A 175871-nucleotide genomic window follows, 5' to 3' on the forward strand; every position below is an offset into this window, starting at 1 on the left:
TGCACAGGTTCGCCAGCAGTTTGGGTGGTCAGTTTGACACGGAATCCCATGGTCAGTTTCTCCGAAATATACAAGCAGGCAACAATCTTTCGATTTTAGATAAGTTTAAGAAGTTCTAAAGCATGTAAAACATAGTGGACACCATCATCCAGAACAACAACCCCAACGCTTAAAACCCTTTAAAACCAGTCAAATGATCACTTTTAAGCGAAATTAGGTGGATACTTTAGCGCGTAATATGTGGCCACTTTGTAGAAAAAAAGGTGGCCACTTTTGGAATATCCTCACCGACTAAGCCGTTCAACATACCCCAAATTCCTGTTGGCGTCGATACCTGACCAGCCCGAATGAAGTAAGAGTTAAGGTTGATCTTCGGCTGCTTCTCCCTGCTGTTCGGAAAGCAGTTTATCACTATCTTTTTTGAGCTGTCCGAGTTTTTCCTTGGTCACTGCATTCTGCTTCCTTACTTTTGCCGAACGGTCCATCAGTTCCTTCAAATGCTCTTTTTCATGATTGGGATCGGAAGTTTGCTGCTTCATACGGAATGGATTTAGATCAGATCCAATGTAGTCAATACTTATTGCAAAACCGCTGACCATCCAGAATATTACAATGCATAAATATTTCAGCCACGAAAATGTCTGTTTTGCATAAACAAGTGATATGATTTGCTTTTTACGATCATTTTTTGGATGTTTATAAAAAATAGAACAAAATTGTCAAAACAATCCATTTACTAAAATGTTAGTTATTGGATTAAATAATGCTGATACCTCATATATTAATGAAGAAACGAGTGTGGGTTGTGGAAGATGACCCGGATATTGCGAACATCGTATCCCTTCTGTTGAGCGAGGATGGCCACGAGGTCACCCTTTTCCCCAATGCTACAAGTTTCCAATCTGCCCTAGCGGCAAAACAAAACGATGCAGACCTTTTCCTGCTTGACGTGATGCTTCCAGATGGTAACGGTATCGAACTCTGCGAAGTGGTCAAGTCCGATGGTACACTGGGCCAAGTTCCGGTCATGATGATGTCCGCCCATGCCGCCTTCAACAAGGTACAGCTCTATTGCAGGGCGGAGGACTTTATCGCCAAACCCTTCGACATCGACGAACTATCGGCCAAGGTCAATAAACTGCTTGGCTGATCCGTTTATTTTGATCTGATTTTATCTCAGCAATTGATTATCTTTGGCTTGCCATAAGGACGAGGAATTCAATGACGGAAAAAACAGGCGCTGCCCTAGACAGTGCGATCATAGAGGTGTTCATGCAGTCCAAGGATGCAACTGCCATCTATCAGGGAGAAGAACTTAACATCATATTCGCCAACGAAGCCATGCTCGCCTTTTGGGGCAAGGGCAGGGAAATTATAGGAAAGACTTTCAGGGAAGCCATACCGGAACTGGTGGGACAACCTTTTGAGGATCTACTCAAAGGGGTCTGGAATTCTGGCCGGACCTATACCGCACAGGACACCGCGGCGGAACTGCCTGGTGCAAATGGAAAATTGGAAACCTTTTATTTCGATTTTACCTACAGGGCACTATTAAATCCCGAGGGGAATACCCAATGGATCTTGCACACGGCCACCGAGGTCAGCGACCGCATGAAGGCATGGCAGATGGTAGCGGAAAAAGATATCCGAGAAGAGGAATCCAAAATGGAACTGTTGGCCAGCCAGCAAAGGATCGAGCAGCTCGTCCTCTCCTCTCCGGTGGGCATGACCATCCTTCGGGGCGAAGATCTGGAAATCGAGTTCCCCAATGAACATATCCTGGACATCTGGGCACGGACAAGGGAACAGGTCACCGGCAAAAAATTATTGGAGGTGTTTCCCGAACTGATTGGCCAGCCCTTTCCCGACATGCTTTTTAGCGTACTGCATACGGGAATACCTGTGCATAGCAGGGAAATCCCCGTAACCATTGGCGATACCGATGGCTCACACAGAAACATCTATGTGGATTTTGGCTACCAGCCCCTATTTGATACCCAGGGAAAAGTGGACTCGGTCATGGTGACCGTCAAGGACATCAGCGACGTAGTAGCGGCAAGAAAAGACCTGGAAGAGAACAAAATTCTCTTACAGGAATCCAACGAGGCGCTAGAAGCCGCTAATGAGGAATATGCGGCGACCAATGAAGAACTTGCCGCACTCAATGAAGAAGTGGCTGCCACCAATGAAGAACTACGCGCCACCAATGAGGAAGTCTACCGCCTGAGCGAAGAGTTGTCGGTGGCCAATGCTAGGTTGAGAATGGAGAACCTGGACCTTAACGCCGCGACAAGAAAACTCTTTACCCTTTTCGAAGATGCTCCAGTGGCCATCGGCCTGTTGCGCGGAAGGGAACTGGTCATCGAAACGGCCAACCCAGAGATCCTACGACTATGGGGCAAGGATGCGAGTGTGATCGAAAAGCGCTTGGATATCGCTCTTCCCGAACTGCAGGGCCAGCCTTTCCTCAAACTATTGGATGAAGTGTATACCTCTGGGCAGCCCTACTTCGGCATCGGGCAGCAGGCGACCATCGTCAATAATGGCGAAAATGTAGAACTTTATTTCAACTTTACCTATAAGCCTATCAAGGATGAAGATGGGCAGACCCATTCGATCATGATCGTGGCCAACGAAGTGACCGATCAGGTCAAGACGACCTATGCCATAGCTGAGGCCTACCAACAGCTCAACGTGGCCTTCGAGGTGGGAAACCTGGGCTCCTATGAAATCTCCATTCCTTCTGGCGAGGTCAAGTATAACCAAAACTTCATCAAGGATTTCGGACTGGAATCTGGTGTAGAGATCAACCTGGATCAATTGTTGGCCTACGTGGCACCAGATTACCGAAAACGGCTGAACGAAGATATGAAGCGGGCATCAGACCAGAATATTCCGCTACAGGGAGAATTCCAGATCCGCTGGCCGGACGGCTCACACCATTGGATCAAGGCCTCCGGTAAGGTGCTGTACGATAATGTAGGCAAGCCATCCAAACTGGTAGGCCTGACCGAGAACATCACCGTTCAGAAGGCTTTTGACCAGCGCAAGGATGACTTTTTGAGCATCGCCAGCCATGAACTGAAGACTCCGGTGACCACCCTACGCGCCAATCTCCAACTGATGAACCGTTTCAAGGCACAATTGGCACATCCAATGGCCGAAAAGCTGGTCGAAACCTCGTTAAGGAATATGGAAAAACTTAACATCATGATCGACAACCTATTGAACATCAATCGTTTCAACGAGGGACAGGTCAAACTAGAAAAGGCTCCTTTCCAATTGAGGGCGCTACTGGAGGAATGCTGTGGCAATGTAAGGCAGGAGGCTACCCATGAACTTTTGGTAAGTGGAGAAGAGATCCTGATCGATGCGGACCAGGCCCGTATCGAACAGGTAGTGGCCAACTTCGTCAACAATGCGGTCAAATATGCGCCGCTTTCACCAAAGATCTATCTGGATATCGAACAAACGGAAAATAGCGTCAAGGTCAGCGTCAGGGACCACGGCCCGGGCATTTCCCCAGAGCAGCTACCACACCTTTTCGACCGATACTGGCGGGCGGACTATTCGGGCAGGCACTATAGTGGACTAGGACTGGGACTGTTCATCTGTGCCGAGATCATCAGGCGCCATGGCGGACAGATCGGAGCGGAAAGCGAACTGGGCGTGGGCACTACCTTCTGGTTTACCCTACCAATAGAGACGGTATAAAAAGATATATTGGGCAATACGACGCAATATTTAGCGTTGATTATACGAGAGCGTTAATTTAGATGGTCCCGTAACAGCGTTCTGCTGTTGCGGGACCTTTTTTTTAACCACGATACTTCGGAACAGCGAAATAACGCTGGCAAAAAAAGTAGCTGCATTTCTCCTATTTATACCTATTTTCTTTAAAGTGCAAACTTTGTACATCCTAGTTGACAGGCCTACTTTTGGCAATCTTTTACTCAATCCAAACATTTTATAACAGCGGGGCGTTAGTTGGAGACAAGGTAAAGCAGCTGGCGATGAATAGCCAATCTCTCCTATAAGAAAAATAAAAACCTAAAAAGCGGAAGATGGAAACGAAACTGCTCATCGGTATTGCAGCGGGCACATTGACGGCCATTTCTACCCTGCCACAGATCATCAAGGTACTGAGGACAAAGAAAGTGGACCACATCTCCCCCTTTATGTTCATTATCCTGGTATTGGGCAATGCGACTTGGGTCTACTATGGTATTTTATTGAAAGACCTGCCCATCATCGTTACCAATGCCTTTTCCCTTTTGATGGCCCTGACGATGTTGCTGCTGAAACTGGTCTACCGGAAAAGTTGAAGGAAAAACTGGCTGGAAATGGAAACGGCAGCGGGCTTCAGGATTTCCCATCTTCCCCTTAGCCCGAGCGTTCCAATCTGCTAACAAAAAAGAATCAGGATTGTTTCATTGTAATTTTAACCAGATCAATATTGAGTTACCAGTTCCCCATCCACATCGGGTAGTTTGCCCAGATAATCGGGTACTTCCCCAGCAATCAAAACCTAGTCTAAAACACTCAAACAGGTCATTGGTCGTGCAATAAATGAAGGCTGGATATTTAAACGTTTATATAATGGATAACCATTGACGCTATGGATATTTTAGGAAAACAAATGCACGAGGGGCCCAACTATTGCCACTTTTGCGACGAACCGATCTTTGGCCGTTCCGATAAGAAATTCTGTAATGACAGTTGCCGGAATCGATTTCATGCCCAGGCTCAGCGCCGTCGGCAGAGCCCAACTTTGTCGGTAAGATCAATCGTGCGCTGATGCGCAATCGGCGGCTGCTCGCCCAGACCATCCCGCCTCAAAAAAAGACTGTCGTGGTACCTCGCACCACGTTTGAGGAAAAGGGTTTTGAATTCGGATTTTACACCAATGTGCGGGCTACCCAAAAAGGTTCCTACCACTATTGTTGTGAGTATGGATGGCTGGCAATTGCCCCAAACAAGGTGCTGGTGGTAAAAACGCATATGTATGATGATTATTCTTTTTGCTAGTCACATCAGACCAGTGCAACATTAGACACACGACCAATCTGCAAAGAACTGTTGGTCTTGGATAGGTTAGTTTCCGGAGTGTCACCGAAGTAGTATAATCATCCTATATTTTATCAATTTGGAATAGAGAAACTTCCACATTCATCGCTGGAAGTTTCTCATCTGATGATTGTTATTTTATTAATGCACTCAACTTGGTATAGCATTCTTTGTATCCTTCCAACTCTTTCGTAGTACTTTCATAGAGAAATGGACCTTTATATTTGATGAATTCAAGTGCTGTGAAAATCTCCTTCCAATCGTTCTTGCCCTTCCCATCACAGGGAAAATAGTGCCTTTCTGCTTGTCCGTCGCCATCAGCAACATGCAGGGTTTTCACTCTTTCGCCTAAGGCAATTAGTAGTTTTTCGGGCTGGGCGATATGATTGAGGTCAACCGCCGCAAAAACATCGTCTGGAAACATTTTAAAAACCGCAACACATTCTTCAACTGTCCTCAAGAGTGGCCTTTCCTGATTTCCCTTACCTACCAATAACGCAGGTCCAAGCATATTTTCTACCACCATCATTGCTTTTATTGACTTAACGGATGCATTTAGTTCAGCAACAGACTTCACTAATTGTTGGATGCGCATTTCTCGCTCGTTTAAGCCTAGATAGTAGCTCGGATGGAACAGGATTACTTTAGGTCTTAAAATACTCACATATTTTAATACCTGCCTATGGAAAGCAATTACTTTGGCACGACGTTCTTCCTCTACAAAGGAAATATCTATTTCTTTGCCATAAGGCATATGGATGGACCATATTTCAACCCCAGTTTCAGTTGCGGCTTGCCTTACAGCTCTCATCCTTCTTCTCATTTCCCCATCGGGCAAAGTAAATGTCAACGAATCTTTGTTAATGTAGGCCGTTAGACCAGTTTCGATACAATCGATGCCCGCATCGCTGATTTGTTGTAGTTTTTTTTTATCTAAAGCATTTACACCAATAGATAAGCCTATTTTATGTTTTTTTTGTGCATGCAGCGGGGTGCTGAATAACAGAGATATACTGCATAAAACGTAGAATATTAGAATTTTTCTAGAATCAAACATTGTTTATCGGTTTAATGGATTGTTACTTTATAAAGAGTGCCGTTTCGATCATACGTTGTCCGTAGTGATCGAATTTTTTATTATCGGTGGGGTAATTGACAATCCCGTTCGGAACTTCGCCTCTGATCCACATCATTGTTGACCCCCCACCGTCAATGTTCATTGCGGATTTGGGATTAAAGTAGCGGACTAGAAATGTGGTCAATTCTTTAGCAGACATTCCCTTTGCCTTTGGGTTTCTGCCATCTACTGTAATTAACAGCAAGTTCCCGGCGTTCGTTAGCGCGATTGCTGTACGGGGATGCCTTACCCCCTGATGCTTTAGGTAATGTTCGTAGTGTAGCTTTTTCAAATCCAGCTTTAGACCTGCCGTGTCCGCAAAGGCCAATCCAACAGGTTTGAAATTATCTATCAACATTGGCGCGCCCGTGATTATATTGGATGCCTTCACTGTTGAAAAATCGGTTGGAGAGAACTGGATATCGAATGCTGTCCCCTCGTCGTTAAAAGTCATCATACCTTGGTGCTTCCACCAGTATATGCTTGTTTTGGGTACTTTTACCTGCTGGATATCCTTCCCTTTCAGGCGCAGATGCATATAATCTGCAGAATCTTTCTTTTCAATAAAATAGGTGGCATTTATTCCCACCAAGGCTGCCGGAATACGATTGCCAAATACGGATAAGGAATCTTTTTCCTTTTGGTACACTAGAATGGCATGCCCCATTTTAGCCTTTGGATTGAAGCTGACAACGTTCACGTTCTGTTCTGCAAATTCCCGATCTGTACTGGAAGAGAATCTGTACCAGATCACATCCTTTCGCAAGGTATCAATCTGCCAATCTTTTTGGTCTAAAAGTTCCGCTTTTTTACTACTCATTGAACTTCTGGAACTGGCGCAGCCTGAGCCCAGTATAGCCATCAGAAGATATACAATATAATATCTCCCTATTTTCATCTTGTTTTTTGTCATCTGTTAGTTATTTGTCGTACTTGAAAATCTGCCCGTTTCGTTGAAAGCCTTAAATTTTGTACCTTTTTGATAAGCAATGGGTGCAGTATACAATTTGCTTCTCATATTTGGTTCGGTACCATCGGTAGTATACCTAATCTGAAGTCCGGGAAATTGCACATTGGCATGAATTAAACCTTTTTGTACACTTAATCCAACTGGAGGAATGCGATAGTTTACTCCGTTGCCATAATAGGTCAATCTTGGAAGTTCCTTTTTGCCCAATTGGTTGGCAAAAACACTCCAGGCGTGGAGATACATTTGCTCACTTTTAATGCTATTTTTTTCTTCGGCCCATGCCGGTAAAGCGGCCCAAGCTCTTTCCGCAAAACCCAATAGCTTCGGGAAAAGCATATATTCCAACTGGTCGGCATTGGTTACCTTTTCGGACCATAAGAGGCATTGTAGACCTAAGATGTTAGACTTTCCAAAATCGGTGAGTCGCTCTCTGTTGGAGAGCGTTTTTTTATCAACAGGTTTGCCCTGATAATCCTCCTTTGCAGTTTGATAATGGTCAAATGGCACAAAATAGAAAGGTTTGTCGGTGTCTACATAGCCGCCCCAATACAAACCGGTTTCATCGTTATTCCTGCTGTAAGCCAGATCGAAATAAAAATTGGTTACCGGGGCCAATACCGTTTTGTAACCTGCGTTGGCAATTTTGTAGGCCAAATCTTCATTTCCCCTGCCCCAGGCGGTATTCCATACGTATACCTTAAAATTGCGGTTTACAAATCCTGCATTAACAATATGTTTGGACTTCCCATCTAGTTTTGTTTTGCGTAGCGATATTTCCTCCCAACCAGCAATTTGTAAGTTTTTTGCCGCTAACATCTTACTTACGTTATTCAGATAGTAGTACCAAAGGTCATCTGTGTTTTCGATAGTTTTATCGGCAATCAATTGTTGGGCAGCTTTGGATTTTTGCCACGATCCGTTAGGCACCTCGTCTCCTCCAATGTGAATCGTGTTCAGTTTGACATTGGCCTGTACATACATTTCCAGCAAATCATCTACAACTGTCTCTATAAAATGGTAAGTAGAAGGCAAGGCCACATTCATAATGTTATCAGTAAAGCCCTGCACCGACTTATGTACCGAACCATCGTCTAGTTCGACCAGTAAAAATTCTTCGGCTGCCTTCCGATTGCCCTGTTTCGTATACTTCTCGTAACGATATAACATCGACTTAATTGCTGCTCGGGCATGTCCAGGTGTTTCTATCTCCGGAATAATCTGGATATGCCTTTGTGCGGCATACTTCAATATTTCTATAAAATCAGCCTTGCTATAGTAGCCAGTTCCCGCACTATTGTCCATGCTTGGTCCCGAACCATAGCTTGGCTGCAGGTTAGCATTGGTAAAAGGATGAGCCCGTTTGGCCCCGACTTCGGTAAGTTCGGGCAATGTCGGTATTTCCAGTCTCCAACCCTCATCATCGTTCAAATGGAAGTGCAATGTATTTAACTTATAGATTGACATCAGATCTATTACCTTTTTGACCTGATCTTTTGACTGAAAATTACGGGCAACATCCATCAAAAAAGACCTATAACCAAATCTCGGCTGATCCTTAACTGTTAATGCGTTGATATTAAACGGCTCGCTCCTACCTAACCATACTTTCGGTGGAAATAGATTCGTCAGTGATTTGGTAGCGTAAAAAGCGCCTGCGGCATCGCTTGCCCTAATCACTATTTGTTGACTGCTGATGTCGAGTTCGTAAGCCTCTGCCGGTAGACCAGCTATTTTTTGAAGTATGATCTGATTACCATCGGTTTGCTGTACTATAGCAATTGATCTACCAAATATTGTTTTTAAATCTTCTCCAAGTAGCATCGCTTCATTTAGGAAGGAGTCATCAGCTTTAATGGTCAGCCCACCGTTAATGGTAAATTTTCCAGCTTTGACTTTAGTGCTTACAGGGCTAGGCAAAATTCCAAAGAACTCGCTTAATGGTAAATCTTTGGTATTTTCGTATTTTTCAAATAGCTCCTCCGGAGATAAATTCTTCACGCCAGAATTTAAAATGGGCTTGGCAGTAAAGTTTTTAACAGTAATCGGCTTTCCATTGATGACAAAATATAACCCGGATGGCACGTCGGTTTTGTTTTGTGTGAAACCACGGGCTACGAACCTGATCTTTATTTCTCCACCAGGTGGTATACCTTTAAAGCTCTCGGTAGGGAACATTTTGCCATAATCCCCTTGTATCAGGGTGAAGCCTACATTGCCGCTGATGACCTTCACCACCTCTCGGGGATAACTAAAATACATCTCCCAGCCTTTCGACGGAAATATTGCGGATTTGGACGAATTTCTGATGGTAAGTTCGGCTAAAAACTGGTTGTTCTTTTGATAGTTATTTTGCAACAGTTCCCAACTGACAATTAGCTCATCTATTTTAAATTTAGGCTTCGTTTGTGCCTTTATAGTACCCCAACATAGGGAAATAACCAGTAAAATTTTCAACTTCATCTTTTAGCTTATTCTTTTATACAGATTGCCCATCCGTTAGCCACCTTTCGTGGACTACCATCAGAGGGTTTATTTTTAACTTCAAGCGTTGGCACATTGGTTACGAATGTTGAGGATCCACCTCCATCTAAATTGATCGCTTCTTTGACCTCCAAGGCACTCATGACCTCGGCAACTTGACCAAGAGTCAATCCATTCGAGTAAGCACTATTCCTCCCATCGGCCACTAAAAAATAAACGATATTGTTTGCCGTGAAACCAACAGCCGTACGTGGATGTACACTTAGATCGGTTTGGCTAACCTTTAGCCCTGCCTTAATTAAACGTTGATACCCGCCAACTGCGTCGTATATTGATGATCGCTGCTTCGCAAATACGGACTGATCGCCAATCAGCGGCTTTCCACTTTGTGTTAAGCCAAAATAGCTTCTGGTTTCAGGCAAGACAGTTCTTAACGCTTGGCCGTTCAGGTACAAGATGCTTCGAGGCTCACCTGTGCTCATGTTAAAGAAATCGGAATTAACTGCGCCCAGTACCCTGAGTGCAACATACTTATTGTTGCGCAACATATCAGGAATACGCTGCAGGGCGAATTTCTGTTCACCGTTAGGCATTAAAGGCTTTAAGGTTAGTTCTTTCTGATTTAAATCTACCCTAAAGAAAAAAAGCACCATTGGCAAACCATCTTTATCTATGTAGGCAAATTTTGTAGAAGTTACCCCCTTGGTTAACTGGCTCTCCTGAAAAAGAACTACCTTCCCGATAAGGTTAGTCTTTCTGGTCAGTACCGTTTGAATATTATCTTCTGCAGTAGCAACCTGATCTGGTACAGCCTTTTGGTTAACCTGGTTTACAGCTACTTCTTGCTTACAAGAAACTAGTAAAAATAAAGATGAGAATAGCCAATAGTGCGTTTTCATTGTTTTAGTTTTGAACGAAGATTTTTATGGCTTCTCTTTCAGCTTGCGTACTTAGCAACAAAATGTAAATTCCGTTATGTAGCGTTACCGGTAATAAAACCGTATGGTTATCATTACTTAGCAATTGCATTTTGTGAGCTATCGTTTTGCCTGAAATATCATAAAGGGAAATTTTAGCGTTCCCTTCGGTGAATCCATTTATAGCAATATTTAAACCCGGGTTATTATAATTTGCGGTCAATTTTTTTGGGCCTACAAAAATAAAATTTACAACTTCTATGGCTAAAAAAGTGCTTTTTCCATCGAAATCTACCTGCTTCAACTGATAGTAATTAACCCCTGAAACTGGGCGGTGATCGATAGCTTGATAAGCTTTTTTCTGACCAATAGTACCGGCACCGGTTAAGGTAGTTAACAGCGTCCAACTCACACCATCAGTGGATTTCAACACTTCGAAGTGTGAATTATTGGTCTCAGATGCTGTTTGCCAGAATAGCTTTACTTCATTTCCAACCGCCTTAGCCTCAAATTTGGTCAGTTGAACCGGTAAGGTATTAATGGCTGTTCCGCTAAGGGTTAGTACATCTTCCGATGCGTTTTCTGACAGGCCGAATGCAAATGAACCAGCCGCAGAAGTAAAGCCCCATACATATATCCTGAACCTGATCTCCTTCGCTCCCTGCAGATTTTGCAAACCTGCCACCAATGACAGATCTATTTCATTTTGATAGACACCAGCAGTTGCCGAATTGGTAAAACTAACTGGCGAAGTATTAATATCTACAAAGGCTGCATTATCAATACTATAGGCCCAAACGTAGTTTCTAGCACCTGCACCAGAGCGTCGTAATTTGGCGTAGATCTTATCCAAAGAAACCCTATGGTCGGATTTAATATTCATACTAAACTCTATGTAACTATTATTCGCTACAGCTGCCGCATAGGTGGTCACCGTACTGAAATCTAGATCGTTCCTGGTTCGCGAACTGAAACCATTGGCAAGAGATGAAGCCTCTAGGCCATTTCCTCTAGTCATGGTGCTTGTAGAAACCGACGGAGCGCTACTTGTCGCATTAACCGTTGGTGTTTCGCCCGACAAGCCCCCTGCACTCCATGCTAAAATCACTTTTTCATCGGCGATGGTTTCTAAATCTCCCCTTAGCGATATAACGTTAGCTAATTCTGTCGTACTAGGACCAAAGGCGAACGTTCCGCCCCTTGAGGTCTCAGCGAACATATATAATCGCAATACTACATTACTGGAGGCTGTTAAATTCTGTAAGCCACTGATATTACTCACCATTAGAGGTTCCATGACCTGTCCCGTTGTAACAGCCGCCAAATCAATAACCTCTCCAAGCAACACTGGTGTACCCCCATCTTTTACATAGGCCCATTGCATTTTGAAACTTCCGCCAGCCGATTTTCTCACGACTGCAGAAATTTCAGCTATGGAAACTTTTTTTCCCAAAGCCGGTTTGATATCGATTTCAAAATATTCGTTCCTGCTTATAGCCTCGGTAACGTCAGCTGTTACCGTCGATGGAGTTGTAGCCTTTGATGATGAAAAACCCTTTGCTAAACCTCCGTAAACCAAACCAGGCCCTCTTTTTAAGAGAGAAGGAAATAAACCGGAAAATGTTGTGGACTGATAATCTGCATATTGGACTGACGTGGTAATATCACTTAAATCCCAAGCTAGTAATTGTACTGTGGGTACAACTATTTTCAAACCATCAAAATAAGTAGCATATTGGCTATACAAGTCGGAGTTCACCAAGGTCACCAGTACTTCGTTGTTTGTCTTTAATGCACCATCAGTGTAATTATGGGATCCGGTGATGATTACTTTTGAATTTGCCTGACCTTTATATACGCCCTCGATCAACATCATTTTAGCATGGATATTAAACTTAGCATCTGCACCTTGTTCCAGATTAAAAATTCTAACCGTTGCTCCTAATGTAGCAAGCTGACGTAGTCTATTTTTGGTCTGTGTACCTGCCGCATCTTTTGCAAACACCTCAATAGTAGCACCCTGGTTTCGCAGTGCGATTAGCTTATCAATAATTGCGGGCCTAGAATCTGACCAATCTGACATGGCAATCCTAATCTTCGCATTGGCAACATCGGTAATTTGGTTTAGATGATCTTCAATATTATCTACACCATCATGCACGCCTGCAGATAATCTGGGAAAAAACTCCAGCCTAGCGTTAATTGATGGTATATCGTATGCGTTAAAATTGAAATTAGCTTTCATTCCAGATGCAGCATTTGCTTTGATAAGCTGCCAGTTATTTAAAAAGGATTGATATACAATTGCGTTGTTGAAGACCAGCGCATCCTGTATCTTTCTCGCATCAGCATTTGTGAAGTTATGAGAGGTTTGGAAAGTTACATTTTGAAGGACTCCATCTGGCGTTTGCACCTTGCTGAACAAAGCAAATTTATGATGGTTAATAGCGTTAGGGCTAACATCATTGACGCTGACCACTACTTCCGAGTTTGGCAAATTCGTCTGCAACCATGGTAAACTGGCGGCATTAGTCTCCTGACTATCAGCACGGCTCATATCTACGATGAGGTGCAAATGCACTCCTCTGATTTCAGCTGCTTTTAATGCATCCATGATACCTTGATGATTTATCATATAGATTGCTACATGCATATTTTCGCCCGCCGGCGTATGGTTAATCATCGATATGAGCTTATCTATAACTACGTTTGATGATTCGCCCTTGGCAATGGCTTTGATATCGGTAAAATAAGCTTGGGAAATTTCTGAAGTAATGTTTCCCAAATATGTTGAGGTACCCGAAATAGACAATGCGATAGGGTCTGCAACCGTAGAACGACCGATGCCAAAAGTACCTGAACCAGGAGCATTCGTGAAGCCCCAAATGTATAGTCTAAAGATGACATTATCCGCATTAGTCAAGGCCTGAAGATCTTGGAAACCAGACAGTTTACGACTGGGTTGTCTAACATCTTGTACTGCCGTAGTAAACTGCGAAACTGTACCTATATCCGAAAAGTTTACACCATCTAAGCTGTACTTCCATATAAAATATAGTGGCGTGGCGTTACTTGGAGACCATGTTCCAGATGTCCGCACCTTAAAATTCAACTGCGATAAGGACATCTTGTAATCTGCCTTTGGTTGAAAATTGAATTCATAATATGACTTGGTTTCTGCCGTGGCAAAATCAGGAACCAGCACATCGGGTATACCGCCAAAAATATTGGCTAAAGCATGGTTTCTTAATCCAGAAGCTCTTTTTAAGACTGAGGTATTAACACCCACGTGTTGCTCAGTAGAAGCGTAAGTGGTTTCACTTCCCGTGGCGGAACTATTGCCTGGACCAGAGGTAAGAAACTGCCAGCCTAATAACTGGCTATCTTGTGCACTTGCCGCTGAGTTAAGTAATGCCAACATGGCGAAACTCAGCAATGCCAGCCTTAGTTCTTGTAGAATTTTATTCATATCGTTCAATTTTAGATGAAGTTTATAAGTTTTTTTGGGCAAAATTCTCCTACATCCATCAGCATGGAAGCACGAATGCGTTTAATCGCCCCTATTTTTTTAAGAAGATTTTTTAGGAGCTAAGGATATTAGCTCCTAAATAAGAAATTATGGTTTTGGCACCTTTACTATTTTTCTGATCACGTAGTTGTTCATGTCACCCACATAAATATTACCCTCATTGTCTACCGCCAAATCTGTAGGGTTGTTGAATCTGGAAACGCCCTGCAGGCCATTGACATATCCTGGAGCATTGAAAGTTGCGTTACCGGCGATAGTGGTTACGATACCGTCCTTGATCATCCGGATGGTATGGGTTGCCGAACCTGAAGCGCCGAGTTCTGATACGTAAATCGTTCCATCGGCAGCGGCCTCTATACCCCAAGGGTTATTGAATCTTGCTTTCAGGGCCTCGCCATCCACTTGACCACCCGTATTAGACGCACTACCGCCAGATCCTGCAATAGTGACCGTCCTGCCGGTATGTCTGTTGATTTTCCGGATACGTTGTCCATAACGGTCGGCTGCATAAACAAAGCCATCCTTCCCTACACATACAGCAGTTGGTCTATTCATCCTCACATTTGGCCAGTCTCCATCAATGATCCCCGCTGTGCCATTTCCAGCCAGTGTCGTTACGGCACCTGTCGGGGAAATCTTTCTAATGGCATGGTTTACGGCATCAGCTACGTAAACGAAACCGTCTTCGTCTACAGCAATACCAGTAATGGTATTGAACCGGGCGTTCGTACCCTGACCATCCAAAAATGCCCCTGTGGATCCTCCTCCGGCCAGAGTAGATACTGTATTGCTACTTAAATCTATCTTTCTGATCAAATTCGAACCATTGTCAGCCACGTAAATATTTCCATTTTTATCTATTGCAGACTTATAGGGATTATTGAATGTTGCCACGGAGAGGGCTCCGTTCACCGAACTTCTGACGCCGGTACCTGCTATCCTGGTCACCGTGCCATCTTTCGAAATACGTTTGATGGCTTGTGCAGTTCTATCGGTAACGATCAAATCACCCGTAGTTTCATCGAAGGAAACCCCATTTGGCAACAAAAATTGTGCTTCGGTCAGTGAGCCATAGTTGTCTCCTGCTATACCAGTGCCGGCATAGGTGGAGGTCACGTAATCGAAAGCTACCTGCACAGCACCGTAGGTAAAAACCGGTCCTTTTGAAGTACGGTCATTTACCGTGATGGTGACATTTCCCGTGCTGCCCTCTGCTGGAACTTTTACGGTAAGCAATGTGTCAGAAGCCGTTAGCACCTCTGCACGCACCCCGGCAAACTTTACAATATTTGCCGAAAGATCGGCAGCAAATCTTTTGCCCCTCAGACTCACCGTCTGGTTCGCCAGAGCCATGGAAGGAACAATTTGACTTATCGATGGATTTGTCGGTTTAAATTCATCGCTGTTATCCTTACAGGCCAAAAAGGTCGTTGAAACTATACTAAAAATTAATAATATCCTCTTCATATGAATGTTCATGTGATTAGTTAATATTCTGATAAACTCTAAAATCGTCAATGTTAAGTAGGCCATTGCTCACTGTTGATGTATTGGCACCTAGGCCCAGCTTTCTGATCCTAAATCTCACCTTGCCCGAAACATTGACATTAAATACCGCCTCTTGCGCATCTTTACCAGGATTGGTAACACTTTCTCCAACTTTAGTCCAGCTCATACCTTCGTCTTGGGAATATTCTAGATTAATCGTACTTGCCGTAATTGATCCCAAGGAAGGAACGCCATATGAGAAGGTCACTTTTGATGCGCCCGAAAGCAGATCAAATCTCATCTCCAATAATGCATCTTCAGACAATTGATCTTTCATCCTGATGGCCTGTTTGCCAGTCGGATTAAATTTATCTACATTGACCACGTTACTGATAATTCCTTGATAAATGCGCCAAGGTCCCGTTTTGAACTGGGCAATATCATTGATGGCTGGCATCGTGTAAGCTGATTTCTCACTTGCCGGAGTTAATTCAAAGTCTTCTGGAAAATTGGCATAGGTTGCTCCAGTTTCATTAAATGCGTCATCCTCATTTCTCATTTTGAACAGCAATTTTGCCGTATTGTAATAATTAGATGTTGCATTAAAATAGGTAGGGATACCGCGAAAGGAAGCCAAAAGTGGCAATGATTTTTGGGCGAAATTGGCCGTAGCTTTTGTACTCAGGAAGATTGTCACATTCGCTTCCTCTCCCATTTTTACGTCACCAGAATAGGTTTGTCCACCTAAAAGGTCAGGAAATGCGACATTTGCAATTTCCACCAAGGTATTCTCATAGTTAAGAAACTCGCTGTAGAGCTGCGTTAAAGAAACGATACGAGGCGTGACCTGCTTATCTGAGGCAACTTTATTTACCCTGGCAAAGTTCAAATTCGCACCTTTCACCTTCATTGCGCCATTTTCACGATAGAGTACACAGTTTTCGATATCAATCTTCACCGAATCGCCATAGTTGATATTGGCATTGTCATCCGTAAACTTAAAGATCAGACCTGTCACCTTGCCCCTGGCGGTATTCTGGACGACCAGTTCGTTACTTTCAAAATTGCCACTGGTTCTGTCGGATATCACGACCCCGGCAATCTGCGTCGCACCCATCAGTCTTTCTTTTGCCAGTACGACATCGTCGCCATTATGTAATGCCTTTACAAAGCTCATGTAAATTACGGGACTTACTTCGCCACCAGATTCGTACTCATTTTTTTTACAAGAGCTGAAAAGGGCAAGACCAATGCAAAACGCAAAAAATATTTTTATAGTTGTTTTCATCTTTGATTTCTATTTATTCCACCAAACCTTAGTTTTCAGATCATCACCGCCCATGCTGGCCACCGCGGCCAAATAATTTTGTTGGTTTACGCGTTGGACATTCACCGGATATTTTAAACGGGTTGGCATTACACCATCGTTCTGCAGCCCGAAGCCTTTGGGCAGGATTGGAAACCCTGTACGTCTGTGCTCTATCCAAGACTGAAAGTCCGTAAAGAATAATGTGTAGTACTTTTGCAACATGATCTGCTGCAGTTTCTGATTGGCATTATCATTCTCATACCATTGGGCACTGGTATCGGTAAGATATCCAGTCGGCACACTGAATCCCCACATGCCCAGTGCCGCAGTTACGCCAGCCTCGTAATAGGTTTTCGCATCTCCTGGTATAAAGCCCTTTACGGCGCATTCTGCTAAAATGAACTGCAGTTCTGGATAATTAATGATATTACCGAGCAATGGTTCGTTCATCAACGCTGCCATATACTGCGATTGTGGCGCTGGCACCTGCCCTACAGGGTAACCGCTCGGAATGCCCACAAATGCATTGTCACGTTTACTGGCCCACTTATCCCTGCGGGGGTCGCCCCAATCATTAAGATTGTTGATGAAGAACTCTGAAAGACTGCTGTTTACCTGAAAATCTATACTCCGATATTCCGCAAATTCTGAAAGGTACGGCGCGGTAGTCTGAAACTTAAGGATTGCCGAATCATTATTGCTTGCGAAAATTGGATAATTGCTTTTACGGGTTTCCACGATATCCAAGATCTTGTCAACTGCTCCGAGTTCGCCCGTACCCGATACCCTTAGCAATAATCTTAGATAGAGGCTGTTGCCAAATTTCCGCCATTTCGCAATATCACCTGCAAAAATGGGATCCATTTTGGCCTCTACATCGGCGGCATTAGCCGTCTTGAATAACTCGTTGGCCTCTTCTAATTTTTTAAAGAGGTCCTGGTAGATATCTTTTTGTCTATCAAAACGCGGCTGCAGAATGTAGTCCCTGCCCTTGTTAGCATCAAAATAAGGCACATCGCCATAGACATCTGTGATCAGCGATGACACCCAAGTATCGAGTATCAGGGAAATACCCATAAATGCTTTGTTGTTGATCGCATCACCCCCTTTGTAAATGTCCTTGATGTTTGTCAACTGTAGATACCAGTTGTTCCACATGTAATCCGACTCTTGGGGCCTGATCACATAACGATGGATCTCATCACCATCGCTAAGGGTCACATGTACCTGCATCAGCTCGTGCGTAAGTCTCAAACATCTGTTCAAGTTTCTTTTAAGCACATCGTGCACCGCTGGTCCAAGTAGGGTTTCGGGCGTCGTGAATTTCGCTCCGTCTTTGTTCGTGTTCAATTCCTTAAATTCCTTCGTGCAAGAAACTAGGCTAATTGTTATGATTAATGCTGCTATAATTTTTTTCATCACTTTCATGGATTAAAAGGTAAAGGATAGATTGACGCCAAAGTTCCTTGTAGACGGGAACTGCGCCACCTCGAAGCCACGTTGGATGTCGCTATTGCCGAGCGTACCAAATTCGGGATCATATGCAGGCCAATCGCTCCAGACAAAAAGGTCTCTGCCATATACACCAATTACCGCTTTCTGGAACTTGATTTTCTTCATCAATTTTGCTGAAAACGTATAGTCCAACCTTAACTCTCTCAGCTTGATAAAATCGGTACTAAAGGTATTGGCCTCTACGTTATCACCTTTAAAATGTTCGTTATAATAGGTCCCCACCTGCTCAGCCACGACATCATTTGGCCTAAATGTACCATCTGGGTTACGCTGTACACCCTTGCCGATGATACCGGTGTATCTTCCAGGCAAGCTGTTTGTTAATTTTCCCGCAACCGAAGCCGCCACGTGCGTGTGTGAATAGGCCACCGCGCCGTATTGCCCATCAACCAATACCTTTAAGCGCCATTGTTTGTACCTGAAGTTGTTGACAACTCCCCAATTGAAATCTGGCGTAGCCCTCCCTAGGTAAAAGGCCTCTTCCGTTAGGACAGGATAGCCCTGTGAATTGTAGATGATTTGACCGTCCGGACTGCGTGAATAACCCAATCCGTAAAGATCGCCCATCCTACCACCAACGCGAGCTTCCATGGAACCACGCGGTCCAGTTTGCATCACATAGTTATCTACACTATCCGCCAGGGAAACGATCTTGTTGCGGTTGGCTGCAAAAGTAACAGACATATCCCAATTTAGACCTTTCGAAGACTTAAGAGGTACGCCATTTAGGGCTAACTCTATCCCTTTGTTTTGTACCAGGCCCGAGTTCATTACACTGTAATTATAACCTGTCGCCCTATCCAAAGGCACATTCAAGATCTGATTTTTAATATTACTGCGGTAATAAGTCGCATCTATGCCCAATCTGCCCTTAAACATGCGCATGTCTGCCCCAAACTCTAAAGTTGATGACAATTCATTTTTTAGATCTTCGTTAGCAATAAAAGTTGGATTGGCCATACCTGAGGAGTACAAAGCCCTAGAAATATAATTGTATCCCGTTAAATATGGGGTTACCCCGCCTCCACCAACCTGTGACCAAGAAGCCCTTAACTTGAAAAAAGAGATGGCTTTGGGCAAATCGAACATTTCAGACACCAAGCCGCTTAGGTTGACAGATGGATAGAAAAACGATACGTTATCGGTTGAAAATTCTGATGCCAGTACAGATGCCCAATCGTTACGACCAGTTAAATCCAAGAAAAGATAGTTTCGGTAGGCTAATTGAGCCAAACCATATAAACTGTTAACCGCATATTCCGTCGTTCTAGAGCTAGATTCTACCCTATCCTGAACGTTTGCAAAAGTGTAAATTCCCGGAAATCGCAATCTATCGGCACTTAAGGATACCATTTTGTACCTGTTGATCATCAATGATCCCCCAGCCGAATAAGAAGCCTCAAAGTCTTTACCCAATTTTTGTTTATAGTTCAGCAAGAAGTCGGTATTGGTTTCCATCTGATCTATATCCTGTGTACGGAACATACCTTGGGGAAACCTTGCGGCGTCTTTTGGTTTTTGCTGCGAACGTGACTCAGCGGCCCAGTCTACAGAAGTCCTTACCATCAAATTTAAATTCTTGGTAAATTCATAATTTGCACTGATCGTCCCAATCAATTGGTTTCGGTTGCTCTTGTTGAGCATTTCATAGACTGCCAGATAGATATTATCCAATCCGTTGGCAAATGGCCTGATTTGGCTTAAGCCCTCACTACCAGGAACCCAGTATTGCTTGTACCAGTTGATATCCGCGTTGGGTGTCAAGCCAATGATACTGTACATTACCGTTTGGTTGTTATAGCCTGTAGAGGGTAAGTTGTCGCTGTATTTGTTATTGTAGCTCAATTTAGTGGAGATCATCAGCTTATCGTTGACCTTTTGGGACACGTTAAGGGCAATGGTATTCCGGTCATACCCGGTATTGGGAACAATCCATTTATTGTTAAGATTGGTAAAACTTAAACGGGCAGTAGTCTTTGCATTACCTCCGCTTACGGATAGGCTGTTGGTGTAGGTTTGGGAAACTTCAAAATAGTCCTTTCTATTGTTTTTGTAGGGGATCCACGGAGTCCTTTCTGTTCCTCGGGTCAACAAATTTGGATCCCATTGGTAATATTCCTGCCCGTCGAATTTCGGTCCCCATGCAGCTCCGGTGTTTTTGGTGTTCGGACCATCTTCGGTCGCGCCCCAAGAGTAATATTGGTCGCTACCGATAGCTCCCTGTCCATACTCATACTGGAAATCTGGCCAGCGGTTGATCGTACCAAAAACTGCGTTGGAGTTGAAGGTAATGCCTAGTCCCTTTTGGCTCTCCTTACCTGATTTGGTGGTAATGATGATCGCACCATTAGATCCTCTGGATCCGTATAAAGCTGCAGCACCCGGCCCCTTTAATATCGATACACTCTCAATATCCTCGGGATTAAGGTCACTAATACCGTTACCATGGTCAACCGGGTTTTCCGAACCGAGATAGGATCCGTTACTCTCAGAAATTTTTGAGCTTACCACTACACCATCTACGACGATCAATGCAGAGTTATCACCACTTAGTGAGCTTTCCCCCCTTAAAATGATCTTGTTTGAACCCGCAGGTCCACCCCCAGACTTGATCATGTTCAGACCGGCAACTTTACCAGTTAATGCGTCGGTCCAGTTATTTGATAAAGCATCAGTAAGCTCTTCCCCTTTCACCTGCGTAACTGAATATCCGAGCGATTTCTCTTCCCTTTTGATCCCTAAGGCTGTCACGACCACTTCGTTGAGCGCTTCGATGTTTTCTTTAAGTATGATACGTAAATTATTTTGGTTGCCGACCTTCACCTCGGTAGATGTAAATCCCAAAAAATTAAAAACCAAGATCGCATTGACATCAGGCACGGAAATCGCAAACTTACCGTCAGTGTTGGTGAGTTCCACTACTTTTGTGCCCTTTAGGTTGACCGAAACATTTGGAATAGCCAGGTTATCTTTATCAACCACAGTACCTGTGATGCGCAGTTGCTTCTGGACCGGCTTCCTTTCCACGATAACTACAGTATTTCCATTTAGGGTGAAGCTCAACGGCTGGTTTTCCAATGCCTTGTTGAGTGCTTCGGCCAATGATACATTTTTTACCGACAGGCTTACATTGTTGATCTTGGCGATCATGCCAGAGTTATAGATAAAGTTATAACCTGTCTGTCTTTCCAGCTCGGCAAGTACGGTTTCCAGTTTGGCATTAGTCTTGTTTAGGCTGATCTGGGCAAAGCTGCTTGCGCTGGCCATCTGCAAACCTAAAACGGTTAATAAAACAAGGGTAAGTTTCATTACAAGCAATATTTTTTTGGGTACGCAGCCGATGCTACGCAGTAAAGAAGTATAATTTTTATACATTTGAGGTACGGGTTTAATTAATCTGTCTCTTGTCGTTTCAGTTTAGTTACCGGTAAGCATATCATGCTTTTGATCGGGAGAGGGTCCAAGCTCTCTCGATCTTTTTTATGTAACTGCTAATTTTAGGTTGTTTACAGCACTACGGTCACCCTCCTTCCCTCTACCTTAAATCTTACCATTCCGGTGAGTTCCAAGCTGCTTAACAGCTCTTTCAGCGAATTACTTTTGGAGTACTTTCCACCAAAGGCTTCTCTTGTCATTTTGCCCTGGTAGGCTACCTCTATGTTATACCATCTACCGATCTTTTTCATAATTTCATCGATAGGCTCATTTCTAAAGATGAAATAGCCATTTTTCCAATCCATCACTTCATCCACATTGAAACTACGCCTGCCCATCTGTCCCGATGAACCCTTTAAAAAAGCCTGCTGACCCGGTTTCAATAGCAAAGAATTACCTTGGTGATTGGCTACAACACTTCCCTCCAGCAGGCTTGTCTCCACCAGCTCATCATCCTCATAGGCAGAAATATTGAAATGAGTACCCAGCACTTTCACATCCATCGCTTTAGCATTCACTATGAATGGTCTATTTTTATTGGATGCCACTTCAAAATAGGCCTCACCGGAAAGCTCAACCTTTCTTTCGCTGCCCTTGAAGGCTGCCGGGAACCTGAGGGAAGATTTAGCATTCAGCCAAACTTTTGTCTCATCGGACAACACCAACTGGTAGTCGCTGCCCACAGGCGTACTGATGCTGTTATAGGCAATTTCGCCGTTAACTTCCATCCTGCTGAGGTCATAGACCAGCTCGCCTGCCTTATTTTTGATAATATCGACATGATCGTCTTGGCCGACCTTACCAACGCTAGCCTCGTCCAGCACCAATTGCTCGCCGTCAGACAGTCTTAGGGTGACATGGGACTCTGCTGGTATGGCGGTATCATTTTGCCTTGCTGTATCATGACCGTTGGTGCTCATCTTACCCTCGCCGGTTTCGGACTGATAATAATAGCTGCCTAATCCAATACCGCAACACAAAAGGATCGTTGCAGCGGCATAATGCCAAGGCCTTAATACTGCTCGTTGTCTGCGTAACGAGACTGGTTTTTCGACCAAGGCAGCATAAAAACGAGGATGTCCAATAATGTTATGGTATAGCTCTTCATGGCTTTCGTTCGTCGCAATCAAATGCGCCCAAGTCGCTTTCATTTGGGCATCAATATGCTGCTCGTCATCCGGTTGCGCCATCAATGCTGCGAGTTCGTCAAGTTCCCGAGCATTAATTTTGTTGTCAACCAGCAATTTTAGAAGGAATTGCAGTCTGTTATCTTTCAAGTTTGATTTGGTTTAAGGTCCACAATTCGTGGGGACATATGAAGAATACGTATGAGTATAGAATTAGGACTAGCCTCTTGTAAATATTTTTTCAATAAAAAATGTAACTAACAGGCAATCAATTGAATAATTTAAGTCAATAAGCTAAGCCATATCAACATGAGGAAATTAATTTCCGAATCACTGAAGCTGTCCTTCAGCTTTTTTACCGCTACCCCGAGATGATTTTTAACGGTATTTCTGGAAAGCTTCAGCCGGTCGGCTATTTCATCATAGGAAAGACCTTCCACCCTGCTGAGCCTGAATACCGTCTGTTGCTGCTGCGGGAGTTGGCTGATCGCCTTTTCGGCATAGACCAACATGTCTGAAAAGATGATCTGTTCCTCGGTCTCGTTGTGCTGTTCCGAAATTTTGGTCAATAACTTCGTCCTTAGGTGTGCCGTACTTATCTGTTTTCTTAACTGGTCAAGCACAAGCCGCTTGGTGATCGTAAAAAGATAGGGCCCAAGCGGCTTATCCTGCTCAAACTTTTGACGGTTCTCCCAAAGGCAAAGAAAGGTTTCCTGGACAATTTCTTCGGTATGCTCCTTATCTTTCAGGTAACCGAAGGCAAAGCGATAAACTTTTGGGCTAAAATAGAGGTATATCTCTCTAAAAGCGGTTTCATCTCCCCCCCGAAAATCATTGATTATTTCAGCACTTAACATAGGATATAGATGCATTTCTTAAAATACCGCAAAAATCTATTACAATTATATATTTCGTTTGCTTTCATTGACAGCTTGAGCTGCTAAGTAAAAGTAAAAAAAAGAAAACCAGCTTACAAGCCAAATATTTAAATCATTCGAACCATCACCACATTTGCGAATGAGCCACAAAGGAACGATTGCCATATTAACCGAACATTAATTTAGTATGAACTCCAGTAGTGTCTTGTCCTGAAATTACTTGTCGTTTGGCCTAATACGGTTTTTACTTTACAGTTGATCGTCTACCCATTTTTATACTTTTTGGATAAAGGTAAAACAAAGCCTTTAATTACTAAATAAATTAGCAACACATTTTAAAACCTCTCATCTCCACTAATGTAGCAGCTCAGAGATCAGAATTGGGCATATCGGATTGTTAAATCAGAAATAAAACAATATCCTACGGTTTAAGGGGCAGGTAGTCGGCATCCGTTTTCTCAAGCTTAATACCTGAAATTCATACCATTCAAACTTTGCCTTTGATATGCTGGTTGGATTATCATGATTAGGCTAATGATAGTAGAAGATAATGAAATTGTTAAAAACTCGCTTGAGAGCTACTTTAATGATCAGGAAGGGTTGAGAGTTACCGCGACCGCAGGTGATGGCGTAATTGCCAGCAAATTATTGTCATCTGGCATGCTCTGCGATGTCATACTCACCGACCTCAACATGCCAAGGATGGATGGGCTACAGCTCACGGATTTTGTGGCCAACAACCACCCCACTATCCCAATAGTAATTTCCACAATGAGCGATGAGCCGGACATCGAAGAACTGGCCAAATTTTTCGGTGCTAAAGCGATCCTTTCTAAATGTAGGCCCCTCCCTGAACTTTTAGAAACTGTCCGAAGATTAGCCGCTGGCGAGACCCTGATCTAATTGAACACCTTGCTACATCCATCCACCAACCCGGAAGATCAAATAGCGCTTCCGCTTCCACCAACCACCTTGATCTCCCCGTCAAACCTCTTCCAAAACCTGATGTAGCGATAGCTGGCCACAAAAGGTTCACCGTTAAATTTCCCTTTCAGCAATATCGTCAATGTCACCACTGCCATGTCATCGATGATGTTCAGCTTTTCCATTTCCGGACGCAGCTCCCGTACTTTTAAGGCGCCACTTCGGTAGGTGTCCAGATCTATCTCCTTGGTAATGGTCGTACCGCCCGGCAGCACGAACAACAGATCGTCGTGCAGCAACCGGTCGAGCTCGGCGATGTCGCCAGCTTTGATCGCACTGTAAAGTCTGTTCTCCTGTTCAAGGATATTGTCTGCTGTTAGCGTATCGTCCATTGTTCAACTGTTTGGTAACAAAGTAACCCTCGATAAAGATTAGCGCTACATTGCTAATGTAGGAAAAATAAATCGTTGTCTACTATCTTATGTACTTTAAGATCCAAATCTTTGCAATGCCATCCCTACCTTAAAAAGAAGAATTAATCCCAAACGGCCTTCTTCAGACCACAACCTGTAGGATTATAGCTACTTGCCGATAGCACATTACCAAAATGTCCCGCACTTCTCGGGAAGCCAGCTTGAAAACAGACACGATTGTGCAAGTGATGCTCAAACCATTAAATACACCCTTTCAATTGACCAGTGCATTTCTAACTGCAAACCTGATCAACTTGGGCGCTATTTCGGCTTTGCGTCTTGTCCAACAACGTCTGCCTATGACCTTCGACTGGTGAGAAAACGATCGCTGAAGCGGTACTTGATCAAATAGTCCACCACTCCCTGACGATTGAACTGTTCGGAGAATCAATAAGGAGGAACTCTAAGGTTGAAAATGTATTTTTAAAATAACAGTTGTTAAACAGGACTTAAAAGATCTATTCTAAGATGCCTTTTTGCACAACCACTTCTGCTTGTTTCAGGCAACAACTCTGGGGGTCAATTTGAAATTGGCGAGAGGGGTCAAATTTATTGGTATTTCCAATTGCATGCCAATTTTACGGATAGTGTAAATACTGTTGGCCAAAACTCTACCTACGATATATCTCCAATTGCTTTTGCAGCAAGCCCCTGGCCACATAGATCCTAGTTTTAACGGTGCCGAGGGGAATCTGCAGTTCTGCAGCGATTTCATCATATTTATAGCCTTCGAAATAACGCAGAAACGGCATACTATATACCTGTGGCAGACTCGACATCGCTCGATCGATATCCTCCCTTACCAACCTGGATTCACACTGGTTCCTTACAGAGCTCTCCATTAGATCCTCCGAAGAAAGTTCGTCATGTATGGTTATCAAAACTTTTTTTTTCAGGTCAGCATTATAACTATTGATGAAGGTATTTCGCATAATCGTAAACAGCCAACCGTTCATGTTGGTCCCTTCCTTGAACTGATTATGGTAGCGTAGGGCTTTGAGCATGGTTTCCTGCAAGAGATCTTCGGCATCTTCCAAATCTTGGGTAAACTTGAAAGCGAACTGTTTTAGGGAAAGCTGATCACTTAAAAGCAATTGGTTGAAGGTATTGTTCAGCTGCATATGATTTGGATTTAAGCATATAGCGGCCAACAACAACCGTGCCCTTATGCTTGTCCGAATTGGACGTCCTCAGTACCGCACCAATTACAAAGTTTTTAAGCATTTTGGACAACCCATGTCCTTTTCGACCGGCCGTATGTATGTTTTTGAGATCAGTGATTCCCTTGGGATGAACTTCAAAACTCATTATCTCTCGAAAAAATGTTCCGTCCTGGCGAGGGTCAATGTAGGATTTAGATTTTTAGCCCCGTCATTGTTCGGCAGCATACGGTGATCCTGCAGAACAAAGCGGCACCAGTCCGAAAACCGATACCGCTCCTTAAATTGATGCTCTCAACGCTAAGATAGGGGCTGCAGGTGTATTTCTGAAATTGATCACATAAAAATTGCCACGTGACTACCATCAGCGCAGCTGCGGTCTCGTGCAAGCGATGCTAGGCGTTGGGAAGCAATACAGCGCAGTGAGGTAAACATTATGCAATTAGGGAATCTTTCGAACTATAGGGCGAGCCAACATGATGCCTACCAAAGCTGCACAGTCAAGACATCTGTTCAGCTAAAGAAAAATAACAGGCCCATCAGCAATAGGATGGTGAGTATTCCTACGGAGATCTCAGCCCAAGTATGGGTCTGCTCACTTTCCTTCAGTATGACAGCGGACAGGAATCTAGAAAGTAGCTTTTGGATTTTTTGCATGGTTTAAGATAAAACTTATAGATGGCAAACGCCAGAATTTTATAATTAACCCGTAAAAAAATTGCTGTCAATGGCGATAAACTTAGAAGAACTAGCATGCGCACCGTTCCGTTCTGTCCTTAACATGCCCAGAAATTAATGGAGGCCTTCTCGCCGGTTTCCGATCGTTTTTAACTTTGATCAGCTTGTCTATTTTTTTTTTCCGAACTGTTTGTCCTCAGGCAAAAAATGCAGGCAGTTTGATCAGTATACTCAACGTTCTCCGCAAAGACCGGTCGCCGGAATTTCTCTTGAGCTGCACAGTTAGCAACGAGCGCAAACTTCGCATCTACTTTTCCAGCTTAAATTGGAATTGACGACTGTATAGTACGGGATATATATTTATTGCTTTGATCGCCAAGCCCCCGATACCGGCCTCTGGAAGGAATATTATAACTCTTTTTATCTTTTGTAGCGGTTGACCATAGCTGGAGTATAGGTAAGAAAAAAGAAAATTAGAACGAACGTTGAAATTTATAGTGTCTGGAAGCTTGCCGAGGAGATCCGCGCCGCGGAAAGCATCAGCAGCGGAAGGTTTGTAAAAGTTGACGGGGCATCAAGACACCTGATCATACGGCGAGATGGTAGGCAGCAGGGCGACGCGTTAACAAATTTTTCGGGCTATAGTATTCTAGACCTTAGTACTATGGAAGTCAAGATGCTGGACCGTGATAGACCATTGATCTGTTCCTTATCAATTACAACCGGATACGCTAACTTTATACTTCCCATGCTACGGAGCTTGTGGTTATAAGTTCGTTAGGTAGGCCACAATACATTCCGATCTGAGCCTGAGCCAAGCAACACGCTGATTAGATGTTATGACGTCCAGCAGCGCGTGTATCCTATCCTAGAGATGGCCTAGAGTAGCCTACCAAATTTATGGCATGTTAACAACAACATGAAATTGTCTCGTTGGCAGTATCAGCATAGGAGCCGAAAATATATCCCAAATTTAGACTGTCCTATTAATTGAGTAATGTTCCCCATCGCTGATGCTTAGCCTGTCGCATTCACCTCTTATATTTTAGTTAGTTAGCTTTTATAGGCCGCACCGACCAACCGGAAAACATTAAATGCGCAGCCTCTAGATCTGCCAAATCAAAGAAAGCCGTTCCTGATGGCAAAACTGATCAGTTGTGCCGTATTTCGACAGCCGCTCCTTTCAAGCAACTGTTGTCGATACCCTTCTACCGTCCGCTTGCTCAGAAAAAGACGATCTGAAATCTCCTTATTGGTCATTCCCTGTTCCAACAGCTTGAGGATCTCAGTTTCCCGCTCGGAACACTCCATATGCTGGCCAAAACAGGTGGGTTCCAGTAATTTCTCCAACGGAAATAGTGACGCGATCCCGCTACAGATGTATCTCCGCTTCTTTTGGGCACACTTAATGGCGAGCAAAAGTTCTTCCTCCAAACATTCCTTTAGGAGATAGGCGTGGACACCTAGTGAAAAAGCCAATCTTATCTTTAGGATGTCGTCTACGTCAGAGAAGGCCAAAACCTTTAGGTCTGAACGCAGTTTTAGTGCCTGCTCGATCAATAGCTCTCCACCATCCATTCCTATATCCACGATCATTACTTCCGCCTGTTGATGTGCTGATACCCGAGAAAGAGCTTGGTGTAAACTTTCCGCTTCTAATATTGTAATTCCCGGATGAGCGAGCAGATGTGCGCCTACGGCACTGCGAACAAGTTTTTTGGCGTCTGCAAGTATAATTTCAAGCATGCTGATTTTTTTAAACCATGTCCTGGACGCTGATACATAGGAGGCAGCTTCATCCTGGGACGATCTTATAACAAAACTAGCAGATAAATGTTTTGACCTGGAACGACCAGCACGATCCCGTTAACGAACCATCTATCATCAAGATAGGATCCTGGATTAGCTGTACTGACGCCAATGTAAATCCTACCTCAACCCAGATGAGATACCTTGCCCTCGTGGCTAGTCTGAAATCTGTGCATCTCGCAAACATCGATTGACCAGCGTACAGAATTCATCAATATCGAACGGTTTTGCGATATAGCAATCGGCACCACAGGCCTTAGCCAATTCCGGCAGGTTGTGAAGGGTGGAACTCAACAGCACCGGAATTCTGGACAGCTGTGGATCCGCTTTGAGCTGACGGCAGATATCTAGCCCTTGATTCCAGCCCACTATGTAACAGCACGAGCACCGGTGAAACCGAGCGCAGCTGAGAAAGTGAGAACGGTTTTTCTGCAATTACCGGAAGGTAACCTTCCTCAGTAAGTAGAATGGTAATAACCTCTATAACATCAGGATCCTTATCGATCAGGAACACCGTCTTCTCCATATAAAAAACCAATCTTAAAACAAAATTTATGCGGGCAGGGAGCCGCAAGAAAAATCATCTATCCAAGGTTTTCCAACCTGGTGATCTCCCAGCATCCCCATCCGATACAAATATAGCATTAAAACCTCGAAGCCTAGTACGGAAACATCATTGCGTACATCTTCCTGCCATAGAACAGCAGGTTCCCGTTGTCCATCCATCCCGTAAAATAGTCCATCAGTTCCTCGGTTGGACTGCCCAGTTCATGGTCGCAATATCCATCGATACTGATGTTCATCGTGAAACTTACCTTTATATATCAAAACTAACAAAACCGTCTTGGATCTTTCCGGGCAAGTGCGACAAAAACCCAAGGGCGGAAGGGACAGCCGAAGACCAGTCCCATAGGCAGAAAAAACAGACCGCAGACACTCCACCCTTCCACTGCTGCACGGAGAAGCATCTGCCGCCAACCGGCAAACTTTAGCCGCTGCCGATTGTTACCCAATGACAAAAACAATCAACATGAAAAATCACGATCAACAAAAGGAAAACGAAGAGATTAACAACCCCGAGCAATTCCAGGTAGGCAGGATCAATCCCCTGCACCAGCACGATCAGTACGAGGAAGTGGAACACACCCCAGAAGGAATGGAATATGCCGATGGCAAAGGAACCGAACTGTCCGAGGAAATCGAAGATGACGGTGAAACTAATGAAGACAATAGTCAGGATGACCAAGCCCCACAGGAATAGCCATCTGCAGGCCCCCTCACCAAAAAAACATGGCACGAAAATCCACCATCCGCAGCAGGCTCCGGGCAGCACAGCAATCGGAAAAACAGGGCGAACTGACCGCCACCCTTGCCTTGTACGCCAAGGTGACCGCCAGCGATCCCATACAGGCAGATGCCTTGCACCGCCAGATGGCCTTCCTGCGGAAACTCAAAAAGCCCTAGCAGGAACTTCAGCTCATCAAAAGGCCATCAACTCCTACCGAAATGGCACCACCGATGCCCAAAGAAATTGGTCAAAACCAACCATGACAAGGTGGAAAGCAGCAGGGCACTGGCCCAAGCCCTCAGACTGATCGATAAGAAGGGCCTCCCCTATACCAGTGACCAATTGAGCGAAAAATGGGCACAGCGGCTGACTTTACTAGACACACTTGAAAAAAGCGGAGACCAGATCAGCGAAAAAGAAAAGTGCTGGGAAGCCAACAAAAAATTCCAGAGCCGTCGCAGCACCCAGAAAATGACAAAACTACCTGCTAACATTGCTTCTCTAAGTCCAACTAATTATCTTTGATATCGCGAACTGGCGTCCATTATAAACACCAGTTCGTGTTGGCCTGTACCGAGCATACTTCTCTTTAAACTTGTCCTGGGAAGACCTATATATACTACTAAGTAAAAGGCATAAGGAATGATTAAGGATCCGGGATTGGTTGAAGCGGAAGTATAGGAAGTGGGCGGAACTAATGTCGAAATGAGATTAAAGATCCAGATTACGATGTAGTGCCCACTTCCACGGGACAGCAACGGCCTGATAGGCAAGCTAAAATAAAATCCATCAGAAACACTAGCTCCAATTGGTTTGACCTGATGCAGAAACGTAAACCTGATTACGAAAATTTGCTACATTTAAAAAAATAAGCTGACATGGAGAATACAGATCACGTTCGGGAAGCAGGCTTAGTTTTCGCCGAATCAAAAGCATTTATAGCAGAGCTGCGAAATTCTTCGGTTTTGCTCCGGATTTACAGCGGTCTCATTCTTCTGGTAATGCTCCTGACGAGCAGCCTGCTATTATACACTTCTCATGGGAATGATCACGATCTTGCCTATCCCCAAACAACCGTACTATCATTCCCCTATCTATATACACTATCTTCAGGATCGTATGTCTTCTTTTCAGTATTTCAATTGTTCAGGCTCTACCGTATGGACCATTATCCATATCCTATCGATCACCTGAACGCTGATCCAGGGCAGGTCCTTGCAGAGATCATTGCTGCGTACACACTTGCCATCCAGCATATCACGGCCAATCACCGGAGACATTACCAGCACCTTTGCCAGGACCTGATCGCCTTGGTTATCGCAATGCTCATTTTGACCGGACTTTTGATCGGCGGTTTAATTTCGGTGGGATAGCTGTATTATCTGGCACGCAGCTTTCATAAAAACAAGCTGACCAAATTTCCAAGATCGCTATGGCATCGATCGGTCTGGTTGGCATGGACAAGATATGGCTACAGAACGGGACTTGATCGTAATCTGGGGATAACCTAACTTCGACAATGGTCCCCCATCGGTAGCTATTAGGCCGGTTGATCAGCCATTCTTAACGACAACCTCCCTAGTTTTTTACCACCCCGGCAGTCACCGTGGCGATTCCTTTGATCTGGCATTGGACCAATGGCCCCTGCAGCTGGGACTTGATCATAATCTGGGTCTTTTCCTTATTTTGACATTGGTTCGCCCAGCTGCACAAGGACGTTCATTGTTCCTCCTCAATCATACCTTAAGTCCTACTTGATGGTTTACTTGGGTCTGCGGTTCCAATTGCTGTCCGTATCTGGGCCATTATTTTTGTTGAGTTTTTAAATTCTTTTCATAATCTTCATGAACGATCTCCGGGAAGTCGTTTGGGCCATGCCTTTACTGGCTGTTCTTACTGGAACCTAAGGTATGAATTGGCATTCCATCGCTCAAACCTCTCTCTCCTATGTGGTTACATGAGGCCCCATAGGCCGATACATAGTCACTCTGATATCGCCGCTGCTGGTTGACACATGCAAAGATCCTGACAATGATCTTGAAGCGAATAGCATTCATCACGCTCATCTTATGCTTGCCCTCAGCCGTCTTTCTTTCGTAATAGGCAGTGATTTCTGGCACAAACCTTTTGGCTGAAACCGCACAGGAATGGATCAGGGACTTCATTTTTTTATTTGCAATCGGGGATATCCTGGTGCCGCCCCTGATCGAGGATCCGGAACTATGGGGAAAGGGAGCTACGCCACAATAGCAGGCAAACTTTCTCGGATCATTGATCGCCAGGAACTCATTGGTCGAAATCAGTATGCGCAGCGCGGTGATAGGCCCTACGCCCGGAACAGAGGTGATCAGCTCCATCAGGGCATTGAGCTGCCCATCGCTTTTCCATAATGCTTCGGTATAACGCTCCAGCTGCCTCAGGTCGGCGCCCAGCGCAGTGATAGTGGAGTTACAGGCATTATAAAGTGTTGCCGCTACATCTTCGGAAATAAACTTCCTTGATTCCTTGAGCGGGGTCCTGAGCGCATGTTCGATACTGATAAGCCGATCCCGTAGGGTGCAGAGACTGGCCAGCTCATCCAAAATCGGCCGCCTGGCATTCCAGAAAGTGAGACTGTCCCTGTTCTTGAACAGATAGGTGGCGATCCGCTGCGAATCGGCTTTGTCGTTTTTACCACGGATAGTGCCCATCGATTTTTTGAGGTGGGCCGGATCTTCCACCACTATCCGGGTATCCATTCTCGATAGGCAGTCCAGCAGGTGCCTGCAGTAAAGGCCTGTCTGTTCCATGCCAAATATGGTTTTTTTAGGTGCGATCGCATAGAGAATCCTGGCCTCCCCAATGAAGTTACGTATCGCTTCCGGTTCATTAGCAATCTGGTAGTGCGCTATAAAGGTGCTGCGTCTATAGATGGAAATGTCTAGGGTTAGTTTGGAAACATCAATGCCGATATAATGCTGGGCATCGGCTTTCTTTGCGCTGCCCATCGTTATAGGTGATAAGCGTAATCACGTTTGATCTCGGCCAGTACCGGAAAGCTTTCCAGGCGTTTGACCTCTTCCAAAGCAGAAATATGTTGCCGCAGGAACGTATGGTAGGCACCCGCATCGGGAACAACGACCTTAAGGATAAAGTCGAACTGTCCCATGATATGATGGCATTCCATGATCTCTGGATGCAGTGCCACCTGGCGCTGGAAACTGGTGAATGTTTCCTTGGAATGGCTTATGAGCTGGATCATTGGAAAGGCGGTAAATAGACTTTTGATCTTGCCGATGTCCAATATGGCGATGGTCTTCTGGATATAGCCGAGCTTCTTTAGCCTGTTTACCCTTTCCACGACAGGATGGTGGGTCTTGTAGGTGGCATGGCAGAGTTCCTTATAGGTCATGGTCCCGTCTTGCTGTAACAGCGACAGGAGCTTATGGTCTGTGGGATCTAGCTTATAGCTTTCCATAGATTTGGTTGGTTTGGTTTATAGTTAGCGAGCTGTTGTACTTAAAACTGCTGCCAAATTACTTTGAATCAGAGCATTTTACAAATCGCAACGATTTCTAACTACGATTTTGGAGTGCATCCAGCGTGCAGGTTGTTGCTCAAAATAAAATTAAGTTTTGTAGCGAATGGCCAATAGCGCTATCCTCCAAATTTATGGGTACCGAAATGTCGCTGGACTGCCTATTTTATCCAAAGTTAACTTTGATCTTATTGCTGAGGGAAAAGTGTAAGTTAAACTTGTATACCGTCAAGAAAACGGAGCTAATTCCGGTATGGACCAACGTTCCGAAAGTTGACCAACAAAAACCAATCCACCTATGTTTTATGATCAATCAGCCCGATTATCAATTTAAATCCATGAACTGATGGCAAACAGAGGAACAGCAACAGACCGAAAGAAAGTGAACCCATCAAAGGACTATGAACTTTATCATGTAGCGGAAAAAATGGGCGTAAGCATCCAACAGGTAACAGGCGCAAAAAGGACGACCGGTTCCAACGACCTCAAGGTGATCGAGAAATACATTTCCGATAAAAAGAAAAACAATTAATTTGCAATGATTAATTCCAAGACCTGTCCAAAAACAGGTCTTTTTTTATAAAAAAGATTAGTTAAGGTCAAAGTTCTTTAAAAAGAGTAGCTTACAAGAACCGAAAGTGTTATCGGTAACGATTTAGTAATGGTGCTTATTGCAGTTGCTTTCCTTTAATTACCTTGTAAATCAATAGCAAATATAATGAATCTATTAGACTTAAAGCCACATTTCACTAATTGAATTTTATGTTTTCAAAAGTAGTCTTTCCGGTCACTTCATACTGAATATTTTTAAAATCAGTTCCCTAGGTGGGTTTAAAAAATGAAAAAAATATTCCCACAGTGGGGTCAACCTGGGGAAACATTATCGCTTATTTTTGGAATTTTTGTGTGTTAATTAGGAATAGACTGAATTTAAATTTAGTAGGCATCAAAAAAATCATTAGCTATGAAACATTCTTTGCAACACATTATTTTAGAGATACATAATAAGGAAGACAAGATTCTATCTCAAAGTAAAAGACATATTGATGAGGCTTATGAAATGACTTTGCATTTGCAAGAGTTGTTATTTGACGTCAAGAAAGATATTGTTGATGAAGGCTTTAAAAATGATACGGAAGAAATACAATTTTTCCGAACCATTAAACCGCAAATTCTGGGAAAGCTCATTTATTACAACAAGGTTTATCGAATTGAAACCACTTGTCCGGTTAATAATGGCAAAATGTATTACAGCTATTTTTCTACCCAATTAGCGAACCTAAAACGAGAATACATTGAGCATATTTGCAATACCGATTTTTATAGGTACTACCGTTCGGGGCGAACTGACCGCGACCACATTTATTTCAAAAGAGGGAATATAAATTACCATGACGGGCTGAACAGCATTGTTTTTGAAATAGATGCCGAATTTTCTACATTTTATGATTATAGGACGGCGAGGATTATTGCCAACGAATTGCTCTACACTTATCTGCTGACGAAAATCAATCCTGATGAAAACCCTGATGCTATTTCCCAAAAGCCGGGAAACTCCAAAGATATATTTTGGACAGACAGCAAAAATGCACTTATTGAATTGACTTATGCCCTTTATGCTTCCGGTGCGATTTCGCACGGCAAAATCGGTGTCCGAAAAATCAGTATGATGTTTCAGATACTTTTCGGTATTACGCTGGGCGACCTACACCACGCTTTCCACCGAATGAAAACAAGAGCAGGTTCAAGAACTGCATTTTTAGACCAACTCAAAATTTCGCTCGAAGAATATATGGATAAAGACATGTAAATTAATAGTTGATTTTTATTGCAAGGCAGTACACAAAAGTGTGCTGCCTTTTTGTTTGTATCATCTGCCAATGTATGCCAATTGGCAAATGGATACAAAATGCACCTCCAAAATACATCGAATCCTTTATAACCCTTGCAAAACAAGGGTTTTCCTAATTTAAAAAAATTTCAAAAAACCGCCAAACCAATTGGCAAGGGTTGGCGGACAAACACTGCCACCTTTGGGAATTTTGCATTGTAAACATTAAGGAGCAATACGATGAAAATAATCACAATCGAAGAAGAAGCGTGGAAACAGCTAAACAGCCGTATCAACGCTATTGCCGAATATCTGAAAAGATTGGAAGACACAAGCTACGATGACCTGTGGCTCAATAACCACGAGGTATGCCAATACCTGCACATCAGCGAAAAAACTTTGTGGCGTATGCGTACCAAAGGCGAAATAGCCTACTCAAAATTTTATGGACAATACTTCTACACCATCGGAGCAATTAAGGATATGCTGAATGCCAATGCCGTACAAAGTAGCGATGCGTTTGTGCAGGAGCTGATGGCAAAAGGCAAAAGTTATATCGAAAAAGGCAGAAAGCTGAAGTCGGGTAAATCCTAAAACGTGTGGCTATGAATATTGACAGAATAGAATTTTTGGCGTGGATGGAACGCTTAATGGGTCGCCTTGATATGCTTGGCGATAATATAGATGAACTGCAAAGGAAACGCAACAGCATAGATGGCGAAGAATTGTTGGACAATCAGGACTTATTGCAGATGCTGAAAATCAGCAACCGCTCCCTGCAACGGTATCGCTCCATTGGAAAGCTACCCTATTATACGATAAGTGGAAAACTGTATTACAAGCTGTCCGATGTGCATCAGTTCATTAGAGAGAGCTTTAACCCTCCTCCAAAGAAATGAAAGCCAATGAATGCCAAACACTGCCTTTGAGTGCCACATCGGGCGAGGCAGTGAACGCTTATTTTACTTTCGGCGATGAACGTTAAATTTTTAAGATTATGAGCGAAGAAACAACAAACAAACAGGAAATGCCCGAACAACTATCGGACATATTATTGGTGCTGGATAAAGAGAAAATGAAAATCCAAGCCGTAAAGAGCATTGACGAAAACGGGAAAATGGAAACCGTTGACCCCACGAAAAAGAACCAAAATCAGTTTATGCGTGTGGATAAGCACGGCGATTTCTTTTCCAATTTCTTCTCCAATTTTATCAGCCAACTGAAAAACCCGACCAACTTTTCATTTTTCAAAGTACCCGAGCCTATCGCCGTAGAAAAGGCAAAGGAAATGCAGAAACAGGTTGATAAGCCTACTCCGGAGGGCGAAAAAGTGATGAAAGAACACGAAATAAAAACCGACATACAAGAGAATAATAAACAAAAAAATAAAAATGATATGGCAACAGCACAAACAACAACGGAAACAAGCGAATACCGCTATAAGCCAGAGCAGATTGATTGGGACACAATGAAAAATCTCGGATTGAGCAAGGAATACCTCGAAAAAAGAAACCTGCTCGACCCTTTGTTACGAGGTTATAAAACCAACGAACTTGTACCAGTAGGCATTAACCTCGGAGGTTCTATCCTCCGCACAGATGCCCGTCTGTCTTTACAGCAGGGCGAAGACGGAAATGTTATCGTGGCAATACACGGTATCAAAAAAGAACCTAACCTGCACTTTGAGTTCTTCGGACACAAGTTTACGGATGAGGACAAGAAAAACCTGCTCGAAACAGGTAATATGGGGCGTGTGGTTAATCTAATCAATTCTAAAACAGGTGAACTAATGCCGTCTATTATCAGTATTGACAGGCTTACCAATGATGTAATTGCACTGCGGACAGACTTCATTAAAATTCCCGATGAAATTAAGGGTGTAAAGCTGAATGATGAGCAAAAGCAAACCTTAATGGAGGGCAAACCACTTTATTTAGAGGGTATGATTTCCACAAAGGGAACGGAGTTTTCGGCAACGGTACAGTACAATGCTGATAAACGCTATACCGAATTTTTGTTTGACCGTAGTAACTCCAACGGACAAAAGCAAAATAACCAACAAAACAATCAGCAGAGCCAATCACAGGAAGCTCCAAAAACTTTTCGTGGAAAAGAGCTGACCGATGAGCAGTACAGGGATTTCAAAGCGGGTCAAACCGTGTATATGGCAGGTCTGGTCGATAAGAAAGGGCAAACGTATAACGGCTACATCACGTTCAACAAAGACACCGGGAAAACAGATTTTGAATTTCCAAATCAATACAAGGAAAGAATACAACCTACCGAAGCCCACAAAACGCAAACTGCCGTCAATTCGCAGGGCAAAACCAACGAAGCGACCAAAAACATCAAAGAGCCTTTGAAGTCGGGGCAACAAAGACCGAAAAATGAAAAGCAGCAGGAGCAACAGAACAAGCCCAAAGCCCCAGCAAAATCAAGAGGTAGAAAAGTAAGTTAATTATGAAAACAATCATCGCAGAAAAACCAAGCGTGGCGAGGGAAATAGCAAGCCTGTTGGGAGCTTCCGATAAAAAGGACGGCTATCTGACAGGCAACGGCTATTTCGTTACGTGGGCATTCGGACACCTTATCGGGTTGGGAATGCCCGAAGATTACGGCATTCCGGGGTTTGACAAGGCATCATTGCCAATATTGCCAAACCCTTTTTTATTGACCGTCCGCAAGGTCAAAAAAGACAAAGGCTATACCGCCGATACAGGAGCATTAAAGCAACTGAAAGTTATTGAGCAACTTTTTAACCGTAGTAACAGCATTATTGTTGCTACCGATGCAGGTCGTGAGGGCGAATTGATATTTCGGTACATTTATGAGTATCTGAAATGCAACAAGCCTTTTGAACGCCTTTGGATTAGTTCGCTTACCGAAAAAGCCATAAAACAGGGCTTTGAGAACCTCAAAGACGGAAAAGAATTTGACGGATTGTACCAATCTGCACAAGGCAGAAGCCGTGCCGATTGGCTCGTGGGCATCAATGCTACGCAAGCGTTAAGTATTTCCGCAGGCAATGGGCTTTATTCGTTGGGTAGAGTGCAAACGCCAACATTGGCTTTGATTTGCAAACGCTACCTTGAAAACAAAAATTTCTCGATAAAGAAATATTGGCAGATACAGCTATTGCACCACAAAGAAGATATTGAGTTCAAAAGCATTTCCAAAAACAAATGGGAAGACCAAAAACTCGCCGATGATACACTGAAATCCGTTCAGCGTATCGGAACGGCAACGGTTACATCAGTAGCGACCAAAAGCGTAACGGAGCAACCGCCCCTACTGTTCGACCTTACAGGACTTCAAAAGGAAGCCAACAAAAAGCTTAATCTTTCTGCCGAAGAAACCCTCAATATTGCCCAAAGCCTGTACGAAAAGAAGTTTATCACGTATCCACGTACCGGAAGCAAATACATTCCTGACGATATGTGGGCTGAAATCCCCAACCTCGTGAGGGCTTTGCAAAACAGGGAAACCTGTAAAAAAGCCTTGTCAAAAATGAAATGGGGGCGTTTCAATAAACGTATCGTAAACGATTTGCGTGTTACCGACCACCACGGGTTGCTGATTACGGACAAAATCCCGTCCGCACTCAACGCAAAGGAAAATGAGGTTTATGATATGATTGCATTTCGCTTGCTCGAAGCCGTTTCACAAGCCTGCACCAAAGAGATAACCGATGTTTCATTGGAAGTGTCGCACTACGATTTTACGCTGAAAGGCTGTAAAATTATGGAAGCGGGCTGGCGTGGTATCAAAGGTAATTTTTCCGATGATGATACCGAACCGATACAGGATTTGCCCGAACTGAAAAAGGGCGATGAACTCAAAATCAAAGAAGCTACCGTTTTGGAAAAGAAAACCAAACCGCCGGTGCTATATACCGAAGCCGGACTTTTGTCGGCTATGGAAACCGCAGGTAAGGAAATCGAAAATGAGGAAGAACGAAAAGCCCTGCAAAACATCGGTATCGGTACTCCGGCTACAAGAGCATCAATAATTGAAACGCTGTTTACCCGCAATTATATCAAAAGGGAAAAGAAATCCCTAATCCCGACCGAAAAAGGATTGCAGGTGTATGAATTGGTAAAAGACCGAAAAATTGCAGATGTGGCAATGACCGCCGAATGGGAACTGGCTTTACAGAAAATCGAGAATAACGAAGCTGATGCGGAAGCGTTTCAAAAAGAAATGGAAACCTATGCTTCAACAATCACAAACGAACTATTGCAAACCTCCATTGCCCAACACAATCTGCCGAAACTTACCTGCCCGAAGTGCAAAAGTCAGCAACTCATTATCCATGACAAACTTGCCAAATGCCCCGATGAAGTTTGTAATTGGGTGCAGTTCCGCAATGTGTGTGGCGTTCAAATCGGCATTGCTGATATTGAAAACCTTGTCAGTAAAGGGAAAACTTCACTTATCAAAGGAATGAAAAGTAAAGCCGGAAAGAAATTCGATGCGTATATCGTATTGGATGCCGATTGTAAAACCTCCTTTGAGTTTGAGAATAAAAAAAGCTACAAACGCAATGGAAAATAAGCCAATTATTATACCCAAAGAAATCAGCAATCTGATTTATACCATACGTGGCAAACAGGTGATGCTGGATAGCGACCTCGCTTCGTTATACCAAGTGGAAACAAAGAACCTTAATAAAGCTGTAAAGCGGAATATCGAGCGGTTTCCCGAAAAATTCTGTTTTCAATTGACCGATGAGGAAGCGGATTTTTTGAAGTTCCAAATTGGAACCTCAAACGTAGGGCGAGGTGGAAGACGTTCCCTGCCCTACGTTTTCGACGAACAAGGAATAGCGATGCTGTCCGCAGTGCTTCGCTCCGACGTGGCTGTAAAGGTCAGCATTGAGATAATGGATGCCTTTGTAGAAATGCGGAAAATGCTTATCAGCAACGCTTCGCTGTTTCATCGTTTGGACAATATAGAGCTAAAACAATTACAAGCCGACCAAAAATTTGAGGAAATATTTAAAGCTCTGGAAAGCGACAAGCTACACAGCGAAAAAGGTATCTTCTACAACGGACAGATTTTTGATGCCTATACTTTTGTTTCTGATATTATCCGAAGTGCCGAAAGTTCCATTATCCTGCTGGATAATTATGTAGATGACACGGTACTAACCCTATTGGGCAAACGCAATGATAATGTAAATGCCACTATCTATACCAAAAATATCAGCAATCAGTTACGGCTGGATGTTCAACGGTACAACAGCCAATATCCCACGATTGAAATTGAGGTTTTTTCCGATGCCCACGACCGATTTTTGATTATCGACCATACGGAACTGTACCATATCGGAGCATCGCTCAAAGACCTGGGCAAAAAGTGGTTTGCCTTTTCACGGATGGATATTGAAGTCGGGAGAATGCTTCAAATTCTGAACACTCCATAAAACAAAACCCTCCGAATTTTCAGAGGGTTTTGTTTTAGCCTTTAGATGCTTCCAAAGATGCTTTTCTGAACTCTTTTAAAAGTTTCTCCAATTCAAGGGAAGCCTTACGTGCTCTTGTACCTGCCGCTTTGTTCCCTTTTTCTGCCTGTAATTCTGCATCTGCTTTCAACGCTTCATAGCTTGCGTTGATTTTTTCAATTAGTCCGTTCATTATGATAGTGAATTAAAATTTGTAAAGTACAAAAATACATTTTTCTGCCTTATATGATATACTAATACGCCAAATCCTGCCTCTCAACGCCAAACCCTGCCACATCTTCAAAGGCACTTATGTACCGCTATAATTTTAGGCTTTCAGTAAAATTCTAAACAAAATTATAGTATGAGTACACAGCAAAAAGACCTATCGTATTTCAGATTACGGCTACAGGAACTGTTAAACAGCAGCTTCCCCGAAATGGCACACGACCAAAAATTTATCGACCAGCGTTCATCCTGGGCTTCCAATGCCTACGAGGGTGCTTTTCGGGCAGGAAACCCTATTGAGCAATGCAATGAGATAGCTAATTATATCCTTTTTAAGGGTTTGTATTTCTCCAAATTCGACACCATTTTCCAAGTGGTCTGCAATGAGTTCGATACCCTGATGGCAGACGAGGAACTGCGACCGTTCGCCCTTAAAATGTTCCCTGTATGTGAGCCTGTTTTCGCAAGATATGAGCTAACCGATGACTTCGCATCTACCACGGAGTATAGCCTGCTCTACACCGAAATAACCGGAGCAATCGCAATATGGATACAGGAAAATGGGCTTCAGTAAAAAGCAACACCTCCAACAGAACATTGATGCCCTGCGGATTGCTTTTACATTGGAAAAGGAGAAACGGCAAGCCACCGTAAGCGAAAGACTGTCATTGATGCGTTACAGCGGATTTGGCGGTCTTAAATTCGTTCTGAACCCCATAGCGGACGATATAGACATCAACCATTGGCGGAAAACCGACCACGATTTATTCCCCATTACGCAGGAACTCCACCAACTACTCAAAGAAAATTCTACGGACGAAAAGCAATACCGCCGATATGTGGATAGTATGAAAAGCTCCGTACTGACGGCTTTTTACACACCTCCACAGGTCATTGATGCGATTTCCGAAACCTTGCGTGAAAGCGGTGTAAATATTGATAAATTTCTCGAACCCTCCGCAGGTATCGGCTCGTTTATACAATCATTTTCCGAAAACCAACAACCCAAAATTACCGCCTATGAAAAGGATTTGCTGACAGGTAAGGTTTTAAAGCACCTTTATTCCCAAAGCACTATCCGCATAAGTGGTTTTGAGGAAATCCCCGAAAAGGAACAAAACAGCTATGATGTAGTTGCAAGTAATATTCCGTTCGGCGATACCTCCGTATTTGATTTATCCTATTCCCGAAGCAAGAACCCTGCAAAAGTACAGGCAGCCCGAAGCATACACAATTACTTCTTTCTGAAAGGAAATGATATGCTCCGTGAGGGCGGTTTACAGGTTTTCATTACCTCACAAGGCGTTTTAAACAGCCCGAAGAATGAGCCGATACGCAGGGCGTTAATGGAGAACAATAATTTGGTTTCAGTTGTGCGGTTGCCCAACAACCTGTTTACCGATTATGCTGGTACGGAAGTAGGAAGCGATTTGATTATCCTGCAAAAGAATACGGCAAAACAAAGTCTGACCGAAACGGAAGAACTGTTTTGCCAAAGTAAACAGACCAAATACGGTACGCCAAGCAATGCTTTCTTTCGGAATGGCACAAGGGTAATCCATACCGACCGCAAAATTGACACCGACCCCTACGGACAACCTGCAATCATCTATACCCATAAAGACGGCGTTGCCGGAATAGCCAAAGATTTGAAGCAAATGCTTTCCGAAGATTTTGGAAAACACCTGAATTTGGATTTATACAAAGGTGAACGGAATGATGAACCTATAATACAAATTCCGGTTGAACCAACGGTTATACCTCCGGTTGTCGAACCCGAAATCATTCAGCAAAAACCGCAACCTGCACCAACTCCGGTCATTCATCGGGAAAGCCCACAGGAACTGAAACAATTGAGCATTTTTGACCTGTTTGAAAATGCGAATGAACCCGTAATGGTGGTTGCTCCACCCAAAAGAACCACGCAAGCCAAAAGACAAACCGCTAAAAAAAGACGGGGTACAATAGGTCGTCAAACCGACCTGTTCGGTGGTACGATGCAACAACCTTATACACCGCCAAAATCTAACGGTACACAAGAAGTAAACGGCAAAAAACAGGAAGTTGTCGGCGACCTGTTTTCACAAGTAAACGGGAATGGCCGAGCGGACACGCCAGCCATTCCCAACATTGCAATTAGCACCATTCCTGAATCTGCTTCGTACAGTGGCGAACTGCAATCGTTCCACCGAAATGACTGCCTTGTTGTGGACAATGGTTGGGTCGGTCATCTGCAAGAAGTTGATACAATAGACGGTATGGCTGTTTTTCACCCTTTGCAATTACCGTCCTTGCAAAAAGCAAGAGCCGAAGCGTACATAGCTGTACGTGATGTTTACCAACAGCTTTACAACAAAGAAGCAGAACTACACACTGAACATAAAGAAGAAAGGGAAACCCTTAACAGCCTTTACGATGCCTTTGTAAAAAGATACGGAAATCTCAACGATGCTAAAAACATCGAACTTATCAAAACGGACAGTGCAGGTAAAGAAATGCCCTGTTTGGAACGTGTTGTTGGTGGTGTAATCCATAAGGCAGATATATTCAACCGCCCTGTAACTTTTTCTACGGCAACCATAGCAACCGACAATCCCGAAGAAGCCTTGTCGGCATCGCTGAACAAATACGGAAGCGTGGATTTGGACTATATGTCCGAAATCAGCGGTATGCCTGCCGATACTTTGAAAGAAGCCTTACACGGTCGTATCTATTACAATCCTCTACAAAAGGAATATGAAATATCCGAACGCTGGATTGCAGGGAACGTAGTAGAGAAAGCCAATGAAGTAAGCACCTACCTCGAAAACAATCCCGATGATGCCCAAGCCAAAGAAAGCCTTATCGTATTAGAGGAAGCAAGACCAAGACGTATCGAATTTGAGGAACTCGATTTTAATCTCGGCGAACGTTGGATACCCACAGGCATTTACGCCCGATTTGCCTCGTACTTGTTCGAGGCAGAAGTCCATATCCATTATGCCGATAGTGCCGATGACTTTTCCGTAACCTGTAAACAGAAGAACGTACATATTTGGGATAAATATGCGGTCAAAGCCCAAAGCCGGACATATGACGGGATTGCCCTGCTCAAACACGCCCTTGTCAATACCACGCCCGATATTTCAAAAACAATAACAGTAGATGGTAAAGATGCCAAAGTGCGGGATATGGAAGCTATACAAATGGCAAATACCAAGATTGACGAAATCCGTACCGCCTTTACCGATTGGCTTCACGCCCAAAACGATGAGTTCAAAACAAGGCTGACCGACCAATACAACGATACCTTTAACTGTTTTGTCCGACCGGACTATGACGGTTCACATCAGGAGTTTCCGGGATTAGATCGCAAGGGATTAGGCATTGACGACCTGTATTCGAGCCAAAAGGATGCTGTTTGGATGATAAAACTCAACAACGGTGCTATCTGCGACCACGAAGTAGGTGCAGGAAAAACGTTGATAATGTGTACAGGTGCACAGGAAATGAAGCGTTTGGGAATGGCTCATAAACCGATGATTATCGGGCTGAAAGCCAATATTCCCGAAATAGCCGAAGCCTACCGCACCGCTTATCCCCACGCCAAAATCCTCTATCCCGGCATTGACGATTTTACGCCCGAAAAACGCTTGCGGATTTTCGGCGATATAAAAAACAATGATTGGGACTGCGTGATATTGACACACGACCAATTCGGAATGATACCCCAATCACCGGAGATACAAAAGGAAATCCTCCAAGACGAATTAGACAGCGTAGAGGAAAACCTTGACGTTATGCGAAGTCAAGGCGATGACATAACGCAATGGATGCTCAAAGGAGCGGAAAAACAAAAGGAAAACCTCGAAGTAAAGCTCAAAACCCTGCAACACGATATTGAAAACCGCAAAGATGATATAGTGGACTTCAAGATGATGGGCATAGACCATTTATTTATTGATGAAAGCCACCAGTTCAAAAATCTGATGTTCAATACAAGGCATTCAAGGGTGGCAGGATTGGGCAATCAACAGGGAAGCCAAAAGGCATTGAACCTGCTTTTTGCTATCCGTACCATACAGGAACGCACTGATGCGGATATGGGTGCAACCTTTCTTTCGGGTACAACTATCAGCAATTCATTGACCGAGTTGTATCTGCTGTTCAAATACCTGCGACCACGGGCATTGGCAAAACAGGGCATTAACTCCTTTGATGCGTGGGCGGCGATTTATGCAAAGAAAACCACCGATTACGAGTTTTCGGTGGCTAACAACATCGTGGCAAAGGAGCGTTTCCGCTATTTTATCAAAGTGCCGGAACTGGCTCAATTCTACTCCGAAATCACGGACTACCGTACAGCGGAAATGATTGGCATTGACCGCCCTGAAAAGAACGAGATATTCTACAACATACCTCCAACTCCGGACCAGGAAGTGTTTATCCAAAAGCTGATGGAGTTTGCCAAAAACGGCAAAGGAGAATTATTGGGCAGAGCACCCTTATCCCAAAAGGAGGAAAAGGCAAAAATGCTTATCGCTACGGATTACGCCCGTAAGATGTCATTGGATATGCGAATGGTAAGCCCCCATTACCAAGACCACCCCGACAATAAAGCTTCGCATTGTGCCAAGAATATTGCCAAGTATTACAACAAATTCAACGCACAAAAAGGAACACAGTTCGTTTTCTCGGATTTGGGGACGTACAAGCCGAACGAATGGAATATCTACTCCGAAATCAAACGCAAGCTCGTGGAAGACCACGGCATACCTGCAAATCAAATCCGCTTTATACAGGAAGCAAAAAACGACAAGCAACGCAAGGCACTTATCAAGGGAATGAACGACGGTACAATCCGTGTGCTGTTTGGTTCTACAAGTATGCTCGGTACAGGCGTAAATGCACAAAAAAGAGCCGTTGCTGTTCATCATTTAGATACACCGTGGCGACCGTCTGACCTCGCCCAGCGTGACGGTCGGGCTATCCGAAAAGGAAATGAAATCGCTAAACATTTTAATAACAACAAAGTGGACGTAATTATTTATGCAGTAGAAAAATCACTGGACAGTTACAAGTTCAACCTGCTGTACAACAAACAGCTATTTATAGACCAACTGAAATCCAATAATCTCGGAAAACGGACGATTGACGAGGGCAGTATGGATGAAAAATCGGGTATGAATTTCTCGGAATATGTGGCTATTCTAATGGGAAATTCCGACCTTTTGGATAAAGCTAAAATAGAAAAACAGATTGCCGGATTGGAAAGCGAAAAACAAGCATTCAACCGCTCTAAATACAGTGCGAAATACAAATTGGAAGACTATACAGCAGAATTGGACAAAGCCCAATCTCGCTTTGACCGTATGAGCCTCGATTGGAATAATCTGCAAGGACGTATTCAAAAACGTTCTGACGGTACTATTGCAAATCCTGTAAGGTTAGACGGTTTGTCGCCCAATTCAGATATAAAACAAATCGGTGCAAAACTCAACCAGATTGCGGACAAAGCCCGTACAGGCGGAGATTATGAAGAAATCGGAAGCCTTTACGGTTTTCAACTTTTGGTCAAAACGGAAATGTCGCAAAAAGAGGGCGTGGATATTCGTGTAAACCGTTTTTTGATACAGGGCGAGGGCAATATCAAATACACGTATAACAACGGTATCATAGCCAAAGATGAGAAATTAGCCTCTATGAATTTCCTCAACGCATTGGAGAAATTACCTGCTTATATCGAACAGGAGCAAAAGAAAATTGCTGAAATCCAAAAGGATTTGCCTGTTCTTCAGGAAGTATTAAACGGAACTTGGTCTAAAGAGAGCCGACTGAGCGAACTTAAAACGGAACTGGCTGCTGTTGAGCGAAAGATACAGCTTTCTATGAAAGAAACGAAAGACGAACCCGAAGAAGAAGCCGAAAAGCAAGTTGAAAAACAGGAACATTCGCCATCCATCACTGATAGTGTCGTAAGCACAAAAGGAATTCATTTTCCACGAGGGGTATTATAATTACCTCTCGTCCTGCTCTTCCATTTTTTTAATCAGAGCTTCACGCATGCTGTCAAGGAATTTTGTTTGGGTTATTTTTCTGGATTTCAATTCCATATACGTATGATAAAAATCGCCTAAATCAACATTAAAGGATCTTTCAAAAAATCTGACAATAGCAACAATATCAGCGTTTCCATTATTCAGAACACCTTGAGCATTTAGTCCATATATCAATTCAATTAAAGCTACTTTACTTCCTGTCCAATTTAAGGAGATATCGTTAGTTCTATTTGTAATATTATTGTTGTTTAATTGCTCCTCAAGAAATACCTGTATTCTGTCATTCGCTAAAATTTTGGCTACTTTGTAATCGTGCGATGTAGAAAAGCTGTGATCCGTTTCAAAATAAAATGTGTCCAAACTTAAAACTATATCATAATTTCCACGTACAAAATATTTATGGTCAAGATACGAGCTGTTTGTTCTATAATAACTATAAAATTCTTTATTGTTGTCATAAAATCTTTTAAGCTTTGTTAATTCAGCGCTGAAATATTCATCTAACACTTTCTTTCCACCATACGGTTTTTTAGCCTCAATCTTAAAAACGGCGTTGTAACAAATCAATTTAGAAAGTATAATGGGTTTTAGCTTTTTAAAGAAATATATTTCTTCTTCCTCATCTTTAAAACCACTTTTCATTACTTCTTGTTTTAGGTCAGCTAAACATTTTATCAGAAGTTTGATTACTTCTTGTGCTAATTGCATGCGGTCTTCGATTTCAACAGACAGTTCGTTAATTTGATAATCTAAATTCTGAACACATTCATTATAGTATTTCTCCATAGACTTATTCTTTTATAAGGTTTTCAATCTGCTTAACAAACTTTTCAGACATGTAATTGGTAAATCCCTTATGATGAAATCTGATTTTTCAGTTTTTATCAAATATTAGCCTAATAGGCAATGCTCCGGATTACACGCTTTCCAGAACATTGCTAAACGTTGTGTATAGTATCCTGAAAAATTTTCTTTAGTTATAGTATAACTAACTGAACTTAATCACATGAATTTCCAATAGAGAAAACCCATCAAAATTCCAAGATGAACTCCAATTGTCGGTAATATATTTTTCTTTTATATAGATATATTATTTGTCATTACTTTAATTTAATTTTCCACATACCTCTTAAATCGCCCAATTTGTAGTTGACAGCTTTGTCACCGGGATATTTTTGGGCAATACTATTTTGTGTGCTTTCGGCAATATCAGATTTACCACCGTGGCATTTGACACAAGTGGGCATCGCTATTAAAATGGGTTTATAATAATATACCTCCCCATTATTATGCTGCTCGATAAAATCTACTTTCTTAGATTTGATCTTTTTCCAAGCCAAACTATCTGCTTGTGTTTTAATTGCATTAGCGGGATTTCGGTTCTTATCACTTAGTCGTTGGATGTAAACATTAAGATCCTCAGCAATGCTGCCTGTGAGTGGGATTGCCTGAATGTTGCAAAATTCAACCGCGTAATCTATTCCTCCTTTTTGTATTGCTCCAGCTACGTTTTGCAATAAAATCATTTGAGATACTGTTGCAATGGAATCAGCCTGATTTTTTAAGGCAGAAATTTCTTTTTCATTCTTTGTAGCATGCTTACAGGAAACCACTATAAATGCCAATAGTAAAGTCGCTATTCTCAAATTCACATTCTTTTCTTTCAAAAATAGTTTATCTGAAATTTTCAATGTGTAACATTGGTTACAAACCAATGAATATGGTCTTGTTATTTTTGTTGTCATATTAAACTGTGCTCAGTTGATTATGTTTCAATTTCTAACAACATACCGGAAGATCGTAATCGTTTTATTAACGATTGTATTGGCTATTCCGTGTTCGGTAAAAAGAGATCTGAAACAGCAGTTCAATATTGAAAGTAATCAGTCTGCAAAAAATAATTCTGCTAAAATTGGTTGTGCTTCTTTCTGTTCCAGCTACATAAACTCTAACAAAAAACAGAAACAGCAAGTTTTCAAAAAAAACGTACCTCCATTCTCTTTTATACAAAAAGACAGGATTGTTGCTCATCTTATTTTCCCTATTTTAGACCAATATCATTTCTTTAAAGAGAAAATTCCTACCCATATCCGCAATCAACAATTCTTGATTTGATACCCTGATGAATTTACTGTTTCAAACAGCAACAATTCTCAATTAATATTTATCAAATCAGAATTATATGGACAAACAAATTCAGATAAGCGGATTATCCGTTTTATTGTTACGTGTTGCACTCAGTGGCATTTTCGTTGTTGCAGGCGTATCGCATCTATTAAATCCCGACGGCGTAACCCAACGTATTCAAAATGCTCCTTACAGCGGCTTTGCATCTATGTTCGGCAATCCACATGTATTAGGGATTCTTTCAGGTTACGTACTACTCATTTTCGGAATTTCTTTGCTATTGGGCGTGTTTACCCGTTGGTCAGCCATTATCTTGTTTCTTACACTCATTCCCATTACGGTAACTATACAAATGGGAAATGGCATACTACACGGACCGCTATGGAAAAATGTAGCCCTTTTTGGGGGATTACTATTATTTATCCTCAACAATCCGAAATCATATAGTCTTTACAACAAATAATCCATAACATTTAAAATTAAAATAAAATGAAAAAACAAATTATCATCATCGCTTTATTCCTTTTAGGAATCACTTGTTTTAATGATGTAAAAGCGCAAAGTCTTACCACATCTCAAGTTGAAAATGCCATCAAAAAAGATGGAAAATATGCCCTATTAGTTCAGAATTCGATGCACTTTATGGTATCGGTAATGACGGGTGAAGAATACAAAACAAAAAGCTCAGATATTCAATTCGAAATTGTTTTAATCGGGGAAGTCGTAAAAGATTTAGCCGAAAAAGAAGACTTAAAACATTTCATTCAAAAAGCCGAAAAAGCAGGAATTAAAATCGTAGTTTGCGAATTTGCAATGGAAAAATTAGGCGTAAAAAAATCGCAATATCAACCTTCAATATTAACTACGCCAAACGGTTTTACCTACCTTTTTGGTTTGCAGGAATTAGGATTTAAAACCATAACGCTTTAATCGAACTGTATGAAAAAATTAGCAATATTATTCAGCTCAATAGCGATGCTATCTTGTAGCGACAAAAATAAAGAGGAAGTCATTACCATTTTGCAAACTGCCGATTTGCACTCATATCTGAATACGCATTCGGAATTGTTTTTGGAGAACGATTCAATCGTTTTCAGAAATGCAGGTGGGTTGGCCAACATCAAAACCTTGGTAGAATTGGCACGTCAGGAAAATCCAGACGGAACTATTTTTATAGACGGAGGAGATTTGATACAAGGAAGCGGAGAAAGCGTACATTCCGAAGGAAAAATTTTTCCAGCTCTGATTCAACAGATGAATTATGATTTATTGATTCCGGGCAACTGGGAAGTTATTTATGGTAAAAAGGTAATGTTGGATGTGATGAACGCATATAAAACGAATGTCATCGTGTCGAATATGTATCACGAAGCGGACGAAAAGCCGATTTTTCCACCCTATTGGATTACAGAAAAGAAAGGTGTTAAAATTGGATTCATTGCTTATAACGATCCTGAAGTTCCAATCCGTCAAAATCCTGGTTTCAGTAAAGGTTTGAAATTTACCGAAGTAGAGAATAATCTGAAAGAACTCATCAAAGAGCTTAAAGAAACCCAAAAGGTTGATTTGCTCTTTTTAGTGGCACACATTGGTATTTCCAAACAGGTTTTATTGGCAAATAATCCTGCGGTAGAAGGTGTAGATTTCATTTTTGGAAACGATACACACGAACGCATCCGAAAACCGATAAAAGGTAAATTCACTACCGTAGTTGAACCCGGTGCTTTTGGTTCGTTTGTCGGAAAATTGGAATTGAAAACCAAAGACAAAAAAATCATCGGTTACGACTACGAACTGGTGGAAGTTGACCCAAAAAAATATCCCGCAAATGCCGAAGTACAGCAATTAGTGGATCAGTCATTAGCTCCTTACAAAGAAGATATGCAACGTGTTTTGGGCTATACTACTACACCGATGTATCGCTATCTGGTGGTTGAAAATCCGATGGACAATATGATTACCGATGCTTTGCTGTGGAAATCAGGAGCTGATTTTGCTACATCTAATGGTTTTCGTTTTGGCGTACCTATTGTGCCTGATACAAGTGGTAAAAAAGCCATTACCAAAGAAGATTTGTGGCGGATGCTTCCTGTAGATGAACATATGAAAATCGGTGAAGTGATCGGACAGCAAATTAAGGATTGGTTGGAGAAGGAAATCAACAATGTGTTTGCCAAAGATCCGTCCAAACGTTTTGGCGGTTGGTTAGTTCGTTTTTCGGGAATGACCTTAAAGTTCGACAGTTCAAAAGAAATGGGCGAACGTGTGCTGGAAGTAACCATCCAGGGCAAGCCGATGGAACTCGATAAAACCTATAAAATGGCTTCCTGTAACCGTACCGGAGAACCTTTACACGTATTATGTCGTATGCCAAATGGTAAAAATGTTGAGATTAAAGATTATACTTTACACGATGCCGTAGAAGAATATTTAAAAGCAAAAAGAACAGTAAATCCTGTACTGGACGGACGTTCCATTGCAGTAGATTTAGGCACAAATGCTTTTTCACAAATGGCTGAAACAGGGTATAAATTTCGATAGGTGTAAATTGTAAATCTTAAATTGAAAAATAATGACCAAAAATAAAAATTGGTTTTATCTTCCTTCATTTCACTACCTCATATTGTTGATTGGAGTGCTTGGAAGCTGTTCCAACTCTGAACGTAAGCATCAGGGAAATAAACCACGGCAAACTAATGTAGTCGCTAAAAAAAAGGACAATTCTATTGAAAACGACATTACATTTCAGGATGGAAATGGTAAATTAATTGCGTTAAATGACCTCAAAGGAAAAGTTGTTTTTATTAACTTTTGGGCAACTTGGTGTCCGCCTTGTATCCAAGAAATGCCGTCCATTAATGAGTTGAAAGCAAAATTTGAAGGAAATGAAAATATTGTTTTTCTGATGGTAGATGTAGACGGTAAACATCAAAAATCACAGGCATTTATGGACAAGCGAAAATATAATCTTTCCGTATATGTTCCCCATAGCGAAATCCCCAAAGAATACTTGGCCGGAGCAATACCTACGACCGTTATTCTGGATAAGAAAGGTGCTATAGCGGCAAGGATTGAAGGAGGAAGGGATTATTCGTTACCTGAAATCTTTAATGGATTAAAAAAGCTTTTGGAGGAGTAGCCCACAAAAAATCCGAAGACAATTACATCTTCGGATTTTTTATAAATTTTCATTTATCAGCCGTTCCAGCTCATTTGCCGGGAATACTCCCGATTGTCGCCAACGGATTTTTCCGTTTTTGAATATCATAAGCGTGGGTACACTTCTTACCTGATACTGAGCCGCTACCGGCTGATTCTGATCTACATCTATTTTGATGATTGATGCAGATTCGCCCACACGCTGTTTCAATTCTTCCAGAATAGGTGCCTGCATTTTACAAGGACCACACCATTCCGCAAAAAAATCAACCAATACGGGCTTGTCCTGATTAATGATTTCCTGAAATGTCATTGTTTTTCTTTTTTATTGTTTTTAAACATGGAGAATATCAAACCTCCCATTACCGAGCCATACAAAGTACTGTTTATAGGATTAGATGTAATGGCACAAGTACCCGAATTGCATCCTACAAATTTCCAATAGAGAAATCCGGCAATTGCACCAATTGGGACGCCAATGATGGTTAAAAGGTTCTTTTTTATAAATGTCTGCATCATCATTATTTTACTTCTTCATAGGTAGTGTCTTCCGTATTTTTGGCTTTGCTTGTAGAATATGTTGTATTGCATCCAGCAGTACCGCAACAGCCAATATTAAACAGCGGCATTAGTGTAAATAATCCACCTAAGACAACAAGCATCCATTGCTGTGCTTGAATGCCTTGAACGATGATCACAATTCCCAAAACCAGACGGATAATCCGCATAAAATTCCAGTTGCTTAAATAGTTTTTCATTGGTCTGTTTTTAATTCTCTGTAATTACTTTCTGTACATTGTTCCAAGTTCCGCCATTGAGAACGTTATCAAAACCGTTTTTTTCTAAAATACTTTTTGCCTGACTACTCCGGTTACCACTTCTACAAAACACAACAATGTTTTTCTTTCCTTTGAATTTGGAAAGTTGTCCCGAAATTTTGTCTAATGGAATGTTGACAGCTCCCTTTACACTTCCGGATGCAAACTCGGAAGGTGTACGGACATCAACCAAATAGGCATTGTCCGTAAGTACTTCTTTTAGTTCTGTATTGTCTTTCTGACCGAAAAGATTTTTAAAAATTCCTAACATAACTACTCCAATTATAATAATAAGAATGAATTTGACACTTTGTTTTTGCATCTTTTTTTGATTTATACCGTTGAGTGAAAAAGTGATGTGTCATTTACTTTTTCTGCAATATTTCATCCAAGGCTTGCTGTACATTTTGCCACGGACCACCGTTCACTACATTTTCAAATCCGTGTTGTTGCAGGATTATTTGTGCATTTCCGCTTCTTGCTCCGCTTCGGCAGAAAACGATAATGTTTTCTTTGTTTTTAAATTGTGAAAGCTCCTGTTCCAATACGCTTAATGGTATGTTTATGGCACCGTCAACACTTCCCGAATTAAATTCTTCAGGAGTGCGTACATCAACCAAAAAAAGAAAATCTTTATCTAAAAACCTATCTTTAGAAAGTTTGTCTAATAACTCTAACATATGATGTAAATATTTATGATAAGAAGACTGACCCTAAATTTGCGTAAAGCCAATCTCCTTATTCTTAATGATTAAATTGATTTTTTAGCAAGGTACCAATCCACTTGCTCCAGGCTTGTGTCGGCTTTACGTTCTTTCAACCCTTCCAATGTTTTTGGGGCACCTACAATTACTTTATCTCCTGGTTGCCAGTTGAGTGGCATAGCTACTTTGTATTCATCGGATGTTTGAAGTGCTAACAAAGAGCGTTTAATCTCGTCCATATTACGACCCACATTCAAAGGATAATACATAATTAGTCGAATTTTTCCTGCCGGATCCATAATAAATACTGCACGGACAGCCGCAGTTTCGCTTTCGCCCGGTTGCAACATTCCGTATAGCTTTGCTACTTTCATATCCAAATCAGCAATGATCGGGAAGTTGAACAAAACGCCAGTTTTTTCATCAACGGCATTTACCCATGCAATATGTGAATGAATACTGTCGATGCTTAATCCCATCAATTTAGTGTTGTGCTTTTCGAAGAAATCGCTTTCGTTGGCAAAACCTGTCATTTCTGTGGTACAAACTGGTGTGAAATCAGCAGGGTGTGAGAATAAAATCACCCAGCTTCCTTTGTTGTATTCTGAAAATTTGATTACTCCTGTAGTGGTCACCGCTTCAAAATCGGGTGCCATATCGCCAATTCTTGGCATTGTATTTACTTGATTTTCCATTTTTTTAGAATTTTAATATTATTTAATTAACTATTTACTTCCATCCACTCTTTCATTCCGGCACTATAGTTTTTCACATTTTTGAACCCGTTTTTAGCTAAAAGGGATTGTGCAATGGTCGCTCTGTCACCACTTTGACAATGAATAACGATTTGCTTGTCTTTACTGAATTTATCCAGATTATCAGGTAATGTACCTACAAAAACGTGATCTGCACCTTCTACGTGATAGGTTTCGTATTCTGTCAATCCTCTCACATCGACAATTTGAGCATCCGGATTTCCGATATACGATTTGAATTCATCAATATCGATAATGTCTTCCGTTTCTAAATCCAAACCTAAATCATTCACATCAGAAATGTATCCGTAGATATTATCCAAGCCTATTCGCATTAGTTTCCGGGTCAGATCTTCCATCTGATTGTCGTCGGCAACCAATATAAATTGTTCCTGATAATTCAGTAACCAACCTGCCCAAGTAGAGAAAGAATTATTGCCTTGGATATTGATACTTCCCGGAATAAATCCTTTGGCAAAATCTGTTTTTACTCGTGCATCAATAACTTTCAGTCCGTCGTTGTAGGCTGTCAAAAATTGCTCTCTGGAAAGCTTTGGATGTTTCGGCACTTCAACCAATAATGGACGATCCACTTTGTTCAAGTGTTTCATCGTCGCAAAATATTTTGGTGGTTCCGGCTGACCTTCTAACAAATATTTGATAAATCCGGCTTCATCATCCTGATATTGAAACGCCCAGTTACGGATTTTCTCGTAACCTACCGTAGAACTTGGTACTGCTCCCAAGGCTTTTCCGCAAGCCGAACCTGCTCCGTGTGCCGGCCAAACCTGCACGTATTCCGGCAATGCGGCAAAGCGTTGAATGGATTCGTACATCTGTTTGGCTCCTTTTTCCTGTGTGCCAATTAATCCTGCTGCTTTTTCCAATAAATCCGGACGGCCAATATCGCCGACAAAAACGAAATCTCCTGTGAAAACCATTACCGGTTTGTCGGTTGCCGGATGGTCAGTCAATAAAAAGCTGATACTTTCGGGTGTATGGCCGGGTGTGTGCAATACTTCCAAGGTCAGGTTTCCTACGTTGATTTTATCTCCGTGTTTTAAACCTACGTGCGGGAAAGCGTATTGCCAGTCTTCACCACCTTCGTCCGAAAGATACATTTTTGCTCCTGTCACTGCTGCCAATTCGCGTGAACCACATAGAAAATCAGCGTGGATATGTGTTTCGGTAATATGCGTGATTTTCATATTGTTTTGCTTCGCAATTTCCAGATACACATCGATATCCCGTTGTGCATCGATCACGATGGCTTCGCCTTTTGCCTGACAACCTATAAAATAGCTTGCCTGAGCTAAACTTTTATCATATACGTGTTGAAAAAACATAATTTTTAATTTTTAAGATTTTAAATTTCCTACGGCATTGTATGTTTCATTTTGTAAAAAATTAAAGCATAGTTGTCGGACAAACGTAATCGCTCACCTTGAATTTTCCTGAAGCTTTAATGGCATCGAATCCACCTTGAACATCAATCAGGTTGTCATATCCTCTGGCTTTAAGAATAGAGTTGAAAATCATAGAACGATAACCACCTGCACAATGGACATAATAAGTTTTGTCTTTGTTTACTTCAGCTATATGTTCGTTAATATAATCCAAAGCAATGTTTTCGGAATCTAAAACGTGTTCTGAAAAATGCTCACTTTTTTTGCGTACATCTAATATATTCAAATCAGGATTTTCTTCCATTCGTTTTGCCAGTTCATCTACTGAAATTGATTCGATAGCATCAGTTTCTTTACCTGCCTTTTTCCATGCTTCAAATCCGCCTTTCAAATAACCAATGGTATTGTCGTAACCCACACGAGCCAATCTGGTAACGATTTCTTCTTCACGACCTTCGTCTGCAATCAACAAAATGGTTTGTTTAATATCCGGAATTAATGTTCCTGCCCAAGGTGCAAAATTGCCGTCAATGCCAATGTTGATGGAATTTGGAATAAATCCTTTAGAAAATGTTTGTGCATCACGAGTATCCAGTAATAATGCATCGGTTTCGTTAGCAGCCGTTTCGAATGCTTCAGGACTTAAAGCCTGTGTTCCTTTGTGCAACACCTCATCAATGCTCTCATAACCTTTGATGTTCATCAACACATTTTCAGGAAAATATCCCGGAGGCGGCATCAAACCGTCTAATACTTCATCTATGAATTTTTCTTTACTCATTGGTTGCAAAGCATAATTGGTTTTCTTTTGGTTGCCTAAAGTATCGGTCGTTTCCTTGCTCATATTTTTACCACAAGCCGAACCCGCTCCGTGTGCCGGATAAACGATAATATCGTCTGCCAACGGAATGATTTTATTATGCAATGAATCATATAAATGAGCCGCTAATTTTTCCTGTGTTAAGTCAGCAATTACTTTTTGTGCCAAATCAGGACGACCTACATCGCCGATAAACAAAGTATCACCTGTAAACAAGCTGGTTTCTTTACCATTTTCATCTATCAGAAGAAAACAAGTACTTTCCATGGTATGTCCCGGTGTATGGATTACTTTGATTTGAATGTTTCCTACGTTTAAAATCTCCCCGTCTTCGGCAACGTGTGCTTCAAATCCGGGCTTTGCAGTAGGCCCAAAAACAATAGTTGCACCGGTTTTCTTAGCCAAATCTAAATGTCCGCTTACAAAATCAGCGTGAAAATGCGTTTCTAATACATATTTGATTTTGGCATTGTCTTTTTCTGCTTTTTCGATATAAGGCTGTACTTCACGTAATGGATCGATAACTACTGCTTCCCCGTTACTTTCGATATAATAAGCTCCTTGAGCTAAACATCCTGTATAAATTTGTTCTACTTTCATTTTTTATGATTTTTTAATTGTTTTAAATTTTATGATACAAAACTACAACCTGCTTATAACCTGCACAGTAACATAAGTTACAAGACTGTTTTTTATAAGAATAATTCTTTGATAAGGATATAGATTCCCATCACCAGTACAAACCAACCGAATGCAGATTTGAGTTTATTGCCTTCTATTTTTTTGGAAAGGAAGATTCCGATAAAAATACCAACAACCGATAATCCGGTAAAAGTTGAAAGTAAAGTCCAGTCGATGGTTTCACTGCCTTGTAAATCACCTGTAAACCCTAAAAGTGATTTCGTAGCAATGATAAATAAGGAAGTTCCTACGGCTAATTTCATCGGCATTTTTGCCAATAAAACCAATGCCGGAATAATTAAAAAACCACCACCTGCACCGACTAATCCGGTAAGCGTACCGACTAATGCTCCTTCCAATAAAATCATTGGATAGTTGTATTTTATTTCACCAGCGTCCGCGTCTTTACAATGCGGACAAGGACGTATCATGGAGATCGAAGCAAAAATCATGACGATGGCAAACAATACCATTAAGGCAATAGGTTTGGTAACTTCAAAGTTTCCAATACTGAAAATTACATCAGGAATTAAAGGCATCAGATATGCCCGAGTTAGGTACACCGCAATTATAGATGGAATACCAAAAATAAATACGGTTTTAAAATCTACTTTTTTCTGAATGGCGTTCTGAACACCACCTACCAAGGATGTAGTTCCCACCACAAATAAGGAATAAGCTGTTGCCAATACAGGATTAACGCCCATTACATACACCAAAATAGGGACGGTAAGTATGGAACCTCCGCTACCTATAAGTCCTAATGAAACACCTACTAAAACGGCTAATAAATAGCCTATAAGATCTGTTGCCATAATTCAAAGATTAAATGATACGGCAAAATTAGAATACCACGATAACGCAGGCAGTAACAATTGTTACAGAGCTAAAAATTAAAATTAAAAATCATCAGATGTCTATTTATTCTATACTGTGTAACAAGTGTTACAATTGTTTTTGTAATTTAGAAATACATTTGCAAGTAGTTATAACAGATGAATAAATGTTATTGAATGTCTTTATATTTAAATAATTAAAAGTATCTCTTATGGAAGATATGATCCTTTACAATCGGCTACAGTTTGCCTTCACGATTACCTTTCACTACTTGTTCCCTCAGCTCACAATGGGACTTTCACTGATGATTGTTTATTTCAAATGGAAATTCCTTCGAACTAAAAATGAAGATTACAACAATGCTTCAAAGTTTTGGATGCGGATTTTTGCTTTGAATTTTGCAATGGGTGTGGTTACAGGAATTCCAATGGAGTTTCAGTTTGGAACGAACTGGGCTAAGTTCTCTGAACTCACGGGCGGTATCATCGGACAAACACTGGCGATGGAAGGGATGTTTTCATTCTTTTTGGAGTCTTCGTTTTTGGGCATGTTTCTTTTTGGTGAAAAACTACTCGGACAAAAACTACACTTTCTTTCTGGGCTGATGGTTTTCCTCGGGTCCTGGGCAAGTGGTTTTTTAATTCTTGCTACGCATTCCTGGATGCAGCATCCGGTCGGATATGAAATATTAGAAAACGGAAAGTTTGTTTTGAACAATTTTAGTGCATTGTTCACTAATCCGTGGTTGTGGCCGTCCTATTTGCACAATCAGGCAGGATCATTAATCACAAGTTCTTTCTTTGTGGCGGCAGTTGGTGCTTTTTATTTGCTTAGCAATAAACATAGTCGTTTTGGCAAAATATTCGTCAAAAGTGGTGTTGTTTTTGGAGTAGTTGCTTCCATCTTAGTCGCATTCCCTACCGGAGATTGGGCTGCCAAAAATGTCGTTAAACATCAACCGGCAACCTTCGCAGCAATGGAAGGTATTTTTGAAACAGAAAAAGGTGGCTCAGAAATCGTATTGATCGGGCAGCCCGATATGGAAAACAAAAAACTGGATAATAAAATCGCTGTGCCTAATATACTTAGTTTTCTAACCTACCAAAGATGGGATGCCGAAATCAAAGGTTTGAATGAATTTGACGAATCAATACATCCTACCAATGTTCCCGGTTTGTATTATGGTTATCACATTATGGTTGGTTTAGGAACTATTTTTATCGGAATTATGGTGCTTGCAGCTTTCTTACTCTGGAAAGGCAGATTGTATAAAACGAAATGGTTACTATGGATACTGATGTTTATGATTCCGTTCCCTTATATAGCTAACACAGCCGGATGGTATACAGCAGAATTAGGGCGACAACCCTGGCTTGTTTACAATCTGATGCGGATGGTAGATGGTGTTTCACCTACCGTATCTTCTGGAAATACGTTATTTACACTTTTGGGTTTTGTCGGATTGTATTTGCTGCTTGGACTTCTTTTTCTTTTACTTGTTTTAAAAATCATTCGTAAAGGTCCTGAAGCTAAAATTGCATTAAAATAGTTGGTTATGGAAATATTTTGGTTTATTGTATTGATGGTGATGTTGGGAACTTACGTGATTCTCGATGGATATGATTTTGGTGCAGGAATTGTACATCTGTTTTTTGCTAAAACAGAAGAAGAGAAAAAAGCTGTAACCAATGCTATCGGTCCTTTTTGGGATGCCAATGAAGTGTGGCTCATTGCCGCTGGAGGCGTGCTGTTTTTTGCATTTCCTACACTTTATGCTTCGGCTTTCAGTGGTTTTTATCTGCCTTTGATGCTGGTATTATGGTTATTGATTTTCAGGGCTGTAGGATTGGAGTTAAGAGGACAGGTGCATAACCGAATGTGGGAAGCAATCTGGGATAAGGCATTTGGTATAGCAAGTTTATTATTGGCTCTCTTCTTTGGAGCTGCACTCGGCAATGTAGTGAGAGGTGTCAATCTTGGAATGGTCGAAAATGGTGTTTCTACACAGGAGGCTCATTATTTCTTCTTACCACTTTGGAATCCTACGTTTGATCCGCTTGCAGAACAACAGGGAGTTATTGATTGGTTTACCTTGTTATTGGGACTTGTGGCAGTTGTTACATTAACCATTCATGGAGCAAATTGGATAATTCTAAAAACTTCTACTTCACTAAACCAAAGACTTAAAAAGCTTATTTTTAAATTGAATTTTGTATTGCTGGCATTAGTTGTTGCTTCGGCTTGTTTATGGCATTATGTAAAACCCTTTCCTTTAAATAATCTGCAAACGCATTATTGGCTTTGGATATTCCCAATATTTGGTGCAGTAGGTCTAATCGGGTTGTTCCGAATTAATAAATTCAAAAAAGATAGTAGTGGTTTCCTGTTTTCTTCAATGTTTATTTTCGGGAGTTTTGCTACTACGATAGCTTCTATGTTTCCGACATTATTGCCTTCTACAAATGGTGTTAATCCTTCCTTAACGATTCAAAATGTAGCGGCTCACGAATATGGTCTATCTGTGGGATTATACTGGTTTATAATAGCAGCAATACTGGTTGTAGCTTATTTTATTATTCAGTTTAGAGTCTTTAAAGGAAAAATGGACGATGTTGGATATGGTGAACACTAAAAATATCTCCTGTTGCACAAAGAGCATCACCGGCGGAAAGTGTCATATCAACCCATATTTTTCGTCCTTCGATACTTCGTAGTTTTCCTCTTAGTTCCAGTTCAACTCCCATAGGTGTAGGTGCTTTGAAATCTACTTTCAATGAACAGTTACACATCTTACCGGAATAGTTTCTGTATTTTCAAGATCAATATTCTCCGCAACACAAGCAAAGGCTGCGGCAGAACCTGTACGGTGGCAATCCAAAAGAGAAGCCACCAAACCTCCGTAAACACTGCCGGGAAGTGCTGTGGATTTTTCATCTGGCGTAAAATGGGCAATAGTTTCATCGCCCACTAAATACGTTTTCAACTGATAGCCAAAGGGATTATTCTTTCCACATCCGTAGCAATGTGCCAATTCGTCGGCGTATAAATCCTGAATGGCTTTAGATTTATTTTGCATCGTTAGAATTCAAAAAAATTATTTCACAAGTTCGTTCTTTTTTTCCACCCAATCATTGATGCCTCCGGAATAATTCAGAATGTTTTCAAAACCGTTTTTTACAAGAATGGAATAAGCTATTGCTGCACGTGCACCGCTTTGACAATGAATGACAACTGGTTCGTTTTTATTGATTTTATCTAAATTCTTTTCAAGCGTATTTAATGCTATGTTTTCAACACCGCTGATGTGTCCGCTTTTGTATTCGTTTTCGGTACGGACATCAATTTTCTGAACGTTTTTATTTCCTAAATACGATTTGAAAGTATCTATATCAATGGTTTTTACATTTTGCAAAGCCAAATTTTGTTCAGACGGATTGGTAATGTAACCATAGATGTTGTCCATCCCGATACGCATCAATTTTCGCATCAAATCTTCGATTTGATTTTCTTCGGCAATCAAAATAATCTGGTTTTGATAATCGACAATCGAACCGGCAAATGTGGAGAATGTTTTCATATTTTCAATCAGAAAACTTCCCGAAATAAATCCTTGACTCGAAACTGCTTTAGGACGGGCATCTATAACGATTAACCCATTTTTAATTGCATTATCTATTTCTTTTTGATTGAGTTCAGCAAGTTTTGGCACTTCAACCAATAGCGGACGATCTGCTTTGTTCAGATGCTTCATTACCGCAAAATATTTTGGTGGAGCTGGTTGGTCTTTCAAAATATAAGTTACAAAATCTGCTTCTTTCCCTGAAAATTGCAAAGCCGGATTAGTCAGTTTTTCCTGTTTCAAAGTCGATTGTGGAATATTGCTCAAACTTTTTCCACAGAAAGAACCTGCTCCGTGTCCCGGCCATATTTCGGTATTATCTGGTAATTTCAAAAATTTCTCGATAGAACGGTAGAGTTGTTTTGCTCCAAGCTCCTGCGAACCAATCTGTCCGGCTGCTTTCTCCAATAAATCAGGACGACCGACATCTCCTACAAAAATAAAATCTCCGGTAATGGCTTTGATTGGATTTTCTGTATCGTCTTTAACCAAAAAAGTCAGGCTCTCGGGCGTATGTCCCGGGGTGTGAATGACTTCTATCGTAATACTTCCAACCGAAATCTTATCGCCATCTTTCAGTCCGGTATGTGGAAAATCGTATTGCCAATCTTTTCCGCCTTCATCGGATAAATACAAGGGTGCTTTAGTAACTGCTGCGAGTTCTCTCGAACCACTGAGAAAGTCTGCGTGAATATGTGTTTCGGTAATTTTGGTAATTTTCAAATTATGTTTCTCTGCAATTTGCAAATAGGTATCAATGTCTCTTTTAGGGTCGATAACAATTACTTCTTTAGTTTGTGCATCGCCAATCACATAACTTGCCTGTGATAGCGTTTCGTCATAAATACGTTCAAAAAAAAGACCTTGTGCAAACGAGGAATTCGATAAGAAGAGTAAGGCTACCAACCCAAGGAAACTGCTTTTAAAAAAGATAGATTTCATATATTAACTGCTTTAAAATTTCAATGTTATATAATTATCTACACTAACTTCACATGGATATAGTGTAGTTTTAAATTACCAAAATTAGCAATTCTCATTTGGGCGGAAAGTAACATAGGTTACATAGGGGTGCAGGAATAAAAAATCATTCAAAAAAGCAGTTGTTCCATTGTTTTAATCTTTTACCTATTCTTTGTTGGTCTCAAAATAGATATTCGGTCTTCCAAAAATCCATTTTACGAATGAAACAACCAATGCAATCGGAATTATGAATATAGCGGCTATAATCATTCCGTATTCATACAACAAAGAACTATCTGAATAAGGTTTCCCTTTCTTTCTGGCACGGAGTGCACTCATTGGTAAGCCAATCATATTGCCCATCAGCATCAGTTGAATGGCAGCTAATATAATTCTTGCTTTTTCTTTTCCGTATTCTTTTACAATGGCTTCGTATGTTTCCATTTCGGGCAATCCACGTGTTTCGGCATAATGTTGAGCAAATAGGACAGCTTTCGATTCTTCGGGTTTGACAAAGCTTTTGTCTCCCGTAAGGAAACCCGATATTTCATCGTTATTCATTCCCATTTTTAATGCCATCTGCGTATGGGCGTATGAACATACGGCACAAGAGTTGACCTCAGTTACTGCCAGTTGCAATCTTTCTAAAAATTGTTCATCAATGGTGTTCTGTTTTTTATTTTTGATAAATACTATTGCTGACCTCGGTGCTAATACCAGCGAACGAAATAGTTCCGATAAAGAAACTTTTCTTTTATACGAAGTTTGATTTTCAATGTTTTGAGGTATAGATATGTTATTGTTCATTGTATTTAATTTGTATGTCCGCCAATGATGTTTCCGTCTTTCATTTCTATGGTTCGGTCACTTTTTTGAGCGAATTCATCATCGTGGGTTACAGCGATAATGGTCTGTCCAAAACTGCGGGTCAGGTCTTTGAAAATATCAAAAACAATGTCTGTATTTTTACTGTCCAAATTACCTGTTGGCTCATCACCCATAATAATCAACGGATCATTAATTAACGCTCTGGCAATGGCAACACGTTGTTGCTGTCCACCCGAAAGTTTATTCGCAGGTTTGAGAGCCTGATCTTCCATACCCAGCATTTTTAACTTTTCATAAGCCCGTTCTTCTATTTCTTTTGGTGAAAACTTACCTAATTTCAGTGCAGGAATCATCACATTTTTCAGACTGGTAAATTCTGACAGCAGGTAATGAAACTGGAATACAAAACCTATTTTTTCGTTTCGGATTGCAGCCAGTTCATCAACCGATTTTCCGGTAATTAATTCATTATCTATCACTAAATTTCCATTATAATCTCTGTCCATAGTGGAAAGGATATAGAGCAAAGTAGATTTACCACTCCCTGACTTCCCGATAAGTGTTAGAAATTCACCTCTCTCTACTTCAAAACCAATATTTTTCAACACCTGAAATTCTACCGGGTCATAAAAATACTTGTCGATATTTTCTGTTTTTAAAACGATATTTTTATCCATGATTTACTTTCTAAAAATGCTGACCGGATCCACTTTTGCTGCTTTACGGGCAGGAATGTATCCGGCAAAAAATGTAATAACTAAGCCCATAACAACTCCCTGAATGAATTTCTGCAGTTCATAATCTACAGGAAAGTATCCTATGTCACCACCGATATATACCTTTTTCAACAAGGTAATCATTAGCAATGCCATCAACATTCCGCCAACTACACCGATCAAGCCAATAGATAATGCCTGCGTTACAAAAATCCGTATCACGTCGTTCCCTTTAAAACCAATAGCCTTTAATATGGCAATGTCATTTATTTTTTGGGAAACGGTCATGTTCAGGATATTGTAAATGCCAAAACCGGCAATGAGCATAATGGCTGTAGAGACAAAATTGATCATAATGAACCGCATTTTGCTGAGTGCCATCAGCGATTCGTTACTCTCTTTCCAATCTTCGGATTTGTATCCGGTTAATTGAGATAACTTTTCGGCAACGGCTGCCGCCTGGTGCGGATCTTTTACATTGACACTGATGTCTGTTACATACACATTGTTTTCTTTGAGCAATTGCTGAGCGGTGTATAGATTAACGTACGATTTGGTGTCGTCGGCAGTTGAATTAAATGATCGAAAAATACCTGCTACACGCAGGTTCTTAGTTACACCTTTTTGTGATGTAAGATTGATGTTATCACCAAGTGCCAAGTTCATTTTTTCTGCTATTCCTATACCGATTACGATGCCGTTCGGGTCGGATTTCAGGGTTTCAAATTTACCTTCAACCATTGATGAAGTAATGCTGTACATCATATCTGCTTCATCTGGCTTTATCCCGATGCTTAATCCACTCACTTGAGTTCTTCCGTTATTATAAAACACGCTTGTGTTTACCTGGGCTGTTACCACAGTTACTTCCTTTTGCTGTTGTGCCATTTCTGCAATACCGTTCGGGTTAATGATAGTATTGACTTTGGGTACTACTTTCGGATTAGAAATCAGGTATTCGGCAGCAGTATCACTTACCAGATTTTTGCTGATGACATCATCATGGTACAACCGAATATGTGGCGTATTTTTGAAAATATTTTCGTCAGATGCTTTATCAAAACCAACCAGTAAACTGTTCATGAAAATATAGATCGACATTCCGAGCAACACACCAAGAACGGCTACAGCAGTCATTTTTTTGCCCGAAAACAGATAGGTTCTGGCTATGTCTGTATTAATATTCATCAGTCTAAGGTTTTATATGTTCCAGAATATCATCTTTGCTAATTCCTTCCAATATTTCTACATATTCGGTAGAAATGATACCTGTTTTTACAACAACGGGTTCGTCTTTTCCTTTTAGTTTTACCTTATTTCCAAAGCCCAAATAACTTCTCGGAATTAATAAAGCATTCTTCTTTTCGCTTGTCAAAATATTGGCTTCCAACTGTGTGCCGTAAATACTACTTGAAGGTGCTTCATTCAGCAACACTTTTACAACAAATGATTGTGTTTTTTCATCAAATGCAGCCACTATTTCACTGATTTTGCCTTCGTACACGTTGCTTTTATCTGTGTTAAACTGAATATAAACCAATTGTCCCAATTTTATTTTTCCGATGCTTTTTTCATCTACGTTCAATACCACTTCCGGTTTGCTGTCATCAGCAATTGTAGCAACAATATCTCCTTTTCTGACATAATCGCCTGTTGATTTCAGCTTGTTGACAATCGTACCATTTTGAGGTATTATCAGTTGATTGTATCGTTCTATCACTTTGCTGTTTTGTAGCTGATTTTTGTTAGAAATCTGCTGTGTTTTGGCACGTTGCAATAGTTCTGCTTTTTGCTTTTTTAAGGCATTCAGCTGTGCCAGTGAATTTTTTGCTGCCAATTGCATATTTTCAAATTCTACCTTGGCTACACTTTGCTTTTGGAACAGGCGTTCATAACGTTCAGCTTGTTGTTTGTCTTGCTCGTATTTGCTTTCTGCATAGCGAATGTTTTGTTCCAGTTGCTGAATGGCAGGCGAATTTTCCGTTAGGTTTTCGTTGGCAATGGTTAATTGTTCCTCTGCCGAATGCGTATTGATACGGTTAGACGGATTGTCGATAACCGCAATGACCTTTCCTGTATTCACTTTGTCTCCCACCTCAAAATTGGCTTCTGTAAGTATGCCATCTGTTTGTGCCGTGAGATGATAGGCATCATCCCAATCGAGCATTCCCGATGCAAAAACTAATTCTTTTATATCTTTTACCACCGGCTGCGCTTCTTCCTTTGAACCACAGGATTGTAGTGTAGCGAACAGTACAATGGTAACGAACAACTTTATTTTCATAGTTTAAAACTTATTATTGATGATAATTTTATTTTCACTAAATCCAATGCCTGCCAAAGCTGTAATAACATTTAGCTGGCTCAGCAGCATATCCGTTTGTGCAGTAAGTAATTTGTCTAAGGGCAGAATATTTTCCTGATACTGATCGAAGTATTTCTGATAAGTATCTTCTTTCAAGGTTTGAATTTTCTTAAAATTTTCGAGCTGTGAAGATGCTTTTTCGTACTCCACCAACAAATTGCTATTGCGGGTTTCGTTTTCACGCAAAAAGTGAATACGATCATTTTCGGCCATTTGCCATTGCATTTTTTTCTCTTTTACCGCCGAATATTTTGAAACGGTAGTAGGTAAATCCCAACTCAAACGAAGACCAACATAATTATATCTAATCCAATTGGAATTAGGGTGAAAAAAGGACTCATTACTCAAGTTTTGCCAATTAAAGGAAGATACAAATCCCAAAACGGGTAACTGTTGTTTTTGTGCCGCTTTCCATTCCTGTTCTGCCACTTTTTCTCTCAGCTGATAATGGTTTACCCATAAATTGTTGTTTGCTTCTGTCAATATTTGTTTATGATCAAAATCTCGAATGTTTTGATTTAAAATGGGATTGACTTCATTCTCAAAAAACAAAGCAAGATTTTGCTGTTGGATTTGGATATTAAATTGCAATTGCGAAAGCTGATCCTGTAATCGAATAAGGTTCACTTCGGCTTCGTTTACATCTTGTTTGCGTACAAGTCCTTCTTCAAATCTGTTGTTTACGATGGTTAAAATTTGTTTTGCAATGACGATATTCTGCTCTACCATCTGTTGCTGTCCCTGAAACGATAAGATATTAAAGTAAATGCCGTTCAACTGATCATAAATAGTCCATTCGTTTATTTTTTGCTGATTGGCTACCAGTTCCTGATTGGTTTTGGCAAGTTTTATACGACTTATATTTCCAAGGTTAATAATATCGAACTGCGGTTGTATGCTGAATGTGCTGACATATTGCAAACCCATTGTGATTTCACGAAAAGAACCGGGCAAACCGCCGAAAACTTCGGCAGGAATGTAATTGGTTTGCAAATTCATATTATCAATAACTTGAGCCGATACCGGAATTCTCGGATTAAAAGCATTTCCAACTGCGGTTTTTCTGGTCAGCTCTGCTAAATTTTGCTGGATGATGTCATTTCTGAAACTGACTTTTTTCTCCTTTGCAAAGGCAAGTACTTCGTCCAGCGTATGAAATTCTTTCTTCTCCTGAGACCTTACCATAAAAGGCAAGAAAAGGATGACTATAAGCAATTTATGTTTGTGAATATTCACTAACTTTTTCATTCAAAAAAATATTTATATTATACTTTGATTAGAGCTAAAATGCTGTTCATTGTTTTTTGTCCCTGAACCTCAACATCAAATTCAAAAGAAGTCAATTTCCACTTCAGCATTTGCAGCCGAAACGTACCCATCACAATATGCACGAGTTCTTCTGAAGCTATTACTGTTCTAAAAACACCTGTCTCTTGTCCTTCCTTTATCAGGGAATTGAAACGGATGAAATTAGTTTGTAATAATTGCTGTATGGCATTTTTTACCTCCTCGGAATTATCAATCAACCCGTCTGATAAAACAATATTGATGAAACACGGATTTTGCTTGAAATACGAAAACTGACTTTTAAAAAGTGCTTTAAACTTTTCTTCCGGTGATTGTTTTGTATTGATAATAGTATCAAAACGCTGGGTAATATTTTCTGATAAATAAGCAATTAATAGTGTTACGATTGCCTCTTTATTTTTGAAATGACGATACAAAGCACTTTCTGAAAAATGCATTTCCCGAGCCAAATTTTTAGTTGTAAGCCCTGCAATGCCACTTTCCATCAATATTTTACCTGATGCCTTTATGATTTCCAGCTGTCTTTCAGACAAATTCATTTAATCCAAACTATTTTAAAAATGTAAAAGTAGTTTAGCTCATTAAGCTACACTGTAACAAAGGTTACACAAATAAAAAACGAGGACATTTAATCCTCGTTTTTCACTAAAGCTATTAAACAGCTTTCTAAGCAGGATTTTCAATTGCTTCAAACACACAATCTACTGCCATGCTAAATGCAGGCATTCCACCTGTAATCGCTGCGGTTTCGCAAACTCCAAAAAGTTCTTTTACGGTAGCTCCGGCTTTTAAGGCTCCTTTGGCGTGCAATTTTGCAGGTTCTTTGTGCATTCCGCCAATCAATAGAGCAAAGTGAACCAATTGCTGGGTTTTCTTGTCAAGTGGATTGTTGTAAATGAGTTGTTCTCGGTATTTTTCGATGATTTCTATGGCATCTGTTTCGTCTGAAAGTGCTGCCAATTTTAACCTTTTCTCGATGTTTTCCGGAACGAAACCCAGCAGTTCTTCGTACTTTTTTCTAATGTTTTCCATTATCCGATTAAGGTTGAAGTGTTGGGCCATTCCATATATTCAGCCGGATAAATTCCGTTTTGACGCATCAGCATATCCACTTGTCCTAAATGGTACGAATGATGCCCAAACGTAATCCACAGAAATGCCATTACCGTGTATTTCCGTCCCATAAAGGAAACGGTTTTATTCAAATCTTCTTCGGTATAGCTTTTTAAGATTTCAAATCCTTTGGCAAAAACGTCCTTGTATTTTTCCACTAATTCCTGTCCGTCTGCAATGTTTTCCAATAAAGAAGCGTTATCGGGTTTTGGAATTGCTAATCCGCTTTCTTCTTCCTTCATCGCCTGAAACCAATGAATTTCTGCCAATACAAAATGACGGATTAATCCACCTATATTAATTGTATTCACACGAGTTCCGAGATACATCACTTCGTTATCAATCGGTGTACTGTTAAATACTTCATCGGGAACATCTTTCAGTAATTCCAGCGTTTGAAGATAAAGTTGTTCGTGAATATTCAAGAAGCGATTGAACTCCTGTATTGTTGCCTTATTTTCCATTTTTATTACATTTTAAACTGTTGTAAAATTATGTCGTAACAGGAATTTACACAGTAACCATTGTTACAGAAAGGAGATTTATTTCGCTTTAATAATAAATTGATACGGCAGTAAATCTACATTCACTTCAAAAGAAGTATAACCCGCTTTTTTCAATTCTGCTACTACTTCATCAATCGAAACTTTATGGTTTGTTGGAGGTCCCACCGGAACATCGGTTTTAAAGAAATCAATCACCACTAATTCTCCGTCATTTTTCAAACCTTTTTTTACTTTTGCAAAATACTCGGCTCGATTGTCAATATGGTGATATGAATTTACGATTAACACCATATCCACTTCATTGTCTTTCAAATCAGGACTGTCAAAAGGTATTTTGCGAAGAGTGATATTCTCGATTTTGTTGTCTTCAATACGTTTTTTTAGGAAAGTCTGAAACTCATCATTTACATCGGCTGCAATTACATTTGCTCCGTGTTTGGCAAGTTTCACAGAAAAATATCCCGTTCCCGCACCAATGTCCATAATGGCTTTTCCATTGATGTCGCCTAAGTATTGCATCACCTTGTGCGGTTGCTGGTATTCGTCACGTTCTTTGGATTCGAAACGGTTAATCAAATCATCCGTAGAAGATTTGTGCATATATTCATTTGCAGAGTGTGCAGGTTTTCCGTCTCCGTGACCGTGATGCTTTTTGTTTTGATGTTCCTGTGCCATAATTGTACTGGTTGAGGCAATCGCAAGGATTGCGGTAATAATTTGTTTTTTCATTTTATATTAATTTAATAATTAGACTTTTCTAATTTTTTACTCCAGAAATAAGTTCCTGTTCCAATGAGTAAATTGCTCATTCCTAATATTGTTTCAAACGGATTATTGATAAACGCGTAGGTAATCATCCATACAGATAAAAGAATAAACACAATTTGAAACAGCGGAAATAATGGACTTTTGAAACCTTTTATTTGTTGATTTTGATTTTGCTTTCGCAATTTGAATACACCTAAAACCGTCATTAAAGAAGAAGCCGTGAGCAATATTCCGCAATAAATCATAATCTGTTCAAAGGTTCCGGTAAGCAACAATAATGCACTGATGCCAAACTGCAACCACAAGGCTCTTTTAGGAATGCCGTTTTCCTGTGTTTGAAAGTACGACCAAAGACGATGTTCTTTTGCAATGCTTAATGTTACTCTCGGACCAACCCAAACCATTGCACTAATGCCTGAGATTAACAGTAATGAAATAGCCAACCCAAAGAAACTTCCTGCTTTTTCTCCCAACATTTGCTTTGTAGCAATGGTGCCTACATTTAGTTGCCCGGCCAAATCGTTAACCGGAACGTGTTTCAGAAAAACGTATTGCAATAAGGTGTATAAAACCGTTACCAAAACCGTTCCTCCGATAAGTGCTTTGGGTAAAGATTTTAAAGGATTTTCAAATTCTTCGGTAATATAAGCTGCCGCATTCCAGCCCGAATAGGAATAGCTTACATAAATCAAGCCGATGGCAAAAGCTGTTGAGGTCAATTCCGTAAAATATCCTTTGTAAGTAATAATTTCATTTCCCGAATGTTCCGGTAAAACCAAACCAATACTGATGATTATTACAATCAAAATTACTTTGAGCAAAGTACTGATGTTTTGAAATTCGGCACTCAGTTTCAAACTTCGGGTATGGATTAATGTGATGACAGCGACCAAAGCAATACTCATCCATTTGACATTGAAATTCCCAAATGGAAAATACTCCGAAAAAGCAATCGCTGCCAAAGCAACAGGTGCTGCAAAGCCAACGGTAAGCGAAATCCAACCTGACAAATACCCGATTAAAGGATGGTATATTTTGGAAAGAAAAGCATATTCGCCACCCGATTTTTTAATGGCGGTTCCTACCTCTGCATAGCTGAATGCTCCTGACAAAGCTAATATTCCGCCTAATATCCAAAGCGAAATAACCACCATCGGATTGTTCAGCTCCTTCAACTGAAAGCCAAGACTGGTAAAAGCTCCTGTGCCAATCATATTCGCAATGACGATCGCTAAGCCGGTGATAGTGGTTATTTTATGTGCTTTGGTTAACTTGCTCATTTTCCCTTAAAATTTATATTGAACAAAAACGGTAAAATTTCTTCCTTGTTCATTGATGGGAACATTAGCAAAACCTTCCTGATTGCGGAATGCAAAATTTAGATGATTGTGGTAAGTCTTGTCAAAAATATTCAGTCCTGCAATACCGATGCTCCAATTTTCAACAGGTCGGTATCCTAAACGCAAATCCATTGTTTGATAACCTCCTGTACTTATTTCTCCAAAGGAAGGTGCTAATTCATTTTGTGTTGCTACAATGTTGTACTGCATATTTCCCCAGAATTTAGTGTTTTCAAATCCTGCAGATATACGTGCCGTAAACGGTGGAATTAACGGTAATGACTCATCAAAATCTTTATTGCGTGCATATACATACGAAAGGTCTGTTTTTAGAAAATAATGATTGGCAAAATCTAATTTAACTGAAACATCCACTCCGGTTTTGTAAGCGTCACGTATGTTAGTAAATACTTTAGCATCCGTTCCGATTGCGGGTTCAATGACTGCCGAAATGTAATTGTCCAAAAAGGAATAATAGACCGAACCTTCAAAATAAAGTGTGTTGAAAAAATCGTTTAGGTTTTCGTATCCGCTTACTCCAATTTCAAACTGGTTATTGATTTCCGCTTTCAAATTGGGATTTCCGGTATAAGTATAATTGTCCTGACCTACGTTGAACCGATTGATGTAACGTTCAATCATATTGGCCGAACGAACGCCACGCCCGTAAGCCAATTCTATAAACAAGCGGTTGCTGATTGCTTTTTTAAGGGAAAGTGTTCCGCTGATATTGTTTTCGGTTCTCTTTCCTAAATCATAAAGCGAAGCAAAATCGTTTTCGGGTTTACGAATGTCGGAAATAACCCTATCGTACCGCAATCCTACTGTTAATATATAGCTTGGAGCAAAATTCCATTTTCCTTCTGTGTAAATGCCCAAATCATCAATATAAGAATCTTGCCATATTGAATTAATCCGTGTGACAGGGTCCGTAAGCGGATTGCCGTTCTGTATCTTTATCAAGCTTGTTCTGTCACCATCTCTGCCGATGTGCAGGTAATCTATTCCGCTGAAAAAATGCAGTTTATCCGATGTTTTCCATTCCAACTCCGCTTTTATTCCTGCCGTACGGGATTCTACTAAGGCAGAAGACTCGGTAGCTCTTGCGGTAGAACGGTCAAAATTAGTCATCAGATGATCTACATAACTGTAATAGGTTTTTACTTGGAATTGTTGAATGATTTTTCCGAAATGTTGCCATTTATAATCCAACGAAGCAATGCTGCTATTGTCAAAATCGGTATCCATCGGTAAACCTGCGTGTAGCACATCCCGACCAAAAGCCTGTCTCCATGCGGCTTGTATACGGTGATTCTTTTCGATGTTATAACCGAATTTTAATCCGTAATCGGTACTTTTAAAAGCCGACGGAATTTCTGTCCCGTCACCATCTTTGTAGTTGTCATAATTGCGGTAACCGAAATTTCCGGCAAGGTCGAATTTATCAGTGACGTATTGTAATTGAGCCATTCCTACATACGCATTTCCATTGGTTTCATAGCCCGAAGCTACTGAACCATGCAAACCGTGTTTTCCTTTGGATGGATTGCGGGTAACGAGATTAACAATGCCACCAAATGTAGCTCCATAACGAACACTGTACGGTCCTTTGATAATTTCGATTTTTTCGATTTCCTCAGGAGCGATATGAGAAGTAATCGGGTCCATTCGGTTGGGACAGGCGTGCATCGCTTTGATACCACCATCGTATTGAATATTCAATTGTTCATATTGAGCCCCCCTAAAAGTCGGGTCCATTGCATAGTTTCCTCTTTTGATTAGTGAGAAACCATTGATATCGTTAAAAAGTCCTGCTACATTCTTGGGTTGTACTATTTTTTCATTGTAGTTGTTGGAAATTTTGCTAAAAGTTGGGTTTTCTAGCCTGTATCCGTTAATAATAATTTCGTTTAAGATAGTCGTTTTTACGCTATCTTGTTGCTGTTTCTCTTGTGCCGCAGCCATAAAAGGCATTGCACAAAGTGAAACCCAAAGTATTGATTTCATTTTGTTTAAAAATTTGATGAATAATAAATATGTCCCGTGAATACATCAGGGATTTTGAATTTAGACCATCAAATTTTCGGGTGGGTGTTTGCATTTATCCAAATACAGAAAAGAGTATAAAGATTGTTGGGCAATGATTTTTTTCTTCTGTAATCTTTCGATTGTTATAAACTCTAAGGTGAATTTTTCGGTAGGAATAAAGTCAGGAAAGATCAGAGTGGTTATATGTTCTGGAATTTTATCCTCTTTGTCGTAAGTTTCTTTTGTGGCTCTGCTCAAACTACATTTACCATCACAGTGCATTTCGGGTTTGTCCTGATTTTCGCAAAACAGTTCGATGTAGGTTTCTCTGTCTATCAAATAAAAAGCATAATGAAATTGTACATAGAATGTTCTAAGCACCATAGTGAAAAGGAAAATGTACAAGACTATTTTTTTCAAAGAGAATCGTTTGAAATCATTATTGCAACAAAGTTATTTTTATAAAAGTTTTTTTATCGTAACAATTGTTACAGAAGAATAAATTATAACATTAGTTCGTTGTCAATTTATAAACCTTTCTTCAAATCACTTTTTTTAAGCTATAGCCTCTTTCATCCTTATCCATACGATAATACCAGAAATAAATGTAATTATTCCTGCTATGTGAACAGCCCATTCTAATCCGAAGAAGCTACCGACTATTCCTGCCATCAATGCACCAAGAGCATAGCCCATATCTCGCCAAAAACGATACACGCCCAGGGATGATGCCCGCCAGTTGGGATGTGCAGTATCGCTTACAGCTGCTAATAAAGCAGGATAAACCATTGCAGTTCCAATGCCCAAAAGTACCGAACCAATCAAGCCCGATGTTAAAGGCTGAAACCATTCAAAACCGATAACAACATGGCCTAAAACCTGGACGAACATTCCCCAAACAATCAATGGTTTCCTTCCGATTTTATCGGCTAAAGGTCCGGTAACAATTTGCCCTACGCCCCAAACGACAGGATAAACGGCTTTGATCCAGCCTATACCTTCCAAGCCTACTCCCATAGACATAAAGAGCAAAGGGAATACACCCCAAGACATTCCGTCATTCAGATTGTTTATGAGTCCAGCTTGAGAAATAGAAAACAGGTTTTTGTTTTTAAATGAAGTCTCTTTGAACACCCACCATAAGTTGGGCTTATGAGCAGATTCGTCCGTTGATACTTGCCTGGCCTCTAATTGAGCAAATTTTCGGGTATCTTGTACTACAAAAATGGAAAGTAATAATCCAACAAGGGTATAAGCAATTCCGATATAAAAAGGTTGCGGTCTCAGTCCGTAATGAGATGCTAAATAACCCGTAAGCAATGCAGTCAATCCAACCGCTCCATAACCTGCGGCTTCGTTTAACCCCATTGCCAAACCTCTATTTTTCTTACCTGCCAAATCAATTTTCATATTGACGGTCATAGACCAAGCAAATCCTTGGCTGATACCCAGTAATACATTGGCAAATAAAATCCAATTCCAAGACGGTGCAAAAGCTAAAAGAAATGGAACAGGTAAACCAAATAACCAACCCCAGATCAAAACTTTCTTTCGGGTATATTTGTCTGCCAGCACACCCGAAATCAGGTTGGTAAATGCTTTGACAACACCAAAAGCAATGATAAATGAAAAAACAACAACATCGGATTGTATATGAAACTCTTCTGTGCCAACCAATGGGACAACGGTTCTTTCCAAGCCGACCATGCCCCCCACCATCATATTGACAAGGACAAGTAAGGTGAATTGCTGCCAGTTTTCTTTTAATCCTAAGCGTATTTTTTCTTTAGTTTCAATCATTCTACCTTTTCATATTTCAGCTTATAATCTCCTATATGAATTTCACTTTGTTTGATTTTTTTGTGGTTGCGGAAATAGTTGATAATGCCCACAACGAGTAAAAGCCCGGATATAACGAACAAGATATATTCAAAAATAACCGCCTCGTTACCATCAACGAGCTTGTTGACACTAAGTCCAGCCACCAAAAAATACATGGAGCTTCTTAAAAATGAAAGAAATGTCGATTGATTGGCAAGAAATGTACGTTGGATAGCTAATTCTTCTCTAAGTATCAGGTCTTTTTTGAAAGGTGAATTTATTTGTTCGCCTTTGGTTTCTTCCATAGCGTTAGTTTAACAATTCTATGTTATTGCGATTCAGCTTTATTTTTCCTTCATTTTCCAAAGCTTTCAACAATCGGGAAATAACCACTCGTGAACTGTTGAGTTCATAAGCAATTTCCTGGTGGGTTTTGGTAATGATATTGGAGTCGTTTATTTTACTCTTTTCAAACAAGTAATTATAAAGTCGCTTATCCATATTAGTAAATGCTATATTGTCTATGGCTGCGAGCATCTCATTGAAACGGTTATTATAACTTTCAAAAACAAAAGCACGCCAGCTTTTATATTTACCCATCCATTCTTCCATTTTCCCTACGGGAATCATCGCTACCAAACCATTATTTTCTGCCACTGCCCGGATTTCACTTTTTTTATCGCCCATACAGCAGGTAAGTGTCATAGAGCAAGTATCTCCTTTTTCGATAAAGTATAGTAATAGTTCACCTGTATCAAAATCCTCACGCATTATTTTTATAGCACCACTAATAAGCAAAGGCATGGTTTTGATGTATTTTCCTATATCGATTAACACATCGCCTTCTTTAAATTCAACCAGCTTCGAAACTGAAATTATTTCGTCAATCAGCTCTTTTTCAAATATACCCCGATAGGTTTCACGGATTAATTCTTCCATAGTTATTTTGATTTTAATGAGGCAACTTATTTTTTATCAATCCATATAACCAAGTGCCTAATACAGCTCCTAAAATTACAACTAAAATCGGAAAATAGCCAGCCCCTGTCATTACAAACATAGGACCCGGACATGCTCCTGCCAACGCCCAGCCCAATCCAAAAAGAATACCGCCTATTAAATAGCGTGGAATACTTTTATCCTTGTCTGCAATGACAATGCGATTGCCATTCACGTCTTTTACTTTGTTTCTTTTGATGTACTGTACTATGATTATTCCTACGGCTAAGGCACTACCCATCAATCCATACATGTGAATGGATTGAAACTGGAACATTTCATATATTCTGAACCAGGATGCTGCTTCGGATTTGTACATAACAATTCCGAAAAATGTTCCGATTAGTAAGTAAACTATATTTTTCATTGCTTTTAAAAATTAAAATTTGTTATTAGATTGATTTGGTTGTAATCGCTTCTTTGTGCAACCAATTTTGTGTTATGCTCGCTCTTATTTTGCTTCCAGACATATAGTAACTCGACATGAAGCCCTTTTAAGAAATTGGAAAATTCATAATGAAGACGTGTATTGATCTGGTAATAATCATCGATATTGTATTTGTTTAATTCATAGTCATCTGTTACTGCTCCATGGGTAGTGGTGGCATCGATATTCAAAAATAAATGCTTCCAACTGTACTGATACCCCATTGCAAAGACATCAACTCCACCCAATCCTTCGATACGGCTTCTGGGCATGGAAGTATAAAACTGATCCCGCCCCAATTCTTTCGGGAATAAGTACCTGCCGGACTCAAAAGATTTGGTATAAGCTGCTTTAAATTGTGATGAACCATTTTTGTATTTCAGCATACTGCTGACTACCTGTCCGTTTTCATCCGGCTGTATATACCTATTTGCGTAATCAAGCTCCTTTTGATAAGAATGCGGTATCTGATAAGAATAAATAATGCCAAGCTCCCAATTTTTTTTTGCATACTCCAATTGCAACCAGGAGGTGTTAATGAATTTATCCAAATGAAAATTCCAAAAATTGACTTTCAAATTTTTAAATTCCTTTCCTAAATGAGCAATAAACAAACTGCTCGTGGATGTTGATTGTTCATAATCTGCTTTTTCGCCATTCGGTAAATAGCCGTTATCTGTCAATCCGATAGCCTCTTCCATTGAAAACCATTCGGTCATTGATCTTGGGGAAACTCTGTGAATCCATGCCGCATCAGCCTGAAATTTTTCATCTTTGTGATGCAACCAACCTCCCTGAAAAGCAAAAGGCTTCATTCTTCCATCGCTTTTATTCAATAAAGGCGTATATTCTATAGGAATTTTTCCATAGGTTATATACGAATTTTTCCAATGATATTTGATATACAGTTCCTCCAATCGGTCTAAATCTTTAAAATTGTCTTTATGGTTCACATCAAAAAGTTCCTGCTCCCATCGTGATGATTTATTGGTCTGATCGTAAGGTTTATTCAAATCTGATGAAAACACCTTGTAGGTAAATATCCCTGAAACACCTAACTGAAAACCTTTGTACGATTTGGTTTCATAGCTTAATACACCTCCAATGGCATTGGCATAATAATCGTTTCCATTATGGTTTTCAGTCATCAAAAAATAATTTCGGATATGTCCGCTGATTTCGCCTTCTTTCAGATAAGAAACCAAAGATTTATTTTTAAGAGTATCTTTTGTGTGGTTTTCTTGTGCTTTTATTGGTTGAGAAAGTATAACTACAACCAGCATTACCACCAGCCTTTTCATTGGTATTAAAAAATTAAAGGAAAAATAAGATGTACCATAATTAATCCTCCAATGAAAAATCCAATAGTAGCAATCAATGACGGTAACTGTAAATTACTGATACCTGATATGGCATGACCTGAAGTACAACCACCTGCATAGCGTGCTCCAAAACCAACCAATATTCCGCCAATTAGTAGTATAGCCAATGTCTTAGGGTCTGAAAAAGCTTCCTGTCCAAAAAGCTCTGTTGGTACATATGCTTTCCCGGCACTTTCAAAACCTATTTCCTTTAAATGTTCAACCGTTTTTGGGTTTAAGTCAGGTATTTGATTATTTGAAAGATAATTAGAAGCAACAAAACCACCAATGATGGCTCCGCTCATGACCAATAAATTCCATCGTTGTGCTTTCCAGTCAAAACAGAAAAAATCACAGGTTTTATCTGCACCGCACATGGTGCACAGTGTTCTTAAATTAGACGACATTCCAAAATTTTTACCTACGTAAAGTAGAATAAACATCGTCAGTGCAATCAATGGTCCGCTAACATACCACGGCCACGGTTGTAAAATCCATTCCATAAATTATAGTTTCATTCTTTTTTATTGTTGCAAATTTCGGCTTATAAAAAGAGATAGTCTGTTACATAGGTTACACAGGACTAAACATCTTCGCCTTTCATCATTTTATGCCAATACAAATAAGGAAGCATATATTTTTTTAACAGCCACAAACGCCAGTGTTCTTTGGAACTGTCGCCAATCAGCATCATTTTGAGTTTTGGGTCGGGCGTAAATTCGTTTTTGTAATTAAACTCTGCCAATACCATTTTTCCGTAACCTGTTACTAAGGGACAAGATGAATAACCTTGGTATGATTTGTTGTTGGCAGTTTTTCCTTTTATCAGTTTAAGGATATTATCTACCACTACAGGAGCCTGTTTACGTATGGCTGCTCCGGTTTTTGCGGTTGGTAAAGCAGCGACATCTCCCAAACCAAAAATATTAGGGAATTTTTTATGCTGAAGACTATTTATATCTACGTCTAACCAACCTGCATCATTTACCAACACAGATTCTTTTACAAACTTTGGAGCTGTTTGTGGCGGAGCTAAATGCAACAAATCAAAAGGCATTTCAATCAATGAGTCACCTTGTTGTTTCTCTCCCAAAACATTACCTTCGTTTACGATACAGTTGTTATCATCAGGAGCAACACTTTTGAAATAGATTATTTTTTGTTCGGCATCTATTTTAACGGGAGCATAAAAAGGTTTAAAATGTACATTGTATCGATGGATAACTTTCATCAATGTATCCGCAATCCGCTTTACTCCAAATATGACAGTACCGGGAGTAGCAAAAACTACATTTGATTTCTTATCTAATCCATTCCTGCGAAAGTAGTCTGCTGCCAGATACATAATTTTCTGTGGAGCTCCGCCACATTTGATAGGGGTTGTAGGTTGAGTAAAAACCGCATTTCCACCTTTGAAGTTCTTTAGGCATTCCCAGGTATATTTCGGGTCGATATAGTTACTGCATACAACTCCTTTTTTGACTGCTTCTTCCAATCCTTCTATTAAGGAAAGATCATTCACTAATCCGGGAGCAACAATGAGATAACTGTAACTAATTACCTGTCCTTGCTTGGTTTTTATTTTGGCTTGCTCGGGAAAGAATTCTGTCACGGAATCCTGTATCCATTCTACACCTCGTGGAATTAAATCCTTTATAGGTTTTGCCGTTTTGTCGAAATCATAAGTTCCTGCTCCGACCAATGTCCAGGCTGGTTGATAATAGTGCATCTCTGCCGGATCAATGATGACAATGTCAAGTGACTTATCCTTTTTTAAAAGCTGAGCTGCTGTCATAATACCGGCTGTACCAGCTCCAATTATGACTATTTGATAATGTGCTTTCATACCCTTACTATTTATGTTTATGCGTAAAAGTATAGTTAGCGTTTATAATATATTGTAACAAATGTTACCAAACCACATTTTTACAATTTTGATTCCTGATTTATTTATTATTCTTTTACGTGAAAAAATGTTTAATCAAAGTGTATATATCACGAAGAACGTTAGAAATAGCCTTTCTCGATAAAAGGAGCAAGAACAGAAAACGGATTTATATCCGAAATTTAGTTTAAAACATTAAAGGCGTTTTTTGAAATTCCACAATTGAACTAACTTTCTCAAACGACAATTTTCTTTTATTGTATCAAATGCTGTAAGTTTGGGTCGTTCTTGATCCGCTCCATTTCGTTTTCAATAATATGTATCATGTCGGATTTTATGCGTTTATAGTTGCTTTCAATTTCCTGCTTCATATTGTCTGTTCCGCTGTCATCTACAAAGGATAGGATTTGTGGTATCTTTTGATAGGCTTTGGTTTCGGCAGCTACCTTTTCATTATTTACCACAATTTCAGCGTGAAATATTTTTTGCTCAATACGTTCATCGAAGTTATCCGATACAGAACCCACAAACATCCCTTGTGTAAGTGTTGAGATTTTAGAAGCCGGAATGAGGCTGTCTAACTGTGTGGAGATAGAGGTAGATTTATCGTTACGATTGATCGTCATACTTTGGCGTTTCTGCAATACTTTACCGAAGCGTTCCGATAGGCTTTTGGCAGTTTCTCCAACCACTTGCCCACTGAATATATTACCCACGGTATTCTGGATTACCTTACTCTCTTTGTCGCCGTAATCTCTTGTTAACTGCGAAAAATCCTGAAAACCTAAACAAACTGCCACCTTATTACTTCTCGCTGTTGCAATCAAATTATCCAATCCCCTGAAATATATTGTAGGCAACTCATCTATGATAACGGAACTCTTTAGCTGTCCTTTTTTATTGATCAGCTTTACAATTCTTGAATTGTATAAACCCAATGCTGCCGAATAGATATTTTGTCTGTCGGGATTGTTGCCTACACACAAAATCTTTGGCTCTTTGGGATTATTGATATCGAGCGTAAAATCGTCCCCTGTCATTACCCAGTATAATTGAGGGCTTATCATTCTTGACAAAGGAATTTTTGCCGAAGCGATCTGCCCCTGTAATTGGTCTTGTGCTCCACCTTGCCAGGCATCCATAAAAGGCGACAGATAATTTTCCAAATCGGGATATGAGGTTAAAATCGTGAATACGTCCGAATACTTTTTATTTAGTAATTCTATGGCGTGTGGGAATGTACAATACTTCCCGTCTTCATAGATTTTTAGATACCAAATAATAGCAGCAAGCAATATAATTGGGCTTTCCACAAAAAAATCGCCTTGCTTCTGTATCCACGACCTGTTGAGGTTCAGCATTATGGTATATGCCGCTTCGTAAGCATCTGAAATGTCCGTCATAAAGTCGGGATTAAGCGGGTTACAACGGTGGCTCTTGCGTGGGTCGTCGAAATTTATCACGTAAAATTTCGGCTGAACTTTGTACTTGTCCCGATGCTTCAGTAAGTGATTGTAGGCAATAGTAGAAAGGTCGTCAAACTTGAAATCGTAGATATACATACTAAAGCCTTTCTCAATCTGCTGCTTAATGTAGTTGTTCACGATAGCATACGATTTACCAGAACCCGGAGTACCCAACACGATTGATGCCCTGAAAGGATTTACAATGTTTATCCAACCGTTGCTCCATTTGCCTTTGTAGTAAAATTTGGTGGGCAGGTTTACGGAATACTCGTTTTCCATCAATTTTGTTTCCTGTTGGAAGCTCTCGTTTTCGTTATTAAAAACATCGTCCAGTAGGTTAGTGCGCAGCAATCGGCTCATCCATACGCCCGCCATCAGCAAAGCGATATAACCTAAAGAGATAGTCAGCATATACAGGAAAGTGCCTGTTGCCGGTGATAGCTTCAACAATGGTGTGTTCAGGAAGAACAGCGCAAAGCCCAAGCCCAAAGCCACGTATATTTTAGACCAGGTTATCTTCTCATTCTTTACGCCTTTCGTTCCTAAGCAACTCAAAGCCAACAAAACCAAAGCGAATGCTTTGGTATATAAGGCATGTGAAAACAAACCTGCCGTCCGGTCGAAATTGCCCAGTATTTTGTTGATTACTTCCAACGTCCAACCACGTTCTAAAAAGAAACCGTAGCAAAACCAATAGAGGTGCATCAGTACCAATAAAATACTCACTGCTCTCATAAATGCCATTATCTTGGCAAGTCCTCTTAAATCGTCTTCTCCCTGCATTATTTTTCAGTTTTAATGTTCGGGCGTGAATTTAAAGGCTCTGTGCTGTGGCAATAAGAATGTGGCACTCAATGGCGGTGCGTGGCGGTATTTGGCTGAATACTACTGCTGACCTCTTTTGCGTTTCCGTTTCTTCTTCTTCATCTTGTTGGCAAAGGCTTGTGCTTCGTAATCTTCGCCCTGTGCATCGGGTATGAGCAAACCGCCAAAGGCTTCTATCAAACCATCTTCGTGCTTCGGCTCTGTGTTCAGGAAGTCAAAGAAATGATGTGGTTTTTCCGCAGTCAATTCGTCTGCATCTTTTGGCGTAACGGACTTTTTTTGTGGCTCGGCTGGCTCTTTTATGTTTGGTTTGATGTCGTTGTTCCAATAGTCATTAAAGGTATTGGCAGATAGTTCCTTTGCCAAACGTGAGCCGTTCCATACCGTTTTGGAATTGTGGTCAATAAAGGTCATTCCATAAATACGACCTGCATCATTCCTACGCACCACAACGTTAATGCCCTGTTCCCCTAATTGCTTTTTAAAAGCCTGCTCATTGTCGGTAGATTGCAGGGCAATGGTAACGGCTGATTGTAAGGTCTGTTTGGTTGGGGTATCTTTCAGGCTTGTTTTGCATTTCGCAAAATGCAATTCCAAAACCGGAAGCCCTGCGTTCTTCCCGAAAAGCGAAGCCTTGAACGGGTGTCCGGCTCTTTCGCCTTTCTCATCTAATGGAATGTACAATAAACCTTGCTGTGCCTTTCCGTGCAGTTCGCCCTCCACCTTTTCGGTGGTAATATTGAACAGGGATAGCAAAGCGTTATACTCTCCCAAAGTCTGAAACTGATAGTAATTCGGCAGGTGTCGAATGACCGAAGCAATCTGACTTTTTATATCGCCTGCCCGATAATCCACCGGACGGAAAACCTTGTCGGTTTGGTTACGCTCCTTATCTGTGGCAGGTATTAAATGATGTTTTCTTTCCAATTCTCGGCATACGTTCATTGACCGCATTTTCTCGAACTTGTCCGAAATCTTTACGCCCTGCTCGTCCACGCAAACCGATACAATGTGTATATGGCTACGGTCAATATCGGTATGTTTGAAGACTACAAAAGGCTGTTCGCAGTAGCCCATTTCCCACATATATTCCTGTGCCATTTCCCTGTATTGGTCATCGCTTACTTTGTCGTTCGGGTCGGGATTGAGCGAAATATGCAAGGTGTGATATTGCGTATTGCGATTTGCGATGAGGTACGGCTCAAAAGATTGGGTTAATTGTGCAACGGTATATGCTCCGTTTGGCGTTTCAATTATCTTATTGGTAAACAGAATTTGTCCGTTTTCTTTTTCAACTTTCAGATTATTATACGCCAAAGCACCGTACAGATTTTCGCTTCTTCCGATTTTTGCTATCATTTCTCACGCTGTTTTTTCAGGTGTTCGGCTTCAAATTCTGCGGTTAGCTGAATGATTTTTTGGCACAACATTGCCATTTCAGCCGTCTGTTTTTCCAATTTGTAGAGAAATGCTCCTGCCTTTTTCTCCGAAAAATGACGGTACAACAGCTTTACAATCTGATTATAATTGACACCTATTGCCCGAAATTGCGTGTGAAACGAAGTCAGTCGCATATAATAATCGACCGTTCCTTTATCAATCTTAACCGATTTCATTTCCTTTCCAAACACCTGCGAAATGAGAAACTTGGCTTTATTGTTCATTCCCGATGCTTCAAAAAGCGATAAAAGTTTGGCGTTTTCCTCGTCAGTAAGACGGAAAACGTGGCGGTGGGTGCTTGGGTTGAGCTTCGGCTTTCGACCGCCCTTGTTCCGTTTGCTGTTATTGTTCTCATTCATCACTAATCCATTTTAAAATCATACAAAACCCTGACTTCGGAAGGTGTTTTCTGCCCCCAGCAGGGCAAGTTGTTTTGAGGCACTAAACTCAGTTTCGAGTGCCTCAAAACACAACTTGCCGTGTTCCGGTGAACACAAAAATCCGCCCTGCGGGACGGATTGTATGTAACAGGGAAAAACGGCTCGATGTCGTTCCCGTTACCTCCTGATATGTCAAAAGACTTTTGCATAAATCCGTTAATAAAAATCACAATACAAAGTAAAGCCTTGTTTATGATTGCGTTGCACTGTACCACAGTGCCAAATGCTGCCTCTGACCGCCAAACACTGCCACTGATATACAACCGAATGAATTTGATGAGTTCTTTGCCCTTGAATGTCGGCAGGCAGGCAGCCCGTACTTCAGGACGAGCAGACGGCATACATTCAAGATGACAGGTTATTCTGCCTGCAAGACTGCAAGATTTCAGGAATGCAAGAAAGCAAGAGCGCAGGAATGACGGAAAGTGTGACAGCCTGCTATCAGACAATCACGTTTGCGTGACGGATGGAATGACGGACGGAACGAATGCAAGAACGCAATCCCGCCTGATACGATGCAGGGCTGCTGTACGGCAGGGAAGCAGGCAATCAGCAATTCCCGCAGGCAAGCCTGATGGCTATCCTGCAATAAAGACAGCACGAAATCAGGACTGCACGGCTGAAAGCCTGCAAGCTTGAAAACAGTAAGATGTAAACTTTAAATTTTAAAATATGGACACAAAAAAGAAACCGCTGTTTGTCGCCTTTTCTTCTCAAAAAGGTGGCGTTGGCAAAAGCACATTTACTACACTTGTTGCCAGTACGATGCACTATCGTTTGGGCTACAACGTAGCCGTATTTGATGCGGATTTTCCGCAGCACAGCCTGATGAAAATGAAAACCCGTGATTTGGCAATGGTAATGGAAAACGAGGCTTTGAAAAAACTGGCGTATAAGCAGTTTACCACCATCAACAAAAAAGCCTATCCCATTATCCAGCACAAAGCGGATAGCGTACTCGATGCGGCGCACGAATTTGTAAACACTTCTCCCGTTCCGGTTGATGTGCTATTCTTCGACCTGCCCGGAACCGTGAACACGCCCGGCATACTGAAAGCACTGGCAGGTATGCACCACATCTTTACGCCCATTACGGCAGACCGTGTGGTAATGGAAAGTACGCTCATCTTCACGCAGCTTTTACAGGATGTGATTATGAAAAAGGGCATAACTTCCATACAGACCATTAACCTGTTTTGGAACCAGGTGGACGGCAGGGAAAGCACACCCTTATATGACGTTTACAATCAGCTTATCGGACAACTGGGGTTAAGCCTGATGCAAAGTCAAATCAAGAACAGCACCCGTTTTCGCAAGGAAAGCGAAGCGGACAGCAAAACGGTTTTCCGTTCTACCGTAATGCCACCCGATGAGCGTTTGATGAAAGCCTGCCAGTTAGACCTTTTCATCAGCGAATTTTTAAACATCATTCTATTGTAGTGCTATGGAAAAAGACAATAAAAGAAAAGTCACGCCGGACATTAATGAGGAAATGATGATGAACCTGATGGTGGACGGCGTAAAAAAGGACGGTTTACAATTACCGCCCAAACCTGCCGAAGAGCAGGAAAAGGAAGGGGTAAAAGATGAGTTAAAGCAGGATGAATTACCACAAAGCAAACCCGCACAACGGGAAAGGAACCGTACTAAGAAAAACCTTGATGGAAGCTATGGCGAACATTTTTTAAAAACCCACTCAATGACAAAGCGGGGGGATAAAAGCATTTACATCCGGCAGGAATACCACGAACGTTTATCACGTATTGTACAGGTAATCGGTAAAGATGCCATACCCCTGTATGCATATCTCGATAACGTACTGGAGCATCATTTTGAACAATTTGAAAAAGCCATTACCGATGATTTCAACGAAAAGTTTAAACCCATTTTTTAAAATACCTGATTATGGAAATAATAATTGTGATTTGTCTGCTCATTGTAATTGTCCTGCTTTTACAGGATAAGATTGTCATTCATAAAAGTTCGGAGCAAAAGCCCGCACAGGAAAAAGTTAACCCGAACCTGCCCGATATTATGGGGCAGCCCAAGCCAGTAAGAAGCCTTTCATTGCCAAATACTGCCAATGAAAGCCAAATAATGGAACCGGAGATAACCCCTGATAATTTAGACATCGAATACGACGAAAACGAAAACGTCAGCATTCAAATTCCGCAGGAAGAACTGGACGAAGTTTTCAGCAATATGCCTGATTTGGAAGAAGAGGAAGAAGAATGGAACAGGTACGGAATATCCGGTGGCGATAACGGTTTTGCCCAAGGGGTTACCTATGACGAACTAAGCTCCGTAGGGGCATTGCTCCAAAAAGAAAATTTGGAACAACCTCAAAAGGAAACAGCGGTAGCCATAGTTCAGAAATTACAGGGAACCGAATTATTCAGCTTACTGGAAAATTCCATAGAGGGTGCTTCCCGAAAAATTGCCAAGCTTTTGGATAGCACACTTTCATCTGAAAGCGACGACGGTTCTTCCACCTTGCGGAAAAGTGATTTGGGTGATTTTGACATTGGAGAGTTTGTATAAGCAAACTCTCTTGTTCTCTATTATAAATCCTTCTTAATCTAACAATATTAGTTATCTACCCTAACTAAATGTCTCAATACACTTTGTTTATGTTATCAATAATACTAAATTCGCATTTCATGCGAATTAAATAGCGTCAAATGAAAATCAATAGACTTAAAGTTGTATTGACAGAACAATCCAAAACCAGTAGATGGCTGGCTAAAGAACTCGGCAAAAGTGCAAGTACAGTATCTCGCTGGTGTACCAATGAAGTACAACCTTCAGTAGAAACTTTAGCAGAAATTGCTGATCTATTGAAAATAGACATTAAAGAGTTACTGAATTCAAGTAGGAATAATTAATGAATGGTATCGCTGAGAACTGGATCGCATACGATATAGACGAAGCATACAAATTTGCAAAAAGCAAATCTTTTGAAAAAGATTTAAATGAAAGAAAAACAAGAAAAATATAGTTTACCTGAAGATTGGGTTTGGCATGAATTAGAAAACATTTGTTATAAAATAACAGATGGATCACATAATCCGCCTCCTAAGCAGGAAGTGGGGATTGCAATGCTTAGTGCAAGAAATATAGAAAATTATAGTATAAATTTTGATAAAGATGTTAGATACATAAGTGAAGATGCGTATAAAAATGAGATGCAACGAACTAATGTACACAAAGGTGATGTATTGTTGACAATTGTAGGTACGATTGGTAGAGTTGCTATGGTTGAGCAAACCCAAAAAATTGCAATACAAAGGAGTGTTGCATTGCTTAAACCCATCATAATTTCGGGTAAATATTTAATGTACTACCTCTCTTCTCCTTTTTGTCAAAAACTACTTACTGACAATGCAACTGGTACAGCTCAAAAAGGCATTTATCTTACTACGTTAAAGAGAATTACAATACCCTTACCACCAATAGAGGAACAAGAAAGGATCGTCTTAAAAATTGAAGAGATATTAAGTAGTTTAGAAAAAAGTAAAGAGCAATTAGCAAGTTCATTAAAACAGTTAACCTATTATAAGCAATCAATTTTAAAACAAGCTTCTGATGGAACGTTAACTAAAGAATGGAGAAAGAATCAAAATGATTTAAAAACACCTCTACAAATTGTAAAAGAGATAAATGTTTATAAAGAGGAACGGTATAAAAAAGAATTAAAAGATTTTGAAGCAGGGAAAAATAAAATAAAGCCAAGAAAACCTAAAAATATACAAATTTCATCAGACGCTGAAGCATTAGCAAAATTGAAATTACCTAAAGGATGGTCATATATTCAATTAAAAGATGTTTGTCAAACCGTAGAACGTGTCCGTTTAAAAGAAAGGGAAAGTGTTGATAAGTTTATTTATCTAGACATTGGGGGTATTAATAACAGTAAGAATGTAATTGAAACCTATAAAGAGTATCAATGGAAAGATGCTCCCTCAAGAGCTCAGCATATTATTGAAGTAAATGACATCCTGTTTTCCACTGTAAGAACTTATTTGAAAAATATTGCCATGATTGAAGAAGAAAAATTCAATCACCAGATAGCAAGTTCAGGTTTTGCGGTAATAAGAGTCTTTGACAACTTTATAAACCCAAAGTATATCTTTAAATATATTACATCGGACAACTTTATTCAGCCGTTAAATGAATTACAATCAGGCTCTTCGTACCCCGCTGTTAGAGCTAGTGATGTACTTGACCAGTTTATTCCAATTTGCTCTATAGAGGAGCAAAATGCTATTACTGAAGAACTAGATAGACAGTTTTCAATTATTAGTCACTTTGAAGGTACAATAGAAAAAAATCTTCGAAATATAGAATTGCTTACACAAAGTGTTCTTCGGAAAGGTTTTGAGGGAAAATTATCAGAACAAGATTCTAATGATGAATCAGTAAGAATGCTAATTAAACGTATTAGAGTGGAAAAAGAAGAATATTTAGTGAAAGAAAAAGAAAATAGGAATAATTCGATTAAAATTAAAACTATGCCTGAAAAATCCAAGTCAATTCTCGAAATATTAAATGAGACTACAGAACCGATATCTTCAAAACAACTTTGGCTATCCTCTGATAAAATAGATGATATTGAACAGTTCTATGCTGAGCTAAAAAAACATATCGAATCAGGAGATATTATTGAATTGCCGAGAAAAGGTAAAGAATCATTTTTAAAATTAGCTGAGAAATCATGAGAATAGATCAGGTTTACATAGAAGATTATAAGAACCTAAAACAGTTCTCAATTAATCTTGATGAAAACAAGATGAAAACTGTCTTACTCGGGCAAAATGCTTCGGGAAAATCAAATTTCATTGAAGCTTTAATCTTAATTTTCAAATATCTTGATTTAAGTACTGATACAAAAAGATTATCACCACGTTTTGAGTATAATATTGTTTACAAGATACAGAGTGATATAATCAATGTGACCTTTCGAAAAGGAAATTATGTGATTCTGGTAAATGATGAAAAGCAAACGTTTAAGTCTTTCTTTTCCCATGAAGCTAAAGCAAAATATCAACCTAAATATGTATTTACCTACTACTCTGGATTAAGCAATAAATTGAAAGAACTTTTTTGGGATCACCAAAATAATTTCTATAACAAGATAATCGGTGAAGATTTTAAAGATACTGAACTTGATTCTTTAAGAAAGCTTTTCTACGTTCAATTAGTTCATTCCTATTTTGTTTTGCTTGCCTATTTCACTCATGAGGAAGAAGAAAGTTTAAAATTCTTAAATGAGGTATTGAATATTGAAGATATTGAATCTATTCTTTTTGTCCTTAAAATGCCCAAATGGGCGGAAAGTAGGATTAAAAACAATCCAGATGATATTTTTTGGACGGCAAAAGGATTGGTTAGGCCATTCTTAGAAAAACTTTGGGAATTATCTCTTGCTCCAATATATAATGATGAGAAAATAAAAACTGATTTTGCTGAAACAGAAGATCAAAAAAGACTCTATTTGTTTTTAAAAGGGAAAGATAAATTGCAAGAGTTAGCCCAAACTTATACGAATAATACAGCCCTTTTCAAGGCATTAGAAAGTACATACATTTCAAAACTAATTGCGGAAGTTAGGATAAAAGTACAGAAGAAAAATGTTGATGGTAGTATTACATTTAAGGAATTAAGCGAGGGAGAGCAGCAATTGTTAACCGTACTGGGATTGCTGAAATTTACAAAAGATGAGGACTCATTAATTTTACTCGACGAACCAGATACACATCTTAATCCTATTTGGAAATGGAGATATTTGGAGTTTTTAGATAAGGTGGTTGATCGTCCTGCAAGCACTCAAATTATACTTAATACGCATGATCCTTTGGTAATAGGAAATCTAACTAAAGAAGAAGTTCGATTATTCAGAACGGCGTCCGATGGTCAAATTACAGTGGAAGAACCAGAGGTAGATCCAAGAGGACTTGGTGTTGAAGGAATATTAACAAGTGAATTTTTTGGATTACCAACAACAATAGATGATTTTACTCAAGAAAAGTTAGATAAGAGAAATGAGTTGCTTGTAAAACAGCAAGAGAAGGCACTTTCAGAGCAAGAGCAAGAGGAGCTACGAGTACTCTTTATTGAGTTAGAAGACTTAGGCTTTGGAAATACATTTAGAGATCCATTATACCAAAAATTTATCGTAGCCTACAAAAATCGTATAAAAGAACATGGAAAGAATAGCTTCACAAAAGAGGAGTTAGATAAACAAAATGCTTTAGCTATGGAAATACTTGAAGAACTTTCAAAAGAAGAAAAAAATGATTCACATAGATAGAACTGGATTTGAACCAGATATTGAATGGATAAATAAGGCAGATAACTTAACGCAACAACTTATCACTGCTCCGGATGCGCTAACGAGAAACCAGATTATAGATGACAATCAGGTTGTTTGGGGGGAGTTAAAAGATTTTTTATTATCTATATCACATGAAAAGTGCTGGTATTCTGAATCAAAAGATAAATATAATCACTTACATGTGGATCATTTCAGACCAAAAAAAATAGCACTGGGAATTGACAAAAAAGATAAAGGAGGATACTGGTGGTTGGCATTTGCCTGGTCTAATTATAGAGTTTGTGGAGGTGCTGGAAATGTAAGGAAACGAGACAAATTCGCAGTGAGAAGTCATAAGTCTAATAACCCAGATACTCCAATTGAAGATGAGTTGGCCTATTTTTTAGACCCTTGTGAAGAAGAGGATGTTCTAAAAATCACATTTAATCCTAAAGGAGAAGTCACTCCAATTAAAACATCTGGTTGGGATTTTGAGAGAGCTGATTATACGATAAAAAGTCTGAATTTGAATTTTAAAAAATTAAAAGAGGCTCGACAAGATATTTGGGTTAAAGTTTCAACACTTGTTTCAGAAACTCAAAATTTGATGGATTTAAATGATGCAAATCCGAGTGTATTAAGAAGAGGGCAAATAAAAGAAAAATTAAAACAATTAAAAGATTTAGTACAAAAAACTGCAGAGTTTTCAGCAACTGTCAAAGCTTGCTTAGATAGTATGGGATTGCCATGGGCATCTAAAATTGCAGCATAAAAAACAAAGAGTATGTCAACATCCAATATAGCACAAAAAATCTGGTCGTACTGTGATACCCTCCGTGATGATGGTTTAGGGTATAACGACTATTTGGAACAATTAACTTATTTGCTGTTTCTAAAAATGGCAGACGAAAACAAGAATAAGTATAATTTACCCGATATCTGCAATTGGAAAGCATTGGTTTCTAATTCAGGTGGGACACTTTTAGAACAATATGAACAAATATTAAAAACACTAGCAGAGTCAGGGGGAATGCTTGAAAAGATATTTGCAAGTGCTCAAAATAAAATTCATGATTCTGTAAAGCTGAAAAGATTACTTCAGCTTATTGATGAGGACAACTGGTCTTCAACAGATTCTGATGTCAAAGGGGAGATTTATGAAACCTTACTACAGAAAAATGCAGAAAATAGTGGTGCTGGTCAGTATTTTACTCCAAGAGCTGTGATACAAGCAATGGTAGAGTGTATCAATCCGATATTGGGTGAAACCATTGCAGATCCATCATGCGGTACAGGAGGGTTCTTCTTAGGAGCATTAAATCATATTTGGGAGAATAACAATCTCACAGAAGATCAAGAAAAATTCTTAAAGTTTGACACATTTCATGGCTGGGAAATCGAAAAAGCTACTGCAAGATTATGCTTAATGAATTTGTATTTGCATGGTATTGGAGATTTGCAAAAGACCCCAGACATACAAGTGTCTGATAGCCTGAATCCTCATAAAGTGGATAAGCAAGTTCCTAAAGTAAAAATTGTATTAGCGAATCCACCGTTTGGAAAAAGCAGTAGTGATATACCAACTACAGATGAAAACCAAGCAAAAAAAGATGGATATTTCTTACGCAAAGATTTTTGGATTACTACGAGTAATAAACAATTAGCGTTTTTACAACATATAGTATCTATGTTAGAAGAAGATGGAAGAGCCGCAGTAGTACTTCCTGATAATGTTTTATTTGAGGGTGGTGCTGGTGAAATCATTCGTAAAAAACTGCTTAAAGAAACAAATTTACACACGATTTTAAGATTGCCTACTGGTATATTTTATGCGCAAGGAGTGAAGTCAAACGTTCTGTTTTTCGAGAAAAATAAGCATTCTGGAGAAATAGGAACAAAAGAAATTTGGTTTTATGATTACCGTACAAATATTCATCATACACCTAAGAATAATCCGATTACTTTTAGGAACTTAACTGATTTTATCAACAATTATAAAATAAGTTCTATGAATGAACGAGAAGAATCTTGGTCTATTGATAATCCTGATGGTCGTTGGCGAAAATATTCTTATGAAGAGATTATTGAGAGAGATAAGACAAATTTGGATGTTTTCTGGCTTAAAGATGATAATCTAATTGATTTGGACAATCTTCCTGATCCAGAAGTATTGATTGAGGATATAATTGAAAATATCGAAAGTGCCTTAGTTAACTTTAGAACAATTAAGGAATCTTTGAATTAAACACACTTCAATAAATTTTAGTAAATGAGGCTGTTTCTAGAAATAGAAATAGCCTCATTTCGTTTTACGAAGCCACTCACCGCCAAACAATTCCACTGACTGCCACTTTGTTATAACGCCCTGATTTCTGAAACACCTTTGTCCCGAAAGCTCGCAAGGTGCGGGATAAACAGTAACAAATTAATGTGTTTCAATTATGGAAAAACAGAGAAAAAAAGTTTTGCTGACAGCCGTGGCAATGCTGTCAGGAATTGGTGCGTTCGCACAGGGAAACGGCTCGGCAGGTATCAACGAGGCCACCCAAATGGTAACCTCTTATTTCGACCCCGCAACGCAATTAATCTACGCCATCGGTGCGGTAGTCGGGTTAATCGGGGGCGTTAAGGTGTACAACAAATTCAGTTCCGGCGACCCCGACACGAGCAAGACCGCAGCTTCGTGGTTTGGTGCGTGTATCTTCTTGATTGTTGCCGCTACTATCCTGCGTTCATTCTTCCTTTAATCCTTTGCCTTATGAATTACAACATCAACAAAGGCATCGGTAGAACGGTGGAATTTAAAGGGCTGAAAGCACAGTACCTCTTCATTTTCGCAGGCGGGCTGCTCGGTACGCTTATCCTCGTGATGATACTGTATATGGCAGGCGTAAACTCCTACATCTGCCTGTTCCTCGGAGCAGGCGGAGCTTCGCTTATTGTATGGCAGACCTTTTCACTTAACAGGAAGTACGGCGAACACGGGCTGATGAAAATTGCAGCCAATAAACGGCATCCCCGCTATATCATCTGCCGCAAGCCTGTACACCGCTATCTGAAATTCACTCCTAAACAGAATGCCGTATGAGAAATGTATCTAAAACAACAACGCTGGAAAACAAATTTCCTTTGTTGGCAGTAGAAAACAATTGCATCCTTTCCAAAGATGCAGATATTACCGCCTGTTTTGAGGTACGTTTACCTGAACTGTTCACGGTAGCTTCTGCGGAATATGAAGCAATACATTCCGCCTGGCACAAGGCTATTAAAACCCTCCCTGATTTTACGGTCATTCACAAACAGGATTGGTACATCAAGGAAAACTACGATCCCGATTTGGCAAAAGAAGACCAAAGTTTTTTGGCTAAATCCTACCAGCGCCATTTTAACGAGCGACCATTTCTAAACCACTATTGCTACCTGTTCCTTACCAAGACTACCAAGGAAAGAATGCGTATGCAAAGCAACTTCAGCTCGCTTTGCAAAGGTTCATTGATACCAAAGGAAATCAGGAACAAGGAAACAATACACAGCTTTATGGAAGCGGTGGCACAGTTTGAGCGTATCGTGAATGATAGCGGTTTTGTGAGCCTGAAACGTCTGACCGAAGATGAGATTATCGGAACGGACGATACACAGGGATTATTGGAGCAATACCTCACGTTATCGAGGGGAGCAGGAACACCAATGCAGGACATCGCACTCGGAAACGAAGAGGTGCGCATCGGAAACAAAAGATTGAGCCTGCATACGCTTTCAGATACGAACGACCTGCCCGGAACGGTATCGGCTAATACCCGTTTTGAAAAGCTGTCCACCGACCGTAGCGACTGCCGTCTGTCATTCGCCGCACCTGTGGGTTTACTGTTAAGCTGTAACCACATTTACAACCAGTACATTTTTTTGGATAACAGCGAAGACAACCTGCAAAAGTTTGAGAAGTCCGCAAGGAATATGCACTCACTGGCAAGGTATAGCCGTGCCAACCAAATCAACAAAGAGTGGATAGAAAAGTACCTGAACGAAGCCCACAGCTTCGGGTTGTCCTCAATCCGTGCGCACTTCAACATTATGGCGTGGTCGGAAGACCCTGCGGAACTGAAACAGCTAAAGAATGATTGCGGTAGTGCATTGGCACTTATGGAATGTAAGCCACGCCACAACACAACGGACGTAGCGACCTTGTACTGGGCAGGAATGCCGGGCAATGCGGGCGACTTCCCCAGTGAGGAAAGTTTTTACACATTCATTGAGCCTGCATTGTGCTTCTTTACGGAAGAAACCAACTACCACAATTCGCCCTCGCCGTTCGGTATCAAGATGGCTGACAGGCTTACTGGAAAACCTATCCATTTGGATATTTCCGACCTGCCTATGAAACGGGGTATCATCACGAACCGGAACAAGTTCATACTTGGTCCGTCGGGTTCGGGTAAGTCGTTCTTCACTAACCATATGGTACGCCAGTATTACGAACAGGGCGCACACGTACTGCTCGTAGATACGGGTAACTCTTATCAGGGCTTATGCGAACTCATCAAAGGAAAGACCAAAGGCGAAGACGGTGTTTACTTCACATATACCGAAGATAACCCGATTGCCTTTAACCCTTTCTATACCGATGATGGCGTATTCGACATTGAGAAGCGGGAAAGTATCAAAACCCTGATACTGACCTTATGGAAACGTGATGATGAGCCGCCAACCCGTTCTGAAGAAGTTGCCCTGTCCAATGCGGTAAGCGGTTATATCGAACGTATCAAAACGGAAGATGTGTACTCCTCATTCAACGGTTTCTATGAGTATGTAAAAGGCGACTACCGCAAGGTACTGGAGGAAAAGCAGGTAAGGGAAAAAGACTTTGACATTGCCAACTTCCTGAACGTACTCGAACCTTATTACAAAGGAGGGGAATACGATTACCTGTTGAACTCCGACAAACAGTTAGACCTGCTTTCTAAACGCTTTATCGTGTTTGAGATTGATGCGATTAAAGACCACAAAATCCTCTTTCCCATTGTGACCATCATCATTATGGAGGTGTTTATCAACAAAATGCGCCGATTGAAAGGTATTCGCAAGCTCATCCTGATTGAAGAGGCTTGGAAAGCGATTGCCAAAGAGGGAATGGCGGAATACATCAAGTACCTGTTTAAAACTGTCCGCAAATTCTTCGGAGAAGCAATTGTCGTAACGCAAGAGGTCGATGATATTATCCAATCGCCTATTGTGAAAGAAAGTATCATCAACAATTCCGACTGTAAAATCCTGCTTGACCAACGCAAGTATATGAACAAGTTCGATGATATACAGGCGATGCTCGGACTTACGGACAAAGAGAAAGGGCAGGTACTTTCCATCAATATGAACAACGATGCAAGCCGACTGTACAAAGAGGTTTGGATTGGCTTAGGTGGTACGCACTCGGCAGTCTATGCCACTGAAGTTAGTTTGGAGGAATACCTCGCTTACACAACCGAAGAAACCGAAAAAATGGAAGTAATGCAGCTTGCTTCCGAACTGGACGGTAATGTAGAACTCGCCATTAAGCATATCGCAATGCAAAGGCGGGACAAAGTAAATCAATAGTCATTAACATTTTAAAATTCAGAAACAATGAAAAAAGTATTGTATCTGGTGTGTACGGCATTAATGCTCGCCGTAGCACCGTCAGCAAAAGCCCAGTTTGTAGTTACTGACCCTGCAAACCTGGCTTCAGGAATTATCAACTCTGCGAACGAAATCATACAGACTTCTTCGACCGTGAGCAATGTGATAAAGAACTTCAACGAAGTGAAGAAAGTGTACGACCAGGGTAAGGAATATTATGACAAGCTGAAAGCTATCAACAATCTTGTGAAAGATGCCCGTAAGGTGCAACAAACGGTATTGTTGGTGGGCGATGTGTCCGAAATGTACGTGCAAAATTTTGGTAAAATGATGAACGACCCAAATTTCACACCGCAGGAATTGGTCGCTATCGGTAATGGCTATTCGGCACTGCTCAATGAAAGTACCGAACTGCTGAAAGAATTGAAGCAGATTATAACCTCATCAAGCCTTTCGCTGAATGACAAAGAGCGTATGGATATTATCGACAGAGTGTACAAAGAGGTAAAGGATTACCACAGCCTTGTACGCTACTACACCAATAAGAACATTTCTGTAAGCTACCTAAGAGCGAAAAAGAAAAACGATGCCCAAAGAGTGCTTCAACTCTACGGAACTGCTAACCAAAAATACTGGTAAAAATGGAATGGGATAATCTTCACGAACTCCTGCGTTCGCTTTATGACGATATGATGCCGCTTGCAGGCGATATGGCGGCAGTAGCTAAGGGTTTGGCGGGATTGGGAGCATTGTTCTATGTGGCATTAAAGGTTTGGCAGGCTTTAAGCCGTGCCGAACCTATTGATATGTTCCCTTTGCTGCGCCCGTTCGCTTTAGGGCTTTGTATTATGTTCTTCCCGACCATCGTACTGGGAACCATCAATGCGGTACTTAGCCCGGTGGTAGTAGGAACCCACCAAATACTGGAAGACCAGGTGCTTGACCTGAACAAACTGCAACAGCAGAAAGACCAGTTGGAATATGAGGCAATGGTCAGGAACCCCGAAACCGCCTATATGGTATCAGACGAAGAGTTTGATAAAAAACTGGACGAACTGGGTTGGTCGCCCTCTGACATTGGAACAATGGCGGGTATGTATATGGACAGGCAAGCCTATAAGATTGAAAAAGCCATAAAGGATTGGTTTCGTAATCTATTGGAAATTCTCTTTCAGGCGGCGGCTTTGGTCATTGATACCATACGAACGTTTTTCCTGATAGTCCTCTCCATACTCGGACCAATAGCCTTTGCTATTTCCGTGTGGGACGGCTTTCAGTCCACGCTCTCGCAATGGCTCACGAGGTACGTCAGCGTTTACCTATGGCTTCCCGTTTCGGATTTGTTCAGCTCAATGTTGGCAAGAATACAATCCCTCATTTTAGAACGGGATATAGCAATGCTTGCCGACCCTACCTATATACCTGATACAAGCAATACCGTGTACATCATCTTTATGATTATCGGCATCATCGGGTACTTCACTATCCCGACAGTAACAGGTTGGGTAATCCAAGCCGGAGGCGCAGGAAACTTTACCCGCAATGTAAACTCCACAGCAATGAAAGCCGGAAACATCGCCGGAGCAGGCGCAGGTTCAACAGTTGGAAACATCGGCGGTAAACTGATGAATAAATAATCATTAATCATTCTAAAAAATGGAATTTAAAACGCTAAGAAATATCGAAAACAGCTTTAGGCAGATAAGATTATATGCCATTGTGTTTGCGGTTCTCTGCATTAGCGTGGTAGGTTACACCGTATGGCGTTCCTACCGCTTTGCAGAAGAACAACGCCAAAAAATCTATGTACTGGATAACGGCAAATCCCTGATGCTTGCCTTATCGCAGGATGCGAGCATCAACCGCCCGGTTGAGGCAAGGGAACACGTAAGGAGATTTCACGAACTGTTCTTTACGCTTGCGCCCGACAAGAACGCTATTGAAAGCAATATGAGCAGGGCGTTCAACCTTGCCGATAAAAGTGCTTTTGATTACTACAAAGACTTGTCGGAAAAGGGCTATTACAGCCGTATCATTTCGGGGAACGTGCAGCAACGCATCGAGGTGGATAGTGTCTTGTGCAATTTCGACAACTACCCTTATGCAGTGCGTACTTATGCCAAACAGTTCATTATCCGGTCAAGCAACGTAACCAGGCGTAACCTGATTACTTCCTGCTATCTCGTCAACTCCGTTCGTTCCGACAATAATCCGCAGGGCTTCAATATTGAAAAATTTGCAGTCGTGGAAAATAAGGATATAGAGGTCATCGAACGCTAAAAAAACAATCTTATGGAAGCATTATCAGATTTAAGCACGTTCGCAAAAATCCTTACCGACAAAGGATATAACGGGTATTTCCATACGCAGGGAGCGTATGCCGGAAAGCTGAAAGACAGCATCAGCGAATACCTCGAAAGCTGCCAAAAAGGTGCAGACAGTTTGCCTAAGCAGGACTTACTGCTGACAGGCTACCTACAATGGTCGGGCGATGACAAGCCCTGTGTAGAATGCAATATGTGGGTAAAATACCTGAATGGAAAATTCTCTCTTAGCCGAATGGAAATAGCCAAGAAAGACGGCTTTGGGCAATTACTCAAAAAAACGGAACTGGCAAACCTGTCCGTAATGTCCGCACCCAAATTAACGGAAGCGGTCGCACTGGTTAACGATGCGCCGAAGCAACAGGCGGGTAAAAGTCCTAAGCGTTTCAAGCTGTAACACAGAAATAGTAAGGCTATGAAAAAATTAAGAGCAAATATGGACAGATACTTTGACAAGTTGGACGAACGTTGGCGGGCGTTGCCCTTGCGCAAACAGCACCGATATACGCTGTACTTCTTTGTGGGTTATCTGCTGCTTACCGTAGCGGTCATTGGCAAAGTGATGTACGATACCTCAAAGTCCGGTAACGGTATGGTCATAGAGCATATCGAGAACCCTGTCCTTAAAAGTAAAAATCCTGCAAGGTTGCAGGATAGTGTATCAACAATTTTAAAAAATCAGATTTATGAAAGAAAATGAAAAAAGGGTCAGCTTTCTCGTTGAGGGAGAAGACCAAAACGGAGCATCAAATCTGCCGGATAATAAAAAGAGCAATAAGGATAAGCTCAAAAAGCCAATCATATTCCTTTTGATGGGCGTGGTATTTCTCGGCTGTATGTACCTCATATTTAAACCGTCGAAAGATAAAAAAGCGGTTGAAAATATCGGGTTGAACGATGCTGTACCGCAGGCTACCGGAGCAGGGATGCCCGATGATAAAAGCAAGGCGTATGAGCAGGAAATGCTCGAACGCAAAGAGCAGGAAAAGCGGAATGCGCTAACCACGCTTTCTGATTATTGGAATACTGAAGACAGTGCATCTGCTGACAATGAAGAAAACTTACCTGAAGAAGATGAAGAAAGCAACGGCTTTGGCGGTGGTGGCAGAAATTCGGGACGAAACGGAAATTCTGCATTGAACAGCTACCGTAATGCACAAAGCACACTGGGTTCATTTTATAATAATGACAATGCTGAAACAATGGAACTCCGTAAGCAAGTGGACGAACTGAAAGCAAAGTTGTCGGAAAAAGATGTGCCACCTGTGGCCACCGTTGACGACCAACTCAAATTAATGGAGAAATCCTATGAAATGGCAGCAAAGTATCTTCCCCAAAATGCCAATACCGGAAACGCTGCTCCTGCCATCGGTGCAACTCCTGCTGCTGCGGGTGCTAACCAAAAAGAGCAATTTGTATCGTTCACACCAACAAGAAAGAACATTGTATCAGCCTTGTACCGTGAACCGTCGGACAGTGCCTTTGCAGCCGATTGGAGCCAAACAAAAAACAGGGGGTTCTATACCGCAGGTTCTACTGAAGAGGTGGTACAGCCTAAAAACAGTATCAAAGCCTGTGTACACGAAGCCCAAACGGTAGTTGGCGAAACGGGTGTGCGTTTACGCCTGTTAGAGCCTGCCAAAACCCCGCAACGTACCATTCCCAAAGGAACAATTGTAACGGCTAATGCAAAATTTCAGAATGGCAGGCTACAATTAAAAGTTACCTCCGTAGAACTGGAGGGCAACATCATCCAGGTAGATATAACCATTTACGATTTGGACGGGCAGCAAGGCTTGTACGTTCCGTATTCGCCGGAAATGAATGCACTTACCGAAATGGCGGGCAATATGAGCCAGACAGGGGGAACAAGCGTAATGCTCACGCAGAATGCCGGACAGCAGGTAGCGGCTGATTTAAGCCGTGGCGTGGTACAGGGTATTTCGGGCTATTTCGCCAAGAAAGTTAGAACGCCAAAGGTTACACTTAAAGCGGGCTATCAGGTCTTTCTTGTATCTAAAAAATAATGTTGAACTCAAATAAATAAAACAATGAAAAATCATTTAAAAACCTTTTGGGCTTTTGCCCTGATACTCGGCTTTGCCGTAACCTCTTACGCACAGGACACCATCAGAACGCCGCTTGCCCTGGGCAAGATAGAACCGTACCGTATGGAGGTTACCTACGATAAAACGTCGCATCTTATTTTCCCGACTACCATCCGTTACGTGGACTTAGGTAGCGAATACCTGATTGCAGGTAAAGCCGAAGATGCAGAAAACGTATTGCGTGTAAAAGCATCTGTAAGAGATTTTGAGCCGGAAACGAATTTTTCGGTTATTACGAATGACGGGCGTTTCTATAGCTTCAACGTGTATTACAGTTCCTACCCGAAGGCAATGAGCTATGACCTACTTACGATGCAAAAGGCAGTGGACAAAGCCAACGGTAACGATGTGCTTTTTGAGGAACTGGGCAACAATTCGCCCTCACTGGCAGGTTTGCTATTGGAAACCATTTACAAGAAAGATAAACCCATTATAAAGCATATTGGGGCTAAGAGCTTCGGCATACAGTTTATCCTGAAAGGGATATACATATACAACGGTAAATACTACTTCCATACGGAATTGAGAAATCGTACCAATGTGCCTTTTGAGGTTGATTTCATCAACTTCAAAGTCGTGGATAAAAAGGTAGCGAAACGCACTGTAGTACAGGAACGTCCTTTAACGCCGTTGAGAACTTATAAGCCATTGGATGGCATTGGCGGAAAATCAACCGGACAAAACGTGTTCCTGTTAGACCAGTTTACCATTGCTGATGACAAGGTGCTGCTGATTGAGATTTTCGAGAAGAACGGCGGTAGGCATCAAACATTGCAGGTTGAAAATTCTGATTTAATCAAAGCCCGTTTGATTGACGATATGCACCTGAAATTTTAATAACCCTTTAAAGCAAGAATATGAAAAAGTATATCTATACCGTACTGCTTGTCCTGTTAGGCATCACGGCTGCACAGGCGCAAAGGATGCTGCCAAAGCAGAAAGGATTGGAAATAAGTGCAGGTGTATTGTCTGATGATAAGATTGGCGATGATTACTACATCAGCGCAGCAATGACGGTAAACGGTAAGAACGGCAACTATCAGCTTTGGGCGTTAGAATATACCCACCAGTACCACGAGTATAAAGACCTACGCATACCGCAGGAAACCTATTCCGCAGAGGGCGGTTACAGCTTCTTTTTGTTGGGCGATGCCCGGAAGAACATCACGTTGAATTTTGCTGCAACGGGCGTGGTCGGTTACGAAACCATCAACCGGGGTGAAGCGATGTTATATGACGGTGCGAAGCTATTGAGCGAGGATAATTTTATCTATGGAGCAGGCGGTCGCCTCACTTTTGAAACGTACCTGTCTGACCGTTTTGTAATAGTCCTGCAAGGGCGTACAAAAATCCTTTGGGGTACGGATTTACAACAGTTCCGACCATCGGCAGGTGTGGGATTAAGGTTTAACTTCTAAAACACAAAAACGATGATAGCAATATTTAATAAATTCAGAATAGGGTTACTCCCATTATATGTATTCCTGACAATCCTCACAGCTTCGGTTTTCCTGGTATCTTGTAGCAAAGATGATGACCTCGAAATACAGAACAATTTTCCTTTCGAGGTCAAGGTAATGCCAGTGCCTAAAGATGTTGTCAATGGGCAGACCGTAGAAATACGTATTACCATACAGCGTACAGGCAATTACAGCAACACGCAGTATTTTCTCCGTTACTTTCAGTTTGATGGTCAGGGAACGCTGCAATACTACAATGAACCGCCTTATCAGCCCAATGACCTATATCAATTGCCAACGGAGCAGTTCCGGTTGTATTACACTTCAACATCTACCGTATCACAATCTTTTGATGTTTGGATTTCGGATGGCTTTGGAAATGAAAAACAGATAACTTTCCAGTTTAATAGTAGTGATTAAAAATAACAGGTCATTTCATAAAAAAACGGCTTATCTGACAGGTAAGCCGTTTTCGTATTTAATACACATCGTTACAGATTGAAACAAATATTTTTGTAAATTCAAACAGTAGAAATAAAGTGTTTTTGTTATGCTTGCATCATTGGTTATCGGAATAATATTTTTGGTTGCAGGCTTGGGACTTCGTTATTGGATTAACCGGAGAAAGTTTTACAGGCGTAGCCCTATGGGAGCAGAAGGGTTCTCATCTTATGAAAGTTCGGTTTTCATTAAATTGATTGAAAGGGTTGGTAAATGGATAGCTTATGCGTTGATTATATTTGGGCTGTTGTCGTTATGGGTTTATTCCCGTGAAAAAACGGAAAAACAACAGCCTGACGTAACAACCAAACAACCTGCCCAACGCAGATAATTATTACAGCATAAATTTTAAAAGCAAATCGGATAACCTTTTGGGCTATCCGATTTTTTATGACTACAAATCCGTACAAATAAAAGAAGAGAGCCTTAACGGCAAATATATTTCATCTGGGCTATGTTTTATATAATCTTCTTTAACATCATCCCACATAAAGCCTGGTCTAACAAGCGTGAAGTCATTTATTTTATTTACTGATTGAACATAGCTGTAACCCCACGGAGATTTGTAAATAATTTGACCTTGAACTGCAAGTGTATCGAAGTTTTTTTCTGAAAGTTGCTTCATAACTTTTTTAAATGCTGGACAAACTTTGTAATAAAACACCATCAGATTTTGTTCAAGTCCTTTGGTTCGCTGTTTTAGGTCAGAAATTCTAAGATTGATTTTAGTTTGCAAATCATCAAAATTATTTTCAAAATCATCAATATTTTTCCACCCTAAATAATGAAGCGTGTTTAGAAGCATTGAAAAAAAGTAATGCATCTCGCCATCTTTCCAATAATTGTTTATCAGGCAAACAATCGTGTTTACAAGTGCATCGGCTTTTAATTCCTCAACTTTCTTTTTTGTATAATCAAATTCGTATTCTTTAAAGCCTGTTCTTGCCAACATTAAAAAATCGCCTATTAAGTTCAAACAACAACCTTTCACATTATTGTTGTCATAATTGTTACTAAACGGAAGATAGCTAAAGAAATGTTGCTTGTCTTGCTCGTCGTATTTTTCTGTCTTGCCTCCATATTCAAGCATTAGCTCAAGCGTTATCAAATATTTGGTTAAGTCTGTTAATGTGGGTTTATAGTTTTGAGGTCTATTGCTACCATAAAGAAGCTCTTGCTGATTATAATACAGATTATCAAAATAGCTTGTCAATTTTCTTTTTTCAGATTTTAGCAACGCAAAAGAAAGATTGCGAACTGTTTTCACTTCGTTTTCCTCATTTCCATCAATGTTACCTAAATTTTCTTCCTGTTCATCAATTCTAATATCAATCTGTCTGTTTGTGGACAGAGATTTGGAGTGAATGAATTTTAAAACATCTAAAACCCGAAGCGAAAGAGAAGAAAGCAAAAGACTTTTCTCATACGCAGAATACTCAATTGGTTTGTAAGAAGAAAGGTCATACAGCTTTTCGGGCTCGTTGTTTCCGTCTCTTTTTGCATCTGTAGTTGTACGGCTATTCAGAATACTTGCACTTTCTTCGTTTTCCGTTTCATCAATTATCGCATAATGCAACAAGTCGAGAACTTTGCTTAGTTCTCCATTTTGGATTTCGCTGTAAATCCTTTCTATGTCTTCAGTTTTAGGATTTGGATGGGTTTTGGCAAGAAGAAAATAATCAGACACCAAAAGTTTGTTTGATACAAATTCATCCTCCATATTAGCCAATTGAACGTACTGAAAACTACCTAATTCTGCATTGAGTTTTACTTTTAGTTCTTGCTCAAACTTCGAGAATGTTTGGGAATGAAAATATCGGTTCTCTTTATCAAAAAGCATAAATTTAAACGGTTCTGAGAAATTGCCATTTAAGTGAATTGTAAGCTCATCATAAATCAATTCTGCGCTAAGAAGTTGAACCTGAAATTTATTATTCTTGATTATCGTTTCATAAATGGATTTATGAGCTGTAGAAGTAAAATCTGAAAGTTGTTTTTTGTTGCCAACTTTCAATTTTATGCCTAATTTATTAAGCAAGCCACCTTTTTCAGATTGTATAAGAAGTGAAACTTCTGCATTTGCATTTTTTCCTGCTAATGCCAAGCCCTCCGGTGTTATATTGGCACTTCCGAAAAGGCAAAATTCTTTTCCATCTTTTGTTTTAAAATGGATAATCTTTCCGTGAAGTTTAGAGTTTGAATTATCAGATTTCGAATATTGAACTCTACTGATACCAGCATTGCACCAGTCGTAAAATGAAAATGTTTTACTCAAATCCATTGCCGATGGAATAAAACCACTTTCTTCTAAAACAACATTAATATCTGCTTTTGGGAAAAGATTTTTCAGCTCTTGCAGTACCTTTCCTTTGCTATCATAAAATGGAGAAATGGTAGTAATTTCAACAATTTTTTCGTTGCTAATATGTTTTAATAGCTCATTCCAAATCGAAGAGGTTTCGGAATTGAATAAAAAAGCAACTTTCTCTTTTTGTGAAGTATTTAAAAATTCAAACGGTTTTACTGCTGGTAATTCATTAAGCCATTTTGAATGTTCAATTATCCACCTTGTGGTCTTTTCATTCATCTGACCTTTAACTGTTGATGAAAGCATCGATAAATAATTCCAAGCAGATGAAAATATTGGGGCGTTCTCGGTCGAACGAATATCAAAATGATATGCTCCCCAAATTTCATCGTTGTTTCCATTTCCCGAATTGGTAAGATTTCCCGAACCAACAATTAACAGACCCTCCTTATCGCCAAATAGCATCCAAATTTTTGGATGAAATACTGATTTTTGAAAAACAGGATAAAGTGAGTAACCGGCAGTAAGTTGCATTTCTTCGCCAGTGGCTTGGCTCATCAACTCTGAATAATAGTAGCCGTCAATAAAAACATTAATGTTTCTCACACCACACGAACGCAACCATTTCATTGCTTTCATTTCAAAGTAGTAAAAGTCAAAGCTGAAAGTGGTAAGAATACAAGAATGATATCTTCTGCTTCCAATTAAAGTCAAAATATTTTCTCTTTCTAATGCCATTAGTCAACCAAAAGTTTTGTGTGAAGCGGAGACAAAACCTTTTCCTCATCGATTACCTGCAAATCAAACATTATGTTTTGCAAAGCATTCATTCTCGGCGATGTATTTCTTGGTGGAAATATATCTATAAAACGGATGTATTGTTCTTCTATAAAAAATTTATGCGTGGATTGTGAGCCATTACCCATTTTTCTAAGGGCAACCATTGTGTGTCTGTAAATTATTTTGCGTAAAATAAATTGTTCAACAAAATCTTTAAGTGTTTCTTTCTCTGCTTTATGAACTGTAAGGATTCCATCAACCATATTTCCATCTCTTTCTGTTCTCTTTCTACTCATAAATTCTTTCAAAGGATGCAATTGTTCTCTATTATTTTTGAATAGCTGAAGTAAAAGGATGAAACCGTATTTACCAGCAAGAATTGGGTCTTTGGTTTGGTCGATTGCTTTTTTCGTTTCCTCTTCGTCGTTTAATTCTGGAATAACGGACAGAATTTCTGCAACCAATGATGTTGGCTGTAATGTTTGGTTAAAATCCTTACAAATTTCTTTGGTGATACTAGCCGAAAACTTCCCGACAAAAGACGGCAAATATTGGTCTTGCTGAAAATCGTAAAGATGTTGTAGTACTGCCCAAAATATTGTTCCGCAACTGTATTGCCAATATTCATTGAGTTGATAGCAATACCAACCCATATTGGTTTCTGTTTCGGGTTGAGTGCTTGAACCTAATTTTTTATGATAGCTTTCGAGCAAAAATTTATACCAATTATAGTCATTATCGTTTTGAACCGCTGTTTTTATTAGCGATAAAATGGTTTCTCTTCTATGAAAAGTCACCAATTCTTCAACTTCTTGGCTTGGCTCATCTTTGTCAAGGAGCATTTCCATATACAATTGCCATTCGCTGCTTTCAGTTTCTATAGTCTCAATCGCAAAATATTTGATTAGTTCTGGAATATCCGATTGGTAAAGCTTTCCTTTTTTTATGTTGTTGTAGAACAGTTCTTTTATTTCAGCGGATAATAACATTTCAAAAGCGTCAGCCAATTGTTTTCCTGAAACTTTTTGTCTTGGATGTGGTTGGCTGATATTGTAAACAACATCGCCAAAATCATTAACCGCAGTAATAATCAATGAAAGAGCTTGCATAGCCCCGTAATAATATTGTCCGAAAGCACCTGACGGATATTTCCAATACACATTTTTGTCGGTACCGTCTTTATCAGCTCCCTCGGCTAAATCAAAATAATTTTCTTCAACTGTACTGAGAAGGTTTGATGCGAAGTTACTACCAGTAATTTGCTGAACTCCCTTCCGCTGGCTTTGCATTATGATGGCAATCATCAACTCAGCCCTACGAATAAATCGGTATTGTTCTTTTGAATTTCCTTGTTTCTCCGTTTTAAAGTAAAAATCTAACAACCAACAATAAAAACCGTAGTAACGCAGCCGATTAGTCAAGTTAGAAATTCCGGGCAACATCGTTGCATAAGTTGCCTCTGACGTTGTCTGAAGCCCTAATGGGTCAAGTCCTGTAATTAAATTTATTGACGCTCCCCAAAACGGATAGTTTGATTTGCCTTTTTGTAAAACTGCCATTTAAAAATTCATATTGATTTATTATTAACCTATATTTTTCAAATTTACAAAATAAACTATGCTGAAATTTATCGCGGAGCCAAACACTACCTTTCAGAGCCAAAGCCTGCAACATTTTCTAACGCTGTCATTAGCATTTATAAATTCGACTTCCATAGCAAAATTGAGCAAACAATGGAAGTAATCGCAATACAAAAATCCGCATTGGACGAAATGAAGAATGAAATGAAAGCACTTTTGGAATTGACCGAAAATGCTACGCAGAAATATACGCCCATCTTCAACGAAGAGCAATGGCTCGATAACCAGGAAGTGTGCCTGATGATGAATATTACCAAGCGGACTTTGCAGACGTATAAGGACAAAGGTTTATTACCATACTCCCGACTGAACCGCAAAAATTATTATAAACGCTCGGATGTACAGGCTTTGCTCGAAGCCGAACAGCCGGACAATACTACTGAAAATGGATTTATTCACGAATGATAGTGACGAAATCGTTGCACATCATGAAATGATAACGCAGCTACGAAATCGTATCGAACAAATATTAAAAAACTACCGTCCTGTAATGAACGGGGAAATATATCTGTCTGGCGAAGATGTTTGTAAGCTGCTCCATGTCAGCAAACGGACTTTACAGCAATATCGTGATGATAGCATACTGCCGTACGTACAAATAGCCGGTAAGATTATTTATAAGGAAAGCGATATTCTGACCATACTGGAGCGAAATTACGTTTCCGCTAAACCAAAATGATTGCAACCTTTTTTTGCCATACATGCTGTCGAAAAGGAACGAGTTTAGTATCTTTACCATCGAAAATATAAAAATACTTAAAGTGTTTTTGCTTTAAGTCCCACATTGAAAACTGGTAATTTTTAGACAACGGGACAGATAAGTAGGAACGCTCACGCTATAGGCGTGGGCGCTCGCTTATTCGTTGTCGGGTATACCAGTACCTCAATGTGCGGTAAGTGTAGTTGCCTGCGCTTTCTTTTTGTGCAGGGCTACATCAACACAAAAAAGGTATGATATGGAAACTGGTACTGCACAAAAAACAATCTCCCTGTCTTTTATTAATGATAAAAGCCCGATAACCGATAGCATCTGTAAAGATCTCGCTGCATCCGAAATGAAAGTCCTATGTCGGTCAGAAAATATTGAGGATGGACTATCTCAATTGTCTTCATTGAATAAACTTCCCAAAATCTGTATTATTGATTTGGATTTTTACGACCAAAATGTGCTGGTGCAGCTTCACAAATTAAAAACAGAATATCCTACAATAAAACTGATTGCCTATAGTGATATAGATGATGAGAAAGTTGAGAAATCTCTTTTGGATATTGGTTTTTCAAGTTATCTGCTACTTGGTAGTGATGTGGATGATTTTAAAAGAGTAATTGAAACCACTATGAATGAGGCTAGATAGGACGTTAAATCATTTCATCCTGTAACCGACTAATATTCATATAAAATGCTGACTATTTTTTCATCATTTAATACAAACCTTATCTGCTCGTATTTTTGAGTAGGGTGCATATTACCTTCTGTAGGTAGCGGAAAATATTTGACACCAATAGTCACATTTGGTAAGTTAAAACTCCAAGACGACCTAATTTTAAAATTCTTACCACACAATTGTTGTTTGGATGAGTTCAAATATTCTTTGAATTTTGAAAGACCTTCGGTTTCAAATATAGTTTTCCAGTTTTTACGTTCTTCAAAAATAATATTTTCGTAAAGATTATGCACAATACTGCTATCGTCGGAAGCGTTACAAGCATTTATAAAATCCCTGATGATTTTTCGTGGTAGTTTCTGAATTTTTCTATTTTCCTTATTTTTATTTTTAATGTAAGTGCTAAAATCCTTACCTACTAATTCAGACAACTTATAGTATCCTGAATGAAAGGCTTCTAAAGGAGATTTATACAATCTATCTTTAAAAAATGCTGCTTCTTTAGCTTCATCGGTTTCAAAACAATCCAGAAGTAAAAAACCTTTTTCTTCAGTAGCGCTGTTAATACCATTCACAATATTTACAAAGTAGTACTGCTCTTTATCTTCAAACAGGACTTTTATTTTAGGGTTGAATTTTTCAGATTTATTTGCCGATGCCTTTACAAGATATTTAGTTTCATCTAAAGGGTTTTCAATCCTTCTTCCCCAACCATCAGTTGATAATTCTGATTGGAATCGGGAAATCTGAACTCGTATTTCTTTACGTCCTTTTTCAAGGTCAGTAGTAAATTCATATCCAGGAAAAGAATTGAGAATGGCAGTGTCTAATTCCCATTCCTCATAATCACTTGTAAAATCTATTTGATAGCTAAATTCATATTCCCGAATGTAAACCGGAAATTGGAACTTGTTCCCTATAATTGTTTGCTCTAATATAGTAATATCGGATTTCCTGTTTACGTTTATTGATATTTCTGTTTCTATCATTTAAATAATGTTGTTAGGTCTAACGTCTATTAAATTTTTTGTCGACATCGATAGGTATAAATTTGTTAAAAAGATACTTAGGCATATTTAATCGTGCAACAATCGGCAGGTTTTCTCCCTCTGCCGCAAGAACCCTGTCTTCAAAAGTCAGTTGGAGAATATTTGTTGCTGCAAAGATTTCCTTTGAAATTTTCTTTTTAGCAAACGGATTGTGGAAAATAAAAAGGCCATCGGAGAGCTCTTCGGGATTATCCGGGTCTACCATCTGTGTTTTATATATTGGCGGCTCGTAATCCTGTCGGACATTCAGCACAGTATTAAGCTGCAAGCTGGATAACGATTGTGATATGGAAAGCGATGTCAACTTTCCCAGAGTAGTTGTACATGAAAATATTACTGCAGAGATATGCTCAAATGAGTTGTCATTGAACAGGCCTACGGGAATGGTTGATGTTGTATTGGGTTTTGTGATTTCCGTTACCGTACTAAAACCATTTTTTGAGGTGATAAAATACAGTCCATAGAGCAATGCGAGCAATGGGTAATAATATTCCCTGCCATAATCTATTTGCCCGTATGAACTCAGGGCAATGACAAAAGGTGTTTCCTGGTCAACCCATTCACAATTTGCGTACCCGTTTACATATTTTTTACTCTTTGAAAGTATGGCATTTGAATTTCTGACAATAGCCTCGTCCAGAAATTCATTATAGTTCTCCTGTAGGTGCGGAGGTTCCAGCATACTGAGAATATTGTCCATGTTTCTATTTTCTTCTCCCTTATCTCCCTGTCTAATATTTGATACTACCGCTTCAATATTCAGATCAATGGGTGACTTAATGATAAAATCAGGTCTGTCCTGGCTAAAGTCAATGACAAAACCGGCCTCCTTGAAGACCTTATGAAGATAGAACTCCCAAAAACTGGAGTGGAAAGTGGTCTGAAACTCCTTAACAATTTTGTTGTCTCTGTCTACAAAGCCTTCTGTCCAACTTGTCACTACCTTTCGTTCGCCATCCAAAGCAGGATTATCACGAAGAAGCTTAAATTTTCGATGCAATATATTTTCTTCTATGCCATCCAGTTTTCCGAATAGATTCAGTGTCATTATAGATTGGTGTAAGATTTTTATTTGTAAAATTTATCAAGAGTTTCTCTAATAATTGAATCTAACTGAATGAAATACTCTTTCGCTTCTTTTCTTGCCTTCAATTCTTGGAACAATCCCTGTACCCCAAGATTATATTTAGTTTCATATTCTTTAACTTCTGAGAAAGAAGATTCGCCAGATGTAGAATTAGGGTTTACTTGAAATCCTACTAATTTGTCCTCTCCGAATATTTCTTTTTTTGTTGCATGTGAATATGGATTTCTGTATTTCGTCTTAAGTTCTTTAAGAGTTTTCTTTTGCTCTTTTGTTATTAATCCGCTTGAACAACAAACATTTAGTACAGTTTCAAGGTTTTTGTCATCATATTCATCAATCACATCTTTATACATGCTTCCTAAATCAGTGTTATTCTTATCATAGCCTAATTTTAATTGAATCATTGTTTTAAAAAAATTTTCAAAAAAATGATTTGTTAGAGTTATAGCAGCCTGATTTAAGCCATATAAAATACATAAACAGATTTCTTCTCGTAGAAAATCAAATTGGCTTGACCTGTATGCATTTTCAAGTTGGAATTTTATTTCGTTATAGTTTTCGTTTATTTTATTAATAGCATTCTTTTCTGCGTTTTGCATATTATCAATCATAGGGCAATTTGTTTGGGATATTAATTGAACACAAAATATTATTGAGTGAGCTTATTGGTGTAATAATTTATATACTAAATCCAAATTTAATAAAATAAAACATTGCTTTAATAGATCTAAATCAGAACCCATCATTAAAGAGCGGCGTTCTTTTGCTTCTTTTCTTAGGTCGCCAATGTGGTAAGAAAAGAAGTTCTCTAAAACAGAGAAAGGGATAATGAATATCCCTCAAATAATGCCACAACCTGTTTGGTAAAATGTGTTGGCAGGAATGGTGCGTGGGTATCCCATTTTGGCAAAGGGGTTGCACCGCTTTGATGCAAAAAGACTGCCCCGCATCGGGAGGGAGTGTCTTTTTGCCGCCCGATTTTCCAATCAGGCGACTTTTATAGGGTGGGTACGGAAATCCTTCAGGTTGTGAAAAAATCCCCTGTATGGTGTCAATCCGTTACGGAACAAACCCCATAACAGGGAGCAACCCATCTGCACCAAAGATGAATTGATAAACAAATCCTGCTTTTCTAACGCTTCAGCAAGGGAACAGCTTGGTGTATCGTCTTCCAGTTCGGACTGTTTGAGCAACTCGCCAAATTCATCCGTAATCATTGGCAAGCTTGCCACCGTTTCGTATTTCTCGGACTTGGGTTGCTGTATAGTTCCTATTGTAGATAGTATAGCTTGTCCTGTATGTTGGCTGTTGCCAAAATCCAGCCAATAGCGTGGGCAGTTGGAATAGGCTTTGCCGTTATTCAATCCGTTTAATATGTCCGCAATCTCAAACCTTGCTTGTACGCTGTCCACACAAGAAATATAAATACTTGCTCCTGCGTTTTCGGGCAACCTGTCCTTACTGTCTTTTTCAAATTTTCTTGCTTCGGCTTTCCAGTTCGTACCTGCCCAACGGTTGATACGGTTGATAATGGCAACGGACTTGTACAACCCGACCTCACATTCAGCGAAACGCTGTCTGCCTAAATTGGCTTGGGTAATAACATCGTCATCCCAAAGACGTACAAATAATCCTGCGTGTCCTAACTCGATTAGGCTATGGTTCATTTCAAGCAAAGCGGTCATTACTTTTGAGCCTGTGCCACCTGCCCCGATTACGTTTACCGTTATCGGGTTGGTTGGATTTATCAAATAGCTGTCCGTAAAATGGACTTTTAAAATTTCTGTGTTCATTACAATATCGTTTTTATAGTCTTGTTTGTCTTTTTCAATACATCTTTAGGAAATGCTTTACCTGTGCTGATAAGGTCTTTCCAAAGGCTCACACAATTCCCTTTTATGGGGTTGTGTTCGTTTACCAAGTGGCTGAAATAGCTATTAAAAAAATAGCTTTGCCACGCCTGTATAAATTCTTCTACCGAAGCCGAATTTTTGATGTTCACATCTACATTCCCCATACATACGTGTCCGTCCTCATACACGTTGAAAAACGGCGCGTGAAACAATGGGGTTTTCTCGGAGGGTCTGCGGTCTTTTTCAAGGGCGAAAACAACTACACTCTGCTTGCTTGCATACCAAAGCATGGCAGGTACTTGTGCCGTGCCGTTTGGTATTTCAAGACTTTCCGTAAAGTACATTTTGACTTTTCGTGCTTTGGTGTACCAAAGTACCGTACCGTTTTCACTCGGATTAATGTGCAGGACGTTGGTAGGCAGAATGCCGTTAGATTTTAAAAATGCCTTGCTCTTTTCCTTTTCCGTATTAAGTGCTTTTGCCAATATTTTGGCTTCCCGTTCGGTCAAAGGATGGGCATTGATAGGATTACCGTTCTTATCCATATCAAAATGCTCTACATAGGTGGCTTTACTACTTCCTTTGGTCTGGTAGAAAACCAAAGCCGATAAGGGGTGGTAAAGTGTTCCAAAGTCTTGTGTTATATCTTTCATTACTTGCTGTATCTAATAGTTATTCAGTATGTATATCAATTCCTCAATTAAGGCAAAAACACGGTTTTCAAATTCAAGAGTATTGGCGGTAATGTCACTACCATCAAACCGTTTCACAATTGTGGGTTCTTCCATCTGTCCGTATTCCTGCAACTCGGTGTTAACGCTGTCGAAAAGTGTTTGAAACAAAATGCCTTTTGCATCGGCACAAAAGGAAACATACTTTTCCATCCCTATAATGTTTTCCATATCTTCTTCGTTATCTTCTCCGTTTGGCAGGGCATTGCGGTTTATGGTGGCAGTCGGGAATTGTCCATACAGGTCAAAGGCTTCGCTTGCCAGTTTGTAACAATCTTGGTCAAAGCTGTCTTTGATTTTAAAGGCATTTAAACGCTCTTTAAATCGGCTCAAATTCTGCCCGTTGTAAATCTTCTGCTCCATACGTTCGCCTATCTGTTCTGCTTGCCTAATCTCGTTTAAATAGGTTGGCGTGTCTTCGTTCTCATCATCGCATACAATCCACTCTGTTACCATTTCATACATCCAATACAGGTAACTGCTTTCCTGCCGATAATAGGGAACATCTGCAATGTGGTACAGGTAGGCACACACCGACTGCAATAACTGTACGGCTTGCTTACGGTTGGGGTTCTTGGATAGTCGGTACAACGGCACTACAGGAATGTAATACAGGGTCGCACCTGTACTGTACCGTTCCTCGCTAACGAAATAAGTTTTCTTACTATCCTGTATCAAACGTATTTCTTCCCAATCACGAAACTTTTTCCTTAACTGTTCTTCTGTATCATCCAAAGCCAAAGCGATATTGTAGGGATAGGCGTATTGCCTGGACTGCATAGGTTGTATGCCGTAATGTCCTGCAAGTTTGGAAAGGGACTGGTAAAAATCCCTCTCCTTTTTTTCAGATTTCTTACAAGCCTGTGCCGTTTCCGCTTCTTGCAGTTTCGGAAGGAATGAACATCTTAGAAAACCATTGGTAGCATGGCTATCGGTACGGCTTTCAATTTGTCCTTCCGTATCTCGTTTGCGTCCTTTGGTCTTTGCATCCAGTCTGCGAACTCGCCCAACTGTTTGCGCAAAGTCCGCTGTTTGGGTTGCTGTAGGGTTTTGATAGTACCCGATATGATGTTGCGTTGCATAGTTCATCGTTTTTGCTTTTTGGTTTAACCTTTGGTTCCCATTACACTCTCAAATCGGTACTGTACTGTATCGTCACGGATAACAGAGGCAGATACTTTTGCGGTGGTCAGTATCGGGTAAGAATTTGCGTAGAAATTCATCACTGCTTCCACGCTCCATTTTGGTTCGGGGTCGGTCAGTTTTATTTGCTGTCCTTTATCGCTGAGTATAAATACTCTTTCTAATTGCGTTGCTAATAACATGGTTTCTGAATTTTGGCGTTAAACAATTTGTTCCTGTTCAGCTCCGAAAAGGCTCGGTGTTGAAAATTTTGCGGATAGTTCGCCCTTGCGTTTACGTATCTCATCTGCTTTTTCGGGAAACTCTGTTATATCGGGTACTTTCATCCAAGCATCACGGAACTTGCCCTCTTTCTCCAGTTCTTCAGCCTTTGCCATTCCATCTTTGAATTTTTTGTCTTTGGCTTCCTGTTCTTTCTTCTGCTTATCTGCTTTCTCTTTCTCCATTACGGAATTTTTTTTGGCTTCCTCCAATTGTTTCATAAATGCTTCCATATCCACCATTAAGCCCGAAGCCTTTTGTATAGGCGTGGTTATCTGCTCAAAAAATCCCTCGTCAAACTCCTGCGGAGTGGCGTTAAAGGTCAAAGGGGGGATAAGGTTTTTGGCGTTATCTCCGCACCCTTCGTTATTGAGCAAAACCGATACAATAAGGTTACTGTCATTGCCTTTTACTATTGTCAGTTGCAGATTACCTGTAAAATCCAACTGTGCTATCTGATTGAAAAAATTTGCGTTCATCGTTCTTAAATTTTAATTGTCGTCTAATCTTTTTTTGATTGCTGTCAGTTTCTCGTACATATCCGTCCAGTAGGCTTTTTGCCGTTTGTCAAACTCGGAGAAACTCTTATCCTCGTGTCGGTATTCTTTATATTGCTTCGCCATTTTAATGGCTTCTTTGAGGTTTGTTACCTCAATAGGGCAACCGTTCAAATCTGTTACTTGCATAATGTTATGAGTCATTTTTCAGCGGTATAAATCCCATTTTCATAGTAGCCTATCAGCCGTTCCCAAAGCCGTATTAAGCTGTCCGTATCTACATAGAAATATTCGCTTCTACTGCAATAAATGATGTATATGGCTTCCTCCATATGCCCAGTTTCAAGGCTCTTATCTTTAGCCATATTTCTCGCTTCGTCTATTGATTTTGATTTCATCGCCATAATTTTGGTAGGCTACCACCGTTTAAGGCGGTAGCCTGTAGTTGTTTAATTAAGGTTTAGAATTTCTGGTCCGTCTGTGGCAAATGAGGCACATAGTTCAAAAGCCTTTTGGGTCTTTAAATGTGCAGTACCACCCATTACAATACTCTGCAACTTGGCTTCATCATTCTTATAGTTACGTACATTCTGATAGTAGCCTGTAACAGCGTTGTAAGCCCCGAACAATGTGCCTTTAGTGGTGTCCATTTGCTGTGTATCGCTTATCATTGCGTATGCAAAGGCATCCTCTACCGTATTTTTGAACAGCGTGGAAACTTCATCTTCCGCACCTTTTTTCAGCAAATCAAATGTTTCCTTATTCGGGCAAAGTGCCAATTGGATTAGCTTTCTTACTTCCCTGTCTGTTACTTTTACCTTAGCCCATTCATTGAAAATGCCTTCTAACTGGTTGCTTAGGGTATTTGCCAAGCCCATAACCTTGTGAGCGTTTTCCAAACGTTGTTTTGCTCCCGAAGTGTGCTTGATGCGTACAACATTGCTCATATTGCGAAGCGAAGCGTTAAGGGTATTTTGGCATACAATCCTGATAGGTGTAAATGCTGCGGTAATGCTTCCGCTACCATCGTGCGAAGTCGTGAGGAAGATATATTTCTCTGCTACGTCATCGCCATTGCCTACACGGATATAGTCAGGAAGTTTTGCGGTTATGAATATGCGTTCTCCGTTGCCTAATGCTCCTGCGGTTTCGTACAGAATACCCTCGCCACCACCAACAATGGCGTCAAAGAAATTGAACGCTTCACGGTTTTGTACAATGTGATAGTCTTTGCCCACCACACCCAATACAGCATTGTTGTCGGTTCGTATGTTGGCGAAATAGTTGGGTACTTCCAATTCGCTATTGCCTATTTCTATGCCGTTTGCAGTTTCGATTATGCCCGAACCTTTAGTAAACAGTGGGGATTTTACGACTTCGTAATCTAACCCTGCGTATTTGATAGCTTCTTCACTTGTCGGGTATTGCTCCACGATTTGCCCCAAACCGTGCCATGCTTTTTGTTGTACGCTAAAGAATGAATAACGTCCTGTTCTCTCGTTGAAATTGATATTATGTGCCATGATATTGATATTTAAAATGTTTGAAATTTGAATGAATAGTTGTTGTCAAAATGGTAGGTCATCTTCTACTGGCTGTGGCACTACCTTGTTACTTTCTACCTTTGCAGTAGCTTGTACGGTTTCTGCTCTTTTGCCACCTCCGTGCAGTTTGATGTTTGAGGTATGGAAATTCAGCCCTGCGTGTGCTTCTCCATCATTGCCAGTCCACGCCCTTGCACTTACCCTGCCTGTCAGCTCTACCAATGTGCCTTTGGTGAGTATCTTCGCTACGTTGGGGCTTATCCAGTATGAGCAGTCGAAGTAGGTTGTTTGATCTATGCGTTCGCCCTGTTTGTTACGGTAGCTGTCGTTGGTCGCTATCGAAAAGTTTACTACTTGTTTGTCCTGTGACGTTGTGCGTACTTCCGCATCCCTTGTCAGTCTTCCTGTGATGTTCATGATTTTTACTTTTTTGCGTTATGAAATTTGTTCTGATTTGATTTTTTTAGATTTATTCGGTAATGAGAGGAGGTGCTGAAGTTTCGTTTCACTCTGTTACCGTTTTCAATGCTGTATTTTTCCATTACTGACATTTTTTTTATTCGTCTAAAGAGCCGAAGTATGCTTTGTTTCGTTTCACGAGCATAAAAGGTTAGTGTTTAGCAGGAACAAGGTTTTGCCAAACAAATACGACCCGCATGGGTGGAGATTTTTTGGCAAACCCAAGGGCATGACCTTGTTCCTGGGTTAAGAACACGATCATACCTTTGCTCTTGAAATGGAACAAAAGCGGAATACTGGCTCTTGAATAAAAACTATGTGGAAGCAGGTGGAAAAGGCATTAGGAAACGGTCCTGTGTGATTACAAAATCTGCATTCAGTTGTAACAGAATTTTTTAAAGACCTTTTATTGTTTCAAAATATCGTGGCCTGGGAAGCCACGTAAACGATACTGAAAATGTAGTTGAGCAGTAGAAGGGAAGATTTTTGTATGGTTTATCAATACATCCTGTTAAAGCTCTTTTATGCCAGAGGATGTGTGCAGGAGAAATAAATGTGCTTTAAGGGTTAAGTATGGGCATAAAAAAAGCAGGACTTAATCCTGCTTCGAGTGTTAAGTAAATAATAATTTTAAACAAGAACCTCTTCTTCCATTTCAATAAATGCAGCTTCCATTCCGGCGAATTTATGTGATACTAAATCCATGTCCTTACTGATTTTCTGACTTGTGATCTTGGCATAAATCTGTGTGGTGGAAATATTTTTATGCCCCATCATTTTGCTAAGGCTTTCAAGTGTCACACCTTCAGTCAGGAACATGGTAGCAAATGTGTGACACGCAGTGTGGAAAGTTACTTTCTGTTCTGTAACAATTTTTGCTACCTCTATCAATTTCTTTACATAGCTAACGAGAGTTTTGAAAAACCGTTAAAGCAAGGAGTACGCAGAGGCCGAGCATTGGCTTAAAAAGGAAAAGTGGTATGGCACAACCTGTGATATGGAATATATTTTCCGTTTCTGGCAGCTTAATTTGGGGCATACGCCTGACTTTCGGCCCAATTACATTATACCCAATCTTAATTCCATTGTACGCTTGCCTGAGCAGTGGTGAAGGGCTGGCGGTTATACCGGATTTTCTATGTAGTAGAGAGATCGAAAACGGATTTGTAAAATTAGTTTGGAAAGGCTATAAACACCTAAAAATACGCTTTACTTCGCCAATAGAAAGAAAATAAATTATGCAGAAGAAATAGAACATATTAAAACCCTATTCCGAAAAGTAATGATATAGGTGAATTGAGTGTGTCAGTTAAAAGGGCATCAGACCTTAAATATAAAAAAGTCCATCTCCTTTAAAAAATCAAAACCTCTTTTGTCAGACTCATTGTTGAATTTGTCCGACTGGACAAATTCAACAATTGAGGTTTTTTACGAAGTTATTTTCTTTGCTAAAAATTCAATTGCATGGGCTTTACCTTAAAAAAACAAAAAATAAAATACGTACTATTAATATTGCTGGTTTGTTTTTTATTGTTTCAATTCTATAGACCAGAAATCCCTTATCAACCAATATCAAAAGGTGACATCAATGTACCTGAAGATGTTAAATCTATTCTGAAACGATCTTGCTATGATTGTCATTCCAATCAAACAGAATTAAAATGGTTTGATCAGGTTGCACCTGCATACTGGCTGGTTGAAGATCATATCAAAAAAGGGAAAGCAGGGTTGAATTTTTCCGAATGGGATCAATTGCCCGTTGCCGCCCAAAAAGCTAAACTATGGGAAGCTTTCAACCAGATCAAGCTGGGTGCCATGCCCATTAAAAGCTATGAAATGATGCACCCCGAATCTAAACTTTCAAGCAGTGATATCAATATCCTTAAGAATTATATCAGTTCATTGGCTCCTAAGCAAGTTCCTGATACGGCAAAGGTTGCTTTCTTTGAAAAACAATATAAAGAATTACAGCCTGGAAAGAAGTCACCGGACAAAGATTTACCCGTTTCCTTAAATGGCATTACATATATTCCTGACTACAAAAACTGGACACCGGTTAGTTCTACAGAACGATTTGATAACGGCACGATGCGTATTATTTATGGTAACGAAATAGCGGTAAAAGCAATTAAAGACCATAAAACCAATCCGTGGCCCAATGGAACCATTTTCGCAAAAGTTGCCTGGGATCAATTAATTGATTCTTCTGGAAATATTACTCCAGGCGCATTTAAGCAAGTTGAATATATGATTAAAGATACAAAACGCTTTGCTTCAACTAAAGGATGGGGATGGGCCCGGTTTTTATCGCCAAAACTGGAACCTTATGGAAAAAACGCAATGTTTACCACGGAATGTATTAACTGTCATCGTCCAATGAAAGATAATGATTTTGTATTCACTTCTCCAATTGCCCACTAATCATGAAAAAAATATCTTTTTACGCAATGTGCCTTTTGTTCATTATGGGGTGCAACCCTAAAAATGAATCTGAGGCTATTAATATGGAAGCTTCCCTTCCCCAAAATTTCGGATTTGAAAAGATGGGGTTAAGAGCTATCACCTCGTCAATAAACCACAATAAGAATACAATGTCGACACTGTATGGAAATAGCCAGGCTAGTGCCGACCTGGAAAATAACATAAAAACTGAAGCAGAAATTTTACAGGATTCTACAAATAGTGAAAGAGTTCTTTTACTTGTAACCTGGTTACAAAAAGACGACCCTTATTGGTATGGCGCCAAAGTCCCGGGAAAGCTGATTTCCATAGAATCCCTGAAAAGCAACCATGCACTTTCTGAACGCAAAGTTATCCTGTATCAATTATATGATGGTAAAGGCAATAAAAATGATGTAAAAGACAGCTCCATAAGAATAGAGAGCATCCTGACAATGAAACCGGCACTATTTCCTTCAAAATAATATATAAACAATCAAATTTAAAAAAATGAGAAAAGTTAAACATTTATCAAAGCTGTTTACAGCTTTCGCCACAGCTTTATTATTTATGTCTGTCACTACCGGGTGTTCCAAAGATGATGATACAGGCTCGGAACCTGCACCAAAAGAAATACAGCTGACTGCGAATGCAACCCTTGGCAACATTCTTACCGATAAGGAAGGCCGAACCTTATACTATTTTGCCAATGATGCGACATCAGCCAACAATTGTACAGGTAATTGTGAATTGGTATGGCCAGTATTCAATGTAGAAAATCTGTCGGCAGAAAAGCTGGGCTCCGGACTTGATTTGTCAGATTTTAACACTATTACTACAGGCTCAGATAAAAAACAGTTAACTTATAATGGCCGCCCGTTGTACTATTATGCACCTGCTGTAAATGGTCAAAATACCCAGGAAGCTCCGGGGCAGACTAACGGTGAAAACGTGGGAGGGGTTTGGTTTGTTGCAAAACCTGATTATACAATCATGCTGACCAACGCACAGCTTATTGGTCATGATGGAAAAAACTATACCTCAACTTACACCGAAGGTACAGGGAAGACACTGTATTTTACAGATGCAAATGGCGTGACACTTTATACGTTCAAGAACGACAAACAGAACAAGAATAATTTTACGGCTGCCGATTTCTCTAACAATGGCGTTTGGCCCATTTATGAAACAGATAAAATAGTGGTACCTTCTTCTTTGGATAAATCTCTTTTTGGGTCAATAACCGTGTTTGGAAGAAAGCAGCTCAGTTACAAAGGATGGCCGCTTTATCATTTTGGACAGGATAATATGGTAATGGGTTCCAATAAAGGTGTGTCTTTTCCAATGCCTGGTGGTATATGGCCGGTACCTGTTAAGGATATGCCAGTAGCAACACCTTAATGAGTGCATCGTTATATTTCCAAGCGAATAAAACAACAGAATTAGCAGGTCGTTCATACCTGCTAGTTTTGCTTTAGCTATTTTTGTATGTGCTAAATCTTAATCCGCCGTAAAATGATCTATGGTAAATATTTAAAGACCAATAAAAAAAAAGTTTTCAGGATTGACAGAAAAATAATTCTGTTCAGTTCTGTTTTCATGGGCATTCTGGCCTCTATACCCAAAATACTTCAACTGCATATCACTATTGTTGAATTAATGGTTGATGCGATCATCGCACTGTTGTTTTCAATGTATGTATGGTATTTTAATTTGTACAGACTTCCGAAATTTTCGATTCAGAACATCTCAACACGTTTTTTTAACCGGAGATTGTTTACCAGTCTACTGGTTGGAATAATTGTGATGACAGTTCTGGTTACCGTCCATCAATTTGTCTTTCCTAAATATGGATTTGGATCAATGATGATGATGTACCAATTTAGAGGGATATTGATCAACCTCACAATTTACACATTCCTGTACCTGCTTTATCAAGGATACAACACACAGCAGATAAAGTTTGAACTGGAAAAGATCAAAACTGATAACCTGAATGCACAATATGAATTACTGAAACAGCAGATCAATCCTCATTTTTTATTTAACAGCCTCAACACGCTTAAGTCAATGATTGATATTGCAGATCCACATGCGGGTGATTTTGTAGTCAGACTGTCTGACTTTTATCGTTTTACATTGGATAATAGAAAGCTTGATTTAATTCCCTTAAAAAGGGAACTTGAAATTTTAAAGGCTTATTTTTTTCTTCTTACCTCGAGATTTGAAAAGGGTATAGATTTTAAACTTGAAGAAGATGTGGCAAAGTCAGATTCCTATATACCTCCTTTCACATTACAGCTATTGGCTGAAAACTGCATTAAACATAACGTGGTATCCGCGGCCAGCCCTCTTATGATAAGGCTGTATAGTAAAGAGGGCTATATTATCATAGAAAATAACTTTCAGGCTAAAAATATACCGCAAGAATCCCCTGGAATAGGTCTTGATAATATCAGGCAACGCTACAGACATTTTACGGACACAGAATTGGCTGTAATTAACGATGGAAATACATTTATAGTAAAACTACCCATTATTCATGAAGGTATTAATAATAGAAGATGAGATAAAAACGGCGAAAGCATTAGGAAGGATAATTGAAAATGTTGTACCTGGAGTCACGATTTTGCAATATATAGAGAGCGTATCTCAGGCCGTTGATTACCTTTCTAACAACGAAACTCCTGATGTTATATTTATGGATATTCAGTTGGCAGATGGCACCTCCTTTGAAATCTTTGGACAGGTAAACATTACAGCACCTATTGTTTTTTGCACCGCGTTTGATGAATATGCTGTAGAAGCTTTTAAGAGCAATGGGGTGGATTATATTTTAAAGCCCTTCGAGAAGAGTGATATACAACTTGCCTTTAAGAAAATAGAGCAATTAAAAAACTTCTTTCAGCATAGTTCAACTTCCGAAAATAATTTTGGAGAAATTTTAAAGAACCTGTCCCCCAGTAAAGGAAAGACGAATTTTCTTGTTTTTCTCAACAATAAATACGTTAATGTACCTACAGAAAAGATAGCTTATTTCTATAGTCAATTTGGAGGTACTTTTCTGGTTACTTTTGATCAGAAGGAATATGCTATTTCTCAATCGCTGGATGAAGTAGGACAGCTAATATCGGAGAACCATTTTTTCAGGATAAACCGACAATATGTAATAAACTTTACAGCGATTACTGAAATTGAGCATTTCTTCTCACGTAAGCTACTTGTAAAGCTTAATATACCCACATCAGAAAAACTGCTTGTTCCCAAAGACAGGGTGCCGGGATTTCTGCATTGGCTTGAAGAGAGATAACCTATTCATCACTATAAAATAATGTTTGATTTCCGTCTTAAAGTGTTCCATACCGTTGCCATGCGCCTTAATTTTACTAAGGCAGCGGATGAGCTATGCATCACACAACCTGCTGTTACCAGACATATCCAGGAGACTGAGAGCTACTTCAAGACTAAGCTTTTCGAACGGACAGGCAGCAGGATCAGGCTAACGCAAGCAGGTACCCTACTTCTACAACAGACCGAAAAGATATTTGACCTTTACCGGGAAACCGAGTTCAAGATTGGACAGCTTGCCCAGGATTACCAAGGTGTTTTAAGAATAGGTGCCAGTACTACTATAGCACAATATATCCTTCCACCGGCATTGGCGGATTTCCATAAGAAGCATCCTGACATTAAGATCGAATTAAGCATTGATAATACCGAGCAGATCGAAAGGTCGTTAGAACAGGAGAAGATTGACCTTGGGATTATTGAAGGGCGAACTAAAAATACGCTGTTCCGCTATTTGGAATTTTTGAAGGATGAAATTGTTGTAGTATGCCGTGGAGGACACTCATTGACAAAAAAGGAAGTTGTAACCATAGAGGATCTTTTGCAAACACCTGTACTCATGAGAGAGCCGGGCTCAGGCACACTGGAAGTTATTGCATTCGCAATGAAAGACTTAGGCTTGAATCTTTCCCAACTACAAGTTGAGTTGCAATTGAGCAATGTGAACAGCATTAAATCCTATTTACAAAATTCGGATTGCCTTGCTTTCCTTTCTATTTTTACCGTTATAGAGGAACTTACATCCGGAAAATTGCATGTAGTAGATATTACCGACCTAAAAATTGACCGCAGTTTTTTTATTATACAGCCCTATGGTAATATGCATAAATCTGTGGACCTTTTGTTGAAATTCTTTTCCAACTATAACTTTAAAACATAGTTCATTACTATTTGCGATTTACCTGCCTGATATATTGCAGCGAACTTTGTTCAAAATAATATTATGATGAATAAAGCACGCATACCTTCCAAAAACACATCCATTCCCGAAAACGATGATCGCAAGTTAAAATCAATTATTAGCAAAATCGTTTTTTTTATTGCCGCAACCATTAGCTTATTACCGTTTATGTCCCCGCCATTGGCTTTATGTATGGGCTTGGTTTTTGCACAATTTCTAAATCATCCTAACCCGGATTTAAATCAAAAAGCTATCCATTGGCTGCTACAACTATGTATTGTGGGTCTGGGATTCGGCATGAACCTGACGACAGCACTAAGCGCAGGCAAACAGGGGTTTCAGTTTACCGTAGGTTCTATTGCTATCACATTGACAATCGGCTATTTTTTAGGTAAGTTTCTTAAAATTAATAGTAAAACATCTTTTCTTATTTCTGTAGGCACTGCCATTTGCGGGGGAAGTGCCATTGCCGCAGTTTCACCTATTATTAAACCCAAAGCAAACCAAATGTCAGTTGCCCTGGGGGTAGTTTTTATATTAAACTCAATCGCGCTGTTCATTTTCCCGGTTATAGGTCATTACTTTCACCTTTCACAAAATCAGTTTGGGCTATGGTGTGCCATTTCTATACATGATACCAGTTCTGTCGTTGGCGCTGCCAGCCGGTACGGTAATCTGGCCCTGGAAATAGCCACCACTGTAAAACTGGCACGTGCCTTATGGATCGTCCCTATTACTATTATAGCTATGAAACTATTTAAAAGTAAGGGGAAGGTAAAGCCTCCTTATTTCATCGGACTGTTTATTATTGCCCTTGTTCTGAACACTTATGTACCATTTATCAATGCGATCAGTTCAGGTATTGTTTCCCTATCAAAGGCAGGGCTTTGTCTTACCCTGTTTCTCATAGGATGTGGTCTGCCATTCAAAGTAATTGCATCAATTGGCATTAAGCCATTATTGCAAGGGATTATACTATGGATGCTGGTTTCAGTTTTCAGCTTATGGATTATAATCGGCTTGTGCAGATAAAAATAAGAAGGTTAATAAATGAATAAAGCAAAAATAAATTTCCGTTCTCTTGGTATGGGCATAAAAAAAAGCAGGACTTAATCCTGCTTAGATTTATAAGCAAATAATAATTTCACACAATAACCTCTTCTTCCATTTCAATAAATGCAGCTTCCATCCTGGCGAATTTATGTGATACTAAATCCATGTCCTTACTGATTTTCTGACTTGTGATCTTGGCATAAATCTGTGTGGTGGAAATATTTTTATGCCCCATCATTTTGCTAAGGCTTTCAAGTGGCACACCTTCGGTCAGGAACATGGTAGCAAATGTGTGACGTGCAGTATGGAAGGTTATTTTCTGTTCTGTAATAATTTCCGCTTCCTCTATCAATTTCTTTACATGACTATTACACGTTGCATTGGAAGGAACCGGAAAAACATACTCATTGCGTGTAACGCCCCTGTATTTCTCAATAATACGTTTCGGAATTTCCAATAGGCGGACGTTTGAAGCAACGTCTGATTTTTTCCTTCTGCTAATGATCCATTGGTGGCCGTCAAAGAAGGACTGTATGTTGCTCCATTTCAGCTTTTGAATATCAATATAAGAAAGCCCAGTAAAGCAACTAAAAATAAAGAGGTCTTTTACAAGTTCGTATTTGGACTTGGACGTTTTTAGAAGCATTAACCCTTCTACATCCTCTTTTAAAAGATAGCTGCGATCAGTTTCTTCCATGCTGATTTCATAATCCTCAAAAGGGTTTTGTCGAATCAAGCCTTTTTTAATTGCCAGTTCCGCCAAAGCAATAACCGGCATGGTATAAACCCAAACCGTGTTATGTGTACATTCCTTATCTATGCGCAGAAAGAAATCGAACTCCCGGATAAAGTCTGAGGTAAGTTCCCGAAACGCCATATCCTCCCTGTGATAGCGTTCCCTGATAAATTCGGATAGATGATTGTAAACGGTCTTGTATTTATTGTAGGTGTTTTGAGAACGTTTGCCCTTGCTGACCATTCTTTCAAAATCCTCATTCTGGTCTTTAAACACTTTAAGGATAGCATCATCCATTACACCAACTCCCAAAAATGATAGTTTTACTTTTTGTGCAGTTGCAAAGCCTTCATCTTTGAGCATATCATCGTAAATCTTATTGATACGCACCCGTATATTGTCTAATTTAAGATTGGTACTCAGCGCCTTGGCACTTTTGCCCAAAACCCTTCCGTGTTTTAAATCCCAATTATTGGGGTTGATGTCCAGTTTGGTACTAAAGGATTTTGGTGTTCCGTCAATAGTGATACGCCCTATAACAGGGACGTTCCCGTTCTTCTTAGGTTCATTCTTCTTCAGGTAGAAAAGCAGCTTGAACGTGGATCTTTTCTCTTGTTTCATAACTCAATTGTTTAACGTTTAAAATTAACTTTCATTGAGTTACAAGGGAATATGAAAAGTAGTGCAAATGTCTGAAATATAGGTCGTTATATTATCATTCGGTCGGTTGTATTCCGTAACGATTTAGTAACCTAACCTTGTCATTTTAAGCCCAAAACCTGTCGGACACCTACTTCCAAATTTTGCCTCACGTTTTATAAACCACTGTATATGAACGGTCTTAACCGTTTTGCTTATTTTTGCTTTCTTCTAATATTTTTTAAAAAAAAATCATCATTCTATCTGCAGGCCGATGATCTCGTTGCCATATTCTAAAAGGACGGATTACACCGGCTTGTGAAGTAAACTTAAAAATTATGCGTTAAACACCCTTTTCTCTTTACCTTTTTTGTTTATCCCTAAGATTATCTATTACTTGCAGGCTAAATGATCAGCGGCCCAGTGCACCAGCAGCTTCCGTTTGCCCTAAACCCTCCATCTCCACATGGGTTTCAGCTCCACCCTGAACAATAGCGAAAAGGCATGAAAATCCGAGAGCCACCCGCACAGTTTGTTCAAGCAATATCCAACAAAAGCATTCTTCCCATCACACCAGCCCTATCTTACCAAAAAGGGAGCCCTTCAGCCTATAGTCTATCCTACAGGGACTGATCAAACTCACTACCGATATAAAGATCACAGATTTTATGAATTAAAAGCAAGTCAATTGATCCCTAAAGTCTCTAAAACCGAATACCCAACCAGATCCCAAGTCCAGATCTTTGAGGACGTTCCAGAAAACAAGCAGCAAAGTAAAACGACCTCTACAAATGCTACAGCTGCTGAAGGATACCGTTCCAAAGGGCGAGTCTTGCCTTAAGGGCAGCGAACGATGCATCTGTCGCCTCCTTCCATTTCCGCTCATCATCTCCACACAGCTCAGCGGTCATTCCGTAGGCCAGGTGCGAGTGGTGATCTCCGTCAACTTCGATATGCCTTTCCAGATAATATTTCAAGATATCTACCTTTCCAGGGAATTTGGCCGCTATTTCCCTTACCATCTCGATGAAAATCGATGGGATCAGGTCTTCACGCCCGAAGGTGAACACCGCAGCGATTACGTGGGGCTTCCCCTGAGCGATCACCTCAAAAGTATGGCGGACAAAATTGCCTGCCGCTTCGGGTATAAGCGGATTGGCTAAAGCGCTACCTACTGGTGCGTCGGCAAGTAGCGCGGAAATGAACGATCCGATGGGCTGCATATCGGCACCAGCCTGCTCCATGGCACGCAGGTAAAGCTCAAAGTGGCTCGCACGGTTGCCCGCTTCGTCCACATCGCTTTCCTCTCCGGTGACAATTTCGTTGATCAGGTACCGTGTATTCGAATTGCCCACAGGCAGCCACGGAACGGTGGTACAGGTTAGTTTCTGTTGCAGTGCCTTGAGCAGGGACATAAAATCCCAGACAGCGAACACATGCTGTTGGGTAAACCTCTGCAACGCTTCGAGCGAGTCGATACGTTCATATAAAGGGTGTTGAACCAGTGCCTGTCTTAGAGGTTCGATTACGGCATTTAAATTAGCTATTCTCCTGGCAGTTTCTTTTTCCATTATCATGGGCAAAGATAAGTGTTGTCGGAAAACTTACGCAAATAAATCCCGTATTTACCGTCTCTATGGCGGCATGAAACTCCGATGTTCCCATAGTGTAGATTTCGGTAATAGTAGCCAACCCATTTCGTTCCAAACTGCCCACCAAGACTAACAGTGCCTGCCTCCGATTCCTACTGTGATTTTCCATAAAAACTTGTCGTATCTTGAGAGAATACAGTACCCATCCCAAAAATTATCAGGGCGATGGCTAAATTTTTTTTTTCATGAGCATTAATCTGGAGAGGTTAGCGTATTAATTCATTGAGAAGTTCTAGATCATTAATAATATCTTATATCAAAGCGTCCTTCGGTAATTTTTAATGTACCACATAAATCAGTTGGGATCTGGCATGAGAAGATTCCAGAAATGATTTTATTGTCAGCATCCAGCTTGGTGATAACCAACGTGCCACCTGTAGATTGAGCCTGCCCCACGCCATAACCAGTCGCTCCGTTGAAGCACTTTTTGTTCGATGTAAAGAATACGACACCTTCACCGTCACTACCATCAAGTGAAAAAGTCTTTCTAGTACCCGGATTTTTGATTTCAATATCTAGGCCTTCAAAGAATTCTGAAAAAAATACAGAGCCCTTAATCCTTACTACATCTCCATCAAAACTACCGTCAATATCCATTTTTTTAGCCGGTACCCATTTAGTTCCATTCATTCTACATGCAAACATAATGGCACCAGTCTGCGATTCGTTAGGGAGTGCATCCGGGTCAGTTTTTACACTTTTCTCACAGGACGATAGACTACCTAATATGATGGTTAAAAGTAAGAGTTTGAGCAATTTCATATTTCACACTAATAAGTTTATCAAAATCAAAAATATGCCATTTAAAATGCATCTATTACCTGTCAACAATTATGGGGTGACAGAACAGAGGCAGTAGGCCACTAAAAAAATGACTATAAGTATATTGCTTTGATCAGCGAACTGACTGGGATAAGCTGGAGTTTCATGAGCGTAATTAATTGTTTTCAATGAAGTTATGAACTAGTTTATAATTTCCAAAATAAAATCGATTGTCTATCGTCCGAAAACCCAACCTGAGCAAAGGCCGAGCGTAGGTTCAGCTGAATGGCTATAAAAAAATTTCAGTTAATAGGCAATTGTTACCAAAATCCATACATACCCCATCTTAAAAATGGTTACGCAAAAGGTATCCAAGTTGAAACGGTAAACTGATCTTTCGATGCTCCAACGCACTTTCTAAACGCCCTAACTTTTCAGGTTTTTAGTGCTATCAATCGGGTTTATTACGACCTCATATAACCTTCATCTGCCAAAGAAAGGTACCCTTCACTGGTAATGATGAGATGGTCATGCACCGGTAGCTCCAAAATCTTGCCCGCCGCTACCAGCTTTTTTGTCAACTCAATATCGGCACTACTCGGTTTCAGGTTGCCACTGGGATGGTTATGAGCGACAACGATAGACCTTGCACAAGCTTTCAAAGCTACCGAGAAAACCATCCTGATGTCTGCCACCGTTGATGAAAAGCCACCATTGGAAAGCTCCACAATCCCCAAAACCCTGTTTTTTGTATTCAGCAACATCACGCAAAAAGTTTCACGTAGCTCTATCTGATCCATATTCCAAAACCCAACTAAAATATCGTAAACGTCCGATGAAGTCTGTACTGTAGGTCTTTGGCTAGGCCTGATCTTCGGACGATAACTCAAAGTAAGCTCTGCCACTATACTCAATTGTTCCCTGTCTAATACTTCCATGATCTTTGATTTTAAATGAATAAAAATTGATTATGGAGCCCTATAGCCGGTATAGGCCATTAAGGGCAAGGTGGAGGCCAAAAAATGTGGAGGCTCCCGAAGGGATACCCTTTTTTTTGGCACTACCTTGGCGAAGCGAACCCATATGGGCTATTTTGGCTATTTTTGTGGGAAATCAATAAAAAAACACCTTCGAACTGCTGTTTGGTACCGGTATAGTTTTGACAGCTAATGCAGCAAAGGATCAAAAATCAGGTATATCTGGCTTTGGCCTCTCCCAACGTTTGTTCAGCTCCACCAGAAAAGCATCGTGCTGCCCCTGATAATCTGCCCATATGTGTTCAGATTTAGGGAAGATCGCATTCGTCCTATTATCCCTACTATAGTTATGTGGACCGTCCGTTTTGGGATTCTCTAAATTTTCACGGAAGGTCGAATCGTTGATAAGGTCAGCCCTTAGACCAAAAAAAACTGCGTTGATATGATGAAGTGACTGATGGAAAACCATCGAACATAAAAAATCCAATGTATATTTTGCCTCTTCCCGATAAGCGGGCACGACATCTTCATATCCAGGCAATAGCTTCTTAAATTTCTTCATCGTAACCTGCGAGGCAGTGTATTTGAGTTGCATCAAGTCGGTACCAGCTTCCCTATAGGTACCTACCATGTGGCTGTCCCTACTCCGATGGATCAGTTCGGAGCGGTACTCTTCCAGTTTTTTACGGAGCATGGCATCAATCTGCTGTACAACTAGGCTTGTCTGAAAGCTATCCTTCCACTTCCCCCGTGCCGTATTGGCCATCGAATCCCAATCCTTTGTCTTTTCCTTTCCCTCTGTCAAAATATAGGAAACAAAATGCCCCATGTAATCAAAAGCTGAACAGAGGTGAAAAAAGACGTTATCCACCATAGAACTCAGCTCACAACTATATTTATAGACTGTTGGATGCATCTTGAAGGGTCCAGAAAACGGAAAAGCTTTCAAGTCCAATACTGCTCTTGATCTGATGCCATCGATTAACAGCTCATACCGAGTCATAACCGCGGAAATCCTGTAGACCACATTTTCCTGCATCAGGAACAATCGCTCCTGAACCTTGGCATCACGGCGATGGTCGTCATACATTTCGGTGACCGCCTGCACCCCGATATTGGTGATCCTGATCAGCTCCCTCAACGTTTCAATATCATGCTGACGGTCCAAGAGACCAAAAAATTCATGTGTTTCAGGCATAAGCTAAAATCATTTATTTTACCATTTTAAAGACATATAAATTATCCAATATACCTAAGATAACCAACTCCATGAAAAAAAGGACAGCACTGAATTGTTGAAAACATTGGAACGGCAAACTGAGCAACTTTTTTTCCGCAAAACCTTTGCAAGCATTATCTTTGTCCCAATGAGTTTACCACTTCGAATCACCTTCAATGGCCGGGATTACAGCTATACCATACTGACCAAAAATATTGAAAGCAACACAACTGCTATTAAAATTGAACTTGAAGGAGAGGAACTGACCATCTCACGCAATACCGCTGGAGAGTGGGATATTTTGGAACGAACGATCAACGATGAACCTAGATTGCTGAAAGAGATTGCACGAAATGTGGCCTTACGATATCGTTTAAGGTAGCATAATGCTAGCAAACCTGCAAGCTATTTTTTGGATCTGGTAACCGGATCACCATTCAGAACAAGCGATTGAAATAAATGCCGTCCCCAACTAAACCCGACTGGAGCGACATCCCGCCCATGACCATCGGGAATAGCGGATATAGCGTAAAGCGGGGCCACATCTGCCAGAAAGTACAGCCCTAAATTTCCAAATCAATATGCTATCCGAACTTTCGAACTAATTTACAAGCCGTTAAAAAACCACCAACCAAAAAAAAAGCCTCAACTAATAGGAAACAGGTGGTCCTCCAATATCTTTTCCTTTCTTTTTTGCCTTTACTGCCTTATTCGTCTTTACCTTTATAGTCTTCGCCTCCGACTGCTGCAAACTTCCAGCAGCCCCATCAGCCGCAGTAGCAGTTCTAGCCGAAATCCTTCTGAACTCCACATCGACCAACTTTGCCACCTGCCGCTTGATCTTTTCATAGTTTTCCGTGATCTCCTCTTTCGAAACCCTGGCGATCACTGGAATATCCACATATGCTTTCTCCTCCCTTGCGATCGCCGTATGGTCATTCTGGATCTCACTATGAAACATCTTTAAGGCAATCTTCTGTTCTGGATTATCAGCCACGAAGCCCACAAACTCCCCTGAGGAAAGCCCTGCTATCTTACTTGCCGGAACAGCATAGTCCATCTGTGTCGAACGGGAAATGGATATATCAGCACTACTGATATTTTTACTCTCCTTTTGTTGGGAGATCTTGCCAAAGCTTTCCGACAGTTTCTTTGCCGTATCCCCAGTTACCTGCCCACTGATTACATTGCCAACGATTCCCGTAATTACTTCGGCCTGCTCAGCGCCATAATCCTTCTTCAACTGACTGAAATCCTGCACAGCCAAAGTGGTTGCCACCCTGTTACTCCTAGCCGTAGCAATCAGGCTATCCATGTTATTGAAGTAGATCGTAGGGAACTCATCGAAAACCAAACTACTTTTCTGTTGTCCTTTTCTGTTCACCAACTTGATCATACGCGAAATATAAAGTGACAATACTGCTCCATAGGTCTGCAATTTTTGCGGATTATTACCCACACAGATAATCTTAGGTTCATCAGGATTGTTCACATCCAAGGTAAAATCATTGCCAGAAAGCACATAGTATAAAGAAGCTGAGGAAAGCCTTGCCAACCCGATCTTTACACTGGCAATCTGACCTTCCAACTGTGCACTGGCATTGTTCTGCCAAGCTGAAATAAAGGGATTGATCAACACTTGTATTTCCGGCTGTTCGCTGAGCACCGTAAATAGCCGGTCGTAATCCACCTGCATCAGTTCGATCACATGGGGCAACGTACAATACCTCCCATCTTTATAACAACGCAGGTACCAGATAATGGCCGTTAAAAAATTGATCGGACTTTCCACAAAGAAATCCCCCTGCTTTTTGATCCAGTCCCTATTCAGTCCCATCATGATCGTACGACTAGCCTCGGTAGCATCGGTTAGATCGCCCATACTCAAAGGATCCAAGGGATTGCAACGATGGGTACGGTCCAGATCGTCGAAATTAATCACATAGAACTTTGGACAGATTTTATAATTGTTCTTATAGGCCAGCAACTTATTATAGGCAATCTTGGATAAGTCATCAAACTTGAAATCATAAAGGAACATCGTAAATCCCTTACGGATATGCTGATCGATGATGTGACGGATCACAAAATAGGACTTACCAGCCCCCGGGGTCCCCGCCACCAACAGGCCACGAAAGGGATTAATAACATTGATCCAGCTATTCCTTTCCTCCTTTCTAAGATGGTATTTCGCTGGTAAATTGATACTAAACTCATTCTCCAACAACCGTTCCTCTTGCGGAAAGGTCTCATTCTCCGAATTAAAAATATCATCGTTAAGACTCCCCTTGATTAACCGGGTCAACCTCACCCCTCCATTCAGGATCAACAGATAACCAACAATGGTCAGCCCGACATATAGTCCAGCAACCTGCAAGTTCGCTAACCTAAGGTAGAGCGCAAGAATGGCCAGCCAGTAGATGATTAGCCCTGCTACGATCCCAAGCAAAATACTTTTACGATCTGCCTTTTCATCCTTTCTGCCCTGTGCGCCCATCAAACTGATCACTAGACAAAGTAGTGCCGCAGCCTTGGCAGCGAACAGCCCATTGAATAGACCAAGCTTGGCAATATTGGCGATCAAACGGTCCGTAATTTCCGCCGTCCAGCCCAATTCTTTAAATGCCCGATAGCAGCACACGTAAAAATGGATGGCCAGTATAAATATGCTGATGAGCCTGGTCAGATCAATGATCTTCCGTAGGCCCTGGGTATCTTCTCCTGTCTGCATGACCTTCTTAAATAGAGACTTGTTGTTGTTTTTTCTTTTTTTTCCTGCGTTTAGGTATTCCGCCAGATGGATCTTGTTGCGTTGGAGCCAATAAATCTTCCAATAAGCTCGGCTGACTAACAGCAGTAAGAGATGGAAACGAAGTCTCTATCGGAGCCATGCGTTTAGCCGCACGTAGGATTGGCTGTAAATGGCTCGCTGGCTTGGTCTGACTAGCTAACCTTTCCATGATTGCCTTAGCACTGTAATCCTTTCCAAGATCAGAGCCATTGAAAACGCACTTCTGTTGATGGTCGACATAGGTCACACCGAAAACCTGCCCACTTTCATTCTGCCTGAATATTACAGCTATGCCCTTCTTTTCAGCATCCTTCACAAACCTTTTCCTAGTCACCGACCTATAGGACTTAAAAAGCTTATCGATACGTTCTTTAAGGTCTGGCCGGTAGGCCTTCCTTTTTTCATTGTGCTGCGCAAACCTTTTCTCCAGATTTCGTAAAGTCGGCTTGATATAAAAAGCACTGGCCTTGATCGGCACTCCAACCGGCTCCCCCTTTCCACCAATCACCGAATACATCAATCCTTTCCTTTCGAACATCGCACTATCTGGCTCACCCCTGATCGCTATAACATTGAAGCATCCCAACACTGCATTATACTCTGCCAAAGAAGTAAACTTATAGTCCCGGTTCACCGCCGTAAGCACATTACTGATCGCCCTTTTGGTCGGCAAGTGACCGTACTTCACCTTTTTGAATTCAGCCTTTTTGATCTTCGGAGCAAGGAGTTCCTCCTTACTTTCCGCCCTGACCAGCTCAAACTCCTTTTCGATTGCCTTTCTCGCTGCTTCGGACTTTTCAGCACCTATATTATGCAGGTCGATACGCTGGCCTTGTGGCGTAATATTGGTGGTCACAATATGCATATGCGTGTGGGCAGCATCGGAATGTCGATAGACCAGAAAAGGCTGTTCCCCAAAACCTATCCTATCCATATACTCCATTGCAATCTGTTGCAGCTTATCATCACCTAATTTTTCTTGGGAATGAAAATTCAGCGTGATGTGTACCGCGTTGGTCTTCACGTTCGGTTTGAGCCTCAACAGGTGCGAAAAGCGGTTCAGCTTCTGTTGCCTATCCAGCTGCTCCGCATCTCCCGCAAAACCACTGGCCAAGATCAGTCGGGCCTCTCCCTCATCTAGTTTGTTCTCATTGTAATAAAGTATGGCCCGCATACTTTTGGATGCCGTTATTCTTGCAACCATTTTTCAGCCAGTTTGGATACTACAGCAAGTAAGCGGTCCACCTTTACATCTATCTTCTGATACATCTCCGCTGTCTGCAGCGCATAATAGCTACGTTTGTTCTCCTCCTTCGCCCCATTGAACTTCCTGGTCACTTGGTTAATATTTACCCCTATCGCCTTCAGTTCCCTTCGTATACCCGCCAGTTCCTCCATCACCGGGTTCATCGAAACATCCTGTTGGTATAGTCTGATATGCTGTTTCCCCAGTATCTTTCTACAGACCTCGGCAACCGAGGGGCTATAACTTTTCCGCTTCAGCTGCTCCAACTTTTTGAACATGGTCTCTGTTACCCTGATGATGATATTGTGGCTAAGCAGTTCTTCAGTAGCTGCTAATTTCTTTCTTGACATAAGCTCTTAGATTAGACGCTTACAGCAGCACGAGTTCCGAGTGGTGCCCCCGGCCTGAAGGACGGCAAAGATTTTTTGCGCATGCAAAAATACATCTTTGCCTAGACCAAGCGGGCTACCAAACAAAGCTCCCGATCCTTGCCGAAAACGATCGTGAATGAAAAATGAATGGATATGTTTACGGTCTAGCAATACGACTTTTGTTGATCTCGGCAGCGGCCTGCATTACCGCCCTTCTAACCTGCTGCCTCAACCATGTTCTTGAAAAGGATTTTGTTTTTCTCATCCTGAGGTATGGGCTACCATTGTACTTTCGCCCCTGGATGTTTGGATCTTTGTTTCGATTCGTCATAACTAAAAAATTAACTCGAAACAAAGTTGCTCGTGCAGGAAATGGCCTTATCACTAGTAGTGAACAATTTTTAATCTAAAAAGCGAATAATTACTTTTTCATTTTGTACATGTAAAATCTAATTACTATCTTAGAAAAGATTAACTGCTCAGATCTCAGTGCTTTACGAGCGATTACTACTGCAAATGTAGTAGTATATTTATTTGCTAGAAATTCCTTCAGCAGTTTTTATCTAACCTTTTATATATACTAAACATTATGATGTCAAAAAGTTGGACAATGCTAACAAGATCATTTTTGGCGAGTTTGAACTGATATTGACAGAAATCAACAGTGGTAAACAAATAATTTTTAAAAACGGTCGCTTCGATCTTAAAATAAATGCCTGTATATGCGATCAAACGAAATAGGACGCATTTCATTCAATTATCTTCATTAGATAAGGTCTAACGCCTAAAATGGAAAACGTTTAAATTAAACTATCTTAAAAAATCATTTGCTTTTACCCGTTTATATTCTGGAGAACAATCAAAAAGGTAATTTAAAATGTTTAGGTGACCTGCTCCGAAAATTACTAAAATCTTATCGGAAGGTGTAGTTTTAATCCGCTGAATATTTCTAAAAATTTTTAAGTTTCTATTAAACCACCTGCCTGTTTCAAAATTAACACCTACAAAATCTCTTTCCGTGGATTCATATTTAAACAAGCCTATTAGGTAATTGCCTAAACTTTTTTTTATATGATCTTCATCATTTTCTTGTCGCAACGCTGGCAATATTCCTTTTGTTTTAAATATAGAAGGTTGGCTGTATTTTATGGATGAATCCGGATTCTTTAAGAAATATCTCTCAAACTTTTTTGTTTCAACGCTATCTTTTTCGTAGACAATATTATTTACCTTATCAGTGAACTCTCCCCACTCATCAACACAATAAAGTTTTTTTATGCCAAGCTGCTTTGCGAGACGAAATCCAATTTGTTCTTCTTCAGTTCTTTTAAGTTTGTATTTACCTTCCAAATAGCTATTAAACACTGAATCTGTAAAGATTTGTTTAGAAGGTTGCCGCTCGATTACTATAATAGTGGGTTTAAATTGAGAAATCTTATTTACTATTTCTTCTATTTCTTTTTGATACTTCGGATCGAGCACATCGATCTGATCACTTTTACTAGTTTGAACTACATCAAGGTTAGGAAAGTTAAAATGAAAAGTCCCCAACATCATTACTTCCGGTTTCGGTGATTGGGCTGCCATTAAGTTTGAAAATAATAAAAGCAGCAGTGCTAAAGTTAATTTTTTAATCATATCCTTAAGACGCTATAATTTAGGACTTGTTACTTGAATGTAATTAAGAATTCAATGTCTTCTGCGCATATAAATGAGTGCGGCACAACAACAATAAACTACCTAGTAGCCATTGCTAAAATTTTTATAAGCTTAACAACTTACTCGATATTTATGAAAAGCTAGCTGAGCGGACGCAGTACGCGAGGCTTTGGGGCGACAGCGGAGCCGTCGACACTAAACTATTTAAACTTCAATACTCCTATTGGAACAGAATGGTATTCCTCCAAGCTTTTAACAAAACTGCAAGGGCTGATTTTGGCATACCGATGTAAAATAACCAAAGCCGACATAAATGCTGAGACCAAGGAACAAAGATCAAAGAAAAATAACAAAGACCAAACTATGGTCCGTCACCCAGCAGCCGCAACCAGTTCACAAATCCTGTTTTTCATTTCGTGGTACAAGTGCAATGTCTTTCCCCCGACGAGCGTTGCATCACAGTTGGCAGCAATAAAAAGGGCTAACTCCTGCTCTTTGAAATATAGTAATAAGGAACTACCTCCAAACACCGCACCCTGATGGCCGAACTGCAGCTTTTTACCGTAAGTAAACAGATCAAGCCCTAAACCATACTCTGATTCTTTAGTCGGCGTCGACATCAGTTCCAAACTTTGCGGACTGATGATCCTATGTTTGGCGAGCGACTGCATAAAACTAACAAAATCCAGACTTGTGGCGACTAGCCCACCATCACCATATTCACTATATATTTCAACTTTTGTCGGCAAAGAAACGTTCTGAAGGCGACCATCTCCAAAACGATCCATATAGAAGTTAGGCATGGCAAACCCATCGAGAAAATCCTTATCATTTCTATAAAAAGTGTACTTCAAGTCATATGGACGAAAAATGTTATCCGACATCCATTTCCATTCCTCTCGTTGGCCAATATATTCGATAATCAATGACAGTAGCACATAGTTCGTATTTGAATAGTGGTAGGCGGCATCTGGCTGAAGGTAATTCCTCCGATTGACGAATTTCAGGATCTTTTCAAGATTCCATCGCTGAGAGAGATCATTGAACCAATGCAAGCGGAAATTATCATCGGCTATATAGTCGGGAATACCTGATCTGTGGCTGAGCAACATCCGGACGGTAATATTTTCCGCACCCTTTATTTTGCCAGCAACATGCCGAGGTAGATAATTATCAATACTTCTGTCAAGTTGTAGCTTTTGCTGCTCATGCAACATCATTATCGCCGTCGCGGTATAAATTTTGGTCACACTACCACCTGCATGCACGAACCCGTTGGTCAAGGATTGATTATCCTCGATACGCGCATAACCCGCTGCTCCTTCCCATACACCTTCTCCATCTGCAATGGCTACCGATATCCCAGGTAGGCCCTTCTTTGAATATTCTTGAATGATCGAGTTGATCTTTAGTCCAAGTGTGTGGTCCGATTTATAAGTCTGTGGAAATTTGGTCTCCCTAACCGGCTGTTCAAAGATCTCTTTGGAACAGCCCAACAATATAAAGGCAAGCCCAAGTATCAGGGCAAATTTGTTTCTCATGATGTTATTTTTTTGACAGATTGAACCTGGATCCCAAGGTCAAAAGCGAACTTGGTAGGATCGGAAAGGCATTGTTATACTTGATGGCTGGCATGACCTCATAGCCCATAAAAGGTGTCAGCTGATTATATTTTCCAAAGTTGAACTCATAGCCAAAGTCTGCGGCCAATGGAACGACCCACCTGCCTTCCGATTGCGCTCCACTCTTCTGCCATTTATCACCAACCATCTGATACAGAGGATTTGAGTTGTTGAAATATATCATCCTTCCCAGTCCCATGCCTACCCCGGGCCTAAACCTACCTAACAATGGCCGGTAATAAAAAAGGGTGGACACATAGATCGCATTGCCATGCTCAGCATGGTTGAGCCAGCCGATGTTCAGGCTTTGTGAAGCAACATGGCCAATATTATAGCCATAATCTATCCCTAGCGCGACACCTGGATTTTTGAAATTATCTATCAATTGTTTAAACGGCAGGTTGTAACCCTGCATCGACAACTTGACCGAATAACTCAGCCTTGAAGGTGATTGGGAAAAGACTTTACCTATGAACAGGACCGTCAATAGCACGACCAGCCCTATATGTTTGCTCTTCATAGCTAATATGTTTGTTTAGTTTAAGCGTATAAATTCAGTTGCTAATCTCCGTTTTTTCAAAACTCTATTTCAGCACCGTCGACAAACTACATTGTTTCCACTACAAAAGGATAAACCGTACAGTTGAAACGAACGTGAACTCAGCGACCAGACTTAATTCGTTCATCGCTCAGCCCGTATCTCGTGAGCCGTTTAGATCATCATCGGTCAAAAATGTCAACTGGAGAAAAATGCCGACCCGCAAAAAAGCGAAGTCGGCAGCAAGCTTCATTACTCGGTTGTCCAAAAAATTAAAATGTATATTTTACTCCTATGCCACCATTTTCAGACCCAAAACCTCCCCCGTTCAGATTGATAGCTGGCATCCAATCGGCACTCACTGCGATGGGTGTTCCCTCGAATTTATACTCCAGACCTGCCACGCCAGCAATACCAAAATAGAAGGAGCTGGTACCCTTACGATATTCGGCTGGAAATATAGAGTTTTTTATAGATGAGTTCCCTAGGTAAACACCTCCACCAACTAGCCAATAAAGTCCGTTCACCTCAGCTATGGGTCGCTGATATTGATAAAGTGCGGTAAGGGCAATATCATTTACGATCCCGCCGAAACTTCTATAGCGGATAATGCCCTCGATAGCATGCCTATCAGTCAAAAAATATTTCGCTGTTGCTGAAATGCCCCAAAGAAACTTGACACCAAGCGCAGCCTTGTATGGACTTTCAGCATTGGTTGATTGACGTACAGTTCCAGTTTCCTGAACATTATTTATTTCATTGCTACCAGCGCTTCCTCTTCTAAGTGAATCCGGTGCATCACCGTTGGTCCTACTCAAAATTTTCATTGCAGGATAATTTTCATTTGCAATCCTGCTTGCCGATGTTGCGTTAGCAGGCATAGCCTGCTTATTCAATTGGGCATTTGCATTTAAGATTGCCAGTATCGGCGCACAGAATAAAATGGTTTTTAGATGTTTCATATATATTAACGTGTTATGTATTCATTATTAACTAGACACTTGTAAAAGCAACCGCTGTTACCCGACCGTTAGGTAATGTTGGGCAAAAGTACCGCGACGACGGCTGTATTTTCTTGGTACTGCTACGGCTGCTTCAAATTTCGGTAGTACTACGCTATTTGAAACACCTTACTTCCGCGCTAATCCAACCCGCCCAAGACAGATATAGGTTCGCACCAACAATTTCGCATTCCACTTCAAAGCGAAATAACTCCTAGCATAGAATGGTTCAATCAATATGAAATACAAATACGGATATAAGCAAGTGTATTTGAACGAAAGAGGTCTTTATTCCTTAAGCAGGCTCGACGCTAAGCAGGCACAAATATGATCGCTCAAATTCAATAATTAAGTACCACTACCGATGTCATAAAAAGCGTACAAACCCTATATTATGCCGCTGGCAAGCCCTCTATTTTTGTCAAAAATTAATCAATATGACAATAAAAAAAATCATGATTGCGAGCCTGCTTTTCATTTCAGGCGCAATGGTAGACCTTGAAGCAAGGGCTCAGCAGCAAAAAAACATTCCTGCCAAAGTTAAAGCTACTGGCGAAAGCAAATCTGGAGGTCAAAAGATCTTTCAATGGATAAAGGATGATCTAAGGAATTATTATGTGGCCTCGCTAGCCAATGGCTCGGTACTTATTGTCAGTATGGATGGTCAATGGCTCCAAAGTATCCATCCTGTTCTCGACCAAAAATTTCCACCAATTATTTCGGCTGCTATTAACCCTTATCGAGTAAAAGGCAATGAGATTGACAATATGGTTATCGTTGAGGATGCCAAGATAGGCAAATATTATAATGCGGATGTAACTTCCGATGAGGATGTGACCACGTTGTATATTGACCTGAATGGTAAGATTTTCAAAAAAGAGAAGAGATAAAATAAGCCGCTTAAAGCGGCTTTATTTTCAAATGGCCAGTACATAAATCAAACGATCCAGCGCTAGCCCCGACATCGAAGCTTTCATTTCCGACATTTGAAAAACAGCTATTGTAATGAAAGAGTTCACGGTTATCGACAGACTGCTTTTTTATTGCCTTAAAATGATCAAAAACCAACCTTCTTGGCACTGAATTTCCCTTCTATGGAGACTATGCCGATCCTGTCTCCTACCGGAATTGAAAAATGTCCGGCAGTACCCACATTAAATGTTCCAAATACGGCACTTTCGCTAACAGATCTTAGTTTGATATGGCCATCACTGACCGAAAGGGGTTGCAGTATCTGGTTGTTGGTATGCGTATACATTGAAGTCCCATCAGGCACGACATATTGAAATGTATTCTGCTGTAAATTTCCAATATTGAAAAGCATCCATTTGTTATTTCCTTTCCATTTTAACACAAATGCACCGTTGTCGTCCCTATTAGCGAGCATATAGCCGTCAGCAGTTTTAAGCAATCTAGCATTTCTTATCGTAATCAAATTACCTCCATTGATCCTAAACTCTATCTCTCCCCCCATAACTTCTATATTTGAAACCAATAACACTTGATGACTGCCCATATTAAGTTCCAAACTTACTGCTATTGGATTGATATGGGGAAGCGTTGCTGGAGCCGTATACCGAGCACTACTACCCGATGGTGCTAGCTTGCCAACATTTCCGGGCAAAGTCCACCGTTTAACGTACTTGGTTTCCAAATCTACCTGTTCCCCAACCATTAAAGGAGTCCCATCAGGCGGTACCAACGGAACCAGAAAGCCATTATCGGCAGTTGCCGATGGTAATACCCTTACCGCTTTCAAATCTAAAACATCATTAGTCCTCACTGTACTTACCTGTGGTAAGAGGTACATCCACTGCATCAGTGCCCAATCGCTAAAATGCTTTGTCTTCACCTTCACTCTTTTATTTACGATATCAACTTCGGTAGGCTGCAAATAACACCAAAACCCTTTATCGTTTTGGTAAGCTACACCAAGAAAATGTGTTGAAGAAATTCCGGTCTCCTCGCTGTAATTAAATACAAGCTCTACTTCCTTGTTAAATACAATGCCATGGGGCTTCAAGCGGAAACCAGTACCAAGGCCAGCAGGGTTGGAATTGGTGATAGGCTCTATACTTATTTCTGTCGCATTAGCCAAGGCACCAGCAGGTATGATGATCTCTAGGTCTTCTTCCATACTTAATAGACTACCTCCATCTGGACCAATAATCTTACTTCTTAAAACCTCATAACCTAGCGTATGATCCAAAACACTTCCTACCGGATAGGTTTTTGGCTTGTGCTGATCTTGTGGCGGTGCAGTATTCTTTTTACTGCAAGAGGCCAGCGAGAAAAATGAGTAGGCTACAAAGGCCACAAAAAATAATTTACGAAAATACATTTGCATTGATTTATGTAAGAAAATACAAATCTGCAATTCCCATGCATTGCAGCTATCAGTATCACTACCCTATTCAAAGAATAAGTGCTTATACGTAAACCATAGGGTGCTGGTTCTGTAACATATTCAAAATTTGGTGGATTATACAGATCACAGACCACCTACCCAAACAACAACTTAAGTAGTTCTACTTAAAATAGATATTCCTGGTTTACTTAGTTTGCACTATTAACTTATATTTGATAAAATGATAAAAATAGCTATCGCTGATGACCACCAGCTTATTTTAAATGGGCTGAAGGCTATCTTAAAAGAAAGTACAGAGATTGATATTGTCTTTACTGTAACCGATGGACAGCAGCTCTTACAACAACTAGAAATCGAAATCCCAAAATTGCTCTTGTTAGACATAGAACTCCCCGATAGCAATGGGATTGATTTATGCAAAACTGTCAAAGGTAAATATCCCGACATCAAGATCATTGCACTCACCAACCATGAGGAAACCGTATATGTTAGAAAGATGATGAAAAGCGGTGCAGATGGCTACCTGCTGAAAGGAACCGATCAACTTACACTCATAGAAGCTATCACCACAGTGAATAAGGGCGAACAGTTCATAGATGAGTCTATCAAAAAAAATATTCTGCAGGAAACCATTTCTGGAAAAAAATCTAATTCACTGCTTAAACTCACCAAAAGAGAAAACGAAATACTCACTCTTATTGCCAATGAATATTCCAACCAAGAAATTGCCGATAAGTTGTTTCTGAGCATACGTACCGTAGAATCGCACAGGTTAAGTCTAAGTCAAAAACTTAATGTTAAAAATACTGTGGGATTGGTCAAAGAGGCCTATCTGCGTGGCCTAGTAAAATAGCATCATTAGAAATTTCTTTTTTGTATAAAAAAGCCGACCCGCAAATAGCAAGGTCGGCTACACATTACATTAAACTACTAAATTTAAACCTCAAAGGTGCTTTTGTTAAATGTAGACTTAATACGTTTACGGCCTTCCTTGGGCCAAAATCATTCATCGTTATGAATGATAGATCCTAAATAAGTTACATTTATTCTTAAGGTCGCCGTCAATTGGTTCGCAGTCCTGCTGCGCTTGCACTTGCAAAAAATTATTTAAGACTTTATAAATTTTACTTTTTGACCAGCTACAGAAATAAAATATATGCCTGGCCTTAAGTCCATAATTTCTAGCTTTTGTCCTGATATTTTCGCTGATTTAATTTTTCTACCATAAACATCATAAATAATTGCCTCAATGTTGTCAGCGACATTTGTTAGATTTACAATATCACGGGCAGGATTCGGGTAAACGGCAATCTCTGTCTGATGTAAGACAAAATTTACCGAAACAATTTTACTATAGCTGAAATTACCATTGTTGTCAATCTGCTTTAATCGGTAATAGTTCACGCCAATTTTTGGATGTTTATGTACAAAAGCGTAATTGCTAGCTACATTTTTCGCAGTGACAGAGCCAATCGTATTGAAAGAGTAGCCATCAGTGCTCGTTTCGACATTGAAACCGTTATTATCTTGCTCCATCTCGGTCCGCCAATAGAGCGAAACGTTGCTTTTATTTCTCTGTGCAGTAAAACTGCCCAGCTGAATAGGTAGCACGCTAGTGTCAAATTTCTGCATAAACAGGCCGTTGGCGCTATAGGTCGCGTAAATTTCTCCAATTTCAGAAATATTGAGCAAAACCCGACCAACACCGCCAGAAGAAAGATGGCTTTGCTCGCCTACCAAGTTCCATTCATTTTGATGGAAACGCTTGATGACAACCTTATCATTTTTAGTTCGTTCTATGTAGGCAATATAGGGTACGCCCATACCGTCGACAATAATCGTGGCATCTTTCACGTCATGCTCATTTTGCTCTATTTCGCGCAAAGAAATCCACTCTGGACCAGATTTATGGTTAGCCAGGTTTTCCGTTGCGATTACGTTTCTTGACACCATTGCTTTGTTGTTCCACAATTCTTTAAAGCTAACGAACACATTGTTGGACTGATCGATTGCAATAGAGGGGAATGCAGCAGCGGAAGAGGTTGCTTTCCCCGTGCCAATATTGGTCCAAGAGTACCCATTCCAACTCACGGCGTTGATTTCATCTTGTTCGGTGATGTAGGCAATAGCCGGATTTCCATCTTTATCGAAAGCGGTAGAAATGCTTTTTGAGGCAAATGAAAATCCTGGACTGGCCAGCGCTGCCCATGTTTGGCCACTGGCATCATATTTCATCGAGGTAATCCTGTTACCATTCGCTTCATCTATGTAGGTAATAAACATTTCGTTTTTGTTATTTATGCTTAGCGAGGGGTCTTTGATACCGCCAGCTGAAAACCCTGCATTACCGTGGATCTGCCAATTGTTTGTCGCCTGATGATAGCTCATCACCGTAGCTTTTCCGCCATGGTCGCCATCGGCAAAGCAGACAAATGCCACACCCTGCCCGTCAAAGGCCAAAGATATACCTTCGGTTGTACCAGAAGAAAACCCCTCTGGACCAACATTTACCCACCCCGTTCCCTGATAGCGCTTAACCACTGCCTTTCGACCCGCATTTTCCGCATATGCTATATGCGGCATTCTACTAGAACGATCTATTACCGTAACAAAACGCTCTGTTCTTGTAGCACCTATACCGGGATTATCTATAATTTCCCAAGCGTTTGAGCTTGCGTTGTAGATCCTGGTAGTCATTGCGGGCTGTACATTCCTATCAGTACAGATTAATATAATCTCACTTTCATTCCCGCTGACCAGCACATTCTCCCAAGTTGTACCCGTAAAGTTCCGAGTGCCTACAAATTCCAGACCATTCGTCTGTCTATTAACCATTGCAACACTTAAACTCCCTATAGCTGAATTTTCCTTGCCCGAAATATAAATCTTGTCATTTTTATCGATATGCATAAATGCACCATAGGTAATACCAGTGAATGCCTGGGCTACTTCAGTCCATTCCTGATTGCCCCCTAAGCGCTTGATGATAGTTCCAGTATTATTGACCAATGCCACATAAGGATGGTTCTGGCTATCGATGGCAAATAAAACGTTGTTATTATTTGACTTATTGGTACTCAATTCATTACTTACAAGTTGCCAGGTAGAACCCACTAGTTTGCGCACGCTAATATTCCTATCTATCTGTTGATATGGGGCGGCATAGCACATATATAGCGCATTATTTCGGTCTATAGCTAGGCTAACATGTTCCGTTGCGTTTCTGACGCCTACCTGCTGATCACCGACATCGATCCAACTTCCGGTTTGGAATTTTTTAACTGCAATAGTGCTCTGTGAAGTTTGATACAGGACATGCGGCACATCGTTATCATCTAAGACCAAAGATAAACCGTTGCTATCATAACCACTTTGTAGATTGTTGTTAAAGCCGCCAAGTTGTTCCCATTGACTAGTACCGGCCCTATAGACCGATATATTATAGGGGGACTGATAATGTTTAATCGCAATAATCGGAGTACCATTTTTAGTAATTGCGATTGCTACCCTTCTACCCCCACTGCTATTGAATGGAGATATGGAACCTAGGACGTCCTGCCAGATACCTGTAGCCCTGTTCAACTTTCTTACATATACTGAAACTGAGCGACCATGGTAGGCCATGTATATATCCCCATTGGTATGGGTTGCAGATGATACATTTTGTATCATAAAATCGGAGTTGCGCGTACTATTGGTTAAGCCCACATGATCCCACTGCTGTGCCATTCCATCGAAGGGTATGCTCGATAGAAGAAACAGTAAAGCATAGATTGCAGCGGACCATCTGCGGCGAACGAATAAATTGATAGGTTTTACTAGCATAAGATATAAGTGGTTAATGTTCGGCAAAACTATCATCCAGGGTGTAGCATTTTTTAGGTACTGTTACGCGGCGTAAATTTTGAGTAGTATTACCTAAAGAAGATTGCTATCCCAAGCGCATAGAGATGTGGCGAGCAATCCCGAAAGGGCGTTAGTCTCTATCGGTTTCAGCCGAGTTGGATCTCTCCAATATATTCTTCACAGAATCAAGCAAAAAGATTATTCGAGGGTCCACGATAGATGTGTGCTAGAGGTCAAGCACTTTAAATCTCCATGGTACTCCTGGTAAAAAAAGATGCTTGGATCTTATGACAAAAGACCATTACTTCCTTTGTCAATTAATTCCACAAGCGTCTGCCGACCGCTGTACAAGTAGCAAGCGATCGGAAATTTGTTACCAATATCAAGAATGCGGTGTATCAGGAATTCATTTATAGTAAAAATAATTTCAAGACCAAGACGGAGGGTATCCGAAGTGACTACTTTCTCTGGTTTAAAGGATTAAATAGATTGATTTTAGAGTTTTTAAGGTGTATCGGGCCTGGTTGGGCCGTTCGCTTTTGAATATATTTACAGTCTCTTTCCATGTGCTTTTAAAACAACGCATGCTGATTTAAATAAGATTGGCTTTGTGAAAAGTCCTTGGGGCAAGATAGATCGAAGTCTAAATTTCATTTTGCCAGCAAAAGGCAGACCTGACGGTCTGCTGCCTTTAGAACTTTTAATCGGGTAATGTAAGAATGGCTTAGGAGGATATACACAGCATACTATTTTCCCACCGTACATTCAGTTCTAACTAGACACTTAGCTTTGTGGCATCCTGCCGTTTGTCTACGAAAACACTCCTTACGTCTACATACATGTCAAAGCTCTATCAGTTTAAGTAAGTTTGCCGAAAGCCTTCCCTCGCAGCATCGGCACTACGCATACCAGATACCACTGTTACGAAATTTTGCACTTGAACGAAGTTGGCTATAGCTGTACCATTACCAGCAAAATAGATCGTTGCAATTTAACATGATTATTAGATGAAATTTAAATTAATACTACTTGCTACATTAATTATTCCTGTCTACAAAGATGGCTTGGCTCAAAACAAATTCCATCAACGTCTGGATAGCCTGATGGAAGCCTATAACAAATTAAACTGGAATGCTGCCGTCATCGTCGCCAAGGAGGGGCATATTATATTCCAAAAAGCGATCGGATATGCCGACGTAGAAAAAAAAATACCATTACAGGTCGATGCGATGATGGCGTCCGCCTCAGTCGGAAAGATGTTCACGTCCACAAGAATCATGCAGTTAGTCGAGCAAGGTAAGTTATCCCTACAGGCTCCGGTAAGTAGATACATAAGTGGTTGGAATCTAAAGAATTTTGATAAAATTACACTTCATCAGCTGTTGACACATACGTCTGGGCTGGCCAGCACTTGGGACAATCCAAAATATGATTTCACCAAAAACTATACGGTAGCAGAATTCAAAACCCTGTCGGAAGAGGTACCTCTCATATTTGACATACCAGGTAAACAATACTTTTATAGCAACATAGGATATACCTTGTTGGGCGAGGTCATCGCAAAGATTGATGGCATACCGTACCAACAGTCGATAGAGAAATATATCTTTCAGCCGATTCAAATCCAGCCATTAAAAGATCTCGTAGCTACAAGACAACTAGCCAAACCGTATTATCAGGTTGCGTCCGATAAATTCATAGAGGACCAGGAGCAAAAGCTAGTTATTCATCAAGCACCAACGGGCGCAGGGGGATGGATATTAGGAGCACCCGAGTTATATAGATTTGTAAGTGCTTATCAGCAAGGTAAATACTTATCGAGATCAAGTATGGAGGTACAGAGGACAGCAAACAAAATTTTTAACGGATTAGAAAGGAACTATAGATATGGATTATCGCTCCTCAACCTCAATATGAACAAACCAATATTTGGACATAATGGAGGGGGAAAGGGGTATACTGCTGAAGGCTTTTTTGATGCTGAATCCGGATATACGATAATAATGTTCTCCAACCAATACGGTTCGGGTTACGGAATTACTTCAAACCTTTTTAGAGTGCTTTACGACAAAGAGATTATTCCTCCAGCACAACCAGCCTACATTCGACTGATCGAACAGCTCTATAGCGTGGGTGCCAAAAATATGTTAGAGGAGACTGAGACCTTTTTCCAGAAATTGGGGATCAGTCCATCAGGCCTTCTTCTCAGCCGTACAGCTGACAATCTCGTTTTGGCCAAGGACTATAATAATGCCAAAGTGATAACCGAGGTTGGAAGGAAATTATTTCCCACATCCCCTACCCAATGGCTTCTCAGCGGTGACATCGCATTGAAGCTAAATGAGGTTGACAGCGCAATGAATTACTACCTTCAAGCCAAAAAATTGAGCGAGCAGGCCAAGGATGCGCTAGCGTTCGATGCAGCTGAAGACAAATTAAAAAAAATGATAAGGTAATCAACAGATAGGTTGATAGATACATAAAAAATAAGCATCTTAATCTGCGTGGGTTTTTCAAAGCTAATAATAATTTAAGTTACCCAATTAGTGGGGAAGGATCGTTTTGTACAATTTCCTTTTTTCAACTGTAGGGCAACTCTAGCGGGTTCGGCAATAGAAGCTCCAAATATTATTAAAGGAGCTGGATGTTGCATTAAGCTCATACGTTCTCTATCGCCAATACACTCCGGCAGGCAGTGACAGAACTGTGGCGATAATGGGCAAAAAAGATGCTACAACATTATTTTTACCAAATAAAATACTGTTACAAAACAAGAAAGCCCATTGGCAATTCAACGGGCTTTCCTTATACAAACTTACGAGCAATTATAATCATAGTCCTGACCTCAAGCGTCTAACAGGCAAAGGCTATGAAATTCAGTATGAGGGACATTTCGGCACTATGCTAATCATCCCTAACTTGTCATTAACTTAATCGGAGACAAAACTTACGGATAGAGACCAGCTCTTTCATCGTCGTATCATTGTACACACAGTTAATTTTCTCACGATTGATCAACTTGCGGATCAGCTCCCCCATAGATTGGCAGTTACTGGAGGTTAGCAATTTCTCTAAGCGTCAAAGAATTTTCTACGTACTCCAGTTCTTAAAGGATAGTCTAAACGAGTTGTATTCTCTTCTTTTTGAAAGCCCATGAGGTACATTATTGGTGTTCAGACAGGCACGAGTTCCGAGTGCCTGCTCCGACCGCAAGGGCGGCAAGATGTTTTTGTCCGTGGACAAAAATACATCTTGCCTAGACCAAGCGGGCTACCAAACTAAGCTCCCGATCCTTGTTGAAAACTATGGTGAATGTGAAAAATGAATGGATATTGTTCAAGGTCTAGCAATACGACTTTTGTCGACTTCGGCAGCGGCCTGCATTACCGCCCTTCTAACCTGCTGCCTCAACCATGTTTGAAAAGGATTTTGCTTTTCTCATCCTAAGGTATGGGCTACCATTATACCTTTCGCCCCTGGATATTCGGGTTCTTGTTTCGATTCGTCATCACTGAAAAATTTAATTCGAAACAAAGTTGTAGCGTTAGAAAATCAGTTTATCACTAGTAGAGTAATATAAGAATGCAATCTATTAAAACTTAAAATGTTTACTTGGTCCATCACTATCTTTTATAACGATAAGGTTCAGAATCAAGTTGATCGAAATTTCAGTTCAGTTAAATGGAAGGTTGGCATGTGAGTGAACCATGGTAGAACTTTAGACAAATTAAAATGAAATCATGCAGCTTGTTTTTGATTGGAATTGCACACCTACTTTTAACCATAATTTACAATTACAGGGTGCATACTCTCTCCTGTTAAAAATTGATAATATCATTTTTTGATAGTTTGACATATGAAACTGGCTTTCATTTCACATTTACCAAGCATTATATCGTATAAAAGAAAAGCTATTAATTTTAACCCGAGTTAAATTTGAGTAAACGTATTTTTCAGCAAATCACTTAGCAATGATTTTCCCTTCTTTTAAAAGTTCATTTTCTATGTTATCCTTCAATATATCCAAGCTAATTATCGGCTTTTTAAGTTGATGAACGATGAGGGCACAACGTTGTATCACATTCACCATACTGCCACCTGCAATTTTATAATGAGCAATATCTCTTAACAGATCGGGCTGGGCTCCAATAAGCCATTCCTCAGGTATCATCTGCTGCCAAAGGTGCATCCGAAGTTGTTGATCTGGCATCGGAAAATACAAAACCGACTGGAAACGACGAAAGAATGCCTCATCAAGATTATCCTTTAAATTGGTTGCCAACACTACCATTCCTGGAAAATCTTCAATTCGCTGTAGTAAATAGGCGACTTCTTGGTTAGCGTGTCGATCGTTGGATGAATTGGTCTCTGAACGTTTACCAAACAGAGCATCGGCCTCATCAAAAAAAAGCACCCATTTCTGATGCTCGGCCCTATCGAATATTTTGGCAAGATTTTTCTCTGTTTCACCAATATACTTGGAGACTATCATGGATAGATCTATTCTATAAACCTCCATATCATGTCTCTTACCCAAAAGAGAGGCTGCCAATGTTTTCCCAGTACCTGGAGGGCCATAAAATAGACAGCGATAACCAGGCTTAATGTATTTGTTGAGTTGCCATCTCGAGCGGATGTCGCTCTCATGCTCCAACCACTTCGAAATAGCTTCCAAATCCTCTTTTAAATGATAGGGAACTACCAAATCTTTCCATTCCAAAAAGGTTTGCATCCGTTTTGCCGGAAAATCAGCACTGTAATCGGGTCGGTAATCTCCATTGTTGAGTACTTTCGCCAAAAATTCTTCTGAGACGGTTAATTTTCCGCTTAAAAATGGTTCACCATCTCCCTGGCTTTCTAAACGTATAATATTTTCTTTGTAGAACCAATGCTCTTTACTGAATAATTGCATCACCAACGAACGGATTTCTGGATGGTCTATACTTAATAAAAATGCAGCCGTTTCTCCTGTGGGAAGGAAACCGCTATGTAACGTACCTTTCCAACCACCAAATTCGGTGTACGGTCGGTCTAGTTCTTTGTTTTGTATAAAAAATATATCTAGCGCCTGTGGATGGATGTGAGGCATTAACGCCAACAGCAACACAACGGTTTCTTCCCAAGTTAATTCTTGACCGGTGAGTTTAGATAAGTCTTTTTCGCCCAGCTTAATATCCCGTAGCGAACTGTACTCGCTCTCTTGTCTGAAGTAAAGCGAAAAAGCGGTGTGGAGCAGGGTTGGAAAATTTTGGATGCAAGATTTCATTATTTTTCAAGGCTGATTTTCATAGATTGTAAAGTGTTTAATTAGCGATTCCTGATACGGATGGCGGAACTGATTTCACACCATTTTCTGATGGGATTGTCTCAGAAATAGTCTCAGCAGAAGTTTTATTTGTTGCTTTACAAACAAATTTTGCTGTCACGGAACCTGATTTTGGTCCTTTTGTAAGATCAGTGGCAGATTGATTAACTGTAACCGAATAATCAACAGGATTTCCGCTATCTACCCATTTTTTCACCCCTCTCTCAACATATTTTAAATGTGCGCTGTTTGCCGATCCGGTAATTGGATACATATTGAATCCTTTACCCGGACCACCGATATTGTGATTCAGTAAATGACCGCGTACATATTTGTCTGGGGCAAGTTCAGAAGGATCAGTAGGCAGATGGGCCATTAGCTCAGCTTGCTGCCCAGCTTCCGGTCCTGAACCCTTAAGATTAGTTACTTTATCCAATGCATTCTTATCAAGATCGGTAGCTGTCATTGACATTCCTACTGTACTTCCACCAAGGGTAGCCGTTGTCCAATCTACATGCGTATTAGTGATGGGATAATCAGCTGATTCCAATTGTGCCGTATCTGCGGAACTCGGCAACGACATGATGCTGTCCGAGGTTGGAATACCAGTCGCATACTTCATTTGAACAGCCTTCGCTCCCATCACATCTGCTTCATTTTCCAATCCCGCATCATCGTTGATATTTGTTTTCCCTTTTAGCTGCTTCGTTGGTTGCACTCTTCCCTGCTTTTGTTGTACGACGTGCCAAGCTTCGTGCGGTAAATGCCTTTCTTGTCCAGGAGCAATATGGATATCTGATCCCTGAGCATAGGCATGCGCCTGTAGTGCTGCAGGCTTAGAAGAATTGTAGTGTACTTTAACATCATCTAGGCTATAGCCGGAAAGATTTTCTACACCACTTTTCAAATTATCTGGCAAACCAGTATTATTGGGCTGGCGTTGCAATGGCTCTTCCTCTTCTGTTACCAATTGAGCTGTTTCGAATTTACCTTGCACCAGCTCTTCTTCCTCAGATTGAAATTGGGCAACTTTACTTTTATAAGCTTGGAGAATAGTTTGATTTGACGCCTGTTTCTCAGCTTTTGGCTGTTCTAAATCATTTCCGTTTTGCTTTGACTGTACGCTTGCTTTCATAAAATTAAACATTACTAGAAGCCGTTCAAGTTCTAAATTAACTAAAATTATTGTCTATAAAACTAAACTACCTTAATCTTACCTTTATACTGTTCTCTTTCCCAATCACTTGCTCCTGCCCTACCTCTTCTTCCTTTACCTTTATGGTCCCAAGTATCCGGAGAGCTGGCATGAGAGAAATTATCAACGCTTTCGTCTTCTTCATCATGGGCCCAACCATTTTCGTCAGCTGCAGGTCCTGGTTGCGATTCTATCACAACATTATCAATAAATTTACTACCCAACGTAGGACTCCCATTTATGTTATTTACGGTTTGGGCATTGCAGACAAACTGAGCTCCTTTTCCAAAACTATCTTCATCCATCCCGCCTTTTACTTGTACGGTATAATATACTCCGTTAGGATTTAATCCTTTACTTCTATTATGGTTAGCTAGTGACAGATACGATTTTACACCATATTCTACTGCATGGAGATGGGAGCCATTCGCGTCTTTTGTAATTGGAAATAGATTTTCTGCAACTCCAAAGCCCCCTAGATCATGGTTTAGCAAATGACCTTTTATTAATGCCCAAGACGCCAAGCTATATTTCCCTTTCAGTCTCTTCATTAAATTTTTCTGTTCACTTGCTCCAGGTTCAGAACCGCTTACCGGATCTGCAGGATCTAGAAGTGCTGTCATATGCGTTCCAACACGTTCTGTGGTAAAGTTGGTAGGTGAAGTTCTATAATCAAAATTAGAAGCCGAATGACTAATAGCTGTTTTCAATTGCAAAATCGCTGATTTCCCTTGAATGGGTTCTTCCTCGTCTATCATAGATTTAGTTTGTACAATATGAGTTCCATATGCCTGTAAAATATCATTGACCGGTGCTTGCCTTATTGCCTTGGTCTGCACTGACTCAAGATTTTCTGATTGTTTTACATTTGTTTTCATACTCAGCTATTTTTTTAAAATTTCTTGAATTGCCATTACATGTAGCTTAGCTATACGTTCCTTTCCTAATTGTGACAATATGAATTCGCAGTCTTTCCAGGTATCCATAAAAAGGTTTTCGGTTAGCACCGATGGGCATTTAGCTTGCCTGAGAATCTGGAAGTTCTCGGATTTTACACCTCTATTTTTAAATTCTGGCAAAGCTTTTCCAGCTACCTGCGAGAATACCTGAGCAAAGCTTTTAGAGGTTACAGATTCAGGGTAATGGAACACTTCCCATCCCGTACCTCCTCCTGCATTAGCGTGTACCGAAATAAGCATGCATTTTACACCTTTTAGGTAATAGGCATTTGCCCTACTTGCTCTTTCTGCTAAAGACACGTCGGTTGTTTCTGGTACAATAATATCATGATCAATGCCTAACTGTTTAAGTTCTGCAGCAATCATTGCCACAATTTCCCTGTTAAATTTCCATTCTAGTAATTGCTTGCCATTTGGCCATACCGGCGAACGTTTACCTGGTGTTTCGGCACCATGGCCATTGTCTAATAAAATTTTCATGAGCGTATTCTTTTTTTAGGTTTATCGTTATCTTTTCTATCTCCATTTAACTTGTATAGCTTTCGCCATCCAGCTGAATTTAATTGCCCTAAAACTCCAAGGCAAACTATCCAATAACATATCGTAAGCTTTGGCTTCTACCGTAAGTTCAAATTCTTCGTCTTTTTCCAAAAGCTTTCCTTCCCGTTGCAGGAAACCTTCTCGTAAGCCTTCAATGGTTTTGACCTTGTCCCAATGTGTTACTGCCCCCACTAACATCTGCTCTACTGTTATCTTTTCGTCATCACTGAGTAAATAACCACGAGGTACGGGCACAGAAGCGACAAACCCTGTTAAAAGCTTATTCAGCCCCAATACATGCTCCGGGAAATCGGTGTGACCAAATACTGCGTACTGCATCAGATATAGTGCTTTGATATAAGCATCTACATCCTTTACCTTTCCATTCTCTACCAAATTGAACAATTGAAACAACCTTGGTAAAAATGGTGCGAGAAGAACAAGCCCTGCATTATCTAAGAAAGATACCTGCCCAGGTTTCTCTTCTATAGGCTCTTCGGGTAATAACATCGGCATTCCCAATACTTTTTCCAGTTTTCCATACAACACCATTGTTGATTTTAGTAAAGGATTCATCGCTGCTATTTCCTTTAAGTGAAGATGTAATTGTTCCTGCTGATGTTTACCTGGCAATTGATCGAACAATAGTGCCATCACCTTCAACAAAATATCTACGCTACTCCATTTCTCATAATTTGGAGCTAAACGAAGCAAGAGGGCCAATATTCTTCTAGAAGTTACACGGACATGGTGATGTTGTAGCATGAAACGACACAATGCAGAATAGGCCTGTAGCACAGGTTCTAAATGAGCAACAAACGCTACATGCTGTGAAAGGGAAAACATCATTTCTTTTTGCTCAGTTCCACTACCCAAATAGCGTTCTAACATCTCAAATTCAGTGTTTCCAACTTTAGCAACATCCATATCAGCTTCAGGAGGTAACAACGCTGTTTTCATGGTAATTCCAGAATGTACTTTGTAGAGCTCGGCGATAATTGCGACCACTTGGTAAGGCAAGCTAAAACCATTTTGTTGGATTTCGCGATAGAAATAGACCAACAGCTCCCTCATATCAAGATTGTAATGCGCACTGATTTTCTTTAGGATACGTTCGACTATATTTTTTTTATTAAATGATTGGTTCTGTACTCCAATCATAGCCTCATGCAAAAAACGCCATTTAAGATGAGCATATCTCCCAGAAATTTTCCCCTGCAAAATCCCTTTCTGTTGCTGCTGCTTAATGGTAGAAACATAGGCCAGTAGGAAATGGCTCTGTGGCCCATAAAGTAAACTCACCAATTGTTCGTGCTGTTGTTCTTTCAATTGAAGGAGCAACTTATTTCTGAGCATCTCATTCCCCAATGCTTTTTTCCATTCTGATACTAGAGTTAGGTCTTGTGCTTCGGCTTTATCAAGAGAGACAACTAACCTTTGCACATCCCATATTGCCTCGTTATGTGTTCCTGCCTTATCATCAAAGCTTGCATACATTTCTTTAAAAATGGCGACAAGCTCCTTATCTATACCCAGTAGTACCTCTTTGGGAGTAAGGTATCGAAGAAGATCTAATACTTCTAGGTTATAGTGCGCAGCGACTTTTCTTAACACCTGACCAACAAAGTAATGCCGATTGAAACCAAGCCCATTGTTGGTTAACAAGATGGGAAACATGACCTGCCATTTAAGGAGATAGAAACCGGCACCTGCCCTGCCTTGGAGCAAGCCTTTATCCTTATGCTGGTCTAAAACTTTTGCATAGCTGGTTACGAAAATATATTGCTCGGGCGCCAGCAACTGCACCAACCTAAATATTTGCTTTTCTTTTAAGGTATGTAACAATAGATAGTTACTATTTTCATTTCGGAGCAGATTTGACATCTTTTTTTTCCACTCCAAACCATCAACTTCCGTATCTTCATTAGTTCTATTCCTACCTTCTAACAGCCCATACAACTGCGACCAATTATTTTCCCAATGTCGATTTTTCAGACTCTCAGACCGAAGCGCTTTTAATAGTTTAAGTAATTCCGATGGATAGCTCCTATCCTGAACATATACCAATAAATCCAACAAATCGCTATATGTGGTTAGATAACGGTTCGCCAATTGACGGATAGTATGTTCTAGGAATATCTTTCTGTTAAAAACCGAACTCCTATCGGTAAGTAGCCAAGCATAAACTACCTGCCATACAGTGGCTCGATGAGGAGATTGTGCTATTTTTGGAGACTTGAGCTTTTTGTACTTCGACTGTACAAAATGGATATAGGAAAGAATGAAAGAGCTTTCGGATGGAGTGATTACCTTGATTCCCACTGCAAGTGTTTCTTCTTCCAGTTGTAAAACCAGACGTTGTTGAAGGCTGGTATAATGACCATAGCGCTGTAGAAAGTGGCGAAGAGCTATACTATCAGATTTCGCCACTTCGGTAAAAAGTATATCAATATTTTTATATCTTGCAGGTGCATCCCATGGCAATGAACCATGCAACAAAAATTGAAACAGTAGCTCGGATAATGCTTGTTGTACCGGGCGCCTTCTGAGCATGGTGGATACGGGATCGCTAAGGAGCTTAAACAAAGCGTTCCCAAGTTCCTGCCTATAAAGTTCTATCAAACGATGTTCAAAATCGCTTTCCTCAATATTCCCTAGATCTAGCTCGATGGTTTCTATGGTTATATCCTGGTCTGTTTCCTCCAACCTATCTAACACCTCATCTGTTACCTGTTCAATATATCCAAGCAAAAAACTATCCCAGCGAGCATACATGGCGCTAAAAAAACGTTGTGATGTTCCTTCAAACTGAAATGCAATCTTCTGTACATTGTTCATATGCTCTTATTTAAAGCGTCTTTGCATATTTTCCGTTCCTATTAAGAAAATGCCGAATTGAACTGGCAATTGCCATCGAATTTTCCAATCCATGCTCGACAATACTCTTACGCCATTCACCATAGAGATGTTCTAGATAGTTGAGTTGTTCTGCTGGCACATAATAGAGCTGCACATTGAGATGTGCAGGCAATCTTTCCAATAAGAGTTCCTCGATAGACGAACGTTCAGCAACACTTTTTGCTTCAGCAGCGGTTACGATGGCCAGCTTATTCTTTTCTTGCAAACAGCAGGGTTCTAGCAATAGCTTCTCAATGAAATAAAAACTATTGCTTTCCTCTCTATGCTTGATCTTTCTCATGAACTCCCAGAACAGATTCGCAATTTCTGTAAGTTCTTCCACGCTCCTGAAGAATAGTCCCATATTTATCCATTCGTCTCTACCAGGATGCCTAAATACCAAAAGATATTCATTTTCGGGCAATACCAGTATTTTATAAAAGTTACGCTCATCAGCATAGTCTAGAAAGCTTTCAAAAAGCACATTGTACCATAAAAGATTGATGTTTTTCCGGAGCAGGTGAAAAGTACCATCATTGTAATCTACAGGTCGATGGGGAATATCACGCAACAAGGTTTGATCGTTGATCTCCAAACCGAAGGCGAAGTTTTTCAGAAAAGAAAACTTGTCAAAAAACTCCTCGTCACTAATGATCCGCAGCCCATACTTATTAAAGGTATCTCTCGTAGAATTTTGATATTTATGATCGCTTAGGAGGTCTAAAACCAGTTGTATATTGGGCATACTACGGTAATCTCCAATATTACAAGACCTATTTCTAAAAGCATTAAGTTGTGGTAATTGCCGTATCAGTTTAGCCCGTTTCTCGTTTCCATTTGCATCCTGTCCAAAATAGTTACCTGTATCTTCGCCATACAGCAGATCTAAAAGATCAAGGTAGGCAGATTTTTGTTCTAGATAGAAATCTGCTCGGTCTAGCACTGCTGAACTAGCACGTTCCTTATCTAAGAGCTGCTCCCACTCGGGAATGGCTAACTCGGGCAGCTTACTCTTGGGAATCTTACCAGAAAAATCGAGTAATTCTCCCACTAGCCCTACTTGTTGTACGGCATCAGCCAGTAGCAAATCTATGACTGAAAGATAAGCTTTTAACTGCATCACCTTCGCTTTGCCTTCTGTATCCATGTTTAAGGGTAGGCCCCTATGTCCCAGACCATAATTTTCAGGAAAGTCGTACTGAATAGATTCATATTCGTTGGTAAACCCATGAGATTCCATATCCGCCCGTTTTTGCATATCCTTAGTATACTTTGGATGCTCGTACACCTGTCTGGTATGGAACATATCTTGCCAGTAATGAAGTTGATCCTTGTGTTGCTCAAAATCGAAGCTCACCTCTCCTATATTTTCACAAAGATTCCTGTGTTGATGATAGATTTTCTTAACCTCGTTTACAAGTTTAGCTGGACCAACATCATCCAAAAACTTTTGTTCATCAAGTTTGATAAAAATATCATATCGTCCCGTCTGCAAGTTATATCTTACACGAAATTCGCTGATTTCGGGAAACCTAGTCTTGAAAAGCTCCTGATAATCTGATTCGGTTACAATACTTTGTGTAAATATCTCTTCAACCGATAGCAGTCCTAAATGGTCTAAGCCAAGATTCGGTCCCTGACGTAAATCCATGTAACCTTGCATGGGCAGTTCGAGCCGATAATGGAATTCTAGCAGCGCATAATTGAAATAATCTGCAATGGTGATACCTGGGTCATGGGCATTATAATCTGTCCATCGCATGCCGCACAATTGCTCTATACGTTTTAAGGTATAGTCTTGGAGCTTTTGATAGTAATTATCGTTCTTATCTCTTCTGGTAATGAACATGGCGAATTTGTTTATTTGTTCCAGATATGATTGACGCTATAGTTGATTGCGCCAGTCTTATTATTATACCTGCTACGCAAGCACAACATGCATTTGCTCCTGTTACCTCGTTCATCTCTTACCCTTAACCATTTTAACTGCAATTTATTCTGCCAGAAAAAAGATCGTGGACGTATTTTCTTAATTTTTCTTTTCCGTCCTGCACAATGGCTCGCCCATGCCAATACATTACCATACCTATTGTTTTGGGCACTATAGGACGCTCTTACTTCGTACATATTAATACCTCCAGATGCCTCCGTAATGCTGTACCATTTCCCGTCGGTAGGCAATGTCCCAATCACTCCCTGTTTGGTATGCCCTATAAGCTGGATTTCCTTTGCATTAATCTCTATATTATTATCTTTTCTGATCACTATAAAGCCATCATTATCCGAATTGCTTTCCGTGCTTCGTATGCAAAGGTCTCCATTTTTTTCTACGTCTATGTTCCAACCTGCTTGGTCTGCCTGATGTTCTGTAGCAATAGAAATTACGGTACGATAATCGCCAAGAGCAGCTACTTGGATGCTTCTTCGCTCTTCGTTATTGAAAAAATCATCGTCATAGATATTGACCGTAGAGTCTATGAGGTCGGCAAACTCCTTCTCTGAGGGACGTTGTCCTGACCTGAAATAATTTTTTAATGTTTCCCTGTTTAATTTTGCCATGTTGGATCATTTTATTTGACGATAAACGTTTCGCCTAGTTTCATTTCTTCTATTCCGAAATTGTCGGGAAATATATCACCGAGCTTTCCTATATGTAGAATATGTTCTTTAGATGGAATAAATAAGGTATTTGGTAGAGCAGGCTCAATGGTCACGTCGGCTCCTGCTGCTACCTCAATTACCTTGTAGCCTACGGGATCTGTTCCTAAAAGAATAGCTTGAAAGTCTTTAATCCTGATCTCCGCACCGAACTCTTCGCTTATCTTTTTGTACATTGCATTTAAAGAGATCGCATATCCAAACTTGGGCAAGATCTTCTCAAACTGCCATGGGGCAATCATTTCATTCACCATATCTAGGATTTTTTTTCTCCTTTTTTTGGAAAAATAGGCTTCTGTAAATTCGATATTCATTCTGATCATCACTTCCTGATAAGCAGGATTTGTAATCTTGATACGTCCTACATAACTTGAACTTAATTTTCTTAGGAAACGTTCAATTTTTACCATCAGGTAATTGTTGACCAATGGTCTATCGGAATACGTAATTGGGAGTACGGCAATACTTACCACATCCTCTCCTTCAACATCTTCTCGATAACATTTAGCCTTACCTATATCAATAAATACCTGGAGAACGATACGCTCGTAATCACGACGGGTAACCGACTTGCCTAAATGGGTAATATGTTCTGAGACGCGAATAAGCATATCCTCTTCTGTTTCTGCTTTTCTTCCCTCAAAGAAAGGGCTCAGAAATCTCCAACCTATAACACCAGGTATTTTTTTTTCTGTTTCTAAAACAATTTCATTTAGTTCAAGAGAGATCCCGTCCATTGATAATTTGGTATCCAACTGCAACAGTATCGGATTGAGTGAAATAGATTTCAATAGAGATATATTCGCATTAGGATTGCTGATACCTGCCCTGATCCATAAATACCCCTTATGATCGTAAAGAGATTGGTCTATATCCTTTGGTATGGAAAATTGCATGCGCCCCGTGAGTGATAAATGCTTTGTTTCGTCTATCTGTACGAACTGATCTGGAGAAAGAGCTTTCCATTTACGCAAATGACCGATATACCACTGAATTTTGGAATGATCCATTGTTGCCGTCTCCTCTTTGGGAGGAGCAAACTCAAAAAATACATCTAGCAATTGTCCGGATGAAGTATTTTTTACGCTGAGCAATACATTGACCTCATCTAGAGGTGCAGCGAAAGAAAGCGGTGGTTCTAACACTGCCTTCGGAAAATGGTCTAATTCATCCAACGGAAGAATATAATCCATTGCGCTATCCCCATCAGTTTGAAATGGATCAATCACATCCTCGGCAACATAGCTGATTGTAATCCGATCGATAAGTGGGATGATGGGTTTGTTTAACTCTGGATATTTCTGATCCTTACGCATACTCTTCATCATTAGTTCTGTAAAGCGCATATGGTAAATATTTTCACCAAACCCGATCTCTGGTGACTGCAACACCAAATCGATGAACCCTGACCTGGCCAGTTGACTATAAGTATAGTGTTCCTCCGATAGCTTTACAGCCGGCATTCTTGATACATCGATCTTAGAAAAACAGGTCTTTCTATAAAGTTTACCTTCGGGGCTAGGCGGTTGGTTCACCCTGTTATTATGGGTAGCAAACAGATACAGATCCGATGCTTCCTTGTTTCCCTTCCACTCGAAATCAGCAAGGTAATAGGGTCTTATCCTAAAACTCGTATTGTCTATTCCTTGTCCGTATGGTGCATAATAACCCGAAAGTCCATTTTCATTCTCGGGAAGCTGTCCCCATCTAATCTCCAAGGATACTGTTTTTGTTTCCTTGATTGCCATTTCGTAATTGCCTACCGCAAACCAGCTTCCTTTTCTGTTACTGATCCCAAAAGGGGCAAATGGCTTTGAACTGTCTACCTTTCCCAATTCATTGTAGACCATTACATTATTGCTATTGTTTACCTCCGTTCTGATGCCAATCTTATTTACCTTGAGATTCTTGATCCAAGAATACGGATACATCCAAGCCTCGAAATTGAGGTGGATATTTAGTTTAGGGAATTTGGAAATAAATGCATGTTTTTCTAATGAACATCCTTCGGTCGGAGGAAACTGCTCATCCAATGTAAAGGAAATTTCAATACCTTTCCCTGCCTTATATCTGCTTACGGTATATCGCCCTATATTTTTCCAACCTTCAACAGTACTAATGGTTATATAAAAAATATTGCTAAATAGCTTGTCTAAAATAGCTCCTTCATATGAGAGGCCATTAAGCGCGGGCTGTGATCTTTTCAACTTCCGAAGTCCACAGATATGCCTAACCATATCTAACATCCAATGTTCTTCACTAAAAATGGTAAGGGTTACTGTTCTTACTCCATCTCGCAGCAGTAAGGCTGGCGAAGTAATCTTAATACCCAAAGTTTTGATGCCCTTTTCATTATTAGATGGGCTTTTTTGTTCTACCTGAAGGGGTTTTACCTTTACTGAAGTAACCAACTCCATATATTTTTCGGGTACCTTATTGCTATCCTTCTCTAAATTGACGATATAAGCATCTTCAAGTGTAGCACTGGTGAGAACGATATCGTTTAATGTACTGTAATGCAATGGTGCCCCTGTCCCAGTACGAGCCGAAAAGCGGGTACCCTTATTAACTATAACTTCTTCATTAAGGTCTTTTTGGAGTGCAATCCAAACTTTATTACCTTTTGAGGGAAGAGACTCTATCCCCAATATTTCTTTTAGATACCACTCAGGATAGGATTTCCATCGCTGGTTAAAGTACTGAGCTGTTTGGTTTAGGTTTTCTAGAAAGATAAGTAGTAAGGCCATCGCAGGTTCCAATTTCCCATCCGCTTTGTCACTTCGTGTCTCATCGATCAACTTGGCTGGGTCCGTAAATCTCCCCAACAGCCTATTGAAATATCCTTCCGGCTCATGTTTGAGGTTGTAGTACCTCAATAAACCTGATAAGCCGTGGGTCTTTTCCAACAGCGCATGCAAATCTGTATCCAATACCGAGAGGTTACGCTCTCTACGAATACGAGATATACGTGATAAACGATCCAAACCATCTTTTCTATCCATATCCTACAAATTAGCTATCTTGAGGTTACCTGCTTCAAATCGGTACCTTCCTTGAAATAAAAAGGATACACCATATTTCTCCTACTATTGGTCTCCTTCACTACGTAATAAAGCTGTATCTCCAGTCTCCCAGTAAGTTCGTCTATAGAATTGATTTCTACTCGATCCAATAAAATTCTAGGCTCTCCAATTAAGATTGCCTGTTCTACATTATCGGTTACAATAGTGGTTTCGGAAGTATTCATTTTAGAGAATACCCATTGCCCCGTATCGCAACCATAATCGAACCTAAAAATTCGTTCTCCTGGTATTGTAGATAGCAAAATCTTCAGACTTTGTTCGATATCTTCCTCCGTCTCGACCAAAATAGCGCCATGATGCTCATCATCGAGAAAATCTCCATTACCCAAGATAAAGTGGGGGGGAAAGGCCCAACCCCGTCCCAAATATGGTTTTTCTGTAATAGTATTCATTTTAACCTCCTATGATCACATTGACGCAGCCCAAGACGATTGTCCCTCCATGTGCACAGGTATCTCCCATTCTCGCTGCTGGCTTTCCTCCAATTAACACCGTTGCCGATCCTTTGACAATACTGTCTGGAGGACCTACGCAAGTACACATATCACCCATTACGGCCGCTGGTAATTTCCCTATAAGTACCATTGGCACTCCTGGCCCAGAAATAGGCCCACCTACATGGGGTATTGGGGGTAATCCTGGCGTAACCATGGGACATACGTGCATATCAGTTAGTCTAGCTGCTGGTGGCATATTTCTCCTTTCTTTTTATTAATTAATTAATCATGACCATTGCTCCCTTAACCATGGTTTGGCCGGCTGCAGAAAGTTCTGCCTGCGCTCCGCCCTTTGCCACAAAGGCAGCATCGGCCTTTGCCTCTATATTGGCTGCTTTCAGGTTGATCGCCGTTTTTCCCTGTATATCTATTCCCGTTCCCGCATTAATTTCAATGTTGGTTTTTGCTTTTAAGGATAAGCTACCAGCAGATTCTATTTTGATCCCCGAAGCGCTCATTTCTATGGTATTTTTATTTTGGTCGGAGATGGTGATACTCTTCCCCTCATCACTAATTTCGATGCTGTTTTTTCCCGGTGTCTGGATAGTAACTACTTTTTTTTCTTCATCGAATTCTAATTTTAACTTAGCTCGGGTTACAATGCTCCTGATGTTATTCTTTTCTTCTATTTTATTAGATGGAGCCCGCATACTACTATAAAGGCTTCCGAGAATTACTGCATGACAAGGATCATTGTTAAAAAATCCGACGACAACCTCATCTCCCACGTCAGGAATGAAAAAGCCTCCGTACTGATTACTTGCCCATAGGGTTGCCAACCTTGCCCAAACCTTATCATTGTCTGAGTTGAGGATAGGCAGACTAATCTGGATTTTATTCTCCTTATCAGGATCACCCTCGATAGCAACAACCTTTCCTATGTGCATTCCTTGTATGCCAGGCAACAATCCCGAAGCTAGCGGAGCAACAACCTCTGCATCTCCACTGATACTTCTAGCATCGATACCTAATCCAGCAGTACTTACCCATTTACCTTCCTTTATCTCATGCTCTACCAAGCCGATATAAGCCTCGCCATTAAAACGACTACCTAATCCAGCTAGCGTAATCAATCTACCCAAAGCAACACGGGAATTGCCCTGGAAGCTGACCTCTCCCCTAATACGTGACAATGCCGTTTTCTGTATTTGTGCATCAGCCCAGCTTTTTAGTACTGCTTCTTCCGAAACCACCGTAGTTTGCAATAAAGCCTTTCGCTTACCGATACCTGTTGCAAGATCGCTTGGTGATTGGTTACCTTGATTGTTGGTAATTTTACTGTTACCGGTAGCCGTAGCCAGTTTCTGCTTGGTACTGTCCCAGGCCAGGGCTTCAGCTCCAATCAATTGTTCAGTGGCATCCAAACCTCCCCTAAAGGACAGAAGATCTTTGCCGTAAGTAACTACAAGTGCCGGCTCTCCACCCAAATTAGGACTATCTACACTAATTCCGGTACCATCTACAATCACGAAAAGTCCATTAAGTTCAGCCCTCGACATGATAAAATCCCAATCAGAACTGTAGTACTGCACCAATTCATTATAGACGGTTGACGTAGCACCAACCTTACTGACTGTCAGTTCTGGATAGCCAGATAGGATCGAGCTGATGGCATCGCTATCTTTCTTCTTTTCAAATATCTTATTCTTTCTGGTCAATGTAGTTGCATAGGCAAAATCCCGACATTCTACGATTAGCAAGTCCTCGGTCCCACCAATTTCTAATCCATGCGATACCACAACGCCTTCAAAGATGACACTCTCAGTACCGTTGTAACCAGCCTCTACACGAATATGCTTCCCTGTTGCAAAAGTTTCATCTTCACTCTCGGGAACTTCCTGTTTGGGCATATCACCAGCCTCTAGCACCAACTGTGCCCTCCCAATACGGTTCACCTCCCTACGCACCCAAATAGACACTAGGCCAAAATGATCTTTAATTTTGCTTTGGTTGCTGTAGATACTACAGGTAACCAATCCTTCACTATTTACTTCTGGAGAATTGCCCATCTTGATTTAAATTGCTTAAAGGGGGGAACATGATCTTGGTTCCTGGCCTTATATTTCTAAAAGTGTGTAGGTTGTTCAATCGGGCCACCTCTACACAATAGGAGGCATCATTATAGATTTCTTGACAAAAAGTAGGCAGTCTATCACCAGCTTTAAACGTAATCGTACGGGAAACGTCTGGCGAGTTCCTTACTGTGGTATCCTTATCAAAATGACCGATAAAAGCTACCGATACCTTTACCCTGAGTGGTACACCATTGGGTAGAAACAGCGTATAATCATAAGTAAGGCTTTTAATCCTCCCATGAAAGATCAGACTGCCCCATACTATTTTGGCGTAGCCAGGTTCATGGCTTTCAGCATTGGTCTTGTAGAGCGCTTTTTCAAGCTCCTCTATCAATGCCTGTATTTTTTTTTTCTTTCCAGGAATTACTCCGGTATCATCCAAGACGAGATCAAAACTTAGGTTTGCCGGATCATGATGCCGGTAGCGTGCAGCCTTCTTCTCCTTGCCCAAGGTATTATCGGGCATATAGGTAATCTGCTTGTTCACCTTCAACTGGGAAGGATTGATCTGGGCAGAAAACTGTCTGCTCGGATCGGTAGTTGTATAGCTGGAGTTAACATAACCTATGATCTGTAATTTCTGCAATTCCATTATCTCCTGGCATTTCTTAGTATTGTTTTCTTCAATTCCGCTTTCAGTTCTTCCATTAATTCTGCTTTGAGCTTGCGGATATATTTCTCGTCGGATAGTCCCGTGGCCTGGACAAACCCCACATTGGCCTTTACCAAAATCTCCTTAATTACAATAGCCATAACCTACAACCTTCTTAATTGTGAATAAGCAAATTCTATCGTTTCTATCAATATGACATTCCTTTCGGAGTCTAGCGTTTCTACCTGCCATTTTACGGGATAGGCGTTCTCACATGACCAGCTATAAATAGGTGTTCCGCCGCTATTCAACAACTTTACCAAAATAGGTCGGGTATTGATCAGCATCTCGAAATTTCCCTCCAAGATATTTTTGATCCATTTTACCTCCTCTTGGCTAAGTGGATACAATGCTCTTTTGAGTATCAGATTAGCGTGTTTCATTTTTTTAGGAAGAAGGTGAACATAGTTGTTCACCCCTCCTTCCTGAATAGCCTCTGTCTCCATTTCGGTCCCCAATCCGGAGACCTCTTTAAAGGCATATTCCTGACTTCCGATGTTCACCTGAAAATAGAAGGCAACCGGCAACTCCCATTTATCTGCCATATCCTTCTGCTAAACGTTACTTGTTCTCTACTTTTAATCCTTCGTGTGCAATCTCAATAGTCTCCACAGCTACTTCATTGCCATCGGATTTCATATCGGTGCCCGTAACTTTGGTAGGCCATGCATTATTCAAAGTCCAAACCATCGTATTTTTGCCATTCTCGTCCAACAAACTGATAACTACCGTTTTTCTTTCTATGATATTCATATTGATTTTCGAGAACCAGTCGAACAGTTTATTGTCTTTGGCAAACACACCCTTTTTTAAGGTTACATTGCCCGTCTTTTTAATGCCCGGCATTTTGATCGTTGAAAACTCCTTGCTGTTACCGTGACGATATTCGATAATCTGCGCCTCTACGTCCAGACCTGATACTTCCTGGAAAGCGATTTCGTCATTACCTATTTTTACTTGAAAATAAAACTTCGGCAATGGCCATATATTGTCTTGTTTTTCTCCTGCCATGATTGCTGTTATTTATAATTGATAAAAATTCTATGTTAACTTTTTTGCATTTGTTGTTGGAAGGTAATCTCGATAAACTCTGCTGGTCTGACGATAGCCACCAATACGGTAATACGCATAATCCCTTCCAATATATCATCTGGTGTCATGGTATCTCCCAGGCCAATGTGTACACTATAAGCATCTTCTGGTATTGCACCAGCTAGTCCGCCCCTTTTCCAGATACCATTCAGAAAATTTGAAATCATACTTCTAACACTTACCCAGGTATTGGTAGTATTGGGTTCAAAGACGAAAGCTTTTGTCGCTATGCTTATACTTTCCTCCAGCATGATCATTGTCCTGCGGACATTGATGTATCTCCAATCTAGGGAATTTCCATCCAAGGTTCTAGCTCCCCAAACCTTAATGCCCTGGCCAACGAAATAACGAATCGCATTCACAGCCTTGCCATCAAGAGGTACATTCAAGTCATCTTGCTCGATCTGAGAGATGTTTACCGCCGTGCTAATTACATTCGACAAACCTATGTTTGCAGGTGCTTTCCAAACCTCTTTGGTATGGTCTACCAGCGAATAGATTCCTGCCATGGCCGATGCGGTAGGCATCAAGTTAAGCTGGCGTAGCATTTCTTTGGTAATTGCAGCATAAAGCGGACTCTGATTATATAATACCTTATGTACTGTCTCCAGTTCTGTAGTCCCTAAATCAGTACCGATCTTATCAATATATCCACCGAGAGAAGCAGGCACGTATAATTTAAGTATCGACTTAAATTTATCAACATCATCCTTATCTATGTTTACAAAAGAAACCTCCTTTTCGGAAATAATAGATGTGTTTAACCAGGGATAGTAGGTAGAGGCATAACTTAGAAATGGGGTTGTGGTCTTCTCTCTGAAAGTACTGATAATATCTCCAGTTGCATCTTTTCTATCTTTGTAACCGTCGTACACATCCATGATTGTCACTCTGTTCTTCATCAATCCGCAATGAGCAGCAACAGCATTCTGTACATCGTAACACTCTTGTTGTTGGAGATTTACCGCTTCCGGCACTACTACGATGGTAGGTTCTTGTTCTTTAAGTAGCGTATCCACAGCTCTAATCAGCACATCTCTGTCTAGGTCTTCTTTATAATCTCCAACAGACACAATGTAACATGCTCCACCACCATTGGCATAAAATAGTTTTAGATTTTGATAAAGGCTGAATTTGTCTGAGCGGTTAATGTTATAATATTGTACTTCCTGCCCCTTAGGAACGGTAAATGCGGCCAACGCTTTGATCAACGCGTCTGTATCTGTTTTCAACGCACCTACATTATAGGCAGCATCCGCCTTTTCAATCTGTGCTAATCCTTTTTTAACCGTCTCTACTGCTGTGGTTATACCACTATAGTCCGCATCTTTTAGGGAGGCAACTGCCAAAGTGTCCAATAAGTTTCCAACAACTTCTAGATATTCATTGGCAGATTTTGCGGCCGCTTTCGCAGCTTCCTTATTTATCGGAGCAAGTTCCTTTTTTTTATCCTCGCTATCAGCCTTGCCCAAATTAGTTTCTGCACCAAGCCATATTGCAAGTGCAGCACTAAGCCCAGCAGTAGCCGAACTTTTCACCGCTGCCTGATAAGCAGCTTCAGGTTCCACGCCAATAAAGGACTTCGAATTGTCTTCAGTTGGTCCAAACTCAAAAAGAAATTTTGGTCCAGCGCCGAAATAAACTTCATATTCAGTTAGGGAATTGATCTTCCATGGAACAGCAGTAAGTGAACTGGTTCCATTAACAGCTTTTTCCGTGTAGCCGATAAATGCTGGTACTGCAGTAGCCACTTCTACAACGGAATTAGGGAAAGCGTTTTTTTCAACGATGTACACCCCTGGGGTTTTCATTGCACACATAATGATTATAGATTTAGATTATAAATAAAAATAGGTGGTTATGGTATTTTTTGCATCCAGGTAAGAGATTGATGAAACCTCCGGAAAAGGAATGCAATTACTCAACAGAATTTCTTCACCGTCCAATTGTTTCCATAAGCTCAGCCGATATGGATACACCTCACTAACTGGTAAAGGCTTGTCTGAAAGAAACCTGTAAGCTTTTTCATCTGCCGAAGTAAACGAAACCTCCGAAAATTCAAAAGCCAATTTCCCCCGATCTTCCTTCAATCTCAAGCGGTCCTTAGAGCCTGTCCTTGGTACAATGATAAATTCCATAAACTTTCTTTTGTTCTGTACGGTCAGGACAATTTTCTTTTGCCCAGTTATATTTTCTTTGGTAAGCGCAATATCTAGTTGTTTCCATATGCCACTTTTTCCAACATGTACCAATTCACACTCATTTTTAGGATCTAAATCAACTTGGTCCTCTGTGTAATGATAGAAGTCGGGATCTATGTTTCTTATCAAAAAGCTGAGCAACATTTCCTCTTCTGTTTTTCCTGGCAATGGTCCACCTATGCGAGACAACAACAACCAACAGTTGCTACTTATCGGCCGAAAGAGCAGATCCAACTTGGACATCAGTAGCTGTGTCTCTGATGTCGGAGCGAGGGTAACACTCGTTCCTGACTTAGAAAAATACCGGTGATCTACTTCTATAGTAATCCAAATGTTGTAACTGTCCATAAGTTCGTGATCAATCGTGATCGGTTTTAAGTTCTGCACTTAACTCTTTATCGGAAAGCGCTGGATCCACACGGCGTACCTCCGCACCATCTAAATTGATAGACCTCAGCCTAAACATCATAGAGGGATAATAACTACCGCCACAGATCCCCCAAAGATTTGCCATCTCTTGTACTGAAAGATTAACTGTATCTACTGCAAATTCTGTGGAACGATCCGTTGAACATACCATAGGATTTTTTTGCATGAAAGATAGCACACCATCCAATAACCTCAGAGATTCCTCATATTGCTTATCCTGAAAAACGGCGGTTACAAGAAAATTCAGATGGAGCTGCCATGTCGGCGCCATTTGCTTAAATTGTTGGCCTAGCAACGGTCTCTGTACAAAACTGACACCTCCAGCGGTTTCCCGGCCCAAACCCACCAGCATAATACTGATACGATTAGCAGGAAATACATTTTGCTCATCCTTGATCGGAGAAAGGAAAACTATATCCTCACGAAGTCCAAACGATCTATTAAGATAATCATTTAACTGTTCCGTAAGTATCTGAAGGGATCGCTGTATCATGTGAATATGCTTCAAATTATTTTTACCTCGGTATCTCCAAGATCCTCAAAAGCGAATTTAGTCTATAAAAATGCTAATAGTACACGTAGGTTTACGTGTTTTCATTTTCCCCAAAACAAAATGAAGTGTAGTCAAATTTAGAGATGCCTGATTTAGGTAAACAACGAAGACATGCCAAAATGGATGTCTTTTGTTATTGCCTTCTCTTAATTTTCAAGTACTGCTACATATTTAACTTTTAATTAGAATATGAAACAAGAAAGTAAATGAGTTGAGAGCGTTATCAATAGCAAATATTGATAAGATCATCGGTATTCATACCTAAAAAAATACTTGTACCTCAAATTTATTTGGAAAATTATCCTACCAGACAATTTATTTCAGACTCGGCTATATTGATCCTGACCTTATCTCGGCCCAGTAGCACTGTACTTTACTTCTATAAATTGCTCCTCGCTAAGTATAGCAGCACTTTGGACAGCCATAGCTAGTTATTAAAATCAAATAAGTCAGAATATTCTTGAGCTCTTTTTTTACACGCAGTCCTGAGATCATCTTAATAATCATCTTATTTGATGACATACCCTGAAACTTTGATATGGCCTATAGCCAGTTGATGTAAAATTAAGAAGATTAAATACAACGCCGGCTTTTTATGCTCCGGACCCTGTCAAATATGTGACTAATGTTTCCGTGCTTTAAAGCGTCAAGTGCCTCTTTCAGATTCACAATTTTTAAGTAGTTTCAAAAAAAGCATGATCAGAAATCTTTTTTTTATTAGATTAGAAAAAATCTAAATGACATAATATGGAGCAGAAACTTTTCGTAAAACCAGATGAAAAAAATGTAATCCCTTTGGCCGAAGCCAAACAATGGACACGTAGTTGGCGTAAATGGGCAGCCCAGCAGGGTGTACCCTATGAAGACGTCCTTAAAGCCTTTACCATACCGTTTTCCGACATTATTAACTTAGCTAAATTTCCAGTTGAGGGACTGACTGGAGTTAGGGCTTACCTTAGCCTAAGTAAGGAAGATGATATTTCGAGCATAAAGATCGTACTGGTACCTGTTGATAAAGACAATAAGGACATTCTTGCTTACCCAAAAGGTGAATTCTCCAACGAAGAGGAGGAGAGTGCGATCTTTGACCTCACTTATCCGTGTCCGTATCTTTGTGATCCCGAGAGCGAATTGAATGGTGATTAAATTCTTGATGGCCTATGTGGTTCCTCTTTTCGTTCTAGTTCCTCTAGTAATCGGATTGAGGAACTATAGCCGATTGCAAATTTCAGGTAAGCTTGTTGTCTGGTACCTCTTTCTCTCCGCGATCGCAAGTTTAGTGGCTGTCGTATTAGGGAGAAATAACATCAACAACATGCCCGTTTTTCATATTTTTACAATCGTCGAATTTGTAGTTTTGACGCTTTTCTTTGCTAGTTTAAGTAAAAGCAAAAACTTGCAATCTACCTTGATGGTCATATCGATATTATTTCTTGTATTCGGGGTTATTAACGTTATTTTTATTCAATCTATCCTTACCTATAATTCTTATCCAAGATCGATTGGCAGTCTTCTGCTCATCGTATTTGGTCTGCATTGGTTCTTTAACTCGCTTGGCAGTCGGAACAGCATCGATAGTCAGAAGGGACTATTTTGGATCATCAGTGGAGTAATCTGTTATTTTTCAGGTGGGCTGTTCCTTTTTATCTTCCATGAATATGTGGCACAACATCCAGCTAGCTATCGTTATGCCTGGTTGGCCCATGCAATCTTTGTTGCAGCGTTCCTTTATACAACAATAACAATCTTTTTAATTCAATCCGTAACAAAATGGAAATTGGAACAGTAGTTATAGCTGCTATGATCTTCTCCCTCTCCATAGTGTTAGTCATGATTTTTTTATACTTTCGCTATCAGGGAAGGCTTACTTCGGAACGTTTGGCGCAACAGGAACAAGAGATAGCTTATCAAAAAAGCCTTATTCAGGTGACCATACAATCCCAGGAGCAAGAACGTAAGAGAATTGGACAGGACCTGCATGATAACGTGGGCACCGCACTATCTCGCTTGAGGTTGGTCATGGAAAGCCTAATGGAAGCACAAGAATTGGAAGATCAGCTTCATATGCGATACCTATCCGGCAAACAGCTGATTTCAACAATAGTCAATGATGTAAGATCAATATCGCATCAGCTTTCCCCCACAATCCTCGAATTGTGTGGATTGGAGGAGGCTTTACTTGAAATCATTGATCAGGTTAATTCGTCTGGCAATCTTCGAATCGACTTGATCAAACAACAGGAAGGAATATTTGAACTTATCACACCTTCAGCCGGCCTAGCAATTTACCGATGCGTACAGGAACTAATTGCCAATACGATCAAACATGCTGGAGCTGATACTGTAATTCTTCATGTTCAACACCAACAAAACCAAATGTTGATCAGCTATCAAGATAATGGTCGTGGACTGCCATTTCAAGCTAGCACGCTAGGTATGGGAATGAAAAATATTGCCAGCAGGATCATGGCAATAGATGGGAATGTAAATATTCCAGCACAAGAAAATGGATTTACGATTAATATAACTATCCCCTATGCAACATAACACTGAGCCCATTTACCTATCTATAACTGATGATCAGACTTTATTTAGAGAGGGTTTGAGGAACCTGATTTCTAGGGATCCGCAATTGGAAGTGCTAATGGATCATGCTAATGGTGTTGAATTGCTAGCTGCTCTACAAAACACCTCTATTTATCCCGATATTGCCCTTGTCGATATGGACATGCCGGAGATGAACGGAATGGAGCTTACTAGACAGCTACTCGCGACCCACCCGGATATTAAAGTCATTATCCTTTCTGTCCATAACCAGACAGCACTCATTGCAAAGATGATCCAAAGTGGTGCAAGTGCCTATTTGGAAAAAAATTGTGGCAGTAAAGAACTTTTGGAAACTATCAGGAAAGTTCACGAAAATGGTTTCTTTGTGAGCAGGCAGGTGATCGAGGCTATACAGATCTCTTCTCAGCGCCGAAATCGTACCATCCAGCATCTAGAGGAAATCAACTTACATCTTACCGATCGTGAGCTACAAATCCTCACTTTGATTTGTAAGGACATGGGCACAGTTGAGATCAGTGAAATACTTTTCATAAGCCCGAGAACAGTAGAAGGACATCGACAGAACCTGCTGGTAAAAACAGGCTGCAAGAATGTTGCCGGCCTAGTATTATTTGCGATCAAGAGCGGCATCTTCAATATAGACGCTGACAAATTCGACTAAAAAATATCCCCACTTGGAGTTCGAAATGGGGATATAATTTACTTGGATCTAACCAGTCTTAATTTCAAAAAGATTGATTTTCAAATTTAGTTCAAAGTACCATTTGTTTGTCCGGCCATTGCCTGGGTGTTGGAACTATATAATTCCGATATATTGGATGTCTTTGATACTTTCGCGCTCAGACCGAACAACGTGCTTTTGTACTATGTTAGACAGCCATCAGGCTTATCTAATCTTCGGCAAACGTAAAGTTGGCACCTATATCAAATATTCTGATACCTTAACCATCTTCGGCCCCAGTCCATCTCTGGCTCTCCAATAAACGGATCATCTTATCGATGGCATCAGCGAAAAAGCACGTCTCATTAACAACCGTTATCCATTCTTGCCAGAGCCCGAACTCTTCCTCAGGTATACGGCTGCTTGGAACCATGTATAGAAACCAAAAAGTAGTGGATCCCGCTCGCCTAAGTTTGGCACGAGATCTGGTTGCTCCATCTACCAGTCCTCCCGCCTTTTTCCTAAACCTAAAACAGATACATTGACTAGAGCTACCATAAAAAGGGGCCCGTATGTTCAACACATACGGGCCCTATCTATTCCGCTAAAACAGCTAGTTTTTCAATACTTTTTTGGTAACCACACCGGTCGACGTCCTTAAACGGACAACATAACTCCCCGATGGCAGATGGCCAATGGACAGGGTAACCGAAGTATCAGTCCTTTTCAGGGACTGGCTCTGGAGCACCTTGCCGTTCACGTCTATCAATTCTAGACTGGTTGCACCCGCCGGGAAACTGAACGTCACCCAATCCCTTGCCGGATTCGGATGCAGTGTAACCTGATGGACGTCCAAGTTCAAATTTAAGCTTAACGTTCGCAGTTCCACGGCCTTTCCATCGACATCAACCTGCACCAGACGGTAATAGTTGATACCGGCTAGCGGTAGACGGTCAAGGTAGCGATAGTCGCTCCTAGTCGCTACCGTACCATTTCCCTTTACCGATGCCAATCTAACAAATGATTTGCCATCCTCTCCCGCACGGTAAAGCTCAAATCGCTCATTATCCTTTTCCGAAGCCGTAGACCAATCCAACCTGGCCATACCGCGTTCAGCTTTCACCGTAAAATCTATCAGCCTTACAGGCATCACATCTGGATTTACCGTCACATTTACAGTTGCCGTAGCCGTACCGCAGTTGCTACCCGAAATTGTATAGGTAAAACTGGTGGTCCCCGAAAACCCTGTTGCCGGCGTAAAACGCACGACTCCCGTTGACAATGTCACCGTCCCACCGGTTGTCGGCTGGCTGACTGAAACTATCGCCAAGCTCTCCCCAGCATTATTTGCCACATCGTTGGCGAGCACGTCCACCACAGTGGCGTTCGCATTGTAACCAACGGTCAGGTTATCATTGTTTGCCGATGGCGCAATGTTCACCACTACCGCTACCGATCCTGCAGCACTTGTACAGCCGTTGGTCGTTACCGTAACACTGTAGGTTCCGCCAGCAGCCAATGGTGCATTCGTTATCGT

General features: G+C 40.6%; 166 protein-coding genes and 1 pseudogene. 63 read left to right on the top strand and 104 right to left on the bottom strand.

The window, feature by feature from the left end:
- Positions 1-359 precede the first annotated feature (359 nt).
- Complete coding sequence (locus tag AC23ME_RS17940) at positions 360-539, bottom strand: hypothetical protein (RefSeq protein WP_487729141.1); 180 nt, start codon at positions 537-539, stop codon at positions 360-362.
- 245 nt (positions 540-784) lie between these two features.
- Between AC23ME_RS17940 and AC23ME_RS17945 the strand changes: the two genes are divergently transcribed.
- From AC23ME_RS17945 to AC23ME_RS17955, 3 genes are all read left to right on the top strand, one after another.
- Positions 785-1150: a response regulator transcription factor gene (locus AC23ME_RS17945; RefSeq protein WP_487729142.1), complete on the top strand. Its 366-nt coding sequence runs from the start codon at positions 785-787 to the stop codon at positions 1148-1150.
- 71 nt (positions 1151-1221) lie between these two features.
- Positions 1222-3714, top strand: a complete 2493-nt coding sequence (locus AC23ME_RS17950; protein ID WP_487729143.1) for a PAS domain-containing protein — start codon at positions 1222-1224, stop codon at positions 3712-3714.
- Positions 3715-4064: 350 nt separating this feature from the next.
- On the top strand, positions 4065-4325 hold the full coding sequence (locus tag AC23ME_RS17955; protein WP_487729144.1) for a SemiSWEET family sugar transporter: 261 nt from the start codon (positions 4065-4067) through the stop codon (positions 4323-4325).
- Between the two features lie 875 nt (positions 4326-5200).
- Here the strand turns inward: AC23ME_RS17955 and AC23ME_RS17960 are convergent.
- The 11 genes from AC23ME_RS17960 to AC23ME_RS18010 all read right to left on the bottom strand — a co-directional run bounded on the left by AC23ME_RS17960 (position 5201) and on the right by AC23ME_RS18010 (position 23812).
- The gene (locus tag AC23ME_RS17960; protein ID WP_487729145.1) at positions 5201-6124 is read right to left on the bottom strand and encodes a sugar phosphate isomerase/epimerase family protein; all 924 of its coding nucleotides are present in this window, start codon (positions 6122-6124) and stop codon (positions 5201-5203) included.
- Between the two features lie 22 nt (positions 6125-6146).
- On the bottom strand, positions 6147-7097 hold the full coding sequence (locus AC23ME_RS17965; RefSeq protein ID WP_487729146.1) for a phosphodiester glycosidase family protein: 951 nt from the start codon (positions 7095-7097) through the stop codon (positions 6147-6149).
- 3 nt (positions 7098-7100) lie between these two features.
- Positions 7101-9614, bottom strand: coding sequence for a family 20 glycosylhydrolase (locus AC23ME_RS17970; RefSeq protein ID WP_487729147.1), 2514 nt, complete (start codon positions 9612-9614; stop codon positions 7101-7103).
- A gap of 8 nt (positions 9615-9622) precedes the next feature.
- Positions 9623-10534, bottom strand: a complete 912-nt coding sequence (locus AC23ME_RS17975) for a phosphodiester glycosidase family protein (protein ID WP_487729148.1) — start codon at positions 10532-10534, stop codon at positions 9623-9625.
- A 4-nt stretch (positions 10535-10538) separates the two neighbouring features.
- On the bottom strand, positions 10539-14021 hold the full coding sequence (locus tag AC23ME_RS17980) for a phospholipase D-like domain-containing protein (RefSeq protein ID WP_487729149.1): 3483 nt from the start codon (positions 14019-14021) through the stop codon (positions 10539-10541).
- Positions 14022-14168: 147 nt separating this feature from the next.
- A complete protein-coding gene (locus AC23ME_RS17985) occupies positions 14169-15548 on the bottom strand; it encodes an IPT/TIG domain-containing protein (RefSeq protein WP_487729150.1) in 1380 nt (459 codons plus the stop codon).
- Positions 15549-15564: 16 nt separating this feature from the next.
- Positions 15565-16857, bottom strand: a complete 1293-nt coding sequence (locus tag AC23ME_RS17990) for a DUF5689 domain-containing protein (RefSeq protein WP_487729151.1) — start codon at positions 16855-16857, stop codon at positions 15565-15567.
- Positions 16858-16866: 9 nt separating this feature from the next.
- Positions 16867-18297: a SusD/RagB family nutrient-binding outer membrane lipoprotein gene (locus AC23ME_RS17995; RefSeq protein WP_487729152.1), complete on the bottom strand. Its 1431-nt coding sequence runs from the start codon at positions 18295-18297 to the stop codon at positions 16867-16869.
- 12 nt (positions 18298-18309) lie between these two features.
- Positions 18310-21702, bottom strand: a complete 3393-nt coding sequence (locus AC23ME_RS18000) for a SusC/RagA family TonB-linked outer membrane protein (protein ID WP_487729153.1) — start codon at positions 21700-21702, stop codon at positions 18310-18312.
- A gap of 197 nt (positions 21703-21899) precedes the next feature.
- Entirely contained in the window at positions 21900-23105 is a 1206-nt protein-coding gene (locus tag AC23ME_RS18005) for a FecR family protein (protein ID WP_487729154.1), read from the bottom strand.
- Positions 23106-23236: 131 nt separating this feature from the next.
- Positions 23237-23812, bottom strand: a complete 576-nt coding sequence (locus AC23ME_RS18010) for an RNA polymerase sigma factor (protein WP_487729155.1) — start codon at positions 23810-23812, stop codon at positions 23237-23239.
- Positions 23813-24367: 555 nt separating this feature from the next.
- Here AC23ME_RS18010 and AC23ME_RS18015 point away from each other — a divergent pair.
- Complete coding sequence (locus AC23ME_RS18015) at positions 24368-24736, top strand: response regulator (protein WP_487729156.1); 369 nt, start codon at positions 24368-24370, stop codon at positions 24734-24736.
- A gap of 38 nt (positions 24737-24774) precedes the next feature.
- On the opposite strand, the gene AC23ME_RS18020 is transcribed toward AC23ME_RS18015, so the two are convergent.
- The 5 genes from AC23ME_RS18020 to AC23ME_RS18040 all read right to left on the bottom strand — a co-directional run bounded on the left by AC23ME_RS18020 (position 24775) and on the right by AC23ME_RS18040 (position 29603).
- Positions 24775-25149, bottom strand: a complete 375-nt coding sequence (locus AC23ME_RS18020) for a nuclear transport factor 2 family protein (RefSeq protein WP_487729157.1) — start codon at positions 25147-25149, stop codon at positions 24775-24777.
- Positions 25150-25841: 692 nt separating this feature from the next.
- Entirely contained in the window at positions 25842-26351 is a 510-nt protein-coding gene (locus AC23ME_RS18025; protein ID WP_487729158.1) for an RNA polymerase sigma factor, read from the bottom strand.
- Between the two features lie 1836 nt (positions 26352-28187).
- On the bottom strand, positions 28188-28814 hold the full coding sequence (locus AC23ME_RS18030; RefSeq protein WP_487729159.1) for a response regulator transcription factor: 627 nt from the start codon (positions 28812-28814) through the stop codon (positions 28188-28190).
- A gap of 319 nt (positions 28815-29133) precedes the next feature.
- Positions 29134-29403 carry a hypothetical protein gene (locus AC23ME_RS18035; RefSeq protein ID WP_487729160.1) on the bottom strand — a complete coding sequence of 90 codons (270 nt, stop codon included), beginning with the start codon at positions 29401-29403 and terminating at the stop codon, positions 29134-29136.
- A 26-nt stretch (positions 29404-29429) separates the two neighbouring features.
- Positions 29430-29603 (bottom strand): hypothetical protein, encoded by a 174-nt coding sequence (locus tag AC23ME_RS18040; RefSeq protein WP_487729161.1) that lies wholly within the window; start codon positions 29601-29603, stop codon positions 29430-29432.
- A 304-nt stretch (positions 29604-29907) separates the two neighbouring features.
- On the opposite strand from AC23ME_RS18040, the gene AC23ME_RS18045 reads away from it, so the two are divergent.
- The 4 genes from AC23ME_RS18045 (at position 29908) to AC23ME_RS18060 (ending at position 31538) form a co-directional block, all read left to right on the top strand.
- Complete coding sequence (locus AC23ME_RS18045; RefSeq protein ID WP_487729162.1) at positions 29908-30138, top strand: hypothetical protein; 231 nt, start codon at positions 29908-29910, stop codon at positions 30136-30138.
- A 29-nt stretch (positions 30139-30167) separates the two neighbouring features.
- Positions 30168-30341 (top strand): hypothetical protein, encoded by a 174-nt coding sequence (locus AC23ME_RS18050; RefSeq protein WP_487729163.1) that lies wholly within the window; start codon positions 30168-30170, stop codon positions 30339-30341.
- Between the two features lie 67 nt (positions 30342-30408).
- Entirely contained in the window at positions 30409-30690 is a 282-nt protein-coding gene (locus tag AC23ME_RS18055) for a hypothetical protein (protein ID WP_487729164.1), read from the top strand.
- Between the two features lie 353 nt (positions 30691-31043).
- On the top strand, positions 31044-31538 hold the full coding sequence (locus tag AC23ME_RS18060) for a hypothetical protein (RefSeq protein WP_487729165.1): 495 nt from the start codon (positions 31044-31046) through the stop codon (positions 31536-31538).
- A 507-nt stretch (positions 31539-32045) separates the two neighbouring features.
- Here AC23ME_RS18060 and AC23ME_RS18065 read toward each other — a convergent pair.
- Positions 32046-33152, bottom strand: a complete 1107-nt coding sequence (locus AC23ME_RS18065; RefSeq protein ID WP_487729166.1) for an IS110 family RNA-guided transposase — start codon at positions 33150-33152, stop codon at positions 32046-32048.
- A 2-nt stretch (positions 33153-33154) separates the two neighbouring features.
- Positions 33155-33622 (bottom strand): Lrp/AsnC family transcriptional regulator, encoded by a 468-nt coding sequence (locus AC23ME_RS18070; RefSeq protein WP_487729167.1) that lies wholly within the window; start codon positions 33620-33622, stop codon positions 33155-33157.
- 406 nt (positions 33623-34028) lie between these two features.
- Between AC23ME_RS18070 and AC23ME_RS18075 the strand changes: the two genes are divergently transcribed.
- The 7 genes from AC23ME_RS18075 to AC23ME_RS18105 all read left to right on the top strand — a co-directional run bounded on the left by AC23ME_RS18075 (position 34029) and on the right by AC23ME_RS18105 (position 40938).
- Entirely contained in the window at positions 34029-34214 is a 186-nt protein-coding gene (locus tag AC23ME_RS18075; RefSeq protein ID WP_487729168.1) for a hypothetical protein, read from the top strand.
- 432 nt (positions 34215-34646) lie between these two features.
- On the top strand, positions 34647-35492 hold the full coding sequence (locus AC23ME_RS18080) for an RteC domain-containing protein (RefSeq protein WP_487729169.1): 846 nt from the start codon (positions 34647-34649) through the stop codon (positions 35490-35492).
- 261 nt (positions 35493-35753) lie between these two features.
- Positions 35754-36107: a helix-turn-helix domain-containing protein gene (locus AC23ME_RS18085; RefSeq protein ID WP_487729170.1), complete on the top strand. Its 354-nt coding sequence runs from the start codon at positions 35754-35756 to the stop codon at positions 36105-36107.
- An 11-nt stretch (positions 36108-36118) separates the two neighbouring features.
- On the top strand, positions 36119-36412 hold the full coding sequence (locus AC23ME_RS18090) for a helix-turn-helix domain-containing protein (RefSeq protein WP_487729171.1): 294 nt from the start codon (positions 36119-36121) through the stop codon (positions 36410-36412).
- A gap of 98 nt (positions 36413-36510) precedes the next feature.
- A complete protein-coding gene (locus tag AC23ME_RS18095) occupies positions 36511-37971 on the top strand; it encodes a DUF3945 domain-containing protein (protein ID WP_487729172.1) in 1461 nt (486 codons plus the stop codon).
- Between the two features lie 2 nt (positions 37972-37973).
- On the top strand, positions 37974-40067 hold the full coding sequence (locus AC23ME_RS18100) for a type IA DNA topoisomerase (protein WP_487729173.1): 2094 nt from the start codon (positions 37974-37976) through the stop codon (positions 40065-40067).
- A complete protein-coding gene (locus tag AC23ME_RS18105; RefSeq protein ID WP_487729174.1) occupies positions 40057-40938 on the top strand; it encodes an ORF6N domain-containing protein in 882 nt (293 codons plus the stop codon). The genes AC23ME_RS18100 and AC23ME_RS18105 overlap by 11 nt, the downstream gene beginning before the upstream one ends.
- Positions 40939-40972: 34 nt before the next feature.
- Here AC23ME_RS18105 and AC23ME_RS18110 read toward each other — a convergent pair whose 3' ends face one another.
- Positions 40973-41149: a histone H1 gene (locus AC23ME_RS18110; RefSeq protein ID WP_447246903.1), complete on the bottom strand. Its 177-nt coding sequence runs from the start codon at positions 41147-41149 to the stop codon at positions 40973-40975.
- A 171-nt stretch (positions 41150-41320) separates the two neighbouring features.
- On the opposite strand from AC23ME_RS18110, the gene AC23ME_RS18115 reads away from it, so the two are divergent.
- Both AC23ME_RS18115 and AC23ME_RS18120 read left to right on the top strand, forming a co-directional pair.
- Entirely contained in the window at positions 41321-41758 is a 438-nt protein-coding gene (locus AC23ME_RS18115; RefSeq protein WP_487729175.1) for a DUF1896 domain-containing protein, read from the top strand.
- Complete coding sequence (locus AC23ME_RS18120) at positions 41745-47180, top strand: N-6 DNA methylase (RefSeq protein WP_487729176.1); 5436 nt, start codon at positions 41745-41747, stop codon at positions 47178-47180. Before AC23ME_RS18115 ends, AC23ME_RS18120 begins: the two co-directional genes overlap by 14 nt.
- On the opposite strand, the gene AC23ME_RS18125 is transcribed toward AC23ME_RS18120, so the two are convergent.
- Positions 47181-48008, bottom strand: coding sequence for an RteC domain-containing protein (locus AC23ME_RS18125; protein ID WP_487729177.1), 828 nt, complete (start codon positions 48006-48008; stop codon positions 47181-47183).
- Positions 48009-48322: 314 nt separating this feature from the next.
- Positions 48323-48913 carry a Tll0287-like domain-containing protein gene (locus AC23ME_RS18130; protein WP_487729178.1) on the bottom strand — a complete coding sequence of 197 codons (591 nt, stop codon included), beginning with the start codon at positions 48911-48913 and terminating at the stop codon, positions 48323-48325.
- Positions 48914-49404: 491 nt separating this feature from the next.
- Here AC23ME_RS18130 and AC23ME_RS18135 point away from each other — a divergent pair, with 491 nt between their 5' ends.
- The 4 genes from AC23ME_RS18135 to AC23ME_RS18150 are packed head-to-tail and all read left to right on the top strand — an operon-like array spanning position 49405 to position 52488.
- Positions 49405-49812, top strand: a complete 408-nt coding sequence (locus AC23ME_RS18135; protein WP_487729179.1) for a DoxX family protein — start codon at positions 49405-49407, stop codon at positions 49810-49812.
- 26 nt (positions 49813-49838) lie between these two features.
- A complete protein-coding gene (locus tag AC23ME_RS18140) occupies positions 49839-50279 on the top strand; it encodes a DsrE family protein (protein ID WP_487729180.1) in 441 nt (146 codons plus the stop codon).
- Positions 50280-50288: 9 nt separating this feature from the next.
- Positions 50289-51890, top strand: a complete 1602-nt coding sequence (locus AC23ME_RS18145) for a bifunctional metallophosphatase/5'-nucleotidase (RefSeq protein ID WP_487729181.1) — start codon at positions 50289-50291, stop codon at positions 51888-51890.
- 31 nt (positions 51891-51921) lie between these two features.
- A complete protein-coding gene (locus tag AC23ME_RS18150; protein WP_487729182.1) occupies positions 51922-52488 on the top strand; it encodes a TlpA family protein disulfide reductase in 567 nt (188 codons plus the stop codon).
- Positions 52489-52527: 39 nt separating this feature from the next.
- Here AC23ME_RS18150 and trxA read toward each other — a convergent pair whose 3' ends face one another.
- The 9 genes from trxA to AC23ME_RS18195 form a co-directional block, all read right to left on the bottom strand.
- Complete coding sequence (gene trxA / locus AC23ME_RS18155; RefSeq protein ID WP_487729183.1) at positions 52528-52821, bottom strand: thioredoxin; 294 nt, start codon at positions 52819-52821, stop codon at positions 52528-52530.
- On the bottom strand, positions 52818-53030 hold the full coding sequence (locus tag AC23ME_RS18160; protein ID WP_487729184.1) for a DUF6132 family protein: 213 nt from the start codon (positions 53028-53030) through the stop codon (positions 52818-52820). Before AC23ME_RS18160 ends, trxA begins: the two co-directional genes overlap by 4 nt.
- Positions 53030-53266: a hypothetical protein gene (locus tag AC23ME_RS18165; RefSeq protein ID WP_447636369.1), complete on the bottom strand. Its 237-nt coding sequence runs from the start codon at positions 53264-53266 to the stop codon at positions 53030-53032. Before AC23ME_RS18165 ends, AC23ME_RS18160 begins: the two co-directional genes overlap by 1 nt.
- Before the next feature lie 10 nt (positions 53267-53276).
- Complete coding sequence (locus AC23ME_RS18170; RefSeq protein WP_487729185.1) at positions 53277-53597, bottom strand: rhodanese-like domain-containing protein; 321 nt, start codon at positions 53595-53597, stop codon at positions 53277-53279.
- Between the two features lie 94 nt (positions 53598-53691).
- On the bottom strand, positions 53692-54006 hold the full coding sequence (locus AC23ME_RS18175; RefSeq protein WP_447636371.1) for a rhodanese-like domain-containing protein: 315 nt from the start codon (positions 54004-54006) through the stop codon (positions 53692-53694).
- Between the two features lie 71 nt (positions 54007-54077).
- Positions 54078-54725: a peroxiredoxin gene (locus AC23ME_RS18180; protein ID WP_135834274.1), complete on the bottom strand. Its 648-nt coding sequence runs from the start codon at positions 54723-54725 to the stop codon at positions 54078-54080.
- A 26-nt stretch (positions 54726-54751) separates the two neighbouring features.
- Complete coding sequence (locus AC23ME_RS18185; protein WP_135834275.1) at positions 54752-56131, bottom strand: MBL fold metallo-hydrolase; 1380 nt, start codon at positions 56129-56131, stop codon at positions 54752-54754.
- A gap of 61 nt (positions 56132-56192) precedes the next feature.
- Positions 56193-57611 (bottom strand): MBL fold metallo-hydrolase, encoded by a 1419-nt coding sequence (locus tag AC23ME_RS18190; RefSeq protein WP_487729186.1) that lies wholly within the window; start codon positions 57609-57611, stop codon positions 56193-56195.
- A 92-nt stretch (positions 57612-57703) separates the two neighbouring features.
- The gene (locus AC23ME_RS18195; RefSeq protein WP_487729187.1) at positions 57704-58507 is read right to left on the bottom strand and encodes a sulfite exporter TauE/SafE family protein; all 804 of its coding nucleotides are present in this window, start codon (positions 58505-58507) and stop codon (positions 57704-57706) included.
- A 233-nt stretch (positions 58508-58740) separates the two neighbouring features.
- Here AC23ME_RS18195 and AC23ME_RS18200 point away from each other — a divergent pair, with 233 nt between their 5' ends.
- A complete protein-coding gene (locus AC23ME_RS18200; protein WP_280046105.1) occupies positions 58741-60078 on the top strand; it encodes a cytochrome ubiquinol oxidase subunit I in 1338 nt (445 codons plus the stop codon).
- A gap of 6 nt (positions 60079-60084) precedes the next feature.
- Positions 60085-61161 (top strand): cytochrome d ubiquinol oxidase subunit II, encoded by a 1077-nt coding sequence (gene cydB / locus AC23ME_RS18205; protein WP_487729188.1) that lies wholly within the window; start codon positions 60085-60087, stop codon positions 61159-61161.
- Between the two features lie 138 nt (positions 61162-61299).
- Here the strand turns inward: cydB and AC23ME_RS18210 are convergent, their stop codons facing one another.
- The 24 genes from AC23ME_RS18210 to mobA form a co-directional block, all read right to left on the bottom strand.
- Positions 61300-61605, bottom strand: coding sequence for a hotdog family protein (locus tag AC23ME_RS18210; RefSeq protein ID WP_280046106.1), 306 nt, complete (start codon positions 61603-61605; stop codon positions 61300-61302).
- Between the two features lie 18 nt (positions 61606-61623).
- On the bottom strand, positions 61624-63054 hold the full coding sequence (locus AC23ME_RS18215; protein WP_487729282.1) for an MBL fold metallo-hydrolase: 1431 nt from the start codon (positions 63052-63054) through the stop codon (positions 61624-61626).
- 222 nt (positions 63055-63276) lie between these two features.
- Complete coding sequence (locus AC23ME_RS18220) at positions 63277-63918, bottom strand: carboxymuconolactone decarboxylase family protein (RefSeq protein ID WP_286385872.1); 642 nt, start codon at positions 63916-63918, stop codon at positions 63277-63279.
- Between the two features lie 5 nt (positions 63919-63923).
- Entirely contained in the window at positions 63924-64616 is a 693-nt protein-coding gene (locus AC23ME_RS18225; protein WP_487729189.1) for an ABC transporter ATP-binding protein, read from the bottom strand.
- Positions 64617-64619: 3 nt separating this feature from the next.
- On the bottom strand, positions 64620-65843 hold the full coding sequence (locus AC23ME_RS18230) for an ABC transporter permease (RefSeq protein WP_487729190.1): 1224 nt from the start codon (positions 65841-65843) through the stop codon (positions 64620-64622).
- A gap of 4 nt (positions 65844-65847) precedes the next feature.
- The gene (locus AC23ME_RS18235) at positions 65848-66939 is read right to left on the bottom strand and encodes an efflux RND transporter periplasmic adaptor subunit (RefSeq protein ID WP_487729191.1); all 1092 of its coding nucleotides are present in this window, start codon (positions 66937-66939) and stop codon (positions 65848-65850) included.
- A 3-nt stretch (positions 66940-66942) separates the two neighbouring features.
- Complete coding sequence (locus AC23ME_RS18240) at positions 66943-68268, bottom strand: TolC family protein (RefSeq protein ID WP_487729192.1); 1326 nt, start codon at positions 68266-68268, stop codon at positions 66943-66945.
- Between the two features lie 17 nt (positions 68269-68285).
- Positions 68286-68867 carry a TetR/AcrR family transcriptional regulator gene (locus AC23ME_RS18245; protein WP_487729193.1) on the bottom strand — a complete coding sequence of 194 codons (582 nt, stop codon included), beginning with the start codon at positions 68865-68867 and terminating at the stop codon, positions 68286-68288.
- Between the two features lie 127 nt (positions 68868-68994).
- Positions 68995-69360 (bottom strand): carboxymuconolactone decarboxylase family protein, encoded by a 366-nt coding sequence (locus AC23ME_RS18250; protein ID WP_286385882.1) that lies wholly within the window; start codon positions 69358-69360, stop codon positions 68995-68997.
- Complete coding sequence (locus AC23ME_RS18255; protein ID WP_487729194.1) at positions 69360-69905, bottom strand: DinB family protein; 546 nt, start codon at positions 69903-69905, stop codon at positions 69360-69362. The genes AC23ME_RS18250 and AC23ME_RS18255 overlap by 1 nt, the downstream gene beginning before the upstream one ends.
- 78 nt (positions 69906-69983) lie before the next feature.
- Positions 69984-70676, bottom strand: coding sequence for a class I SAM-dependent methyltransferase (locus AC23ME_RS18260; RefSeq protein ID WP_487729195.1), 693 nt, complete (start codon positions 70674-70676; stop codon positions 69984-69986).
- 11 nt (positions 70677-70687) lie between these two features.
- Positions 70688-71995: an APC family permease gene (locus AC23ME_RS18265; RefSeq protein ID WP_135834291.1), complete on the bottom strand. Its 1308-nt coding sequence runs from the start codon at positions 71993-71995 to the stop codon at positions 70688-70690.
- Between the two features lie 6 nt (positions 71996-72001).
- Positions 72002-74062 carry a TonB-dependent receptor domain-containing protein gene (locus AC23ME_RS18270; RefSeq protein ID WP_135834292.1) on the bottom strand — a complete coding sequence of 687 codons (2061 nt, stop codon included), beginning with the start codon at positions 74060-74062 and terminating at the stop codon, positions 72002-72004.
- A 60-nt stretch (positions 74063-74122) separates the two neighbouring features.
- Positions 74123-74503, bottom strand: coding sequence for a hypothetical protein (locus AC23ME_RS18275; RefSeq protein ID WP_487729196.1), 381 nt, complete (start codon positions 74501-74503; stop codon positions 74123-74125).
- A gap of 135 nt (positions 74504-74638) precedes the next feature.
- A complete protein-coding gene (locus AC23ME_RS18280; RefSeq protein WP_135834294.1) occupies positions 74639-75883 on the bottom strand; it encodes an MFS transporter in 1245 nt (414 codons plus the stop codon).
- A complete protein-coding gene (locus tag AC23ME_RS18285; RefSeq protein WP_135834295.1) occupies positions 75880-76209 on the bottom strand; it encodes a DUF202 domain-containing protein in 330 nt (109 codons plus the stop codon). Before AC23ME_RS18285 ends, AC23ME_RS18280 begins: the two co-directional genes overlap by 4 nt.
- 4 nt (positions 76210-76213) lie before the next feature.
- Positions 76214-76843: a Crp/Fnr family transcriptional regulator gene (locus AC23ME_RS18290; RefSeq protein WP_280046127.1), complete on the bottom strand. Its 630-nt coding sequence runs from the start codon at positions 76841-76843 to the stop codon at positions 76214-76216.
- Between the two features lie 13 nt (positions 76844-76856).
- Complete coding sequence (locus tag AC23ME_RS18295) at positions 76857-77270, bottom strand: YeeE/YedE family protein (protein ID WP_280046129.1); 414 nt, start codon at positions 77268-77270, stop codon at positions 76857-76859.
- 5 nt (positions 77271-77275) lie between these two features.
- Positions 77276-78631 (bottom strand): hypothetical protein, encoded by a 1356-nt coding sequence (locus AC23ME_RS18300; protein ID WP_487729197.1) that lies wholly within the window; start codon positions 78629-78631, stop codon positions 77276-77278.
- Between the two features lie 5 nt (positions 78632-78636).
- Entirely contained in the window at positions 78637-79194 is a 558-nt protein-coding gene (locus tag AC23ME_RS18305) for a YeeE/YedE family protein (protein ID WP_332656567.1), read from the bottom strand.
- An 80-nt stretch (positions 79195-79274) separates the two neighbouring features.
- Positions 79275-80537, bottom strand: a complete 1263-nt coding sequence (locus AC23ME_RS18310; protein WP_487729198.1) for an NAD(P)/FAD-dependent oxidoreductase — start codon at positions 80535-80537, stop codon at positions 79275-79277.
- Between the two features lie 293 nt (positions 80538-80830).
- The gene (gene mobC, locus AC23ME_RS18315; protein WP_487729199.1) at positions 80831-82825 is read right to left on the bottom strand and encodes a conjugal transfer protein MobC; all 1995 of its coding nucleotides are present in this window, start codon (positions 82823-82825) and stop codon (positions 80831-80833) included.
- Positions 82826-82927: 102 nt separating this feature from the next.
- The gene (gene mobB, locus AC23ME_RS18320) at positions 82928-84226 is read right to left on the bottom strand and encodes a conjugal transfer protein MobB (protein ID WP_487729200.1); all 1299 of its coding nucleotides are present in this window, start codon (positions 84224-84226) and stop codon (positions 82928-82930) included.
- Entirely contained in the window at positions 84223-84666 is a 444-nt protein-coding gene (mobA, locus tag AC23ME_RS18325; protein ID WP_487729201.1) for a conjugal transfer protein MobA, read from the bottom strand. Before mobA ends, mobB begins: the two co-directional genes overlap by 4 nt.
- A gap of 753 nt (positions 84667-85419) precedes the next feature.
- Here mobA and AC23ME_RS18330 point away from each other — a divergent pair.
- The 21 genes from AC23ME_RS18330 to AC23ME_RS18430 all read left to right on the top strand — a co-directional run bounded on the left by AC23ME_RS18330 (position 85420) and on the right by AC23ME_RS18430 (position 103394).
- The gene (locus AC23ME_RS18330) at positions 85420-86187 is read left to right on the top strand and encodes a ParA family protein (protein ID WP_487729202.1); all 768 of its coding nucleotides are present in this window, start codon (positions 85420-85422) and stop codon (positions 86185-86187) included.
- Positions 86188-86191: 4 nt separating this feature from the next.
- Positions 86192-86641 carry a DUF3408 domain-containing protein gene (locus AC23ME_RS18335; protein WP_487729203.1) on the top strand — a complete coding sequence of 150 codons (450 nt, stop codon included), beginning with the start codon at positions 86192-86194 and terminating at the stop codon, positions 86639-86641.
- An 11-nt stretch (positions 86642-86652) separates the two neighbouring features.
- Positions 86653-87288: a conjugal transfer protein TraD gene (locus tag AC23ME_RS18340; protein ID WP_487729204.1), complete on the top strand. Its 636-nt coding sequence runs from the start codon at positions 86653-86655 to the stop codon at positions 87286-87288.
- 140 nt (positions 87289-87428) lie between these two features.
- Positions 87429-87632 carry a helix-turn-helix transcriptional regulator gene (locus AC23ME_RS18345; RefSeq protein ID WP_487729205.1) on the top strand — a complete coding sequence of 68 codons (204 nt, stop codon included), beginning with the start codon at positions 87429-87431 and terminating at the stop codon, positions 87630-87632.
- Positions 87633-87719: 87 nt separating this feature from the next.
- Positions 87720-89465, top strand: a complete 1746-nt coding sequence (locus tag AC23ME_RS18350; protein WP_487729206.1) for a restriction endonuclease subunit S — start codon at positions 87720-87722, stop codon at positions 89463-89465.
- Positions 89462-91057 (top strand): AAA family ATPase, encoded by a 1596-nt coding sequence (locus AC23ME_RS18355; RefSeq protein WP_487729207.1) that lies wholly within the window; start codon positions 89462-89464, stop codon positions 91055-91057. The genes AC23ME_RS18350 and AC23ME_RS18355 overlap by 4 nt, the downstream gene beginning before the upstream one ends.
- Positions 91041-91832, top strand: a complete 792-nt coding sequence (locus tag AC23ME_RS18360) for an HNH endonuclease family protein (protein WP_487729208.1) — start codon at positions 91041-91043, stop codon at positions 91830-91832. The genes AC23ME_RS18355 and AC23ME_RS18360 overlap by 17 nt, the downstream gene beginning before the upstream one ends.
- A 12-nt stretch (positions 91833-91844) precedes the next feature.
- Positions 91845-93305 carry a class I SAM-dependent DNA methyltransferase gene (locus AC23ME_RS18365; RefSeq protein ID WP_487729209.1) on the top strand — a complete coding sequence of 487 codons (1461 nt, stop codon included), beginning with the start codon at positions 91845-91847 and terminating at the stop codon, positions 93303-93305.
- A 196-nt stretch (positions 93306-93501) separates the two neighbouring features.
- Positions 93502-93807: a DUF4134 domain-containing protein gene (locus AC23ME_RS18370; protein WP_099365192.1), complete on the top strand. Its 306-nt coding sequence runs from the start codon at positions 93502-93504 to the stop codon at positions 93805-93807.
- 11 nt (positions 93808-93818) lie between these two features.
- Complete coding sequence (locus tag AC23ME_RS18375) at positions 93819-94148, top strand: DUF4133 domain-containing protein (protein ID WP_002978492.1); 330 nt, start codon at positions 93819-93821, stop codon at positions 94146-94148.
- Positions 94145-96649 carry a TraG family conjugative transposon ATPase gene (locus tag AC23ME_RS18380; protein WP_487729210.1) on the top strand — a complete coding sequence of 835 codons (2505 nt, stop codon included), beginning with the start codon at positions 94145-94147 and terminating at the stop codon, positions 96647-96649. The genes AC23ME_RS18375 and AC23ME_RS18380 overlap by 4 nt, the downstream gene beginning before the upstream one ends.
- Before the next feature lie 27 nt (positions 96650-96676).
- On the top strand, positions 96677-97309 hold the full coding sequence (locus AC23ME_RS18385; RefSeq protein ID WP_002978496.1) for a DUF4141 domain-containing protein: 633 nt from the start codon (positions 96677-96679) through the stop codon (positions 97307-97309).
- Positions 97310-97311: 2 nt separating this feature from the next.
- Positions 97312-98307, top strand: a complete 996-nt coding sequence (gene traJ, locus AC23ME_RS18390) for a conjugative transposon protein TraJ (RefSeq protein ID WP_002978499.1) — start codon at positions 97312-97314, stop codon at positions 98305-98307.
- A gap of 19 nt (positions 98308-98326) precedes the next feature.
- On the top strand, positions 98327-98950 hold the full coding sequence (gene traK / locus AC23ME_RS18395; RefSeq protein ID WP_013632616.1) for a conjugative transposon protein TraK: 624 nt from the start codon (positions 98327-98329) through the stop codon (positions 98948-98950).
- 12 nt (positions 98951-98962) lie between these two features.
- Complete coding sequence (locus AC23ME_RS18400; RefSeq protein WP_013632615.1) at positions 98963-99391, top strand: hypothetical protein; 429 nt, start codon at positions 98963-98965, stop codon at positions 99389-99391.
- Between the two features lie 39 nt (positions 99392-99430).
- Complete coding sequence (locus AC23ME_RS18405; RefSeq protein ID WP_487729211.1) at positions 99431-99694, top strand: nitrogen regulatory IIA protein; 264 nt, start codon at positions 99431-99433, stop codon at positions 99692-99694.
- Positions 99681-101021, top strand: a complete 1341-nt coding sequence (gene traM / locus AC23ME_RS18410; RefSeq protein ID WP_487729212.1) for a conjugative transposon protein TraM — start codon at positions 99681-99683, stop codon at positions 101019-101021. Before AC23ME_RS18405 ends, traM begins: the two co-directional genes overlap by 14 nt.
- A gap of 24 nt (positions 101022-101045) precedes the next feature.
- Complete coding sequence (gene traN / locus AC23ME_RS18415) at positions 101046-101939, top strand: conjugative transposon protein TraN (RefSeq protein ID WP_487729213.1); 894 nt, start codon at positions 101046-101048, stop codon at positions 101937-101939.
- Positions 101940-101959: 20 nt separating this feature from the next.
- Entirely contained in the window at positions 101960-102520 is a 561-nt protein-coding gene (locus tag AC23ME_RS18420; RefSeq protein WP_487729214.1) for a conjugal transfer protein TraO, read from the top strand.
- Positions 102521-102532: 12 nt separating this feature from the next.
- Positions 102533-102982, top strand: a complete 450-nt coding sequence (locus AC23ME_RS18425) for a DUF3872 domain-containing protein (protein WP_487729215.1) — start codon at positions 102533-102535, stop codon at positions 102980-102982.
- A 130-nt stretch (positions 102983-103112) separates the two neighbouring features.
- Positions 103113-103394: a molybdenum ABC transporter permease gene (locus tag AC23ME_RS18430; protein ID WP_487729216.1), complete on the top strand. Its 282-nt coding sequence runs from the start codon at positions 103113-103115 to the stop codon at positions 103392-103394.
- Positions 103395-103457: 63 nt separating this feature from the next.
- On the opposite strand, the gene AC23ME_RS18435 is transcribed toward AC23ME_RS18430, so the two are convergent.
- Both AC23ME_RS18435 and AC23ME_RS18440 read right to left on the bottom strand, forming a co-directional pair.
- The gene (locus AC23ME_RS18435; RefSeq protein ID WP_487729217.1) at positions 103458-106109 is read right to left on the bottom strand and encodes a hypothetical protein; all 2652 of its coding nucleotides are present in this window, start codon (positions 106107-106109) and stop codon (positions 103458-103460) included.
- Entirely contained in the window at positions 106109-107710 is a 1602-nt protein-coding gene (locus AC23ME_RS18440; RefSeq protein ID WP_487729218.1) for a hypothetical protein, read from the bottom strand. The genes AC23ME_RS18435 and AC23ME_RS18440 overlap by 1 nt, the downstream gene beginning before the upstream one ends.
- Before the next feature lie 174 nt (positions 107711-107884).
- On the opposite strand from AC23ME_RS18440, the gene AC23ME_RS18445 reads away from it, so the two are divergent.
- The 3 genes from AC23ME_RS18445 to AC23ME_RS18455 all read left to right on the top strand — a co-directional run bounded on the left by AC23ME_RS18445 (position 107885) and on the right by AC23ME_RS18455 (position 109146).
- Positions 107885-108196, top strand: coding sequence for a helix-turn-helix domain-containing protein (locus tag AC23ME_RS18445; protein ID WP_487729219.1), 312 nt, complete (start codon positions 107885-107887; stop codon positions 108194-108196).
- 85 nt (positions 108197-108281) lie between these two features.
- Positions 108282-108470, top strand: coding sequence for a helix-turn-helix domain-containing protein (locus tag AC23ME_RS18450; protein ID WP_487729283.1), 189 nt, complete (start codon positions 108282-108284; stop codon positions 108468-108470).
- Positions 108471-108747: 277 nt separating this feature from the next.
- Positions 108748-109146, top strand: a complete 399-nt coding sequence (locus AC23ME_RS18455) for a response regulator (protein ID WP_487729220.1) — start codon at positions 108748-108750, stop codon at positions 109144-109146.
- A 29-nt stretch (positions 109147-109175) separates the two neighbouring features.
- Here the strand turns inward: AC23ME_RS18455 and AC23ME_RS18460 are convergent, their stop codons facing one another.
- The 13 genes and pseudogenes from AC23ME_RS18460 to AC23ME_RS18520 all read right to left on the bottom strand — a co-directional run.
- Positions 109176-110165 carry a hypothetical protein gene (locus AC23ME_RS18460; protein ID WP_487729221.1) on the bottom strand — a complete coding sequence of 330 codons (990 nt, stop codon included), beginning with the start codon at positions 110163-110165 and terminating at the stop codon, positions 109176-109178.
- A gap of 19 nt (positions 110166-110184) precedes the next feature.
- Positions 110185-111273, bottom strand: a complete 1089-nt coding sequence (locus AC23ME_RS18465; protein WP_487729222.1) for a hypothetical protein — start codon at positions 111271-111273, stop codon at positions 110185-110187.
- A gap of 20 nt (positions 111274-111293) precedes the next feature.
- Positions 111294-111923 (bottom strand): hypothetical protein, encoded by a 630-nt coding sequence (locus AC23ME_RS18470; protein WP_487729223.1) that lies wholly within the window; start codon positions 111921-111923, stop codon positions 111294-111296.
- A gap of 375 nt (positions 111924-112298) precedes the next feature.
- Positions 112299-113105 carry a PRTRC system ThiF family protein gene (locus tag AC23ME_RS18475; RefSeq protein ID WP_487729224.1) on the bottom strand — a complete coding sequence of 269 codons (807 nt, stop codon included), beginning with the start codon at positions 113103-113105 and terminating at the stop codon, positions 112299-112301.
- Positions 113105-113818 (bottom strand): PRTRC system protein B, encoded by a 714-nt coding sequence (locus AC23ME_RS18480; protein WP_487729225.1) that lies wholly within the window; start codon positions 113816-113818, stop codon positions 113105-113107. The genes AC23ME_RS18475 and AC23ME_RS18480 overlap by 1 nt, the downstream gene beginning before the upstream one ends.
- 12 nt (positions 113819-113830) lie before the next feature.
- Complete coding sequence (locus AC23ME_RS18485) at positions 113831-114985, bottom strand: hypothetical protein (RefSeq protein ID WP_487729226.1); 1155 nt, start codon at positions 114983-114985, stop codon at positions 113831-113833.
- 17 nt (positions 114986-115002) lie between these two features.
- A complete protein-coding gene (locus AC23ME_RS18490; protein ID WP_487729227.1) occupies positions 115003-115221 on the bottom strand; it encodes a PRTRC system protein C in 219 nt (72 codons plus the stop codon).
- Positions 115222-115239: 18 nt separating this feature from the next.
- Positions 115240-115779 carry a PRTRC system protein E gene (locus tag AC23ME_RS18495; RefSeq protein ID WP_487729228.1) on the bottom strand — a complete coding sequence of 180 codons (540 nt, stop codon included), beginning with the start codon at positions 115777-115779 and terminating at the stop codon, positions 115240-115242.
- A 12-nt stretch (positions 115780-115791) separates the two neighbouring features.
- A complete protein-coding gene (locus AC23ME_RS18500; RefSeq protein ID WP_487729229.1) occupies positions 115792-116001 on the bottom strand; it encodes a hypothetical protein in 210 nt (69 codons plus the stop codon).
- Entirely contained in the window at positions 115998-116201 is a 204-nt protein-coding gene (locus AC23ME_RS18505) for a DNA-binding protein (RefSeq protein ID WP_487729230.1), read from the bottom strand. Before AC23ME_RS18505 ends, AC23ME_RS18500 begins: the two co-directional genes overlap by 4 nt.
- A 45-nt stretch (positions 116202-116246) precedes the next feature.
- On the bottom strand, positions 116247-117320 hold the full coding sequence (locus AC23ME_RS18510; RefSeq protein ID WP_487729231.1) for a DUF932 domain-containing protein: 1074 nt from the start codon (positions 117318-117320) through the stop codon (positions 116247-116249).
- Positions 117321-117365: 45 nt separating this feature from the next.
- Positions 117366-117758 (bottom strand): single-stranded DNA-binding protein, encoded by a 393-nt coding sequence (locus AC23ME_RS18515; RefSeq protein ID WP_487729232.1) that lies wholly within the window; start codon positions 117756-117758, stop codon positions 117366-117368.
- A gap of 672 nt (positions 117759-118430) precedes the next feature.
- A pseudogene (locus AC23ME_RS18520) lies at positions 118431-118694 on the bottom strand (tyrosine-type recombinase/integrase); the annotation flags it as partial.
- An 86-nt stretch (positions 118695-118780) separates the two neighbouring features.
- On the opposite strand from AC23ME_RS18520, the gene AC23ME_RS18525 reads away from it, so the two are divergent.
- The 8 genes from AC23ME_RS18525 (at position 118781) to AC23ME_RS18560 (ending at position 125520) form a co-directional block, all read left to right on the top strand.
- Positions 118781-119035, top strand: a complete 255-nt coding sequence (locus AC23ME_RS18525) for a hypothetical protein (RefSeq protein ID WP_487729233.1) — start codon at positions 118781-118783, stop codon at positions 119033-119035.
- A gap of 229 nt (positions 119036-119264) precedes the next feature.
- Positions 119265-120221: a heme-binding domain-containing protein gene (locus AC23ME_RS18530; RefSeq protein WP_487729234.1), complete on the top strand. Its 957-nt coding sequence runs from the start codon at positions 119265-119267 to the stop codon at positions 120219-120221.
- Positions 120222-120223: 2 nt separating this feature from the next.
- The gene (locus tag AC23ME_RS18535; RefSeq protein ID WP_487729235.1) at positions 120224-120724 is read left to right on the top strand and encodes a hypothetical protein; all 501 of its coding nucleotides are present in this window, start codon (positions 120224-120226) and stop codon (positions 120722-120724) included.
- 25 nt (positions 120725-120749) lie between these two features.
- Positions 120750-121640 carry a hypothetical protein gene (locus AC23ME_RS18540; protein WP_487729236.1) on the top strand — a complete coding sequence of 297 codons (891 nt, stop codon included), beginning with the start codon at positions 120750-120752 and terminating at the stop codon, positions 121638-121640.
- Positions 121641-121754: 114 nt separating this feature from the next.
- Positions 121755-122807 carry a sensor histidine kinase gene (locus AC23ME_RS18545; RefSeq protein ID WP_487729237.1) on the top strand — a complete coding sequence of 351 codons (1053 nt, stop codon included), beginning with the start codon at positions 121755-121757 and terminating at the stop codon, positions 122805-122807.
- A complete protein-coding gene (locus tag AC23ME_RS18550) occupies positions 122782-123549 on the top strand; it encodes a LytR/AlgR family response regulator transcription factor (protein ID WP_487729238.1) in 768 nt (255 codons plus the stop codon). Before AC23ME_RS18545 ends, AC23ME_RS18550 begins: the two co-directional genes overlap by 26 nt.
- Before the next feature lie 21 nt (positions 123550-123570).
- On the top strand, positions 123571-124467 hold the full coding sequence (locus AC23ME_RS18555; protein WP_487729239.1) for a LysR family transcriptional regulator: 897 nt from the start codon (positions 123571-123573) through the stop codon (positions 124465-124467).
- Positions 124468-124530: 63 nt separating this feature from the next.
- Positions 124531-125520 (top strand): YeiH family protein, encoded by a 990-nt coding sequence (locus AC23ME_RS18560; RefSeq protein ID WP_487729240.1) that lies wholly within the window; start codon positions 124531-124533, stop codon positions 125518-125520.
- A gap of 112 nt (positions 125521-125632) precedes the next feature.
- Here AC23ME_RS18560 and AC23ME_RS18565 read toward each other — a convergent pair whose 3' ends face one another.
- The 5 genes from AC23ME_RS18565 to AC23ME_RS18585 all read right to left on the bottom strand — a co-directional run bounded on the left by AC23ME_RS18565 (position 125633) and on the right by AC23ME_RS18585 (position 131505).
- Positions 125633-126898, bottom strand: a complete 1266-nt coding sequence (locus AC23ME_RS18565; RefSeq protein ID WP_487729241.1) for a site-specific integrase — start codon at positions 126896-126898, stop codon at positions 125633-125635.
- Positions 126899-127710: 812 nt separating this feature from the next.
- Positions 127711-128487 (bottom strand): DUF3050 domain-containing protein, encoded by a 777-nt coding sequence (locus AC23ME_RS18570; RefSeq protein WP_487729242.1) that lies wholly within the window; start codon positions 128485-128487, stop codon positions 127711-127713.
- Between the two features lie 321 nt (positions 128488-128808).
- Complete coding sequence (locus tag AC23ME_RS18575) at positions 128809-129330, bottom strand: Riean_0653 family protein (RefSeq protein ID WP_487729243.1); 522 nt, start codon at positions 129328-129330, stop codon at positions 128809-128811.
- Between the two features lie 464 nt (positions 129331-129794).
- On the bottom strand, positions 129795-130268 hold the full coding sequence (locus AC23ME_RS18580) for a JAB domain-containing protein (protein WP_487729244.1): 474 nt from the start codon (positions 130266-130268) through the stop codon (positions 129795-129797).
- A 244-nt stretch (positions 130269-130512) separates the two neighbouring features.
- On the bottom strand, positions 130513-131505 hold the full coding sequence (locus AC23ME_RS18585; protein WP_487729245.1) for a hypothetical protein: 993 nt from the start codon (positions 131503-131505) through the stop codon (positions 130513-130515).
- Between the two features lie 97 nt (positions 131506-131602).
- Here AC23ME_RS18585 and AC23ME_RS18590 point away from each other — a divergent pair, with 97 nt between their 5' ends.
- Positions 131603-131908, top strand: coding sequence for a hypothetical protein (locus AC23ME_RS18590; RefSeq protein WP_487729246.1), 306 nt, complete (start codon positions 131603-131605; stop codon positions 131906-131908).
- Positions 131909-132175: 267 nt separating this feature from the next.
- On the opposite strand, the gene mobC (AC23ME_RS18595) is transcribed toward AC23ME_RS18590, so the two are convergent.
- The 8 genes from mobC (AC23ME_RS18595) to AC23ME_RS18630 all read right to left on the bottom strand — a co-directional run bounded on the left by mobC (AC23ME_RS18595) (position 132176) and on the right by AC23ME_RS18630 (position 140715).
- Positions 132176-134257: a conjugal transfer protein MobC gene (gene mobC / locus AC23ME_RS18595; RefSeq protein WP_487729247.1), complete on the bottom strand. Its 2082-nt coding sequence runs from the start codon at positions 134255-134257 to the stop codon at positions 132176-132178.
- A 7-nt stretch (positions 134258-134264) separates the two neighbouring features.
- The gene (locus AC23ME_RS18600) at positions 134265-135521 is read right to left on the bottom strand and encodes a relaxase/mobilization nuclease domain-containing protein (RefSeq protein ID WP_487729248.1); all 1257 of its coding nucleotides are present in this window, start codon (positions 135519-135521) and stop codon (positions 134265-134267) included.
- Positions 135506-135913 carry a plasmid mobilization protein gene (locus tag AC23ME_RS18605; RefSeq protein ID WP_487729249.1) on the bottom strand — a complete coding sequence of 136 codons (408 nt, stop codon included), beginning with the start codon at positions 135911-135913 and terminating at the stop codon, positions 135506-135508. Before AC23ME_RS18605 ends, AC23ME_RS18600 begins: the two co-directional genes overlap by 16 nt.
- A gap of 178 nt (positions 135914-136091) precedes the next feature.
- On the bottom strand, positions 136092-136265 hold the full coding sequence (locus tag AC23ME_RS18610) for a hypothetical protein (protein ID WP_487729250.1): 174 nt from the start codon (positions 136263-136265) through the stop codon (positions 136092-136094).
- A gap of 479 nt (positions 136266-136744) precedes the next feature.
- Positions 136745-137572, bottom strand: a complete 828-nt coding sequence (locus tag AC23ME_RS18615; RefSeq protein WP_487729251.1) for a DUF5694 domain-containing protein — start codon at positions 137570-137572, stop codon at positions 136745-136747.
- Positions 137573-137964: 392 nt separating this feature from the next.
- Positions 137965-139134, bottom strand: a complete 1170-nt coding sequence (locus AC23ME_RS18620) for a serine hydrolase domain-containing protein (protein WP_487729252.1) — start codon at positions 139132-139134, stop codon at positions 137965-137967.
- A gap of 4 nt (positions 139135-139138) precedes the next feature.
- Positions 139139-139735, bottom strand: a complete 597-nt coding sequence (locus AC23ME_RS18625) for a hypothetical protein (RefSeq protein ID WP_487729253.1) — start codon at positions 139733-139735, stop codon at positions 139139-139141.
- A gap of 290 nt (positions 139736-140025) precedes the next feature.
- The gene (locus tag AC23ME_RS18630) at positions 140026-140715 is read right to left on the bottom strand and encodes a hypothetical protein (protein ID WP_487729254.1); all 690 of its coding nucleotides are present in this window, start codon (positions 140713-140715) and stop codon (positions 140026-140028) included.
- Positions 140716-141191: 476 nt separating this feature from the next.
- Between AC23ME_RS18630 and AC23ME_RS18635 the strand changes: the two genes are divergently transcribed.
- Positions 141192-141644, top strand: coding sequence for a hypothetical protein (locus tag AC23ME_RS18635; RefSeq protein ID WP_487729255.1), 453 nt, complete (start codon positions 141192-141194; stop codon positions 141642-141644).
- A 167-nt stretch (positions 141645-141811) separates the two neighbouring features.
- Here AC23ME_RS18635 and AC23ME_RS18640 read toward each other — a convergent pair whose 3' ends face one another.
- On the bottom strand, positions 141812-143101 hold the full coding sequence (locus tag AC23ME_RS18640) for a hypothetical protein (protein ID WP_487729256.1): 1290 nt from the start codon (positions 143099-143101) through the stop codon (positions 141812-141814).
- A 241-nt stretch (positions 143102-143342) separates the two neighbouring features.
- Between AC23ME_RS18640 and AC23ME_RS18645 the strand changes: the two genes are divergently transcribed.
- Entirely contained in the window at positions 143343-143975 is a 633-nt protein-coding gene (locus tag AC23ME_RS18645) for a response regulator (RefSeq protein ID WP_487729257.1), read from the top strand.
- Positions 143976-144229: 254 nt separating this feature from the next.
- Here AC23ME_RS18645 and AC23ME_RS18650 read toward each other — a convergent pair whose 3' ends face one another.
- Positions 144230-146947 (bottom strand): T9SS type A sorting domain-containing protein, encoded by a 2718-nt coding sequence (locus AC23ME_RS18650; protein ID WP_487729258.1) that lies wholly within the window; start codon positions 146945-146947, stop codon positions 144230-144232.
- Between the two features lie 1028 nt (positions 146948-147975).
- On the opposite strand from AC23ME_RS18650, the gene AC23ME_RS18655 reads away from it, so the two are divergent.
- The gene (locus tag AC23ME_RS18655) at positions 147976-149424 is read left to right on the top strand and encodes a serine hydrolase domain-containing protein (RefSeq protein ID WP_487729259.1); all 1449 of its coding nucleotides are present in this window, start codon (positions 147976-147978) and stop codon (positions 149422-149424) included.
- 1505 nt (positions 149425-150929) lie between these two features.
- On the opposite strand, the gene AC23ME_RS18660 is transcribed toward AC23ME_RS18655, so the two are convergent.
- The 18 genes from AC23ME_RS18660 to AC23ME_RS18745 all read right to left on the bottom strand — a co-directional run bounded on the left by AC23ME_RS18660 (position 150930) and on the right by AC23ME_RS18745 (position 171045).
- A complete protein-coding gene (locus AC23ME_RS18660; protein WP_487729260.1) occupies positions 150930-152234 on the bottom strand; it encodes an ATP-binding protein in 1305 nt (434 codons plus the stop codon).
- A gap of 37 nt (positions 152235-152271) precedes the next feature.
- Complete coding sequence (locus AC23ME_RS18665; protein ID WP_487729261.1) at positions 152272-153408, bottom strand: eCIS core domain-containing protein; 1137 nt, start codon at positions 153406-153408, stop codon at positions 152272-152274.
- 62 nt (positions 153409-153470) lie between these two features.
- Positions 153471-154226, bottom strand: a complete 756-nt coding sequence (locus tag AC23ME_RS18670; RefSeq protein ID WP_487729262.1) for a hypothetical protein — start codon at positions 154224-154226, stop codon at positions 153471-153473.
- Positions 154227-154352: 126 nt separating this feature from the next.
- Positions 154353-154907 (bottom strand): N-acetylmuramoyl-L-alanine amidase, encoded by a 555-nt coding sequence (locus AC23ME_RS18675; RefSeq protein ID WP_487729263.1) that lies wholly within the window; start codon positions 154905-154907, stop codon positions 154353-154355.
- A gap of 36 nt (positions 154908-154943) precedes the next feature.
- Entirely contained in the window at positions 154944-157805 is a 2862-nt protein-coding gene (locus tag AC23ME_RS18680) for a contractile injection system tape measure protein (protein ID WP_487729264.1), read from the bottom strand.
- 10 nt (positions 157806-157815) lie between these two features.
- Entirely contained in the window at positions 157816-159714 is a 1899-nt protein-coding gene (locus tag AC23ME_RS18685; protein ID WP_487729265.1) for a hypothetical protein, read from the bottom strand.
- Positions 159715-159725: 11 nt separating this feature from the next.
- Positions 159726-160424, bottom strand: coding sequence for a hypothetical protein (locus AC23ME_RS18690; RefSeq protein ID WP_487729266.1), 699 nt, complete (start codon positions 160422-160424; stop codon positions 159726-159728).
- Positions 160425-160435: 11 nt separating this feature from the next.
- Positions 160436-163525, bottom strand: a complete 3090-nt coding sequence (locus tag AC23ME_RS18695) for a hypothetical protein (RefSeq protein WP_487729267.1) — start codon at positions 163523-163525, stop codon at positions 160436-160438.
- 14 nt (positions 163526-163539) lie between these two features.
- Entirely contained in the window at positions 163540-163998 is a 459-nt protein-coding gene (locus tag AC23ME_RS18700; RefSeq protein ID WP_487729268.1) for a GPW/gp25 family protein, read from the bottom strand.
- Between the two features lies 1 nt (position 163999).
- Complete coding sequence (locus AC23ME_RS18705; protein WP_487729269.1) at positions 164000-164299, bottom strand: PAAR domain-containing protein; 300 nt, start codon at positions 164297-164299, stop codon at positions 164000-164002.
- A 22-nt stretch (positions 164300-164321) separates the two neighbouring features.
- Positions 164322-166112 (bottom strand): type VI secretion system tip protein VgrG, encoded by a 1791-nt coding sequence (gene vgrG, locus AC23ME_RS18710; RefSeq protein ID WP_487729270.1) that lies wholly within the window; start codon positions 166110-166112, stop codon positions 164322-164324.
- Positions 166087-166770, bottom strand: coding sequence for a CIS tube protein (locus AC23ME_RS18715; RefSeq protein WP_487729271.1), 684 nt, complete (start codon positions 166768-166770; stop codon positions 166087-166089). Before AC23ME_RS18715 ends, vgrG begins: the two co-directional genes overlap by 26 nt.
- On the bottom strand, positions 166770-166931 hold the full coding sequence (locus AC23ME_RS18720; RefSeq protein WP_487729272.1) for a hypothetical protein: 162 nt from the start codon (positions 166929-166931) through the stop codon (positions 166770-166772). The genes AC23ME_RS18715 and AC23ME_RS18720 overlap by 1 nt, the downstream gene beginning before the upstream one ends.
- Positions 166932-166934: 3 nt before the next feature.
- Positions 166935-167375, bottom strand: a complete 441-nt coding sequence (locus tag AC23ME_RS18725; protein ID WP_487729273.1) for a phage tail protein — start codon at positions 167373-167375, stop codon at positions 166935-166937.
- Positions 167376-167391: 16 nt separating this feature from the next.
- Entirely contained in the window at positions 167392-167841 is a 450-nt protein-coding gene (locus AC23ME_RS18730) for a phage tail protein (protein ID WP_487729274.1), read from the bottom strand.
- A 35-nt stretch (positions 167842-167876) separates the two neighbouring features.
- Complete coding sequence (locus AC23ME_RS18735) at positions 167877-169742, bottom strand: phage tail sheath family protein (protein ID WP_487729275.1); 1866 nt, start codon at positions 169740-169742, stop codon at positions 167877-167879.
- Between the two features lie 18 nt (positions 169743-169760).
- A complete protein-coding gene (locus AC23ME_RS18740; protein ID WP_487729276.1) occupies positions 169761-170312 on the bottom strand; it encodes a hypothetical protein in 552 nt (183 codons plus the stop codon).
- Between the two features lie 169 nt (positions 170313-170481).
- Positions 170482-171045, bottom strand: a complete 564-nt coding sequence (locus tag AC23ME_RS18745) for a Pvc16 family protein (protein WP_487729277.1) — start codon at positions 171043-171045, stop codon at positions 170482-170484.
- 807 nt (positions 171046-171852) lie between these two features.
- On the opposite strand from AC23ME_RS18745, the gene AC23ME_RS18750 reads away from it, so the two are divergent.
- Genes AC23ME_RS18750 through AC23ME_RS18765 form a run of 4 tightly spaced genes read left to right on the top strand, consistent with a single transcriptional unit; the run spans position 171853 to position 174334 of the window.
- Positions 171853-172251 carry a hypothetical protein gene (locus AC23ME_RS18750; protein WP_487729278.1) on the top strand — a complete coding sequence of 133 codons (399 nt, stop codon included), beginning with the start codon at positions 171853-171855 and terminating at the stop codon, positions 172249-172251.
- The gene (locus AC23ME_RS18755; protein ID WP_487729279.1) at positions 172241-172894 is read left to right on the top strand and encodes a hypothetical protein; all 654 of its coding nucleotides are present in this window, start codon (positions 172241-172243) and stop codon (positions 172892-172894) included. The genes AC23ME_RS18750 and AC23ME_RS18755 overlap by 11 nt, the downstream gene beginning before the upstream one ends.
- The gene (locus AC23ME_RS18760; RefSeq protein WP_487729280.1) at positions 172876-173652 is read left to right on the top strand and encodes a sensor histidine kinase; all 777 of its coding nucleotides are present in this window, start codon (positions 172876-172878) and stop codon (positions 173650-173652) included. Before AC23ME_RS18755 ends, AC23ME_RS18760 begins: the two co-directional genes overlap by 19 nt.
- Positions 173642-174334 carry a response regulator transcription factor gene (locus tag AC23ME_RS18765; RefSeq protein WP_487729281.1) on the top strand — a complete coding sequence of 231 codons (693 nt, stop codon included), beginning with the start codon at positions 173642-173644 and terminating at the stop codon, positions 174332-174334. Before AC23ME_RS18760 ends, AC23ME_RS18765 begins: the two co-directional genes overlap by 11 nt.
- 613 nt (positions 174335-174947) lie before the next feature.
- Here the strand turns inward: AC23ME_RS18765 and AC23ME_RS18770 are convergent.
- Complete coding sequence (locus tag AC23ME_RS18770; RefSeq protein WP_487729284.1) at positions 174948-175778, bottom strand: Ig-like domain-containing protein; 831 nt, start codon at positions 175776-175778, stop codon at positions 174948-174950.
- Between the last annotated feature and the right edge of the window lie 93 nt (positions 175779-175871).

It is taken from the genome of Pedobacter sp. T50_32 (genome assembly GCF_057652195.1).

Excerpts from the sequence above, each read along its gene's own strand:
- AC23ME_RS18160 (WP_487729184.1), bottom strand. The coding sequence starts at position 53,030 with ATGATGATGCAGACATTTATAAAAAAGAACCTTTTAACCATCATTGGC.
- AC23ME_RS18220 (WP_286385872.1), bottom strand. The coding sequence starts at position 63,918 with ATGAACAATAACATATCTATACCTCAAAACATTGAAAATCAAACTTCG.
- AC23ME_RS18425 (WP_487729215.1), top strand. The coding sequence starts at position 102,533 with ATGATAGCAATATTTAATAAATTCAGAATAGGGTTACTCCCATTATAT.
- AC23ME_RS18465 (WP_487729222.1), bottom strand. The coding sequence starts at position 111,273 with ATGACACTGAATCTATTCGGAAAACTGGATGGCATAGAAGAAAATATA.
- AC23ME_RS18120 (WP_487729176.1), top strand. The coding sequence starts at position 41,745 with ATGGGCTTCAGTAAAAAGCAACACCTCCAACAGAACATTGATGCCCTG.
- AC23ME_RS18010 (WP_487729155.1), bottom strand. The coding sequence starts at position 23,812 with ATGTTAAGTGCTGAAATAATCAATGATTTTCGGGGGGGAGATGAAACC.
- trxA (WP_487729183.1), bottom strand. The coding sequence starts at position 52,821 with ATGACATTTCAGGAAATCATTAATCAGGACAAGCCCGTATTGGTTGAT.
- mobC (WP_487729247.1), bottom strand. The coding sequence starts at position 134,257 with ATGCAGACAGGAGAAGATACCCAGGGCCTACGGAAGATCATTGATCTG.
- AC23ME_RS18745 (WP_487729277.1), bottom strand. The coding sequence starts at position 171,045 with ATGATACAGCGATCCCTTCAGATACTTACGGAACAGTTAAATGATTAT.
- AC23ME_RS18060 (WP_487729165.1), top strand. The coding sequence starts at position 31,044 with ATGGAGAATACAGATCACGTTCGGGAAGCAGGCTTAGTTTTCGCCGAA.
- AC23ME_RS18075 (WP_487729168.1), top strand. The coding sequence starts at position 34,029 with ATGGCAAACAGAGGAACAGCAACAGACCGAAAGAAAGTGAACCCATCA.
- traN (WP_487729213.1), top strand. The coding sequence starts at position 101,046 with ATGAAAAATCATTTAAAAACCTTTTGGGCTTTTGCCCTGATACTCGGC.
- AC23ME_RS18170 (WP_487729185.1), bottom strand. The coding sequence starts at position 53,597 with ATGTTAGGAATTTTTAAAAATCTTTTCGGTCAGAAAGACAATACAGAA.
- AC23ME_RS18080 (WP_487729169.1), top strand. The coding sequence starts at position 34,647 with ATGAAACATTCTTTGCAACACATTATTTTAGAGATACATAATAAGGAA.
- AC23ME_RS18725 (WP_487729273.1), bottom strand. The coding sequence starts at position 167,375 with ATGGCAGATAAATGGGAGTTGCCGGTTGCCTTCTATTTTCAGGTGAAC.
- AC23ME_RS18190 (WP_487729186.1), bottom strand. The coding sequence starts at position 57,611 with ATGAAAGTAGAACAAATTTATACAGGATGTTTAGCTCAAGGAGCTTAT.
- AC23ME_RS18510 (WP_487729231.1), bottom strand. The coding sequence starts at position 117,320 with ATGGCACATAATATCAATTTCAACGAGAGAACAGGACGTTATTCATTC.
- AC23ME_RS18420 (WP_487729214.1), top strand. The coding sequence starts at position 101,960 with ATGAAAAAGTATATCTATACCGTACTGCTTGTCCTGTTAGGCATCACG.
- cydB (WP_487729188.1), top strand. The coding sequence starts at position 60,085 with ATGGAAATATTTTGGTTTATTGTATTGATGGTGATGTTGGGAACTTAC.
- AC23ME_RS18135 (WP_487729179.1), top strand. The coding sequence starts at position 49,405 with ATGGACAAACAAATTCAGATAAGCGGATTATCCGTTTTATTGTTACGT.
- AC23ME_RS18380 (WP_487729210.1), top strand. The coding sequence starts at position 94,145 with ATGAGAAATGTATCTAAAACAACAACGCTGGAAAACAAATTTCCTTTG.
- AC23ME_RS18445 (WP_487729219.1), top strand. The coding sequence starts at position 107,885 with ATGGAAGTAATCGCAATACAAAAATCCGCATTGGACGAAATGAAGAAT.
- AC23ME_RS17960 (WP_487729145.1), bottom strand. The coding sequence starts at position 6,124 with ATGTTTGATTCTAGAAAAATTCTAATATTCTACGTTTTATGCAGTATA.
- AC23ME_RS18150 (WP_487729182.1), top strand. The coding sequence starts at position 51,922 with ATGACCAAAAATAAAAATTGGTTTTATCTTCCTTCATTTCACTACCTC.
- AC23ME_RS18540 (WP_487729236.1), top strand. The coding sequence starts at position 120,750 with ATGAGAAAAGTTAAACATTTATCAAAGCTGTTTACAGCTTTCGCCACA.
- AC23ME_RS17945 (WP_487729142.1), top strand. The coding sequence starts at position 785 with ATGAAGAAACGAGTGTGGGTTGTGGAAGATGACCCGGATATTGCGAAC.
- AC23ME_RS18095 (WP_487729172.1), top strand. The coding sequence starts at position 36,511 with ATGAGCGAAGAAACAACAAACAAACAGGAAATGCCCGAACAACTATCG.
- mobA (WP_487729201.1), bottom strand. The coding sequence starts at position 84,666 with ATGAATGAGAACAATAACAGCAAACGGAACAAGGGCGGTCGAAAGCCG.
- AC23ME_RS18000 (WP_487729153.1), bottom strand. The coding sequence starts at position 21,702 with ATGAAACTTACCCTTGTTTTATTAACCGTTTTAGGTTTGCAGATGGCC.
- AC23ME_RS18115 (WP_487729175.1), top strand. The coding sequence starts at position 41,321 with ATGAGTACACAGCAAAAAGACCTATCGTATTTCAGATTACGGCTACAG.
- AC23ME_RS18640 (WP_487729256.1), bottom strand. The coding sequence starts at position 143,101 with ATGCAAATGTATTTTCGTAAATTATTTTTTGTGGCCTTTGTAGCCTAC.
- AC23ME_RS18535 (WP_487729235.1), top strand. The coding sequence starts at position 120,224 with ATGAAAAAAATATCTTTTTACGCAATGTGCCTTTTGTTCATTATGGGG.
- AC23ME_RS18330 (WP_487729202.1), top strand. The coding sequence starts at position 85,420 with ATGGACACAAAAAAGAAACCGCTGTTTGTCGCCTTTTCTTCTCAAAAA.
- AC23ME_RS18660 (WP_487729260.1), bottom strand. The coding sequence starts at position 152,234 with ATGAAATCTTGCATCCAAAATTTTCCAACCCTGCTCCACACCGCTTTT.
- AC23ME_RS18470 (WP_487729223.1), bottom strand. The coding sequence starts at position 111,923 with ATGATTGATAATATGCAAAACGCAGAAAAGAATGCTATTAATAAAATA.
- AC23ME_RS18295 (WP_280046129.1), bottom strand. The coding sequence starts at position 77,270 with ATGAAAAATATAGTTTACTTACTAATCGGAACATTTTTCGGAATTGTT.
- AC23ME_RS17985 (WP_487729150.1), bottom strand. The coding sequence starts at position 15,548 with ATGAAGAGGATATTATTAATTTTTAGTATAGTTTCAACGACCTTTTTG.
- AC23ME_RS18140 (WP_487729180.1), top strand. The coding sequence starts at position 49,839 with ATGAAAAAACAAATTATCATCATCGCTTTATTCCTTTTAGGAATCACT.
- AC23ME_RS18475 (WP_487729224.1), bottom strand. The coding sequence starts at position 113,105 with ATGAACACAGAAATTTTAAAAGTCCATTTTACGGACAGCTATTTGATA.
- AC23ME_RS18195 (WP_487729187.1), bottom strand. The coding sequence starts at position 58,507 with ATGGCAACAGATCTTATAGGCTATTTATTAGCCGTTTTAGTAGGTGTT.
- AC23ME_RS18450 (WP_487729283.1), top strand. The coding sequence starts at position 108,282 with ATGAACGGGGAAATATATCTGTCTGGCGAAGATGTTTGTAAGCTGCTC.
- AC23ME_RS18280 (WP_135834294.1), bottom strand. The coding sequence starts at position 75,883 with ATGATTGAAACTAAAGAAAAAATACGCTTAGGATTAAAAGAAAACTGG.
- AC23ME_RS18270 (WP_135834292.1), bottom strand. The coding sequence starts at position 74,062 with ATGAAATCAATACTTTGGGTTTCACTTTGTGCAATGCCTTTTATGGCT.
- AC23ME_RS18305 (WP_332656567.1), bottom strand. The coding sequence starts at position 79,194 with ATGGAATGGATTTTACAACCGTGGCCGTGGTATGTTAGCGGACCATTG.
- AC23ME_RS18655 (WP_487729259.1), top strand. The coding sequence starts at position 147,976 with ATGAAATTTAAATTAATACTACTTGCTACATTAATTATTCCTGTCTAC.
- AC23ME_RS17975 (WP_487729148.1), bottom strand. The coding sequence starts at position 10,534 with ATGAAAACGCACTATTGGCTATTCTCATCTTTATTTTTACTAGTTTCT.
- AC23ME_RS18085 (WP_487729170.1), top strand. The coding sequence starts at position 35,754 with ATGAAAATAATCACAATCGAAGAAGAAGCGTGGAAACAGCTAAACAGC.
- AC23ME_RS18310 (WP_487729198.1), bottom strand. The coding sequence starts at position 80,537 with ATGAAAGCACATTATCAAATAGTCATAATTGGAGCTGGTACAGCCGGT.
- AC23ME_RS18210 (WP_280046106.1), bottom strand. The coding sequence starts at position 61,605 with ATGCAAAATAAATCTAAAGCCATTCAGGATTTATACGCCGACGAATTG.
- AC23ME_RS18650 (WP_487729258.1), bottom strand. The coding sequence starts at position 146,947 with ATGCTAGTAAAACCTATCAATTTATTCGTTCGCCGCAGATGGTCCGCT.
- AC23ME_RS18345 (WP_487729205.1), top strand. The coding sequence starts at position 87,429 with ATGAAAATCAATAGACTTAAAGTTGTATTGACAGAACAATCCAAAACC.
- AC23ME_RS18015 (WP_487729156.1), top strand. The coding sequence starts at position 24,368 with ATGATAGTAGAAGATAATGAAATTGTTAAAAACTCGCTTGAGAGCTAC.
- AC23ME_RS18405 (WP_487729211.1), top strand. The coding sequence starts at position 99,431 with ATGGACAGATACTTTGACAAGTTGGACGAACGTTGGCGGGCGTTGCCC.
- AC23ME_RS18730 (WP_487729274.1), bottom strand. The coding sequence starts at position 167,841 with ATGGCAGGAGAAAAACAAGACAATATATGGCCATTGCCGAAGTTTTAT.
- AC23ME_RS18105 (WP_487729174.1), top strand. The coding sequence starts at position 40,057 with ATGGAAAATAAGCCAATTATTATACCCAAAGAAATCAGCAATCTGATT.
- AC23ME_RS18125 (WP_487729177.1), bottom strand. The coding sequence starts at position 48,008 with ATGGAGAAATACTATAATGAATGTGTTCAGAATTTAGATTATCAAATT.
- AC23ME_RS18635 (WP_487729255.1), top strand. The coding sequence starts at position 141,192 with ATGACAATAAAAAAAATCATGATTGCGAGCCTGCTTTTCATTTCAGGC.
- AC23ME_RS18040 (WP_487729161.1), bottom strand. The coding sequence starts at position 29,603 with ATGGATGGACAACGGGAACCTGCTGTTCTATGGCAGGAAGATGTACGC.
- AC23ME_RS18180 (WP_135834274.1), bottom strand. The coding sequence starts at position 54,725 with ATGGAAAATCAAGTAAATACAATGCCAAGAATTGGCGATATGGCACCC.
- AC23ME_RS18460 (WP_487729221.1), bottom strand. The coding sequence starts at position 110,165 with ATGATAGAAACAGAAATATCAATAAACGTAAACAGGAAATCCGATATT.
- AC23ME_RS18585 (WP_487729245.1), bottom strand. The coding sequence starts at position 131,505 with ATGCCTGAAACACATGAATTTTTTGGTCTCTTGGACCGTCAGCATGAT.
- AC23ME_RS18200 (WP_280046105.1), top strand. The coding sequence starts at position 58,741 with ATGGAAGATATGATCCTTTACAATCGGCTACAGTTTGCCTTCACGATT.
- AC23ME_RS18480 (WP_487729225.1), bottom strand. The coding sequence starts at position 113,818 with ATGAAAGATATAACACAAGACTTTGGAACACTTTACCACCCCTTATCG.
- traJ (WP_002978499.1), top strand. The coding sequence starts at position 97,312 with ATGGAATGGGATAATCTTCACGAACTCCTGCGTTCGCTTTATGACGAT.
- AC23ME_RS17980 (WP_487729149.1), bottom strand. The coding sequence starts at position 14,021 with ATGAATAAAATTCTACAAGAACTAAGGCTGGCATTGCTGAGTTTCGCC.
- AC23ME_RS18350 (WP_487729206.1), top strand. The coding sequence starts at position 87,720 with ATGAAAGAAAAACAAGAAAAATATAGTTTACCTGAAGATTGGGTTTGG.
- AC23ME_RS18700 (WP_487729268.1), bottom strand. The coding sequence starts at position 163,998 with ATGAATACTATTACAGAAAAACCATATTTGGGACGGGGTTGGGCCTTT.
- AC23ME_RS18400 (WP_013632615.1), top strand. The coding sequence starts at position 98,963 with ATGGAAGCATTATCAGATTTAAGCACGTTCGCAAAAATCCTTACCGAC.
- AC23ME_RS18300 (WP_487729197.1), bottom strand. The coding sequence starts at position 78,631 with ATGAAAAGGCTGGTGGTAATGCTGGTTGTAGTTATACTTTCTCAACCA.
- AC23ME_RS18620 (WP_487729252.1), bottom strand. The coding sequence starts at position 139,134 with ATGAGAAACAAATTTGCCCTGATACTTGGGCTTGCCTTTATATTGTTG.
- AC23ME_RS18750 (WP_487729278.1), top strand. The coding sequence starts at position 171,853 with ATGGAGCAGAAACTTTTCGTAAAACCAGATGAAAAAAATGTAATCCCT.
- AC23ME_RS18435 (WP_487729217.1), bottom strand. The coding sequence starts at position 106,109 with ATGGCATTAGAAAGAGAAAATATTTTGACTTTAATTGGAAGCAGAAGA.
- AC23ME_RS18440 (WP_487729218.1), bottom strand. The coding sequence starts at position 107,710 with ATGGCAGTTTTACAAAAAGGCAAATCAAACTATCCGTTTTGGGGAGCG.
- AC23ME_RS18600 (WP_487729248.1), bottom strand. The coding sequence starts at position 135,521 with ATGGTTGCAAGAATAACGGCATCCAAAAGTATGCGGGCCATACTTTAT.
- AC23ME_RS18250 (WP_286385882.1), bottom strand. The coding sequence starts at position 69,360 with ATGGAAAACATTAGAAAAAAGTACGAAGAACTGCTGGGTTTCGTTCCG.
- AC23ME_RS18645 (WP_487729257.1), top strand. The coding sequence starts at position 143,343 with ATGATAAAAATAGCTATCGCTGATGACCACCAGCTTATTTTAAATGGG.
- AC23ME_RS18090 (WP_487729171.1), top strand. The coding sequence starts at position 36,119 with ATGAATATTGACAGAATAGAATTTTTGGCGTGGATGGAACGCTTAATG.
- AC23ME_RS18545 (WP_487729237.1), top strand. The coding sequence starts at position 121,755 with ATGATCTATGGTAAATATTTAAAGACCAATAAAAAAAAAGTTTTCAGG.
- AC23ME_RS18050 (WP_487729163.1), top strand. The coding sequence starts at position 30,168 with ATGGCACGAAAATCCACCATCCGCAGCAGGCTCCGGGCAGCACAGCAA.
- AC23ME_RS18025 (WP_487729158.1), bottom strand. The coding sequence starts at position 26,351 with ATGCAGCTGAACAATACCTTCAACCAATTGCTTTTAAGTGATCAGCTT.
- AC23ME_RS18230 (WP_487729190.1), bottom strand. The coding sequence starts at position 65,843 with ATGAATATTAATACAGACATAGCCAGAACCTATCTGTTTTCGGGCAAA.
- AC23ME_RS18240 (WP_487729192.1), bottom strand. The coding sequence starts at position 68,268 with ATGAAAAAGTTAGTGAATATTCACAAACATAAATTGCTTATAGTCATC.
- AC23ME_RS18550 (WP_487729238.1), top strand. The coding sequence starts at position 122,782 with ATGAAGGTATTAATAATAGAAGATGAGATAAAAACGGCGAAAGCATTA.
- traK (WP_013632616.1), top strand. The coding sequence starts at position 98,327 with ATGGAATTTAAAACGCTAAGAAATATCGAAAACAGCTTTAGGCAGATA.
- AC23ME_RS18455 (WP_487729220.1), top strand. The coding sequence starts at position 108,748 with ATGGAAACTGGTACTGCACAAAAAACAATCTCCCTGTCTTTTATTAAT.
- AC23ME_RS17950 (WP_487729143.1), top strand. The coding sequence starts at position 1,222 with ATGACGGAAAAAACAGGCGCTGCCCTAGACAGTGCGATCATAGAGGTG.
- AC23ME_RS18100 (WP_487729173.1), top strand. The coding sequence starts at position 37,974 with ATGAAAACAATCATCGCAGAAAAACCAAGCGTGGCGAGGGAAATAGCA.
- AC23ME_RS18145 (WP_487729181.1), top strand. The coding sequence starts at position 50,289 with ATGAAAAAATTAGCAATATTATTCAGCTCAATAGCGATGCTATCTTGT.
- AC23ME_RS18580 (WP_487729244.1), bottom strand. The coding sequence starts at position 130,268 with ATGGAAGTATTAGACAGGGAACAATTGAGTATAGTGGCAGAGCTTACT.
- AC23ME_RS18575 (WP_487729243.1), bottom strand. The coding sequence starts at position 129,330 with ATGAAATTGCTCAAACTCTTACTTTTAACCATCATATTAGGTAGTCTA.
- AC23ME_RS17995 (WP_487729152.1), bottom strand. The coding sequence starts at position 18,297 with ATGAAAAAAATTATAGCAGCATTAATCATAACAATTAGCCTAGTTTCT.
- AC23ME_RS18340 (WP_487729204.1), top strand. The coding sequence starts at position 86,653 with ATGGAAATAATAATTGTGATTTGTCTGCTCATTGTAATTGTCCTGCTT.
- AC23ME_RS18675 (WP_487729263.1), bottom strand. The coding sequence starts at position 154,907 with ATGAAAATTTTATTAGACAATGGCCATGGTGCCGAAACACCAGGTAAA.
- AC23ME_RS18020 (WP_487729157.1), bottom strand. The coding sequence starts at position 25,149 with ATGGACGATACGCTAACAGCAGACAATATCCTTGAACAGGAGAACAGA.
- AC23ME_RS18695 (WP_487729267.1), bottom strand. The coding sequence starts at position 163,525 with ATGGATAGAAAAGATGGTTTGGATCGTTTATCACGTATATCTCGTATT.
- AC23ME_RS18370 (WP_099365192.1), top strand. The coding sequence starts at position 93,502 with ATGGAAAAACAGAGAAAAAAAGTTTTGCTGACAGCCGTGGCAATGCTG.
- AC23ME_RS18715 (WP_487729271.1), bottom strand. The coding sequence starts at position 166,770 with ATGGAATTGCAGAAATTACAGATCATAGGTTATGTTAACTCCAGCTAT.
- AC23ME_RS18485 (WP_487729226.1), bottom strand. The coding sequence starts at position 114,985 with ATGAACTATGCAACGCAACATCATATCGGGTACTATCAAAACCCTACA.
- AC23ME_RS17990 (WP_487729151.1), bottom strand. The coding sequence starts at position 16,857 with ATGAAAACAACTATAAAAATATTTTTTGCGTTTTGCATTGGTCTTGCC.
- AC23ME_RS18685 (WP_487729265.1), bottom strand. The coding sequence starts at position 159,714 with ATGTTCATTACCAGAAGAGATAAGAACGATAATTACTATCAAAAGCTC.
- AC23ME_RS18525 (WP_487729233.1), top strand. The coding sequence starts at position 118,781 with ATGGCACAACCTGTGATATGGAATATATTTTCCGTTTCTGGCAGCTTA.
- AC23ME_RS17955 (WP_487729144.1), top strand. The coding sequence starts at position 4,065 with ATGGAAACGAAACTGCTCATCGGTATTGCAGCGGGCACATTGACGGCC.
- AC23ME_RS18500 (WP_487729229.1), bottom strand. The coding sequence starts at position 116,001 with ATGACTCATAACATTATGCAAGTAACAGATTTGAACGGTTGCCCTATT.
- AC23ME_RS18260 (WP_487729195.1), bottom strand. The coding sequence starts at position 70,676 with ATGAAAAAACAAATTATTACCGCAATCCTTGCGATTGCCTCAACCAGT.
- AC23ME_RS17970 (WP_487729147.1), bottom strand. The coding sequence starts at position 9,614 with ATGAAGTTGAAAATTTTACTGGTTATTTCCCTATGTTGGGGTACTATA.
- AC23ME_RS18385 (WP_002978496.1), top strand. The coding sequence starts at position 96,677 with ATGAAAAAAGTATTGTATCTGGTGTGTACGGCATTAATGCTCGCCGTA.
- AC23ME_RS18560 (WP_487729240.1), top strand. The coding sequence starts at position 124,531 with ATGATGAATAAAGCACGCATACCTTCCAAAAACACATCCATTCCCGAA.
- AC23ME_RS18375 (WP_002978492.1), top strand. The coding sequence starts at position 93,819 with ATGAATTACAACATCAACAAAGGCATCGGTAGAACGGTGGAATTTAAA.
- AC23ME_RS18505 (WP_487729230.1), bottom strand. The coding sequence starts at position 116,201 with ATGGCGATGAAATCAAAATCAATAGACGAAGCGAGAAATATGGCTAAA.
- AC23ME_RS18690 (WP_487729266.1), bottom strand. The coding sequence starts at position 160,424 with ATGGCAAAATTAAACAGGGAAACATTAAAAAATTATTTCAGGTCAGGA.
- mobC (WP_487729199.1), bottom strand. The coding sequence starts at position 82,825 with ATGCAGGGAGAAGACGATTTAAGAGGACTTGCCAAGATAATGGCATTT.
- AC23ME_RS18355 (WP_487729207.1), top strand. The coding sequence starts at position 89,462 with ATGAGAATAGATCAGGTTTACATAGAAGATTATAAGAACCTAAAACAG.
- AC23ME_RS18070 (WP_487729167.1), bottom strand. The coding sequence starts at position 33,622 with ATGGAAAGCTATAAGCTAGATCCCACAGACCATAAGCTCCTGTCGCTG.
- AC23ME_RS18765 (WP_487729281.1), top strand. The coding sequence starts at position 173,642 with ATGCAACATAACACTGAGCCCATTTACCTATCTATAACTGATGATCAG.
- AC23ME_RS18045 (WP_487729162.1), top strand. The coding sequence starts at position 29,908 with ATGAAAAATCACGATCAACAAAAGGAAAACGAAGAGATTAACAACCCC.
- AC23ME_RS18615 (WP_487729251.1), bottom strand. The coding sequence starts at position 137,572 with ATGATTAAAAAATTAACTTTAGCACTGCTGCTTTTATTATTTTCAAAC.
- AC23ME_RS18720 (WP_487729272.1), bottom strand. The coding sequence starts at position 166,931 with ATGGCTATTGTAATTAAGGAGATTTTGGTAAAGGCCAATGTGGGGTTT.
- AC23ME_RS18565 (WP_487729241.1), bottom strand. The coding sequence starts at position 126,898 with ATGAAACAAGAGAAAAGATCCACGTTCAAGCTGCTTTTCTACCTGAAG.
- AC23ME_RS18705 (WP_487729269.1), bottom strand. The coding sequence starts at position 164,299 with ATGCCACCAGCAGCTAGACTAACTGATATGCACGTATGTCCCATGGTT.
- AC23ME_RS18610 (WP_487729250.1), bottom strand. The coding sequence starts at position 136,265 with ATGACGAATCGAAACAAAGATCCAAACATCCAGGGGCGAAAGTACAAT.
- AC23ME_RS18235 (WP_487729191.1), bottom strand. The coding sequence starts at position 66,939 with ATGAAAATAAAGTTGTTCGTTACCATTGTACTGTTCGCTACACTACAA.
- AC23ME_RS18490 (WP_487729227.1), bottom strand. The coding sequence starts at position 115,221 with ATGTTATTAGCAACGCAATTAGAAAGAGTATTTATACTCAGCGATAAA.
- AC23ME_RS18625 (WP_487729253.1), bottom strand. The coding sequence starts at position 139,735 with ATGAAGAGCAAACATATAGGGCTGGTCGTGCTATTGACGGTCCTGTTC.
- AC23ME_RS18175 (WP_447636371.1), bottom strand. The coding sequence starts at position 54,006 with ATGTTAGAGTTATTAGACAAACTTTCTAAAGATAGGTTTTTAGATAAA.
- AC23ME_RS18760 (WP_487729280.1), top strand. The coding sequence starts at position 172,876 with ATGGAAATTGGAACAGTAGTTATAGCTGCTATGATCTTCTCCCTCTCC.
- AC23ME_RS18035 (WP_487729160.1), bottom strand. The coding sequence starts at position 29,403 with ATGGAGAAGACGGTGTTCCTGATCGATAAGGATCCTGATGTTATAGAG.
- AC23ME_RS18030 (WP_487729159.1), bottom strand. The coding sequence starts at position 28,814 with ATGCTTGAAATTATACTTGCAGACGCCAAAAAACTTGTTCGCAGTGCC.
- AC23ME_RS18225 (WP_487729189.1), bottom strand. The coding sequence starts at position 64,616 with ATGGATAAAAATATCGTTTTAAAAACAGAAAATATCGACAAGTATTTT.
- AC23ME_RS17940 (WP_487729141.1), bottom strand. The coding sequence starts at position 539 with ATGAAGCAGCAAACTTCCGATCCCAATCATGAAAAAGAGCATTTGAAG.
- AC23ME_RS18735 (WP_487729275.1), bottom strand. The coding sequence starts at position 169,742 with ATGTGTGCAATGAAAACCCCAGGGGTGTACATCGTTGAAAAAAACGCT.
- AC23ME_RS18555 (WP_487729239.1), top strand. The coding sequence starts at position 123,571 with ATGTTTGATTTCCGTCTTAAAGTGTTCCATACCGTTGCCATGCGCCTT.
- AC23ME_RS18360 (WP_487729208.1), top strand. The coding sequence starts at position 91,041 with ATGATTCACATAGATAGAACTGGATTTGAACCAGATATTGAATGGATA.
- AC23ME_RS18670 (WP_487729262.1), bottom strand. The coding sequence starts at position 154,226 with ATGATAGACGAGGAAGAACCCATTCAAGGGAAATCAGCGATTTTGCAA.
- AC23ME_RS18255 (WP_487729194.1), bottom strand. The coding sequence starts at position 69,905 with ATGGAAAATAAGGCAACAATACAGGAGTTCAATCGCTTCTTGAATATT.
- vgrG (WP_487729270.1), bottom strand. The coding sequence starts at position 166,112 with ATGGGCAATTCTCCAGAAGTAAATAGTGAAGGATTGGTTACCTGTAGT.
- AC23ME_RS18430 (WP_487729216.1), top strand. The coding sequence starts at position 103,113 with ATGCTTGCATCATTGGTTATCGGAATAATATTTTTGGTTGCAGGCTTG.
- AC23ME_RS18495 (WP_487729228.1), bottom strand. The coding sequence starts at position 115,779 with ATGAACGCAAATTTTTTCAATCAGATAGCACAGTTGGATTTTACAGGT.
- AC23ME_RS17965 (WP_487729146.1), bottom strand. The coding sequence starts at position 7,097 with ATGACAAAAAACAAGATGAAAATAGGGAGATATTATATTGTATATCTT.
- AC23ME_RS18530 (WP_487729234.1), top strand. The coding sequence starts at position 119,265 with ATGGGCTTTACCTTAAAAAAACAAAAAATAAAATACGTACTATTAATA.
- AC23ME_RS18680 (WP_487729264.1), bottom strand. The coding sequence starts at position 157,805 with ATGAACAATGTACAGAAGATTGCATTTCAGTTTGAAGGAACATCACAA.
- AC23ME_RS18185 (WP_135834275.1), bottom strand. The coding sequence starts at position 56,131 with ATGTTTTTTCAACACGTATATGATAAAAGTTTAGCTCAGGCAAGCTAT.
- AC23ME_RS18165 (WP_447636369.1), bottom strand. The coding sequence starts at position 53,266 with ATGAAAAACTATTTAAGCAACTGGAATTTTATGCGGATTATCCGTCTG.
- AC23ME_RS18570 (WP_487729242.1), bottom strand. The coding sequence starts at position 128,487 with ATGGAAAAAGAAACTGCCAGGAGAATAGCTAATTTAAATGCCGTAATC.
- AC23ME_RS18290 (WP_280046127.1), bottom strand. The coding sequence starts at position 76,843 with ATGGAAGAATTAATCCGTGAAACCTATCGGGGTATATTTGAAAAAGAG.
- traM (WP_487729212.1), top strand. The coding sequence starts at position 99,681 with ATGAAAGAAAATGAAAAAAGGGTCAGCTTTCTCGTTGAGGGAGAAGAC.
- mobB (WP_487729200.1), bottom strand. The coding sequence starts at position 84,226 with ATGATAGCAAAAATCGGAAGAAGCGAAAATCTGTACGGTGCTTTGGCG.
- AC23ME_RS18245 (WP_487729193.1), bottom strand. The coding sequence starts at position 68,867 with ATGAATTTGTCTGAAAGACAGCTGGAAATCATAAAGGCATCAGGTAAA.
- AC23ME_RS18665 (WP_487729261.1), bottom strand. The coding sequence starts at position 153,408 with ATGAAAGCAAGCGTACAGTCAAAGCAAAACGGAAATGATTTAGAACAG.
- AC23ME_RS18755 (WP_487729279.1), top strand. The coding sequence starts at position 172,241 with ATGGTGATTAAATTCTTGATGGCCTATGTGGTTCCTCTTTTCGTTCTA.
- AC23ME_RS18065 (WP_487729166.1), bottom strand. The coding sequence starts at position 33,152 with ATGGGCAGCGCAAAGAAAGCCGATGCCCAGCATTATATCGGCATTGAT.
- AC23ME_RS18605 (WP_487729249.1), bottom strand. The coding sequence starts at position 135,913 with ATGTCAAGAAAGAAATTAGCAGCTACTGAAGAACTGCTTAGCCACAAT.
- AC23ME_RS18285 (WP_135834295.1), bottom strand. The coding sequence starts at position 76,209 with ATGGAAGAAACCAAAGGCGAACAAATAAATTCACCTTTCAAAAAAGAC.
- AC23ME_RS18335 (WP_487729203.1), top strand. The coding sequence starts at position 86,192 with ATGGAAAAAGACAATAAAAGAAAAGTCACGCCGGACATTAATGAGGAA.
- AC23ME_RS18515 (WP_487729232.1), bottom strand. The coding sequence starts at position 117,758 with ATGAACATCACAGGAAGACTGACAAGGGATGCGGAAGTACGCACAACG.
- AC23ME_RS18365 (WP_487729209.1), top strand. The coding sequence starts at position 91,845 with ATGTCAACATCCAATATAGCACAAAAAATCTGGTCGTACTGTGATACC.
- AC23ME_RS18630 (WP_487729254.1), bottom strand. The coding sequence starts at position 140,715 with ATGAAACATCTAAAAACCATTTTATTCTGTGCGCCGATACTGGCAATC.
- AC23ME_RS18110 (WP_447246903.1), bottom strand. The coding sequence starts at position 41,149 with ATGAACGGACTAATTGAAAAAATCAACGCAAGCTATGAAGCGTTGAAA.
- AC23ME_RS18265 (WP_135834291.1), bottom strand. The coding sequence starts at position 71,995 with ATGAGCAAGTTAACCAAAGCACATAAAATAACCACTATCACCGGCTTA.